The organism is Bradyrhizobium macuxiense (assembly GCF_007993935.1).
Lineage (GTDB): Bacteria > Pseudomonadota > Alphaproteobacteria > Rhizobiales > Xanthobacteraceae > Bradyrhizobium > Bradyrhizobium macuxiense_A.
The window spans coordinates 516,920-747,605 of the sequence record NZ_VITY01000002.1; the positions used below are offsets into that span (position 1 = coordinate 516,920).

General features: G+C 65.1%; 188 protein-coding genes, 1 tRNA gene and 1 pseudogene (2 of these 190 cut by a window edge). 91 read left to right on the forward strand and 99 right to left on the reverse strand.

The window, feature by feature from the left end; all coding sequences use genetic code 11:
• A protein-coding gene (locus FBZ93_RS41705; protein WP_283810811.1) for a Spy/CpxP family protein refolding chaperone crosses the window boundary here: on the forward strand, positions 1 to 603 show its end. The gene continues 1,101 nt to the left of window position 1, outside the view; only the last 603 of its 1,704 coding nucleotides appear in the window; its start codon lies off the left edge, out of view; the stop codon is at positions 601 to 603.
• A 407-nt stretch (positions 604 to 1,010) separates the two neighbouring features.
• On the opposite strand, the gene FBZ93_RS06545 is transcribed toward FBZ93_RS41705, so the two are convergent.
• Together FBZ93_RS06545 and FBZ93_RS06550 are read right to left on the reverse strand one after the other, a co-directional pair.
• Positions 1,011 to 2,396, reverse strand: a complete 1,386-nt coding sequence (locus tag FBZ93_RS06545; RefSeq protein WP_146985119.1) for a cytochrome P450 — start codon at positions 2,394 to 2,396, stop codon at positions 1,011 to 1,013.
• 395 nt (positions 2,397 to 2,791) lie between these two features.
• The gene (locus FBZ93_RS06550) at positions 2,792 to 3,964 is read right to left on the reverse strand and encodes a fumarylacetoacetate hydrolase family protein (protein WP_146985120.1); all 1,173 of its coding nucleotides are present in this window, start codon (positions 3,962 to 3,964) and stop codon (positions 2,792 to 2,794) included.
• A gap of 246 nt (positions 3,965 to 4,210) precedes the next feature.
• Here FBZ93_RS06550 and ppk2 point away from each other — a divergent pair, with 246 nt between their 5' ends.
• Positions 4,211 to 5,071, forward strand: coding sequence for a polyphosphate kinase 2 (ppk2, locus tag FBZ93_RS06555; RefSeq protein WP_146985371.1), 861 nt, complete (start codon positions 4,211 to 4,213; stop codon positions 5,069 to 5,071).
• Positions 5,072 to 5,402: 331 nt separating this feature from the next.
• Complete coding sequence (locus FBZ93_RS06560) at positions 5,403 to 6,281, forward strand: transporter substrate-binding domain-containing protein (protein WP_146985121.1); 879 nt, start codon at positions 5,403 to 5,405, stop codon at positions 6,279 to 6,281.
• 58 nt (positions 6,282 to 6,339) lie between these two features.
• Here the strand turns inward: FBZ93_RS06560 and FBZ93_RS06565 are convergent, their stop codons facing one another.
• From FBZ93_RS06565 to FBZ93_RS06600, 8 genes are all read right to left on the reverse strand, one after another.
• Positions 6,340 to 7,008 (reverse strand): amino acid ABC transporter permease, encoded by a 669-nt coding sequence (locus tag FBZ93_RS06565; RefSeq protein WP_146985122.1) that lies wholly within the window; start codon positions 7,006 to 7,008, stop codon positions 6,340 to 6,342.
• 73 nt (positions 7,009 to 7,081) lie between these two features.
• Entirely contained in the window at positions 7,082 to 8,341 is a 1,260-nt protein-coding gene (locus tag FBZ93_RS06570) for an NAD(P)/FAD-dependent oxidoreductase (protein ID WP_146985123.1), read from the reverse strand.
• A gap of 4 nt (positions 8,342 to 8,345) precedes the next feature.
• Positions 8,346 to 9,104 carry an SDR family NAD(P)-dependent oxidoreductase gene (locus FBZ93_RS06575; protein WP_146985124.1) on the reverse strand — a complete coding sequence of 253 codons (759 nt, stop codon included), beginning with the start codon at positions 9,102 to 9,104 and terminating at the stop codon, positions 8,346 to 8,348.
• A 182-nt stretch (positions 9,105 to 9,286) separates the two neighbouring features.
• Positions 9,287 to 10,369: a zinc-binding dehydrogenase gene (locus FBZ93_RS06580; protein WP_146985125.1), complete on the reverse strand. Its 1,083-nt coding sequence runs from the start codon at positions 10,367 to 10,369 to the stop codon at positions 9,287 to 9,289.
• 120 nt (positions 10,370 to 10,489) lie between these two features.
• Positions 10,490 to 14,266: an autotransporter domain-containing protein gene (locus FBZ93_RS06585; RefSeq protein ID WP_246667381.1), complete on the reverse strand. Its 3,777-nt coding sequence runs from the start codon at positions 14,264 to 14,266 to the stop codon at positions 10,490 to 10,492.
• A 269-nt stretch (positions 14,267 to 14,535) separates the two neighbouring features.
• On the reverse strand, positions 14,536 to 15,489 hold the full coding sequence (locus FBZ93_RS06590) for a DMT family transporter (protein WP_167528941.1): 954 nt from the start codon (positions 15,487 to 15,489) through the stop codon (positions 14,536 to 14,538).
• A 278-nt stretch (positions 15,490 to 15,767) separates the two neighbouring features.
• Positions 15,768 to 16,607 (reverse strand): aldo/keto reductase, encoded by an 840-nt coding sequence (locus tag FBZ93_RS06595; RefSeq protein ID WP_146985127.1) that lies wholly within the window; start codon positions 16,605 to 16,607, stop codon positions 15,768 to 15,770.
• Positions 16,608 to 16,840: 233 nt separating this feature from the next.
• On the reverse strand, positions 16,841 to 18,325 hold the full coding sequence (locus FBZ93_RS06600) for an aldehyde dehydrogenase family protein (protein ID WP_167528942.1): 1,485 nt from the start codon (positions 18,323 to 18,325) through the stop codon (positions 16,841 to 16,843).
• A 116-nt stretch (positions 18,326 to 18,441) separates the two neighbouring features.
• Between FBZ93_RS06600 and FBZ93_RS06605 the strand changes: the two genes are divergently transcribed.
• Both FBZ93_RS06605 and FBZ93_RS06610 read left to right on the forward strand, forming a co-directional pair.
• Positions 18,442 to 19,527 (forward strand): substrate-binding domain-containing protein, encoded by a 1,086-nt coding sequence (locus tag FBZ93_RS06605; protein ID WP_146985129.1) that lies wholly within the window; start codon positions 18,442 to 18,444, stop codon positions 19,525 to 19,527.
• Positions 19,528 to 19,636: 109 nt separating this feature from the next.
• Positions 19,637 to 20,374, forward strand: a complete 738-nt coding sequence (locus tag FBZ93_RS06610) for a glutamine amidotransferase (RefSeq protein ID WP_146985130.1) — start codon at positions 19,637 to 19,639, stop codon at positions 20,372 to 20,374.
• A gap of 25 nt (positions 20,375 to 20,399) precedes the next feature.
• On the opposite strand, the gene FBZ93_RS06615 is transcribed toward FBZ93_RS06610, so the two are convergent.
• The 5 genes from FBZ93_RS06615 to FBZ93_RS06635 form a co-directional block, all read right to left on the reverse strand.
• Positions 20,400 to 20,837, reverse strand: a complete 438-nt coding sequence (locus FBZ93_RS06615) for a DoxX family protein (protein ID WP_146985131.1) — start codon at positions 20,835 to 20,837, stop codon at positions 20,400 to 20,402.
• Entirely contained in the window at positions 20,837 to 21,694 is an 858-nt protein-coding gene (locus FBZ93_RS06620; RefSeq protein ID WP_146985132.1) for an intradiol ring-cleavage dioxygenase, read from the reverse strand. Before FBZ93_RS06620 ends, FBZ93_RS06615 begins: the two co-directional genes overlap by 1 nt.
• Entirely contained in the window at positions 21,687 to 22,778 is a 1,092-nt protein-coding gene (locus tag FBZ93_RS06625; protein ID WP_146985133.1) for a maleylacetate reductase, read from the reverse strand. Before FBZ93_RS06625 ends, FBZ93_RS06620 begins: the two co-directional genes overlap by 8 nt.
• A 2-nt stretch (positions 22,779 to 22,780) precedes the next feature.
• Complete coding sequence (locus FBZ93_RS06630) at positions 22,781 to 24,139, reverse strand: MFS transporter (protein ID WP_208763970.1); 1,359 nt, start codon at positions 24,137 to 24,139, stop codon at positions 22,781 to 22,783.
• A gap of 158 nt (positions 24,140 to 24,297) precedes the next feature.
• Positions 24,298 to 25,272, reverse strand: coding sequence for an amidohydrolase family protein (locus tag FBZ93_RS06635; protein ID WP_146985135.1), 975 nt, complete (start codon positions 25,270 to 25,272; stop codon positions 24,298 to 24,300).
• A gap of 184 nt (positions 25,273 to 25,456) precedes the next feature.
• Between FBZ93_RS06635 and FBZ93_RS06640 the strand changes: the two genes are divergently transcribed.
• Positions 25,457 to 26,020, forward strand: coding sequence for a MarR family winged helix-turn-helix transcriptional regulator (locus FBZ93_RS06640; RefSeq protein WP_167528943.1), 564 nt, complete (start codon positions 25,457 to 25,459; stop codon positions 26,018 to 26,020).
• An 18-nt stretch (positions 26,021 to 26,038) separates the two neighbouring features.
• Positions 26,039 to 27,238 carry a 3-hydroxybenzoate 6-monooxygenase gene (locus FBZ93_RS06645; RefSeq protein WP_146985137.1) on the forward strand — a complete coding sequence of 400 codons (1,200 nt, stop codon included), beginning with the start codon at positions 26,039 to 26,041 and terminating at the stop codon, positions 27,236 to 27,238.
• On the opposite strand, the gene FBZ93_RS06650 is transcribed toward FBZ93_RS06645, so the two are convergent.
• The 6 genes from FBZ93_RS06650 to FBZ93_RS06675 all read right to left on the reverse strand — a co-directional run bounded on the left by FBZ93_RS06650 (position 27,235) and on the right by FBZ93_RS06675 (position 33,121).
• On the reverse strand, positions 27,235 to 28,134 hold the full coding sequence (locus FBZ93_RS06650; protein WP_208763971.1) for an SMP-30/gluconolactonase/LRE family protein: 900 nt from the start codon (positions 28,132 to 28,134) through the stop codon (positions 27,235 to 27,237). The genes FBZ93_RS06645 and FBZ93_RS06650 overlap by 4 nt on opposite strands.
• Before the next feature lie 125 nt (positions 28,135 to 28,259).
• On the reverse strand, positions 28,260 to 28,673 hold the full coding sequence (locus FBZ93_RS06655) for a globin family protein (protein WP_146985138.1): 414 nt from the start codon (positions 28,671 to 28,673) through the stop codon (positions 28,260 to 28,262).
• A 115-nt stretch (positions 28,674 to 28,788) separates the two neighbouring features.
• Positions 28,789 to 29,583 (reverse strand): ABC transporter ATP-binding protein, encoded by a 795-nt coding sequence (locus tag FBZ93_RS06660; RefSeq protein ID WP_146985139.1) that lies wholly within the window; start codon positions 29,581 to 29,583, stop codon positions 28,789 to 28,791.
• 10 nt (positions 29,584 to 29,593) lie between these two features.
• Positions 29,594 to 30,493: a nitrate ABC transporter permease gene (gene ntrB, locus FBZ93_RS06665; protein WP_146985140.1), complete on the reverse strand. Its 900-nt coding sequence runs from the start codon at positions 30,491 to 30,493 to the stop codon at positions 29,594 to 29,596.
• Between the two features lie 60 nt (positions 30,494 to 30,553).
• A complete protein-coding gene (locus FBZ93_RS06670; protein ID WP_146985141.1) occupies positions 30,554 to 31,864 on the reverse strand; it encodes a CmpA/NrtA family ABC transporter substrate-binding protein in 1,311 nt (436 codons plus the stop codon).
• Between the two features lie 342 nt (positions 31,865 to 32,206).
• A complete protein-coding gene (locus FBZ93_RS06675; RefSeq protein ID WP_146985142.1) occupies positions 32,207 to 33,121 on the reverse strand; it encodes a dioxygenase in 915 nt (304 codons plus the stop codon).
• Between the two features lie 146 nt (positions 33,122 to 33,267).
• Here FBZ93_RS06675 and FBZ93_RS06680 point away from each other — a divergent pair, with 146 nt between their 5' ends.
• The 3 genes from FBZ93_RS06680 (at position 33,268) to FBZ93_RS06690 (ending at position 37,587) form a co-directional block, all read left to right on the forward strand.
• Positions 33,268 to 34,542: a serine hydrolase domain-containing protein gene (locus FBZ93_RS06680; RefSeq protein WP_146985143.1), complete on the forward strand. Its 1,275-nt coding sequence runs from the start codon at positions 33,268 to 33,270 to the stop codon at positions 34,540 to 34,542.
• Between the two features lie 124 nt (positions 34,543 to 34,666).
• Complete coding sequence (locus tag FBZ93_RS06685) at positions 34,667 to 36,178, forward strand: sensor histidine kinase (RefSeq protein WP_167528944.1); 1,512 nt, start codon at positions 34,667 to 34,669, stop codon at positions 36,176 to 36,178.
• 89 nt (positions 36,179 to 36,267) lie between these two features.
• Positions 36,268 to 37,587: a dicarboxylate/amino acid:cation symporter gene (locus FBZ93_RS06690; protein ID WP_146985144.1), complete on the forward strand. Its 1,320-nt coding sequence runs from the start codon at positions 36,268 to 36,270 to the stop codon at positions 37,585 to 37,587.
• A 58-nt stretch (positions 37,588 to 37,645) separates the two neighbouring features.
• Here the strand turns inward: FBZ93_RS06690 and FBZ93_RS06695 are convergent, their stop codons facing one another.
• On the reverse strand, positions 37,646 to 37,957 hold the full coding sequence (locus FBZ93_RS06695) for a hypothetical protein (RefSeq protein WP_146985145.1): 312 nt from the start codon (positions 37,955 to 37,957) through the stop codon (positions 37,646 to 37,648).
• 569 nt (positions 37,958 to 38,526) lie between these two features.
• Between FBZ93_RS06695 and FBZ93_RS06700 the strand changes: the two genes are divergently transcribed.
• The 3 genes from FBZ93_RS06700 (at position 38,527) to FBZ93_RS40515 (ending at position 41,170) form a co-directional block, all read left to right on the forward strand.
• Positions 38,527 to 38,922: a helix-turn-helix domain-containing protein gene (locus FBZ93_RS06700; RefSeq protein ID WP_094194089.1), complete on the forward strand. Its 396-nt coding sequence runs from the start codon at positions 38,527 to 38,529 to the stop codon at positions 38,920 to 38,922.
• Between the two features lie 349 nt (positions 38,923 to 39,271).
• Positions 39,272 to 40,603: a L,D-transpeptidase family protein gene (locus FBZ93_RS06705; RefSeq protein ID WP_146985146.1), complete on the forward strand. Its 1,332-nt coding sequence runs from the start codon at positions 39,272 to 39,274 to the stop codon at positions 40,601 to 40,603.
• A 240-nt stretch (positions 40,604 to 40,843) separates the two neighbouring features.
• Positions 40,844 to 41,170, forward strand: a complete 327-nt coding sequence (locus tag FBZ93_RS40515; protein ID WP_167528945.1) for a hypothetical protein — start codon at positions 40,844 to 40,846, stop codon at positions 41,168 to 41,170.
• Positions 41,171 to 41,221: 51 nt separating this feature from the next.
• Here FBZ93_RS40515 and FBZ93_RS06715 read toward each other — a convergent pair whose 3' ends face one another.
• Positions 41,222 to 42,988: a carbamoyltransferase family protein gene (locus tag FBZ93_RS06715; RefSeq protein WP_146985147.1), complete on the reverse strand. Its 1,767-nt coding sequence runs from the start codon at positions 42,986 to 42,988 to the stop codon at positions 41,222 to 41,224.
• 250 nt (positions 42,989 to 43,238) lie between these two features.
• On the opposite strand from FBZ93_RS06715, the gene FBZ93_RS06720 reads away from it, so the two are divergent.
• The 4 genes from FBZ93_RS06720 to FBZ93_RS06735 all read left to right on the forward strand — a co-directional run bounded on the left by FBZ93_RS06720 (position 43,239) and on the right by FBZ93_RS06735 (position 47,530).
• Positions 43,239 to 44,309 (forward strand): LLM class flavin-dependent oxidoreductase, encoded by a 1,071-nt coding sequence (locus FBZ93_RS06720; RefSeq protein WP_146985148.1) that lies wholly within the window; start codon positions 43,239 to 43,241, stop codon positions 44,307 to 44,309.
• 10 nt (positions 44,310 to 44,319) lie between these two features.
• Positions 44,320 to 45,927 carry an amino acid adenylation domain-containing protein gene (locus FBZ93_RS06725; RefSeq protein ID WP_146985149.1) on the forward strand — a complete coding sequence of 536 codons (1,608 nt, stop codon included), beginning with the start codon at positions 44,320 to 44,322 and terminating at the stop codon, positions 45,925 to 45,927.
• On the forward strand, positions 45,924 to 46,205 hold the full coding sequence (locus tag FBZ93_RS06730) for an acyl carrier protein (RefSeq protein ID WP_146985150.1): 282 nt from the start codon (positions 45,924 to 45,926) through the stop codon (positions 46,203 to 46,205). The genes FBZ93_RS06725 and FBZ93_RS06730 overlap by 4 nt, the downstream gene beginning before the upstream one ends.
• A 77-nt stretch (positions 46,206 to 46,282) precedes the next feature.
• The gene (locus FBZ93_RS06735; RefSeq protein WP_146985151.1) at positions 46,283 to 47,530 is read left to right on the forward strand and encodes a hypothetical protein; all 1,248 of its coding nucleotides are present in this window, start codon (positions 46,283 to 46,285) and stop codon (positions 47,528 to 47,530) included.
• A 64-nt stretch (positions 47,531 to 47,594) separates the two neighbouring features.
• On the opposite strand, the gene FBZ93_RS06740 is transcribed toward FBZ93_RS06735, so the two are convergent.
• The 8 genes from FBZ93_RS06740 to FBZ93_RS06775 all read right to left on the reverse strand — a co-directional run bounded on the left by FBZ93_RS06740 (position 47,595) and on the right by FBZ93_RS06775 (position 56,778).
• The gene (locus tag FBZ93_RS06740) at positions 47,595 to 48,677 is read right to left on the reverse strand and encodes an isocitrate/isopropylmalate dehydrogenase family protein (RefSeq protein ID WP_146985152.1); all 1,083 of its coding nucleotides are present in this window, start codon (positions 48,675 to 48,677) and stop codon (positions 47,595 to 47,597) included.
• 134 nt (positions 48,678 to 48,811) lie between these two features.
• The gene (locus FBZ93_RS06745; protein ID WP_146985153.1) at positions 48,812 to 49,882 is read right to left on the reverse strand and encodes an alcohol dehydrogenase; all 1,071 of its coding nucleotides are present in this window, start codon (positions 49,880 to 49,882) and stop codon (positions 48,812 to 48,814) included.
• A 127-nt stretch (positions 49,883 to 50,009) separates the two neighbouring features.
• Positions 50,010 to 50,978, reverse strand: a complete 969-nt coding sequence (locus tag FBZ93_RS06750; protein WP_050423413.1) for an ABC transporter ATP-binding protein — start codon at positions 50,976 to 50,978, stop codon at positions 50,010 to 50,012.
• The gene (locus FBZ93_RS06755; protein ID WP_146985154.1) at positions 50,975 to 51,961 is read right to left on the reverse strand and encodes an ABC transporter ATP-binding protein; all 987 of its coding nucleotides are present in this window, start codon (positions 51,959 to 51,961) and stop codon (positions 50,975 to 50,977) included. The genes FBZ93_RS06750 and FBZ93_RS06755 overlap by 4 nt, the downstream gene beginning before the upstream one ends.
• The gene (locus FBZ93_RS06760; protein WP_146985155.1) at positions 51,958 to 52,827 is read right to left on the reverse strand and encodes an ABC transporter permease; all 870 of its coding nucleotides are present in this window, start codon (positions 52,825 to 52,827) and stop codon (positions 51,958 to 51,960) included. Before FBZ93_RS06760 ends, FBZ93_RS06755 begins: the two co-directional genes overlap by 4 nt.
• The gene (locus FBZ93_RS06765; RefSeq protein WP_050629654.1) at positions 52,814 to 53,764 is read right to left on the reverse strand and encodes an ABC transporter permease; all 951 of its coding nucleotides are present in this window, start codon (positions 53,762 to 53,764) and stop codon (positions 52,814 to 52,816) included. The genes FBZ93_RS06760 and FBZ93_RS06765 overlap by 14 nt, the downstream gene beginning before the upstream one ends.
• A 6-nt stretch (positions 53,765 to 53,770) precedes the next feature.
• Entirely contained in the window at positions 53,771 to 55,312 is a 1,542-nt protein-coding gene (locus FBZ93_RS06770) for an ABC transporter substrate-binding protein (protein WP_146985156.1), read from the reverse strand.
• A 233-nt stretch (positions 55,313 to 55,545) separates the two neighbouring features.
• Entirely contained in the window at positions 55,546 to 56,778 is a 1,233-nt protein-coding gene (locus FBZ93_RS06775) for a CaiB/BaiF CoA transferase family protein (RefSeq protein ID WP_146985157.1), read from the reverse strand.
• A 153-nt stretch (positions 56,779 to 56,931) separates the two neighbouring features.
• On the opposite strand from FBZ93_RS06775, the gene glgA reads away from it, so the two are divergent.
• The gene (gene glgA / locus FBZ93_RS06780; protein WP_146985158.1) at positions 56,932 to 58,359 is read left to right on the forward strand and encodes a glycogen synthase GlgA; all 1,428 of its coding nucleotides are present in this window, start codon (positions 56,932 to 56,934) and stop codon (positions 58,357 to 58,359) included.
• A gap of 181 nt (positions 58,360 to 58,540) precedes the next feature.
• Positions 58,541 to 59,599, forward strand: a complete 1,059-nt coding sequence (locus tag FBZ93_RS06785) for a class I SAM-dependent methyltransferase (protein WP_167528946.1) — start codon at positions 58,541 to 58,543, stop codon at positions 59,597 to 59,599.
• Between the two features lie 70 nt (positions 59,600 to 59,669).
• Here FBZ93_RS06785 and FBZ93_RS06790 read toward each other — a convergent pair whose 3' ends face one another.
• The 5 genes from FBZ93_RS06790 to FBZ93_RS06810 all read right to left on the reverse strand — a co-directional run bounded on the left by FBZ93_RS06790 (position 59,670) and on the right by FBZ93_RS06810 (position 67,455).
• Positions 59,670 to 61,292 carry a L,D-transpeptidase gene (locus FBZ93_RS06790; RefSeq protein WP_146985160.1) on the reverse strand — a complete coding sequence of 541 codons (1,623 nt, stop codon included), beginning with the start codon at positions 61,290 to 61,292 and terminating at the stop codon, positions 59,670 to 59,672.
• A 163-nt stretch (positions 61,293 to 61,455) separates the two neighbouring features.
• A complete protein-coding gene (locus FBZ93_RS06795; RefSeq protein WP_246667382.1) occupies positions 61,456 to 62,688 on the reverse strand; it encodes an MFS transporter in 1,233 nt (410 codons plus the stop codon).
• 94 nt (positions 62,689 to 62,782) lie between these two features.
• Positions 62,783 to 63,307, reverse strand: coding sequence for a PRC-barrel domain-containing protein (locus tag FBZ93_RS06800; RefSeq protein ID WP_146985162.1), 525 nt, complete (start codon positions 63,305 to 63,307; stop codon positions 62,783 to 62,785).
• 71 nt (positions 63,308 to 63,378) lie between these two features.
• A complete protein-coding gene (locus FBZ93_RS06805; protein ID WP_146985163.1) occupies positions 63,379 to 65,580 on the reverse strand; it encodes an amylo-alpha-1,6-glucosidase in 2,202 nt (733 codons plus the stop codon).
• Positions 65,581 to 65,691: 111 nt separating this feature from the next.
• A complete protein-coding gene (locus tag FBZ93_RS06810) occupies positions 65,692 to 67,455 on the reverse strand; it encodes an ABC transporter ATP-binding protein (protein WP_146985164.1) in 1,764 nt (587 codons plus the stop codon).
• Between the two features lie 311 nt (positions 67,456 to 67,766).
• Here FBZ93_RS06810 and FBZ93_RS06815 point away from each other — a divergent pair, with 311 nt between their 5' ends.
• The 6 genes from FBZ93_RS06815 to FBZ93_RS06840 all read left to right on the forward strand — a co-directional run bounded on the left by FBZ93_RS06815 (position 67,767) and on the right by FBZ93_RS06840 (position 73,713).
• Positions 67,767 to 68,834, forward strand: a complete 1,068-nt coding sequence (locus tag FBZ93_RS06815; protein WP_146985165.1) for a glycosyltransferase family 4 protein — start codon at positions 67,767 to 67,769, stop codon at positions 68,832 to 68,834.
• A gap of 302 nt (positions 68,835 to 69,136) precedes the next feature.
• A complete protein-coding gene (locus FBZ93_RS06820; RefSeq protein ID WP_146985166.1) occupies positions 69,137 to 70,390 on the forward strand; it encodes an ABC transporter substrate-binding protein in 1,254 nt (417 codons plus the stop codon).
• 16 nt (positions 70,391 to 70,406) lie between these two features.
• On the forward strand, positions 70,407 to 71,276 hold the full coding sequence (locus FBZ93_RS06825) for a branched-chain amino acid ABC transporter permease (protein WP_146985167.1): 870 nt from the start codon (positions 70,407 to 70,409) through the stop codon (positions 71,274 to 71,276).
• Positions 71,276 to 72,262, forward strand: a complete 987-nt coding sequence (locus FBZ93_RS06830) for a branched-chain amino acid ABC transporter permease (protein WP_146985168.1) — start codon at positions 71,276 to 71,278, stop codon at positions 72,260 to 72,262. The genes FBZ93_RS06825 and FBZ93_RS06830 overlap by 1 nt, the downstream gene beginning before the upstream one ends.
• Positions 72,263 to 72,272: 10 nt before the next feature.
• Positions 72,273 to 73,016 carry an ABC transporter ATP-binding protein gene (locus tag FBZ93_RS06835; RefSeq protein WP_146985169.1) on the forward strand — a complete coding sequence of 248 codons (744 nt, stop codon included), beginning with the start codon at positions 72,273 to 72,275 and terminating at the stop codon, positions 73,014 to 73,016.
• Positions 73,009 to 73,713, forward strand: coding sequence for an ABC transporter ATP-binding protein (locus FBZ93_RS06840; protein WP_146985170.1), 705 nt, complete (start codon positions 73,009 to 73,011; stop codon positions 73,711 to 73,713). The genes FBZ93_RS06835 and FBZ93_RS06840 overlap by 8 nt, the downstream gene beginning before the upstream one ends.
• Before the next feature lie 145 nt (positions 73,714 to 73,858).
• Here FBZ93_RS06840 and FBZ93_RS06845 read toward each other — a convergent pair whose 3' ends face one another.
• Genes FBZ93_RS06845 through FBZ93_RS06855 form a run of 3 tightly spaced genes read right to left on the reverse strand, consistent with a single transcriptional unit; the run spans position 73,859 to position 78,964 of the window.
• Positions 73,859 to 75,802: an alkyl/aryl-sulfatase gene (locus FBZ93_RS06845; protein WP_146985171.1), complete on the reverse strand. Its 1,944-nt coding sequence runs from the start codon at positions 75,800 to 75,802 to the stop codon at positions 73,859 to 73,861.
• Positions 75,803 to 75,851: 49 nt separating this feature from the next.
• On the reverse strand, positions 75,852 to 77,672 hold the full coding sequence (locus FBZ93_RS06850) for a flavin-containing monooxygenase (RefSeq protein ID WP_146985172.1): 1,821 nt from the start codon (positions 77,670 to 77,672) through the stop codon (positions 75,852 to 75,854).
• A gap of 47 nt (positions 77,673 to 77,719) precedes the next feature.
• Positions 77,720 to 78,964 carry an acyl-CoA dehydrogenase family protein gene (locus FBZ93_RS06855; RefSeq protein ID WP_146985173.1) on the reverse strand — a complete coding sequence of 415 codons (1,245 nt, stop codon included), beginning with the start codon at positions 78,962 to 78,964 and terminating at the stop codon, positions 77,720 to 77,722.
• Positions 78,965 to 79,060: 96 nt separating this feature from the next.
• On the opposite strand from FBZ93_RS06855, the gene FBZ93_RS06860 reads away from it, so the two are divergent.
• The 10 genes from FBZ93_RS06860 to soxA all read left to right on the forward strand — a co-directional run bounded on the left by FBZ93_RS06860 (position 79,061) and on the right by soxA (position 88,714).
• Entirely contained in the window at positions 79,061 to 79,849 is a 789-nt protein-coding gene (locus tag FBZ93_RS06860) for an IclR family transcriptional regulator (protein ID WP_074130389.1), read from the forward strand.
• Positions 79,850 to 79,894: 45 nt separating this feature from the next.
• Positions 79,895 to 80,875 carry a Bug family tripartite tricarboxylate transporter substrate binding protein gene (locus FBZ93_RS06865; RefSeq protein WP_146985175.1) on the forward strand — a complete coding sequence of 327 codons (981 nt, stop codon included), beginning with the start codon at positions 79,895 to 79,897 and terminating at the stop codon, positions 80,873 to 80,875.
• A gap of 292 nt (positions 80,876 to 81,167) precedes the next feature.
• On the forward strand, positions 81,168 to 82,568 hold the full coding sequence (locus tag FBZ93_RS06870) for an MFS transporter (protein ID WP_146985176.1): 1,401 nt from the start codon (positions 81,168 to 81,170) through the stop codon (positions 82,566 to 82,568).
• Positions 82,569 to 82,721: 153 nt separating this feature from the next.
• Positions 82,722 to 83,171: a (2Fe-2S)-binding protein gene (locus FBZ93_RS06875; protein WP_146985177.1), complete on the forward strand. Its 450-nt coding sequence runs from the start codon at positions 82,722 to 82,724 to the stop codon at positions 83,169 to 83,171.
• A 22-nt stretch (positions 83,172 to 83,193) separates the two neighbouring features.
• Entirely contained in the window at positions 83,194 to 85,380 is a 2,187-nt protein-coding gene (locus FBZ93_RS06880) for a xanthine dehydrogenase family protein molybdopterin-binding subunit (RefSeq protein WP_146985376.1), read from the forward strand.
• A gap of 57 nt (positions 85,381 to 85,437) precedes the next feature.
• Positions 85,438 to 86,712: an NAD(P)/FAD-dependent oxidoreductase gene (locus FBZ93_RS06885; RefSeq protein WP_146985178.1), complete on the forward strand. Its 1,275-nt coding sequence runs from the start codon at positions 85,438 to 85,440 to the stop codon at positions 86,710 to 86,712.
• Positions 86,699 to 87,154, forward strand: a complete 456-nt coding sequence (soxX, locus tag FBZ93_RS06890) for a sulfur oxidation c-type cytochrome SoxX (protein WP_146985179.1) — start codon at positions 86,699 to 86,701, stop codon at positions 87,152 to 87,154. Before FBZ93_RS06885 ends, soxX begins: the two co-directional genes overlap by 14 nt.
• A gap of 8 nt (positions 87,155 to 87,162) precedes the next feature.
• Positions 87,163 to 87,624 (forward strand): SoxY-related AACIE arm protein, encoded by a 462-nt coding sequence (locus FBZ93_RS06895; protein ID WP_146985180.1) that lies wholly within the window; start codon positions 87,163 to 87,165, stop codon positions 87,622 to 87,624.
• Positions 87,624 to 87,944, forward strand: a complete 321-nt coding sequence (gene soxZ, locus FBZ93_RS06900) for a thiosulfate oxidation carrier complex protein SoxZ (RefSeq protein ID WP_146985181.1) — start codon at positions 87,624 to 87,626, stop codon at positions 87,942 to 87,944. Before FBZ93_RS06895 ends, soxZ begins: the two co-directional genes overlap by 1 nt.
• On the forward strand, positions 87,941 to 88,714 hold the full coding sequence (gene soxA, locus FBZ93_RS06905) for a sulfur oxidation c-type cytochrome SoxA (RefSeq protein WP_146985182.1): 774 nt from the start codon (positions 87,941 to 87,943) through the stop codon (positions 88,712 to 88,714). The genes soxZ and soxA overlap by 4 nt, the downstream gene beginning before the upstream one ends.
• 116 nt (positions 88,715 to 88,830) lie before the next feature.
• Here the strand turns inward: soxA and FBZ93_RS06910 are convergent, their stop codons facing one another.
• The gene (locus tag FBZ93_RS06910; protein WP_146985183.1) at positions 88,831 to 89,604 is read right to left on the reverse strand and encodes a ferredoxin--NADP reductase; all 774 of its coding nucleotides are present in this window, start codon (positions 89,602 to 89,604) and stop codon (positions 88,831 to 88,833) included.
• A gap of 171 nt (positions 89,605 to 89,775) precedes the next feature.
• Between FBZ93_RS06910 and FBZ93_RS06915 the strand changes: the two genes are divergently transcribed.
• Entirely contained in the window at positions 89,776 to 90,972 is a 1,197-nt protein-coding gene (locus FBZ93_RS06915) for an amidohydrolase family protein (protein ID WP_146985184.1), read from the forward strand.
• 141 nt (positions 90,973 to 91,113) lie between these two features.
• On the opposite strand, the gene FBZ93_RS06920 is transcribed toward FBZ93_RS06915, so the two are convergent.
• The 8 genes from FBZ93_RS06920 to FBZ93_RS06955 form a co-directional block, all read right to left on the reverse strand.
• Positions 91,114 to 91,569, reverse strand: coding sequence for a MarR family winged helix-turn-helix transcriptional regulator (locus tag FBZ93_RS06920; protein ID WP_146985185.1), 456 nt, complete (start codon positions 91,567 to 91,569; stop codon positions 91,114 to 91,116).
• A gap of 15 nt (positions 91,570 to 91,584) precedes the next feature.
• Positions 91,585 to 92,289 carry an ABC transporter ATP-binding protein gene (locus FBZ93_RS06925; RefSeq protein WP_146985186.1) on the reverse strand — a complete coding sequence of 235 codons (705 nt, stop codon included), beginning with the start codon at positions 92,287 to 92,289 and terminating at the stop codon, positions 91,585 to 91,587.
• Positions 92,286 to 93,077, reverse strand: a complete 792-nt coding sequence (locus FBZ93_RS06930) for an ABC transporter ATP-binding protein (protein ID WP_050423385.1) — start codon at positions 93,075 to 93,077, stop codon at positions 92,286 to 92,288. Before FBZ93_RS06930 ends, FBZ93_RS06925 begins: the two co-directional genes overlap by 4 nt.
• Complete coding sequence (locus FBZ93_RS06935) at positions 93,074 to 94,966, reverse strand: ABC transporter permease (protein WP_146985187.1); 1,893 nt, start codon at positions 94,964 to 94,966, stop codon at positions 93,074 to 93,076. Before FBZ93_RS06935 ends, FBZ93_RS06930 begins: the two co-directional genes overlap by 4 nt.
• Before the next feature lie 133 nt (positions 94,967 to 95,099).
• Complete coding sequence (locus FBZ93_RS06940) at positions 95,100 to 96,314, reverse strand: ABC transporter substrate-binding protein (protein WP_146985188.1); 1,215 nt, start codon at positions 96,312 to 96,314, stop codon at positions 95,100 to 95,102.
• Positions 96,315 to 96,342: 28 nt separating this feature from the next.
• On the reverse strand, positions 96,343 to 96,927 hold the full coding sequence (locus tag FBZ93_RS06945) for an amino acid synthesis family protein (RefSeq protein ID WP_029078203.1): 585 nt from the start codon (positions 96,925 to 96,927) through the stop codon (positions 96,343 to 96,345).
• 16 nt (positions 96,928 to 96,943) lie between these two features.
• The gene (locus FBZ93_RS06950) at positions 96,944 to 97,852 is read right to left on the reverse strand and encodes a UPF0280 family protein (RefSeq protein ID WP_146985189.1); all 909 of its coding nucleotides are present in this window, start codon (positions 97,850 to 97,852) and stop codon (positions 96,944 to 96,946) included.
• Positions 97,849 to 99,297, reverse strand: a complete 1,449-nt coding sequence (locus tag FBZ93_RS06955; protein WP_146985190.1) for a 6-hydroxynicotinate reductase — start codon at positions 99,295 to 99,297, stop codon at positions 97,849 to 97,851. Before FBZ93_RS06955 ends, FBZ93_RS06950 begins: the two co-directional genes overlap by 4 nt.
• A gap of 278 nt (positions 99,298 to 99,575) precedes the next feature.
• On the opposite strand from FBZ93_RS06955, the gene FBZ93_RS06960 reads away from it, so the two are divergent.
• The 5 genes from FBZ93_RS06960 (at position 99,576) to FBZ93_RS06980 (ending at position 107,077) form a co-directional block, all read left to right on the forward strand.
• The gene (locus FBZ93_RS06960; protein ID WP_146985191.1) at positions 99,576 to 100,043 is read left to right on the forward strand and encodes a (2Fe-2S)-binding protein; all 468 of its coding nucleotides are present in this window, start codon (positions 99,576 to 99,578) and stop codon (positions 100,041 to 100,043) included.
• Positions 100,043 to 103,585 (forward strand): molybdopterin cofactor-binding domain-containing protein, encoded by a 3,543-nt coding sequence (locus FBZ93_RS06965; protein ID WP_146985192.1) that lies wholly within the window; start codon positions 100,043 to 100,045, stop codon positions 103,583 to 103,585. Before FBZ93_RS06960 ends, FBZ93_RS06965 begins: the two co-directional genes overlap by 1 nt.
• Before the next feature lie 61 nt (positions 103,586 to 103,646).
• Positions 103,647 to 104,951, forward strand: a complete 1,305-nt coding sequence (gene pncB / locus FBZ93_RS06970) for a nicotinate phosphoribosyltransferase (RefSeq protein ID WP_146985193.1) — start codon at positions 103,647 to 103,649, stop codon at positions 104,949 to 104,951.
• Positions 104,952 to 104,996: 45 nt separating this feature from the next.
• Positions 104,997 to 106,292 carry an O-acetylhomoserine aminocarboxypropyltransferase gene (locus tag FBZ93_RS06975; protein WP_146985194.1) on the forward strand — a complete coding sequence of 432 codons (1,296 nt, stop codon included), beginning with the start codon at positions 104,997 to 104,999 and terminating at the stop codon, positions 106,290 to 106,292.
• A 5-nt stretch (positions 106,293 to 106,297) separates the two neighbouring features.
• Positions 106,298 to 107,077 carry an alpha/beta fold hydrolase gene (locus tag FBZ93_RS06980; RefSeq protein WP_146985195.1) on the forward strand — a complete coding sequence of 260 codons (780 nt, stop codon included), beginning with the start codon at positions 106,298 to 106,300 and terminating at the stop codon, positions 107,075 to 107,077.
• 693 nt (positions 107,078 to 107,770) lie between these two features.
• On the opposite strand, the gene FBZ93_RS06990 is transcribed toward FBZ93_RS06980, so the two are convergent.
• A complete protein-coding gene (locus tag FBZ93_RS06990; RefSeq protein WP_283810812.1) occupies positions 107,771 to 108,640 on the reverse strand; it encodes a VOC family protein in 870 nt (289 codons plus the stop codon).
• Between the two features lie 979 nt (positions 108,641 to 109,619).
• Here FBZ93_RS06990 and FBZ93_RS07000 point away from each other — a divergent pair.
• Together FBZ93_RS07000 and FBZ93_RS07005 are read left to right on the forward strand one after the other, a co-directional pair.
• On the forward strand, positions 109,620 to 111,866 hold the full coding sequence (locus tag FBZ93_RS07000; protein WP_146985197.1) for a TOMM precursor leader peptide-binding protein: 2,247 nt from the start codon (positions 109,620 to 109,622) through the stop codon (positions 111,864 to 111,866).
• 93 nt (positions 111,867 to 111,959) lie between these two features.
• Entirely contained in the window at positions 111,960 to 113,336 is a 1,377-nt protein-coding gene (locus FBZ93_RS07005) for a SagB/ThcOx family dehydrogenase (RefSeq protein ID WP_167528947.1), read from the forward strand.
• Between the two features lie 176 nt (positions 113,337 to 113,512).
• Here FBZ93_RS07005 and FBZ93_RS07010 read toward each other — a convergent pair whose 3' ends face one another.
• The 4 genes from FBZ93_RS07010 to FBZ93_RS07025 form a co-directional block, all read right to left on the reverse strand.
• On the reverse strand, positions 113,513 to 114,535 hold the full coding sequence (locus FBZ93_RS07010) for a S1C family serine protease (protein ID WP_146985199.1): 1,023 nt from the start codon (positions 114,533 to 114,535) through the stop codon (positions 113,513 to 113,515).
• An 85-nt stretch (positions 114,536 to 114,620) separates the two neighbouring features.
• Complete coding sequence (locus tag FBZ93_RS07015; protein ID WP_146985200.1) at positions 114,621 to 115,070, reverse strand: hypothetical protein; 450 nt, start codon at positions 115,068 to 115,070, stop codon at positions 114,621 to 114,623.
• Positions 115,071 to 115,077: 7 nt separating this feature from the next.
• Positions 115,078 to 116,679, reverse strand: a complete 1,602-nt coding sequence (locus FBZ93_RS07020; RefSeq protein WP_146985201.1) for a GMC family oxidoreductase — start codon at positions 116,677 to 116,679, stop codon at positions 115,078 to 115,080.
• 127 nt (positions 116,680 to 116,806) lie between these two features.
• Positions 116,807 to 118,030, reverse strand: a complete 1,224-nt coding sequence (locus tag FBZ93_RS07025) for a cytochrome P450 (protein WP_146985202.1) — start codon at positions 118,028 to 118,030, stop codon at positions 116,807 to 116,809.
• Positions 118,031 to 118,261: 231 nt separating this feature from the next.
• On the opposite strand from FBZ93_RS07025, the gene FBZ93_RS07030 reads away from it, so the two are divergent.
• On the forward strand, positions 118,262 to 119,896 hold the full coding sequence (locus FBZ93_RS07030; RefSeq protein ID WP_146985203.1) for a flavin-containing monooxygenase: 1,635 nt from the start codon (positions 118,262 to 118,264) through the stop codon (positions 119,894 to 119,896).
• Positions 119,897 to 120,241: 345 nt separating this feature from the next.
• On the opposite strand, the gene FBZ93_RS07035 is transcribed toward FBZ93_RS07030, so the two are convergent.
• From FBZ93_RS07035 to FBZ93_RS07065, 7 genes are all read right to left on the reverse strand, one after another.
• On the reverse strand, positions 120,242 to 123,544 hold the full coding sequence (locus FBZ93_RS07035; RefSeq protein ID WP_146985204.1) for a carboxyl transferase domain-containing protein: 3,303 nt from the start codon (positions 123,542 to 123,544) through the stop codon (positions 120,242 to 120,244).
• A gap of 75 nt (positions 123,545 to 123,619) precedes the next feature.
• The gene (locus tag FBZ93_RS07040) at positions 123,620 to 124,504 is read right to left on the reverse strand and encodes an ABC transporter permease (RefSeq protein ID WP_146985205.1); all 885 of its coding nucleotides are present in this window, start codon (positions 124,502 to 124,504) and stop codon (positions 123,620 to 123,622) included.
• Positions 124,501 to 125,457, reverse strand: coding sequence for an ABC transporter permease (locus tag FBZ93_RS07045; RefSeq protein WP_146985206.1), 957 nt, complete (start codon positions 125,455 to 125,457; stop codon positions 124,501 to 124,503). Before FBZ93_RS07045 ends, FBZ93_RS07040 begins: the two co-directional genes overlap by 4 nt.
• 102 nt (positions 125,458 to 125,559) lie before the next feature.
• Entirely contained in the window at positions 125,560 to 127,107 is a 1,548-nt protein-coding gene (locus FBZ93_RS07050; RefSeq protein WP_146985207.1) for an ABC transporter substrate-binding protein, read from the reverse strand.
• 72 nt (positions 127,108 to 127,179) lie between these two features.
• Positions 127,180 to 128,184: an ABC transporter ATP-binding protein gene (locus FBZ93_RS07055; protein WP_146985208.1), complete on the reverse strand. Its 1,005-nt coding sequence runs from the start codon at positions 128,182 to 128,184 to the stop codon at positions 127,180 to 127,182.
• Positions 128,181 to 129,257 carry an ABC transporter ATP-binding protein gene (locus FBZ93_RS07060; RefSeq protein ID WP_146985209.1) on the reverse strand — a complete coding sequence of 359 codons (1,077 nt, stop codon included), beginning with the start codon at positions 129,255 to 129,257 and terminating at the stop codon, positions 128,181 to 128,183. Before FBZ93_RS07060 ends, FBZ93_RS07055 begins: the two co-directional genes overlap by 4 nt.
• Positions 129,257 to 131,680, reverse strand: a complete 2,424-nt coding sequence (locus FBZ93_RS07065; RefSeq protein WP_146985210.1) for a CaiB/BaiF CoA transferase family protein — start codon at positions 131,678 to 131,680, stop codon at positions 129,257 to 129,259. The genes FBZ93_RS07060 and FBZ93_RS07065 overlap by 1 nt, the downstream gene beginning before the upstream one ends.
• Positions 131,681 to 131,923: 243 nt before the next feature.
• Here FBZ93_RS07065 and FBZ93_RS07070 point away from each other — a divergent pair, with 243 nt between their 5' ends.
• A complete protein-coding gene (locus tag FBZ93_RS07070) occupies positions 131,924 to 133,138 on the forward strand; it encodes a mandelate racemase/muconate lactonizing enzyme family protein (protein WP_146985211.1) in 1,215 nt (404 codons plus the stop codon).
• 154 nt (positions 133,139 to 133,292) lie between these two features.
• Here FBZ93_RS07070 and FBZ93_RS07075 read toward each other — a convergent pair whose 3' ends face one another.
• The 11 genes from FBZ93_RS07075 to FBZ93_RS07125 all read right to left on the reverse strand — a co-directional run bounded on the left by FBZ93_RS07075 (position 133,293) and on the right by FBZ93_RS07125 (position 147,205).
• Complete coding sequence (locus tag FBZ93_RS07075) at positions 133,293 to 134,534, reverse strand: ABC transporter substrate-binding protein (protein ID WP_146985212.1); 1,242 nt, start codon at positions 134,532 to 134,534, stop codon at positions 133,293 to 133,295.
• A 107-nt stretch (positions 134,535 to 134,641) separates the two neighbouring features.
• Positions 134,642 to 136,681: a hydantoinase/oxoprolinase family protein gene (locus tag FBZ93_RS07080; RefSeq protein ID WP_146985213.1), complete on the reverse strand. Its 2,040-nt coding sequence runs from the start codon at positions 136,679 to 136,681 to the stop codon at positions 134,642 to 134,644.
• A 7-nt stretch (positions 136,682 to 136,688) separates the two neighbouring features.
• The gene (locus tag FBZ93_RS07085; RefSeq protein ID WP_146985214.1) at positions 136,689 to 138,347 is read right to left on the reverse strand and encodes a hydantoinase B/oxoprolinase family protein; all 1,659 of its coding nucleotides are present in this window, start codon (positions 138,345 to 138,347) and stop codon (positions 136,689 to 136,691) included.
• A gap of 29 nt (positions 138,348 to 138,376) precedes the next feature.
• Positions 138,377 to 139,636 (reverse strand): MFS transporter, encoded by a 1,260-nt coding sequence (locus FBZ93_RS07090; protein ID WP_146985215.1) that lies wholly within the window; start codon positions 139,634 to 139,636, stop codon positions 138,377 to 138,379.
• A gap of 207 nt (positions 139,637 to 139,843) precedes the next feature.
• A complete protein-coding gene (locus tag FBZ93_RS07095; RefSeq protein WP_146985216.1) occupies positions 139,844 to 140,689 on the reverse strand; it encodes a CmcJ/NvfI family oxidoreductase in 846 nt (281 codons plus the stop codon).
• Between the two features lie 401 nt (positions 140,690 to 141,090).
• The gene (locus tag FBZ93_RS07100; protein WP_146985217.1) at positions 141,091 to 142,032 is read right to left on the reverse strand and encodes an ABC transporter substrate-binding protein; all 942 of its coding nucleotides are present in this window, start codon (positions 142,030 to 142,032) and stop codon (positions 141,091 to 141,093) included.
• Positions 142,029 to 143,123 carry an LLM class flavin-dependent oxidoreductase gene (locus tag FBZ93_RS07105; protein ID WP_146985218.1) on the reverse strand — a complete coding sequence of 365 codons (1,095 nt, stop codon included), beginning with the start codon at positions 143,121 to 143,123 and terminating at the stop codon, positions 142,029 to 142,031. The genes FBZ93_RS07100 and FBZ93_RS07105 overlap by 4 nt, the downstream gene beginning before the upstream one ends.
• A gap of 33 nt (positions 143,124 to 143,156) precedes the next feature.
• The gene (locus FBZ93_RS07110) at positions 143,157 to 144,329 is read right to left on the reverse strand and encodes an acyl-CoA dehydrogenase family protein (protein ID WP_146985219.1); all 1,173 of its coding nucleotides are present in this window, start codon (positions 144,327 to 144,329) and stop codon (positions 143,157 to 143,159) included.
• Positions 144,323 to 145,120, reverse strand: coding sequence for an ABC transporter ATP-binding protein (locus tag FBZ93_RS07115; RefSeq protein WP_146985220.1), 798 nt, complete (start codon positions 145,118 to 145,120; stop codon positions 144,323 to 144,325). Before FBZ93_RS07115 ends, FBZ93_RS07110 begins: the two co-directional genes overlap by 7 nt.
• Positions 145,114 to 146,130 (reverse strand): ABC transporter permease, encoded by a 1,017-nt coding sequence (locus tag FBZ93_RS07120; RefSeq protein ID WP_146985221.1) that lies wholly within the window; start codon positions 146,128 to 146,130, stop codon positions 145,114 to 145,116. The genes FBZ93_RS07115 and FBZ93_RS07120 overlap by 7 nt, the downstream gene beginning before the upstream one ends.
• Complete coding sequence (locus FBZ93_RS07125) at positions 146,108 to 147,205, reverse strand: ABC transporter substrate-binding protein (protein WP_433995385.1); 1,098 nt, start codon at positions 147,203 to 147,205, stop codon at positions 146,108 to 146,110. The genes FBZ93_RS07120 and FBZ93_RS07125 overlap by 23 nt, the downstream gene beginning before the upstream one ends.
• Before the next feature lie 471 nt (positions 147,206 to 147,676).
• On the opposite strand from FBZ93_RS07125, the gene FBZ93_RS07130 reads away from it, so the two are divergent.
• Positions 147,677 to 148,663, forward strand: a complete 987-nt coding sequence (locus FBZ93_RS07130; protein WP_146985223.1) for an ABC transporter substrate-binding protein — start codon at positions 147,677 to 147,679, stop codon at positions 148,661 to 148,663.
• 219 nt (positions 148,664 to 148,882) lie between these two features.
• Positions 148,883 to 149,662: an SDR family oxidoreductase gene (locus FBZ93_RS07135; protein ID WP_146985224.1), complete on the forward strand. Its 780-nt coding sequence runs from the start codon at positions 148,883 to 148,885 to the stop codon at positions 149,660 to 149,662.
• Between the two features lie 185 nt (positions 149,663 to 149,847).
• Here the strand turns inward: FBZ93_RS07135 and FBZ93_RS07140 are convergent, their stop codons facing one another.
• Positions 149,848 to 150,147 (reverse strand): HU family DNA-binding protein, encoded by a 300-nt coding sequence (locus FBZ93_RS07140; RefSeq protein ID WP_016843119.1) that lies wholly within the window; start codon positions 150,145 to 150,147, stop codon positions 149,848 to 149,850.
• 431 nt (positions 150,148 to 150,578) lie between these two features.
• On the opposite strand from FBZ93_RS07140, the gene FBZ93_RS07145 reads away from it, so the two are divergent.
• The 4 genes from FBZ93_RS07145 (at position 150,579) to FBZ93_RS07160 (ending at position 155,768) form a co-directional block, all read left to right on the forward strand.
• Positions 150,579 to 152,192 (forward strand): ABC transporter substrate-binding protein, encoded by a 1,614-nt coding sequence (locus FBZ93_RS07145; protein WP_146985225.1) that lies wholly within the window; start codon positions 150,579 to 150,581, stop codon positions 152,190 to 152,192.
• Between the two features lie 143 nt (positions 152,193 to 152,335).
• Entirely contained in the window at positions 152,336 to 153,313 is a 978-nt protein-coding gene (locus tag FBZ93_RS07150) for an ABC transporter permease (RefSeq protein WP_021077436.1), read from the forward strand.
• Positions 153,314 to 153,315: 2 nt separating this feature from the next.
• Positions 153,316 to 154,146, forward strand: a complete 831-nt coding sequence (locus tag FBZ93_RS07155) for an ABC transporter permease (protein WP_016843116.1) — start codon at positions 153,316 to 153,318, stop codon at positions 154,144 to 154,146.
• The gene (locus tag FBZ93_RS07160) at positions 154,143 to 155,768 is read left to right on the forward strand and encodes an ABC transporter ATP-binding protein (protein ID WP_146985226.1); all 1,626 of its coding nucleotides are present in this window, start codon (positions 154,143 to 154,145) and stop codon (positions 155,766 to 155,768) included. Before FBZ93_RS07155 ends, FBZ93_RS07160 begins: the two co-directional genes overlap by 4 nt.
• Positions 155,769 to 155,826: 58 nt before the next feature.
• On the opposite strand, the gene FBZ93_RS07165 is transcribed toward FBZ93_RS07160, so the two are convergent.
• A complete protein-coding gene (locus tag FBZ93_RS07165) occupies positions 155,827 to 157,014 on the reverse strand; it encodes a 6-phosphofructokinase (protein WP_146985227.1) in 1,188 nt (395 codons plus the stop codon).
• 153 nt (positions 157,015 to 157,167) lie between these two features.
• On the reverse strand, positions 157,168 to 158,535 hold the full coding sequence (locus tag FBZ93_RS07170) for an NAD(P)/FAD-dependent oxidoreductase (protein ID WP_146985228.1): 1,368 nt from the start codon (positions 158,533 to 158,535) through the stop codon (positions 157,168 to 157,170).
• Between the two features lie 78 nt (positions 158,536 to 158,613).
• On the opposite strand from FBZ93_RS07170, the gene FBZ93_RS07175 reads away from it, so the two are divergent.
• The 4 genes from FBZ93_RS07175 to FBZ93_RS07190 all read left to right on the forward strand — a co-directional run bounded on the left by FBZ93_RS07175 (position 158,614) and on the right by FBZ93_RS07190 (position 162,732).
• Entirely contained in the window at positions 158,614 to 159,468 is an 855-nt protein-coding gene (locus FBZ93_RS07175) for a VOC family protein (RefSeq protein WP_146985229.1), read from the forward strand.
• 185 nt (positions 159,469 to 159,653) lie between these two features.
• Entirely contained in the window at positions 159,654 to 160,976 is a 1,323-nt protein-coding gene (locus FBZ93_RS07180) for an ABC transporter substrate-binding protein (protein WP_146985230.1), read from the forward strand.
• Positions 160,973 to 161,911 (forward strand): carbohydrate ABC transporter permease, encoded by a 939-nt coding sequence (locus FBZ93_RS07185; protein WP_146985231.1) that lies wholly within the window; start codon positions 160,973 to 160,975, stop codon positions 161,909 to 161,911. The genes FBZ93_RS07180 and FBZ93_RS07185 overlap by 4 nt, the downstream gene beginning before the upstream one ends.
• A complete protein-coding gene (locus tag FBZ93_RS07190; protein WP_146985232.1) occupies positions 161,908 to 162,732 on the forward strand; it encodes a carbohydrate ABC transporter permease in 825 nt (274 codons plus the stop codon). Before FBZ93_RS07185 ends, FBZ93_RS07190 begins: the two co-directional genes overlap by 4 nt.
• 33 nt (positions 162,733 to 162,765) lie before the next feature.
• On the opposite strand, the gene FBZ93_RS07195 is transcribed toward FBZ93_RS07190, so the two are convergent.
• Positions 162,766 to 163,728: an AraC family transcriptional regulator gene (locus FBZ93_RS07195; protein WP_167528948.1), complete on the reverse strand. Its 963-nt coding sequence runs from the start codon at positions 163,726 to 163,728 to the stop codon at positions 162,766 to 162,768.
• A 214-nt stretch (positions 163,729 to 163,942) separates the two neighbouring features.
• Here FBZ93_RS07195 and FBZ93_RS07200 point away from each other — a divergent pair, with 214 nt between their 5' ends.
• On the forward strand, positions 163,943 to 164,713 hold the full coding sequence (locus tag FBZ93_RS07200; protein ID WP_146985378.1) for an alpha/beta fold hydrolase: 771 nt from the start codon (positions 163,943 to 163,945) through the stop codon (positions 164,711 to 164,713).
• Between the two features lie 124 nt (positions 164,714 to 164,837).
• Positions 164,838 to 165,365 (forward strand): hypothetical protein, encoded by a 528-nt coding sequence (locus tag FBZ93_RS07205; protein ID WP_146985234.1) that lies wholly within the window; start codon positions 164,838 to 164,840, stop codon positions 165,363 to 165,365.
• A gap of 165 nt (positions 165,366 to 165,530) precedes the next feature.
• Here the strand turns inward: FBZ93_RS07205 and FBZ93_RS07210 are convergent, their stop codons facing one another.
• Complete coding sequence (locus tag FBZ93_RS07210) at positions 165,531 to 166,049, reverse strand: DUF3124 domain-containing protein (protein ID WP_146985235.1); 519 nt, start codon at positions 166,047 to 166,049, stop codon at positions 165,531 to 165,533.
• A 327-nt stretch (positions 166,050 to 166,376) separates the two neighbouring features.
• On the opposite strand from FBZ93_RS07210, the gene FBZ93_RS07215 reads away from it, so the two are divergent.
• Positions 166,377 to 168,056 carry a SulP family inorganic anion transporter gene (locus FBZ93_RS07215; protein WP_246667383.1) on the forward strand — a complete coding sequence of 560 codons (1,680 nt, stop codon included), beginning with the start codon at positions 166,377 to 166,379 and terminating at the stop codon, positions 168,054 to 168,056.
• Positions 168,057 to 168,449: 393 nt separating this feature from the next.
• Complete coding sequence (locus FBZ93_RS07220) at positions 168,450 to 169,421, forward strand: helix-turn-helix domain-containing protein (protein WP_167528949.1); 972 nt, start codon at positions 168,450 to 168,452, stop codon at positions 169,419 to 169,421.
• A 147-nt stretch (positions 169,422 to 169,568) separates the two neighbouring features.
• Here the strand turns inward: FBZ93_RS07220 and FBZ93_RS07225 are convergent, their stop codons facing one another.
• A complete protein-coding gene (locus FBZ93_RS07225; RefSeq protein WP_146985238.1) occupies positions 169,569 to 170,243 on the reverse strand; it encodes a cysteine hydrolase family protein in 675 nt (224 codons plus the stop codon).
• Positions 170,244 to 170,323: 80 nt separating this feature from the next.
• A complete protein-coding gene (locus FBZ93_RS07230) occupies positions 170,324 to 171,421 on the reverse strand; it encodes a YeiH family protein (RefSeq protein WP_146985239.1) in 1,098 nt (365 codons plus the stop codon).
• Positions 171,422 to 171,507: 86 nt separating this feature from the next.
• On the opposite strand from FBZ93_RS07230, the gene FBZ93_RS07235 reads away from it, so the two are divergent.
• Positions 171,508 to 172,479 carry a LysR family transcriptional regulator gene (locus FBZ93_RS07235; RefSeq protein ID WP_146985240.1) on the forward strand — a complete coding sequence of 324 codons (972 nt, stop codon included), beginning with the start codon at positions 171,508 to 171,510 and terminating at the stop codon, positions 172,477 to 172,479.
• Here FBZ93_RS07235 and FBZ93_RS07240 read toward each other — a convergent pair.
• The 3 genes from FBZ93_RS07240 to FBZ93_RS07250 form a co-directional block, all read right to left on the reverse strand.
• Positions 172,427 to 172,648, reverse strand: coding sequence for a hypothetical protein (locus FBZ93_RS07240; protein ID WP_246667384.1), 222 nt, complete (start codon positions 172,646 to 172,648; stop codon positions 172,427 to 172,429). The two genes, FBZ93_RS07235 and FBZ93_RS07240, sit on opposite strands and share 53 nt — an antisense overlap.
• A 225-nt stretch (positions 172,649 to 172,873) precedes the next feature.
• Positions 172,874 to 174,112 carry an ATP-binding protein gene (locus FBZ93_RS07245; RefSeq protein ID WP_146985242.1) on the reverse strand — a complete coding sequence of 413 codons (1,239 nt, stop codon included), beginning with the start codon at positions 174,110 to 174,112 and terminating at the stop codon, positions 172,874 to 172,876.
• 150 nt (positions 174,113 to 174,262) lie between these two features.
• Positions 174,263 to 175,546 carry an allantoate amidohydrolase gene (locus tag FBZ93_RS07250; RefSeq protein WP_146985243.1) on the reverse strand — a complete coding sequence of 428 codons (1,284 nt, stop codon included), beginning with the start codon at positions 175,544 to 175,546 and terminating at the stop codon, positions 174,263 to 174,265.
• A gap of 370 nt (positions 175,547 to 175,916) precedes the next feature.
• Between FBZ93_RS07250 and FBZ93_RS07255 the strand changes: the two genes are divergently transcribed.
• Genes FBZ93_RS07255 through FBZ93_RS07275 form a run of 5 tightly spaced genes read left to right on the forward strand, consistent with a single transcriptional unit; the run spans position 175,917 to position 181,289 of the window.
• Positions 175,917 to 177,026 carry a BMP family ABC transporter substrate-binding protein gene (locus FBZ93_RS07255; RefSeq protein ID WP_146985244.1) on the forward strand — a complete coding sequence of 370 codons (1,110 nt, stop codon included), beginning with the start codon at positions 175,917 to 175,919 and terminating at the stop codon, positions 177,024 to 177,026.
• Positions 177,023 to 178,132 (forward strand): ABC transporter permease, encoded by a 1,110-nt coding sequence (locus FBZ93_RS07260; RefSeq protein ID WP_146985245.1) that lies wholly within the window; start codon positions 177,023 to 177,025, stop codon positions 178,130 to 178,132. The genes FBZ93_RS07255 and FBZ93_RS07260 overlap by 4 nt, the downstream gene beginning before the upstream one ends.
• A 1-nt stretch (position 178,133) precedes the next feature.
• Positions 178,134 to 179,060: an ABC transporter permease gene (locus FBZ93_RS07265; RefSeq protein WP_146985246.1), complete on the forward strand. Its 927-nt coding sequence runs from the start codon at positions 178,134 to 178,136 to the stop codon at positions 179,058 to 179,060.
• Positions 179,061 to 179,076: 16 nt separating this feature from the next.
• A complete protein-coding gene (biuH, locus tag FBZ93_RS07270) occupies positions 179,077 to 179,760 on the forward strand; it encodes a biuret amidohydrolase (protein WP_146985247.1) in 684 nt (227 codons plus the stop codon).
• On the forward strand, positions 179,757 to 181,289 hold the full coding sequence (locus FBZ93_RS07275; RefSeq protein ID WP_146985248.1) for an ABC transporter ATP-binding protein: 1,533 nt from the start codon (positions 179,757 to 179,759) through the stop codon (positions 181,287 to 181,289). The genes biuH and FBZ93_RS07275 overlap by 4 nt, the downstream gene beginning before the upstream one ends.
• A 6-nt stretch (positions 181,290 to 181,295) precedes the next feature.
• Here the strand turns inward: FBZ93_RS07275 and FBZ93_RS07280 are convergent, their stop codons facing one another.
• The 3 genes from FBZ93_RS07280 to FBZ93_RS07290 all read right to left on the reverse strand — a co-directional run bounded on the left by FBZ93_RS07280 (position 181,296) and on the right by FBZ93_RS07290 (position 183,940).
• Positions 181,296 to 182,441 (reverse strand): mechanosensitive ion channel family protein, encoded by a 1,146-nt coding sequence (locus FBZ93_RS07280; protein ID WP_146985249.1) that lies wholly within the window; start codon positions 182,439 to 182,441, stop codon positions 181,296 to 181,298.
• Between the two features lie 145 nt (positions 182,442 to 182,586).
• Entirely contained in the window at positions 182,587 to 183,525 is a 939-nt protein-coding gene (gene puuE, locus FBZ93_RS07285) for an allantoinase PuuE (RefSeq protein ID WP_146985250.1), read from the reverse strand.
• Between the two features lies 1 nt (position 183,526).
• Positions 183,527 to 183,940 carry a DUF3830 family protein gene (locus tag FBZ93_RS07290; protein ID WP_021077459.1) on the reverse strand — a complete coding sequence of 138 codons (414 nt, stop codon included), beginning with the start codon at positions 183,938 to 183,940 and terminating at the stop codon, positions 183,527 to 183,529.
• A gap of 196 nt (positions 183,941 to 184,136) precedes the next feature.
• On the opposite strand from FBZ93_RS07290, the gene FBZ93_RS07295 reads away from it, so the two are divergent.
• From FBZ93_RS07295 to FBZ93_RS07305, 3 genes are all read left to right on the forward strand, one after another.
• The gene (locus tag FBZ93_RS07295; RefSeq protein ID WP_146985251.1) at positions 184,137 to 184,871 is read left to right on the forward strand and encodes an SDR family NAD(P)-dependent oxidoreductase; all 735 of its coding nucleotides are present in this window, start codon (positions 184,137 to 184,139) and stop codon (positions 184,869 to 184,871) included.
• Between the two features lie 444 nt (positions 184,872 to 185,315).
• Positions 185,316 to 186,317, forward strand: a complete 1,002-nt coding sequence (gene trpS, locus FBZ93_RS07300; RefSeq protein ID WP_146985252.1) for a tryptophan--tRNA ligase — start codon at positions 185,316 to 185,318, stop codon at positions 186,315 to 186,317.
• A 54-nt stretch (positions 186,318 to 186,371) separates the two neighbouring features.
• The gene (locus tag FBZ93_RS07305; RefSeq protein ID WP_246667385.1) at positions 186,372 to 186,677 is read left to right on the forward strand and encodes a hypothetical protein; all 306 of its coding nucleotides are present in this window, start codon (positions 186,372 to 186,374) and stop codon (positions 186,675 to 186,677) included.
• On the opposite strand, the pseudogene FBZ93_RS07310 reads toward FBZ93_RS07305, so the two are convergent.
• The 3 genes and pseudogenes from FBZ93_RS07310 to FBZ93_RS07320 all read right to left on the reverse strand — a co-directional run bounded on the left by FBZ93_RS07310 (position 186,678) and on the right by FBZ93_RS07320 (position 189,026).
• Positions 186,678 to 187,568 (reverse strand): annotated as a pseudogene (locus FBZ93_RS07310) (aldose 1-epimerase family protein).
• Positions 187,569 to 187,680: 112 nt separating this feature from the next.
• Positions 187,681 to 188,448 (reverse strand): enoyl-CoA hydratase-related protein, encoded by a 768-nt coding sequence (locus FBZ93_RS07315; RefSeq protein WP_146985253.1) that lies wholly within the window; start codon positions 188,446 to 188,448, stop codon positions 187,681 to 187,683.
• Between the two features lie 143 nt (positions 188,449 to 188,591).
• Positions 188,592 to 189,026 carry a MarR family winged helix-turn-helix transcriptional regulator gene (locus FBZ93_RS07320; protein WP_146985254.1) on the reverse strand — a complete coding sequence of 145 codons (435 nt, stop codon included), beginning with the start codon at positions 189,024 to 189,026 and terminating at the stop codon, positions 188,592 to 188,594.
• Between the two features lie 381 nt (positions 189,027 to 189,407).
• Here FBZ93_RS07320 and FBZ93_RS07325 point away from each other — a divergent pair, with 381 nt between their 5' ends.
• From FBZ93_RS07325 to FBZ93_RS07360, 8 genes are all read left to right on the forward strand, one after another.
• The gene (locus tag FBZ93_RS07325) at positions 189,408 to 190,235 is read left to right on the forward strand and encodes a CHAD domain-containing protein (RefSeq protein WP_146985380.1); all 828 of its coding nucleotides are present in this window, start codon (positions 189,408 to 189,410) and stop codon (positions 190,233 to 190,235) included.
• A gap of 160 nt (positions 190,236 to 190,395) precedes the next feature.
• Positions 190,396 to 190,668, forward strand: a complete 273-nt coding sequence (locus tag FBZ93_RS07330) for a helix-turn-helix domain-containing protein (protein WP_050421592.1) — start codon at positions 190,396 to 190,398, stop codon at positions 190,666 to 190,668.
• Positions 190,668 to 192,680 (forward strand): hydrogenase 4 subunit B, encoded by a 2,013-nt coding sequence (gene hyfB / locus FBZ93_RS07335; RefSeq protein WP_146985381.1) that lies wholly within the window; start codon positions 190,668 to 190,670, stop codon positions 192,678 to 192,680. The genes FBZ93_RS07330 and hyfB overlap by 1 nt, the downstream gene beginning before the upstream one ends.
• Positions 192,671 to 193,627, forward strand: a complete 957-nt coding sequence (locus tag FBZ93_RS07340; protein WP_146985255.1) for a respiratory chain complex I subunit 1 family protein — start codon at positions 192,671 to 192,673, stop codon at positions 193,625 to 193,627. The genes hyfB and FBZ93_RS07340 overlap by 10 nt, the downstream gene beginning before the upstream one ends.
• The gene (locus FBZ93_RS07345; RefSeq protein WP_146985256.1) at positions 193,627 to 194,289 is read left to right on the forward strand and encodes a hydrogenase-4 component E; all 663 of its coding nucleotides are present in this window, start codon (positions 193,627 to 193,629) and stop codon (positions 194,287 to 194,289) included. The genes FBZ93_RS07340 and FBZ93_RS07345 overlap by 1 nt, the downstream gene beginning before the upstream one ends.
• Positions 194,286 to 195,734, forward strand: a complete 1,449-nt coding sequence (locus FBZ93_RS07350; protein WP_146985257.1) for a hydrogenase 4 subunit F — start codon at positions 194,286 to 194,288, stop codon at positions 195,732 to 195,734. Before FBZ93_RS07345 ends, FBZ93_RS07350 begins: the two co-directional genes overlap by 4 nt.
• A gap of 18 nt (positions 195,735 to 195,752) precedes the next feature.
• Positions 195,753 to 197,264 (forward strand): NADH-quinone oxidoreductase subunit C, encoded by a 1,512-nt coding sequence (locus FBZ93_RS07355; RefSeq protein ID WP_146985258.1) that lies wholly within the window; start codon positions 195,753 to 195,755, stop codon positions 197,262 to 197,264.
• 12 nt (positions 197,265 to 197,276) lie between these two features.
• Positions 197,277 to 197,810 (forward strand): NADH-quinone oxidoreductase subunit B family protein, encoded by a 534-nt coding sequence (locus tag FBZ93_RS07360; RefSeq protein WP_146985259.1) that lies wholly within the window; start codon positions 197,277 to 197,279, stop codon positions 197,808 to 197,810.
• A gap of 44 nt (positions 197,811 to 197,854) precedes the next feature.
• Here the strand turns inward: FBZ93_RS07360 and FBZ93_RS07365 are convergent, their stop codons facing one another.
• Positions 197,855 to 198,865 (reverse strand): LacI family DNA-binding transcriptional regulator, encoded by a 1,011-nt coding sequence (locus FBZ93_RS07365; protein WP_167528950.1) that lies wholly within the window; start codon positions 198,863 to 198,865, stop codon positions 197,855 to 197,857.
• Positions 198,866 to 198,962: 97 nt separating this feature from the next.
• Between FBZ93_RS07365 and FBZ93_RS07370 the strand changes: the two genes are divergently transcribed.
• The 4 genes from FBZ93_RS07370 (at position 198,963) to FBZ93_RS07385 (ending at position 203,693) form a co-directional block, all read left to right on the forward strand.
• Complete coding sequence (locus tag FBZ93_RS07370) at positions 198,963 to 199,835, forward strand: phytanoyl-CoA dioxygenase family protein (RefSeq protein ID WP_146985261.1); 873 nt, start codon at positions 198,963 to 198,965, stop codon at positions 199,833 to 199,835.
• Positions 199,836 to 199,913: 78 nt separating this feature from the next.
• Positions 199,914 to 201,257: an MFS transporter gene (locus tag FBZ93_RS07375; RefSeq protein ID WP_146985262.1), complete on the forward strand. Its 1,344-nt coding sequence runs from the start codon at positions 199,914 to 199,916 to the stop codon at positions 201,255 to 201,257.
• Positions 201,258 to 201,260: 3 nt separating this feature from the next.
• Positions 201,261 to 202,121 carry a sugar phosphate isomerase/epimerase family protein gene (locus FBZ93_RS07380; protein ID WP_146985263.1) on the forward strand — a complete coding sequence of 287 codons (861 nt, stop codon included), beginning with the start codon at positions 201,261 to 201,263 and terminating at the stop codon, positions 202,119 to 202,121.
• A 129-nt stretch (positions 202,122 to 202,250) separates the two neighbouring features.
• Positions 202,251 to 203,693 carry a hypothetical protein gene (locus FBZ93_RS07385; RefSeq protein WP_246667386.1) on the forward strand — a complete coding sequence of 481 codons (1,443 nt, stop codon included), beginning with the start codon at positions 202,251 to 202,253 and terminating at the stop codon, positions 203,691 to 203,693.
• Between the two features lie 15 nt (positions 203,694 to 203,708).
• Here the strand turns inward: FBZ93_RS07385 and FBZ93_RS07390 are convergent, their stop codons facing one another.
• Both FBZ93_RS07390 and FBZ93_RS07395 read right to left on the reverse strand, forming a co-directional pair.
• Positions 203,709 to 204,491: a division plane positioning ATPase MipZ gene (locus FBZ93_RS07390; protein ID WP_246667387.1), complete on the reverse strand. Its 783-nt coding sequence runs from the start codon at positions 204,489 to 204,491 to the stop codon at positions 203,709 to 203,711.
• Between the two features lie 271 nt (positions 204,492 to 204,762).
• Positions 204,763 to 205,551 (reverse strand): crotonase/enoyl-CoA hydratase family protein, encoded by a 789-nt coding sequence (locus FBZ93_RS07395; protein WP_146985266.1) that lies wholly within the window; start codon positions 205,549 to 205,551, stop codon positions 204,763 to 204,765.
• A gap of 104 nt (positions 205,552 to 205,655) precedes the next feature.
• Here FBZ93_RS07395 and FBZ93_RS07400 point away from each other — a divergent pair, with 104 nt between their 5' ends.
• From FBZ93_RS07400 to FBZ93_RS07420, 5 genes are all read left to right on the forward strand, one after another.
• Positions 205,656 to 206,225, forward strand: a complete 570-nt coding sequence (locus FBZ93_RS07400) for a TetR/AcrR family transcriptional regulator (protein WP_146985267.1) — start codon at positions 205,656 to 205,658, stop codon at positions 206,223 to 206,225.
• A 96-nt stretch (positions 206,226 to 206,321) separates the two neighbouring features.
• Entirely contained in the window at positions 206,322 to 207,080 is a 759-nt protein-coding gene (locus FBZ93_RS07405; RefSeq protein WP_146985268.1) for an SDR family NAD(P)-dependent oxidoreductase, read from the forward strand.
• Between the two features lie 111 nt (positions 207,081 to 207,191).
• Complete coding sequence (locus FBZ93_RS07410; protein ID WP_146985269.1) at positions 207,192 to 208,115, forward strand: glutathione S-transferase family protein; 924 nt, start codon at positions 207,192 to 207,194, stop codon at positions 208,113 to 208,115.
• Positions 208,116 to 208,340: 225 nt separating this feature from the next.
• Positions 208,341 to 209,375: an LLM class flavin-dependent oxidoreductase gene (locus tag FBZ93_RS07415; protein WP_146985270.1), complete on the forward strand. Its 1,035-nt coding sequence runs from the start codon at positions 208,341 to 208,343 to the stop codon at positions 209,373 to 209,375.
• A gap of 368 nt (positions 209,376 to 209,743) precedes the next feature.
• Positions 209,744 to 210,571: a tetratricopeptide repeat protein gene (locus tag FBZ93_RS07420; RefSeq protein WP_167528951.1), complete on the forward strand. Its 828-nt coding sequence runs from the start codon at positions 209,744 to 209,746 to the stop codon at positions 210,569 to 210,571.
• Between the two features lie 33 nt (positions 210,572 to 210,604).
• Here FBZ93_RS07420 and FBZ93_RS07425 read toward each other — a convergent pair whose 3' ends face one another.
• From FBZ93_RS07425 to FBZ93_RS07440, 4 genes are all read right to left on the reverse strand, one after another.
• Positions 210,605 to 211,315, reverse strand: a complete 711-nt coding sequence (locus FBZ93_RS07425; RefSeq protein ID WP_146985271.1) for a hypothetical protein — start codon at positions 211,313 to 211,315, stop codon at positions 210,605 to 210,607.
• Positions 211,316 to 211,782: 467 nt separating this feature from the next.
• Positions 211,783 to 213,333 carry a porin gene (locus FBZ93_RS07430; RefSeq protein ID WP_146985272.1) on the reverse strand — a complete coding sequence of 517 codons (1,551 nt, stop codon included), beginning with the start codon at positions 213,331 to 213,333 and terminating at the stop codon, positions 211,783 to 211,785.
• Positions 213,334 to 214,153: 820 nt separating this feature from the next.
• The gene (locus FBZ93_RS07435; protein WP_146985383.1) at positions 214,154 to 217,258 is read right to left on the reverse strand and encodes a helicase-related protein; all 3,105 of its coding nucleotides are present in this window, start codon (positions 217,256 to 217,258) and stop codon (positions 214,154 to 214,156) included.
• A 290-nt stretch (positions 217,259 to 217,548) separates the two neighbouring features.
• Positions 217,549 to 217,623 (reverse strand) — tRNA-Gln (locus FBZ93_RS07440).
• A gap of 218 nt (positions 217,624 to 217,841) precedes the next feature.
• On the opposite strand from FBZ93_RS07440, the gene FBZ93_RS07445 reads away from it, so the two are divergent.
• The gene (locus FBZ93_RS07445) at positions 217,842 to 219,620 is read left to right on the forward strand and encodes an acyl-CoA dehydrogenase (RefSeq protein WP_146985273.1); all 1,779 of its coding nucleotides are present in this window, start codon (positions 217,842 to 217,844) and stop codon (positions 219,618 to 219,620) included.
• A gap of 409 nt (positions 219,621 to 220,029) precedes the next feature.
• On the opposite strand, the gene FBZ93_RS07450 is transcribed toward FBZ93_RS07445, so the two are convergent.
• Positions 220,030 to 221,082, reverse strand: a complete 1,053-nt coding sequence (locus tag FBZ93_RS07450; RefSeq protein ID WP_146985274.1) for a lytic transglycosylase domain-containing protein — start codon at positions 221,080 to 221,082, stop codon at positions 220,030 to 220,032.
• Between the two features lie 111 nt (positions 221,083 to 221,193).
• On the reverse strand, positions 221,194 to 221,886 hold the full coding sequence (locus FBZ93_RS07455) for a VOC family protein (protein WP_146985275.1): 693 nt from the start codon (positions 221,884 to 221,886) through the stop codon (positions 221,194 to 221,196).
• A gap of 250 nt (positions 221,887 to 222,136) precedes the next feature.
• Here FBZ93_RS07455 and FBZ93_RS07460 point away from each other — a divergent pair, with 250 nt between their 5' ends.
• Entirely contained in the window at positions 222,137 to 222,700 is a 564-nt protein-coding gene (locus tag FBZ93_RS07460) for a DinB family protein (protein WP_146985276.1), read from the forward strand.
• A gap of 114 nt (positions 222,701 to 222,814) precedes the next feature.
• Positions 222,815 to 223,543 carry an alpha/beta fold hydrolase gene (locus FBZ93_RS07465; RefSeq protein WP_146985277.1) on the forward strand — a complete coding sequence of 243 codons (729 nt, stop codon included), beginning with the start codon at positions 222,815 to 222,817 and terminating at the stop codon, positions 223,541 to 223,543.
• Here FBZ93_RS07465 and paoC read toward each other — a convergent pair.
• Genes paoC through paoA form a run of 3 tightly spaced genes read right to left on the reverse strand, consistent with a single transcriptional unit; the run spans position 223,540 to position 227,339 of the window.
• The gene (paoC, locus tag FBZ93_RS07470; protein WP_146985278.1) at positions 223,540 to 225,747 is read right to left on the reverse strand and encodes an aldehyde oxidoreductase molybdenum-binding subunit PaoC; all 2,208 of its coding nucleotides are present in this window, start codon (positions 225,745 to 225,747) and stop codon (positions 223,540 to 223,542) included. The genes FBZ93_RS07465 and paoC overlap by 4 nt on opposite strands.
• A 3-nt stretch (positions 225,748 to 225,750) precedes the next feature.
• Positions 225,751 to 226,701 carry an FAD binding domain-containing protein gene (locus FBZ93_RS07475; RefSeq protein WP_146985279.1) on the reverse strand — a complete coding sequence of 317 codons (951 nt, stop codon included), beginning with the start codon at positions 226,699 to 226,701 and terminating at the stop codon, positions 225,751 to 225,753.
• Positions 226,698 to 227,339 (reverse strand): aldehyde dehydrogenase iron-sulfur subunit PaoA, encoded by a 642-nt coding sequence (paoA, locus tag FBZ93_RS07480; protein WP_146985280.1) that lies wholly within the window; start codon positions 227,337 to 227,339, stop codon positions 226,698 to 226,700. Before paoA ends, FBZ93_RS07475 begins: the two co-directional genes overlap by 4 nt.
• A gap of 346 nt (positions 227,340 to 227,685) precedes the next feature.
• Between paoA and FBZ93_RS07485 the strand changes: the two genes are divergently transcribed.
• The 3 genes from FBZ93_RS07485 to FBZ93_RS07495 all read left to right on the forward strand — a co-directional run.
• Positions 227,686 to 228,447, forward strand: coding sequence for a crotonase/enoyl-CoA hydratase family protein (locus FBZ93_RS07485; protein ID WP_146985281.1), 762 nt, complete (start codon positions 227,686 to 227,688; stop codon positions 228,445 to 228,447).
• Positions 228,448 to 228,541: 94 nt separating this feature from the next.
• Entirely contained in the window at positions 228,542 to 230,212 is a 1,671-nt protein-coding gene (locus FBZ93_RS07490; protein WP_146985282.1) for a bifunctional metallophosphatase/5'-nucleotidase, read from the forward strand.
• Positions 230,213 to 230,493: 281 nt separating this feature from the next.
• On the forward strand, positions 230,494 to 230,686 hold the 5' end (the start) of the coding sequence (locus FBZ93_RS07495) for a histone deacetylase family protein (RefSeq protein ID WP_146985283.1). Its footprint extends 734 nt past the window's final position; the window shows 193 of its 927 coding nt (coding positions 1-193); it begins with the start codon at positions 230,494 to 230,496; its stop codon lies off the right edge, out of view.

Genomic DNA, 230,686 nt, shown 5'->3' on the forward strand with positions numbered 1-230,686 from the left:
CTCGCCGCGATGCAGCAGCGCCTCCAGGCGATGCGCGATGCGGTCGGCATCCTGCAACCGGCGCTGGAGAAGTTCTACGGGCTGCTCAGCGACGACCAGAAAGCCAAGGTGACCGCGCTGGCGGCAAATCAGCAACGCGGGACGCGCGAAGCGACGTCCGGCAACGGCAATTGCAACGCGGCGCAACCGGCCGCCATCGCATGGCCCGGCGACGTCATCGAACGCGACGTCAGGCCGACCGACGCACAACGCGCGAGCCTCGACGCCTTGCGCGATGCGGCGACAAAGGCCGAGGACACGTTGAAATCGTCCTGTCCGCCCGCCGACGCGCGCACGCCTCCGGCACGCCTTGCGGCGGTCGGAGCAAGACTCGACTCCATGCTTCAGGCGATCGGAACGGTCCGCCCGGCCCTCGACACCTTCTATAGTTCGCTCAGCGACGAGCAGAAGGCCGCGTTCGACGCGGTCGGCCCCGAGCGCGACAGCGGCAGGAGCGCGATGGCCGCCGCTGGCGGCGACGAACCGCCGCGAGGTCATCATCGCCGCCACCACCGTCACGGTCCGAACATCGGCGGCATGATCTTCCGGATGATGGGCCTGTAAGGCTCGCCGTCGCCTCTCGCTTTGGCGGCACCACCTTCCGCGATGCCGCCTGCGCGCTACGGCGCGATCCAGATGCCAATCGCGATGATCGCCAATGAGACGGCAATCACGAGCACGTCGGTCGTGAGCCACTCCGGCATTCCATTTGCTGGCTGCTTGCTCATGTCCGCGACTCCCTCTGTTCGCGCCGAGCCACCATGCTGAAGCGGATAACGCACCAACGTGCGTGAAGCAGATCACACCAGGCAGGAAAAAATGATTGCCAAAATTCTTCCGCGCGTAGCGCGCGCAAGTTGCGACGTACGATCTATCTTCCGCTCAGGTTTCTGAACATGTTCGACAACGCCACCCGCTCCGGACACCAGCACATCCGCGCGCGGGTGCGGACTCGAATGGCGCAGTGCCCGCTACTGCGCGGATCTCCGGCTGATCGCCATCGGCAGCCCGTGCGCCGGACGCAGCGTGATGCGCTGGAGCGGTTGCACGTCTGCATGCGGCAGCAACCTCATCTCGAAATCGCGCATCAGAACAGCAAGCACGATGGTGGCTTCCTGCAAGGCAAACGACGCACCGATGCAGGTCCGCGGCCCGACCCCGAATGGCAGATAGGCGAACCGCGGAATTGCGCCGCGCACCTCGGGCAGGAAGCGCGAGGGGTCGAACGCATCGGGGCGGCTCCATAGCCCGCGATGCCGATGCAGGACGTAGGGCGCGATCACGATCAGGGAGCCCGCGCCGACGGCCAGATCGCCCAGCCTGTCGGCCTTGAGCGCGGTCCGGCTGAGTGCGGCGATTGGAGGATAAAGACGCAGCGCCTCCTCGATCACCGCCTTCGTCACGATCAGCCGCTCGGCGAGATCATCGTCCGGATTGCTCAGTTCCCGCTCGGCCTCCGCCACGACGCGCGAGCGCCATTCAGGCGACTGCGACAGAAGGAAGATCGACCAGGCGAGCGTGTTTGCCGTCGTCTCGTGTCCCGCGGAAAGGAAGGTGAGGATGTTGGAGCGAATCTCGCTCAAGCTGAGTTGTCGTCCGGTCGAGGGATCCGGTGAACGCAACAACAAGGTCAGCAGATCGGCCGGGCCGTCGACCGGGACCGCGCGTCCTCGACATCTGGTGCCGACAATCCGGTCGATCACGGTCTCGAAGTAGGCCATCGTCGCACGCAGGCGGCGATGACCCGGGCGTGGCACGAATTTGGGCACGCCGAGCAGGTCGAGCGCACCGATGCGGCCGATCACGCTGAAATAGGCATTCATCGCCATCCGGAATTCGTCGAGATCGCCGCCGATGCCGTCAGAGAAAATCGTCAGCGCGAGCACGTTCAGCGTGACCAGCGTCATCTCGGCGGCAACATCGAGCGTGGCACTGGATCCCATCGTGGCCCATTTCGCCGACAGCTCGTTGGCGGCAACCAGCATCGGCATCGTGAAGGAGGTGACGGTACGGCGCGCGAAGATCGGAGCGAGTGTTCGCCGCTGCACGTCCCAACGCTCGCCGTCGACGCTCAGCAGACCATCGGCCAGTCCGGACGAGAGGATGCGGCGCTGGATCGTGTCCTTGGGATAATTCCTCCAATTGTCCATCAGCACACGCTTGATGGCGTGCGGGTCATGAACCACGAATACGTCGGTGAATGGCAGGCGGAGCTTGACGGTAGGCTGCTGAAAGAAATCCGCGCTCCAGCACTCAAGCGGATTCCGCCTGAGCCTGATCAGCAGTTCGAGAAATCCCAGCCGGCTAGGCGGAGGATGCGGTACGGGCGGACAATACTCCATTGCGCGGCGCAGCATGGGCCACCGTGTTCAGGTCTGCCCGCGGACGATAACAGGAAAACGTGGCTATGGGTTCCTAAGGCAGGCCCGCGCACAAGAAAACCTGTCCGCGAGCCGATAGATCGTGGGGTGGATTAGCGAAGCATGCCCCACCAATCTCTTGTCGCGCGATTGAATGATCTGCCGCGCTGACGTGAGGTAACCACTGGCGAAAGGGTTCCCTCAGGGTTAGGGAGAGGGGTGCCACACGACGCGCTCTCTCAAGCCGCGTTGGCAACGCGCGATCGATATCGCGCAATCTCATTCACCATCTCGCCCGGGGCTTACCCCTCTCCCCGCCCTCCCCCGCAAGGGGGGAGGGAGCCTGACCGGTGTGCTCACCTCACGGTGGATCGTCGTCCCTATCCTCCGCGTCACAGCACCTTGCGCTGCGCGAGATTCTTCATCAACGCACCGACGCCGAACGTCCAGGGCTCGCATTCGTCGCTGCCCCGCATCCGGTTGACCAGCTTGCCGAGCTGGGGGGCTGCGATGGTGACGATGTCGTCGCGCTTGTGGGTGAAGCCCTCGCCCTTGGCGTCGCGGTCCTTCACCGGTGCGAACATCGTGCCGAGGAACAGCGCAAAGCCGTCGGGATATTGATGCACGGGGCCGATGGTTTGCGCGACGAGATCGGTCGGGTCGCGGCTGATCTTGGAGATCGAGGAGTGGCCCTCGAGCACGAAGCCATCTTTGCCCGTCACGGTCAGGCCGACATCCATCTTCCTGACGTCGTCAAGCGAGAAGGTCTGATCGAACAGCCGGAGCAGCGGGCCGATCGCGCAGGAGGCGTTGTTGTCCTTGGCCTTCGACAGCAGCAGCGCCGAGCGGCCCTCGAAGTCGCGCAGATTGACGTCGTTGCCGAGCGCGGCGCCGACGATTTTGCCGGCGCCTGAGACGACGAGCACGACCTCCGGCTCCGGATTATTCCAGGTCGACTTCGGATGCAGCCCGGCATCCATGCCCGACCCGACCGACGACAGCGTCGGCGCCTTGGTGAACACTTCGGCGTCCGGACCGATGCCGACCTCCAGATACTGGCTCCAGGCGTTCTGATCGATCAGCACCTGCTTCAATCGCATCGCCTGCTCGGAGCCCGGCTTCAGCTTGGAGAGATCGTCGCCGACCAGCCGTACCACCTCCTTGCGGATTGCCTCCGCCGAGGACGGGTTGCCGCGCGCCCGCTCCTCGATCACCCGCTCCAGCATCGAGATCGCGAAGGTGACGCCGGCGGCCTTCAGCACCTGCAGGTCGACCGGCGCGAGCAGATGTGGCCTCGCCTTGTCGCGGCCGTCAGGCGGCGTGTTGGCGAGGATCGTCTCGAAATCGCCGATCCGCTCGCCGCGCGTGGCGCGCAATGCGCCGGCAGGATCGGCTTCCTCGCATAGCGCGCTCACGGTGGGGAAACGCGCCGTGACGTCGAACACGCCGTCAGCCCGCACCGCGACCACGGCCGGTCCACCCGCCTGCGGCAGCCAGACCCGTCCGACCAGCGTGCCGGCGGTGCCGTCCTCCGGCAGGACGTCTTTTGGCGTGAGCGAAATCATCGGCATCTCCCATTTTCGTGTTGTTGGCGCTTGTTAGCACAGCCGTGGCGCCGGCGTGAAACAGCGGTCATGGCATTGTCATAGAGGGGTAACATCGCCCGTCAATGCTCCCGTCGATCCATCTAACACACTGAAAGACGGACCTTCATGACCGCTCCCCACCTCACCGACGAAGCCTCCCACGAGGAAGCTTTGCGCGACGAAGCCGCCCGTGAGGAAGCTTTGCGCGCCCGCATCCACCAGGAGATGGCCGACAGCCTCGACGAGGAACTCGAGCTCGAGCTCGACGACATCAGGCTCGACGAACTCGAGCACGATGGGGTCGGAAAGCCGTCGATCGACCGCAAGTTCTACTTCCGCGAATTGCTGCGGCTGCAGGGCGAGCTGGTCAAGCTGCAGGACTGGGTGCAGCACGAGAAGAAGAAGGTCGTGGTGCTGTTCGAGGGCCGCGATTCCGCCGGCAAGGGCGGCGTCATCAAGCGCATCACCCAGCGGCTCAACCCGCGGGTCTGCCGCATCGCGGCGCTGCCGGCGCCGAACGAGCGCGAGCGCACGCAATGGTACTTCCAGCGCTACGTCTCGCATCTGCCGGCCGGCGGCGAGATCGTGCTGTTCGACCGCAGCTGGTACAACCGTGCCGGCGTCGAGAAGGTGATGGGGTTCTGCACCGACGAGCAGTATGAGGAGTTCTTCAACTCGGTGCCGGAATTCGAGCGCATGCTGATCCGCTCCGGCACCATCCTGCTGAAATACTGGTTCTCGATCACCGACGAGGAACAGGCGTTCCGCTTCTCGATGCGGATCCAGGATCCGCTGAAGCAGTGGAAGCTGAGCCCGATGGACGTCGAGGCGCGGACCCGCTGGGAGCTCTACACCAAGGCCAAGGAAACGATGCTGGAGCGCACCCATCTGGCGGACTCACCGTGGTGGATCGTCGATGCCGTCGACAAGAAGCGTGCCCGGCTCAACTGCATCTCGCATCTCTTGAGCCAGATCCCCTATCAGCACGTCACGCACCAACCGGTGGTGCTGCCGCCGCGGGCGCGCAACCCCGACTATCACCGCGGCCCGATCCCGCCGGAGATGTACGTGCCGGGACGGTATTGATCCGGTCGTTTCCCCTCTCCCCGTTCTTGCGGGGGGAGGCTCGCCGCACATTTTCGGAATAATAGAATAATGCCTCTGATTTGCCCGACATGTCAAGTTGCCGTGTCGACTGCCGGCACGCGGCCGGCTGCTTTGCATGGGGTTGTTTTCGAGTTTTTTGACGGTGCGCCCCGGCGAAGGCAGGCGATGTGCGATAGCCAGGCCGCAAGCGGGGCGAGGTGAAGAGATGGACATCTCCGCTTCGCCACGCCTACCAATGGCGCAGGCGCGCGCCCTTGCTGGCACAGGAACCCGACGCTAGGCTTCGGCGATCTGGTGCAGGGAGGCCCGCTTGACTCAATCCGACGACATCAAAATTTCCGAAGATCGCCGCGACGCGCTGCGCTATGCGCTGGCGATCGGCAGCGGCGCGGCGCTCGCGGCCGCGATGGCCACACCGGCCGCGGCCCAGACGCAGGCCGACAACACGCTGGATCGCATCCGCGCCAACAAGGTGCTGCGGATCGCGGTGCTGCCGGGCGAGCTGCCCTATTTCAACAAGGACCTCGCCACCGGCACCTGGTCCGGCTTCTCGATCGAGATGGCCAACGATCTGGCGAAACTGCTCGACGTCAAGCTGGAATATGTCGAATCGACCTACGGCAATTCGATTCTGGATCTGCAGGCCAACAAGATCGACCTCGGCTTCGCGCTCAACCCGACCCCGCAGCGCGCGCTGGTGGTGGATTTCACCAACCTCGTGTTCCCGCATCCGTTCGGCGCGATGCTGAAGAAGGGGCTCGAGGCCAAGACCTGGGCCGACATCAACAAGCCCGAGGTCAAGATCGCGGTCGACGTCGGCTCGGCCAACGAGGCCGTGGCGCGGCGCTTCGCGCCGAATGCCACCATCAAGTCGCTGAAGTCGCGCGACGAGGTGATGCTGGAAATGTCGTCGGGCCGCGTCGATTGCGTGGTCAACGCACTGGTGCTCGGGCTGACCGCGATCGCCAAGAACCCGAATCTCGGCACCTACAAGATCTTGGCCTCGCCCTCGGTGACGATCGCGAGCGGCACCGCGGTGCGGCGCGAACAGGACAAGCGCTGGCGCGATTTCCTCTCGGTGTGGATCGACTACAACCGCGGCATCGGCCAGATGCGCGAATGGTTCGTCAAGGGCCTCGGGCTTGCCGGCGTCAAGCCCGAGGACGTGCCGGTGGAGCTGAATATCTGAGGGGACAAAGTCGTCTCTAACCTCTCCCCGCCCTTTGCGGGGAGAGGGAGAAGACAGATCACACCTTGTCGTAAGTCAGTCCGCGCTCCAGCCGGCGGGCCACCAGCGTCGACGGGAACAGGATCGCAAAATAGATCAGCGCGACGATGGTGTAGACCTCGAGCGGCCGATAGGTGTCGGCGTTGATCAAGGTCGCGTTGTAGACGAGGTCGGGCACCGCGATGATCGAAACCAGCGAGGTGTTCTTCAGCTGGGTCACCGACTGGTTGACATAGGGCGCCATCATCGGCTTCAGCGCCTGCGGCAGGATCACGAGCCGCATCAGGCGCCAGCCGCGGAAGCCGAGCGCCTTCGCCGCATCCCACTGCCCGACCGGCACGCTCTCGATCGAGCCGCGCACGATCTCCGCATAGAACGCGCCGCCATAGAGCGACAGCACGCTGACCGCTGCGACATGCGCCGGGATGTTGACGCCGATCACCACCGGAAAGGCGTAGTAGAACCAGATGATCTGCACCAGCAGCGGCGTGCAGCGGAAGGTTTCGATATAGGCGATCAGGAGCCAGTCGATCACCGGAATGCGCCGCAGGCGCAGCATGCCGACGATCAGGCCGATCAGCATGCCCAGGATGATGGTTCCGATGGTGTAGGCGATGGTCCAGCCGAGCCCGAGCCAGAACAGGTGGCTGTACTTGGCGAGGATCCCGAAATCCCAGACGTAGTTCATCCTGCCCCTCGGTTGCCGCGCGTTCCCCTCCGCCTGGCTTGCGGCCCCAGCATCGCAGGCGGCCTCGCGCGAGTCACGCGATATACCGGCCGGGTGAAAATGCCGTCACGTCGAACGGCGGCGCGTCGCCCGCGATCATCGCCGCGATCGCGGCACCGGTTCCGGGGCCGGTGGTGAAACCGATATGCTGGTTGCCGAAGGCGAGCCAGAGACCGCGATGCCGCGGCGCTCCACCGATCATCGGCAGGCTGTCGGGCAGCGTCGGCCGCGCGCCGCGCCAGCGCTCGCCGATCGCATCGCCGAATTCGACCACGCTGCGCGCCATCGGCACCACGGCCTCGAGCTGCGAAAAATCCGACGGCGCGTCGCGCGCGGTGAGCTCGACGCCGCTGGTGACGCGAATCCCCTGCTCCATCGGCGTCATCAGGAAGCTGCCCTCCGCATCATGGATCGGCCGCAGCAATTTGCGTGCCGGGTTCGGCACGAAATGCTGGTGATAGCCGCGCTCGAATGCCAGCGGCACCCGATAGCCGAGCGGTCGCAGCAGCTCGGCTGACCAAGGTCCGAGCGCGACCACGACATGGCGCGCGGCGATCTCGCCGCTAGCAAGCTGCACCCGCCAACCGTCGCCCTGCGGCGCGATCCGCCGGATCTCGGATTGCCGCACCGTGCCGCCGCCAGAGGCAAGCAACTGCGCATAGGCCTTCACCACCTCGCCCGGTGAATCGACCGATGCCGTCTGGGTGTGCAGCAGGCCGACACTATAGGCAGGGATGATGTTGGGCTCGAGCGCCGAGATTGCCTGGCGATCGAGCACCTCACTTTTGATGCCGAACTCGGCAAGCGCGGCCTGCTCGGCCTCGACGGCCGCGAGCCCGTCGCCGCGCCAGGCCTTCAGCCAGCCGGTCTCGCGGATGCGATGGCCGGCGCCGGCCTGCACGATCCAGTCGCGATGCAGCGTCAGCGACGTTCCGATCAGGTCGTGCAGCGCGGCGGCGCGCGGCTTGGTCTGAGACGGTATTGCGGCGGCGAGGAAGCGGATCACCCAGCCGGCATTGCCGAGCGCCCAGGGAAGATTCCAGCGCAGCGCCGGATGCCTGTTGGTGAGATATTTCGGCAGGTTCTTCAGCAGCGACGGCGTGTTGAGCGGCAGGATCGAGCCGGACGAGATGATGCCGGCATTGCCGTAGGAGGTTTCGCTGCCGGGCTCGCGGCGGTCGACGATGACGACCGAGAGCCCGAGCCGCCGTGCGGCAAGGCCTGCCGAGACGCCGACCATGCCGGCGCCGAGCACGGCGACATCGACCTGCTGTGCTGGCGCGCCCTCGCTCATGCCGTCACATCAAGGTCAGGCCGCCATCGACCGGCAGCGTCGCACCAGTGACGTGGCCCGCGTCCGGCGACAGCAGGAACGCGACGACGGCGGCGACCTCGTCGGGCTCGGCCAGCCGCTGCATCGGATTGGCTTTCGCCACCCGCTCCCAGGTCGCGATATCGAGCGCGCCGAACAGGCCGGGATCCTTGCGGGTATAGCCGGGCATCACGACATTTGAGGTGGCACCTGATGCGGCGAGCTCGATCGCCAGCGACTTCACCAGCACTTCGAGCGCGGCCTTCGCGGCGGCCGATCCCGGATAGGTCGCACCCGGCACGAAGCGATGCGGCCCGAAGCTGGAGACCGCAACGACGCGACCTTGCGCGCCGCGCGTGAGATCAGGCAGCGCGGCCGCCGTGATTTCATGGAATGCCGCCGCCATCACCGCAAAAGCGCGCTCCAGCGCCGCGCGCGGCAGGCTGGCGAATTCGCGCCGGTCGGCAAAGCCCGCCGCGTGCACGATGGTATCGATCGGCCCGAACGCGGCACGCGTTGCTGCGACCAGCGACGAACCCGCGCCGGCAGCGGCGAGATCGCCGGTAGAAACCGCGACCTTGGCGCCCTTGTTGCGGCATTCCTCGGCAACCGCATTCAGCCGCTCGAGGCCGGCGGCGTCGGTGCCCTGGCCATGCAGCATCAGGGATTGATCGGGGCCAGCGAGCCGGCGCGCGACCGCGGCGCCAATGCCGGAGCCGCCTCCCGTGATGATTGAAACGCGCATCGGGTGGGTGCTGTCAGTACTCTCGAGGACAGCGAACTATAGGTTCGGTGCCACGAAATGCAAATTGCGCGCCGCGAGCACCGATCCGTAGGGTGGGTTAGCCGGAGGCGTAACCCACCTCTTCTCGCACCGCGCGATAGTCGGTGGGTTACGCTTCGCTAACCCACCCTACAAGACCGAACTCAGCGCCACGGCTCGACCAGGATCTTGGTGTGCGCCTCCGGATTGGCGAGATCGGCAAACGCCTGCGCGACGCCGTCGATGCCGACGCGGCCGGTGACCAGCGAGGCGGCATCGACCTGGCCTTCGGCGATCAGGCGCAGCGAATAGGCGAACTCCTCCGGCGTGTAGCCGAGCACGTACTGGACGTTGAGCTCCTTGATGATGCCGAGCATCGGCTCTGACTTGTCGGTCTCCATGCAGACGCCGACCACGACGACACGCGCGCTGCGCGGCGCGCCCTCGAACACCTGCTGCAACACGCCGGGCACGCCGACGCATTCGAAGATCAGCGCGGGCTTCAGCGGCGGCAGCAGCGCCTGCATCGGCGGCCGCGCCGCCTTCTCCGCTTCGGACATCTGGGCATGCTCGGCCCAGCTCGCATAGGGCTGCGTCTTCGCGGGATCGACCACGACATCGGCGCCCATCTTCTCGGCAAGCAGCCGCCGCGCCGGCGAATAATCCGCGGCAACGATCGGGCCGAGCCCCCTGATCTTGAGCGCCGCGATCACCGCAAGACCCACCGGCCCGCAGCCGATCACCAGCGGCACCTCACCGCCCTGGATGTTGGCCATCGCCACTGCATGCACGCCGACCGCAAGCGGCTCGGTGAGCGCGGCGTGCTCGGCGGCAAGGCCGTTCGGCACTTCGAGCAGCAGCGGCTCGCTGAGCAGCATCTGCTCGGCATAGGCGCCAGCATAATCGTTGGAATAGCCGATGCCCTTGGGGCCCTCCGGCGTCAGCAGCGCCGGCAGCGAGCACACACGCGTGCCGGGCTTCAGCTTGCGCGTGGTGTTCGGGCCGTAATCGAGGACTTCGCAGCAAAACTCGTGGCCGAACACGACGTCGCGCGACAGATCCATCGGCGTGCGGCCGGGCAGAAACTTGCTCAGCTCCACCATTCGGTGGGCGTGCTTGCGCGCGTGCAGATCGGAACCGCAGATGCCGCAGGCGAGCGACTTGACCAGCACCTGGCCGGCGCCAGGCTTCGGTTCCGGCATCTGGTCGACGACAATCTCGCCGTTTCTGAAGATCGCTGCGCGCATGGTCCCTCCCGCGTGGGTTTTGTCCCACTCATTCTGATGGGTATTTCGTACCGCGAAATACGCTGTCGCGGATCAAGTCCGCGTCAGACTTTCACTTGTAGGACGCTATAGCACGGAGGGTCACCACGTATAGCGCATAACGCCCTTGCCGGCGTAGGACTGCGTCACGCCGGAGAATTCGCCCTCGAAGGTCGCGGCCGCCGACCAGCCGTTCCGCCACTTCATCTCGAGCGAGGCCGTGGTCAGCGCGGAGTCGCTGGCCTGTGCCGCGCCGTTGACCACGAAGGCCGCGCCGGGCAATGCCTGGAACACAGCACCAACATTGCGGTTCGGGTTGAAGTCATGTGCCCAGGCGACGCGGCCACGCAGCGTCAGGATGCCGCCATCGACCGCGAACGACTTGTCGGTGCGCAGCCCGAGCTCGCTCCTGACGTCGGTGACGCTCTTCGCCGCATAGTTCAGTGCGAAGGCTCCGCCGCCGGCGACCACGCTTTCGGCATAGGCCGGCAGCTCGAAGCTGGCGAACTGCGCGGCAGCGTAAGGCGTCAGCCCGATCCACGGCGTGGCGTAGCGATAGCCGCCCTCGAGCCGGCCCGACCACGCATTGGCATTGAAGTTGGCGCGGAGACGATCGACGCCCGCGGCGGTGACGATGCGGTCGGTGGTGATGTCCTGCGAGCCATAAGCGAGCGCTGCGCTCAGATACGCCGCGCCAATAGTGTGGCGCACGAAGGCGCCAGCCTGGAACAGGTCGGAGCGGCCCCAGCCGAGCCCGTTGACGCTGAAGCTGGTGCCGCCGCCGGCCAGCGCAACGCCGGCAATGGTGTTCGGTGAGAAGCGGTAGTCGGCGCCGACCGCCGTGCCATAGACGCTGCTGCTGCTGTTGTTCGAGCCCAGCGCCGCATTGCCGCCGGTGGTCTGCGAGCCGCCATAGCCTGCCGCCCAGACGCTCCATCGCTGCGCGAAATCGAGTTGCTGCGGCGGCACCTTGGTATAGATCGCAGCGAGCGCGTCGTGCGGCTCGGACTTGCGCGCCGCATAGGCGAGCGAGGCGCTCTCCTCGGCGAACGGCACAGCGCCCGCGCCATCACTGACACCGCCATCGCGTCCGGCCACGAACGGATCGGTCAACAGCCCGATGAACTGAATCATCGCGTTGAACGTCGCCTGCTGCGATCCGGTCGCGCCCTCGCCCGACACCTGCGTCAGGCCATTGGGCGAGAGCCCCGCGTAGGCCGCGTTGATGCCGCCATTGGCATTGAAGAAATTCTGCAAGGTGGTGGCGACGTTGCTCTGATTGACGTTGAGCTTCGATTTCGCGGCGTAGTCGAGCGCGAAGTTGAGGTAGGCATGGTTGGCGTCGTAGCCGAGCGTCGCGACCAATCCCGACGGCAGCCCGGTCGAATCGACGCCGGCAAACGCGCCGCTGCGGCCGCCGGCCGTCGACAGGATGGTGTATTGCTTCATCACCGTGCTGCCGGCAGCGACGCTGACGCCGACCGAGCCGGCCAGCGTCGCGCCACCGGCCACCTTGGCCGATGTCGACGCGGTCGAATTGAGCCCGACGAGATACAGCGCACCGGACTGGAAGGCGAGATTGCCTGCCACGTTCAGGAACGAGCCCGGTGCAGCATTGCCCGGCAGCAGGATGCCGCCGCTTGCAATTGTCGTATTACCGACAGTGCCGCTCCCGGAGAGCGCACCGCCCGAATTCACCGTCACCGAGCTCGACGACACAATCGAGCCGTCGACCTGCAAGACGCCGCCATTGACGACGGTGCTGCCGGTATAGGTGTTGGCGCCCGACAGGATCAGCGTGCCGCTGCCGGTCTTTTCCAGATTGCCGGGCCCAGCCGGGCCGCAGCCGCAGGGATTGGAATCGGCGATGACGCCGCTGACATTGGTCGAGAGGTTATTGCCGCCGACGGCGAGCGTATTGCCGCCGCCGATATAGTAGGTGCCCGAGCCCGCGATCGAGCCCGCCGTGATGCGACCGTCACCGCCCGGTCCAAGGCTGCCGCCGAAATCCACGAAGCCCGTGCCGTTGGTGATGAACTGCGCGGCGCCGCCGGTCGAATTGCCTGCGAATCTGACGTTGGCGCCGCTCTCGGTGGTGATCGCGGCGTTGCCGGCCGTTGCGTAGGCGTCAAACGTCAGCGCGCCGCCTGAACGGTTGATGATCGTGGCGTTGCCCGCGGTCGGAGCTTCCGTCAAGCTGAAGCCCGACGTGCCGAAATAGGTAAGCCCGCTATTGTCGATCGTCGCGCTCGCCGCGGTGCTGTTCTGGAAGAAAGCGATATAGCCGGTCGCGGTCGTGGTGATCGTCGCCGACCCGGCCGACGAGAATTCGAAAAACTGTGTCGAGCCACCATTGTTGCCATTGGTGATGGTGGCCTGACCCGCATTGGTGTGGCCCAGGAACACAACGCCGCCGCCATCATGGTTGTCGAACACGGCCTTGCCGGCCGTGCTGGTGTCCAAGCCACCGGGAGGACCAAGCGCGTCGCCGAACACCACGGTGCCGCCGTTGGTGTTGGTGAAGGTGGCATTGCCGGCAGAACTGGTGTCGCGGAAGATGGTCAGGGCACCGTTGGTATTGCTCACGGTCGCGTTGCCCGCGGTGCTGCTGTCGCGAAACTCCGTGACGCCGGAATTCACGTTGACGATCGTCGCCGTCGACGCCGTCGTGGAATTGTAGAACGTCGTGGTGGCGATCCCGCTGAAGCCATCGTTGACGATCTTCGTGATGCCCGCCGTGTTGGCATTGACGATGTCGAACTTGCCGTCGACATTGACCTGGCCGACGATCGAGGCGGTGTGCGTCGCATCACCAAGCTGCAACGTCGCGCAATCGCAGATCGTGGTGCCGCCGGTATAGGTGTTGGCGCCTGTCAGCACCACGCGGCCGAGGCCACCAGAATTATCCAGCACCGTCAGCTTGCCGGGGCCGTTGCCGTCGGTGATGTTGCCGGCGATCGTGAGCGTCGTGCCGTTGGCGTCGATCGAGCTGCCGATCGCCGAGGCGTTGACCTTGAAATTGTTGCCAAAGGTCAGGTTGCTCAGGCCGTCGGCCTGGAACGAGGCATTGTCGAGCGTGACCGTGCCCGATCCGACAGACTTGTTGTTGCCGGCGACAACGGTCGTATCGACCACCAGCGTTCCGCCGCTATAGGTGTTGACGCCGGACAGTTGGACGTTCGAGGTCCCCGACGCGGACGAGTCGATCAGGCGCAGGACACCAGCGCCGGCGCCGTCGGCGATCACGCCCTGAAGATTGACCTGAGCACCGTTCGCATCGACAGTGCCGCCGGCCGCGTTGACCGCGATGGTGTTGGAGAAGGCGACGCTCGAAACCGTCGGCGACTGCATCTGAAAGGTGCCGCCGTTGAGCATGATGGTGCCGGTGCCGACCGAATTCGCATTCGTCACCTGCACTGTGCCCGCCGAGATCAAGGTGCCGCCGGTGTAGCCGTTGGTGCCCGCGAGCACCAGCGTGCTGTTGCCGAGCTGCTGCACCATCACTCCCGGCGCAAAGGCGTCGTTGATGTTGGCGTTGATGGTGATGGTCTGGTCGCTGTTGGCCCGATTGATCAGGCCGCCGGTTGGCCCGGCCAGGGCGAAGCCGACCGGATTGCCGCCGACCGTGTATGACTGCGAATTGGCCGTGAAGGTCCAGGAGTCCGGAAGCATCGGCCCGGCGCCGACAGTGACCGTCGCAGATCCCGTCGAGCCGAAGATCGCCGACTGCGTGGGGAAGATCGGCGGCGCGCCGGGCGACGTGGTCGACCAATTGGTCGAGAGTTGATAGTCGGCCGTGGCGGTCGAGCTGCCGGTGCCGCCCCACGTGAAGCTTTGAGCCTGTGCCGAACCGAACGGCAATGCGATTGCACTGCTCAAGGCGCAGAGCAAGAGCGCTATCACGCCTCCCCGCGGCCAACATCCAAATGAAAAAAACGACGAACCAAAATGCACTTGCACTGCCCCCAAAACGCTCTGCGGCGTTCTTGGGTTCAGGTTAGCATGCGGCGAACGCGCGGTTGCTGATTGTCTCCGAAATCCGTCGTTTCAGCATCAGCGGCTCAAAGTTTTCGGGCGATCTGTTGTACCCGCGCAACGATTAGAGTGTGCGCCTTCGCAACCAGCGCACGATCCTCGCCCCGCCGCCGTCAGGCGTTCGGCGAGGGCTCGCCGGCCGCGGTCAGCAACTGCGACCGTCTGACGCGCTCGCGATGCGCGGTGTAGAGGCCGGAGGCGACGATGAAGCCGGCGCCGAGGATGGTCCAATGGTCGGGCACTTCACCGAAGATCAGGAAGCCGAGGATGCTGACCCAGAGCAGCTGCGTGTAGGAGAACGGCGCGAGCACCGACGCATCGCCGTAGCGGAACGCGAGCACCACGATCCATTGTCCGACGGTGGACGCAACACCAATCAGGATGCCGAACATGATGTCGTGCCAGCTCGGCGTGACCCAGACGAACGGCACCAGCGCGCTGACGATGGCGACGCCGACAATGGACGAATAGGTCATCACCGTGATTGGTCGTTCGCTGCCGCTCATCATGCGCGTCAGGATCAACGTGCCGGCCCAGGCCAGCGCGGAGACGATCGGGAAGACCGCGGCGGGATGGAAGGCGCTGGTGCCCGGTCGCAGGATGATGAACACGCCGGCGAGGCCAACCGCGGTCGCGATCCAGCGCCGCATGCCGACCCTCTCGCCGAGGAACGCGATCGACAGCGCGGTGACGAACAGCGGCGAGACGAAGCTGGTGGCCGAGGCCTCGGCGATCGGCAAAAAGCCGAGCCCCGTGATGAAGATCAGCGACGAGCCGAGCAGCGCGGCGCCGCGCAGCACATGCAGGCCGGGACGGCTGCTGCGCAGCGCGAACAGCGGCGAGCCGGGCAGCATCGCCGGCGTCATGATCAGCGCGAACACCAGGAAGCGGATCCAGGCGATCTCGATCGAAGGCAGCGAGGACGAGAGATATTTTGCGGTGACGTCCGATGTTCCCAGAAACACGGTCGACAGCAGGATCAGCGCGATGCCCTTGAACGGCCGGTCGGTGCGGGCCGGCGCTTTGCTCGCCAGGCTCGTCGTTGCGGGCGTCGTCTTAACGGGCAAAGAAAGGGGAACGCTGTCCAGCCTGGCGGCTACGGCGGCGGGGGGCGGTGTCACGGCAATCTCGATGAGCAAAATAAGGGGAATCTGCTGTTCGTACAGAACGCCAATTCCGCCGCGAGAACAATGCCCGAAAACGGGACTCCGATATGCGTCAGCGCGCGCGGCGGCCCGCCGCAGCCACAATGCGGCCGCAGCTGCAACAGTTTGTTAACATTTGTGTGGGGCGGAGCGTCTGACTCCCGCGAATTTCGCGGGACTGTGTTGTGTGATGTGGTTGTTCAGAGCATCGGCAGCGAGCGCGGCTTCGGCCCGCGCGCGAACGCTGCGTCGAGTGCGGCGAGTTCGTCGCCGCTGAGCCTGAGCATTCCCGCCGCTGCATTCTCCGTCGCGTGGTCCGCATTCGATGCCTTCGGAATTGTCAGCACCGACGGCAGCCGCGTGAGGAAGCTCAGCGCGACCTGGCGCGGCGTCGCCTTGTGCTTCTCCGCGATCGATTGCAGCACCGTGCCGGCCTTGCTCGACGGCGAGGGAAAATCATTGTGCCCGAACGGCGAGTAGGCAACCACGGCCACGCCGTGCTGCTCGCACCATGGAATCACGGCGTGCTCGATGGCGCGCTCCTGCAGATGGTAGAGCACCTGATTGCAGGCGATCTTGCCCTCGCCTGCGACGTCGAGCAGTTCGTCGAGATCCTCGGTGTCGAAATTGCTGACGCCCCAGGAGCGGATCTTGCCGGCGGCGATCAGATCGTCGAACGCCGCGACCGTCTCAGCCAGCGGATAGGTTCCGCGCCAATGCAGCAGGTAACAATCGAGGCGATCGGTCTTCAATCGCTTCAGCGAGCGCTCGCAGGCGGTGACGGTGCCGCGCCGCGAGGCGTTGCTCGGCAGGACTTTCGAGACCAGGAACAGCTCGTCGCGGCGGCCAACGATCGCATCGGCGATCACGAGCTCGGCGTCGCCATACATCTCGGCGGTATCGATATGCGTCATGCCGGCATCGATGCCGCGCTTCAGCGCAGCGACGGCCGCCTTGCGGTCACCGCGATCGAGATACCAGGTGCCCTGCCCGATCACCGAGACCTGCGGGCCGTTGTTGCCGATTTTTTTTGTCTGCACGATCGCCTCGTTCTGCGTGGTTGGTATCTCGCCCCACGAAGATAGAGGAAACAAGCAATCATGTCTCCACATCGTCGTCCCGGCGAAGGCCGGGACCCATAACCACAGAAGCAAGTTGCGAAGGTTGCTGCGGCCCCAGCGTGTCTAACAACGGGGATTCGGGGTTATGGGTCCCGGCTTTCGCCGGGACGACAGCTGTTTTTGTGGCGCGCGCTCGCGCCTCTCAACAGTCCTTAAACGTTGAGATTCATCCACACCGCCTTCGGCTCGGTAAAGTTGTCGAGCGCGGCAGTGCCGTGCTCGCGGCCGAGGCCGGAGTCGCGTTCGCCGCCCCATGGCAGCCGCACATCGGTGTAGCCATAGGTGTTGATCCACACCGTGCCGGCGCGGGTCTTCTTGGCAAAGCGCTGCACGCGGCCCATATCGGCGCTCCAGACGCCGGCGGCGAGGCTGTAAGCGGTGCCGTTGGCGATGCGCAGCGCATCGGCCTCATCCTTGAACTTGATCACGCTGACGACGGGACCGAAGATCTCCTCCTGCGAGATGCGCATCTCATGCGCGACATTGGCGAACACCGCGGGGCTGATGAAATAGCCGCGGTCGCCGACACGTGCGCCACCCGTGGCGAGCTGCGCGCCTTCGTTCTTGCCGATCTCGACATAGTCGAGGATCGAGCGCATCTGCTTTTCGGAGATGACCGGTCCGAGCGCGGTGGCACGATCCGCGGGATCGCCGATGCGCAGGCTTTCGGCGCGCGCAACCAGCCGCTCGACCACCTCGTCATAGGCGCTCTCCTGCACCAGCACGCGCGAGCCGGCAGAGCAGACCTGCCCGGCATTGAAGAAGATGCCGGCGGCGGCAGCCTTGGCGGCGGCTTCGAGATTGGCGTCGTCGAAGATCACATTTGCGGACTTGCCGCCGAGTTCGAGCGAGACGCGTTTGAAGTTGCCGGCGGCGCCCTTCATGATGCCGCGGCCGACGCCGGGCGAGCCGGTGAACGTCACCTTGTCGACATCAGGATGATTGACCAGCGCGTCGCCGACGATGCGGCCGGGCCCGGTCACGATGTTGAGCACGCCCTTCGGCAGGCCGGCCTCGAGCGCGAGCTCGCCGATCCGCAACGCCGACAGCGACGTCAACTCGGCCGGCTTCATGACCACTGTGCAGCCGCAGGCCAGCGCCGGCGCGAGCTTCCACATGCCGATCATCAGCGGGAAATTCCACGGTACGATCGCGGCAACCACGCCGACCGGCTCGCGCATCGTGTAGGTGAGCGCGTCGTCGCGCGTCGAGACCACGTCGCCGCTGATCTTGTCGGCCCAGCCGGCGTAATAGGTCAGCGTGTCGATGGCGGCGGGAAAATCCTGGCGCAGCACGCCTGCGATCGGCTTGCCGGCGTCGAGGCTCTCGAGCGCGACAATCTCGTCGGCATGCTGCTTCAACAGCTCGGCCCATTTCAGCAGGATGTGGCCGCGCTCGGCCGCGCGCATGCTGCGCCAGGGGCTCTCGAAGGCGCGGCGAGCGGCGGCGACCGCGCGGTCGACGTCGAGCTCATTGCCTTCGGCAACGGTTGCGATCACCTGCTCGGTGGCGGGATTGAGGGACTTGAAGGTCTTTCCGGACAGCGAGCGGACGCGGGCGCCGTCGATCAGCAGCAATTCGTCCCGGACGGTCGGGGCGCGGCGGGTGTCACGTTCATAGTCATATGCAACTGACATCATATTTCCTCCTGGTGTTGCCTTCAACCTAGGAGGCTTTGAAGCGCAGTAAATATGATATCTTGTGCCTATTGGCATGCCAGGATATGAAGTCAACTTCATAAATGGTGAGCACAATGCTGCAAATCGAGATCGAGACCGTCTGGCGCTTCCGCAAGGAGAACTCACCGCAGACCGCGGTCGTGATGCTCGGCATCCTCAATGAGATCAGGAAGACCGGTAAGATCACCAGCGCCGCCACCGACGCGCAGCTGTCGTATCGCCACGTCTGGAACCTGATCGAGCAATGGTCCGACTTCTTCGGCGTTCCGCTGGTGGAAACCCAGCGCGGCAAGGGCTCGAAACTGACGCCGTTCGGCGAGAAGCTGGTGTGGGCCGGCGAACGCATGCAGGCGCGGCTCGGGTTGCAACTCGAGAACCTCGCGCAGGAACTGGTCACCGAGATCAAGCCGTTCCTCGAGCAGCGGCCGCAGGTGATCCGGGTCCATGCCAGCCACGGCTTTGCGGTGTCCAAGCTGCGCGAGTTCCTCGATCGCGCAGGCGGCGTGGGCGTCGACCTGCGCTATGTCAGCAACCAGAACTCGCTGGTCTCGCTGGCGCAGGGTGCATGCGATCTCTCCGGCGTGCATCTGCCGCACGGCGAGTTGCGGGCACAGGGCATCAAGGCCTGCCGCGAATGGTTGGATCCGCGCGAGGACCGCGCGATCAATTTCGTGACGCGCGAAATGGGCCTGATGGTCAAGCGCGGCAACCCGCTGAAGATCACTTCCCTGAAGGACCTGGTCGCAAGCAAGGCCCGCTTCGTCAACCGCGATCATGATTCCGGCACGCGGCTGCTGTTCGATCAATTGCTGGCGCTGCACAAGATCCCGGCAAGCCGGATCAACGGCGCCCAGCACATGGAGTTCACCCACGCCGCGGTCGCCGCCTACGTCGCAAGCGGCATGGCGGATGCGAGCTTCGGCGTCGAGGCCGCCGCACGGCAGTTCGGGCTCGACTTCATCCGCCTGCTGACGGAAGATTACTTCTTCGTCTGCAAGCGTGCGTTCCTCGAGACCGAGCCGATGGAGCGGGTGCTCGACATCATCAAGAGCAGCGAGTTTCACAAGGCAGTGGGCGCCCTTCCCGGCTATGTCGCCTCCAATACCGGCGCCGTCAGCGGCGTGAAGGATTTTCTCGAGAAGATGCATTCGAACCGCTGATCCGATACGATCCCTTGTACGATCAGCTTGTACGATCCCTTGCGACTGGACTCGTTCCGATCCGTTGCGCTATATTTGAGATTATATAGCGAAAGTCTGGACGTTGAAGATGCGACCAACCCGCTCCGCCATTGCCATCCGCCATGTGGCGTTCGAGGATCTCGGGCTGCTTGCTCCGATCATGGAACGCGCGGGCTGGAGCGTGGCGTTCTGCGACGCCCCGGTCGACGACCTCTCCGATCGCGCAATCCGCGATGCCGATCTCCTGATCGTGCTGGGCGGGCCGATCGGGGTCTATGAGACCGAGACCTATCCGTTCCTTGCGACCGAGATCGCGCTGCTGGAACACCGTCTGCGCCGCGACCTGCCGACGCTCGGCATCTGCCTCGGCGCGCAACTGATGGCGCAGGCGCTCGGCGGCCGCGTGTTCCCCGGCAAGGTGAAGGAAATCGGCTGGGGGCCGGTCGACCTGACGCCTGAAGGCAAATCATCCTGCCTGCGCAATCTGCACGCCAACGTGCTGCACTGGCACGGCGATACGTTTGACCTGCCGAGCGATGCGGTACGGCTGGCCTCGAACGCCAACTACGAGAACCAGGCCTTCGCCTGGGGCCGCAACGCGCTGGCGCTGCAATTCCACCTCGAGGCCGATCCGCGGCAGCTTGAGGAATGGTATGTCGGCCACGCCGTCGAACTGTCGGCGGCGAAGGTCTCGATATCAGAACTGCGCGCAACGACGCAGGCGCTGGCGAGGCCGGTCGCCGCGCAGGCCGAGCAGGTGTTCAGCGACTGGCTTCTTTCCATCGCACCGGCCGACGGCGTCCGTCGCTCCAGCGCCGGCGCGTAAGCCGCCGCCGCTGTGGCCGCAGCAATCAGGAGCCTGCACGCACGGCGTAGCTTCCCGGCCCATAGGCCGCGATGAGCGCGAGCGCGCCAAGCAGGCCAAGGTTCTTCAGAAAGTTGATGGTCTGGGCGACGACCTGCGCCTCGGGCGCGGCCCAGAAATTGTGAAACATCAGCGTCGCGGCGATCGTGAACAGGAACAGGACGCCAGCCGCCTGCCGCGCGAACAGGCCGAGCACCAGCGCCATGCCGCAGCCAAGCTCGACCGCGGTCGCACCCGCCGCAAGCACCGCACCGATGCCGTCGGCGCCGCCGAGGCGTCCGGCGGTCACGGAGAAGGCCATCAGCTTGCCGATGCCGCTGTAGAGAAACAGCGGTGCGATCGCCAGCCGGGCAAACAGCAGGACCCAGGAATCGGAAAGCCGCCCGGTCTTGTCGGCCGCCGCAATGTGAGTGGAACTTGACATCAGCTGTCTCCTTTGATGTTGGGAAGCGGTTTCAAACCAAACCGGTATGTGAGGCCGCGCTGAACTTTTCCGGATTGGTCCTCGCAGGAGAACGGCGCAATCAGCGAATTCTTGACGCCGAACACCGCATCGGAATCCAGATACGGACTTTCCGCATCGAAGATGTGAGTGATCAGCGTCTCATAGCCTTCGGCGGCGATCATGAAATGGACATGCGCCGGGCGATACGGGTGGCGCCCGAGCGCCTCGAGCATCCGGCCGACAGGGCCGTCATGCGGGATCGGATAGAACGCCGGCATGATCGATGTAAAGGCGAACCGTCCGTCGCCATCGGTCCTGAACCGCGCCCGCATCGCGAGCGATTGCAGGTCCGCCTGCTGGACGTCGTAATAGCCGTCGTCGTCGGCATGCCACACATCGACCGTCGCCCCGGCCAGCGGCCGGCCATCTGACGCGCAGACGACGCCGTTCACGCTGAGCTTCTCGCCGTCGATGCCGGCGGAGATATCGGCACCGAGCGGCAGTTCGGGCGCGGCGGCAACGAAGAACGGCCCCAGCACCGTCGTCTCGGTTGCGCCTTCGGGCATCCGGTGGTTGATCGCGTCGACCAGCATCGAGACGCCGAGCGTGTCGGACAGCAGAATGAACTCCTGCCGCTTGTCGCTGCACATCTGTCCCGTCCGGGTGAGGAAATCGATCGCCGCATTCCATTCGTCGAAGCTGAGCTCGATGTCGCGCACGAAATCATGCAGGTGGCGCACGAGGCTCGTCACCACCGTCTTGAGGCGCGCATCCCTGGTCTGCGCCAGGCTGTCGACCACAGCTTCGGTGATGTTGTGCTCGTCGAAATCACGCATGCGAGGCCTCCCGGCCGCTCGATGACGAAATTGGCCGCACGCCCTGAAGCGCGTCGTCGAGCAGCGCGCGAAGCGCCAGCACGGACAGCGGGCGCGGATTTGTATACGGCGTTTCCGCAGCCGCCGCCGCCGCGCGATCGATATCTGGCGGCTGCAATCCCAGCGCGGCAAGCGAGGTCGGCGCGCCGAGCCCGTTCGCCAGATCGAACAGCCCGGCGCTCGCATCGGTGGCGCCCAGCGCCAGCGCGATGCGCTGCATCGCATCGGCGGCCGCCGGTGCGTTGTAGGCGACCGCGTGTGGCAGGATCACCGCGTGGGTCTCCGCATGCGGCAGGTCGAACATGCCGCCGAGCGTATGGCAGAGCTTGTGATGCAGGCCCATGCTCACCGCATTGAGGCAGCAGCCGCACAGCCACGCCGCATAGAGCGCATCGGAGCGCGCGTCGCGATCGCCGGGCGCCGCCACCAGTTGCGGCAGCGAGTGAGCGAAGCGGCGGATGGCTTCGCCGGCGATCAGCGAGGTGACCGGATTACGATCATGCGCGTACAGCGCCTCGACCGCGTGGGCGATCGCGTTGAGGCCGGAGACGGCGCTCTGCTGCGGCGGCAGCGTGAGCGTCAGATCGACATCGTAGACGATCACCTCCGGCTGCACCCTGGCGCTGCGCAGCGTGGTCTTCCGGCCGCCCTCGGTCTGGCCGAGGATCGCGGTCGCCTCGGAGCCGGCATAGGTAGTCGGCAGCACGATCTGCGGAAGATCGGTATGAAGCGCGATCGCCTTGCCGAGCCCGGTCGCCGAGCCGCCGCCGAGCGCCACCACGCAATCCGCATCGAGCGCGCGCGCCTGCGCCACGGCCCTTGCCGTGACGTCAACCGGCGTATGCATCGCGGCTTCCGCGAACACACCGGCCGCCAGCGGGCCGACATCGGCGGCGAGCGTATCGGCCTCGCCGAGCTGCGGCGCGGTCGAGAGCAGCAGCGCCCGGCGGCACGAAAGCCGCCGGACTTCATCGGCAAGGCTTGCGCGCGTACCCGATCCGAAGATCACCCGGGTTGCCGGCGCGTTATAGGTGAATGGCTGCATCGTCACTCCGCGGGGGCCGGATCGATGGCCGCGGGCTGGGGCGCGGTGGCAAGTCCGAGCGAACCGATCGCGAGCGCGCCGACGATCGCGGCACCGCCGATCACCCAGAACACGATGTCCGGCCCGCCGGTCACCTGCTGCAGCAGTCCGATCAGATAGGGGCCGAGGATGGCACCGACCCGGCCGACGCCCAATTCCATGCCGACGCCGCTGGCGCGCAGCAGGGTCTCGTACGAGCCCGCGGTGAAATTGTTGAGCACGTGCTGCGCGCCGATGATGCAGAACCCGGCGATGGCAACGATCGCGAGATTGACGCCGTGACCGCTGACGAACACCAGGGCCAGCACCGCGATGCCGCCGGCGAGCCACCATGCGGCGAGGTAGCGCGGCGTCAGTGACATCTTGCGGTCGGCCAGCATCGCCAGCGTGAGCCCGCCGACGAACGACATCGCCTGCATCAGCGCGCCGAAGCCGAACGATGCCGCAAAGGTCTCGCCACGCTTCTGCATGACGGTCGGGATCCAGCCGGTCAGGCCGAAGATCGCGAACAGGCTCAGGAACGCGGTGATCCAGATCGTCAGCGAGACGCGGCGATAGCGCGGGCTCAGCAGCGCCGCGATCGGATTGGGCACGCTCCCCGCGTCGGCCGAGGTAAAGCTCGCGTTGCGATAGACCGCGGCGCGCTCCGGCCGCAGTCGCGCGAGCAGCGTACGTAACGCTTCGATCCGCCGCCGCGCCGCCAGGAATTGCGGGCTTTCGGGCAGCACTGCATGCGCCACGAAGGTCATCGGGATCGACAGCGCGCCGAGGTAATAGAGGATCTGCCAGCCGTAATGCGGCGTCAGATAGACGCCGACGAGTCCGGCGCAGACGCCGCCGAGCGACCAGCCGAGTGTCACGCCCCAGAGCGAGAATGCGTTGCTGACGCGGCGCGGCGCCAGCTCGTTGACGAAGGTCGTGCCGAGCGGCAACAACACGCCGAGACCGAGACCGGTCGCGAAGCGCAGCGCGCAGAAGCTCCAGAAATCGTTTGCGATCGTCGCGGTCAGCAGGGTGAAGACGTTGACGATCCACAGGCCGGCGAGCAGCGTGCCGCGCCGGCCGACCCGGTCGGCGACCGTGCCGTGCCCGACCGCGCCGAACAGGAATCCGACCAGACCCGAGCTCACCAGCAGCCCCGCCTGGCTCGGCGACAGCCCCCAGGGTTTTGCCACATAGTGGATGACATAAGCCGGATTGAACGTGTCATAACCGTCGAACAGCGTGATGAGCGTGATCAGGATGCCGAGGAGTATGTGCAGCCGTCCGACGGACGCACTGGACAACTCCTCTTGCACGTCGATTTGAGGCGAAGTGCTCACGGTTTCCTCCATTGCAACAGATGATGCGCCCTGCTCTGCGGCAGGTTGGAATGGCGCTTAGAGCCTTCCGTTCCGATTGCATCGGAACGGGGCTCTAGATTTTCGTTTTGACGCGCTTTCGTCACCGCGAACCGGCACCCATTTCGCTCGAAAACGCTCTAGAGCCTGAACAGGCTGCGGGCGTTGTCGCGGCCGATCTTGATGCGGTCGCCTTCGGCGATCGTTGCGCTATCGAACCATTCGGCGGCGTGGTCGATATTCTCGAACGGCCAATCGGCCGAGAACAGGATGCGGTCGGCGCCGATCTCGAGCATCGCATCGATCAGGGCCTGGGTGCGGAAATTGCCCGATGTCGTGATGTAGAAATTCTCCCGGAAGTAGTCGGCGATCTTGCGCTTGGCGGGATAGACGTTCTGCGCGCGCATCCATTTGTTGTGGTTGTCGACGCGCCACATCGAATACGGCAGACCCTCGCCCATGTGGCCGAGGATGATCTGCAGCCGCGGATAGGCATCGAACAGTCCCGAGCCCATCAGGCGCAGCGCGTGCACCGCGGTCTCCTGCCCGAACGCCCAGGTCGGCCCCATCAGCCAGCGATGGCCCTCGTAGATCGCAGCATCCTTCGCCAGCGGGTTGCGCGGATGCAGATAGAACGGGACGTCGAGGCGCTCGACCTCGGACCAGAACGGCCAGAACTCCTTGCGGTCGTAGTAGACGGCGCCGTCATGGCCTTCGACCTCGCTGAAGCCGTTGACGAGTGCGCCGCGGAATTTCAGCGCGCTCACGCAGCGATCGAGCTCGCGCGCCGCCGCCTCGGGATCCTGCATTGGTAGCGCGGCCAGGCCCTGGAAGCGCTCCGGCCGCCGCGCGACCTGCTCGGCCAGAAAATCATTGGCGCGGCGCGACAGCTCCAGCGCGTGGGCGCGATCCGGGATCGCCTGGATCGCCGGCGCGTTGAGCGACAGCAGCATCAGCTCGATGCCGTGCGCATCCATCTCGGCAAGCCGGCGGTCCTGAATGTCGAGCAGCCGGGCCTTGAGCTCGACCCAGTCGTCGGCCGGCGAGAAGCCTGCGCTGTCGCCAACCGTCTCCTCGATGGCGAAGTGCTCCTCGAGTGCGATCTTTCCCTGCATGGCGTCGTCCTTTCCGGCTCGCGTGCTCGTTTCCGTGTTGACAGAGCAAGACATCCGGTCCAGATATTTGTCAATGGGAAAGTTGCAAATGCAAATAATTGAGATGCAACTGTTGTCGGTGCGAGGACCGGCGGCTATTCCGGGCGGAAATCTCCCGCCAGGAACCAGGCCCGGACCTAACCCCATGTACCGATTTTCGAATTCGCTACCCTATCTGCTTGCCCGGCTCGGCGTGCGGATGGGCGATCTGTTCGTCCGCGTCATCCGTCACGAGAAGTTGACGCTGCCGATGTACCGAGTGCTCGCCGCTCTGTCGGAACAGGGACACCCGTTGCGGCTCGGTGAAATCGCCGAACTGACCTCGGCCGACGTCTCGACGCTGTCGCGCATTGTTGCCGAGATGAGCCGCGCCGGCCTCTTGACGCGCGACCGGCCGGAGAACGACCAGCGCAGCCTTCAGGTCGCACTGACGCCTGATGGCGCCGAGCTGGCAGCCCGGCTGATGCCGATCGCCCAATACTACGAGGAAGTTGCAACCGGCGCGATGTCGGCGAAGGAAGCGGCCGAGCTGAAGCGGGTGCTGGTCGAACTCTACAAGAATCTCGACCGGCTCGAGCACGAGGTCGAGGCCGGCCTGATCGAGGTACCCGCGGCGAAGGCGCCGAAAGCGATGCGCGAGCCGGAAGTCGATGCGAAGTCCGACGCCAAGGGCAGCGCCGGCCGTCGGCGCAAGATACCGAGGAAATAGAACCAACAGGGAGAGGACATGCGCAGGGATCCAATCATCATTGCAGGCGGCGGCATCGGCGGACTGGCCGCGGCGGTCGCGCTGGCCCGCAAGGGATTTCAGGTCACCGTGCTGGAGCGCGCGCCGCGCTATCAGGAGATCGGCGCCGGCATCCAGCTCGGCCCGAACGCCTTCCATGCCTTCGACCATCTCGATCTCGGCGATGCCGCGCGCTCGACTGCGGTGTTCATCGACCAGTTGCGGCTGATGGACGCGATCTCGGCCGAGGAGATCACCAGCATCGATCTCACCAGCTATTTCCGCCGGCGCTTCGGCAATCCCTATGCGGTGGTTCATCGCGGCGATTTGCACGGCATCTTCCTGCGCGCCTGCGAGGCGCATCCTTCCATCACGCTGCGCAGCGATTGCGATGTCGTCGGATATGAGCAGGACGGCGAGGCCGCCGCCGCACGGCTGAAGGGCGGCGAGCGCGTCAAAGGCTGCCTTTTGATCGGCGCCGACGGGCTGAGGTCGCGCATCCGCCAGCAGATGGTCGATGACGGCCCGCCACGAATCGCGGGCCACACCACCTATCGATCCGTCATCCCGACCGAGCAGATGCCGGAAGATTTGCGCTGGAACGCCGCAACGCTATGGGCCGGCGCCAAGTGCCATCTGGTGCACTATCCACTCTCGGGCTGGAAGGTCTTCAACCTCGCCATCACCTGCCACAACGACCCGGCGGAAGCCTTTGCCGCGAAGCCGGTGACCCATGAGGAGGTGCTGGCGGGCTTTCGCGACGTCCATCCGCGCGCCAAGGCGATTATTCACCATGGCAAGGACTGGAGAGCGTGGGTGACCTGCGACCGCGATCCTATCGAGCGCTGGGTTGACGGGCGCGCAGTGCTGCTCGGCGATGCCGCGCATCCGATGCTGCAATATTTTGCGCAGGGCGCCTGCATGGCACTGGAGGATGCGGTCTGGCTCGCTGAGCTACTGGGCGAGATGCCGGATCGCTTCGAGCATGCGTTGGAAAAGTACCGGCAGGTTCGGCTGATGCGCACGGCGCGAGTCCAGCTTCAGGCACGCGAACTCGGCACCCACGTCTATCATCCCGCCGGCGTGCACGCGCTGCTGCGTAATCAGCTGATCCGGGAGACCAGCCTCGAGCAATTCTGCGACAAACTGGCCTGGCTGTACGATTCTCCCTTCACCGAACGGCCGCGCGCCGCCGCCTAACCGAGCCCGCTGATATCGGCGACCAGCACCGAGCCGGTCACCGACTCCGTGATGTAGAGGCGGTCGCGCTTGGCGCCGCCGATCGCGACATTGGTGCAGCTCTGCCCGGCGCAGGACTTGATCCGCGCGATGCACTCGCCGTTCGGCGCGAACACGAAGACGTGGCCGAGCGAAGCGTGCGCGACGAACAGCCGACCGGCGCTGTCCATCGTCATGCCGTCGGGTCCGCTCGGGCCGAACAGCGAGCAGAAACGCCCGACCTTGGAGACACTGCCATCCTTCATGAACGGCGCGCGCCAGACCGCATTGTCGCGCGTCATGGCGACGAACAGCACCGCCTCATGCGGATCGAGCACCAGGCCGTTCGGACTGATACCGGTGTCGATCAGGCAGTCGAGCGCGCCATTCACCCGCAGCCGATAAACCCGGCCGGTCGGATCGTGCAGCCCGGTCTGGCCCTGATCGGTGAAATAGATGTCGCCGTTCGAAGCAATGTGCAGATCGTTGCAGCCGCGGAACGATTCCGAATTGCGCGAACGCAGCAGCGGCGTGACTTCGCCGGACCCGGGGTCGAGCTCCATCAGCCCGTGCCGGTAGTCGGCGATCAGGATGCGGCCCATCGGATCGATCTTCAGCCCGTTGGGCCAGCCGTCATACTCGGCGACCTGCGACCATGATTTGTCCGGCGCAATCCTGAAGATGCGGCCGAACGGAATGTCGACGATGTAGAGATTGCCATCGGCATCGAACGACGGCCCTTCGATGAAGCAGTCGGTCACCGCGCCCGGCCGGTTGGCATCGGCCCATTCGCTCGCCACCTTGCGGCGGAATTCGGCGGGCACGGCGGAGAAGACTTCGGTCGGAATCAGCTTCGGTGGCGTTTCCAGATACATCATTATTGGTTCACCCGTTGGCGGATCGGGCGAACCTTAGTTGCTTGCCTCTGTCATTGCGAGCGCAGCGAAGCAATCCACCTATCCGCCTGCGCGATAGCCGGATTGGCCGCGCCCCGCAACGCCGCTTATGCCGCGCCATAGGCTTCCGAAATCATGTAGCCGGACAGCGTGCCGTAGGCCGCGGTCCATGCGGCTGCAACATCAGGCGTCCAGGCCTCGCCGAGCCCCTTCTCCAAGGTCCACAGCAACGCGCCGCCGACGACCGGATAATGCTCGGGCTTGGCCCCATAGTTGACGTGACGTTTGGCGAGTGCACTCGCGGCGGGCAGGATCGTGTCGAGATTGCTGAGCCCATTGACGACGACGGCGAGCGTCGTCATCAACTTCTTGCGCTGCTCTTTCATATCGGCTGGAAACATCGCCTTCACGGCGGGCGCGACTTCGAACAAGCGATCGTAGAAGATGACAGCAGCTTGCTCCGACATCGGTGCGACCTTGCCAAAGCTATCCTGAACCAGCTTGATTTGGGCCGGATTCATCGCAATTCTCCCTGGTCATGAAATGAGTTCTGAAATGACTTCTCAAAATGCGAGCATTGGTAGCCGCATCCGGCGTTTCGGTTCAAAGCGGAAACGCTTGCCATCGCGTTGATCATCATGCCGCCTCGACGAAGCTGTGGCGCTCATAGAGGAATTCGAGCACGCGCTGCCGGCACTTCAGGTAGCTGGGGTTGGTCGCGAGTTCGAGCCGCTTGCGCGGGCGCGCCAGCGGCACCTCGAGCACCTCGCCGATCCGCGCGCTCGGGCCGTTGGTCATCATCACAATGCGGTCCGACAGCAGCACGGCCTCGTCGACGTCGTGGGTGATCATCAGGATGGTGTTGCCGAGCTTCTGGTGCAGCGCCATCACCGAATCCTGCAAGTGCGCCCGGGTCAGCGCGTCGAGCGCGCCGAACGGCTCGTCGAGCAGCAACACTTTCGGCTCCATCGCGAGCGCCCGCGCGATGCCGACGCGTTGCTTCATGCCGCCGGAGATCTCGCTCGGCCGCTTGTCCCTGGCATGCGCCATCTGCACCAGGCTGAGATTGTGCATCACCCAGGCGTCGCGCTCGGCACGGCTCTTGGTTTTGGCAAACACCTTGTCGACGCCGAGCTTGACGTTCTCGTAGACGGTGAGCCACGGCAGCAGGCTGTGGTTCTGGAACACGACGGCGCGATCCGGTCCCGGCGAATTGACCTCGCGGTTCTCCAAGAGCACGCCGCCATTGGTGGCGCCGGTGAGGCCGGCGACGATGTTGAGCAAGGTCGACTTGCCGCAGCCGGAATGGCCGATGATCGAGACATATTCGCCCTTCTCGATCGTCAGGTTGATGTCCTTCAGCACCTCCGTGGTGGCGTTGCCGCGGGCAAAGGTCTTGTCGATGTGATCGAGCTTCAGATAGGCCTGCATGATTTGTCCCTCAGTTCGCCGCCGTGCCGCGGGTCACAATTTTGCCGAGGCCCGCAATAAGGCGGTCGAGCACGAAGCCGATGATGCCGACATAGAACAGCGCCAGGATGATTTCGCTGATGTGCGAGGAATTCCACGCATCCCAGATGAAGAAGCCGATGCCGACGCCCCCGATCAGCATCTCGGCGGCAACGATCGCGAGCCAGGACAGGCCGATGCCGATGCGCAGGCCGGTGAACATGTAGGGCGCGGCCGCCGGGATCATGATCTTGGTGAAGAACTCCAGCGGATTGAGCTGCACGACGGCGGCGACGTTGCGGTAATCCTGCGGAATGTTACGGATGCCGACCGCGGTGTTGATGATGATCGGCCACACCGAGGTGATGAAGATGACGAAGATCGCCGAGGGCTGGCCGTCGCGGAACGCGGCGAGCGACAGCGGCAGCCAGGCGAGCGGCGGGATAGTCCGCAGCACCTGGAACAGCGGATCGAGCCCGCGCATCGCCCAGACCGATTGCCCGACCAGCGTGCCGAGCGCGATGCCCGCGACCGCCGCCAGCGAATAGCCGTAGGCGACGCGCTGCAGGCTGGCGGAGAGATGCCAGAACAGGCCCTTGTCGATGCCGCCATTGTCGAAGAACGGATCGAGGATCAACTCCCTGGTGTCCTTGAACACTTTCGACGGCGGCGGCAGGCTGGAGCCGGCGCGCCGGCAGATCAGCTCCCACACCACCAGCAGCAGCGCGACCACGATCAGCGGCGGCACCACGCGCGCCGCGGTCTCCTTCGCCATCCTGGCGTAGGTCTCGGCGCGCGGCGCGCGCTTCGGCGTCATGGTCACGACCGGCGCCGCGGCGGCCTGCGGGATCGTCGCCGCTGACAGTTCAGTCTTGATGGCAGGCATCGACATTGAACGAAAATCTCCGTGGTCAGGCGACGGGCCGCGCCAGAGAGCGCGGCCCTGTCGGGCTCAGACATCGACGCGCTTGATGGACAGCGACTTCAGATACGCGGCGGGATCGGCGGGATCGAATACCTTGCCGTCGAAGAAGGTCTCCTTGCCGCGCGAGGTCGAGGTGGGGATGTCGGTGACGCCGAGCTCCTTGGCGGCCTCCTTCCAGAGATCCTCGCGGTTGACCTTGGCGATCAGCGCCTTGGTGTCGAAGCCCGCCTCGTACTTGCCCCAGCGGATGTCCTCGGTCAGGAACCAGAGGTCGTGGCTCTGATAGGGATAGGACGCGTTGTCCTTCCAGAACCGCATCTGCTGCGGCGAGTTCTCGACCACCCGGCCGGTGCCGTAGTCGAACTTGCCCTTCATGCGGTCGGTGATGTCTTCCACCGGACAGTTGATCCACTGCCGCTTGGCGCAGATCGCCGCGGTCTCCTCGCGGTTCTCCGCCTTCTCGCACCACTGCTGGGCTTCCATCACAGCCATCAGCAGCGCCTTCGCGGCCTTCGGGTTCTTGTCGACCCAGGCGGCGCGCAGGCCGAACGATTTCTCCGGATGCTTGTCCCAGAGTTCGCCGGTCGTGATCGCGGTGTAGCCGATCTCCTGATGAATCAGCTGCAGATTCCACGGTTCGCAGACGCAGAAGCAATCCATCGTGCCGACCTTCATGTTGGCCACCATCTGCGGCGGCGGCACCACGATGGTCTCGATGTCCTTGTCGGGATCGATGCCGCCGGCGGCGAGCCAATAGCGAATCCACAGATCATGCGTGCCGCCGGGGAAGGTCATCGCGGCCTTCACCGCCTTGCCGGACGCCTTCTTCTTCTCCAGCGCCGCCTTGAACGGCGCGGTGTCGATGCCGACCTTGAGATCGGCATATTCCTTGGCGACCGAGATGCACTGACCGTTCAGATTGAGCCGCGCCATGACGTACATCGGCGTCGGCTGATTGTTCTGCGTCACCTTGCCGGCCGAGATCAAATACGGCATCGGGGTCAGGATATGCGCGCCATCGATGCCGTTGCCCTCGGAGCCGAGCACGAGATTGTCGCGCGTGGTGCCCCACGAGGCCTGCTTCTGCACCTCGACGTCGGGCATGCCGTATTTGGCGAAGATGCCCTTCTCCTTGGCGACGAACAGCGGCGAGGCATCGGTGAGCGCGATGAAGCCGAGCTTGGCGCCCTTCACTTCCGGACCGGCTCCTTCAGCGAATGCACCAGCGGGAAAGTTGAACTTGGCTGCCGCGAGCAGCGCGGCGGCGCCGCTGGTTGCCTTCAGGAGCCGGCGACGGCTGATCGCACGGCTCGGGGGCGTGTTGCTGGGCTTGGTCATCGGTCGTCCTTTGCGTCGTTGCGTTAGGTGTTGCGTCTGTGCGTCGAGCACCGTCCGTCGGGTGGCGACGCGCACAGGGCGCAAAAGGGCGTGCACCGGGGAGCCCCGGTCTGGCGGCGTCAGAAATCCGATGGGGTGGCCTCGAGGGACGGCTTCAATGGCGTCGGCGTTAGACTATTCAAGCCCCGTGCCAAGCTACCGCAGTGCAAAAATCGATTTTATCGCAATATTTTGCGCAACTTGTCGCAGCGCGCAGAGGTCTCTGCGCGCTGCCAAAGAATGCGATTCGCTCAATTCTTGTGCGCCGCACATGATTTGAGCAGCAGGTTTTGGACGACGCGATCAGGCGTCTTCGGTGACCTTGGTGCCGAGCGGCGCGGGCGCCATTCCGCCACCCGGCTTCACGTGGAATTCGTAAGTCATCAGGCTCCACGGCCCATCCGAGCGCTGACCGTCGGGCATCACAGGATCGGCGCGCTTCTCGACCTTGGCGATCAGTTCGTCCTTCACGCCGAACACCACATCGGAATCGATATACTCATCGCCTTCGACGAACACATGCGTGATCAGCGGCTCATGGCCCTTGGCGTTGACCAGGAAGTGCACATGCGCCGGCCGCATCGGGTGCCGGTTGGTCTGCGTGATCATCTGCCCGACCGGGCCGTCGGTCGGGATCGGGTAGCTGCACGGCACGATGGTGCGGAAGAAGAAGCGGCCATCGGCATCGGTGATGAAGCGCGCGCGCGACGACGGACCTTCGCTGGCATAGCTCGGCTTCTGCGAGTCGTAGAACCCGTCGTCATCGGCGTGCCAGACATCGACCGGCACATTGGCGAGCGGCTTGCTGTTGAGGTCGGTGACGCGGCTCTGCACGAACATGCGCTCGCCGGGCAGGCTCGCCGAGATGTCGGTGCCGTGCGGCGTCACCTTGTGCTCGCCGACATAGAACGGGCCGAGCACGGTGGTCTCGGTCGCGCCGTCGCGATGCCTGTGGTTGACCGCGTCGACCAGCATCGACACGCCGAGCACGTCGGACAGCAGGATGAACTCCTGGCGGATGTCGGTGCACTTCTGCCCGGTGCGGGTCAGGAAGCCGATCGCGTGGTCCCACTCCTCGAAGGTGAGATCGGTCTTGCGTACATAATCGTGCAGCGACTTCACCAGTTCCTGCAGCAGGAACTTGACCCTGGGATCGGGCGTCTGGTCGAAGCTGCGGATGACGGCGGCGGTGAGCTCGGTTTCGTTGAACTGGGTCATCTCGGCGTTTCCCTTGAGGGCCCTTTGGGGCGCGATTGCAGGGGCGAGCGTACACCACCGGCACGGGGCCGGTAAGCAGCGGCCGATTGGTGCAGCGGACACTTTTCGGCTATCAAGGCTGCCTCGCCAGCCGGAGAAATTGCCCGATGTTAGCTCCCACGCCTGCCTCGCCCGAATCCGCGGGAATGTCGACCACCGCGCTCAACCGCCTCGAAGCGCATCTGAAGAGCCGCTACCTCGATTCCGGCCGCTTTCCGGGCACGCAGGTCCTGATCTATCGCCGCGGCAAGATCGTGCATTCCACCGTCCAGGGCTTTGCCGATCTCGAGCGCAAGGCGCCGATGAAGGACGACACGATTTTCCGCATCTATTCGATGACCAAGCCGATCACCTCGGTCGCCTTCATGATGCTGGTCGAGGAAGGCAAGGTCGCGCTCGACGAGCCGGTCGCAAAGTACATTCCGGAATGGAAGAACCTCGGCGTGTTCGTCGCCGGCACTGCGCCCGCCTTCCTGACCCGCCCGCCAACGCGGCCGATGCAGATCGTCGACCTGCTGCGCCACACCTCGGGCCTCACCTACGGCTTCCAGCAGCGCTCCAATGTCGACGCCGCCTATCGCGAGAAGAAGATCGGCGAGGTCATCAAGGCCGGCACGCTCGACAGCATGATCGAGGACCTGGCGAAGATCCCGCTGGAGTTCTCGCCGGGCGAAGCCTGGAATTACTCGGTCTCCACCGACGTGCTCGGCTATCTGGTCGGCAAGATCTCGGGCATGCCGTTCGAGCAGTTCCTGAAGGAGCGGATCTTCAAGCCGCTCGGCATGAACGACACCGATTTCTTCGTGCCGGCCGACAAGGCGCATCGCTTTGCCGCCTGCTATTCCGCCGACCCGCAGGGCGGCTTCAACCCGCTCGCCGCCGAGCGCAAGGGCACACTGACCCTGCAGGACGATCCGACGACCAGCTCGTTCCTGTCGCCGCCCTCGCTGGTCTCGGGCGGCGGCGGGCTGTGCTCGACCGCGGCAGACTACCTGACCTTCTGCCGCGCGCTGCTCAACGGCGGCGAGCTCGGCGGCGTCCGGCTGCTCGGCCCGAAGACGCTGAAGCTGATGGCCTCCAACCACCTGCCCGGCGGCGTCGACCTGCCGGCGATGTCGCGCTCGATGTTCGCCGAGGCCGCCTATAACGGCATCGGGTTCGGCCTCGGCTTCGCCGTCACCATGCACCCGGCGCAGACGCTGATCGCCGGCAGCCCGGGCGAATTCAACTGGGGCGGCGCCGCGACGACGTCGTTCTTCATCGATCCGGCCGAAGAGCTGATCACCATCTTCATGACCCAGGTGCTGCCGTCGAGCGCCTATCCGCTGCGGCGCGAGCTGCGCACCATGGTCTACGCCGCGATCACCGAGAGCAATCTCTGACCGATGACTCTTCCGCGGCGCAGGGTGTGCGCCGCGGAATTTTTCCGACCACAGTCATTTCCTTTGGCGGACTTTTCCCGCTTCCCCTAAGCTCACCGCAAACGGGCACCCACCCGGGGACATCGTGCCGAAACTGACATTGCCAGTGCGTCTCGCGCTTCTGGTCGCGGGGACGATGTTGCCGCTGATCGTTTTCGCGGTCGGAATCGTGTTTCACAATTACCAGCGCGATCGTCAGGCCGCCACCCAGCGCGTGCTGGAAACGGCGCGCAGCATCCGCCTGCTGCTCGATGCAGAAATGCAGCGCATGACCGGCGGGCTGCAGGTGCTGGCGCTGACCAACTCGCTGCGCAACGGCGAGTTCGGCAATTTCCGCCGCGTCGCAGCCGGCTTCCTCGACCAGTACGGCAAGGATGGCGTGGTGCTGGTGGCGGACCGTGCGGGACGCCAGGCGTTCTCCTCGCTGACGCCGGACACCGCGAGCCTGCCGCCGCGCAACAATCTCGGGATCGTCGAGAAGGTGTTTGCGACGCGGCAGCCGCAATATTCCAACCTGTTTTTCGGTGAGGTGAAGCAGCAACTGATCATCACCGTCGAGGTGCCGGTGATCCGCGACGACGAGGTGCTCTACGACATCTCCTTCAGCCCGCCGATCGAGGTCTTCCAGGCGATGATCGAGAAGCAGCGCCTGAACCAGGACTGGACCATCTCGATCTTCGATGGCGACGGCGTCAACCTGGCGCGGGTACCAAATCCGCAGGCGACCGTCGGGCAGCGTGCCTCGCCAACGTTGTTTGCCGAGATGTTCCGCCGCAGCGAGGCGACACTGCCGACCGTCTCGCTCGAAGGCGTGGCGCTGATTACGGGCTTCACGCGGTCTCGCCTCACCGGCTGGACCGTCGCGGCCGGAATCGCCGAGAGCTCGCTGGTGGCGCCGCTGTGGCGCTCGCTTGCGATCACCGCCGTGATCGGCGGCGTCCTGCTCATGGTCGGCCTCGCCTTTGCGGTGCGGATGGCGACCACGATCGCGCGCGGCGAGAAGCTGCACGACCTCCTGATCGAGGAGCTCAATCACCGCGTCAAGAACACGCTGGCGATCCTGCAATCGATCGCCACGCAGACCTTCCGCAGCGCGAGCCGCACCGAGCGCGAGAAATTCGAGGGACGGCTCGGCGCGCTGGCCGAGGCGCACAATTTGCTCTCGACCGACAAATGGCAGGGCTCCGACCTGCAGGACGTGATCAGCCGCGTGCTGCGGCCGTATCTGCTGAGCAGCACCTCCGAGCGGGTCAGGATGTTCGGGCCGCGGGTGCCGCTGTCGCCCCGGCTTGCCCTGGTGCTGTCGATGCTGCTGCACGAGATGGCGACCAACGCCGCCAAATATGGCGCGCTGTCCAACGACAGCGGTACGGTGACGCTGGATTGGGAAATCCTTGAGGAAGGCCCAACACCGAAGCTCCGGATGATCTGGACGGAGGCCGGCGGCCCGCACGTCACCGCGCCGGTGCAGCGCGGCTTCGGCTCCCGCCTGATCGAGCGCAGCGCCCGCGACCAGCTCGGCGGCGAGGCCACGGTCGATTTCCTGCCCCACGGCGTCGTCTACACGGTGACCAGCACCCTCGAAACCGGCGATTGACCGGGCCAACGGCGCCCAATCCCGCGACATCTTGGCACGCAAGTTGCTAAGATGGGGCGGGTTCGGACGATCGGAAACAGGGGGAATTCATGTCGACCATCGCAGCGGAAGCCAGCACGGCACGCAAGCCGCTCTACACATCACTGTTCGTGCAGGTGCTCGTCGCGCTGCTGCTCGGCATCATCATTGGCATGGCGGCGCCGGATTTCGCGGTCGGGCTGAAGATCTTCAGCGACGCCTTCCTGAAGCTGATCTCGATGATCGTGGCGCCGATCGTGTTCTGCGTGGTGGTGCACGGCATCGCGGGCGCCGGCGACCTCAAAAAGGTCGGGCGCGTCGGCGTCAAGGCGCTGGTGTATTTCGAGGCGATGACGACGGTGGCGCTCGTGGTCGGCTTGATCCTGGCCTATCTGTTCGGGCCCGGTCACGGCATGAACATCGATACCACGACGCTTGATGCCAAGGCGCTCGGCAACTACGCCAGCAACGCGCAGAAGCTGAAGGGCGAAGGCATCGGCAGCTTCCTGCTCAACATCATCCCGACCACCTCGTTCGACGCGCTGTCGCGCAACGACGTGTTGCAGGTGCTTTTCTTCGCCATCATCTTCGGCGTCAGCCTGGCGCTGGTCGGCGGCGAGAAGGGCGAGCGGATCTCCTCGTTCATCGACGCGGTCTCGACCGTGCTGTTCCGCGCCATGGGCCTGATCGTGCGCTTCGCCCCGATCGGCGTGCTCGGCGCCGTCGCCTACACGGTCGGCAAATACGGCGTCGGCTCGCTGAAGCAGCTGCTGTCGCTGGTGGCGTTGTTCTACGTCTCGGTCGCCGTCTTCGTGCTCGGCGTGCTCGGCGCCGTGATGGCGCTCGCCGGCATCAACATCCTCAAGTTCCTCGGCTACCTGCGCGAGGAATTGATGATCGTGGTCGCGACCGCATCCTCGGACGCGGTGCTGCCGCAGGTGATGCGCAAGCTGGAGCGCTTCGGCGTCAAGGACTCGGTGGTCGGTCTCGTGATTCCGACCGGCTATTCGTTCAACCTCGATGCGTTCTCGATCTACCTGACGCTGGCGGTCGTCTTCATCGCGCAGGCCACCAACACGCCGCTGTCGTTCGGCGATCTGATGCTCGTGCTCGGCGTGTCGCTGATCACCTCGAAGGGCGCGCATGGCGTGCCGGGTTCCGCGATCGTCATCCTGGCGGCGACGCTCAACGCCGTGCCAAGCATCCCGGCGATCGGCCTCGTGCTGGTGCTCTCGGTCGACTGGTTCATCGGCATGGCACGCGCAGTCGGCAATCTGATCGGCAACTGCGTCGCCACCGTCGTGGTTGCGGCCTGGGAAGGTGACCTGGATCGGGACAAGGCGCGCCGCGTGCTCGAAGGCGCCGAGGCAGTTGACGTCACCGCGGGCTGAACCACGCGGCACAGGGCCAAAAGCGTCCCGCGCATGGCGCGGGGCGCGGGGCGCGGGCTTACTTGATCAGCCGCAGATACGGCGGCAACTGCCTGGTCGCCGGTTCCTGCACCGGCTCGTCCGACGCAATCATGTCGCACAGCGCCCTCAACTCGGAATCCGTCACCTTGTGGAGCTCCATCCGAAGCTCGAGGATCGCAAGGGACAGCAGCCGCGCCGTCTCCGTGTTCGCCCGGTCAGTCAGAAATGCCTGACACTCTTCCAGGGTTGCCAGCAGCGCCAGCAACCGTTCTTCCGTATTTGCGACCGGCATGTCTTCCACTCCCGAAGCCGCGAGGTAGAGTCGAGGTGTTCCCCTCTTCCGCTTCATTTGGCCTCTCCTGCCAGAGTTCGCCGGCTTTCCGTAGGCGCACAATTGTTCCCGATGATTCAGAACTTTTGGGCAATTGTCCAGCAACATTCCGAAAGCCTGACTTGGACTTACGTCAAACTTTTCGCATTGGCGGCGATTCAGTCAAGCAACCGCTGACCGTCACCGCGACCTCAGGATGCACTAGCTGGGGTTGCATCCATACTAGGACGCTCGTACAATATTGGCTGCCCGTAGAACTACGGGCGCAGTGCATTGCCGCCCAGTAAGCATGCGCGCAAAATCTGTGTCGATCAAACTCGCGCTAGTTGTGGTTTGGTCAATATTTTGCCAAATGTAGAGGGCGGGGTGTCGGTAGACACCTTGGCGCGGTCGACTTCAGGTAGTCGACCGAGTCGGTACTTGGGTGCTTCCAACGCGCAAATGCGTTTGGATACCATCCCGCGATCTTCTTGGACTTCGTAGTTCGGACGAACTGACGATCCACTCGAGCTTAACGCGGTACATCATGAACGTGTCCCTGACCCGACCGGGCCAGGGATTCTCGATTTGAAGGACGGGTCACCAGAATGAACAGATCAGCAGCAAAGAAGATGAAGCAGCGCAGTGCCGGCAAGCCGGACATTGAGTTGGGCAAGCGGATTCGCCTGCGCCGTGTCGAGCAGAAGATCTCGCAGGCCGAGCTCGGCGACAAGCTGGGCGTCAGCTTCCAGCAGGTTCAGAAGTACGAGAAGGGTGTGAACCGCGTCGGCGCCGCGCGCCTTCAGCAGATCGCGAGCGCGCTGGATGTGCCTGTCACCTTCTTCTACGACGGCGACAACAAGGCCCGCGAAGTCGAGAGCCTGCTGTTCCTCGACAGCGCGTTCAGCCTCCGGTTGCTCCGCGCCTACAGCAAGATCAAGGACCAGACCGTGCAGCGCCAGCTGGTGTCGCTGATGGAATCGATCGCCGCCAACGAAGACTGAGCGGGAGCACAGGTACGGTCGCGACGCCGCGAACGCGACCGACCAGGGCGAGCGGATTGGCCGGCGGCTGGTCATCGGGATCAGCACGTGTCGATCGGGGTGGCCAGGAAGATGTCAAAGCGCTGCCATCGGCGATGGCAGCGCTTTTTCCTTGTCCGTTCGACGCCTCCAGCCCTGGCGCGGCAAGACGGTTGCGGCAATGTACCGGCCGCAAACCAAAACTTAATCAAGACGCAACGCTCTCGGGATAGATCATCACCTCCGAACGAACGCGCCGCCCGCTCCATTGGTACGGCCGCGGCCTGCCTTCAGATTTTCGCGCAAGCGGCGCAGTCCGGAGAAACGCGATATGCAGAGAGTGACACTCGTCGTCGTGGCCACCATGCTCGCGGCTCAGCCGGCATTCGCCCAAACCGCCGGCGCGCTCGGCCCGGCTGCGGCGGTCCCACCCCATCATGCCGTGCCGGCTGCGGCACCGGCGGCCACCCAGCCCGGCCAGGCCAAGCCGGCTGCGTCGGCCTCGGTCGCGGAGACGCGGTCGGCTGCCGCGCTCGCGTTGTCGCACGAGCCGACCTACGACCAGGGCAGCGCCCAACGCATTCGCGACGTGGTCAAGAGCTATTCCGATCTCGCCGCCCGCGGCGGTTGGCCCACGATCGCCGCGGACGCGAAATTTGCGTTGGGCGTCCAAGGCGCCAGTGACGATCTGCTGCGCAAGCGCCTGATCATCACCGGCGACCTTGCCGCCGACAAGACCACCGGCGCCTATGATGAGGTCGTCGCCGAGGCGGTGAAGCACTTCCAGACACGCCATGGGCTCGCGGCAACCGGCACGGTGACGCCGCGCACACTGGCTGCGCTCAACGTCCCCGTACAGAAGCGGATCAAGCAGCTCGAGGCCTCGCTGGAGCGGCTCGACCAGATGGATTTCCAGTTCGGGCAGCGCTATGTGGTCGTCAACATTCCCGCGACCTTCGCCGAGGCCGTCGAGGACGACAAGGTCGTGCGGCGCTATCGCGTGATCGTCGGCAAGACCGAGAAGCCCTCGCCGACGCTGACGTCCGAGATCACCGACGTCATTCTGAATCCGACCTGGACGGTGCCGTCATCGATCACGAAGACGGAGATCGCGGCGCATATGCGCAAGGACCCGACCTATCTGTCGCGCATGCACATGGATGTGATCGACGCCCACGACAACCCGATCGATCCGCATTCGGTCGACTGGTCCGCCGATCACGCGCCGAACGTCACGGTGCGGCAGCAGAGCGGTGCATGGAATGCGCTCGGCGCGGTCAAGATCGACATGCCGAACTCCTATTCGGTCTACATGCACGACACCAATCAGCGCAGCCTGTTCAGCGACGACTATCGCTTCGATTCGCACGGCTGCTCGCGCGTCGACAATGTCCGCGATCTCGCGGCATGGCTGCTGAAAGACCAGCCGCAGTGGACCCGCGCCGCCATCGACGCCGCGATCGGCACCGGACAGCGTCAGGACATCCGCATGCTGAAGAAGGTGCCGGTGGCCTGGATCTACCTCACGGCGTGGATGACGAAGGACCGGGTCATCCAGTTCCGCAACGACGTCTACGACCAGGACCAGCAGCTCCTCGAAGCCACCGCCGAGGAAGCGGCCTTCTTCAACAAGACCGCCGAACATCCGCTGACCACGCAGTAGAGCGCCTTCGCGGGAAAGCGATGCGACTGGATCCGAACGCAATTACGCTCTAGCCGCTTGCTTGCGCCTCGCCATTGTGTCGCGCGGCCAATTGTCGCCCGCACATCGGGCGACCTCACAACACCCGCATTTCCTGCGTTGAACCGGCGGCGCCAGAACCAAGTGCACGTGCCTGTCTTTTTTGTCGCAGCAACCAGGCGGCCGCATGAACGTTTTCTGGCTTCAACCAAGGAGATTTCGATGAATATCAAGCTTGCCGTTATTGGATTGGCCGCGCTCGGAAGCGCAGCGTTGATGTCCGGCGCGGCGTCGGCGCTGCCGAACGGGCTTCCGCAGGCCAGCCACATCGCAGGCGAAACGTCCAATGTCGACAAGGTGCGCCAGGTCTGCGATCGCTGGGGCCGCTGCTATTGGCAACCGGGCTACGGCTACGGACCGCGTCATCACGGATGGCATCATCGTCCGCACTTCTATCCGCGCCATCATCATCACGGACACCGCCATCACGGCGGACACCATGGCGGCGGGCATCACGGCGGCGGGCATCACGGTGGCCACCGCCGCTGAATCTGCGAGGGGGCTTCGGCCCCCTCATCTTTTAGCGCCGGAGCATGCCGGCTACCTCTGTCCCGCGCGGCGGACGAGCGCGTTCTCGAGGAAGAGATACTCGATGCCGGTGCCGAGGAAGGTATCGATGGCCTCGCGCGGGGTGTTGACGATCGGCTGTCCCTTCACGTTGAAGCTCGTGTTCAGCACCATCTCGCGGCCGGTCGCCCGGCCGACGGCCCGCAGCAGCGCGTGGAATTCCGGATTGTCCCTGACGTCGACCGTCTGCACCCGCGCCGAGCCGTTGACATGCGTGATCGCCGGCAGCGCGGCGCGATGCTCGGGACGCACGTCGGCGGTCATGATCATGTAGGGAAGCTCGAGCCCCTTCGGCACCTCGAACCAGCGATGCACCTCTTCGAGGCTGACCGCCGGCGCGAACGGGCGGAAGGCTTCGCGCATCTTGACCATCGCGTTGATGCGGTCGCGCATCTCCGGATGACCGGGATCGGCCAGGATGCTGCGGTGCCCCAGCGCGCGCGGGCCGAACTCCATGCGTCCGCGGTACCAGCCGAGCACGCGTCCGGCCGCAATCAGCCTCGCCGCCACCGCGCAAGTCTCGTCGAGATCCGGAAAGCGCGTGATCTCGATGCGGCCGGTGGTCTCGGCAAGCGCCCTGTCGATCTCGGTCTGCGCATGTGCGGGCCCGAGGAAGGGCACCGGCATCCGGACATTCTTCACGCCGCGATCGCGCGATGCCGACCAGAGCGCGGCGCCGAGCGCGGAGCCGTCGTCGCCGGCGGCCGGCTGGACGTAGATCTCGTCGAACAGGCCGGACTGCAGCAGGCGGCCGTTGGCGGTGCAGTTGAGCGCGACGCCACCCGCCATCGCGAGCCTGCGCAGGCCGGTGCTGCGGCCGAAATGACCGCAGATGTGGAGCATCACCCGGTCAAGACATTCCTGCAGCGCCGCGGCGACGTCGCGATGGTCGTCGGTGACGTCGCTATCGGGTGAGCGGGCCGGGATCAGGTGCTCGCCGAGATGGCGTCGCGTCGCGCCGTAGGTTTCGCGATCGTGTCGCTCGATATTGAGGCGGAGCAGCGGAATCCGGATCAGGCCGTCGTCGCGCAGCTCCACGGTCCGCTCGAAGAAGGCACGGTGGCGGGCGGGCGCGCCGTAGGGAGCAAGACCCATGATCTTGTACTCGTCGGAGTTGAAATCGAAGCCGAGATGCAGCGTCAGGGTGGAATAGAGGATGCCGATGGAATCCTGGGCGGTGATTTCCGCGAGCTTGTCGATCGCGTTGTCGTGCGCGTGATAGACGGTGACGGCGTGGACCTCGCCCATGCCGTCGAGCACCACCACCAGGCACTCTTCCCATCCGGAGGTGTAGTAGGCGCTGGCGGCGTGCGACAGGTGATGGTTGACGTGGTGAACCTTGCCGGCGGGGAATCCGGGCAGATGCTCGTCGACTTGCGCGAGCAGTTTTTCGCGCGAGAACACCTCCCTGTATTGCCGGGCGGACGTCGGATCCAGCATGAAGGCGGCTTTGTAAGGCGAATAGTCGAAGCCGTGGGAGATCACGTCGATGTCGGCCGGCTTCAGGCCGGCGGTCTCCAGGCAGTATCTGATCGCACCGATCGGGAAATCACCAGTGTGCTTCTTGCGGCTGAAGCGCTCCTCGGCGGCACCGGCGACGATCCTGCCGTCGACCACCAGCACCGCGGCCGAATCGTGGCCCTGGGAGATCCGATATTCGCGTTCCTCCAGGCCCGGCCAGTGCTGCTTCTTGAAGGGGATCGAGTTCTCGAATCCACTGATGCCGATTACTGTCGCCATATTCAACAACCCCTGGACGGATCGCGCTCAAGGGACATTCGAGCAGGTTCCGCGGCATCGTTGCAGAGAGGCCGGGGAAATCAAAGTCCGCAAAAGTGCCGCGCCGTCGCTCCGGAATAGTCGGGCATCAGTTCCCATCGCTTGACGGAGTACCACCTTTGCGTCGGGGAGCTCCCGACCGCATATGCTACCGTCACGGGGCTTTCCGCCAAATCACGGCGTCCGTACCCCATTCTCATGGAGGTGGACGATGGATGCGCTGTCCGATATTCGCTTCGAAGTCTTCAGCACGTGCCCGCAATCCAGCGCGGTCCCGGCGGCGGATTATGTCGAACGGGTTCAGTCGGTCGCTCGCTGGAGCGAAGAGGCGGGCTGCAAGGGGATCCTGGTCTATACGGAGAATTCCCTGGTCGATCCCTGGCTCGTCTCGCAGGTCATCCTGCAGAGCACCAGGGAGCTCTGTCCGCTGGTGGCGGTGCAGCCGGTCTACATGCATCCGTACAGCGTCGCCAAGATGGTGAGTTCGCTCGCGCAGATGTACGGGCGCCGGCTCTATCTGAACATGGTCGCAGGCGGCTACACGACCGAGCTGGCGGCGCTCGGCGACGCGACGGCGCATGACAAGCGCTACGAAAGGCTCGTCGAGTACACCGGCATCATCAAGCTGCTGCTGGAGAACGCCGAGCCGGTGACCTTCGAAGGGGAATACGATTCCGTCCGCAATCTGCGGATGACGCCACCGCTGCCGCAGGAGCTGCTGCCGGGTGTGTTCGTGTCGGGCTCCTCGGAAGCGGGGCTCGCGGCCGCCAAGGCGCTGGGCGCGACGCCTGTGAAGTATCCCAAGCCGGCCGCAGAGTATGTGCAGGCGGACGCCGCCGACTGCACCGGCTCGGGCATCCGCGTCGGCATCATCGCCCGTGCGAGCGCCGAGGAGGCCTGGCAGGTCGCACACACGCGCTTCCCGACCGACAAGAAGGGACAACTCGCGCACAAGCTGGCCATGAAGGTCTCGGACTCGGCGTGGCACAAGCAGATGTCCGATCTCGCGGCCGAGACCGCCGCCCAGGACACGCCCTATTGGCTGGTGCCGTTCGAGAACTACAAGACGTTCTGCCCGTATCTGGTCGGCGACTACGGCGTCGTCTCCGACGAGCTCGCGCGCTACGCCGCCGCCGGCTACGGAACGTTCATCCTGGACATTCCACCCACCCGCGAGGAACTGGTCCATACGGGCGAAGTTTTCGGACAGGCGCTGACGAAGGCCCGGCGTCTGAAGTCGTTCGCGCTTCGCGATCCGGCACGTCAGGGCCTCATAGGCTAGGCGATCGTCAATGGAGTTGCGCGCGGACGGATCAGGGCGGGGATTGTGGACGGGCTTCCTGCGTTCGGCGCAACTGTTTCCCGACCGTCCCGCCGTCGTCGCGCAAGGCATATCGCTGTCGTATCGGCAGCTTCGCGAGAGCGCCGTCCGTATCGCGGCCTGCATCCAGGCGCATTGTGAAGGGTCGTGGACGCCTCTCACCGCCGTGTTCGCGCATCGCAGCACAACGGCGTTCGCCGGCGTGCTCGGCTCGCTTCTGGCCGGAAACGGCTACATGCCGCTGAACCGTACCTTCCCGGTCGAGCGCAACAGGTCGATGCTCGTGCGCGCGGAGTGCCGCTCGATCATCGTCGACGCGGCATCCCTGCCACAAATGGACGCGCTTATGGCGGGCGCGGACGAACCGCTGCTGGTGATCGCGCCCGATCTCGCGGATCCACGCGCCTACCGCGAACGATGGCCGCGGCACGTCGTCGTCGGCGCCGCCGATCTCGAAGGATATGCCGACTGGCGCGAGCCGGACGCGCGCGAGGACGCGATCGCCTATCTGCTGTTCACGTCAGGCAGCACCGGGGTCCCGAAAGGCGTGATGGTCGCGCACCGCAACGTCATCGCCTATGTCGATCATGCCGCGGAGCGCTTCGCCATCACCGAGCTGGACGTCGTCTCGCAGACCTTCGACATGACGTTCGACCTGTCGGCTTCCGACATGTTCGTGGCGTGGGAACGCGGCGCAAGCGTGTGCTGCCCGTCGCAGAAGACGCTGCTCAATCCGGGCCGGTTCATCCGCGAGCATGCGCTGACGGTCTGGTTTTCGGTGCCCTCGATGGTTGCGCTGATGAAGCAGGCCGGCCTCTTGAAGCCGGGAGGCTTTCCCTCGCTCAGGCTGAGCCTGTTCTGCGGCGAGCCGCTGCCGCTAACTTCCGTCGAGGCCTGGGCGGTGGCCGCGCCGAACAGCATCGTGGAAAACGTCTACGGCCCCACCGAATTGACCATCGCGTGCACCGGCTACCGGTGGGATCCGAAGCGGACGCCGGCTGAGTCCGAGATGGGAATCGTGCCGATCGGCGCGCCATTCCCGGGCATGGACGTGCTCGTCGTCGACGAGCGTCTGGACGAGGTCGGACCGGGCGCGGACGGCGAGCTCTTGATGCGCGGCCCGCAGATGTCGCTCGGCTACTGGCAGGATCAGGGAAAGACGGCCGCGTCGTTCGTCGTCCCGCCTGGACGAAACGACGTGTTCTACCGCACCGGCGATCGCGTGCGCCGGCCCGCCGGCGATGGTCCCCTCACCCATCTCGGCCGCTTGGATTCCCAGGTGAAGATCCTCGGGCACAGGGTGGAGCTCGGCGAGGTCGAGGCGGTGGTGCGCGAGGCCTCAGGCATCGACGGCGTCGTCGCGATCGGCTGGCCCATCACGTCGAGCGGCTATGGCGGCATCGAGGTGCTCATCGAAGGCGGGCCGGTGGAGCTCGACGAGCTTCGCGCGGCGGTCGCCGCCAGATTGCCGGACTACATGGTCCCGAGACGATGGCACGTCCGCGGCCGGTTGCCCCGCAACGCCAACGGTAAATACGACCGCAAGGCCATGCCGGCGGTCTTGGGAGACAGTCAATGAACGGTCCGACCACCGACGACGTCCGCGCGTTCTTCGGAGCCTTCCTCAACCGGAAGCTGGACGATCGCGGACGGCGTCCGCTGCGCGACCTCCCCGACGACTACGACCTGCTGTTGTCGGGGGCGCTCGATTCGCTGGCCTTTGTCGAGATGATGATGGCAGCGGGCGAGCACTTCGACCGGGAGATCGATTTCGAGAACCTCGACCCCGAACAGATGACGCTGATCGGACCCTTGTGCCTGTTCGTGTCGGAGCAATTGAGGCCGCATCCGTCATAACGCACCTGGAACTGCCCCGGGGCTCGCATACCGGACGGTACCGTGATGAGAAACGCACCGCGCCCAGGGAGGGATTGATGGCAGGGACCACTGCGCCCGCGCGGACTCTGACGCACCCAAAGCATCATGCCGCCGACATCCTGCTCCGGCTCATCGAGAGCCGGCGGCGTCCCTCGTCCAGTCAAACCGAAACGGCGCCGCTGTTCGGAAGCGCGTTGGCGCCGGCGAAGCAGCGCGAGGTCCAGTTCGCGGATTTCGCTAGCGTCGCACGGCTGAAGGAACGTGGCGGGCTCGCGAAAGACACTCTCGAAAACTGGCATCGGCTATGGCGGCAAAATCCTGCGATGGTCTCCGTCAAATCGCAACCCAGCATGGGGTGGGTGCTGGAGACCGCCGAAGGGATTGTCGGATACCAGGGAAGCGTCCCTGTACTCTATCAGTTCGAGAACCGAACGATAATCGCCGCGACAGCCGCTGGCCTGGTGATCGAGCCGGCGTACCGCACGCGCTGTATCGGCCTGCTGGCGTCGTTCTACCGACAGCGAGATGTTGCCCTGTTCGTGATCACGCACTCGACCGCGTCCGTGGTCAATCAGTCAAAAGCCCTTCATGCGAGGTCGCTGCCTCGCCCCGACTACGACAAGGTGCTGTTCTGGATCCTGAATGCCCATGAGTTCGCGCGAGTGCTCGCGGCGAAGTTCGGCCTCGGGAGTGGAATGGAGGCGGCCGGAGCCTTCCTCGCTTCGTCGGCCCTGCGGCTGGACTCGCTCCGTCGCGGACCACAGAGCCATCCGCCGGGCAAACTAACGCAGATCGACGTGAACGACATCGGGGACGAATTTGACGCGCTGTGGCGCCGCAAGTTGGGCGAGGCGCCTCGGTTGCTGGCGGACCGAAGTCCCGCCTCTCTCAGATGGCACTTCACGCTCCCGGGGAGCTCTTCGACGGTTGCGGTGATCTGCTGCCATCGATTCCAGCGCCTGGCAGGGTATGCCGTCGTGCTGCATGCGGTCGATCGCGAAACCGGCTTGCGACGGTCGATGCTCGCCGACATCCTGGTGGAGCAGGACGACCCTGACGTGACCGAGGCGCTGCTCGATGCGGCCTATTCGAACGCGGTCGCTTCGGGCGGTCATCTCTTCGAGGTGATCGGTCTGCCTGAACACGTCAGGCAGATCCTGATGAGATGGCATCCTTACGTCAGGACGTACCCGACCGATCCGCTCGTCTACAAGACGACGGACGAGGCCCTTGCCCGGACCCTCGCGGACGAGAACGCCTGGTACGCCGGCCCGTTCGACGGCGACGCAACGCTGCTGCCGTGACGGCTCCGGTCAGCCGGCGCGACGGAGAGCACCTCGGCATGACGGGTAGGAGATCGCACCTCGCTCAAAGCGCTGCCAGCACGGCCTTCGCGACATCGGCGGTGCCGTTGCTGCCGCCGAACTCGAACGGCTTGATGCCGCCAGCATAGACCTTGTCGACCGCGCGCTCGATCCGCTCACCGGCCTCGGCCGCACCTTCGAGGCCGTGCTTGTCGGCGAGCCAGTCGAGCATCATCGCGGCCGACAGGATCATCGCGGTCGGGTTGGCCTTGCCCTGCCCCATGATGTCGGGCGCGGTGCCGTGGCACGGTTGAAACACCGCGTAGCGATCGCCAATGTCGGCCGACGGCGCCATGCCCATGCCGCCGATCAGGCCGGCGGTGAGATCCGACAGGATGTCGCCGAACATGTTCTCGGTCACCATGACGTCGAAGTCCCAGGGACGCTTCACCAGCGCAGCGGCGGTCGCGTCAATATAGAGGTGATCGGCCCTGACATCGGGATGACGCTTCGCGGTCTCGTCGAAGATGCTGCGGAAGAACGCGAATGCCTTGAACACGTTCGCCTTGTCGACACAGGTCAGCCCGCCACCAACCTTGCCGCGCGCCTTGCGGCGTTCGGCAAGCCGGAATGAGAACTCGAACAGCCGTTCGGAGGTCCGGCGCGTGATCACCATGGTCTCGCGCGCCTCGCTCTCGGTGACGACGCCCTTGCCCATCGAGGCGAACAGGCCTTCGGTCGATTCCCTGATCACGACGAGGTCGATGCCCTTCTGGTCCGCGCCGACGATCGTGCTCGAAACGCCCGGGATCAATCGCGCCGGCCGCACCCCGGCATAGAGATCGAAGATCACGCGCAATTCGATCTGCGGCGCGATCTCGGTGTTGTCGGGGTAGCGCACCGATGGCAGGCCGCAGGCGCCGAGCAGGATCGCATCGGCCTCCTCGCATAGTTTGATCGTGCTCTCCGGCATCGACTTGCCGGTTTCCCTGTAATGGCCGGCGCCGGCCGGCGCCTCGGTGAAGTGGAATTTGAGGCCGGCCGACGCCTCGATCTTGCGCAACACTTCAAGCGCCGGCGCCATCACCTCGGGGCCGATGCCGTCGCCCCCGAGGACTGCGATGTGGAGTGCGTCGTTGGCGGACATGGGAATTTCCTCAGGGAATCGGAGCGAGATGGTAAGTCTGGTCGTCATTGCGAGCGAAGCGAAGCAATCCATGCCGCCACTCGCGGAGATATGGATTGCTTCGTCGCTTCGCTCCTCGCAATGACGGCTAGGAATTACGGCGTCAGCACGGCGCGGCCGACGAGCTGGCCCTTCTGCAGATTGGTCAGCGCCTCGTTGGCCTTCGCCAGCGGCATCGGCGTCACCGGGATCGCCGGGATCTTCTTCTCGCGCACCAGATCGAGCAGCTCCTGGGTCTCGCGCAGATTGCCGACATAGCTGCCCTGGATGGTGACCGCCTTGATCGGGATCAGCGGCAGCGCCCAGGTCGCGCCACCGCCGAACAGGCCGACGATCACGAGCTTGCCGCCCTTGGTCAGGCAGTCGAAGCCGAGCTGCGAGGTCTGGGCGTTGCCGACCAGGTCGATCGCGGCGCGGATCGGCTGGCCGGCCTTCTTGATCAGCTGCTCCAGCGCATCGGGCGCCTTGCCGTCGACGGTTGCGAGCGCACCGGCGGCCTCGGCCGCCTCGCGCTTCCTGGCGTCGATGTCGACCACGATCGCACCCTTGCCGCCCATCGCCTTCAACAGCGAGAGCGCCATCAGGCCGAGGCCGCCGGCGCCGAAGATCACGATCGGCGTGTCGAGATCCTTCTCGACCTTCTTCAGCGCGCTGTAGGTCGTGACGCCAGAGCAGGCGTAGGGCGCGGCCGTGACCGGATCTAGCCCCTTGAGGTTGAGCAGATATTTCGGATGCGGCACCGTCATGTGATCGGCGTAGCCGCCGTCGCAATAGACGCCGAGCGCATTCGGCTTGATCGCGCACATGTTCTCGTCGCCGCCGAGGCAGGTCGGGCATTTGCCGCAGCCGAGCCAAGGATAGGCCAGCGCGACGTCGCCGGCCTTGAGACCGCCCTTGTCGGCGTCCTTGACGTCGGGCCCGAAGGCCACGATCTCGCCGACCGTCTCATGGCCCATCGTGCGCGGCAGCGACACGCCGCGATCCTTCAGCGACAGCGGCTTGCGGCCATGGCCGAGATCGTAGCCGCCCTCCCAGATGTGCAGGTCGCTGTGGCAGACGCCGGCGGCCTTGACCTTGATCAGCACCTGCGTGCCCGACGGCTGCGGCGTCGGCTGATCGACCTCTTTCAAGGGGGCGTTGAAATCGACGACCTGGAAACTCTTCATCGCTGTTCTCCCGAAAGCTTGTTGTTGCGGCGGACCTTGCCACGCCTGCCCGGCCGGGACAAACGCTCATGACCCCATTTTCGAGCGAGCGGCCATGCAGCCCGCTCGACGGTCAAGGCGTCACTATTCAGATCAGTGGATGATGGCAAGCCGCAAACTGGCCGGTCGCGACCAGGCGCAGTTCCGGCACCTCGCTGGCACAGCGCGCATCGGCCCGCGGGCAGCGGGTGCGGAAGCGACAGCCGGACGGCGGCGCGATCGGCGACGGCGGCTCGCCGACCGGCACGCTCTGGGTCGGACGGACATCCGGATCGGGCACCGGGATCGCCTCGATCAGCAGCGCGGTATAGGGATGCGCCGGCCGCGCGAACAATTGCTCCGACGGACCGACCTCGCAGAGCCGCCCGAGATACATCACCGCGACGCGATCTGAGACCGCCTTCACCACCGCGAGGTCGTGGGCGATGAACAGCAGGGTCAGGCCGTAGCGCGCCTTCATCTCCTCCAGCAGGTTGAGGATCTGGGCACGGATCGAAACGTCGAGCGCGGACACCGGCTCGTCGCAGATCACGAATTCCGGATTGAGCACCAGCGAGCGAGCGATGCAGATGCGCTGGCATTGTCCGCCGGAGAATTCGTGCGGCAATCGCCCGCTCACCAGCGTGGGATCGAGGCCGACCGCTGACAGCACCTCGGCGACCCGCCGCCGGCGCTCGTCGGGATCCTTGACGCCCGCGATCACCAGCGGCTCGGCGACGATGTCGCCGATCCGCCGCCGCGGATTGAGCGAGGCAATCGGGTCCTGGAAGATCAGCTGCACGCGCCGGCGCATCTGGCGCAGCGCCTCGCCCTTCAAGGTGGTGAGATCGTGGCCGTCGAACAGCACCTTACCGGAGACGGCCTGGCGCAATTGCAGCACGGCACGGCCGAGCGTCGACTTGCCGCAGCCGGATTCGCCGACCAGCCCCAGCGTCTCGCCACGCGCGATCTCGAGGCTGACGTCCGAGACGGCATGGATGGTCTTGCCTCCCACTGAATATTCGACGACGAGGTTTTCCACCTTCATCAGTGGATTGGGTGCGGCCTGCAGCATCATGCGCCGACCCTCGCGGCAATTGGATGGAAGCAGGCGTAGAGATGCTCAGGCGTCTCGGCCGAGCAGAGCTGCGGCTTCTCGGAGGCGCAGCGCTCGGCCGAATAGCGGCAGCGCGGCGAGAACGAGCAGCCCTTGAGCGGCCGGGTCGGATCCGGCGGCCGTCCCGAAATCGCCGGCAGCGGCGTATGCGGCGCGACGTCGAGCTTCGGCAGCGCGGCCAGCAGCGCCTCGGTGTAGGGCATCCGCATCTGCTTGAACAAGGCCGGCGTCGGCGCGCGCTCGACCACGCGCCCCGCATACATCACCGCGACCTCGTCGGTGCGGCCGGCAACCACGCCCAGGTCATGGGTGATGATGATCATCGCCATGTGGCGGCGCTGCTGCTCGCGCGCCAGCAGATCGAGGATCTGCGCCTGGATCGTGACGTCGAGCGCGGTGGTCGGCTCGTCCGCGATCAGCAGCTGCGGCTCGCAGGACAGCGCCACCGCGATCGCGACGCGCTGGCGCATGCCGCCGGAAAGCTGGTGCGGATATTGCGCCAGCCGCTGCTCCGGCGCGGGAATGCCGACCGCCGCCAGCAGCTCGATGCTGCGCTGCCTGGCCTGGGCGAGATCGAGCTCGAGATGCTCTTGAATGGTCTCGATCAGCTGGGTGCCGATGGTCAGCACCGGATTGAGCGAGGTCATGGGATCCTGGAACACGACGGCGAGCGAGCGGCCGCGCAGCTTGCGCAATTTCTCGGCGGACAGTTTGGTCAGATCCTGCCCGTCGAACATCACCCGGCCCGATAGCTTCGCCTTCTTGGGCAGCAGTTGCAGGACGGCGCGCGACAGCATGGTCTTGCCGCAGCCGGATTCGCCGACAATGCCGAGTGTCCTGCCGGCGCCGACGGCGAGATCGACATGATCCACCGCACGCAGGTTGCCGCGCGGCGTCGGCAGGTCGACCACCGCATTCTCGACCGACAGCAGCGCACTGGTCATAGCGCACCCTGCCTGGGATCGGTCAGCGCGCGCATCGTATCGCCGATCAGGTTGAACGCGAGCACGGTGAGGAACATCGCGGCCGCCGGAATGAAGGCGAGGCGCGGCGCTACGTCGAGGCTCTCCCGCCCCTCCCCGATCATGCTGCCCCAGCTCGAGATCGGCGGCGGCACGCCGAGGCCGAGGAAGGACAGCGATCCTTCGACCACGATCGTGACGGCGACGCCGAGCAGGAAGAAGGCAAGCAGCGGCAGCAGCACATTGGGCAGCAGCTCACGTAGCAGGATCCGGGTATGCGTAGCGCCGAGCGCCTGTGCCGCGATGACGAATTCGCGCCGCGCCAGCGTCAGCGTCGCCGCCCGCGCCACCCGCATGAAGGCGGGAATGCCGAGCACGCCGAGGATGCAGGTCAGGTTGAAGATCGACTGGCCGAGATAGGCGGTGACCGCCAGCGCCAGGATCAGCGGCGGGAATGCCAGCAGCACGTCCATGCTGCCGACCACGATGGATTCGAAGCGGCCGCGGAAATAGCCGGCGAGCATGCCGAGCGCGCCGCCGATCGTGACCCCGATCATCGGCGCGCAGAGGCCGACGATCAGCGAGATCCGCGCGCCATAGATGAGCCGCGACAGCTCGTCACGGCCGAGACCGTCGGTGCCGAGCCAATGCTCGGCGGAGAACGGCCCGCGCCGCTCCAGCATGTCCATGTCGGTCGGGCTCGGCAGCGGCAACAGGTCGGCAAGGATCGCGACCGCAAATACCACGACTGTCCATCCGACCGCGAACCAGAACAGCGTGCCAATCCGGCGCTTGCGTCGCACCGGTGCGGCACTGCTCTCGTCGAGGCTGAGCTCAAGCGTGGCCATGACGGATCCTCGGATCGAGTAAGGCGTAGAGCAGATCGACGATGAAGTTCATGATGACGAAGCCTGCACCGACCAGCAGCACCACGCCCTGCAGGATGATGAGGTCGCGGGTCAGGATCGCGCCGACCAGCAGACGGCCGATGCCGGGCAGCGCGAAGATCGTCTCGACGATCACGGCGCCACCGATCAGGCGGCCGATATTGATGCCGGTGATGGTGACGAGCGTCAGCGACGACGGCTTCAGCGCATGCACGAACAGGATGCGCGACGGCTTCAGGCCCTTTGCCTTGGCGAGCGCGATATAATCCTCCTGGAGTGCAGCGATCATGTCGGAGCGCAGCACGCGCATGATGCCCGGCCATTCCGCAAGCCCGAGCGTCAACGCCGGCAGCACCATGAAGCGCAGATTGGCAACCGGATCCTCGGTGAACGGCACATAGCCGGTCGCCGGCAGCCAGCGCAGCTCGACTGCGAACAGGTAGATCAGGAGGATCGCGGACAGGAAGGTCGGCACCGAGAGCATGCCGAACGCCGATCCGGTCATGAGGCGGTCGAATGCACTGCCGGCCTTGGCCGCGCAGGCGATCGCGAGCGGCACGCCGATCGCAAGCCCGATCAACTCGGCCAGGATCATCAGCTCGAACGAGATCGGGACGCGTTCGCTGACAGCCTGCAGCACGGTCTGCCCGGTGCGGAAGGATCGTCCGAAGTCACCCTGCAGGATGTGCCAGAGCCAGCCGAGATAGCGCAGCCAGATCGGCTGATCGAGCCCCAGATCGTGACGCAGCGCCGCGACATTCTCCGGCGTCGCCTGGTCGCCGAGGATCACGTAAGCGAGATCGCCGGGCAGCAGCGAGGCGATCACGAAGGTCAGGACCGAAACCGCGATCAGCACCGGCACCAGGTATAGGAGCCGGCGCGCGACGAAGAACAGCATGAAAGGCTATTCCTTCCAGGCGTAGGAGACGTCGAGCACCCCGTTGAACATCTTCGGCACGCCCTTCACCTTCGTGCTCGACATCGCATAGTAGGTGTTCTGGAAGGTCCAGAACCAGATCGCCTCCTTGTTGATCAGGCGGCTGATCGCGCAATAATCCTCGGTACGCTGGGCGACGTCGGCGGTGGTCCGTGCATGCTCCAGCAGCCGATCGAGCTCCGGATTGGAATAATTCGCCAGCGCCACCGGGCTGCCGGTGTGGAAATTGGCGTACATCTGCGGATCGGGATCGGCGAGGTCGACGATGCGCCACGGCGTGATCTGGAACTGGCGCATGAAGGCGCGCGGTGGAATGGTCGCCTGATCGACCTGCTCGATCTCCATATTGGCGCCGATGCGCTTCCAGAACTGCTGCAACACCTGACCGCCGGTGCGACCGCGAGGCGTCGCCGTGACCAGCATCTTGAACTCGACCGGCTTGCCGTAGTCCTTGATCAACGCCTTGGCCTTCTCGACATCGTAGGGCAACGCGCCGTCATCCTTGCACTTCACCCAGGAGCCGTCGCCGTAGGGATTGCTGGCCGGCCGCGCCAGACCATTGGTGATCGCTTGCGACATCTTCTGGCGGTCGAGCGCCATCACCAGCGCCTGGCGCACGCGCACGTCGTCGAAAGGTGGGACCTTGGTGTTGAAGGCGGCGACTGAGGCCCCCGAGCCCTGATAGGTATGCACGATCAGACTCGGGTCCTTGCGCGCCTTGATAATGTTGTCGGCGTCAGCCTCGTCGTCCCAGATGACGTCGGCCTCGCCGGATTGCAGCGAGGCGAAGCGCGACTGCGCATCCGGCAGCGGCTTCAGGATGATGCGATCGAGATAGGGCTTGCCCTTGTCCCAGTAATCCGGGTTCTTCTCCAGCACCATGCGGTCGCCGGCGGTCCAGGATTTCAGGATATAGGGACCGGTGCCGACCGGGTTGCGGTTGTAATCGTCGCCCTTGGTCTTCCAGGCCGTCGGCGACTGCATCACGTTGTTGGAGCTCTGGATCGACTGGGTCGCCGGAAAGTTCACCGACGGGTCGCTGAAATTGTAGCGCACGGTGAGATCATCGATGACGTCCACGCTCTTGATGCTGGTAATGTAGAACGCGCAGCGGCACTTGTTGGCCGGATCCTTCTGGCGGTCGAAGTTCTCCTTCACCGCCTGGGCATTGAACGGCGTGCCGTCGTGGAATTTGACGCCGGGCCGCAGCTTGATGGTCCAGGTCTTGAAGTCTTCGGAATGCTCCCAGGACAGCGCGAGCTTCGGCTTCGGCTCGCCCTTGTCGTCGAGCGTCATCAACGTGTCGAAGATCGCAGCGGCTGCGGTGTTGGCCGAGGTGTCGTAGACACCGACCTTGAGCGGGTCGAAGCCCGGAATGTCCAGCTCCTGGCCGACGGTGAGCGTACCGCCCTGCTTCTGCGCATGGGCCGGTGCAGCAAATGCCGCCACACCAAATCCCGCCACAAGAAATATGCGCGCAACCGCGTGCGCGCGCCCGGCCAGCTTCATCAATGCTCCCTCCCAGGTGGGCGACGTCCGGTGTTCCGGATCGTCGTGTGTTGGGCAGCTTGTCCGGAATCGCCGCGCGCGACAAGACCGTAAAACGGATGAAAAGCCGCAGGGGGATCACGATACGATCTCATGAGATCGCGTCGTGATCACATCTTCTCGTTTGAGCACGATCCTTCGGAAGACCGGTTTCGACTTTGCGCGAACGCGGTCTTCCAGGTCCGGATCATGCGCTAATTGCGCGCCGTCTTTGCCGGTTGCGCTGCGAAGCCCGCGATCTGATCGTCGGAGAGGCCGATCTCCTTCAGATAGGACAGCGTGTGTTCGCCGAGCGTCGACATCCGCTTCCGGGCACCGACCGTTGCACCGGACATCCGGAACGGCAGGTTGAGCACCTTGAAGCTGCCGCCGCCGTCCGCGACCTCGGCCAGTGCACCGCGATGGGCGATTTGCGGATCGGCGAGCGCCTCGCGCACGGTGCGATAGGCCGACGACGGCACGCCATATTCATTGAGCGCGGCAAGGCAGGCCTGCGTGCTGACGGCGCGCGACCACGCCTCGACGCCCTCCATCAGGCCTGCCCAGTTGTCCCGCCGATCAGAATATTTGGCGAAGCGCGGATCGGACACCCATTCGGGACGGCCGATCACCTGCATCAGGTTCTGGAACGTCTTCTCGCTGGCGATCGCCACCATCACGTAGCCATCGGTGGTTTCGATCGGCCCGAACATCGGGCGCTGGGTTTGCTTCACCTCGAATTGCGACCACTGCAACTCGTTCAGGGTCAGGCTCAGCATGGATTCCAGCATCGAGACGTCGATATGCTGGCCCTTGCCGCCGGCACTGCGCTGATAGAGCGCGGCCGAGATCGCGCCGAAGGCGTAGACGCCGGTCAGCACATCGGCGTGATAGATGCCGCAATAGTCCGGCCGGCTGCGGCCCGGCTGGTAGGCGAGATGCGCCATCTCGTAACCCGAGGCGGCATGGATCACCGGCGCATAGGCGGGCAATTCCGCCGACGGCCCGGTCTGGCCGTAGCCGGAGATCGAGCAGAAGATCAGCTTCGGATTGATGTCGCGGACTGACGCATAATCGAGCTTCAGCCGCCGCATCACGCCGGGGCGGAAATTCTCCACCAGCACGTCGGCGGTCGCGATCAGCCGGCGCACGGCCTCAATGCCGGCCGGCGACTTCAGGTCGAGCACCAGACTGTTCTTGCCGATATTGAGCTGGCCGAACGCCGTCGAGCAGTTGTTGCGCAGCGGCGGCCGCGTCCGCATCGTCTCGCCTTCAGCCGGCTCGATCTTGATCACCTCCGCGCCCATGTCGGCGAGCATCCGCGTGCAATGAGGTCCGGCGATCGTGGTCGAAAAATCCAGCACGCGAAGGCCGTCGAAGCTCCGTGTCAAATTCCCCTCATCGTCAGCGGCTATTGTCGTCGGCAAGGCTTCCTCCACCTTCGTCATTGGTTGTTCGGCGTCGCGTGACCCTAAAGTGAGCCGTCCTGACAGGAAAGCGTCTCGTCCAGACCGGGAGCGCGGGCCGTCTTGCATTTTAATCAAAGGCAGATTGGACCCGATCTTGCATGGCCCTGTCATGGGCTGGAACGAGGGCGCTTGTTGAAGGTCTTATTCGTCACGACGGAGATGGACGATTTCGTCCGCGTGGGCGGGCTCGGTGCCGTTTCCGCAGCACTTCCCCGGGCGCTGCGCCCCTGGAGCGACGTCAGGATCATGCTTCCCGGTTACCGGGATGTGGTCGAGCAGTTCACTCATGTTGAAATCGTTGGACAATGCGCAAGCCTTGCGGAGATGCCGGCTTGCACGCTCGGGCGCGCATCGACCAGGGACGGGCTACCGGTCTATGTGCTGCTGTGTCCAGAGCTCTACGACCGGCCGGGCAATCCCTACGGCGATGAGTCCGGCCGCGACTGGGCCGACAACGACATCCGGTTCGGCCGTTTTGCCTCCGCCGCTGCCGAACTTGCAGCCGGAACGCTGGACAAGAATTGGGCAGCCGACCTCGTTCACGCCAATGACTGGCAGGCCGCGCTCACGCCCGCCTATCTCGCCTGGCGTCAGCTGCGGATTCCGTCAATCCTGACCATCCACAATCTCGCTTATCAGGGCCTGTTTCCGCGGGACTCGCTGCGGCGGATCGGCGCACCGGAAAGCTCATTCCACATCGACGGGCTGGAGTTCTACGACAAGCTCTCCTTCCTCAAGGGCGGCCTCGTCTACGCCTCGCATCTGACCACGGTCAGCGCGACCTATGCGAAGGAGATCACGACCGCCGAGCTCGGCTGCGGGCTGGAAGGGCTGCTGCGCGTCCGCTCCGACGCCGACCAGCTGACCGGCATCCTGAACGGCATCGACGAGAGCTGGGACCCACGCCACTGCGCGCAGCTCGCGCAACCATTCGGCACCGGCGACTGGAAGGGCAAGCAGGCCAACGCCGACTACGTCCGCCGGCAGTTCGGGCTTGCGGTCTCGCGCGGGCCGATCTTCGGCCTGGTCGCGCGGCTGGTGCATCAGAAGGGCGTCGACCTCGTGCTGTCGGCCGCCGACGAAATCATCAGGGATGGCGGACAGATCGTCGTCACCGGCAGCGGCGAGCCCGCGATCGAGGACGCCCTGGTGGCCGCGCACCGGCGCCGGCCGGACGCGATCGGCGTCATCATCGGCTTCAACGACGCCCAGGCCCGCCGCATCTTCGCCGGCAGCGATTTCACCCTGATGCCGTCGCGCTTCGAGCCCTGCGGCCTCAGCCAGATGTACGCGCAGCGCTTCGGCTCGCTGCCGATCGGTCACCAGACCGGCGGGCTTGCCGAAACTATCGCCGACGGCGAGACCGGCTTCCTGTTCCCGCAGCCGTCGGCGGAATCCTTCCTCGGCGGCGTCAGGCGCGCATTCGACGCCTACCGCGCCAAGGATCGCCTCAACGCCATGCGCGCCAGCGCGATGGCCAAGTCCTACAGCTGGGACCTGTCGGCCGCCTGCTACAGCGCGCTGTACAAAAGGCTGGTGATGCCGCGGGCGGCCGCGTAGGCGGCCCGCCTCGCAGGCTTGCGAAGCCTGGTTGCTCTGGGATCCCAGCGCACCAGTAACAATCGGGTCATTGCAACGAACCTTTCAGGCAGTCACGTCGCCCCACCACTGGACGACGACGCATGCGTGAAATTGCGAATGATGGACTTTTGGCCAAACGCGATTGCGATGGAGGAACATCATGGACGTCAACGAAGAGCGTCTCAATTCATTCATGGGAAAGATGATTGGCGATGTCGGCGCGGCGATGAACGCCTCGCTGATGCTGCTGGGCGACAAGCTTGGGCTGTACAAGGCTCTCGCGCAGCAAGGACCGATGGACGCCGCGGCCCTTGCCAAGGCAACAGGAACAGCCGGGCGTTACGTTCAAGAATGGCTGTCGGCGCAAGCCGCCTCCGGCTACATTGAATACGATAGCAAGACCGGAAAATTCTCGATGCTGCCCGAGCAGGCGCTCGCGCTCGCCGACGAGGACAGTCCGGTCTTCCTCGGCGCGGTCGGAAACCTGGTCGGCGCGACCTTTCTCGACGAGCCGAAAATTACCGACGCGTTCAAGACCGGCAAGGGCGTCGGCTGGAATAGGCGCAGCGAGTGCCTGTTCTGCGGCACCGCCCGGTTCTTCCGCACCAGCTACAAGCACTATCTGGTGCAGGAATGGCTGCCGGCGCTCGAGGGTGTCGTCGACAAGCTGAAGAAGGGCGCCGTCGTCGCCGACGTCGGCTGCGGGCACGGCGTCTCGACGCGGTTGATGGCGGAAGCGTTTCCGAAATCGACCTTCTACGGCTTCGACTATCACGACGGCTCGATCCAGACGGCGCGAATGTCCGCCAAGGAGGCGGGATTGTCGGACCGCGTCCATTTCCAGACGCACTCGGCCAAGGACTTCCCCGCCAACAATTATGACCTTGTGTGCTTCTTCGACTGTCTTCACGACATGGGCGACCCGGTCGGCGCCCTCAAGCACACGCGCTCGACCCTCGCCGACGACGGCACCTGCATGTTGATCGAGCCGTTCGCCAACGACCGGTTGGAGGACAACCTCAATCCGATCGGGCGGGTCTACTACGCCGCGTCGACGATGATCTGCACGCCGGCCTCGCTGGACCAGGAGGTCGGGCTAGCGCTCGGCGCGCAGGCCGGCGAGACCAGGTTGCGCGAGGTGGCGCGCCAGGGCGGCTTCTCACGCTTCCGCCGCGCGGCGGAAACGCCGTTCAACCTGATCCTGGAAGCTCGGCCGTAAAGTCGCCACGCGACTGGACGGCGGTGTCACACCGCCGTCCGGTGCTCGTTCGGGCTTTGCCGCCGTCGGCCTACCAGTCCTGCGATTGCCAGTAGAACTGGCCGCCGCGACGGCGCGGATTGGCGGCCTGAGGATTGCCATAATACGGCGTGCCGTACTGGGTCGGCGCCTGGGGATTGCCGTATTGGGGATAGCCGTATTGGGTGCCCGACTGGGGATTCCAGCTGCGCTGGGAGAAGAAGCCGAAACCGTCGTCGTCCCCGCTCGCAACCATGCCGTCGTCCATCATGGGCCGGGTCGGCTTGCGCGTGATGAAGCCGCCCTGGGGCTGGTTGCTCAGCACAGCGACGAACTCGGTGCGGTAGTTGGTCTCGGCGCTCAACGGCTCATCCGAGATGATGATCGACGAGCGCGGCACGGCGGTCGGCGCAATCCGATCCAGCACGTCCTGCGGGATGGTGACGCGGTCGAGCGCGTCCTTGGCGTTGTCGCCGTCGTCGATCGTCACCTCGGTCCAGCGCAGGCCGGCGCCGTTGCGCGCCATTGCCGTGTAGATGTGCGTGCCGATCGGCTTGTCCGGATCGCGAATGGTGACGGGAACCTCGATGCTGGAATCGAACACCTCGCCGCCATCGGCCCACGGCTTGTGAGTGTTGCGCCGCACGTAAAGCTTCTGCGTCGCGCGGCTGATGTAGACCGAGACCGGCTCGAGCGCGAGCTTCGCCTCGGTCGCCGCCTGCTGGGTATCGGTCTTCTTGGCCTCGGCCGCCTTGGCCGCGTCCTTTGCGGCCGCCGCGGCATCGAGCTTCGGCTTGGCGTCGCCCTGGGCTGCCTCGTATTGCGTGGTCGCTTCCGCGGCCTTGGCGACCGCCTTCTGCTTCAGATCCTCGGCGCGCGCCTTGGCCTGGTCAGTCTTGGCATTGACGAGCGTCTTGTCGGCCAACGCAACCGCAGCGTCGGCACGGGTCTTGGTCTGTTGCAGTTTGCGCAGCGACGCCGGCGTGAACAGTGCCGCTTCCTTGGTCGCGGCCGCGGAGGCCTTCTTGGCCTCGTCGGCCACCTTGGCGGCATCCGCCGCCTCGCGCGAGAGCTTTTCAGCGCGCGCCGGAGCATCTGCCATGGCCTGGGCGTTCGGCACGAACAGGGCTGGATGGGTGAAGTCGACCGGGGCCGCATCGTTCGGCGCGATGATCACCCGCATCCCGATGCGCGTCTTGTCGAACAGCTTCTCGGCAAAGTCATAGGGCATGCGCACGCAGCCATGGGAGGCGGCATATCCCGGCAGCGGCCCGCCGTGTAGCGCGACGCCGTTCCAGGTGATGCGCTGCATGTTCGGCATCCAGGCATCGTCGTACATGGTTGAGTGATGGTCCTTGTCCTTCTCGACCAGCGCAAAGACGCCGGCCGGCGTTTCGCGGCCCTTGACGCCGCTCGATACCGGCGCGCGGTAAATCCAGCCGTCGGCGTCGTAGAAGGTCACCTTCTGGGCGCTGATCGACACGATCGCCATGATCGGCTCGCCCGCGGCGCGCGGCGCGGTCGCCTCGACCGTTGCCGCAGGGCGCTGCTGCTTTGCAGCGGCGCCGCCGGTCAATGACGCAAGTGTGACCATGGCCGCGAAAGTCACAAAGGCGGGAGGCCCCCAACGCCGCATCGCTCCGGTGATTTGCGCCGTCGTCGTACGATTTTCCATGCCATTCCTCGGTCGAAAAGCCTGCCCGCGCTGCGCCGATCGGTACCAGATCACGATTTTGGATTGATTAATCCAGGGGACTACCAGCTCGTTCCAGCAGCAAATCACTCATATATGACGGCGCATCCATGAGGAAGGGCGCCGGGAGCCAAACCTGCCTTCGTCATGCCGTCCGCCGCGTCTCCGGCATCACCAGCCAGATCACGAACAGCCCGAGCGCGGCGACGCCGGCGAGGCCCATGAAGGCGGTGCTGCTGCCGAGCTTGTCGCTGACATAGCCGGCCAGCACGGTGCTGAGCGACGCGCCGATGCCGACGGCGGTTCCGACAATGCCCTGCGCCAGGTTGAAATGGCCGCTGCCGAACGCCACGTCGGCCACGATCAGCGGCACCATCACGCTGAAGATCGCCGCCGTGATGCCGTCGAAGATCTGCACCGCGACCAGCAGATAGGGATCGCGCACCGTTGCGAACAACACACCGCGGATCGCCAGCGAGGCGAAGGCCAGCAGGAGCAATGGCCGCCGGCCCAAAGCCTGGGCCTTGCGGCCGACCGACGGCGAGCACAACGCGACGATCGCCTGCGGCACGATGATGCAGGCCGCGATCAGGACCGGCGCCCATTGGCTCGACCGCGCGGTGACCACGCCCGCCATCAGCGGCAGCATCGCGGCATTGGCCAACTGGAACAGCATCATCGCGCCGGCAAAGATCAGCAGTGTCCGGTGCCGCACCAGAGTGATGACGCTGGTGGCGCGCTTGTCGGGAACCTCACGCTTCACCTCGCCATGAGCCTGCGCGATGTCGATCTCGCGCTCGCGGATCCGTGCCAGCGACAACAAGGTCGGGATCGCCAGGATGAAGGTCACGAGGAACACGGAGCGGCTCGACAAAAAATAACCGCAAGCCCCCATCAGCGCCGCCGCCGAGCCGCTGCCGAGCGAGGCAAACCGCGCATTGCGGCCGAGCCGCTCGCCGATTGCCCGCGGCCCGACCAGGCCGAGGCTGATCGCGGCGATCGCGGGTCCCAGCACGCAGCTTGCAAGCGCGTGCAGCGTCGCGGCGAGCGTCACCACGGGAAAGATCGGCCACAGCGCGTAGGCCAGCGCGGCTGACCCGATCGCGGCGACCGCGCAGCCCGCGACAATGCGCTCCGAGCGCGCCGCATCCACGATCGCCCCGCCGGGCATCTGTCCCAGCAGGCCGATGATGCCGCCGATCGAGAGCACGAAGCCGATCTCGACCTGGGTCCATTTCTGGGTCGTCAGATAGACCGCAATGAACGGGCCGAACCCGGTTTGCACGTCGGCCAGGAAGAAAATGAACCAGTCGAGCCCGCGCTGGCTTTCGCGCGACGGCGCGCGCGGCCCCTCCGGGCTGGGCTGATCGGGGGTCATCGACACAATATTGGTGCCGCCGGCAGATCGTTCGCCACGATCGTCGCCAACCGTCTCGAAGGAAGGGTTCGGACGCGCGACCAGCTTTTGCCCCCTAATGCTCGTAGTCCCATGGATGGAGATTGCCGGCCGCGCCCAGCACGATCAGCGGCGTATCTTCCTTGTATTCCGGCGCAGCGCTCACCTGCTGCTTGTTGAGGTCCAGCGTAATGCTGTCGCTCTTGCTGGAAACGCCAGCGAAGCGCAGCGCGTTCCAGTCGACCACGATCTTGCGGCTGCCGACGCCGAGAAAGCCGCCGAAATCGATCACCGCGGCGCGCACCTTGCCGTCGCGGTCGACGATGACGTCAACGATGCGGCCCATGTCCTCATTGGCGGAACTGCGAACGTCGCGCCCGAGAATGCCGTGGGCATCGCGCGCCCCGATCACGGTCACCGACGGCGGCGGCGACGGCTCCTTGGCCTGCTCCTTCGGTGCTCCAGCGGCCGGCGGCGCGGGAGTTGCCGGCGTCGCCTGCGCAGCCGGCGGCGGCGACGGCACTTCGTCGTCGGCCGCACGGACACCAGCGCATGTCAGCAGCGCCGCTGCGACCAGTATAACCATGACCCTCGGACGCATGTTACTCTCTCCCCACGATTTCCCTGGCGTGCGCATGCCGCACGACGACGATCCACGCCGCGCGACGACGCTTAATGCGTCAGCACGATCGACACCTGGATCTGGCCGCGCGTGCGCAACACTTCGAGTGACACCTCGTCGCCGTGGCGGCGCAGCCGCAGATCGACACTGGATGCGCCGAGCCTGAGATCGCGCAGCACCACGTCGTTAAGGAATTCCGGCAGGCACGGATCGCGCAGCCTGATCTCGCCACGGGCAGTGTCGAACTCCAGCCCGAGCGCGGCCTCCAGCAGCGTGAACGGCGTCGCGCTCGCCCAGGCCTGCGGTGCGCAGGCCACCGGATAGAGCACCGGGCCGCGCCGGCGCTCACGGCGGAAGCCGCAGAACAGCTCCGGCAGCCGCCGCAGCTCCATGTAGCTCGCGGCGTCGAACAGGCCCTTGAACAGATGCGCGACCGAATGCTTGAGGCCGTAGCGCGCGAGCCCGAGTGCAATCAGCGCATTGTCATGCGGCCAGATCGAGCCGTCGTGATAGGACATCGGGTTGTAGCGCGCTTCGCCCACGGCAACGGTGCGGATGCCCCAACCAGAGAAGAACTTCTGGCTCATCAGATCGGCGGCAACTCGCCGCGCGCGGTCTTGGCGCACCATGCCGGAAAACAGGGTTTGTCCGGCATTCGAGGTGCGCACCCTGCACGGCTGCTTGGCGCCGTCGAGCGCGACGGCATAGGTGCCGAGTTCCTCGCACCAGAATGCCTCCTCGAACCGCGCGCGCAGCCGTTCGGCCTCGGCTTCGAGCTTCACAGCCTTGTCCATAAAGCCGAGCTGGCGCGCCGCGCGTGCGGCAAGCCGCTTGCCGGCAAACACATAGCCCTGCACTTCCGCCAGCGCGATATTTCCCTCGGCGAGCGTTCCGTCGGCATGGAAGATGGCGTCGAAGGAATCCTTCCAGCCTTGATTGCGCAGCCCCTCTTCGGTCGCACGCTGATACTCGACGAAGCCATCGCGATCGGGATCGCCAGGACCGTCGATCCATTGCAATCCGGCCTCGACCGCGGGCCACAGCTCGCGCAACGTCTCAACGTCGCCAGTGCGCTCCAGATAGAGCCCGGCGAGCAGCACGAACAGCGGCGTCGAATCGACGCTGCCGTAGTAATGCGCGAACGGCACCTCGCGCAGCGCGGCCATCTCGCCGCCGCGCATCTCGTGCAGGATCTTGCCCGGCGCGGCATCGGCCAGCGGATCGACCGCCTTGGCCTGGAATAGCGCCAGCCGCTTCAGCACGCCCTTGGCGATCCGCGGATCGACCCACAGCATCTGCAGCGCCGTGATCAGCCCGTCGCGGCCGAACGTCGTCGAATACCAGGGAATGCCGGCATAGGGGTAACGGCCCTGCGGCGTCTCCGTCATCAGCATGTTGAGGTCGGCCATCGCCTGGCACAGCACCTCGTTGAAGATGTTGTTCGAGGTCTCGATCGAGGCCGCACCAGCCGACGAATTCCGCATCTCGCGGCGATGCGCCAACAGCCCGCGGAAGAACGGCACCGGCTTCTGCATGATCGGCTTGTTGCACGACACCGCGACGAACAGCGAGGTGACCTGCGCGGGCTCGAGATCGAAATGATAGGTCGCGGCGTTGACCGACAGCCGGGTCGGCCGCGGATCGAAATGCAGCGCGGTGATCCGCGTCTGCTCGTCGAGGCCGCAATATTCCAGCACGACGTCGGTCGGACCGAGCAGCTTGCTCGAACCGATGCCGCGCCGCGGCCGCCGCTCGCCGCGCACCTCGAACAGGTCGGCGAAATCATTGTCGAACAGCAGCGTCAGATCGAAGCTTGCGGCATGATCGCCGTGGTTCTGCAGGCCGATCCGCTGATAGGCGGTGCCGCGCCACAGGAAGATCGAGCGTACGATGTGCAGCGTATCCTTCGGCAGAGTCAGGCGGCCGTCGCGATAGACGTCGGAATTGGTGAGATCAACCGTCAGCGCCGAATTGTCGTCGCGCATGTTGGAGCCGAGCAGCAGCGGCTGCACGTCCTCCAGCACCATTTCCAGCCGCGCGAGGTAGCGCGTGTCGGCGTTGAACAGGCCGTCGGGCCCGCCGGCCGAGGCGCCGATGTCGCCGTGGCTGTCGAGCACGATGAAGGTGTCGTCATGCTTGAGCGAGCGCCGCGGCCGCGCCGCGGGCCCGGTCATCGGAATGTAGAACGGCGATTCGGCGACACGCTCTGTGATGCGAGCAGTGATGATCTGCGTAACGACGTCGGCTGCCATCTGAACCTCTGGCGACTTTGCTTAGACCGATTTTTGGCTCGACTCTCGGTTCGAACGAACGCACCGGAACGCAAGAACACGCGGTCCAAGAACACGCTTGATGGCGCGGGGTCAGGCCGCGCTGGTGGAGAGGCGGCCCATCTCGCGTGCCACGAGGTCGCGGTAGGGGCCCCTTCCCTTCACCAGGGTGTCGGGCGGACCGTCCTCGACGATCCGGCCGCCCTGCAGCACGACCACGCGATCGAAGCTGCGCAGCGTCGCGAGGCGGTGCGCGATCGCGACCACGGTACGCCCGCGCATCAGGCGCGACAACGCCTCGCGGATCGCCTCCTCGGAATCGGCATCGAGCGCCGCGGTGGCCTCGTCGAGCAGCAGGATCGGCGCATCCTTCAGGAAGGCGCGCGCGATCGCAATGCGCTGGCGCTGGCCGCCGGAGACCTTGACGCCGCGGTCGCCGACGATGGTGTTCATGCCCTCGGGCAGGCTTTCGATGAAATCGCAGCGCGCCGCGATCGCCGCCCGCAGCACCTCGTCGTCGGTGGCGTCCGGCCGGCCGTAGCGGATGTTCTCCAGGATCGAGCGGTGGAACAGCGAGATGTCCTGCGGAACCACCGAGATCGCGGCGCGCAGGCTCTGCTGGGTGACGCGCGAGATGTCCTGGCCATCGACCGTGATGTTGCCCTGCTCGACGTCGTAGAAGCGCTGCAGAAGGGTAAACAATGTTGACTTGCCGCCGCCGGACTGGCCGACCAGGCCGACCCGCTGGCCGGGCTGGATGCGCAGGCTAAAGCGCTCGAACACCTGCAAGCCGCCGGGATAGCGGAACGAGACGTTGTTGAAGGCGATCGCCGCGCCGCTCTTCACCAGCACCTCGGCTTCGGGATGGTCCTTCAGCTCATGCGGCTGCAGCAGTGTCGCCAGCGCCTCGGTGAGGCGCGCGACATGCTGGGTGACGTCGACCAGCGCAACGGCAAGGTCACGCGTCGCGCTCAGGATCGAGATGCCGAGCGTGCAGACCAGCACGACATCGCCGGTGGTGGCCTGGCCCTGCTGCCAGAGCGAGAGCGCCCAGGCCAGCATCGCGATCGTCAGGATCACGGTCACGGCAGCGTGAACAAGGCGGAGCTTTTCGAGATAACGCAGGGAACGGCCGCGCGCGACGAGTTCCCGATTCACCGTCGCGTCGAAGCGGTCGTGCTCGTAGCCGAGACCGCAGAATGCACGCACCAGCGGCAGGTTGTTGATGACGTCGACCATTTCGCCGTCGACCGCGGCCGCCCGGTTGGCGAAATCGTCATGCAGCGGCCTTCCGGCAGCGGCCATGCGGAACATCGCCACCACCATGGTTCCCGCGATCAGGATCAGCACTGCTGACATTGTCACGCTGACGGTTCCAACCAGGGTGATCGCCGCGAAGGTCGCGATGCAGGGCGGCAACACGTTCCATACGAACATGTTCTCCACCGTGAACACCGCGTTCGACGTCGCGGTGATCCGACTGGTCAGCATGCCCGGCAGCCGGTCCGTGAAATAGCTCGGCGCGTGGCCGGTGAGATGGCGGAACATGTCGCGGCGCAGGTCGCCGGTGACGCTGACGAAGGTGTAGCTCGCGGTCCAGCTCGCGATCCGCCACATGAAGTTGTCGGCTGCGATCAGCGACATGAGCAGAGCGAATGCCAGCCATACGCCATTCGCGGCCGACGGCCCCGCCGACAACGCATCGACCAGATTCTTCACCCCGTATTGCGTGCCTACCGAGCAGGCAACCGCTGCGACGACGGCCGACAAGATCACAACATGCGACGGAAGCCGCCGGCGCAGATAGCGCAGCACAAAGGGGAACGGGCGATGCGCGTATCCTGACAGATGGTCCATGACGTCCTGCAAAACCTGTTGAAGGTGAACGAGAAAATTCTAGTCGAAGCTCTCGTGCACGATGACGTGAAGGGCGGCGGTGGGATTCCTTGATGCAGCCATCAGTGCGCAACAATTTTGCAACGCTGGCGTCGGCAAAAACGTGTTGGAGCGTGATGGCATCAGCAAGACCAGAGTGTGATCGAAGAAAGAAGCGATAGATCTCCCACATCTAAGGAACCTCGCACGTGCGAGAACGTTCCCGTCTTCGGCATGTCCGGTGCCATCAGAGGGCTGAGGGTTCACTCACATCACAAACAGGAGACGGAGAAATGCGCATCGCGCAGGTTGCCCCGCTGACGGAGGCTGTTCCCCCCAAGCTCTACGGCGGCACCGAACGGGTCGTGCACTGGCTGACCGAAGAACTTGTAACACTTGGACATGACGTGACGTTGTTCGCCAGTGGCGATTCACAGACCTCCGCGAAGCTCGATGCGACCTGGCCGAAGGCACTGCGCCTCGACGGCTCCGTCCGCGATCCCAATGCGCTGCACATGGTGATGCTGGAGCGCGTCCGGCAGAAAGCCGACGACGAGGAATTCGATTTCCTGCACTGCCATCTCGACTATTACCCATGGTCGCTGTTCGCGCGGCAGCCGACGCCTTTCGTGACCACGTTGCACGGGCGGCTCGACCTGCCGGAGCACCAGCCCGTCTTCAACACCTTCTCCAAGATCCCGGTAATCTCGATCTCCAACGCCCAACGGCGGCCGGTGCCGCAGGCGAACTGGGTGCGCACCATCCATCACGGCCTGCCGGAGAATCTGCTGACGCCGCAACCGGCCAGGCAGTCCTACCTCGCCGTGCTCGGCCGCATCGCGCCGGAGAAGGGCGTCGATCGTGCGATCAAGATCGCAACCCGTTGCGGTATTCCGCTGAAGATCGCGGCCAAGGTCGATCGCGCCGACCAGGAATATTACGATGAGTTGATCAAGCCGCTGATCACGAACAATCCGCTGGTCGAGTTCATCGGCGAGATCAGCGACCGCGAGAAGCCGGATTTTCTCAGCGGCGCGATCGGGCTCCTGGTTCCAATCGACTGGCCGGAGCCGTTCGGCCTCGTGATGATCGAAGCGATGGCCTGCGGCACGCCCGTCATTGCGTATAACCGCGGCTCGGTGCCCGAGATCATCGAGGATGGCCTGACCGGCTTCATCGTCGAGGACGAGATCAGCGCGATCTCCTCCGTCGGCCGCCTGTCGACGCTCAACCGCGACGCGATCCGCAAGCAATTCGAGACCCGCTTCACCGCACGCCGGATGGCGCTCGACTATCTCGCCGCCTATCGCAGCCTGATGGAAGCCAAGCCGCGCTTCAAGCTGGTGGCGAGCGCCGAATAGAAGTTGCAGCGGCCGATCGAATGATCCGGCGGGCCGGCCGGCACTGTCCGTGCCGGTTCGTCGGGTCATTCGATTGTCAATAATACCGTCATGTCTGGCGGCAGCTCTCACGCAACGAAGCTGCTCACATGCGCGCGTCGCACGATTGTTGCGACGCACCGGTCGCAATTCGTTTCCCCACGGGTCCGGCCGATATCGCCTTTGCGATTGCCGAATTACGTGCTCTTATGCGCCCCGCTTGAGCAAAAAATAATAAGCGAGCGGACGGAGCAACCGGGCCGTGGTCGCACAGGGGGAACGCCATGACAGGGGACCGCAAGCCGCCGGCCATTAATAATGCCGCGCCGACCCAAGCCTCACGCACGAAGCTGAACCGCCGCAAGTTCCTGGCCAGGACCGGCGGCGCCCTTGCAGCCGGTGCATTCGGCGCGGTCCCGCTGCGCGGCTGGGCCGCCGACCCGATCAATATCGGCGCGCTCTATCCGACCACCGGCAGCATGGCGCAGATCGGCACCGGCTGCGTTGCCGCGGCAAAGCTTGCGGTCGACATGGTCAACGAGGCCGGCGGCATCAAGTCGCTCGGCGGCGCCAGGCTAAACCTCATCGTCTCCGACGTGCAGAGCGACACCACGGTGACGCGCACCGAGACCGATCGTCTCATCACCGGCAACAAGCTGTCGGCGATCCATGGCTGCTATGCCAGCGCGCTGACCCTGATCGCGAGCGAGGTCTGCGAGCGCGCTCACGTTCCGATCATCACCGGATCGAGCTCCGACCAGCTCAACAAGGGACGCAGCTACACCTTCACGCCGTTCGCACGTGCCTCGCAATTCGCCAAGGCGCAGCTGCAGATGGCCAAGCTCGTCAGCGATCAGGCGAAGGTCGCCGTCATCTTCGAGAACACCGCGTTCGGCACCTCGACCTCGAACGGGCTGAAGGAGCTGGCGCCGGGCGAAGGCGTCGAGATCGTGATGTTCGAGCCCTACTCGGCCGGCTTCACCGATGCCAGCCCGCTGATCAACAAGGTCAAGGCGTCCGGCGCCAACACGCTGTTCTCGCTGTCCTACCTCAACGACCTCATCCTGATCGTGCGCACCGTAAAGCAGGTCGGGCTCGACATCGCGATCAATGGCGGCTCGGGCGGCTTCGTGATGCCGGATTTCTACAAGAACGTCGGCAAGGCTGCCGAAGGCCTGCAGGGCGTGGCGCACTGGAACCACGACGTCAACGAGGATGCCCAGAAGGTCAACGCCGAATTCAAGAAGCGCACCGGCGAGTTCGCATTCGAATATGCCGGTGGCCTGGTCGCGCAGACCTTCATGCTGGCCGACGCGCTGGAGCGCGCCGCCTCAGCCGATCCGAAGAAAGTGCGCGAAGCGCTCTCGACGCTCGACGTCTCCTCCGGCTATGCGGCGATGGCGCCGGGCGGCAAGGTGAAGTTCGGGCCTGACGGCAAGAACGTCTATGGCCGTCCGGTCGGCGTGCAGTGGCAGAACGCCGATCTCGCCAGCATCTTCCCCAAGGAAGACGCCCGCGCCCCGCTGATAAAGACCTGAACCGCGGTCGCATCGCATGTGGGAGACACTGGCCCAGGCTGTGATCAACGGCCTGCTCATCGGCGGCATCTACGCGCTTGTCAGCATCGGCGTCACGCTGATCTTCGGCGTGGTCAAGATCGTCAATTTCGCCCAGGGCGAGTTCGTGATGATCGGGATGTATATCTCGTTCTTCCTCGCCACCCAGTTCGGCATCGATCCGCTGGTCTCGCTTGTTGTCTCGATGCCGGTGCTGTTCCTTGCGGGCGTCCTGATCCAGCATTTCCTGATCCGCAGGGTGCTCGGGCCGAACGACATGCCGCAGATCTTCTTAACCTTCGCGTTGTCGCTGCTGCTGCTCAATCTCTCGCTGATGCTGTTCAGCGCCAACTACCGCACCGTCCATACCTCTTATTCGGATGAAGCCTGGCACATCGGCGGCCTCTACATCCCGTTGGCGAAGCTGATCGCCTTCGCGGTCGCGATGGCGCTGAGCGGCCTGCTCTGGGTATTCCTGCACACAACCGATCTCGGCCGCGCCATGCGCGCGGCGTCGCAGAACCGCGACGTCGCGATGCTGATGGGGATCAATCCGAACCGCGTGTTCGCGGTGGCGTTCGGCACCGCGCTGGCGCTCGCGGGCGCCGCCGGCTCGCTCTTGATGCCGTTCTATTCGGCCTACCCGTTCGTCGGCCAGGTGTTCGTGCTGATGGCGTTCGTCGCCGTCGTGATGGGCACGCTCGGCAATGTGATGGGCGCGCTGGTCGCGAGCCTGATGATGGGCATCGCGGAATCGCTCGGCATCCAGTTCGTCGGCGCCGATTCCGGCCTGATCGTGGTGTTCGGGCTGCTGCTGCTGACGCTCGCCTTCAGGCCGAGCGGCCTCGGCGCCAGAAGAGGCCGCTGATGCAGACCCCAGGCAAAATGAAATGGCTGTGGCTCGTGATCGGGGCGGTCGTCATGCTCGCTCTGCCGCAGCTCGTCACCTCATCGTTCGCGATCGACATCTTCATCCGCATCCTCTTGTTCTCCTTCATCGGCGTCGCCTGGAACCTGATGGGCGGCTATGCCAAGCAGCTGTCGCTCGGGCACGCCGCCTATTTCGGGCTCGGTGCCTACACCTCGACCATCATGCAGGTGAACTACGGCATCTCGCCCTGGATCGGGATGGTTGCGGGCGGCGTGGTCGCGATGCTGGCAAGCCTGCCGATCGGCTGGCTCTGCTTCCGCCTGCGCGGCCCCTATTTCACCATCGCGACGATCGCGACCGCGCAGGTGCTGATGCTGATCTTCCTCAAATTCCGCGATTTCGCCTGGGGCGCGGAAGGCACCACGATCCCGAACCTCGGCAGCGCGCCGCTGATGATGCAGTTCGAGGAGAAGTCGTCCTATTACTATGTCGTGCTCGGACTGCTCGCGGTCGGGCTATGGATCACCCACAGGATCGAAAAATCCTGGATGGGCTACTACCTCGTCGCCATCGGCGAGGATGAAGATGCCGCCGAAGCGGTCGGCGTCAACGCCCCCAAGATCAAGCGCGACATCTACATGATCAGCGCGTTCCTGACCGCGCTCGCCGGCACCTTCTACACCCAGTACATCTACTTCATCGATCCGGCGACCGCGTTCAGCTTCAACGTCTCGATCGAGGCGGCGCTGGTGTCGATCGTCGGCGGCATCGGCACACTGTGGGGTCCCGTGATCGGCACCGTGCTGCTGGAGACCACCTCGGCGCTGCTGCAAAGCTGGCTCGGCAGCTCGGTGGGCGGCATCCAGCTCACGGTCTACAGCCTGATCCTGATGGCGGTCATCCTGTGGCGGCCGACCGGGCTGATCGGGTTCGCGACCGACGTCTATCACCGCACCCTCCGGCGCAAGCCGGCGCGCGCCTGAGGTCACCCCGATGGCAGAAGCACTGGTCATCAAGGGTCTCAGCAAGCGCTTCGGCGGCCTGCGCGCCGTGCAGGATGTCAGCTTCACCGTGCAGGAGAACGAGACAGTCGCGCTGATCGGGCCGAACGGCGCTGGCAAGACCACGAGCTTTCATTTGATCACCGGATTTCACCGGCCGGACTCCGGCTCGGTGCTCGCCTTCGGTCACGAGGTCGTGGGCTTGCGGCCGCACGATGTCTGCGCGCTCGGCATGGCTCGCACCTTTCAAGTTGCAAAACCGTTCGGCGCGATGACGGTGCTCGCCAATGTGATGACCGGCGCCTTCCTGCGCGACCGCCATATCGCCGCCGCGCGTACCAAGGCCCTCGAGGCGATCGAGTTCGTCGGCCTCGGCGCCAAGGAGCAGACGCGTGCCCGCGACCTCACCACCATCGACCAGCGCCGCCTCGAGATGGCCCGCGCGCTGGCAACGCAGCCAAAAATCCTGCTGCTCGATGAGGTGATGGCCGGGCTCAATCCGGCCGAGATCGACCAGGCGGTGGCGCTGGTCAAGAAGCTCTCGGCCAGCGGCCTGACCATCGTGATCGTCGAGCACGTGATGCGCGCGATCATGGCGGTGGCCCGCCACATCGTAGTGCTGGACCACGGCCAGAAGATCGCCGAGGGCGCGCCCAAGGAGATCGTGGAGGATCCGGAAGTGATCCGCGCCTATCTCGGCTCCTACGTGCATCCGCCGGGAGACGCCCATGCTTGAGCTCTCCGGCGTCAGCGCCAGCTACGGCTCGGTGCCAGCGATCACCGATGTCAGCATCTCCGTTGGCGCGGGCGAAGCCGTCGGCCTGTTAGGCGCCAACGGCGCCGGCAAGAGCACGACGCTGCGTGCGGTCTCCGGCCTCGTCAAACTGTTCGGAGGCAAGGTCAGCTTCGACGGCGTCGACCTCGCGACGCTGCCACCGTACCGGATCCCCGAGCTCGGCATCGCGCATGTCCCCGAAGGCCGCCAGGTATTCCCCGACATGACGGTGCAGGAAAATCTCGAGATCGGCGCCTATACGCCGAAAGCCAAGGCGGACCGCGCGCGCACGATGGAGCTCGTCTACAGCATCTTCCCGCGGCTCGCCGACCGCAGGAAGCAGCTCGCCGGCACCATGAGCGGCGGCGAGCAGCAGATGGTCGCGGTCGGCCGCGGGCTGATGCTGAAGCCGCGCCTCTTGATGCTGGACGAACCCTCGCTCGGGCTCGCGCCCGTGATGACCGACGTGACCTTCGAGAAGATCGGCGAGATCCACAAGATGGGCACCGCGATCTTGTTGGTGGAGCAGAATGTCAGCCGCGCGCTGTCACTGGTGCAGCGCGCCTACGTGCTTGAAAGCGGCAATGTGATCATGCAGGGCACCAGCGCCGAGCTCGCCAACAATAAGCAGGTGCAGGCGGCGTATCTCGGGATTTGAGATAGCACTTATCGAACCGTCATCCTGAGGTGCGAGCGGAGCGAGCCTCGAAGGATGCACGGCCCGGCCGGTGGCCGTCGACCCTTCGAGACGCGCGCAAGAGCGCGCTCCTCAGGGCGACGGTCATCGCTTTGCATATGCGACCCTACGTCACCACCGTCCGCTTCGGCTCGACGATCTCCCACATCCGCGGAAATTCGTCCATCAGCATCATCAACTCGCCGAGCCGCAGCGGCTCGCCGGAGACCTTGACCTTGCCGGCGGCGACGGCTTCCGGGAATGTGGTCAGCTTGGCGATGACCTCATCCAGCACGCTGCGCGCCAGCGTGAAGCTGGCGTGCGCATCGGCGGCCTGCGCGCCCTCGATGTAAGTCAGCGCCGAGTTCTCGAGGTTGAGGACGAAGGTCTCGCCTGTGTCGGTGAAGCTCCAGTTCAGCACGATGTGCTTGCCTTCGGCCTTCGGGCCGTTGAGGCGGATGCCGAGCACATCCCAGAGCTGCCCGGTGCGCAGCGCAGCCAGCGTCTCGCGTGGCATCGGCGAGCGCGGCGGCGTCTTCGGCATGCCCTGCCGCAGCTCCTGGGCGCCGAACAGATAGGCGTTGCGCCAGGTCGAGCTCTCGGCGGCATAGCCGAGCTGCTCGAACGTGTCGGCCAGCAATGCGCGCGCCGCCTGGTTGTCGGGCTCGGCGAACACGAGATGGCTGACGGCCTGCGCGACGAAGCGGAATTCACCCTTGGCGAAGTCCGCCGCTGCGCGTTTCAGGATCGCATCGGCGCCGCCCATATACTCGACATATTTCTTGCCGGCGTCGACCGGCGGCAGCGGATCCAGATTGACCGGATTGGCGTCGTACCAGCCGAGATACTTCTGGTAGATCGCCTTCACATTGTGCCTGATATGGCCGTAGTAGCCGCGGCCGTGCCATGCACCTTCGAGGCTCTGCGGCAGCCGGATCGTCTCGGCGATCTCGACCGCGTTGAGGCCGTGGTTCATCAGCCGGATGGTCTGGTCATGCGCGTATTTGTAGAGGTCGCGCTGCTCGCGGATCATGGTGTCGATCCGCTCCCTGCCCCACACCGGCCAGTGATGCTGGCCGCACATCGCCTCGGCCTTGCCGCCCCACATCTGCAAGGCTTCGCCGAGATATTTCGACCAGGCCAGCGCGTCGCGCACATCGGCGCCGCGGAACGGCAACAGATTGTGGAAATTGTGCGTGCAGTTTTCCGCGAGGTTCAACAGCTTGTAGCGCGGAATGAAGAAATGCATCTCCGCCGGCGCTTCGCTGTTCGGCGCCATCTGGAATTCGAACTCGACGCCGTCGATCACGCGCTTGTCGCCGGTCGCGATGATCAGATCGGTCGGCCGCAGCAGCGCGACGCCGCCCGCCGCCATGGTCTTGCCGAGGCCGCAATCGACATGGCCGCGCGCGCCCTTGGCGAGGAACGGCCCGAACTGGTATTGCGCGCGGCGCAGCATCGCCGGCCCCGCGATGATGTTCTCGGAGACCGCATGCTCCATGAAGAAGTTCGGCGCGATGATCGGCACGCCCGCCGCCAGCATGGCGTCGTCGAGCACGCCGCGCGCGCCGCCCCAATGGTCGGTGTGGGTGTGGGTGAAGATCACGGCGGCGACCGGCCGCTTGCCGCGGTGCTGGAAGTACAGCTCGATCGCGGCGCGAGCGCCCTCGATCGAGGTCAAGGTGTCGACCACGATGACGCCCTTGTCGCCCTCGATCAGCGTCATGTTGGCGATGTCGAGGCCGCGCACCTGGTAGACACCCGGCACGACTTCGAACAGGCCGTGATGCATGTTGAGCCGCGACTGCCGCCACAGGCTCGGATCGACGGTCGCGGGCGCCTTCTCCTCGGAGAGGAAGCCGTAGGGCTCCAGACTCCAGACCACCCTGCCCTGCGCAGAGGCGATGCGCGCGTTCTCGATGGTGCCGAGAAAGCCGCGCGCAGCATCGTCGAAGTCACGCGTGTCGGCGAACGGCAGCGCCTTCAGCGTCGCCTCGTGCTGCGCGATGACCGGCGCGGATGCCGCCTTCGGAGCTTCGTGCGATGTCTCACCTGCGGTTGTCTGGGTCATACTCAGGCACTCCCTCGTTGGGCAGAAATCAGTCCCGATCACGCACCGCTCAGCGGAATTGCACGCCTTCGAACCGGCCGCTCCGGCGCCACTCGTCGATATACTTGAAATAGGCGAGCGCGCCCGCCGGATAGCCGACATTGAGCTTGGCTGCGGGCCCGGGCTCGCGTCCCTCATTGTTGTAATAGCCGGGCGTGCAATCGGGGCCGCCGATCATCCGGCCGACCGCGGTCAGCAGCAGCTCGACCCAGCGGTTCTCGGCTTCCTTGCTGACTTCGATTTCCTTGAAGCCATTGGCCTGCGCATGTCCGACCATCAGGGCGATGGTGCGCGCCGCTTCGGTCAGATTATGCGGCACGTTGGAGATCAAATTGGCGCCCTGCGTTGGCTGCACGAAGAACAGGTTCGGAAAGCCATGCACATGGATGCCGTGCTTGGTGCGCATGCCCTCGCCCCAATACTCCGACAGCTTGATGCCATCCTGGCCTGTCGCGTCGAAACCCGCCCGCCGCTTGTACTCGGTGCCGACCTCGAAGCCGGACGCGTAGATGATGCAATCGAGCTTGTATTCCTTGCCCGCGACGACGATCCCGTTCTCGGTGATCTCCTCGACGCCCTTGCCGTCGGTATCGACCAGATGGGTGCCGGGCGTGTTGAACGCCTGCAGATAGGCGTCGTGGAAACATGGCCGCTTGCAGAGCTGGCCATACCAGGCCTTCAAGTTCTTTGCCGTGCCGGAATCGCGCACAATGGTGTCGACCCGGTTGCGGATCTCCTCCATCTTCTCGAAGTCGGAATCCTCGAACGCCGCACGCATGTTTTCCAAGCTACGCTGCTCGCGCGGCAGCAGCATGATCTTGGCGCGGATGCGCTTGGAGAGGTCGGTCCAGCCGTCCTGCACCAGATCTTCCTCGGCCGATCCACCGGCCTGGTTGGCGGTGAAATTCTCTAGCCAGCGCTGTTGCCAGCCCGGTGTCGCGATATCGGCAAACCAGTCGGGATCGATCGGTCCGTTGCCGCGCACGTCGACCGACGACGGCGTGCGCTGGAACACATAGAGCTCCTTGCAGGCGCGCGCGAGATGCGGAATGCACTGCACCGACGTCGCGCCGGTGCCGATGATGCCGACGCGCTTGTCGGCAAGCTTCTCCATCGGCGCGCCCCGGGGATCGCCGCCGGTGTAGTCGTAATCCCAGCGGCTGGTGTGGAACGAGTGGCCCTTGAAGCGCTCGATACCGGGAATGCCGGGCAGCTTCGGCACATGCAGCGGGCCGGTGCCGATGCCGACATATTGCGCGGTGAAGGCATCGCCCCGCGTCGTGCGGATGATCCAGCGCGACTGCGCCGCGTCCCAGTCGAGGCTCGTCACCTCGGTGTGAAACAGTGCATTGTCGTAGAGCCCGAACTGCCGGCCGATCCGCTGGCAGTGCGCCAGGATCTCCGGCGCATGCGCGTATTTCTCCGACGGCATGTGGCCGGTCTCTTCGAGCAGCGGCATGTAGACCATCGACGCCGTGTCGCATTGCGCGCCGGGATACCTGTTCCAGTACCAGGTGCCGCCGAAATCGCCACCCTTCTCGACAATGCGGACATCCTTGATACCGGCCTCGGTCAGCCGCGCCGCGGTGGCGAGCCCGGCGAAGCCGCCGCCGATAAAGGCGAAGGTAACGTGGTCGGTCTTCGGCGCACGCTCCACGACCGGCGTGTAGGGATCCTCGAGATAGTGCGCGAGCTGGCCCTTGATCTGGAGATACTGGTCGTTGCCGTCGGGACGCAGCCGCTTGTTGCGCTCCTCGCGATATTTCAGGCGCAGCCGCTCCTTGTCGATCGCAGCGGGCTTTGCGTCTCGGGCTTGCTCGGTCATCGTCATCGGAAGGCGCCTCGTTCAGGGAAATTCGGTGGATACTGTAGCGCCGCTCAGGCGGGATGTGCAGCAAGATAGGGCGAGTTGGCGATCGACCAGTCCGGCATCGGCTCCATCCGGAAGATCTGCCGGAGATGCACCTCGTCGGGCCCGTCGCCGATCCGGAGCAGCCGTCCCCACGCCAGCGCCTGATGGATCGGCGTGTCGTCGGAGCCGCCCATCGCGCCGAACACCTGCATGGCGCGGTCGGCGATCTTCTGCAGCATCGCGGGCACCGCGACCTTGATCAGCGAGACGTCGCGCCAGGCGCCGTGATGGCCGGCCTGATCGAGCCGCCAGGCGCAGCGATAGGCGAGCAGCCGCGCCTGCTCCAGCTCGACGCGGGCTTCGGCGATCCAGCGCTGCACGGTGTCGTACTGGATCACGGTGCGGCCGAACGCGCTGCGCTCCGCGGCGCGCACCATCATCAATTCGATCAGCAGCTCGCAGAGCCCGATCGAGCGCATGCAGTGGTGGATACGCGCCGGCCCGAGCCGGACCTGCGCGACCTTGAAGCCCTCGCCCTCGGCGCCGAGCAGATTCTCCGCCGGCACGCGCACATTGACGAATTCAAGCTCGCCGATCGGCGCGACATGATCTTCGCAGCCCATCCAGCGCAGCCGCCGCACCAGCCGCACGCCGGGCGCATCCATCGGCACGATGATGCAGGAATGCCGGCTGGTGCGCTCGGCGCCGGCATCCGTCACCCCCATTACGATCAGGAAGCTGCAGCGGGGATGCGCGGCGCCGGTGATGAACCACTTCCGCCCGTTGATGATGTAGTGATCGCCATCGCGCACCATCCGTGTCGCGATGTTCGTCGCATCGGACGAGGCGACGTCGGGCTCGGTCATGCCGAAGGCGGAGCGCGTCTCGGCGTTGAGCAGCGGCGCCAGCCAGCGCCTCTTCTGTTCCGGCGTCGCGCAATTCTGCAACGCGATCATGTTCGGCACATCGGGCGCCTGGCAGTTGAACACCTCCGGCGCCCAGAACAGCCGCCCCATGATCTCCGCCAGCGGCGCGTAGTCGAGATTGGAAAGCCGCGTGCCCGGCTCATCGTCGGCGAGTTCAGGCAGACCGAGATTCCACAGGCCCGCCGCACGCGCCTTCTGCTGCAGCTCGGCCATGAAAGGCGGCGTGTCGCTGTGCGCGCGGACGTGGTCGAGCCAGGCGCGATGACGCGGCAGCACCTCCTTCGCGAAGAATGCCGACAGATCCCGCCGCCAACGCTCCGATCGTTCGGACAGATCGAAATCCATACCGCCTCCCGGTCCGGAGATAAGCCTATATCAAAACGATTTGCAAATTCATTTCGATATATTGACATTTCTGTCGCTTGTGGACCATTATTTCGTATGGCGGCATTGTCCTCGCTCGAACCTCAGACCGATCCGTCCTTTGCGACCACCCTGGCGCACGGGCTCGATGTGCTGGCCGCGTTCCGCAACCACGCCGGTCCGCTCTCGAATGCCGAGCTTGCCGAGCACACCGGCCTGTCGCGGCCGACCGTCTCGCGCCTGACCTACACGCTGGAGCAGCTCGGCTATCTCAGGCGCGATCCCAAGGGCCGCTTCGTGCTTGGGCTCGGCGTGCTCGCCGCCGCCTATCCGGTGCTGTCGTCGCTCAAGGTCCGCCAGCTCGCGCGGCCGCTGATGCGCGACTTCGCCGCCTACACCGGCGGCACGGTATCGATCGCGATGCCGTTCGGGCTCGACTTCATCTATGTCGAGACGCTGCGCACCACGGACGCGGTGCCGCACGTGCCTGACGTCGGCTTCGTCTCCTCGCTGGCGCCGACCGCGGTCGGCCGCGCGCTGTTGTCGCTGTTCACCAAGGAGGAACGCGACGCCTATGTCGCGCGCGTCAAGGCCGAGCGTCCCGAGGAGCTCGACTATGTCGAGCGGCGCACGCTGCCGGACATCGAGCTCTGCAACGAGCGCGGCTTCGCCGTCTCGCTCGGCGAATGGCGGCGCGAGATTTTTGGCGTCGCCGCGCCGCTCTACCGCACCCCCGCCGGCGAATGCCTGTCGGTCAATTGCGGCATCCCCTCGTTCCGCTTCAGCGCCGAGCAGATCGAGCGGGAATGCGGGCCGCGCATCCTCGGCCTCGCCCGCAGCATCCGCTCGCTGGTGACGAATTACTAGAACACGCATCGCAACGAACGATGCGGCACATCTGGGGAGGGATACATGCGTGGCATCACGACCGCGATCGCCTTGCTCGTGGGCGTCATCACGGCGCTGAGCGGCAGCATCGATGCACGGGCGCAAGACAATTATCCGAGCCGGCCGATCCACATCATCGTGCCCTACCCTGCCGGCGGCATCGTCGATATCGTTGCGCGCGCCGTGACCGAGCAGGTCGGCCGCGACTGGAAGCAGACCGTCGTGGTGGAGGCGCGCCCCGGCGGCAACAGCAATATCGGCACCGCTGCGGTCGCGCGCAGCGAGCCGGACGGCTACACCTGGCTCGTCACCGGCCCCGCTCTGCTGGTCAACCCCGACCTCTACAAGCACGCCGGTTGGAACGCGGCCAGGGACTTCACATGCGTCGGCCTTGCGGTCTGGAATCAGAGCGTGGCGCTGGTGCATCCGTCGATGCCGGTGAAGACGATCGGCGAATTCGTCGAGCTGGCGCGCAAGCAGCCCGGAGAATTCAACTTCGGCAATCCGGGCACCGGATCGTCGATCGACCTCAGCGCGCAGAAGCTGTTTCAGGTCGCCGGTATCAAGCTGACCAATGTCGGCTACAAGGGCCAACCCCAGGCCTTGATCGACCTGATGACCAACCTGATGCATTTCGAGATCGTCTCGCTCGAACTCGCGCTGCCGCACATCAAGGCCGGTAGCGTCAAGCCGCTCGCGGTGTTCACCGACAAGCGCGTCCCCGACCTGCCGGACGTTCCGACGATCGCGGAAGCCGGCTTTGCCGAGGCCGCCTACGTTCCCTGGTACGGGATCTACCTGCCGGCCGCGACGCCGGCGCCGCTGCTTGCGAAGATCAATGCGGCGATCAACAAGGCGTTGCAGAACCCCGACGTGCAGCGGCAACTCGCGATCGCCAACATTCCGGGCAAGCCGATGTCACTCGATGAGCTCGCCGCGCTGATGAAGACCGATCGGCAGAAGCTGACGACGGTGATCAAGACATCTGGAATGGCGTTGCAGTAGAGTGTGATTTAGCTATCAAAGGGCCAAGTTCACGGTGTCATCACTCGCGCATCAACGCCGGGCGATGACAGATCGGGTGGCAACGAGACTCTTTCCACTTGTCGTCCCGGCGAAGGCCGGGACGACACCGGAGTTTGTTGCGCTGTCGGCGAGCCACGCATCTCCATTCTCGCCCGCACCCTGCCGGTGCGCCCTCCCCGGCAAGGCCGCTTCGCATACGCATCATGCAATGGCGCGGCTGGGGAACGGGATGCCGGCGTAGTACATGGCGATCCCGGAGACATTTTCAGGCATGCTCGAGAAGACCCCGATCACCGGCGCGGCAGCGGCGCCGATCACCGATGGATTGCCGTGGGAGACCCGCCGCTGGGCGGTGGCCGCGATCTTCACGGCGCTGGCGATGGCCTCGCTCGACACCGCGATCGCCAACATCGCGCTGCCGGCGATCGCCAACGATCTGCATGTCAGCCCTGCGGAGGTGGTCTGGGTCGTCAACGTCTACCAGATCGCGCTGGTCGCGACGCTGCTGCCGCTCGGCGCGCTCGGCGAAATCGTCGGCCACCAGCGGATCTATCTCGGCGGCCTCCTGCTGTTCACATTGGCGTCACTCGGCTGTGCGTTGGCGTGGTCGCTGCCGAGCCTCCTGGTCGCGCGAACCCTACAGGGGCTCGGCGCCAGCGGACTGATGAGCGTCAACACCGCGCTGGTGCGCTTCGTCTACCCGAGCCGGATGCACGGCCGCGGCTTCGGCCACAATGCGCTTGTGGTTGCGACCGCGTTTACATTGGGACCAACCATTGCCTCCGGCATCCTCGCGCTCGGGACCTGGCCCTGGCTGTTCGCCGTCAACCTTCCCTTCGGCGTCGTCGCATTGCTGATCGGCCTGAAGACGCTGCCGAAGACGCCGCGCGCCAAGCACGCCTTCGACTTTCTCGGCGCGGCGCTGGCCTGTGCCTGCCTCGGCCTCTTCATCATCGGCATCGGCAGCGCGGCGCACAAGGCAGCGCCGGCGCTGGTCATCGCCGAGCTGGTCGGCGCGCTCGTATTCGGCTGGATCCTGACCCGGCGGCATGCCGATCATCCGGCGCCGATGCTGCCGATCGACCTGTTCCGCCGGCCGATCTTCGCGCTGTCGGCCGCGACCGCGGTCTGCTCATTCGCTGTGCAGGGCCTCGCCTTCGTCTCCCTGCCGTTCTACTTCGAGGACATCCTGCATCGCTCGCAGGTCGAGACCGGCTTCTTCATGACGCCCTGGCCGCTGGTGGTCGCCTTCATGGCGCCGATCGGCGGCCGGCTGTCGGACCGCTATCCCGCCGGCATCCTCGGCGGCATCGGCATGCTGCTGCTCGGGCTTGGCATGGTGCTGCTGGCGACTCTGCCGCCGGAGCCCAGCGTCGCCAACATCGTCTGGCGCACCATGATCTGCGGCATCGGTTTCGGCTTCTTCCAGACCCCCAACATGAAGGCGATCATGTCGAGCGCGCCGTCGCATCGCAGCGGCAGCGCCAGCGGCATCGTTGCGACCGCGCGGCTGATCGGGCAGACCACCGGCGCCGCACTCGCGGCGCTTTGCTTCGCATTGGCCGATCGCGAGGGCGCGACGGTCGCGCTGGCGCTTGGTGCCGGATTTGCCGCGCTCGGCAGCGTCATGAGCTTCCTGCGCCTGGCCGTCGCCTCACCGCAAAAGACATGACAGGCATGTTGCGCGTGCAGTGCGCGACCAAACACCACAGCATCAACTTTCTTCCGCGCTGCAAACGCATTTTCTTGATTTGAACCGTTCCAGTTTCGAGGCCAACATCGCGCTGGAGTCCGATCGGAGGATCGGACCATTCAGGGGAAAGCGATGGCAAGCCTCAAAATCAACGGCAAGACAATCAATGTAGACGTCGAGGACGACACGCCACTGCTGTGGGCGATCAGAGAGAATGTCGGACTGACGGGGACCAAATACGGCTGCGGCATTGCACAATGCGGCGCCTGCACCGTGCATGTCGACGGAGTCGCGATGCGCTCCTGCGGCGTCACGGTCGGTGAGGTGGCCGGCAAGGACATCACCACCATCGAGGGCCTCGCGGCGGGCGGCGTGATGCACAAGGTGCAGCTCGCCTGGATCGCCAGCGACGTGCCGCAATGCGGCTATTGCCAGAGCGGCATGATCATGGCCGTCGCGGCGCTGCTGAAGGAGAATCCGAAGCCGAGCGACGACGACATCAACGACGCCATCACCAATATCTGCCGTTGCGGCACCTTCCAGCAGGTCCGCGAGGCGATCCATGCTGCCGCGAACGCGTGAGGAGGCAGCCATGAATCTGCAAATCAACCAGCACGTCATGCCGAAGCTCAACCGCCGCGCCTTCGTGATCGGTACGGCCACCGCCGGCGCCGGCCTCGCGCTCGGCCTCGATCTGCCGTTCGGCGGCCCTGCCGTGGTGCGCGCGGCCGACGGCGCGCCTGAAGTAAACGCTTGGGTCGTGATCCGGCCCGACGATACCGTGGTGATCCGCATCGCCCGCTCCGAGATGGGCCAGGGCACGCTGACCGGCCTCGCCCAGCTCGTCGCCGAAGAACTGGAGTGCGACTGGTCGAAGGTCACCACAGAATATCCGACGCCCGGCCAGAGCGTCGCCCGCAAGCGGGCCTGGGGCGATTTCTCCACCGGCGGCAGCCGCGGCATCCGCACCTCGCAGGACTATGTCCGCAAGGGCGGCGCCACCGCGCGCGTGATGTTGATCCAGGCCGCGGCCAACGAGTGGAAGGTGCCGGCCGCCGAGTGCAAGGTCTCCAACGGGGTCATCACCCACACGGCGTCGGGCAAGACCACGACCTACGGCAAGGTCGCCGAAGCCGCCGCCAAGCTCGAGCCGCCGGCCGACGTCAAGCTGAAGGACCCGAAGGACTGGACCATCGCCGGCAAGGGCCTGAAACGGCTCGACACCGTCGACAAGACCACCGGCAAGATGATCTACGGCATCGACGTCAAGCTGCCGGGCATGTTGAACGCCGCGATCAAGGACTGCCCGGTGTTCGGCGGCAAGGTGAAGAGCTTTGACGAGGCCAAGATCGCCAACATGAAGGGCGTCAAGAAGGTGGTGCCGGTCGGCGACAGCGCGGTTGCCGTCGTCGCCGACACCTGGTGGCACGCCAAGACTGCGCTGGATGCGCTGCCGATCGTCTGGGACGAAGGCGACAACGCAAAGGTCTCCAGCGAGACGATCGCGAAATGGCTTGCCGAAGGTCTCGACAATGCGCAGCCGGCCTATGTCGGCAACCAGAACGGCGACGCCAAGGCCGCGATCGCGAGCGGGGCGAAGAAGGTGGAAGCGGTCTACAGCTATCCCTACCAGAACCACGCCACGATGGAGCCGATGAACGCCACCGTGCTCTACACGCCTGATAAATGCGAGGTGTGGTGCGGCACGCAGAATGGCGAAGCGGCGTTCGCGGCGGCGCTCGAGGCTTCCGGCCTGCCGGCCGAGAAGGTCGACGTGCACAAGCTGATGCTCGGCGGCGGCTTCGGCCGGCGCGGCATGACCGACTATGTCCGGCAGGCGGTGGCGATCGCCAAGCAGATGCCGGGCACGCCGGTCAAGCTGCTGTGGTCGCGCGAAGAGGATATGCAGCACGGCAAATATCACCCGGTCACGCAGTGCAAGCTGACCGGCGCGTTCGATGCCGACAACAACCTGGTCGCGCTGCACTACCGGCTGTCGGGCCAATCCATCCTGTTCTCGGTGCGCCCGGAAGCGCTGCAGAACGGCATGGACCCCGCCGCGTTCCAGGGCGTCGCGCAATCCGGCGAGGCCGCGATCGGCTATTCGGTGCCGAATCTGCTGGTCGAGCATTCGATGCGCAATCCGCACGTCCCGCCCGGCTTCTGGCGCGGCGTCAACGTCAATCACAACGCGATCTACATGGAATGCTTCATGGACGAGCTCGCCTTGGCCGCCGGCCAGGACCCGCTCGAATTCCGTCGCAAGCTGATGGGCAAGCACCCCAAGCATCTTGCCGTGCTCAACGCCGTGGCCGAGAAGATCGGCTGGGGCACGCCGGCGCCGCAGGGCGTCTATCGGGGCATCGCGCAGGTGATGGGCTATGGCAGCTATGTTGCCGGCGCGGCCGAGATCTCGGTGACCGACGGCAGCAAGATCAAGGTGCATCGCATCGTCGCCTCCACCGATCCCGGCTATGTCGTCAATCCGGCGCAGGTGGAGCGGCAGATCGCGGGCTCCTTCGTTTACGGCCTCAGCGCGCTGTTCTACGGCGGCTGCACCGTGAAGGACGGCCGCATCGAGCAGACCAATTTCGACACCTACAACTCGATGCGCATCAACGAAATGCCCAAGGTGGAGGCGGTGATGGTGCCGAGCGGTGGGTTCTGGGGCGGCGTCGGCGAGCCGACCATCGGCGTTGCCGCACCGGCGGTGCTCAACGCCTATTTCGCGGCCACGGGAAAACGCATCCGCTCGTTCCCGCTGCGCAACCAGAATATCTCCTTCGCCTGATCAAACCAGAAGCGGCGGTCTGAGCGGCCGCCGCTTCCTTTTTCCGGATTGTCGTGCATGGCCGTCACGCGTCATCCGACGCGCAGGGATGTGGTCCGTGGCGCCGCTGCCGTCGCAGCGGCGGCCGGACTGGCACGTCCATCGCTGGCGCAAGCCGCGCCACGCGTCGCGGTGATCGGCGGCGGCTTCGGCGGCGCGGCCTGCGCGCGGGCGCTGCGGCGGCTCAATGCAAACCTCCAGGTCACGCTGATCGAGCCGAACAAGACGTTTACCGCCTGCCCGTTCAGCAACGAGGTGATCGCAGGCCTGCGTGAGATCTCCGCGCAGCAATTCAGCTATGACAGGGTCGCAGCCGACGGCATCACGGTCGCCGCACAGGCGGCCATCAAGGTCGACGCCCAGGCACGCAGCATCACGCTCGCTGATGGCACGACGCTCTCCTACGACCGGCTTGTGCTGGCCCCCGGCATCGACATGCACTTCGATGCCCTCCCCGGCTATGACGAGGCCGCCACCGAAAAGATGCCGCACGCCTGGAAGGCCGGCGAGCAAACGCTGCTGCTGCGCAGGCAGCTCGAAGCGATGGACGATGGCGGCCTGGTCGTCATCGCGGTGCCGGCCGCGCCGCTGCGCTGTCCGCCGGCGCCTTACGAGCGCGCCAGCCTGATCGCGCATTACCTGAAGGCGAACAAACCGAAGTCGAAGATCCTGGTGCTCGACGCCAAGGACAATTACTCGCAGCAGAAGCTGTTCGAGAAGGCCTGGGCGGAGCTCTATCCCGGCATGATCGAGCGGATCGCACTGTCGCAGGGCGGCCGCGTGACGTCGGTCAATCCGACGACGAACGAGATCGTCACCGACTTCGGCAATTACACCGCGGCGGTCGCCAACGTGATCCCGCCGCAACGCGCCGGCCGTATCGCGGAGATCGCCGGCGCCGCCGACCACACCGGCTGGTGCCCGATCGATCCGGTGACCTTCGCCTCGAAGCTCGTGCCCAACATTCACGTCATCGGCGATGCCGCGATCGCCGGCGGCATTCCGAAATCCGCCTCCGCGGCGGCGGCGCAAGGCCGGGCCTGTGCGGCCGCGATCGTCAACGCGCTGGCGGACAAGGCGCCGGAGACGCCGCGACTCGACGGCGCCTGCTACAACACGGTCGCGCCGGGCTACGCCTTCTCGCTGAAAGGCATCTATCAGCCGAAGGAGGATCAGTACGCCGAGGCGGAGGTGACCACGAGCCCGGTCGATGCGCCGCGCGAAGTGCGCCAGCGCGAGGCCGATGAGGCGGTCGAGTGGTTCAGGACCATCACGGGAGATGCCTTTGGCTAGGCGCTCCCTCATCGTACTGCTCGCAGCGGCCGCATTCGCGGCCTGCGCGCCCGCCGGCGCCGAGGAGCTGCGGCCCTACACTGTGGTCGGCGATGCGATTCCAGCCTCGCTGACGGGAACCAGAGGCGACGCCACTCGCGGCCGTGCACTCGTGGTCGAGCGTTCCTCCACTTGCATCCTCTGCCACAGCGGCCCATTTCCCGAACAGGCGTTCCAGGGCGACCTCGCGCCGAACCTTTCCGGAAGCGGCAGCCGCTGGTCGGAAGGACAGTTGCGGCTCCGCCTGGTCGACGCGGCGCATCTCAATGCGACGACGATCATGCCGTCCTATTATCGCGTCGACGGGCTCACGCGCGTCGGCAATTCATGGCGCGGCAAGCCGATCCTGTCGGCGGAGCAGATCGAGGATATCGTGGCCTATCTGGTGACGTTGCGGAACTAGGATCAAGCATGGCGAATTCTGAGCACACCCGGCGAACGTTTTTCGGCCTCACCGGCGGCGCCGCGGCAATGGTGATCGTGCGCCCTGCCGACGCAACACCGGCGATGCTGTCCGCCGCGATCCGCAACGTCGTCGGCGAAGCCAATGTGCGCACCGGCAAGGTCAAGCTTGAGATCCCGCCGCTGGTCGAGAACGGCAACACGGTGCCGATGACGGTCAGCGTCACCAGCCCGATGACGGCCGACGAATATGTGAAGAGCATCCACGTCTTCAACGAGAAGAACCCGCAGCCGAACATCGGCAATTTCTATCTCGGGCCGCGCGCCGGACGCGCCCAGGTGTCGACCCGCATCCGCCTCGCGGACAGCCAGAAAGTCACCGCCATCGCGCGGCTGTCCGACGACACGTTCTGGTCGGCGACCGCAGACGTCGTGGTGACGCTCGCCGCCTGCACCGAGGAGGCGATCTGATGCCGTCGGCCCTGATCAACGTGCCGAAGAAGGCCAAGCGCGGCGACATCATCGAGATCAAGACCCTGATGTCGCACATCATGGAGACCGGCTATCGCCACACTGCATCCGGCGACGTGGTGCCGCGCGACATCATCACGAGCTTCACCTGCCGCTTCAACGGCACCGAAGTGTTCCGCGCCGATCTTTATCCGGCGATCGCGGCCAATCCGTTCATCACCTTCTTCACCACCGTGACCGAGAGCGGCAAGTTCGAGTTCGAATGGATCGGCGACAAGGGGTTTTCGGAGACCGCATCGGCTTCGATCACGGTCGAATGAGGGTTGCGGCCTGCATCGCGCTGCTGACGGCGATGGCGGGCGCGGCGCTCGCCGCCGAGATTCCGCTGGATCAGCGCCGCTCCGGCTACAGCTTCATGAGCGCGGACACCAAGGCGATGCAGGACGAGGACACCGACAATCCCGGCATGCTCTCGGTGCTCGACGGCGAGACGCTGTGGAAGCGCAAGGCCGGCACCGCGGACAAGGCCTGCGCCGACTGCCATAATGACGCACACGTCAGCATGAAAGGCGTCGCGGCGCACTACCCGGCGTTCGAGAAGGCCTTTGGCAAGCCGGTCGATCTCGAAGCGCGGATCAACCTCTGCCGCACCAACCACCAGCAGGCCTCGCCGTTTGCCTATGAAAGCCGTGAGCTGCTGGCGCTGACCGCTTATGTCGCGCAGCAATCGCGCGGCGTGCCGATTGCGCCCGGCGACGATCCGGAGCTCGCGCCGTTCGTCGAGAAGGGCCACGCGCTGTTCATGCAGCGGCAGGGCCAGCTCAATCTGGCCTGCGCCAATTGCCACGACGATAATTGGGACAAGAAGCTCGCGGGCAGCGCGATCACGCAGGGACAGCCGACGGGCTATCCGCTGTACCGGCTGGAGTGGCAGGCGCTCGGATCGCTGCAGCGGCGGCTGCGCGCCTGCATCACCGGCATCCGTGCGCAGGCCTATGATTACGGCTCGCCCGAGCTGGTCGAGCTCGAGCTCTATCTGATGTCGCGGGCGCGGGGCATGCCGGTGGAGACGCCGGCGGTGAGGCCTTGATCATGCTCCGCTCTGTCCACGTCATTGCGAGGAGCGGAGCGACGAAGCAATCCATCCCTCCGCGCGCTCGGTGACAATGGATTGCTTCGCTTCGCTCGCAATGACGGTGCGAAAATTCAACGCTCGGCGAACGCCTTCTCGACCACGAACTGGGCGGGCTCGCCGTGATTGCCCTCGACGAAGCCGCGGCCATTCAGCAGCGTGCGGGTGTCGGCGACCAGCGCCGGCGAGCCGCAGATCATGACTCGGTCATGCGCGGCATCGAGCGCCGGCAGGCCGATATCGGCGAACAACTTGCCCGAGGTGATGAGGTCGGTGATGCGGCCGCGGTTGCGGAACGGATCGCGCGTCACGGTCGGGTAATAGATCAGCTGGTCGCGCACCAATTCGCCGATCAGTTCGTCCTGCGGCAGCTTCTCGGTGATCATCTCGCCATAAGCGAGCTCCTTGACGCGGCGGCAGCCGTGCAGCAGCACGACCTTTTCGAACCGGTCATAGGTCTGGGGATCCTTGATCACGCTGAGGAACGGCGCGAGGCCGGTGCCGGTCCCGATCAAATAGAGGTTGCGGCCGTCCTCGAGGTTGTCGATGACCAGCGTGCCGGTGGCCTTGCGGCTGACGATGATCTCGTCGCCCTCTTTCAGATGCTGCAGACGCGAGGTCAGCGGGCCGTCCGGAACCTTGATCGAGAAGAACTCGAGCGTGTCCTCGTAGTTCGCGCTGGCGACGCTGTAGGCGCGCAGCAGCGGCTTCTCGCCGACCTTGAGCCCGATCATGGTGAACTCGCCGTTGCGGAAGCGGAACGACGGATTGCGCGTGGTCTTGAAGGAGAACAGCGTGTCGGTCCAGTGATGAACGCTGAGGACGCTTTCCTGGTTGAAATTGCTCATCGCACCAATCCCTGATTTGTGCTGCGGCGGGGAAGGACTTGAACCCTGTTGACCGGCCGGATCGTTTGTATACGATCATTCGTATACAAACGAATAATCCGGCTTGATCGAAAAGTCAAGCCGGGCTCAAATTCCCGGGCAATTCCGGAACGAAAACAGAAGGAAACACCCATGGCTCACGACGCGCCCCAGGCCACCGGCCCCAGCAAGCTGGTGATCCGCAATATCGGGCTACTGCTGTCGGGAGCTTTGGAGAAGCCGATCCTGGACGCCGATACCATCGTCGCCGAGAACGGCAAGATCACTGCGATCGGCCGCCTCAAGGACGTCGACACCGACGGCGCCACCACGATCGTCGATGCCATGGGAACGACGGTCGCGCCCGGCCTGATCGACAGCCACGTCCATCCCGTCGCCGGCGACTGGACGCCGCGGCAGAACCAGATCAACTGGATCGACAGCTACCTGCACGGCGGGGTCACCACCATGATTTCGGCCGGCGAGGTGCACATGCCCGGACGGCCGCGCGATGTCGTCGGCGTGAAGGCGATGGCGATCTTCGCGCAGCGCGCGTTCTGGACGCTGCGGCCGGGCGGCGTGAAGGTGCATGCCGGCGCGCCCGTGATCGAATGCGAGATGGTCGAGGACGATTTCAAGGAAATGGCCGCCGCCGGCGTCAAGCTGCTCGGCGAGGTTGGGCTCGGCGGCGTGAAGGACGGGCCGACCGCACGGAAGATGGTCGGCTGGGCGCGCAAATACGGCATTCAAAGCACGATCCACACCGGCGGTCCTTCCATCCCCGGCTCCGGCCTGATCGACAAGGACGTGGTGCTCGAAGCCGACACCGACGTGGTCGGTCACATCAATGGCGGCCACACCGCGCTGCCCGACGACCAGATCCGCTGCATCTGCGAGGGCTGCAAGCGTGGGCTCGAGCTGGTGCATAACGGCAATGAGCGCTCGGCGCTGTTCACGCTGCGCACCGCGCGCGAGATGGGCGATCTGCATCGCGTCATCCTCGGCACCGACGCGCCGGCCGGCTCCGGCGTGCAGCCGCTCGGCATTTTGCGCATGGTCTCGCTATTGTCCTCGCTCGGCGAGCTGCCCGCCGAGCTCGCGTTCTGTCTCGCCACCGGCAACACCGCGCGGATGCGCGAGCTCGATTGCGGCCTGATCGAGGTCGGCCGCTCCGCCGACTTCGTGCTGATGGACAAGGCGCAGCATTCACCGGGCAAGAACATCCTGGAGAGCGTTCAGCTCGGCGATCTCCCGGGCATCGGCATGACCATCATCGACGGCATCGTCCGCACCCAACGCAGCCGCAACACCCCGCCCGCTGGCAAAGTGCCGGAGATCGTGGCGAAGTAAGGGACGTTTATAGACCCGTCATCCTGAGGTGCGAGCTCTTGCGAGCCTCGAAGGATGCACGGCCCGCAATCGAGAGCCGGGCCGTCGCCCTTCGAGACGGTCGCTTCGCGACCTCCTCAGGGTGACGGTCTCAGATTAGTATCACCGCAATTTCCCGAGCAGCGCGATCAGCGTCTCGCGCTCCTTGGCGTCGAGTGGCGCGAGCGTCTCCCTTGAAATGACCAGCGCATTCGGCGCGGCCTTATCGGCCATCTGCTGGCCGGCGCGCGTCAGGCTCACCAGCAGCCGGCGGCCGTCATTGGGATCGGGCGCGGTTTCGGTCAGGCCACGCGCGGTCAGGCGGTCGATCACGCCCTTGATGGTCGCAACGTCCATCGAGGTCAGCCGCCCCAATTGGTTCTGCGAACAGGCGCCGACCTCCGACAGCTTCGACAGCGCCGCCCACTGCGTCGGCGTCAGATTGATGCCGATCTCGCGAGCGAAGATCACGGCGTGACGCTGCGACACCTGGCGCAGGATGAAGCCGATCTGCTCGTCCAGCACGTAGCCGGGCTTGGCCGCCTTGACGCTTCGCTTCTGTGCAGCACTCCTCGCCATTGTCCACCCCGCCCTTTACAGCGACAGATGCGCGTCGCGGACATCCGGACGCGCATCGAGTTCCGCCATGGTGCCGCCGAAGCAGATCCGGCCGCGCTCGATGATGTAGGCGCGATCGGAGATCAGCCGGGCGAAATGCAGATTCTGCTCTGACACGACGATGCTGACGCCCTCTTTCTTCATCGCCAGGATCGCATCGACCATCTGCTCCACGATCTTGGGCGACAAGCCTTCCGACGGCTCGTCGAGCAGCACCAGCGACGGATTGCCCATCAGCGTGCGTGCGATCGTCAGCATCTGCTGCTCGCCGCCGCTCATCCGCCCGCCGGGCCGGCCGCGCATTTCGCCGAGATTGGGAAACAGCTTGAACAGTTTTTCGCGGTCCCATTGCGGCGCGCCCGGCCGCTTCGGCTGGCGGCCGACCTCGAGATTCTCCTCCACCGTCAAATCCGTGAAGATGCGCCGCTCCTCCGGCACGTAGCCGAGCCCGCCGCGCACGATCGCATGCGTCGGCAGCTCGGAGACGTCCCTGCCCTCGAACATGACGCGGCCGGAGCGGTTCTCGACCAGGCCGACGATGGAGCGGAACGTGGTCGACTTGCCGGCGCCGTTGCGACCGAGCAGCGCGACCACCTCGCCCTCGCCGACCTCAAGCGCGATGTCGAACAGGATATGCGCCGGACCGTAGAAGCTGTTGAGGTCGTTCACCGTGAGCTTCATGCCGATGCTCCCTCGCGGTGCCGCGCGTCGTAGAGGAGGCCTTCGCCGAGATAGATCGCACGCACCTGGGCATTGCCGCGGACCTCTTCGGGCGAGCCTTCGGCAATCAACGTGCCGCGGTTGAGCACAAGGATGCGGTCGGCATGCTCGAACACCACGTCCATGTCGTGCTCGGTGAACAGCACGCCGATCGACTGCTCGCGCGCGATCCGGGCGGTCAGCCGCATCAGCTCGACGCGCTCGCGCGGAGCCATGCCGGCGGTCGGCTCGTCCATCAAGAGCAGCTTCGGCTGGTTGGCGAGCGCGATCGCGAGTTCGAGCCGCTTGACGTCGCCATAGGCGAGCTCGCCGCACGGCCGCTCCGCATAGGCGCCCATGCCGACCAGGTCGAGCAGCCGCCCGGCCTCGTCGCGCGCGTGACGCGCGGTCGAAGCCCACAGATTGAACAATTGCTGGCCGTGCGAGACCAGCGCGACCTGGACGTTCTCGCGCACCGTCATGGTCGGGAACGTCGCCGCGATCTGAAAGGTGCGGCCGACGCCCATGCGCCAGATCACGCGCGGCTTCTTGCCGGTGGTCTCTGCGCCCAGCACGCGGATGCGGCCGCTATCGGGGATGTTCTGGCCGTTGAGCATGTCGAAGCAGGTGCTCTTGCCCGCGCCGTTCGGCCCGATCAGCGCCAGGATCTCGCCGGCGCGCAACTCGAAGGAGACGCCGCGCACCGCATGCACGCCGCCATAGGATTTGGTCAGCCCCTCGACCGACAACAATGTGGGGACCATGCTCATTCGGCGCTCTCGATGCGGGAGGTCAGCAATGGCGACGACGCCGACGACGAGGATTTGCGGCGGCGGTGCATGAAAGCTTCCAGCGTGCCGACGATGCCCTTCGGGAAGGCGACCACGATCAGCACGACGAAGCCGCCAAGCACCAGCTTGGAGAGATCGGTCTGGCTGACCAGCCAGATGCTGAGCGCCTTGTAGACGATGGCGCCGACCACCGCGCCCGACACCGTCTCGACGCCGCCGAGCAGCACCATGACCAGCGCATCGACCGACAGCGAGATGCCCATGTTGTCGGGGAATACACTGCCCTTGAGATAGGCGAACAGCGCGCCGGCAAGGCCTGCGACCGTGCCCGCGATCACGAAGGCAGTCCACTGGATGCGCTTGCCGTTGATGCCGACGGCTTCGCTGCGCAGCGGCGAGTCGCGCGTCGCGCGTAGCGCAAAGCCGAACGGCGAGAACACGATGATGCGCAGGATCACGACCGCAAGCGCGGCGATGCCGAGCGACAGCCAGTAGAAATGCGACGGGCTCGCCGCCCATTTTTCCGGCCAGACCCCGAGAATGCCGTTGTCACCGCCGGTGACCGAGACCCACTGGAACGCGATCGACCAGACGATCTGGGCAAAGGCCAGCGTCAGCATCGCGAAATAGACGCCGGAGAGCTGCACCGCGAAGAAGCCGAACACGGCAGCGCCGACGAGCCCGAGCAACGGGCCAAGCAGCAGGCAGACGATCATCGGCAAGCCCGCCATCTTGGCGAGCAGTGCGACACCATAGGCGCCAAGGCCGAAATAGGCGGCGTGGCCGAACGAGGCGAGCCCGCCGACCGACATCAGGAAGTGCAGGCTGACCGCGAAGATGACGAAGATCGCGATCTCGGAGCCGACAGTGAGCAGGTAATTTCCCGCGACGAACGGCAGCGCGGCGGCGACGATGAGCACGGCGATCGCGGCAAGCCGCTCGTTCGCCGTCAGCGGCCGCCACGGATTGACAGTGAGGCCCGGCGTGCGCCGCGCCGGCGCCTCCGGCTTGCCGAACAGCCCCCACGGCCGGACGATCAGCACCACCGCCATCACCAGGAACACCAGGATGATGGAGATCTTCGGGAAGATCAGGATGCCGAAGGCGTTGAGTTCGGACACCAGGACCGCCGCGACGAAGGCGCCGATGATGCTGCCGAGGCCGCCGATCACGACCACGACGAAAACCTCGACGATGACGCGCAAATCCATCGCGTGATTGACCGCATCACGCGGAATCTGCAGCGCGCCACCGAGCGCGGCGAGGAAGACGCCAAGCGCGAACACGCTGGTGAACAGCCATTTCTGATTGACGCCGAGCGCGGCGACCATGTCGCGGTCCTGCGTCGCGGCACGCACCAGCACGCCCCAGCGGGTGCGCTGGAATAGCAGCCAGAGCACGCCGAGCACGACCGGCCCGAGCACGATCAGGAACAGATCGTAGCTCGGAATGTTCTGGCCGAAGAAATCGATCGCGCCCTTGAAGCCCGGCGCACGGCGGCCGACCAGATCGTCCGGCCCCCAGATCAGCACCACGAGGTCCTCGACCATCAGCGTGAGGCCGAAGGTGGCGAGCAGCTGGAACAGCTCGGGCGAATGATAGATCCGGCGCAGCAGCACCATCTCGACCAGCACGCCGATCGCGGCGACGACGAGTGCCGCGACGACGATGCCGCCCCAGAAGCCGAACGCGCCCGAGAAGCGCTCGGTCAGCGTGAAGGCGACATAGGCGCCGAGCATGTAGAACGCGCCATGCGCGAAGTTCACGATCCGCGTCACGCCGAAGATGATCGACAGACCCGAAGCGACCAGGAACAGCGACGCCGCGCTGGCAAGACCGGTCAGGAACTGGACGACGTAGAAAGCCATGGGCGGTCCGCGTTGGAGAAAACGAACGTCACTTGTAGGGCGGGTTAGCGCAAGCGTAACCCGCCGTCGGTCCGCGTAAGCAAGGCGGTGGGTTACGCCTTCGGCTAACCCACCCTACGCAGGCAGAGAGACCTCAATCCTTCGGCCGCAGCTTCTCGATCTCGGCATCGCTCGGGAGGTAGTCCGAACCCTTGCGATAAGCGGTATCGACCATGATGCCCTTGCCGTCCTTCAGCGCGGTCTTGCCGGTGAAGGCGCCGAGCGTCGACTGGTGATCGATCTTGCGGAAGGTGATCTCGCCGAACGGCGACGGCATCGAGATGCCTTCCGCCGCCGCGATCAGCTTCTCCGGATCGCTCGAGCCAGCCTTGGCAAGGATCGCCGCGGCCGCCTTGATGGTCTGGTAGCCGACGATCGAGCCGAGCCGCGGATAGTCGTTGTACTTGGACTGGTAGGCCTTCAGGAACGCGTCATGCTCGGGCGTCTTGATCGAGTACCAGGGATAGCCGGTGACGATCCAGCCCTCCGGTGTCTCGTCCTTGAGCGGATCGAGATATTCCGGCTCGCCGGTCAGGAAGCTCACCACGGTGCGGCCCTTGAACAGGCCGCGGGTGTTGCCCTCGCGCACGAGCTTGACCAAGTCGGCACCGAAGGTGACGTTGAGGATCGCCTCGGGGTTCGCCGCGGCAGTCGCCTGCACCACCGGGCCGGCGTCGATCTTGCCCTGCGGTGGCCACTGCTCGTCGACCCACTGGATATCGGGCCGCTTTTCCGACATCAGCTTCTTGAACACCGCGACCGCGGACTGGCCGTATTCATAGTTCGGCGCGATCGTCGCCCAGCGCTTTGCGGGGAGTTTCGCGGCTTCTTCCACAAGCATTGCCGCCTGCATGTAGTTCGACGGCCGCAGGCGGAATGTATACCGATTACCCTTCGACCAGGTGATTGCGTCGGTCAGCGGTTCCGCGGCGAGGAAGAACACCTTCTTCTGGTTGGCGAAGTCAGAGACTGCGAGACCGATATTGGACAGGAACGTGCCGGTGAGCATCGCGACGTTCTCGCTCGACACCAACTCGTTCGCGGCGGTCTGCGCATCGGCCGGCTTGCCGCCGTCATCCTTGGAAATGACGACCAGCTTCTTGCCGTTGATGCCGCCGGCCGCATTGATCTCTTCGACCGCGAGCTGCCAGCCCTTGCGATAGGGCTCGGTGAACGCCGGCAGCAAGGAATAAGAGTTGATCTCGCCGATCTTGATTTCGCTCTGCGCCGTGGCCTGCGTTGACATGGCGCCCGTTGCCATGGCCGCGACCGCGATCGCCAATCCCGCCCCTACGAAATAACCACGCATCCCGTCCTCCAGTTTTTCTTCAGACAGATTATCGCAATCCGTCTTCGCCCTTGACCTCGTCGACCGTCAGCCCGCCGACGCGCGGCAGCGGCCGTCCGCTGTCGGTCACCGCAACCGCGACCATGATCTCGTTGGCGCGCGGCGCGTCGTTGATCTGTACTTCCATGCCGTCGAAATGGCTGCGCACGAAGGCTGCGTCCTTGTGCCCGAGCGGAATGTCCAGCGTGGTGCCGGGGCCCGAGCGCTTCTTCGACGACGGGATCAGCGCCGCCCCTTTGGACAGCACCTTGCGCACCGGCGCGCCCATCTTCGGATGCAGGATCGCGGCCGCGTGCTCGAGCTCGCCATTCTCGCCGACCGCGGCGGCCTTGCCGTAGCTGTGCGCCTTGGCGCCATCGATGCCGAGCGCGGCGACCGCCCGCTTCGAGAGCAATTCGCCGAGTTCCTCGCCGATCGCAATCAGCGGCGAGAGGTCCTCAACATAGCGGCCGGCAAAGGGGTTCTCGATCACGGCGATCGCGGCGGCCCGCCGGGTCGGCGGCGCGATGGTCTTGCCCATCTCCAGATGGGTCTCCTCGACCACGGTGACGATCTTGCGAATGACGGCGCTCATCTTGCCTCGCTCCCGGTCATGCCTGCAGTATGTTGTTTATCGTTGGTCCCTGAAACGCGTGCGACGCCGGCGTCCCGCTCCCAGTTGCACCGACAAGCCGCGTTTCGCCCAGTAGACGCAATGCCGCGCCCTCGATCAATCCCGACGTCAGGAGCATGCGTGCCCTCGCCGACCCCGCCTCGAGCGCCCGCTCGATCTCGTGTTCCGCCAAAACCCCGACATCGCGCGTCACCAGCCGTGCGCCGAGGTCGCTGTCCGGCTGCAAGTCGCTCGCTGGAACGCGCAGGATCGCGGGGTGATCAGCCAGATCGACCGCATTCGCGATCACGGTCGCCGCCGCATCGGCCTGCGACGCGGTCCGCGCCAATACGGTGACGGCATCGGCAATCCCGAGCGAGAAGCTGCGGCCATGGCGGCCGCTGGTCGCGATGCCGCGGACAGGCATGTCGCTATCCACAGTCATGGCACGCATCACGCCATGGCGGTCCGGCCGGTCCATCAGGCCAACCGTGAATTGTTCGCCATCGCCGAGATGCAAGGCGATATCACCGCCATTGTTGACATAGGCGCGGTCGAGCGTTGCCGCCTGCAACATTGCGCCGAGGATTTCCTCGGCGACCGAGCCCGCAACCGCCGCCATCGGCGTGATGAAGCCATCGGCGGCGAACGGCGCGACCGCCGCATGCATGCGCCGCGCGACCACGCCGTTCAGCGCACAGCGCCGCGGATCGGCTGCGCTGCGCAGCCCGGCGAGTTCGACACAGAGTTCGTCGAGCAAACCGGTGAAGCATTCCGCAGCAGCCCGATAGGCTGATCGAACATCCGCATCCCTGCCCTTGGCTTCGATCACCAGATCAATGGGACCATCCTGCAAATGCAGCCGCTTGCCGTCAGGAAGAAGCGCGATTTGCGGGAGCCGCTTCATGCGCGCCGCCCTGGAAGATACGGCATCGGCCGGACCTCGGCGCTGTCCCGCAGCGACGACAGCGGCCGGACATAATCCATATGGCCGCCGAGCGCCGCGTAATCCGACAGCCGCATCGTGAACTCGATCGGCGCCACCAGCGCTGGCGTCGGCACATAGCCGAAGGCGCCGGCCGGCATCTGCGTGACATCGACCATGAAGGTGATGCCGCCGCCGGGCCAGACATAGACCGGCGCACCGCCGCTGGTCACGCGCGTCAGCGCGTCCTTGACCGAGCGGGTCAGCCGGACCGGATTGTCGGTCACGCCGGCGCGCAGCGATCCGCCCGCGCCGCCCATGAACAGCACGGTGCACAGCGCCGGCTCGCAATTCTCCTGAATGCGCTCGACCGAAAATCTGAGGTCCGCCGGCATCTCGGTCTCGACAGGCTTCAGCGCCTCGTCGAGCACGTAGTAAGAGGCATGCTCGCCCGTCGTCGACACCATCAGCATAGTGAGCCCGGGCCGCGCTTCCTTGGCATTGAAGGGCCCGAGGATCGACAGCGGATCGGAGATGTTGGTGCCGCCCCACCCGGTGCCGGGATCGGCGACCTGGAAGTAGCGGCCGGGCGTCGAGCGCCGGCCCTTCATCTTGATGCCGGTGTCGGCGATGTCGAGCAGCTTGCCGGCCTGGTGCTCGCTGAGCACGCCGGTGATGTGGTCGTCGACCACCACGACCTCATCGACCTTGCCGTGCCACTGCTTGGCGAACATGCCGATCGTCGCCGAGCCGCAGCCGACCCGCATCCGCTCTTCCGCCACACCATTGACGATCGGCGGCTTGCCGGCCTGCACCACGACGGTGGCGCCGCCATCGATGGTGAGCTCCACCGCCTTGCAGTTGGAAAGGTCCATCAGCGTGTCGCAGGTGACGCGGCCTTCCTTCTTGGAGCCGCCCGTCAGATGATGCACGCCACCGAGCGAGAGCATCTGCGAGCCATATTCGCTGGTCGTGACATGGCCGACCGCCTCGCCCTCGGCACGCACGAGCGCGGTCTCCGGACCGAGATAGCGGTCGGTGTCGATCTTCACCTTGACGCCGCAATAGGAGAAAATGCCTTCGGTCACCACGGTGACCATGTCGACGCCGTCGACTTCCGACGACACGATGAAGGGCGCCGGCTTGTAGTCCGGATAGGTGGTCCCGGCGCCGATCGCGGTGACGAAGAGGTCAGGCTGCCGGACGATCTTGCCGTCCCAGTCGCCGCTGACCTGGAACGGAACCAGCTTGCCGCCATGCGAGACGGTGCGCTCCAGCACGACATGCGGATCGACCCGCACCAGCGTGCCGTCGTGATTGGCATAGCGATCACAGGCGCCGGCCGCACCCGGCTTGATGTAGCACATCACCGGACAGGCATCGCAGCGGATCTTGTCGCCGGCGGCGACGGTCATTGTGTCAGCCATCGTGACCAAGCCTGGACTTGTGGTGGCGGTCGATCATACTGCGCTTCCGCCTCCCTGCCTATATCATTCGTATACGAATGATCCTGCGCGCAGGTCTCAAGACTGTCAAGCGGCCTTTGCAATCAAACCCTGCCATTCGCTTGCGCACCCTGTTCATAAAACGTGCACTCGCTGCAGCGCGGCATGCCGCCGCTTGCACGTTTGTATACAAACGTTATCCTCGCCCCGCTATCGGACGCTGACATTGCAGCGCAAACTTCAAAGGGAGAACCGGGGCAATGCGCCTGACCGTCAACGGCAGGAATCATGATGTCGACGCCGCGCCCGACACCGCATTGCTTTACGTGCTGCGCAACGACCTTGCATTGAACGGACCGAAATATGGCTGCGGGCTCGGCGAGTGCGGCGCCTGCGCGGTGCTGATCGACGGCGTCGCCGCGCGTTCCTGCGTGATTCCGATCGAAGGCTGCGCGGGGCGCAGCATCGTCACGCTCGAAGGTCTCGGCACGCGCGAGCATCCCGATCCGGTGCAGGACGCCTTCATCCGCGAGCAGGCCGCGCAATGCGGCTATTGCCTCAACGGCATGATCATCTCCACCAAGGCGCTGCTGACGCGCAATCCTAATCCGTCCGAGCATGAGGTGCTGGAAGCGCTGCGCTACAATCTCTGCCGTTGCGGCGCGCATATCGAAATCATCCGCGCCGCGATGCGTGCCGCCGGCCACGCGCTCGAGGCGCGCGACTGATGGCGGACGCACGGTCTCCCGAGCAACGCAAGCGCGGCTCGCTGTCGGTCGTTCGCCCGGCAGTGCTGGGTGCGGAAGGCGCGTTCGAGACCTTCATCACCATCACATCAGACGGTTCGGTTAACGCCTATAACGGCCATGTCGACCTCGGCACCGGCATTCGCACCGCACTCGGGCAGATCGTTGCCGAAGAGCTCGACGTCTCCTTTGCCCGCGTTGTCGTGGTGCTCGGCGACACCGCCGTGGTGCCGAACCAGGGCGCGACGATCGCGAGCGAAACCATCCAGATCACCGCCGTTCCCCTGCGCAAGGCCGCCGCGCAAGCGCGGCATTATTTGCTCGCGCGCGCGGCCGAGCGGCTTGAACTGCCGGCCAGTGATCTCATGATCGAGGACGGCCTGATCCGCGGTCACGACAATCGCAGCGTCAGCTATGGCGAGTTGATCGCGGATGAGACCATCCGGCTCGTGCTCGCCGACGACGTTGCGGTCAAGGAAGTGAGTGCTTATTCCGTGGTCGGCAAATCCGTGCCGCGCGTCGACCTGCCGGCGAAGGCCACCGGCGAGCTGGTCTATGTCCACGATGTGCGCGTACCCGGCATGCTGCACGGCCGCGTCGTGCGTCCACCCTATGCCGGCGTCGATGCCGGGCCGTTCGTTGGCACCAGCCTGATCGCGGTGGATGAAGGATCAGTGCGCGATATTCCCGGGCTTGTCGCCGTGGTGCGGATCGGCGATTTCGTCGGCGTCGTCGCCGAGCGCGAGGAGAATGCGATCAAGGCGGCCGCGCAGCTCAAGGTGAGCTGGAAGCCGGGGCCGGCGCTGACCGACCTCTCCGACATCGAGCAGGCGCTGCGCGCCAATCCCTCAACGCCGCGCCAACTGATCGACAAGGGCGACGTCGATGCCGCGATCAAGGCCGCCGCCAAGCCGATGCAGCGGACATATGTCTGGCCCTACCAGATGCACGGCTCGATCGGTCCGTCCTGTGCGGTCGCCGATTACAGTGAGGGCGCGATCCGGGTTTGGTCCGGCACGCAGAACCCGCACATCCTGCGCGGCGACCTCGCGCTCTTGATCCAGCGGCCGGAATCCGAGATCGACGTGATCCGGATGGAGGCCGCCGGCTGCTACGGCCGCAACTGCGCCGACGACGTCTCCGCCGATGCGCTATTGCTGTCGCGTGCCGTCGGCCAACCGGTGCGGGTCCAGCTCACACGCGAGCAGGAACATGCCTGGGAGCCGAAGGGCACCGCGCAGCTGATGGACGTCAACGGCGGGCTCAATGCCGACGGCAGCGTCGCCGGCTACGACTTTGCCACACGCTATCCGTCGAACGGCGCGCCGACGCTGGCGCTCTTGCTCACCGGGCGGATCGCGCCTGAAGCGGCCGTGTTCGAGATGGGCGACCGCACCGCGATCCCGCCCTACGATTATGAAAACATGCGCGTGGTCGCCAACGACATGCCGCCGATCGTCCGCGCGTCATGGTTTCGTGGCGTCTCGGCGCTGCCGAACACCTTTGCACACGAGTCCTATATCGACGAGCTTGCGGCCGAGGCCGAGATCGATCCGATCGAATACCGGCTGCGCTATTTGAAAGACAAGCGCGCGATCGATCTCGTCAACGCAGTCGCCGAGCGCGCAGGCTGGACGCCCCGCCCGGTGTGGAAAGAGCCCGAGGCGGACGGCGACATCGTCCGCGGCCGCGGCTTCGCCTATGCGCTCTACGTGCACAGCAAGTTTCCCGGCTACGGCGCGGCATGGTCGGCATGGATCGCCGACGTCGCCGTCAACAAGGCGACCGGCGATGTCAGCGTGACGCGCGTCGTCGCCGGCCAGGACTCGGGATTGATGATCAATCCCGCGGGCGTGCGGCACCAGATCGAAGGCAACGTCATCCAGTCGACTAGCCGCGCACTGATGGAGGAGGTCTCCTTCGAGCGCGGCGCGGTGACGGCGCGGGAATGGGGCGCCTACCCCATCATCAAATTCTCCGAGCTGCCCAAGATCGACGTGCTGATGCTGCCGCGGCAGGACCAGCCGCCGCTCGGCGTCGGCGAATCCGCCTCGGTGCCGAGCGCGGCTGCGATCGCCAATGCGATCTACGACGCGACCGGCGTGCGCTTCCGCGAATTGCCATTCACGCCGGAGCGCATTTTGAAGGGCTTGCGCGGCGAGCAGCCTGCCGCACCCGCACCGCTTGCTCCACCCACGCCGACAACGCCGATCGACAAATGGCAAAACCCATTCGCAAAGCGCGGCGGCATCCTCGCCGGCATTGCCGCGCTCTGCGCCGCTGCGATCGGGATCGGCGCGGCCGCGCTACCCTGGCGCGCGATCGCACCGATCGCCCGGCCTGATGCGTCGGTCTATTCCGCCGCAACGATCGCGCGCGGCAAGGAGCTCGCGGCGCTCGGCGCCTGCGCCGTCTGCCACACCTCGGAGCACGGCATCTTGAACGCCGGCGGCCGGCCGCTCGAAACGCCGTTCGGCACCATCACCACCACCAACATCACGCCCGATGTCGACACCGGCATCGGCGCCTGGTCCTATCCCGCCTTCGAGCGCGCGATGCGCGAGGGCATTCATCGCGACGGGCGTCATCTCTATCCAGCGTTTCCGTACACGCATTTCGCCAAGACTTCCGATGCCGACCTGCAGGCGCTCTATGCCTATCTGATGGCGCAGGCACCGGTGCGCGCCGAGACGCCGGCGAACGCGCTCGCCTTCCCGTTCAACCTGCGGCCGCTGCTCGCCGGATGGAATGCACTGTTCCATCAGCCTGATACGTTCCGGCCCGATCCATCGAAATCGGAAATCTGGAATCGCGGCGCCTATCTGATCGAAGGGCTCGGCCATTGCAGCGCCTGCCACTCGCCGCGCAATGCGCTCGGCGCCGAACGGCAAGCGGCCTATCTCGCCGGCGGCTTCGCGGAAGGCTGGGAGGCGCCGGCGCTGACGTCGCTATCGAAGGCGCCGGTGCCCTGGAGCGAGGACGAGCTCTACGCCTATCTGCGCACCGGCGAGTCCCGCCTGCACGGCGTCGCGGCGGGCCCAATGGCACCGGTCGTGCAGGAGCTCGGCGCGCTGCCCGATCAGGACATCCGCGCGATGGCGGTCTACCTCGCCTCGTTCAACGCGACCGCCGACCAGCCGACCCACGATGCCATTGCTGCGAAACTGGAGGCTAGCACCGTAGTGACCACGGCCGCCTCGGCGGGCGCGCGGATCTATCAAGGCGCCTGCGCGGTCTGCCACGAGGTCGGCGGTCCGCCTTTGTTCGGCAGCCGGCCGTCGCTGGCGCTCAACAGCAACCTCCATAGCGACGCCCCCGACAACCTGATCCAGGTGATCCTGCACGGGATTGCCAAGCCGGCCGTGACCGATCTCGGCTATATGCCGGCGTTCCGGGACAGCATGTCCGACGGCCAAATCGCCGAGCTCGCCTCCTTCCTCCGCAGCCAGTTCGCCCCCGGCAAGCCGGCCTGGACCGATGTCGCCGCCACGGTCGGCCGTATACGGCAGACCATAGCGCGCTGACCTGCCATGTTCCGCCCGATACCCACTGGGCGGGCGCCGCGGGGCAGGCTAAGGTTCCCGCATGACCGTGACAGATATCGCGACCCGGACCTACAACCACGGCTGGCGGCTCGACCCGATCGTGCGCAGCCTGCTGGACACCGATTTCTACAAGCTGTTGATGCAGCAGATGATCCGGGAATCCTATCCGGACACCCGCACGACCTTTTCGGTGATCAACCGCTCGACCCATATCCGGCTCGCCGAGGTCATCGACGAGGGTGAGCTGCGCGCCCAGCTCGACCACGCCCGCACCATCCGCTTCTCCAAGAAAGAACTGATCTGGCTCGCCGGTAACACGTTCTACGGCAAGACCCAGATGTTCTCGCCCGATTTCATCAACTGGCTCTCGACCTTCCGCCTGCCCGAATACGAGCTGAACAAGGTCGACGGCCAGTATGAGCTGCATTTCCACGGGCCGTGGACCCATACCACGATGTGGGAGATCCCGGCGCTCGCGATCCTCAACGAGCTGCGCTCGCGCGCGGCGACCAAGACCTATGGCCGCTTCGCGCTCGACGTGCTCTACGCCCGCGCCAAGGCCAAGCTGTGGACCAAGGTCGAGCGGCTGCGCAAGCTGGACGGCCTGCGGCTGTCCGATTTCGGCACGCGCCGCCGTCATGGCTTCCTTTGGCAGCGCTGGTGCGTCGAGGCGGTGAAGGAAGGCCTCGGTTCCTCCTTCACCGGAACCTCGAACGTGCTGCTCGCGATGGACAACGACCTCGAGGCGATCGGCACCAACGCGCATGAGCTGCCGATGGTGGCTGCTGCACTCGCCAATTCCGACGAGGAATTGCGCTGGGCGCCCTATCAGATCCTCGACCAGTGGCGTCATGCCTATGGCGGCAACCTCCTGATCGCGCTGCCCGACGCCTTCGGCACCAAGCCGTTCCTGCGCGACGCGCCGGAATGGGTCGCCGACTGGACCGGCTTCCGGCCCGACAGCGCGCCGCCGATCACCGCCGGCGAAGAGATCATCAAGTGGTGGAAGCAGAAGGGCCGCGATCCCAAGGAGAAGCTCCTGGTGTTCTCCGACGCGATGGATGTCGGCTCGATCGAGGAGACGTTCCATCACTTCAAGGGGCGCGTCCGCGTCAGCTTCGGCTGGGGCACCAATCTCACCAATGATTTCATCGGCTGCGCGCCCGACGGCTCCGCCGAGCTCGATCCGATCTCGATCGTCTGCAAGGTGACGTCGGTCGACGGTCGCCCGGCCGTGAAACTCTCCGACAATCCGGAGAAGGCGACCGGCATCCCCACAGAGGTCGAGCGCTATTTGCGCGTGTTCGGCAATGTCGGCCGCGTTCGCACCGCAGTTCACGTATAGACCTTCAGACCAAATATCCTCATCGACTGACCTGACGAGCTTCGCATGCCCGCACCCAAGCCGCCTGCCTTCGAAACCCTGAGCCTGCATGCCGGCCAGCGCCCCGATCCCGCAACCGGCGCACGCGCGGTTCCGATCTATCAGACCACGTCGTACGTGTTCCAGGACGCCGACCATGCCGCAGCGCTGTTCAACCTCGAACGCGCCGGCCACATCTACACGCGCATCTCCAACCCGACGACTGCCGTTTTGGAAGAACGCATCGCCGCGCTCGAATGCGGCGTCGGCGCAATCTGCACCGCCAGCGGCATGGCCGCGATGCATCTTGCGATCGCAACGCTGCTCAATGCCGGCGACCACATCGTCGCGTCCGCCTCGCTCTATGGCGGCACCATCAATTTGCTCGCGCACACGCTGCCGCGCTTCGGCATCACCACGACCTTCGTGAAGCCGCGCGCGCTGGATGAATTCCGCGCCGCGATCAGGCCGAACACGCGGCTCGTGATCGGCGAGACCATCGGCAATCCCGGCCTCGAAGTGCTCGATATCCCAGCGGTCGCGCAAATCGCGCATGATGCGAAGATTCCGCTCCTGATCGACAACACGTTCGCGACGCCTTACCTCAGCCAGCCGATCGAGCTCGGCGCCGACATCACGATGAACTCGGCGACCAAGTGGATGGGCGGCCACGGCATCGCGATCGGCGGCGTCATCGTCGACGGCGGCCGGTTCGACTGGCGCGCCTCCGGCAAATTCCCGCAGCTGACCGAGCCCTATGCCGGCTATCACGGCATCGTCTTCGACGAGCAGTTCGGCAAGGCCGCCTTCATCATGCGCGCCCGCACCGAGGGGCTGCGCGATTTCGGCGCCTGCCTGTCGCCGACCAACGCCTTCCAGCTGCTGCAGGGCATCGAGACGCTCGGCGTCCGCATGGACCGCCACGTCAGCAACACCCATGCGGTGCTGGGCGCCCTTGCCGCCAACAAGGCGGTCGACTGGGTGCTGCATCCGTCGCTGGAGACGCATCCCGACTACGCGCTGGCGAAGAAGCTGCTGCCGCGCGGCGCCGGCTCGATCATCAGCTTCGGCATCAAGGGCGGCCGCGCCGCCGGCAAGAAGTTCATCGAAAGCCTGAAGCTGATCAGCCATCTCGCCAATGTCGGCGACGCCAAGACGCTGGTGATCCATCCTGCCAGCACCACGCATCAGCAGATGGACGCCGAACAGCTCAAGGCCGCCGGAATCGGCGAGGAGCTGGTGCGGCTCTCGGTCGGCATCGAAACCGCTGACGATATCATCGACGATCTCGGCCAGGCGCTGCGCGCCTCGCAAAGGACTTGAGCGCCATGCAGCTTTCAGTGAACGGGGCAGACACCTTCATCGCCACCGGCGGTAAGCCATTCGATAGATCGCTGCCGGCCGTGGTGATGATCCACGGCGCCGGCTTCGACTCTTCGACCTGGGCGCTGCACAGCCGCTGGTTCGCCCATCACGGCTATTCCGTGCTGGCGCCCGATCTGCCCGGCCACGGCCGCTCGGCCGGCAAGCCGCTCGCGACCATCGCCGAGATGGCCGACTGGATCGCCGCGCTGATCATCGCCGCCGGCGCGGCGAAGGCGCGGCTGATCGGCCACTCGATGGGCTCGCTGATCGCGATCGAGACCTCGGCGCGGCATCCCGACAAGGTCTCGGGCCTCGCGCTGATCGGCACCGCGGCTACCATGACGGTCGGCCCCGATCTGCTGAAGGCCGCCGAAGCAAATGACACAGCCGCGATCGACATGGTCTCGATCTGGGGCCTCGGCTTCAAGGCCGAGCTCGGCGGCAGCCTTGCGCCGGGCCTGTGGATGCACCAGGGCGCGCAGCGGGTGCTGCAGGAGGCCAAGCCCGGCGTGCTCTACACCGACCTCAACGCCTGCAATGCCTATCAGAACGCACTGACGGCTGCTGCCGCAGTCAAGGTGCCCGCGACCTTCATCCTCGGCGAACGCGACATGATGACGCCAGCCAAGGCCGGCAAAGCGCTCGCCGCCGCAACGCCGAATGCGCGCACCGTCGTGCTGCCGGGCGCCGGCCACATGATGATGGTCGAGCAGCCCGACGAGCTGCTGGCTGCGCTGCAGTAGCGCCGCCCTTCCCTTCTCCCCTCATGTCCGCCGTAGCCTTGGCGAAGGCGGATGTGGGAGAAGGTGGCGCGCAACGAGCGCCCCCAAAATATCGAAAACAACCCCATGCAAAGCAGCAGAGCGCCCCGCCGGCGCTTGGACAAGTAACTTGACGCGTCGGGCAAATCAGCGATATCTTCTATTATTCCGAATTCCTGCAAATGCGATAAGTCCGAGAGCGGGCAGAAGCGAGATTCGAGCCCGCCAGGAGTGAATTAGCTTGCCTTGCTTTGAGTCCTTTTGCACTCTCAGGCTAGGAGGCCGGTGCATGATGAAGATGGTGACCGTCGCCTGCGCTCTCGGAGCGGCCCTGGTGCTGTACAACCTTGGGACGTCCGGTGCTGAAGCCCGGACGCGGAAGGCACAAATCGTACATGAACGGACGAGGATTGTTATCCCGACGCCCGTGATAAGGCCTACGCCGTGGGATTATTACATTGTTCCACGATATCGCTATCGCCCTGAAGACGACCGGGTCGATCCCTACGGCCCGCCCCTGGTGTCGTCGTGGGAACTCTATGAGGGTTGGCGGTGGCCATACTGGTGGTGAGCAGCGAAAGCGCGATGAGATTAGGTCGAATCGTCATCACGCTTTAGCTTCTTGTTGAGCATGATCTTTTCGGAAAACCGCTTCGCACTTTTCCGGATCATGCTTTAGCGCTTGGTCTTGTGAAGCACCATCCTGCCCTTTGAAGCAATGCCACCCCAGCTGGCAGACCAACCGACTTCCGAGGTGGAGGGGCGTTCGGTGCGGGTCTGATCCCAACTGCCCTGCAACGCAAACAGGGCGCCCTGGGGATCGGCACATCGAACGATCCAGCAACCATCGGGCAACTCGATCGGACCCTGGAGGACCCGGCCTCCGCCAGCATGAACGCGCTTGGCGGCCGTGCCGACGTCGTCGACATTGAAGTAGTAGAGCCAACAGGGCTGCGATACGCTCGGAAGCTTGGTGAGCATGCCGCCGATCGTCTGCCCGGCCGCCGAAAACACTTCATACACGTCTGCCGGATCGGCTCCAGCATGGGCCTTCTGCCAGCCAAGCAGCTCGCCGTAAAACGCAAAGATCTTGCTCCGGTCTTCAGCCAGCAACTCGTGCCAGCCCACGCACCCGGGCTCGTCCAATCCGCCGGGTTGCCGTTGGCCATATGTCGGTCCAGTGACCAGCGCAAACGTCGCGCCTTGCGGATCGGCGACCACTGAGATTCGGCCGATATTGCTGTCGGTCGGCGATACCAGGATGGCGCCGCCAAGACGGCGGATCTGCGCGGCCTTCGCATCCATGTCATCGACGGCGACGTAGCCGATCCATCTCGGCGTTGCGCCCAATCGCAGCCCTTCTTCGGGAAGCTCCATGAGCCCAACCACCGGCGTGTCGCCTGCAGTAAGCACCGTATAGGCCAGCTCCGGCGTCGACGCATCTTCCGTCGCCCAGCCAACGACCTTGCCATAGAAGGCAGCTGCTGCCCGCATGTCCGTCGTCAGGAGTTCATACCAGGCGAAGCGTCCGGGCTGATCGACCAAGTTAATTTCCCTGTTCAAGCGGGCCGGCAATTGCGCACTGCATCAAACCGCACCCGTCGCAATCCGCCCGCGGGCGCGGATATTCGGCGCCATTGATGAAATTGCGGCGATATTGTTCATGAAGATGAATGCAAGCTAGCCTCATTACATTTCGTGTATCCCTAAATCGTGTATCCCTAAATCTTGCCTGCCCTGTTCGCTCGGCGTAGGATCACGGCCTTCGGAGATCCTTCTTCCAACATTGGAGGATGCGGCCATGCAGCGGGTGAAGCAAGCTTCGAAAAAGAGGCGAATGACCAAAGCCGCGATGCCGGCGCTGGGAGTAGCCGGTCTAACCTTTTCGCTGGCGGGAAGTGCATCGGCTTCGGCCGTACCGACCGGCGACGTTCAACACAGGCCGAGCTTCGCGCCCGGCCAGGTGACCGCGCTCAGCGAGGAAGAACTCGCCGACGTCAACCTCGCCACCTTCCATCTCAATCTCATCGACCATGGAAGCGTCGCGGGCGGTGTGCTGCTCGCGCGGGGATGCGGTGGTTGTCATGGCTGCGGAGGCGCCAGAGGTTGCGGAGGCTGCAGAGGCTGCGGCGGATGTAGAGCGTGCAGAGGCTGCCGCTGCGGCGTCGGTTGCGGTGGATGTGGCGGCTGCGGCGTTGGCTGGATCGGGGTAGGCGTGCCATGGGTGACCTGCGCAGGGTGCTGTGCATCGTGGGGCCGCTGCCGCTGGTGCTAGGAAGCAGCGCTCCCTGACTATGCATCGACACGTCGCGATTTCATTGGCCGGGTCCGCGAACGACCCGGCCATTTCTTTGCTTTCGTCACAACCTTCGCCGCGCCTGGCTGGTCAGCTTGCCGATGGCGGGCGAGTGTGATCCAACTTATTCGACGAATAGTCGAGCTCGGCGCAAAAGTTGAGCGGGGCAGTGGTTTGCCGGGCGCCGGCAACCGGCAGTGACGGGAACAGGATCGGCGTGCTGACCCGATGACAGTCAATCGCAAGAGCCGCGCCGCGAGGCAGACCCGAAAGGGCGTCTTGCGCTTCGCGCCGAACTTCACCGCCTATGTCATTCCTCCCAATGTGGTCTGTCTCTATTCCGAGAATCGCAAGTTCTTCCTGCACGGCGAACTGTATTGTGCGGTAGCCACGGCGATCGGAAAAAATGGAAAGGCTGCGCCAGAGATCGTTCGCCAGCTTTCAAGGAGCTTTCCCGCCGACAAGATCGAGGAAGCGATCAGGCGGCTGTTGGAGCGCCAATACGTCGTTGGTGGAGCATCGCACGCATTCGCAGGCGCCGTTGACGGATATTGGGCGAGCCTCGGCCTGCCGCCCGAGGTGGCGGAACAGAATCTCCGCGATTGCCCCGTGCGGGTGGAATCGATCGATGTCAAAGGCGCCAGGGAACTGAGCACGGCCTTGAGCAAGCTTGGCGTTCAGATCGCCAAGCGATCGCCCAGGCTCATCATCACGCTGGTGAACGACTATCTTGATCGAGGGCTCGCCGAGCTGAACGGAGAGCGCGTCGCCGATGGGATGCCGTGGCTCCTGGTGCAGCCGTCAGGCGTGATTCCGCTGGTGGGACCTGTGTTCAAGCCGGGCGAGAGCGCCTGCTGGACCTGTCTGTTCGATCGCATGATACGCAATCGGGAGATCAAGGGATTTCTCGACCGCGGACCGGCGCAAGCGGTCGCCGTATCGCCCCTGGTCCACGACACCGTTGGACAGACCGCAGTTCACTTCGCTGCCGTGGAGATCACGAAGGCGATTGCTTCGGGTTTTCGCACCGACCTGCGCGATCACATTGCAAGCTTCGACCTGACTGGTGCCGTCATTGCCAAGCACTATGTCGCGAAACGCCCGCAATGTCCCACTTGCGGCAGCAAGAAGCTGCAGAGCGCGCGCCGGGCGGCAACCCCGATCGAGATTGCCGAGGGCAGAAAGCTCATAGCCACCAGCGGCGGATACCGCACCGTAACGTCGCGGACCACCGTCGCGCGGTTCCGCAAACACGTCAGTCCGCTGACCGGCGTCGTTTCGCGGCTCGAGCGGATCGAGGCGGATCTGCCGATGAATACGAATTTTTTCGCCTACCACAACTTCTCCGCGCCGGCCTGGAACGTCGATCAGCTCAGATCCGGACTGAGCGGCGGCAGCTTCGGCAAGGGTTCCACAGCCGAGCAGGGCGAGGCCAGCGCGCTGATGGAGGCGATCGAGCGCTATTCGGGCATTTTCCAGGGTGACGAGATCAGGACCAACCGGCGCTTTGCCGATTTCGCTCCCGGTGACGCTCTCGTTCCCAACGACGTCCAGCTTTTCAGCGACACGCAGTTTCAGAACAGGCATGCCCCGCAGCCGGACGATTCACACCCGGTTCCCGAGCCGTTCGATCCCTCGACAAAAACCGAGTGGTCGCCGGTCTGGTCGTTACGCGACAAGCGCTTCAAATATCTTCCGACCGGACTGCTGTACTTTTTCTATGGCGGCTTCCACACGGATTCCAACGGATGCGCGGCCGGCAACACCCGTGAGGAAGCCATCGTTCAAGGATTCCTCGAACTGGTCGAACGCGATGCCTACGCCATCTGGTGGTACAATCGGCTACAGCGTGCCGAAGTCGACCTCACGCAATTCGACGATTCCTATGTGCGGGATCTGCAAGCCCAGCTTGCCGATGCGGGGCGCAGGCTCTGGGTGCTCGACATCACCAGCGATCTCGGCATTCCCTCTTACGTGGCGATCACGCACTGGATGCAGAACGGGCACGAAAATATCGAGTTCGGCTCCGGCTCGCATTTCGATCGCCGCATAGCCCTGCTGCGCTCCCTCACGGAGCTGACCCAGTTCATGTCGATTGGCATGATGGGCGGCGGAAGTGGCGAGAAGCCGACGCTTGACGGTGTTACGCCGCTGCGACTTGACGATTATCCTTTCCTGATCCCCAGCGACAATCCGATCGTTCCGCCGGCACCGGGCCTCAAGGTCCACGACAATACGAGCGACCAGGTCAATGCCTGCATCGAGATTGCCACCGGTGCGGGACACGATTTCCTCGTGCTCGACCAGACGCGGCCCGACGTCGAAGTCCCCGTCGTCAGGGTGCTCGTTCCGGGCTTGCGGCATTTCTATCGCCGCTTCGCGCCCGGCCGGCTTTACGACGTTCCGGTGAAGCTTGGATTATTGGATCGCCCGCGACAGGAAAGCGAACTCACTCCGTTCCTTCCACACACCTGAAGGTTGACCTCCGTGCGCGTGCTCCGGAAGAAGCCGACCAGGAAGATTGCACCAGTCATCGCCGCCCGGTTGAACCGGAGTTTTTCCCTTCACATGCAGGCGGACGGAAGCATCGCCGCTGCCCTCGGCCACTATACGGTCAATCTGGGACAATTCAGCGCAGCGGCGATCGAGCGTGCGGGACATCTCGCCTCCGGCCTGCCGCTCGCCTCCTTTGCCGGCAAAAGCGCCCTCGCGAGGCAGCTTCATGCCCTGGTGCAGCGACTGGCGCGGCACGGGCTTCTCGAATACCGCCTATCCTCGCCGCGCGAAGCGCGGGACCTCGTGGTCATCGAGCCGCAGGTCGCCGAATACTGGCCGCAACCTGCAAAGCTGGGGAACGGTGATACCATCGTGTTGTCGCGCTTCGCCTATCTGCGCCGGCGCGGCAACGAGATGGTGCTGGAATCGCCGCGTGCCGGGGCACTGTTCCGGATTTGCGATCCCGCCATCGCTGCCACCCTCGCGGCCCTGTCGCAGCCCCAGAAGATCAGCAAGCTTCGCCGCCACGCGACCTCCCTGAACCTCGATCTGCTCGGATTGCTGCTCGACAGCCAGATGCTGATCAAGCTCAATGCGAAAGATGGCGACGGCCTTCGGGTGAATGAAGGCGACGGCAATCTCGTTCTCTGGGATTTCCACGATCTCGTGTTTCACACGCGGAGCACGGAGGGCCGGCATGCCGATCCGGTTGGCGGTGCATTCACCTATGCGGGCGCCGTTCCACCGCTGCCTGCGATACGTCCGCGTTGGCCAGGCGAGAAGATCGCCCTCCGCAAGCTCTCCACGCCGGAGCCGATCTCGCCCGTCGCGAAGCTGTTGCGTGAACGCCATTCGATACGAGATTTCGACGACCAGCACCCGGTCACGCTCGCCGAACTCGCACAGTTTCTCGACACCACTGCCCGCGTGCTATCGGAATGGAAGAACGGCGCGAATTTTGACGGCGGTCCTGAAGTCACCTACAGCGCGAGGCCCTATCCATCGGCGGGCAGCGCTTACGAGCTGGAATTGTATCTGGCAGTCTCGAACTGCGAGGGGCTTGCGCGCGGATTTTACCACTACGATGCGGGTGCTCACGCACTGGTAGCGATCGACGCTTCCGCCCAGCAGCTCCAGGCGCTCTCGACGGCGGCCGAGTTTGCCATGGACGCGCCCGGCCCGCCGCAGGTCCTGATCACGATCGCTGCGCGTTTCGGGCGGGTGTCCTGGAAATACAGCTCCATCGCATATTCGCTGATCCTGAAGGATGTCGGCACGGTGATCCAGACATTCTATCTGGCGGCGACCGATATGGGCCTTGGCGGCTGCGCCATCGGCACGACCAACATCGATCTGTTTGCGAAAATCACCGGGCTCGAATTTCATGTCGAGAGCCCGGTCGGTCAATTTGCACTCGGACGCGGCAAGACACCGCTGGCCGCAAGCTAGAGGGCCAGCCGCGTTTTGGGTGCTACGGTAATAGCCTCGCGCTCAACGCTCACCCCTCATCCTGAGGAGCGCGGAACGCGCGTCTCGAAGGATGAGGCCACAGTCAGGGCCTCGTGGTTCGAGATGCCGCTGCGCGGCTCCTCACCATGAGGGTCTGATATCTGCGCGCACCGTGCTTACTGCTTCGCCGGCTTCCTTCCGATCGGATGGATCTCGATCGCGCGCAGGCGGCCGAGGCGGAGCACGTCCATCGATAGCGAGCGGTCGATCCGGCTGTGATCGAGTGCGCGGATCAGGTCGTCGACGCCGTTGATCTCGATGCCGTCGAGCCGGATCACGACGTCGCCCGGCAGCAGGCTTGCGCGCGCAGCCGGGCTGTCCGGCTCGATCTGCATCAACAGCGCACCCATCTTGTTCTCGACGCCGGCGAGCACTGCGTGCCGCCGCGGCACCGGCGCGGTCTGGCCGGCGACGCCGATATAGGCGCGGCGGACATAGCCGTGGCGGATGATCTCCGACAGCACGAACTGCGCGGTGTTGCTGGCGACCGCAAAGCAGATGCCCTGCGCGCCGTTGATGATCGCGGTGTTGATCCCGATCACCTCGCCCTTCGACGACACCAGCGGCCCGCCGGAATTGCCGGGATTGAGCGCGGCGTCGGTCTGGATCACGTCCTCGATGGTCCGCCCGCTGACCGAACGGATCGAGCGGCCGAGCGCCGACACCACGCCGGCGGTGACCGTCGATTCGAAGCCGAGCGGATTGCCGATCGCGACCACGAGCTGGCCGCGCCGCAACGTCTTGGAGTTGCCGAGCGACGCGTAGGGCAGATCGCGCGCGCCATCGGCGCGCAGCAATGCGAGGTCGGTGTCGGGATCGACGCCGAGCACATGGGCGTCGGTGACGAAGCCCTCGGTGTCGCGCAGCCGGATCTCCTTCGACGATCCGACCACATGGCTGTTGGTCAGCACGAAGCCGTCGGGCGAGATCACAATGCCCGAGCCGAGCCCGCCGCGCTCGCGCGCATTGCGCACCTTCGGCCCGGTTTCGACGCGGACCACGGCCGGACCGACGCGGTCGGTGACGTCGATCACGGCGTTGGAATAGGCATCCAGCAAAGCCCGATCATCTTGCCGGGCAGCATCGGCCGTCGCCGCTGACGGCGCGTCAGCGGCGGTATCTGAGGTAAAATCCAGCATGGCGAGAGTCCTTTGGTTCGCTCAGATGGTGACCGGCTCCGCGCACCGCAAGTGGTTACGCCCCGGCGCAGCCCTGCCCGGCTGGCTAGGTCGCCCGCCGCAGCGTGCCGCCGCGTGCCCGGACCGGATCGAGCAGCGACCAGTCGCCGTCCGGCAGCACATGGCCCTTGGGGAACGGCGCGCGCAACTCGAGCCCGAGCGAGCGCAGCACGCGGTCGTCGCGGTAGTAGCATTGCAGCACCACGCGGACGAGCGTCGCCGCGGCCGCGCCGCCGAGCTTGCGAAACTCCTGCGCCACCGCATCGCGCCTGGCATCGTCGAGCTCGGCGAGCGGTTGGCCGGCGAGATCCGCGAGATGATCCAGCGCCTGCGCCACCAGCGCGGTGTCGCGGCCGAGTGTTGCCAGCATGTCGGCCTGGATCGCAGCATCGTCGGCACCGGGCACCTTGTACTCGTCACTGGCGGGAACGATCATCGCGGCGACGGTGCGGAGATCGGCGCGTTGGGCTGCCGTCAGTTCTTTTACGTCGGACATAGCAATCTCAATCGAACAAATTGGCGAGACGCTGCTTCATCTGGTCGGCGATGTAGAGCGCAAGGGCCTGGATGGTGGAGGTCGGGTTCACGCCGCCCGAGGTGACGAAGATGCTGCCGTCGACGATGAAGAGGTTCTTGACGTCATGCGAGCGGCCCCATTCGTTGACCACGGAGCGCGCCGGATCGATGCCCATCCGCGCGGTGCCGAGCAGATGCCAGCCGCCCCAGGGAATCGGATCGTTGATGCAGATGTCGGTGGCGCCGGCGGCATCGAGAACCTCCCGGCCGCGCGCCAGCGCGTGGTCCATCATCTTCCGGCTGTTGGCTGAGATCGTGTAGTCGATCTTCGGCGCAGGAATGCCGTGGCTGTCCTTCAGCACCGGATCGAGCGTGACGCGGTTGTGCTCCTCCGGCAGATCTTCGCAGATCGCCGACACCGCAAGGCGATGACCGTTGAGCCTGCGGAACACGCGGTGATGATCTTTGCCCCAGGGCAGAATGCCCTTCTGCTCGCTCGCGACCGCCTCGAACACCGGCCCGGCACCGCGGCCGAACTGGATGCCGTAGCCGCGGACGAAGCCACGCGACAGATCGGTGTCGTAGAATTCCTTGCTCCACAGGCAGGTCGGCGGCGCGCGGTTGCTGTCGGTCGGCTCCTTCACGAAGCCGTAGATCTGCGCATAGGGGTGGAACATCAGGTTCTTGCCGACCAGGCCGGATGAATTGGCGAGGCCATTGGGGAATTTTCCGGACACCGAATTGAGCAGCAGCCGCGGCGTGCCGACGCCGTTGCAGGCGATGATGACGACCTCGGCCGGCTGGAGTTGCTCGACGCCATCCTTGTCGTAGTAGACGACGCCGGAGGCCATGCCCTGCTCGTTGGTCAGGATCTCGCGCACCCGGCAATGGGTTTTCAACTCGACGCCGGCGCGGATCGCGTGCGGCCAGTAGGTGATATCGGTCGAGGCCTTGGCGCCCTGTGCGCAGGCCGGCGTGCAGTGGCCGAGATTGATGCAGCGTGCCCTGCCCTCGTAATCCATCGTCGCGACCGTGGTGTCCGACGGCCACCAGTGCCAGCCGAGCTTGTTCAGGGCCTTGCCGAGCAGCGGGCCTGATAGCCCGAGCGGCTGCGGCGGCATCGGCGGGTGGCTCAGCGGCGACAGCGGATCGCCCGACAGGCCCGAGACACCCATCATGCGATCGTTCTCCTCGAAGAACGGCGTCAGCGCGTCGTAATCGATCGGCCAGTCATCGGCGACGCCGTCGAGCGTCTTCACCTTGAAATCGGACGGATGCAGGCGCGGCCAGTGCGCGGTGTACATCACGGTCGAGCCGCCGACGGCGTTGAAGTTGACGACCTTGATCGGCGAGTTGTCGTCATTGATCGGATAATCTTCGGGCCGGCGGCGAACATTGGGACTGGTCGCCCACTCGCCGTAGAACTTCGCCTCCCAGTCGCGCCCGGTGCTCGGGTATTCGGCCGGATTCATCCAGCCACCCTGGTCGAGGCAGAGGATATGCATCTTGGTATCGGCCAGGCTCCAGGCCACCGCGGCGCCGGAGGCGCCGGCGCCGATGATCAGGACGTCAACGGGATCGCTCTTCATTCTTGTTTCCTGCTAACTCTCCTTCGTCATTGCGAGGAGCGGAGCGACGAAGCAATCCACGCTTCCGCGCATGACGCACGACGGATTGCTTCGCTTCGCTCGCAATGACGGAGATGGAGATAATGGCTCAATTCACGATTCTCACCGGCAAGCTTCGTATACCGCGGATGAAATTGGAATAGAGCCTTTGCGGCGGGCCCATCAGCTGAAAACGCAGATCACGTGCCAGAACCTCCTCCCAGAGGATGCGCAATTGCTGCTCGGCGAGGCGGTCGCCGACGCAGCGATGGATGCCGGCGCCGAAGGCGAGATGCTGACGCGGCTTGGCGCGGTCAATGATGAATTCGTCGGCGCGATCGATCTTGTCCTCGTCGCGGTTGCCGGAGATGTACCACATCACCACCTTGTCGCCCTTTTTGATCTGCCGGCCGGCGAGCTCGACATCGTTGCGCGCAGTGCGCCGCATGTGCAGCACCGGCGTGTGGTAGCGGATGGTCTCGGACACCAGGTTCGGGATCAGCTCCGGCCTTCCGCGGAGCAGCTCGAATTGCTCGGGGTTTTCGCACAGCGCCATCAGCCCGGCAGACATCGAGTTGCGCGTGGTGTCGTTGCCGCCGACGATCAGGAGCCCGATCGTGCCGATGAACTCGCGCGCATCCAGATTCCGCGTCGCTGGCGAATGCGCCAGCATCGAGATCAGGTCGAAGGTCGGCGGCGCATCGACCCGGGCGTCCCACAACTTTCGAAACGCCTCTCCCATCTTGATCAGCTCGGCGGTGCGTTCGGCCTCCGAATGCACCACCGCGTCAGGCGAATCGATGTTGGCGATCGCGACATCCGACCACCAGGTCAGCTTGGCGCGATCCTCCGAGGGAAAATCGAACAGCGTCGCCAGCATCATGTTGGTCAGATCGACCGAGACCCGCTCGGCCCAGTCGAAGGTCTCGTTGCGCGGCAGCGCGTCGAGCACGGCTGAAGTGCGCTTACGGATCAAGGCGTCGAAATTGGCGAGGTTCGACGGCGCCACGATCGGCGCCACCGTGCGGCGCTGCGCGGTGTGGCCGGGCGGATCCATGCGGATGAAGCTCGGCCGCTCCTGCCCCTTCGGCTGGTCCGCGACCTGGATACCGCCGAGCTCGGAAGCCGAGGAATAGTTCTGGTGGTCGAGCTCGACCGCGAAGATGTCGTCGTAGCGCGTCACCGACCAGTACGGGCCGTAGGCCGACGCCTCGCAATAATGCACGGGATCGTCGCAGCGGAGCTGCGCGAACAGCGGCCGCCAGGTGTCATCCTGATAGAGCCGGGGATTGCTGACATCGGTCGACGTCGGCCTGCGCAGCGCCTCTCCCATCGCCTCACTCCCGCTGGTTCCGTCGCCGCTTGCCGGGCGATCGCCTTGTAGGGCCGACGATAGCGGGTATCCCGCGGCCGAGTAAAGCCGCGGAACGGACAGTCCGCCGCGCGGAATGCGCGCAGGCGGGCGACCCCGGCAAATCGCGATAGCAGCCCCGCGCTTCGATGTTTGTCGGTCGCAGCGAGACCGGCTAGCTTTACCGCCGATCAACCCAGGGAGCGACGACAGGTGGCCGCACCGCGCCAGGACAACAGCCCCGAGGCGGCTGCGCTGGACTACGACGTCATCATCATCGGCGCCGGCCTGTCCGGCATGTACCAGCTCTACCGGCTGCGCGAGCTTGGCCTGAGCGCGCGCGTGTTCGAGGCAGGCACCGGCGTCGGCGGCACCTGGTACTGGAATCGCTATCCCGGCGCGCGCTTCGATTCCGAAAGCTATTCCTACGGCTACTCGTTCTCGAAGGAGCTGCTCGCGGAATGGGAATGGTCGGAGCATTTCGCCGGCCAGCCCGAAACCCTGCGCTACTGCAATTACGTCGCCGACAAGTTCGACCTGCGCCGCGACATCCAGTTCGAGAGCCGCGTCACGTCGGCGATCTATCAGGACGAGACGCGGAGCTGGCGGATCACGCTGGAAAGCGGCGCGCAGCATAGCTGCCGCTTCCTGATCACCGCGATCGGTCCCTTGTCGACGCCGACCCTGCCGCGCGTCGAGGGCCTCGACGATTTCAGGGGGCAGTCGTTTCACACCGCGCGCTGGCCGAAGGAGAAGGTGGATTTCACCGGCAAGCGCGTCGCCGTGATCGGCACCGGCGCCACCGGCATCCAGACCATCCAGACCATCGCGAGCGAAGTCGGCCACCTCACCGTATTCCAGCGCACCGCCAACTGGGCGGCCCCGCTGCACAACGGCAAGATCGATGCGGAGACGCAAGGCAGGATCAAGGCCGGCTATCCCGAGATCTTTGCGCGCTGCAAGGAGACCTTCGCCTGCTTCGTGCATACGCCCGATCCGCGCGGCGCGTTCGAGGTCAGCGAGCAAGAGCGCGAAGCGTTCTACGAGAAGCTCTATGGCGAGCGCGGCTTCGGCATCTGGCAGGGCAATTTCAAGGATATCCTGATCGATCGTGCGGCGAATGCCACGATCAGCGATTTCGTCGCGCGCAAGATTCGCGCGCGCGTCAAGGACCAGGCGGTGGCCGAGAAGCTGATCCCGACAAACCACGGTTTTGGCACGCGGCGGCTGCCGCTCGAGACTTTCTATTACGAGGTCTATAACCGCGACAATGTCGAGCTCGTCGATATCAAGGAAACGCCGATCGAAAAGATCACACCCGAAGGCATCCGGACGGCCGAGAAGGACTACGCCTTCGACATCATCATCTACGCCACCGGCTTCGATGCCATCACCGGCAGTTTTGACAAGATCGATTTTCGCGGCGCGCACGGCGCGCGGCTGAAGGAGAAATGGACGCATGGGCCGGAAACCTATCTCGGGCTGATGGTCGACGGCTTCCCCAACATGATGATGCTGATGGGCCCGCACACCGCGCTCGGCAACATCCCGCGCAGCATCGAATACAGCGTGGATTGGGTCACCGACCTGCTCCGCTTCGCGCAAGCGAAGGGCCTGACTTTCCTCGACGCCACGCCCGAGGGCACCGCCGGCTGGACCGATCATGTCAAGGCGCTCGGCGTCGGCCTGCTCTCCAACGAGGTCGATTCCTGGATGACCGGCATCAACCGCAACGTCGAAGGCAAGCAAAGGCGCATCGTCGCCCGCTACAGCGGCAGCGCGCCGGCCTATCGCGCGCGGTGCGACGCGGTGGCGGCGCAGGGGTATGCGGAGTTGAGGTTGGGCTGACTGTCTCAGTGACGCGAGGCGCTCGCTCCACTCACCGCCGTCGTCCCGGCGAAAGCCGGGACCCATACGCCGCAGCGGATGTTATGGATGGGACTCGTCGTTCCAACACCGCGCAACAAGCAGCATTGATGGTTATGGGTCCCGGCCTTCGCCGAGACGACACGGAGCTTGTTGCAAGAGGGCTCGCCCCACTCAGTGCCGTCGTCCTGGCGAAAGCCAGGACCCATAACCACCGCATTTGCTGATGGACGGGACAACGGCCCCAGCGTCGCGCCCCAATTGAGATTTGGGTAATGGGTCCTGGCTTTCGCCAGGACGACACCGAATTTGCGGATCCTGCTCACGTCACCACGCATCAATACACGGCCGCTTCCGCGTCGTTCGCGGCTCCACCTTCGGCACCGAGCGCAGTCCCGCCATGATCCAGTGCCTGGTGTCGGCGGGGTCGATCACCTCGTCGATCTCCAGCACCGAGGCGATCGAGACCGCCTTGCCGTTGGCGTAGAGCTCGGCGACCTTGGTCTGGAAATACTTCTCGCGCTCGACCGGATCGGCGATCGCTTCCATCTCCTTGCGGAAGCCGAGGCGAACATAGCCCTCGAGGCCCATGCCGCCGAACTCGCCGGTCGGCCAGGCCACCGTGAAGAACGAGGCGTGGAAGCCGCCGCCGATCATCGACTGCGCGCCGAGGCCGTAGCCCTTGCGCAGCACGATGCCGAACAGCGGCACCGTGATGCTGGCGCCGGTGACGAACATCCGCGCGACATGGCGCACGATCGCGGTCTTCTCGGCCTCGGGGCCGACCATGAAGCCCGGCGTGTCGCACAGCGAGACGATCGGGATGTCGAAGGCGTCGCAGAGCTGCATGAAGCGCGCGGCCTTGTCACCGGCGGGCGCATCGATTGCGCCGCCGAGATGTTTTGGATTGTTGGCGATCAGGCCGAACGGCTTGCCTTCGATGCGGATGAAAGCCGTGATCATGCCGACGCCGAAATCGCGCCGGATTTCCAGCACCGAGCCCTCGTCGGCGATCAGTTCGATCACGTTGCGGATGTCGTAGACCCTGAGGCGATTTTCCGGGATCGCGCGGCGCAGCAGCCGCTGGTCCGGCGCCTTCCAGTCGGCGACCGCGCCCTGGAAGTAGGACAGGTATTTCTGCGCCACCGTCGTCGCCTCTTCCTCGTCCTCGACCAGGATGTCGATCACGCCGTTCGGCGACTGGAACGTAACAGGGCCGACCTCGGCCGGATGATAGACGCCGAGCCCGCCGCCCTCGATCATCGCCGGACCGCCCATGCCGATCGAAGCATTCTTGGTCGCGATGATGACGTCGCAGACGCCGAGCATCGCGGCGTTGCCGGCGAAGCAATAGCCGGAGACCACGCCGACCACCGGCACAAGGCCCGAGAGCTTTGCGAACTGCACGAAGGACGGCCCGTCGAGGCCGGTCATGCCGAGCCGGTCGGTATCGCCGGGACGGCCGCCGCCGCCTTCGGCATAGAACACCAGCGGCATGCGCCATTGCTCGGCAAGGCCGAGCATGCGGTCGATCTTCTTGTGGTTCATATGGCCCTGGGTGCCCGCGAGCACGGTGTAGTCGTAGGAGATCACCATGCAGCGCGCCCCGTCGGCGCCGAAATGCCTGGCGTTGACGGTCGCGACACCGGCGATCAGGCCGTCGGCCGGCGTGTTCTTGATCAGATCCTCGACCTTGCGGCGGCGGCGCTGGGCCGCGATCGCGAGCGAGCCGTATTCGACGAACGAGCCTTCATCGACCAACTGCGCGATGTTCTCGCGCGCGGTGCGCTGGTTGGTCTTGCGGCGGCGCTCCACCGAGGCCGGGCGGTTCTCGTCCAGCGTGATTGCCTTGCGCGCGATCAGCTCGGCGAGGTCCGGGCGGATGCGATCGAGATCGATCGCGGCCTCCTCCGCCGCGTGGTGGCCGTCGACCTCGGCAGGCTCGAGATACAGGATCGGCTCGCCATGCATCAGGGTGACGCCGATGCCGCCAGCGATCCTCGTCACCCGGCCGCCATGCGGCGCGGTGACGAGATGCTCCATCTTCATCGATTCCAGCACCGCAATCTGCTGGCCGGGACGGACCAGGTCGCCCTCCGCGACCTCGATCGCCACGATGGTGCCCTGCAACGGCGCAGGCACCGGGAGCGATCCCTCGGGCGCCGCCTCGGCGGTGACAGGTTTGGCCGTCGTCGCCTCACTCACCTCGAGCAGCGGCGCAGCATGCTCATTCGCGGCGCCGACCAGCGCCGCGACATGGGTATCGATGAAATTGGTGCTGATCTTGTTCCGGCCAAAGCTCTGGTGCGCCAGGATTGCGCCGAGCAGCGGAATGTTGGTGGCGACGCCGCCGATGCGGAATTCGCGCAAGGTGCGCGACGCCTTGTGCACCACGTCGGTCCATTTCTGGCTGGGCGAATGCACGATGACCTTGGCCAGCAGCGAGTCGAAGGCGGCACTGGTCCGGTAGCCGGAATAGCCGAACGTATCGACGCGGACGCCGGGACCGGACGGCAGGTCGAACACGCTGAGCGTGCCGCCGGTCGGTTTCGTCAGCCCCTTCTCGTCCATCACCTCCATGTTGACGCGCAGCTGCATCGCGTAGCCGCGTGGCAGCGGCACGGAGGCCTGCGCCAGCCCGAGCGAGGCCAGCGTGGCGCCGGCGGCGACCGCGAGCTGCGACCGCACGAGATCGATGCCGAGCACCGCCTCGGTGACGGTGTGCTCGACCTGGAGCCGCGGATTGGCCTCGATGAAGGCGAAGGCGCCCTCGCCTTCGCCGGCTTCGTCATCGACCAGGAATTCGAAGGTGCCGAGATTGTCGTAGCGCGCGGCGGTCGCGAGCTGCTTCGCCGCTTCGATGATGCGTGCGCGCAGGGCCTCGCTCAGCGACGGGCTCGGCGCCACCTCGATGAGCTTCTGGTTGCGACGCTGGATGGTACATTCGCGCTCCCAGAGATGGCTGATCGCGCCGTGACGATCGCCGATGATCTGCACCTCGATATGGCGGGCCTTGCGGATCAGCCGCTCGACATAGACGGCATCGCTGCCGAACGCCGCCTTGGCCTCCGACTGGCAGCGCGCATAGGCCTCGTCGAGCTTGGCTAAGTCCTCGACCACGCGCATGCCGCGCCCGCCGCCGCCGGCGATCGCCTTGATCATCACGGCGGCATTGGCGCCGAGCGAGGTGAAGAAGGCTTTTGTCTCCTCAAGCGACGTCGCGCCTGAGGTGCCGGCAATGATCGGCACGCCGCATTTCTTCGCCAGCGCCTTGGCCTTGGCCTTGTCGCCGAACAGGTCGAGCGCCTCGGACGACGGGCCGACGAAGGTGATCTTCTCCTCGGCGCAGCGCCGCGCCAGCTGGGTGTTCTCGCTGAGGAAGCCGTAGCCCGGATGCAGTCCATCGCAGCCCGCTTCCTTGGCCGCCGCAATCACCGCCTCGATGTCGAGATATGCCCGCGCGCCGTGGCCGGGGATCTCGTGCGCCTCGTCGGCGGAGCGGACATGCAGCGAGGCCGCATCATCGGCCGGATAGATCGCGGCCGTGGCAAGGCCGCTCTCGGCGGCAGCGCGGGCAATCCGGATCGCGATCTCACCGCGGTTGGCAATCAGCAATTTCTTGAAAGACATGATGGTTCCGTTGAACTCTCGGGCGACTGATGTTCTTCTTCACCTCGCCCCGCTTGCGGGGAGAGGTGGTGGCTTCTAACGATCCTTCATGGTCGGATCGAGCACGACACGCAAGGATTCTCCGAGCGCGTTGAACGCCAGGGAGACGACGAGAATGGCAAGGCCCGGCGCATACATCTGCTCCGGGGCAATCTCCATATATTGATAGGCGCGCGCCAGCATGGCGCCCCAGCTCGGGTCCGGCGGCTGGATGCCGAGGCCGAGGAACGACAGGCTTGCTTCGGCCAAAAGCGCCGCCGCGAGCAGCAGCGTCACCTGCACGATGACCGGCTGCAGCGTGTTCGGCAGCACGTGGCGCCACAGGATGTGCCAGGTCGGCGCGCCAAAGCCTCTCGACGCGTCCACATAGAGCTCCAGCCGCACGATCAACGTCCGAGCACGGACGATGCGCGCCAGCGCCGGAAACATCGTGATGCCGATCGCGATCATGCCGTTGGTCAGCCCGATGCCGAGTGCGCCGGTGACCGCGATCGCCAGCACGATGGCGGGGAACGACAGGAAGGTGTCGATGATGCGGCTGATGACGTCGTCGATCCAGCCGCCGAAATAGCCGGCGATGAGGCCGACCGGCAGCCCGATCAGGACCGCGACGCCGACCGCAAGCAGGCTGGCATAGACGGTAGCCGGCGCGCCGTAGATCAGGCGGGAGAAGACATCGCGGCCGAGATCGTCGGTGCCGAGCAGATGCGAGGGCCCCGGCGGCGCAAGCATGTTGTTGACGTCCTGTGCGGTCGGCGCATAGGGCGCGATCCAAGGCGCGCCGATCGCGACGACAACCAGCACCACGAGCACCAGGATTGACAGCGCTGCACGGACATCGCCAACGAGCCAGCGGGCAAACCGCCTCAGCCGGGTCGGCCTGGCCGGTGTTTTCAGGGATGCGAGCGCGGTGTCGGTCATTGCTCGATCCTCGGATCGACCGCGGCACACAGCAGGTCGGTGATCAGATTCACCGCGATCACAACCACCACCATGGTGAAGACCACGCCCTGCACGATCGGGAAATCGCGCTGGATCGCGCCGCGCACGATCAGGCTGCCGAGACCGGGAATGGCGAACACCGCCTCGATCACCACGGTCGCCGCCAGCATGCGGTTCACCAGCAGGCTGATGATCGTGAGCAGATTGACGCTGACATTCTTCAGCCCGTGCTGCCAGAGGATCCGCGACATCGACAGGCCCTTGGCATGCAGCGTGCGGACATATTGCGACGACAGCACCTCCAGCAACGCGCCGCGCAGCTGGCGCGCCACCTCGGCCATGCCATAGGCCGCGATCGCAATGCCAGGCAGCAGCGCGTGCCGGACCGCGTCAATCGGCGAGACGCTGAAGGATTTTGCGCCGGTCGCCGGCAGCCAGTTCAGCTTCAGCGAGAACTCCGCCACCAGGATCATCGCCAGCCAGAAGCCGGGCACCGCGACGCCGAGCGAGGCGATCATGCTGATCAGCCTGTCGACCCAGCCGTTCGGCTTGATCGCGGCCATCACGCCCATCGGAATGCCGGTGATCAGCGCCAGCGCCAGCGCGATCACGACGATCAGCAGCGTGTTCGGGAAGGCGCGGCCGATGGAATCAGCGACCTTCTCGCCGGTCAGCAGCGATTGCGACAGATCGCCCTGCACGACATGGCCGAGCCAGGCGCCATATTGCACCAGGAACGGCCGGTCGAGGCCGTAGATCTGCCTGATCTCGGCGATCCGCGCGTCGGTGGCATTGTCGCCCGCCAAGGTCACCGCAATGTCGCCGGGCACCAGCTTGAGCAGCGCGAACACCATGAAGGTCGCAAGCAGGATCACGGGCAGCGCCTGCACCAGGCGGCTGCCGATGACCTTGACCGGTGACCGTCGCGCCATTGCTAAAGCACGATGAGATTATGATAAAACATCATCGCGCATTAGCTCCTTTTTTGAGCATGATCATTTTCGGAAAGCCGCTTCGCACTTTTCCGGATCATGCTAACCCTCCAGCCAGACGTCGTCGTATTTCGGCTTGCCCAGCAGGTTGGGCCGATAGCCCTGCACCTTCTTGTTCATGGCGACCAGCTCGAACTGGAACGCCAGCGGCACCACGAAGGCATTCTCCATCACCAGCCGCTGCACGGTGGAGAACGCCTTGCGCCTCACCTCGATATCTTCAGACGCACGCGAGTCCTTGATCGCGGCCTCGAGCTCCGGCGGGACCGGCGCGCGGCCGCCATTGTAATAGGCGTCCTTGGTGAACATCAGCGAATAGGTCAGGCTCGGATCGGGCCGGCCGGTCCAGGCCGCCAGCAGGCCGGAGCCCTTCTTCTCCGGACCGAAGAATGCGGCGGAGGCTTCCGCGATCGGCGCGTTGACGAAGCGCACATTCATGCCCGCCTTGCGGAACTGCTCAATCAGGATCTCCTCGCGCTGCACCGAATCCTGGTCGGAATAGCCGCCGATCTCGATCGGGGTGCCCTCCTTGAAGCCGGCCTCGGCGAGCAGCTTGCGCGCCTTGCCGGGATCGTAGGGATAGAGTTTGGCGACCTCGGCATCATAGGCCCAGTGCGACTTCGGCAGGTTCATGTAGGCGGGTTCGGCGAGGCCGGCGAGCGCGGCCTTGACGAAGGACTCGCGATCGATCGCGAAGTTCAGCGCCTGGCGGACCTTGACATTGTCGAACGGCGGCTTGGCCCAGTTCAGGAAGATCTGGAACACGTAGAGCGTCGGGCCGTGCACCACCTTGACACCAGAGGCGCGCTCGATGATCGCCTTCTGCCGCGGCGGCAGCTGATAGATCAGATCGTTCTGCCCTGCCGAAACCGAACGCGCGCCGGTGGTGAGTTCGGGAATGATCGAGAACTCGATGCCGTCCGGATAAGGCCGGTCCGGCTTCCAGTATTTCTCGTTGCGCTTGACCACGATCTTCTCGCCGTCGGCCCAGCTCACGAACGCATAGGCGCCGGCGCCGACCGGCTTGCGCGTCACGACGCCGCCCTCGGCCGCCTTCAACGCCGTCGGCGACACCATCATGCCGGCGCGGTCGGACAGGATGCCCGGCAGAGCGGTGTCCGGCGTCTTCAGCTTCAAGGTCACCTGCTGCGGATCGGTGACCTCGACCGATGCGACCGACAGCAGATCGGCCTTGATGTTCGATTTCGCATCGCTCCGGTTGCGATCGAGGTTGAACTTCACTGCCTCCGCATCGAGCGGCGTGCCGTCATGGAAGGTGACGCCTGAGCGGATATTGAGCACCAGCGTGGTGGGATCGGTGAACTTCCAGCTCTCGGCAAGCCCCGGCTTCGGCTTCAGCGTGTCGAATTCCCATTCGGTCAACGTGTCGTACATCGTGAACAGGAAGGCGTGGTCGGAGCCGGCGCCGCCGGTCGCGGGATCGAGGCTCGACGGGTTGGCCGGCGCCGAGATCCGCAAGGTGCCACCCTTCTTCGGCGCGCCTTGCGCGAATGATCGGCCGCCGAGCGTGGTGCTGGCCAATGCGCCGGAGATCAGCGCCATGGCCTCGCGTCTGGTTGTCATTTTCATGGCATGAATCTCCAATTTTGTTTGGAGCATGATCTTGCCGGAAAACCGCTTCACACTTTTCCGGATCATGCTCTATCTCGGCGAAAAATTCGGGCGGTCGGCGAAATGGCAGGCCACCCAGTGATCGGGCTTCAGCTCGCGCCACTCCGGCACACGCTCGGTGCAGAGCGGCTGCGCGTGCGGGCAGCGGGTGCGGAAGCGGCAGCCCGACGGCGGATCGATCGGGCTCGGCACCTCGCCCTGCAGCACGATGCGGCTTTCCTGCCGCATCGTCGACGGCAGCGGCCGCGGCTCGGCCGACAGCAGCGCGATGGTGTAGGGATGCAGCGGCCGCTCGGCGACCTCCTCAGTGGGCCCGAGCTCGACGAACTGACCGAGATACATCACCGCGACGCGCTCGCTGATATGCGCGACCACCGCGAGATCGTGGGTGATGAAGACGTAGGTCAGCCCGAGGTCGCGCTGCAGATCGGCAAACAAATTGAGCACGTCGCCGCGGATCGACATATCGAGCGCGGCCACCACCTCGTCGCAGACGATCAGCTTTGGCTTGAGCGTCAGCGCGCGGGCGATCACGACGCGCTGCTTCTGCCCGCCGGAGAGCTGGTGCGGATAGCGCTCGCCGAATTCCTGCGGCAGGCCGACCCGCTCCAGCGCCTCCCGCGCCTGCCGCTCGCGCGCGGCGCGGTCGCCGATACGGGCGAGCTCCAGCGGCTCCAGCACCGAGGCCAGGATGGTCATGCGCGGGTTCAGCGCGGCATTCGGATCCTGGAAGATGATCTGGTAGTCACGGCGATGGTTTTGGAATTCCCTGCGCGACAGTGCCGTCGGGTCGATGCCGTCGTGCAGGATGGCGCCGGCGCTGGGATTGAGCAGGAACACCAGCGCACGTCCGATCGTGGTCTTGCCCGAACCGGACTCGCCGATGATGCCGAAAGTCTCGCCGCGGCGGACGTCGAAATTGACGCCGTCGACCGCCTTGACGGTGGCGCGGCGGTCCGAGGTCTGGAATCGGACCTGGAGATCGCGCACCGAGACGATGGGCTCGCGGCGCTGTTCGGCGGATGCTGCGGTCATTGCGTCGCGACCTTCGCAGCAGCCGGCGCGCCGGGCGGATGCAGCGCGCCCGGCAGATTGAGCTCGGCAAAGCGATGACAGCGCACCCTGCGGCCTCCGCCGGCATCCTGCAGCTTCTGCTCGCCCTCGCAGCCCATTGCAGCATGCGCGCAGCGGGCGCGGAAGCGGCAGCCGGCCGGCATCTCGGCGATCGACGGCACCCGGCCCGGGATCGACGGCAGCCGGCCGTGGCGTGGGCTCAAATGCGGCAGCGAGCGTAACAGTCCCGACGTATAGGGATGCAGCGGCCGCACCAGCGCCTCGTCGACGCTGGCGTCCTCGATCACCTCGCCGGCATACATCGTGATCATCCGCGTGCAGGTCTCGGCGACGACGCCGAGATCGTGGGTGATCAGCATCAGCGCGGTCTTCGAGGTCTCGCTGATGTCGCGGAGCAGCTCGAGGATCTGCGCCTGCACGGTGACGTCGAGCGCGGTGGTCGGCTCGTCGGCGATCAGCAGCTGCGGCCCGCAGATCAGGCTCGCCGCGATCATCACGCGCTGGCGCATGCCGCCGGAGAGCTGGTGCGGATAATCGTCGATCCGACGTTCCGGCGAGGCGATGCCGACGCGGCGGAGCATCTCCAGCGTCTTGGCGCGCGCTTCCCCCTGACCGATGTTGCTGTGGACGCGCAGCGTCTCGGCGATCTGGTGGCCGACGGTGAAGACCGGATCGAGCGCGCTCATCGGCTCCTGGAAGATCATCGCGATCCGCTTGCCCCGGATCGCGCGCATCTGCCGCGCGCTGCAGGAAGCGAGATCGACGCCGTCGAACAGGATTTTGCCGTCGAGGCCGGCAAAATTGCCCGGCAACAGCCGCAGGATCGACAGGCCGGTGATGGTCTTGCCGCAGCCGCTCTCGCCGACGATGCCGACGCGCTCGCCGGGCGCGATGTCGAATTCGATCCGGCGCGTCGCCTGCCAGATGCCCTGCGTGGTCTTGAAGCGGATGCCGAGCCCGCGCACGGAGAGCAGCGGCCGCGCACCGTCGCGCGCACCCTCCGCCCTGCGCTGTGCCGGTGGCCCTGCTCCCATCAGCCCGCCGCCCGCTTCTTCTCTTTCACCAGCTGCTCCTCCATCAGCATCTCGGTGCCGATGATGCCGTCACGCGTGAGCTCCTCGAGCTCGGCATCGGACAGGCCGAGCATGCCGGACAGGATCTCGCGATTGTGCTCGCCGAGCGTCGGCGGCACCGAGCGGATCGCAAACGGCGCATCGCCTTCGCGGAACGGCATCGACGGCTGCGGATGTTTGCCAATGAAGGCGCGGTCGACCTCTTGGATAAAGCCCCGGGCGTGGAGCTGCGGGTCCTTCAACAGATCGATCGGCAGCCGCGCGACGCCGGACGCGACACCGGCGGACTGCAGCGCGGTCATCGCCGCATCGGGATCACGTTCCGAGGTCCAGGCCGTGATCGCAGCCTCGATCTCGGCCTCGATGGCGCGACGGCCCGCGGCCGTCTTGAGCGCCTCGCTCGACGCCCAATCGTCGCGGCCGAGCAGCCGCGCGAGTTTCGGCCACATCGCATCGTCGGACACCGCGACCACGATCCAGTTGTCGTCGCCATCGCAGCGAAAGCAGCCATGCGGCACGAAATCCGGATGGCGGTTGCCATATTTCGCCGGCGGCTTGCCACTGGTCGAATGCGCGACGATCCAGGGTGCGGCGAACGGCATCATGCATTCGATCTGCGCGAGATCGATGAACTGGCCCTGCCCCGTGAGCCCAGCGTGAATCAGCGCGGTCAGCACCGCGGCAGCACCGTTGAGGCCGCCGACGGCGTCGCCAAATGCGGTGTGGCTCATGACCGGCGGGCCGCCGGGATCGCCGACCACGCTCGGCAGGCCGGAGCCCTGCTCCAGGGTCGAGCCATAGGCGCGGCAGTCGCGATCCACGCTGCCGGCGCCGAACGCCGACATCGACATCATCACCAGCTTCGGATTGATCTTGCTCAGCACGTCATAGCCGAGCCCGAGTTTCGGCAGCACCTCGACCGAATAATTGTCGACCACGAGGTCGGCATCGGCGAGCAGGCGCTTCGCCAGCGCAAGTCCCTTCGGCCGGGTCAGATCGAGCGTGATACCGCGCTTGTTGCGGTTCATGATGCAGTAGCGCACCGACTTCTCGTACATCTGCTCGAGCACATAGGCCGGACGCCGATCGACGCCGCGCCACCAGTCCGGATACTGCGTCGCCTCGATCTTGATGACGTCGGCGCCGAGGTCGGCGAGCGTGCGGGTGCAGATCGGCCCGGCCCAGCCCATCGAGAAGTCGACGACGCGGATACCTTCGAGCGGGAGGCGATTGGTCGCCGCCAACTTCGGCAACGGCGCACGCGGCACGGCGGCTCGCGCGACCTGCTGCTCGCCGATATCAGGCACGCGGCCACCGCGCAGCGGCGGCGTTGCCGTCAGCCGCTGCATCGTGCCGGCGGAAAAGCCGGTCTCGTCGCCGACCGTGATCGGTACGATGGCGCCGCGGGCGCGCTTCTCTTCATCGGCGATGAGGTCCGAGATCTCCGGCACCGGAACAATCGGGATCTTGCGCTTGAGACCCTCAGTGAACCATTCCTGCGCGGTGCGCTGCTTCAGCTTCGGCAGGATCTTGCCCTCGATCTCGGCGACGCGCTGCAGCCGGTCGACGCCCATCACCAGCGTCGGATCGTCGCGCAATTCGTTCAGCCCGAGCATCTCGCAGAACGCGCGCCATTGCGCCGGGGTCACCGTGGTGACGCCGAGCCAGCCTTGTTTGGTTTCATAGATGCCGACCGGAAAGGTCGGCCAGAACCGGTTGACGCCGATCCGCCGCATGATGTCGCCGCGCTGGAACGCCTCGAACATGATGTATTCGGTGACGGCGATACTGGCCTCGAACAGGCTGAGATGGCTTTGCCGTCCGCGGCCGTCCTGCATGCGCCCCAGCACCGACGATGCGGCGGCGATGAAGCCCCATAGCCCGCCCAGGATCCCGGTCTGGAAATCCGGCGCGTGCATCGGCGGCCCCTGCTCGGGTCCGACCAGCTTCACGAGGCCGGTCAGCGCTCGGATCGTGGAGTCCGTTGCCGCGAAATCGGCGTAGGGACCGCGATCGCCGAACCAGGCGAGGTCGAGATGGATCAGGCCCGGATTGTCGCGCTTGATCGCAGCGAGATCGATATCGGGACAATTGGCCGCAGCGATGCCGCGGCCGTCAAGCAGGATATCGCAGTCTGCGATCATTTCGCGCAGGCGCGCCGCGTCGCTCTTATCGAGCACGACACTCGATTTGTTGAAATTGAGAAACGCAAACCATGCGCTGTGCCCTTGCGGCGTCAGCGGCGCGGTGCGGCGAAGCGGATCGCCCTCGGGCGGCTCGATCTTCTGCACATCGGCGCCGAAATCGGCAAACAGCCGCGCGCAATAGCCCGTCGCCGCAGCACTTCCGATCTCGACAATCCGCAGATGCGACAACGCGCCCATCAGGCTTCCTCACCAACATGACCAGCCGGCGACAGCAGCTGATTCAGTTTTCTTGTTGGGTGAACTTGAAGCCGCGCCGACTGTGTGATGCAAGTGGAATTTTCTTCCGCTTGACGGAATTCGCTGGATTGCCGCAGCACTTTGCAGCAAGCGTGCGCTGGCGGTCTGGCTCCGTGCGATTGACGCATTGCTCGATCCGCTATTGTGCGCTCTCCAACACCAACAAACGCCGGGCAGGAAACCATGAGCAGATCAACCACGATCAAAAGCGTCGAGACGCTCGCCTGCGATGCCGGCTGGCGGAATTATCATTTCGTCAAGGTGACCACCGCGGACGGATTGGTCGGCTGGAGCGAATATGACGAAGGCTTCGGCGCGCCCGGCGTCACGGCGGCGATCGAGCGGCTGTCGGCGCGGGTGATCGGCAAGAACGCGTTCGAGCATGAGCGGATCTATGTCGAGCTGTTCGCCGCGACGCGCCCGGCCGCCGGCGGCGTGGTGGCGCTGGCATTGGGCGCAATCGAGAACGCGCTGCTCGACATCAAGGCCAAGGCGCTCGGCGTGCCCTGCTATGATCTGCTCGGCGGCAAGATCCGCGACCGCGTGCGGGTCTACTGGTCGCATTGCGCGACCTGGCGCATCAACCATCCCGACTGGTACAAGCCGGCGATCACTGATCTCGACGGCGTCAAGGCGATCGGCGCCGAGGTGCGCGAGAAGAAATTCACGGCGATGAAGACCAACATCTTCGTCTACACCGACGGCAAGCCGATGGGCTGGCGTCCCGGCTTCGGCTCGCCGTTCCAGCCCGAGATCAATATCGACCGCACCGTGCTGCGCAATCTCTGCATGCATCTGGAGGCGATCCGCGACGGCGCCGGGCCGGATGTCGATCTCTTGCTCGACCTCAATTTCAACGCCAAGACCGAAGGCTATCTGAAGATCCTGCGCGCCATCGAGAAGATGGACATGTTCTGGGTCGAAATCGACACCTTCAACCCGCAGGCGCTCGGCTACATCCGCCGCCAGAGCCCGCACCCGATCTCGTCCTGCGAGACGCTGCTGGGCTTGCGCGAATTCCTGCCCTACTTCACCGAGCAGGCGATGGACGTCGCGATCATCGACACGCCGTGGAACGGGGTCTGGCAGTCGATGAAGATCGCCGCCGCCGCCGAGCATTTCGAGGTCAACGTCGCGCCGCATAATTTCTACGGCCACCTCTGCACCATGATGAACGCGCATTTCTGCGCCGCCGTGCCGAACCTGCGGATCATGGAGACCGACATCGATCGGCTGGCCTGGGACCACGAGTTGTTCACCTATGTGCCGGAGTTCGTCGACGGCCATCTCGTGATCCCGGATCGCCCGGGCTGGGGCACCGAGCCGAACGAAGAAGGCCTGCGCGCGCATCCGCCGAAGAACAACGGCGGGCTGCTGAACTACGGGTTGAAGAAGTAGGTCTCTCCACCGTCGTCCCGGCGAAAGCCGGGACCCATAACCACCGCTGCGTGGCGTGAAAACGATTATTGCCCCAGCGGAGTAAACCAATCGCGAGTTGGGGTAATGGGTCCCGGCCTTCGCCGGGACGACGCTTCCTCAACTACCGCGCCCCTCAATTATCCTCCCGCACCGCCGTAAACGCGCTCTCGATCACGTCGCCGATCGGCTGCCAGGCGTTGCCGTCGAACTGCACCAAGCGCATCTGCTTGATCGGGCGGAAATCCTTCGGCCCGGTGTTGATGACGATCCCGGGCAGCGCGATCGGGCTCTGATAGTCCTTCAGCGAGGCCGCCTGCCGCATGATGTTGTCGCGCGACAGGTCGTCGCCGCACTGGCGCAGCACCTGCATCAGCGTGTCGGCCGCGGCATAGCCGAATACGGCGTAGATGTCGTCCTTGTCGCCGTCGGGGTAGTATTTGTCCATGAAGGCGTCCCAAGCCTTGATCTGCGGGTCGTTCTTCCAGGCGGCATCGCCGGCATCCTTCAGGAACGAGGTCGAGATCACGCCGAGCGAGTTTTGCAGGCCCGCGGGCCGCAGCGCGCTGGCGATCGAGGCCGACGCATTGTCGAGGATGAACACCGGGTGCCAGTCGAGGTCGGCGGCAACACGAATTGCTCGCGCCGCGATCGCGGGCGCGCCGTCGAACACCAGGATGTCGGCGCCGGAGTTCTTCAAAATTCCGATCTGGTTCTGGATCGCGGTCTCCGATGCGTCGAAGGCGAGATCGGCGACGATCATCCCTGCGGTGTCGCCGAGCCCCTCCTGCAATCCCCTGAACAGGTCGCGGCCGAACTGGTCGTTCTGCCAGAGCACCGCGATCTTGCACGAGGGATAGGCGGCCTGGATGTAGTTGGCGTAGATCTGGCCCTCGGCGCGGAAGGTCGGCTGCCAGCCCATGGTCCAGGGGAAGGCCCGCGGATGCGCCCACTCCTCGTCGCCGGAGGCAACGAACAGCTGCGGGATCTTCCTCTCGTTGAGGTACTTTCGCACGGCTAGGTTGCTCGGCGTGCCGAACGAGCCGAACATCAGCAGCACGTCCTGCTTCTCGACGAGATCGCGGGTCTGCTCCATCGCGGTCTTCGGATTGGAGCTGTCATCGACAGAGACGAACTTGACCTTGCGGCCGTTGATGCCGCCATGCTCGTTGATCATATCGAAATAGGCGGCTTCCGCCCGCCCGATGGTCGCGAACGCGGCGAGCGGCCCGGTGTAGGGCATGACATTGCCGACGCGGATCTCGCTGCCGGCCGCGTCGGGCGCTGCCTGCGCCTGCTGCGCGCGCAGCGGCGCCGCCGCGAGCATAGCTGCGAAGACCAGCGATATCGAAAGCGCAGTTTGTCTTTTTGTTTGCATCAACATCGCCACAACGCCGACACCAGGCCGGCGCTCCCTCCGAGCGAGCGGACTTTATCGCCCAACCCAATGCCGGAAAAATGAAATGTTGATGGCGGAGACGGACCTCAGCGCAATGTTATGTCGAGCCAGCCCAGCGGATTGACCGTGACGCGGTCACCGTCATCGACCAGAACCGTGGTGGTTTCAGCCTCAATGATCGCGGGACCGGCCAATGAATGGCCCGGCTTGAGATCATCGAGCGCATAGACCGGCACCTCGCGCCAGGCCCCGAGCCACGCCTGCCGCTTGCCGCGCGGCGCGCAGGGCGCGGCTGACGTCGCCTCGCCGGCATCATCGCTGCCGCGCGCGATCTTGCCGACCGCGGCGACGCGCGCATTGACGAACACGACCTCCTGCCCGCGCGAGGCATAGGTGTAGAGCTCTTCGTGGCGGCAATGGAAGCGCTCCTCGATCTGCGCGACGAGGTCTGCGGCGTTGAGATCGAGATCGCCGAGCGGCACGTCGATCTCGAATACCTGCTCGCCATAGCGCATCTCGGCGGAGCGCTCGATCGCGATGTCGCCCTTGAACCAGTCGCGCAGCCGCCCTGCGGCCTGCTCTTCCAGTGCGGCGAACAGCGCCCGCACCTCGTCGGCGGAAATCCGCCCCGTGCCGTAATGCGTCCGGCTGACCTCGTAGCGCAGATCGCTGGTCAGCATGCCCCATGCGGAGAGCACGGAGGCGACCGTCGGCACGATGATGCGCTTGATCTCGAGTTCGCGCGCGACTTCGGCCGCGTGCATGCCGGCCGCGCCGCCGAAGCTGAGCAGCGCGAATTTGCGCGGGTCGACGCCGCGGCGCAAGGTCATCAGGCGGATGCCGTCGGCCATCTTCAGATTGATCATCTTGTAGATGCCGGCGGCCGCCTCGATCCGCGACAGCTCGAGCGCTTTGGCGATGCGGTCGACGGCCGCTTCCGACGCCGCGCGGTCGAGCGGCCGCGCGCCGCCCATGAAGGCGGCGGCATCGAGATAGCCGAGCACGACATTGGCGTCGGTGACAGCAGCCGCGGTGCCGCCATTGCCGTAGCAGGCCGGGCCCGGCACCGAGCCGGCGCTCTCCGGCCCGACCCGCAAGGTGCGGCTGCCGTCGACGCTGGCAATCGAACCGCCGCCGGCCGCGATGCTGGCGATGTCGAGGCTGCGCAGCGCAATGCGCTGGCCGGCCAGCATGCCGTCGGCCGACAGCGAAGCCTGGCCGTCAGCGATCAAGGAAATATCGGTCGAGGTGCCGCCCATGTCGAACGGCACGAGATCGGGAATCCCGAGCATTTCAGCGCAACGGCGGCTGCCGGAGATGCCACCGGCCGGGCCCGACAGCACGGTGCCCGCGGCGAGCCGCGAGGCTTCCTCGACCGGCGCCATGCCGCCATGCGACAGCACGACGAACAGCGATCCCTTGAAGCCGGCTTCATGCAGGCTGCGCTCCAGATTGGTCAGATAGTGCCGCACCGTCGGCTCGACATAGGCGTTCACGATGGTGGTCGAGACGCGCTCATATTCCTTGATCTGCGGCAGCACATCGCTGGAGCGCGACACGCTGACCTCGGGCAGCTCCTTCGCCAGCCGCTCGACCGCAGCGAGTTCATGCGCCGGGTTGAGATAGGCGTGCAGGAAGCAAACCGCGACGGAGTTCGCGCCGGACCGTTTCACCTCGGCGATGACCTTGCCGAGCGCTGTGGCATCGAGTGCAATCGCCGCGCTGCCGTCGGCCTTCAGCCGCTCGCGCACGCCGAAGCGGCGCTCGCGCGGCACCAGCGGCTCGGGCGGCGGCGTGCGCAGGTCGTAGCGATCCGGCTTCAAGCCTTCGCGCATCTCGACGACGTCGCGATGGCCTTCGGTGGTGAGCAGCGCGACCTTGGCGCCCTTGCGCTCCAGCAGCGCGTTGGTCGCAACCGTCGTGCCGTGCACCAGGCGATCGGTCGCAGCGAGCATCGCCGCGCGGGTGACGCCGAGGCGGCGCGCCAGCTCTTCCAGTCCGGCCATCACCCCGACCGACTGATCGGCCGGCGTGGACGGAGATTTCGCGAAGACGGTGCGCCCGGTTTGATCGGTCGCAACCAGGTCGGTGTAGGTGCCGCCGACGTCAACTCCAATCGTATACATCGCTGCCCTATACCGCCTTCGAAACCAGACCCTGCGCGACATCGCGCGCCCGCGCTTCCGCCGAGCGCTTCTCGGGCGGACCCCAGCCGCCGCCGCCTGATGAGCGGATCTCGAGGCAATCGCCGGGGCGCAGCTCGATGCCGACCTCCTTGGTCTTCAGCACACGCGGCGCGCGACCTTCGGAGAGCAAGCGATAGTGATGCGGCTCACCATCCCTACCGCCGAGCATGCCGCAGGGGCCGTGACGCGCGCCGTCGCCGGCGGTGTTGCCCTTGGCCGGCTTCTGCGTCTCCAGCACCATGTCGAGCGCGACACCGAGGCCGCCGCGATGCTGGCCGTCGCCGCCGGAATCCGGCCGGAACTCGTGCTGGCGGAAATGCAGGGGGAATCGCACCTCGGCGACCTCGATGCTGCCGAATTTGAGACCGCCGACGGTGTGCCATTCGCCGATCGAGCAATAGCCGTCGCCACCGATCGAGGCGCCGCCACCCGGCCGCGCCTGGAACATATGCCAGATGAAATTGCGCCCGTTGCGCGGATCCTCGCCCTGGATCGCGATGCGGAATCTGCGTCCCCATCCGCCCATCACACGATCCGGACACGACGCCGACATCGCCTTGATGATGGCTTCGACGATCTCATTGGAGGGATGGCTCGTGCACAAGGTCACGGGGCGGCCGGGATCGGCCCACACAATGGTACCCTGCCTTGCCACCACCTTCAGCGGCCGCAGCGCGCCGGTATTCTTCGGGATATCGGCGTCGATCAGATAGGCAAACGCCATCGCCACCGCGGCCTGCATGTTGGCGTGCGACGAGTTGACGAAGCTGGTCGACTGCGGATCGGAGCCGGTGAGATCGACCTCGATGTCACTGCCATTCTTGGTTACCTTGGCCGCGATCTTGACGTCGGTGCGGCCATGGCCGTCATCGTCGAGCAGCGCTTCGCCATAGAACACGCCGTCCTTCCACGAGGACACCACGGCGCGGGTCTGCTGCTCGGTCGCGTCAAGGATCGCTTCGATCGCGGCCTCGACAGTTTCCGCGCCGAACTCGCTGAACAGTTTTGCCACCCGCCGCTCGCCGAGATGCGCGGCGCCGAGCATCGCCGCGAGGTCGCCGCGGAATTCGCGGGGGTTGCGGATGTTCAAAGCCAGCAGGTCGAGCAGATCTTCGCGCGGCTTGCCGGCCTCATAAAGCTTGATCGGCGGAATCCGGATGCCTTCCTGGTAGATCTCGGTGGCGCCGGGATTGTAGGCGCCGTGGGTGGCGCCGCCGATGTCGCTCTGATGCGCGCGCACGATGGTCCAGAGCAGCCTTTTTCCCCCGTCAAACACCGGCACGAAGGCGGTGAGATCAGGCAGATGGCTGCCGCCCTGATAGGGGTCGTTGAGCAGGATGACGTCGCCGGGCGCAACATCCTTGAAGCGTGCTTCGACCGCGAGCGTCGCCCACGGCAAGGCGCCGACATGCACCGGGATGTGATCGGCCTGCGCGATCAGCCGCCCGCTGATGTCGCAGATCGCCAGCGAAAAATCGCGGCTGGAATTGAGGATCTGCGAATAGGAGGTGCGAAGCATGGCTTCGCCCATCTCCTTCACGATCGACGACAGGCGGTGCTGGACGACGGAACGGGTGATCGGATCAATCTTGGCGGGCGCGGGCACGTGACTTCCGGGAGCGGTGGAACACGGTGCTATCTTATCGCCACCGCCGTCGAGGTATAGGCCCAAAACAGCACGATCCCGATCGCCAGCGCGGCGGCGATGAACAGCAGCACTGCGGGCAGCCCGAACAGCGCCGCGACGCCGGCGGTGCTCGACTGCAGCAACGCCGCGCCGAGGAAAAACGCGAGATTGACCGACGACAGCGCCTTGCCGGTATTTTGGGCGTCGACGAGCTGCCGCGTCATGCCGTAGATCAGCGGCTGCGCCGACGTCGCGAGCCCGATCAGGACCAGCAGCACCAGGTCATATTGCGTCGGCATCACGGCAACGCCGAACAGGTTCGAGATCGGGAAATGCGGCGCGCCGGCCGCCATCGCTACCAGCAGCAATGCGGCGATGGCATGGGTTGCCGCCACCATGGTGCGGCGATGCCCGAACTTGCGATCGAAGGCGCCGATGCAGGCCGGGCCAATGATCATCGCCAGCGTGAACAGGCCGAGCACATTGCCGGCCTCGATGCGGCTCAACCCCTTCACATCCATCAGCCACGGTCCGGCCCACAGGCCGCGCAAGGTGAGCGACGCGCCGAGCGACACCAGCGACAGCGCGATCAGCCCGCGCAGGCCGCGCGACAGCCCGAGCCGCAGCACCTCGGCCATCTGATGCAGCGGCGAGGAATCATCCGCATGCGCCGCCGGCTGGCGCGGCACCAGCGCGAACACCGCGATCAGCACCGCAATGCCGAAGCCGGCCGAGACCCAGAAGCCGGCGCGCCAGCCGAACTGATCGACCACAAAGGCCAGCGGACTTGCGGACAACAGCATGCCGATATTGCCGATCGAGAGGATCAGGCCGGACCACAGGCCGAACTTCGCCGCCGACATCTGCTTGGCGGCGAGCGTCATCGGGCACATCAGCATGCCCGAGGTGGCGACGCCGAGCATCAGTTGTCCGAGCACGAAGCTCGCAGGCCCCGTCGCAAGCGCCGAGACCAGCGTCCCGACCACGGTACCGGCGAGCAGGCTCAGCGACACCGGCCGCACGCCAAAGCGGTCCATCGCGGCGCCGACCGGGATTTGCGAGGCAGCAAAGGAGAAATGATAGATTGAGGTGAGGCTCGCCAGCGCCTGCGGCGAGGTGCCGAAATCCCGTGCCATCAGATCGAGGCTGATCGCCGGGATCGTCCGCAGCAGCGTCGACAACATGTGGCCCGAGGCCAATGCCAGAAGTGCAAGAACCAGGGCGCGGAACCCGATCCCCGCCTCTTCCTTCGTCACCACGCCGTCCATGAATCGCCTATTCCCCGAGCATTTTCGGGACGGGCGTAACATTATTGGGCTGATGCTGCCAACTTTGGAGGCATTGCGATTTTCGTTGCCCCACATGCCGTCATCGCCGGGCTTGTGCCGGCCATCTGACCTTTCTTCGAACGAAGCCTAAACGCCGATGCCCGGGACAAGCCCGGGCATGACGCGTTCGCGGAGACTTCGCCGCCGCTACTGCTTGTGGAACACCAGGGTGCGGAGCTCGATGCTCTCGCGCGGCGCGGCGTCGGCCGGCGTGGTCGGATCGACAAACGCCGTGTGCGGGCCAAACCGCGTGCGGCCATCGGTCGCCGAGTCATAGCATTTCAGCAGGATCGCCTCGTCCGGCGTCATCTCGGGAATGTAGAACCAGCGATGGTTCGGGTTGTACTTCACCGAATAGGTCTCGCCGCTGCGGTTCGGATAGATCAGATCGGAGGCAATCAGATCCTCCGGCGCGATCGTGGTGCCGTCGGCCATCGCCAGCGGGGAGTCGCGCAGGGGACCGCGGATCGGGCGCCACAGGTTGATCACCTGAACGCGGCCCTTGACGAGCTGCTCGGCCTCGTCGGGCAGATGCTCGAACACGCGGTTATGGCCCGAGACGGCGGTCTGGTCGACATGGACACGGGTCGCGGGCTGGCGCGGTCCGCCGCCGCGGATATCAGCCGCACCCTCGACGCGCTTGCGCACGGTGTGGTCGAAGATGAAGACGCGGTCCACCTTCAGCGTCGCCTTCAGGAAAGCTTCGACGGCGGGGTAGTAGACGTTGCGGACTTCGTTGTCGTCGTAATAGTCCTTCACGATGGTCGGATGCTTGACCAGTGCAAAGCCCTCGCGGTCGAGCGAGAAGCTGTCGGCGATCAGGCGCCCATCAAAGATCGGAACGTTGTGCGGTTCGGGCAGCGCGGTGGATTTGGGTTCGCCGGGCGGCGGGTCGAAAGCGTAAGTCCGGGGCTTGCCCGGCGTCGGCGCGAGGTAGTTCAGCTCAGCAGTCACAAACGGCAGCGACTCGATACGAGTTTGTTGAAGGCCCATGGTGATCTCCCGGACTCGATTGTTCGTGCTTTTGATCTTGGCGGCGCGACCCGGGGTGACAAGGTCGCGGCGAAAATAGCAACGTTGTCGTTTTGGAATGCGCGGAAAGGGAAAATTCCTTCCGGTGTCACCATCGCGAAGTGGATGGTTATTTCGCACGGTCATTCGAACGGGCGCGCTCGCGGCTACCCCTCTCCCCACCCTCCCCCGCAAGGGGGGAGGGAGCCCGACCAACGTGCTCACCTCACGAAGGCAAAGATCCTACGCGAGCTGCACCGATGTGAGGGAGGCACGAACGGACGGGTTCCCTCCCCCCTTGCGGGGGAGGGATAGGGAGAGGGGTGCCACACGGCACGCTCTCTCACATGCGCGGCGCAAGCACCAGAGATCACGCATTCGCTTTACAGCCCCGCGCCCTTCTCCACAGCCGCGCCAAACGACCGGTCGACGATATCGGCGGCGCTGATCTTCTGCCGGATCAGGCCCCAGCGGTCGTAGAGGTCGATGGTCTTCTGCTCGTCGGCCACCACGCTGTCGTCGATCGGTGCGATGCGGATCCTGGCCCGCCTCAGCCAGTTCAGCGGCACCGCGGGCGGGATATTCATCAGCCTGCCCCAGGTCGCAGCGTAGCCCTCGACATTGTTCTGCGACCAGGCGCGCGCGGCGGCGAGCCGGCGCACGAAATCCTCGAGCTCAGCGCGCTTGTTCTTGATCGCATCCGGCGTCGCGACCTGGAAGCCGAGGCCCGGCGTGATGCCGTCGGCGGTGATGACACGGCGCGACTTGAACAGCACCTCTTCCTGGCTCACATAGGGCTCCCAGGTCGACCAGGCATCGACCGCGCCTTGCGTATAGGCGACCTTGGCATCCGATGGCGCGAGGAACACGATCTGCACGTCGCTGGCCTGCCACCCCCTGGATTCCAGCGCCGCCAGGATCAGCTGATGGCCGATCGAGCCGCGGCCGGTTGCGATCTTCTTGCCGCGCAGATCGTCAAAACTCTTGATGGCGGAATTCTCCGGCACCAGGACCGCGAGCCCGTCGCGCGACTGCCGCACGGCCGCGATCGCCTTGACCGGAATTTTGGCGGCGGCCGCGAACGTGAACGGCGCGTCGCCGACCAGGCCGGTGTCGATCGCGCCGGCGCCCAAGGCTTCCAGCAGTGGCGCCGCCGCGGCGAACTCCTTCCACTCGATCTTGTAGGGGACGTCCTTGAGCACGCCGGCCGCTTCCATCACGGCCTGCGAATTGCCCTTCTGGTCGCCGACGCGCAGCGTGGTCTGCGCGAAGGCGGTGTCGATGGCGGCGAGCGCAAGCGCCGCCGCAACAATGAGACGGATCATTCGGCGGCGATCCCCCGCTGCTGATCGCGCGCGGCGATCAGCTTGCGGGTCAGCGGGATCAGCTCGCGGCCATAGTCGATGGCGTCGACCAGCGGATCGAAGCCGCGGATCAGGAAGTGGCTGACGCCGAGGTCGTAATAGTCGGCAAACACCTCGGCGACCTGCTCGGGCGTGCCGACCAGCGCCGTCGTGTTGCTGTTGGCGCCGGTGAGTTTTGCAATTTCGGTCCACAGCCGCTTGTCGATCCGGGTGCCTTGATCCGCCAGCGCGAGGAGCCGCTTGGCGCCGTCGGTCGCGTGGTTGGGCCGGCGGTAGCCGGTCTGGTCCTGCAAGGCGGTGGCGCGCTCGAGGATATGCTCCGCCTTCTTCCATGCCTTCTCCTCGGTGTCGGCCAGGATCGGCCGCACCGACAGGCTGAAGCGCGGCGTCGGCCGGCCGTGCTTGGCCGCGGCCGCGCGCACCCGCGCAGTGACGTCGCGCACCTGGGCGTAGGATTCACCCCACAGCGCGAACGTGTCGGCGTGCTTGCCGGCGACCTCGACCGCAGCGTCCGAACCGCCGCCGACGAAGGTGTAGATGCCGCCCTTCTGCAACGGCTTCACCTGCGAGAAGCCGTTCTCGACGTTGTAATACTTGCCGGTGTAGTTGAACGGCTTCTCGCTGGTCCATTCCAGCCGGACCACGTCGAGGAACTCGCTGGTGCGTGCGTAGCGCTCGTCCTTGTCGTCGAGCGTATTGCCGTCCTGGCGCAGCTCGATGGCGTTGCCGCCGGTGATGACGTGCAGCGAGACGCGGCCGCCATAGAACTGATCCAGCGTCGCCAGCTGGCGCGCCAGCAGCGTCGGCGCGGTGAAGCCCGGCCGCTGTGCGATCATCACTTTCAGCTGCTTGGTGATCGTGAGCACATGCTGCGCGACCTGCAACGCATCCGGTGTCGTCGAGTGAAACGCCAGCAGCGCGCGATCGAAACCGGCGAGCTCATGGGCCTTGGCGACGGTCTCGATATAGGGCGGATCGAGCACCGGGCCTGACCGGACGATGGTCTCGGAGGCATTGTTGTTGGTGATGAAGCCGATGAACTCGACCGGCATGATTGGGAACTCCGTTGTTGTTGGCTGTTGTTTTCAGACGCCCAGCGCGAAGCGTCCGGCGGAGACACGGGTGGCATCGTCTTGCGGGGTATGGACGCGGCCGCACAGCACGTCGCGGTAATGCCGTTCCAGGGGATTGGTTCGCGACAGGCCGTGATTGCTGGTCAACGACAAGGCATCCTCCACCACTGCCGCGGCGTTATTGGTCACCGTCAGCTTGATGATGTTAGACTCGATCGCGGAAAGCGGAAAGCCAATATCGAAATCAGCGGCGAAGCTGTCGATCAGGCGGGCATTGACGGCGAGGCGCGCCTCGATACCGCCGACGACCTCCTGCATCCGCGGCAGCGTCGCGAGCGGCGCGCCGAGATTGGCGGGCACCCGCTCCTTCAGGAAGGTGACGAGCCAGTCGCGGGCGGCGCGGGCGATGCCGTCATAGATCGCGGCGACGAAGATCGCGTGCACGGTCGCCTGGGTGACGTCAGGAACCTTCCAGTCGTCCGGCCTGCGCACGTCGATCTCGTAATCCAGCGGAAACACGACGTCGTCGAAGACCACGGTGTGGCTACCGCTGGCACGCAGGCCGAGATGATCCCAAGTCTGCTCGATCCGCGTGCCCGGCAATCCGGCCGGAACCAGAAATTGTCCGACACGGACGTCCTGCTCGTCGGTCTTCGCCCAGACCGCGTACCATTTCAGGATCGGCGCGCCGGTCGAATAGACCTTGCGGCCGGTCAGCCGCCAGCCGGTCTCGGTGCGGCGCGCAATTGTAGCCGGCAGGCCGCCGCGCGCGGGCGAGCCGAGTTCGGGCTCGACACGTAACGCGTTGATCAGCGCAATGCTCTCGACAGCCTCCTTGGCGAGCTTGCGCGACAGCCGGGCGGGCCAGCGGGTGCTGCGCGCCATCACCAGATGCTGGATGTAATGCATCGACAGCACCAGCGCGGTCGATGGATCAGCCTTGCCGAGGATGCCGAGCACGCGCGTCGCCTCGCGGGCACCCGCCCCGCCGCCGCCGAGCGCTGCTGGGACGGTCAGCGCCAGCAGGCTCTCGCGCGAGAGATCGGCGAAATTCTCAAAGGGAAAGCTGGCGTCGCGATCATGTGCAGGCGCGCGCGCCGCAAACACCTCGGCGAGCCGCAAGGCGCGCGCGATGTGCTCCGGCTCGTTCGCCAGCGACAGTTCCTTGGCCGCAGATGTCACCACGTCGCCTCCAGCCCGAGCAGACCGAGGATCTGCCTGCGCAGCTCCGCGAGATAGGGATCGCCGCGATGCCGCGGGTATGGCCGCCCGACCGCGATGTCGGCCTTGATCCGCGCCGGCCGATCCGAGAGCACGATGACGCGATTGGCGAGCACCAGCGCCTCCTCGACGTCGTGGGTGACGAGCAGCGTGGTAAAGCCCTTGCGCTGCCACAGCGCCACGAGCTCGGACTGCATCGCGATCCGCGTCAGCGAATCGAGCTTGCCGAGCGGCTCGTCCAGCACGAGGATTTTGGGATCATTGACCAGCGCCCGTGCCAGCGCCACGCGCTGCGCCATGCCGCCGGAGAGCTGGTGCGGATAGGCATTGCGGAACGAGGACAGGCCGACCAGCTCGATCACGGCATCGACCCGATGCCGTTGCGTCTTCAAGATACCCTGCGCCTCCAGCCCAAGCGCCACATTGTCCCACACCGAGCGCCAGGGAAACAGCGTCGGATCCTGGAACACGACGACGCGCGATGGATGCGGGCCCGTGATGCGAGCTTCATCTTCGCGCAGCGAACCGGTGCGCGGCTTCTCCAGCCCCGCCACCAGCCGCAGCAAAGTCGACTTGCCACAGCCGGACGGACCGAGCAGCGCGACGAACTCGCCCGGCGCGATCGAAAGGTTCACATTGTCGAGCACAGGAAGGACAGCGCCGTCGATGTCGAAGGCATGGCTGACGCCTTCGATGTCGAGCTCGGCGCCGACGGCGGGATAGGTGATCGCCTCGGCTGTGGATTGCGCTACCATTTGACGACACCCTTCTGCCAAACCAGCAGGCGGTCCCGGGTGCGGAACAGCAGCGTGATCGCGCCGGAGCAGAGCAGCGACATCACGATCAGCGCTGCATACATGTTGGCATAGGCGGCCCAGCCCTGCGCCCATTGCAGGTACCAGCCGAGCCCGGCCTTGACGCCGATCATCTCGGCAACGACCAGCACCGCAAAGGACGAGCCGAGCCCCATGAACAGGCCGACGAACACATGCGGCAGCGCCGCGGGGATCGCGACCTTCAGCACCAGGAACGACGGCCTGGCGCCGAGCGTGCGCGCGACGTCGTAATAGGCGCTGCTGACGCTGGCCACGCCGGACCAGGTCAAGACAGTGACCGGGAAGCCGGTGGCGAGCGCGATCAGGAAGGTCGAGGCGCTCCAGCTCGACGGGAAGGTGAAGAACGCGATCGGCAGCCAGGCGGTGGCCGGCAGCGGACCGATGAAGCGCAGCACCGGGTGCACCCAGTAGCCGATCTTCTGCGACCAGCCGATCGAGACGCCGGTGATGAAGCCGACGGTCGCGCCGATGATATAGCCGCCGAGTTGCAGCTTGATCGAGGCGAACACGCTGTCGAGCAACTTCGGCAGATCGTCGGTGTAGACTTCAAGGATCGACTGCGGCGGCGGGAAGAACGGCAGCGGCAGCCAGGCGAATTTCGCGGTGGCGACCTCCCACAGCGTGACGAAGGCGCCGAATGCCACCAGCCACGGCGCCCGCTTGCGCAATGCCTGCCCTGCGCTACCGAGGTAGTCCGCGCTGAATGTGCCGAACAGAATGAAGGCCGCGATGACGATGGCGCCGATGCCGAGCGATCCGGTCCGCGACCAGTCGCCGACATCGGGCCAATAGAGGCACGACAGCCCGAAAGCGAGCCAGACGAGGCTCGCCGCAAGTCCGACACCATAGCTGCCGGAAAGGTCCGCGAACGTGACCGCGGGGCGCGGCGCGGCCGCGGCCGTCGCGTCAGACACTGAATACGTCGACATAGATCCGCTCCGCGAATTTGGCCGTGTCCGTGCTCTGCTTGAACACCTGCACCGATTTCAGGTCGTCGGCGTAGCCCTTGAGCTCGCGCTTCAGCACGTCGCCGGTCGGATGATGGTGATGGGTGTGGTAGCGCGCCATCGCCTCGAGATCGGCGAGGCTCGCCGCCTTCGGCGCGTAAGGCTGGAACGACTTCGCCGCCTTGTCCGGGTTCTGCGAGGTGAACATCGCGGCATCGAGCAGCGCCTGGGTGATGGCGCGCGCGACATGCGGCTCCTCGCGGACCAGACTGCCGCGCAGGCCGACGATGCAGCAGCTCTTGTCGCGGTATTCGCCGTCGAGATTGGAGGCGACCTCCTTGTACTGCGCATCCTTCAGCCAGAGATAGGCCAGAGGATCCGACGACAGGAAGGCCTGCACCTCGCCCTTCTCGACCGCAACGTTGAGAAGGTTGCCCGGATAGGCGCGCCAGTCGACATCCCTGACCGGGTCGATGCCGAGCTTGGAGAGCTGGATCGAGAAGAAGTTCTTGTCCGGACCTGCGAGATCGCCGACCGCGACGATCTTGCCCTTGAGATCGGCGAGCTTGTCGACGCCGGAATTGGCGCGGGTCAGGACCCGCATGCAGCCGCCATGGGTGCCGGCGGCGATCTTGACGTCAAAGCCCTGCTCGAGCGGCTTCAGCCAGCGCAGCGCCATGCCGAGCCCGGCGTCACTCTTTCCGGTGGCGATCGCCTCCAGCAGCTGGTCGGTGGAGCCGGAATAATTGACGAGCTCTACGTCGAGGTTCTGCTTCTGGAAGAAGCCATGGTCGATCGCGACCGGCAGCGGCGCGAGGCAGACCGCACCGGCGTTCCAGGACAGCTTCAGCTTGCGTGGCGCGCCCGTCAGAGGCGGCGCATCGGATGCGGTCTTGCAGATCGGGAATTCCGAGAAATCTATCGCCGGCGTGATCGCCCGCGGTGCGAAAGCCTGCGCGCCATAGGCGCCGAGAGGTGCGGCAAAGGCTGCGGCGGCACCGGCACGCAGCAAGGCGCGGCGATCCATCACCGTCTTCTTGTTGTTCGTCGACATCATCACTCCTGCATTTCGGCAAGGCTCCGCCCCGCGCGCAGAACGTCTCCGTCTGCACGCCCCGTCGTTCGAAGCTCATGGTTCAGAAAAAGCGGATTTCTCCGGCGCGATTGCACCCAAAGCAACGCGTAAATGATGCGGCGCGGCAGGTTCAGCGTCAATGAAATGGAATTTCGAATGTGGTCGGCGCGACAGCTGATCTCTCCACGATCGCAGCACGCGACGATGAAAGGATTTTTGCCGATATTGCGACGCAGACGCGCACCGTCGCGGCATCGATTGAACCAAATTTGAACGAATGCCGGCCGCTCGCATGATGTCTTCTACGCATGACGGCTCGGCGAGATCATCCTTGCTGCACGCAGACTGATTTCAGTTTTCCGTTTCGTTGACGGCGAACGGCTTGCTCATAGACTTGGTCGAACGCTGCCGCGATTTTCGACGAGCAGCGAATGAATCAGAAAGAAAATGCATATGCGCAAACTGACCCGCTCGGGTTCTCCCTACACACTCACCCGCCGTACCGCGGCCGCGCTGATCACGGCGGTGATCACGCTGTCGACATCCGCCGCAGCCTTCGCGGCCGACGCCATTGTGCTGCGGGTCGGCGATCAGAAGGGCGGCAACCGCTCGCTGCTGGAGATCTCCGGCCTCGCCAAGGACCTGCCCTACAAGATCGAGTGGTCGGAGTTTCCGGCCGCGGCCCCGATCCTGGAGGCGATCAATGCCGGCGCGCTCGACGTCGGCTACACCGGCGACCTGTCGTTCCTCACGGTCTATGCGGCGGGCGCACCGATCATGGCGATTGGCGGCACGCGCTCCGATGCCCGGACGCAGGCGATCCTGGTGCGCGGGGATTCGCCGATCAAGACGGCGGCCGATCTGAAGGGCAAACGCCTTGCCGGCACGCGGGGCGGCTGGGGCCAATTCCTGATCAATGCGACGCTGGAGAAGGCCGGCAGCACGATCGAGGACGCGACCTTCGCCCCGCTCGGCCCGGTCGATGCCAAGATCGCGCTGCTCGCCGGCTCGATCGACGGCTGGGCGGTGTGGGAGCCCTATATCTCCTATGCCAAGCTCAAGGACAATGCGCGAATCGTCGCCGACGGCGAGGGCCTGACGCCGACCATCACCTTCATCGTCGCCTCCGACAACGCGATCGCGACCAAGCGCGCCGCGGTGCAGGACCTGGTGCAGCGGCTCAACAAGGCCCGGCTGTGGTCGCTCGACCATCTTGCGGAATACGCCAAGAGCACGGCCGAGCTCACCAAGCTGCCGGAGGACGTGCTGCTCGCGGCCTACACCGCGCAGAAGACCTCGCCGATCGCGATCGACGAGGCCGTGGTGAAGGAGGTGCAGGCCGCCTCCGACCGCGCGACGCGCTACGGCATCCTCGGCAAGACGCTGGATGTCGGCAAGGCCGTCGACCGCAGTTTTACGGCAAGCGCGAGCTTGAACTAGCGGACCCACCCCGCCCTCCCCTTTTAGGGCGGAGGGCGTCAGGCGGCAGTGCTCGCCTCACCTGGCATTCGACCGCGCACCCTAATGGAGACATCCGATGTCCGGCCCGCTCCATCTCGCATTAATCGTCACGGCACACCTGCTCTGCATGACCTTGTTGGTCGCGCTGTCGGTTTGATAGCGTCTCTCCGGGACCTTGATCCATCGGAGAGAACAACAATGAACCTATCGATGAAAGACCGCATCGCGGTGGTCACCGGCGGCAGCAAGGGCATCGGGATCGCGGTGGCGCGGCGGTTTGCGGAATCCGGCGCCAAGGTCGCGATCCTGGCCCGCGGCGCGGCCGACCTCGCAGCGGCGCGCGAGGCGCTGGCCAAGGACGGCCTCGCGGTGCGGGATTACGTCTGCGACGTCGCGAAGGCCGCCGACATCGCCAAGGCCCATGACAAGATCGTCGCCGATCTCGGCGGGATCGACGTGCTGGTCAACAACGCCGGCACGGCGCGCACGCTGGCTTTCGAAAGCATCAGCGACGAGGCCTGGCAGGAAGATCTCGACCTCAAACTGTTCGCCGCGATCCGCTTCAGCCGGCTGGTCTGGCCGGGGATGAAGCAGCGCAAATGGGGCCGCATCATCAACGTGCTCAACACCTTTGCGAAGGCACCGGCCGGCAATTCGGCGCCGACCTCGGTGTCGCGCGCGGCCGGCATGGCGCTGACCAAGGTGATGGCCAATGAAGGCGGCGAGCACAACATCCTGGTGAATGCGCTCTTGGTCGGCCTGATCATGAGCGATCAATGTGTCAAGCGGCATGCTGCCCAGGCGCCGAACGCGGATTTCGAGGAATTCGCCAAGGGCCTTGCCAAGGGCACGCCGCTCGGCCGCATCGGCACGGCGGAGGAATTCGCCAACCTCGCCTGCTTCCTGGCCTCGGAGCAAGGCTCCTACATCACCGGCACCGCCATCAATGTCGATGGTGGCCGATCGCCGGTGGTCTAGCACTCCGGCGATCCAGAACTCCGGCCCTGGTGCAACCAGGACCGGAGTTCCGGATGCTTGCTTCGGCGCGTTTCCACATGCGAGCCGGTGTCCATTTCGCTCGAACACTCTCGCGGGCAGGCAACCTACTGCGGCTGGCTAACGGCCCAAAAGCAAAAGGCCTCCGTCACCGGAGGCCTTTCATCTTAAACCGCGTCCTTGGCGGCCTTGACCGGCCGTGCGCGGACGATCTTGCGGGCCGGCTTGGCCTTGAACATCATCTCTTCGCCGGTGAATGGGTTGGTGCCCTTGCGCGCCTTGGTCGCAGGCTTCTTGACCACAACGAACTTCGCGAAGCCGGGGACGAGGAACACCCCGTTCTTCTTCAGCTCCTTGTGGCCGACATCGACGAGCGAGTCCAAAACGTTCTTGACGTCGCGCTTGGAGAGTTCGGTGGTGGTCGCGATCTTCTCGATCACTTGCGACTTCGACAGTTGGGTAGCCATGGTTGCTCCATTGATTCTGGAGTGGGCACGATATGGCGGAAAACGCCGAGAAAAACAGTGTTTTCTGCACTCCCCACAGCAATATCGCTGTGGACAGCCGCCGAATCAGGGATTTTTCCAGTGTTTTTTCCGGTCAAGGCACTTCCGACCCCTAAAATTACAGGGTTTGCGCGGCTTCGGGGCTCCCGAAACGGCCCCATCGAGAGAATCACTTGCCGCTTTTGCGCCGCCGGCGCGCGACAATATGGCGCTCAATCCGGGTTGCGAAGCGCTGCGGCGCGCCACTTCAGGTTTCGGAAACGATCCTCCAAAAGGCCGAGGCATTAGAAAATGACTTGGGTTCCCTTTCCAAGGTAACATCGGCGAAGGGGCGCCACGCCGATCGGCTGGCGCCCGATGCAAGCCTTTATGTCAGTGCTGGAGACCCGCGTATGGATTTGAGCCGCCTCGAGATCAACCGCCGCACGGCCCTTCTGACCTCGGCCGCGATTGCAGCCAATGTCATCAATCCGATGCGGGCCTTCGCGCAGGAGACCCCGCGCAAGGGCGGCGTGTTCAACGTCCATTACGGCGCCGAGCAGCGCCAGCTCAACCCCAGCATCCAGGCCTCGACCGGCGTCTATATCATCGGCGGCAAGATCCAGGAGAACCTGGTCGACCTCGATGCCAACGGCCAGCCGGTCGGCGTGCTCGCCGAGAGCTGGGAGGCGACGCCGGACGGCAAGACCGTCACCTTCAAGCTGCGCAAGGGCATCACCTGGCACGACGGCAAGCCGTTCACATCGGAGGACGTCGCCTTCACCGCGATGAACATGTGGAAGAAGATTCTCAACTACGGATCGACGCTGCAGCTGTTCCTGACAGCGGTCGATACGCCCGATCCGCAGACCGCGATCTTCCGCTATGAGCGGCCGATGCCGCTCAACCTGTTGCTCCGCGCCCTGCCCGACCTCGGCTATGTCTCCGCCAAGCACCTCTATGAGAGCGGCGACATCAGGCAGAACCCGACCAATCTGGCGCCGGTCGGCACCGGCCCGTTCAAGTTCGTCAAATATGAGCGCGGGCAATACATCATCGCCGACCGCAACCCGGATTACTGGCGGCCGAACGCGCCCTATCTCGACCGCATCGTCTGGAAGGTGATCACCGACCGCGCCGCCGCGGCCGCGCAGATGGAGGCGGGCGAGCTGCACTACAGCCCGTTCTCGGGCCTGACGATCTCGGACATGGCGCGGCTCGGCAAGGACAAGCGCTTCATCGTCTCGACCAAGGGCAATGAGGGCAACGCCCGCACCAACACCATCGAGTTCAACTTCCGCCGCAAGGAACTGTCCGACATCCGCGTCCGCCGCGCCATCGCGCATGCGATCAACGTGCCGTTCTTCATCGACAACTTTTTGGGCGATTTCGCCAAGCTCGGCACCGGCCCGATCCCCTCGACCTCGACCGACTTCTATCCCGGCCCGAACACCCCGCAATACCCTTACGACAAGGCCAAGGCGATCGCGCTGCTCGACGAGGCCGGCTTCAAGGCCTCCGGCGGCAACCGCTTCGCGCTGAAGCTCTTGCCGGCGCCGTGGGGCGAGGACATCTCGCTGTGGTCGACCTTCATCCAGCAGTCGCTGGGCGAAGTCGGCATCCAGGTCGACATCGTGCGCAACGATGGCGGCGGCTTCCTGAAGCAGGTCTATGACGACCACGCCTTCGACCTCGCCACCGGCTGGCACCAGTATCGCAACGACCCGGCGGTCTCGACCACGGTGTGGTACCGCTCGGGGCAGCCCAAGGGCGCGCCGTGGACCAACCAGTGGGGCTGGGAGGACAAGACCGTCGATGCCACCATCGACAATGCCGCCACCGAAGTCGATCCGGCCAAGCGCAAGGCGCTCTATGCCGATTTCGTCAAGGAGGTGAACACCGAGCTGCCGGTGTGGATGCCGATCGAGCAGATCTTCGTCACCGTGATCACGGCCAAGGCGCGCAACCACTCCAACACGCCGCGCTGGGGCTCGGCGAGCTGGCACGATCTTTGGCTTTCGGCGTGAGTTGGTCGCAATTTCACTCTTAATAGTGCGTGGATCCATCCACACCGTCATTGCGAGGAGCGAAGGCGACGAAGCAATCCATCCTTCCGCGCGCGCTGCGCGATGGATTGCTTCGCTTCGCTCGCAATGACAGAGTAAAAGTCATGCGTATCCTGAGCCTTGCGGGGCGGCGGCTTGCCGCCTCGATTCCGACCTTGTTCCTGATCCTGATCGGCGTGTTCCTGCTGTTGCAGCTCGCGCCGGGCGACACCGTCGATGCGCTGATGGCGCAGATGGGCGGCGGCGACGCCGCGACCGCCGAGGCGCTGCGCAAGTTCTACGGCCTCGACCTCTCGGTTCCGGCGCAGCTCGGCAACTATCTGTGGCACCTGGTGCGGCTCGATCTCGGCTTCTCCTCGATCTACGGCAAGCCGGTGGCGACCGTGATCCTGGAACGGCTGCCGCCGACCATCCTGCTGATGACGGCGTCATTGTCGTTCGCGTTCTTCTTCGGCCTCGTGTTCGGCGTGATCGCCTCGCGTGGCGTCAACCGCTGGCCGGACACGCTGATCTCCACCCTTGGTTTGATCTTCTACGCCACCCCCTCGTTCTGGTTCGGGCTGATGGCGATCGTGGTGTTCTCGGTCTATCTGCAATGGCTGCCGCCGGGCGGTTTTGAGGACATCGGCACCGTGCAGACCGGGATCTGGCGCGTGCTCGATATCGCCGCGCACCTGGTGCTGCCGACGCTGACGCTCGGGCTGATCTTCCTTGCGATCTATCTGCGCATTATGCGCGCTTCGATGCTCGAGGTCTTGAACCTCGATTTCGTCCGCACCGCCCGCGCCAAGGGGCTCGACGAGACCCATGTCATCACCCGCCATGTGCTGCGCAACGCGCTGCTGCCGATGGTGACGCTCATTGGGCTGCAGGCCGGCACCATGCTCGGCGGCTCGGTCGTGGTCGAGAGCGTGTTCTCGCTGCCCGGGCTCGGCCGCCTTGCCTATGAGTCTGTGGTGCAGCGCGACCTCAACACCCTGCTCGGTATCGTGTTCGTATCGGCGCTGCTGGTCATATCGGTGAACTTCGTCGTCGACCTGCTCTACGCGCGGCTCGATCCGCGCATCGCGGCGGAGGGCTGACGATGGACGCGGTGAAACGCTATTTCCGCAGCCCGGCCGCGGTGATCGGCCTGATCCTGCTGCTGCTCGTGATCGCGATGGCGATCAGTGCCGGCTTGCTCTATCCGCGCGATCCGCTCGCGCTGGCGGGCCGGCCGCTGATCTGGCCGTTCTCCAATCCGCGCTTCCTGCTCGGGACTGATAATTCCGGCCGCGACATCGCCGCCCAGATCTTCTACGGCGCGCGGATTTCGCTCCTGATCGGTGGCGTCGCCACTGTGATCGCGATCCTGATCGGCATCCTGGTCGGTGCCTTCGCCGGCTATTACGGCGGCTGGGTCGACAATGTCCTGATGCGGATCACCGAGGCGTTCCAGACGCTGCCGAACTTCGTACTGCTGCTGGTCTTGGTCGCGGTGTTCGGCTCGACCCTGACCACGGTGACCATTGCGGTCGGCGTGGTGTCGTGGCCGGCCCCGGCGCGGCTGACCCGCGCCGAATTCCTGTCGCTGCGCAACCGCGAATTCGTGCAGGCCGGCAAGACGCTCGGCATGAAGGATGTCCAGCTCATCCTCGGCGAGATCCTGCCCAACGCGCTGCCGCCGGTGATTGTCTATGCCAGCGTGGTGATGGCGGTCGCGATCCTCTTGGAAAGCGCGCTCGCCTTCCTGCGGCTGTCCGATCCGAACGTCGCCTCCTGGGGCAATCTGATCGGGCTCGGCCGCGATGTGCTGCGGGTGCAGTGGTACGTCTCGGCGATCCCCGGCATCGCAATCCTCGTCACCGTGCTGGCGGTGTCGCTGGTCGGCCAGGGCCTCAACGATGCGCTCAATCCGAGGCTGAAGAGCCGATGAGCGAAACGGTCCTTTCGCTCGACGGTCTGACCGTGCGCCTGCCCAAGGGCGCCGACCGGCCGCATGCGCTGTCCGACGTTTCGCTGTCCGTCGCGTCGAACGAAATCCTCTGTGTGGTCGGCGAATCCGGCTCGGGCAAGTCGATGATGGCGAACGCCATCATGCGGCTGCTGCCGAACGAGGTGACGATCGAACGCGGCCGGATGATGTTCGATGGCCGCGACCTCTGCGCGGCCGACCCGGCCGAGATGCGCGACGTGCGCGGCGCCGGGATTGCGATGATCTTCCAGGAGCCGATGACGGCGCTCAATCCGCTGCGCACCATCGGCGACCAGATCGGCGAGATGTTCGCGATCCACACCGGCCTGTCGAAGTCCGAGATCAACACGCGGGTGCTGGCACTGCTCGAGGACGTCCGCATCCCCGATCCCAAGGCTGCAGCAAAGGCCTATCCGCATGAGCTCTCCGGCGGCCAGCGCCAGCGCGCCATGATCGCGATGGCGCTCGCGCTCGACCCGAAGCTCCTGATCGCGGACGAGCCGACCACCGCGCTCGACGTCACGACGCAGGCGCAGATCCTGAAGCTGATCCGCGATTTGCAGCAGCGCAAGAAGACCGCGGTGCTGTTCATCACCCATGATTTCGGCGTGGTCGCCGAGATCGCCGACCGCGTCGTGGTGATGCAGCATGGCGCGATCGTCGAGCAAGGCATCGCCGACAAGGTGCTGAACGAGCCGCAGCACGCCTACACCAGGCAGCTGATCGCAGCCGTGCCGCCGCTGACCGCGCCGCCGCCGCGCATCCTGTCCGGCAAGGACATCCTGACCATCGACGGGGTCTCCAAGACCTACCGTACCGGCGGCTTCCTCGGCCGCGGCGCGCGGATCACCGAGGCTGTCAGGAACGTCTCGCTGTGCCTGCCGCGCGGCGCGACGCTCGGCATCGTCGGCGAATCCGGTTCGGGTAAATCGACGCTGGCGCGCTGCATCGTGCGGCTGATCGATCCCGACACCGGCTCGATCGGGCTCGACGGCAAGGACTGGGCGAAACTCGGCCGCGACGAGATCAGGCGCGAGACCCGCCATATCCAGATGGTGTTCCAGGATCCGTTCGCCTCGCTCAATCCGCGCCGCAAGGCGGCCGAGCTGGTGGCGCAGGGACCGATCGTGCATGGCACCGACCGCGCCACCGCGATCGCCGAAGCGCGAAAGCTGTTCGAGCTGGTCGGGCTCGACCCGTCCGCCGGCGACCGCTACCCGCACGAATTCTCCGGCGGCCAGCGCCAGCGCATCGGGCTGGCGCGGGCGCTGGCGCTGAAGCCGGACGTGCTGGTCGCCGACGAGCCGGTCTCGGCGCTCGACGTCTCGGTGCAGGCGCAGGTGCTGAAGTTGCTCGCGGGGCTGCGCCAGCAGCTTGGCCTCTCCATCATCTTCATCACCCACGATCTGCGGGTCGCCGCGCAGATCTGCGATCTCGTCGCCGTGATGAAGGACGGCGCCGTGGTCGAGCAAGGGCTGACCGCCGAGGTGTTCGGCAAGCCGCAGCATCCCTACACGCAGGCGCTGCTGTCGGCGATTCCCGGCGGCAAGTTCGCGCGCGAGCACTCCACAGCCGCCGAGTAGCCGGCCACGCGCGGGCCCGGCAGCGGGTCGTGCCACGGTCCGCTTCCCGGGTCCCGTGCTAGGACGCGCGGGTGAGAAAAATCGGCAATCCCCGCTTGTTGCCATAGCTGGGCCGGTAGCGCGTCGTGTTGTATGTGCTGGCGACGTCCAGTTTGCGCGGCCCAAGCCTGGCGTCGGGGATGGGCACGAGGTCGTAGCGGCCATCGACCAGCGCCGACATGAGGCCGGACTTGCCTTCCAGGATGGCATCGCAGGCCATGTTGCCGAACGTCAGAGCGACAAGCTTGTCGATGAAGTCGGGGTCACCCGATCGCAGATCGTAGGTGAGATCGGAAACGATGGTCTCCTCGCCCGCGCGACGCTTGATTTCGTCGGCAAGCGCTTCCGCCACGCTGGCCTTCTTGCGGTGACCGTAGGCGTCAGGCTCGCCGTATTCCTGCACCTTGTAACCTTCCCACTCGGCACCCTCGCTGAGGACGATCAGCGCATAATTGCTCGGGTTGCCGCGCTTGTCCTCAATCAGCAACTGGATCAGTCTATCGAGATTGACCTTGAATTCGGGTATGGCGCATCGGATCGAGGTCGCGTACGCGGTGTAGAGCGCGGTAAATCCGGCATCACGGCCGAAGATCCGGAAAATGCCGATCCGTTCGTGCGAACCGACCGTGGTGCGCTGTCGCTGGATGGCATCGCTGGCGCGGGTGATCGCGGTCGAAAATCCGATGCAGTACTCGGTGTTGCGGACGTCGTTGTCCATCGTCTTCGGAATCGCGATGATCTTGACGCCGAGTCCGTTCAGCCTGTCCGCATAGCTCAGCGTATCGTCGCCGCCGATCGCGATCAGGTGCTCGATGCCGAGCCCCGAGAGGTTCTCCAGCACCTGCTTGGTGAGGTCCCATGTCCCGGTTGCGGTACCGTCCTTGCTACTTGCCGAGAATGGCAGGTCCTGGCCCGCGAGATGATCGGGCAATTTCTTCATTTTGGAGGGATTGGTGCGGCTCGAGTGCAGCACGGTGCCGCCGCGCCGGTCGATGACGCGCGTATTTTCGCGGTTCAACGGGATGATGTAATGGGACTTGCTCGCCGGGTCGTCGAGGTTCAGGTGGGTGAGAGCTTCCCAACCTCGGCGCAGACCGACAACCTCGATGTCGTCCTCGCTACCGCGGTAAGTCACGCTCTTGATCACCGCGTTGAGGCCGGGGACGTCACCGCCGCCCGTGAGAATACCAATGCGCTTCCTCGCCATGCCCACCTCCCAGGACTCGGTATGTGGCAATAACGCCTGCGTCGCGTCGGGGTTTCCACAACGCTATCCGCCAACGGCGGAATCCTCGTGATCGCGGCGCTCCACCGGACCAGTTTGGGCTCCGATTCTTCGAAGCGCAACGCTGGTCCGCGCTCACCTTGACCGGCGCGAGGCGAGGAAATACTCGGCCCAGCGCAGCAACTCGAAGCGATCGCCCTTGACCAGCTCCTGGGCATCGCGCTGCCGGTACAGCACCAGCATCCAGGGCGCGAGCTTGCGCAACAAGCCGTGCGCCACATACTGCACCGGCTCGGTGAACGGCAGCGCCAGTTCGCTCTCCGGCACGCCCTGGACAGCCTTCGCCAATTCGCGGCCGAGCGGGATGGTCAGCGCGACCGCGCGGCCGTTGCAGCCGGTCCAGCCATAGGCATTCGGTCCAAGCTTATGCATGCGAGGCAGGAAATCCGCGGTCATCCCGACATAGCCGTTCCAGACATAGTCGAAGGAGACCTCGCCGATCTGCGGCCACAGGCGCTGCAACCGCTCGGTCACCCGCGCCTTCAGCCGCCCGGTCTTGTCGCCCGGGCCGAGCACGGCGCCGCCGGTGACGAGGCGATTGCGCGCGTCGTAGCGCGCAAAATACAGCTCGCCATGGGTATCCGACATCGCCTGCCGGCCGGGGATGATGGTCTTGCGGACATTGTCCGACAGCGGCTGCGTCGCCATCTGCCACGACAGCACCGGCATTACCTCGGTCGCGATCTCGGGCACCAGCGATTTCACGAACTCGCCGCTATAGGCATTGGTGGCGACCACCAGCGCGCGGCCGGAAATCTCACCCTTCTCGGTCTTCACCACCCAGCGATCGCCGCGGCGCTCGAAGCTCGTCGCGGGCGAACGGGCGTAGATTCGTCCACCGAGGCCGAGCACGGTGCGCGCAAGGCCGCGCGCCAGCGCCAGCGGATTGACGTGGCCGCCGGTCCTGTTCCAGAAGCCGCCGTACCAGGCGTCAGAGCCGAGCATGTCGCTGGTCTGCTCGCGCGACAGCAATTCGACCGGCGCGCCGAACTTGGACCATTGCTGCACCCGCCGCTCGGCGATCTTGATCCGGCCCGGCGAATGCACCGGCTGCACCCAGCCGGCCTGCTCCTGCTCGGCATCGATGTTGTAGCGCTTGACGACGTCGAACAGCATGGCCGCGCTATCGCGCAGGATCGCGACGAAGCGCTCGCCGGCCGCGCCGTGCCGCTTGATGATGTCATCCGGATCGGGGCGCGACAGCGTCGGGATCACCTGGCCGTTGTTGCGGCCCGAGGCGCCCCAGCCCGGCTCTGCGGCCTCGACGATCGCGACGTCGACATTGGCCTCGCGCAGGTGCAGCGCAGTCGACAGCCCCGTGAAGCCGCCGCCGATGATGACGACATCGGCCTGCTGCGCGCCGGTCAGTTCGGGGCAATCGGGGCCCGACGGCGTCATTGCTGCCCAGAGCGAGTTGGGCCAGCGCACGGCATTGCTGCTCATCATGATCCTTTCTTGCGGGTGCCCGGTCATTCTGGTTAGCTTTACTCTACTCTCTTATTCCAGCCGGGAAGACAACACGTGGCACTCAAGAACGTCATCGGAATCGATCACGCCGTGGTCATGGTCAAGGACCTCGACAAGGCCGCCGAGAATTACAAGCGGCTCGGCTTCACCGTGTCGCCGCGCGGCACCCACAGCGCGCATATGGGATCGGGCAACTACACCATCATGTTCGACCCCGACTACATGGAATTGCTCGGCGTGCTGACGCCGACCGAACACAATGCGCCGGCGCGCGCCTTCCTCGAGAAGCGCGGCGAAGGCATCGAACGCATCGCGTTCACCGCGGTGGATTCCGCCGCCGGTGCCGAGGAGATCCGCGCGCGCGGCTATGCGCCGATCGGGCCGACCGATTTCGAACGCCCGGTGACCTTGCCCAATGGCACCGTCTCCGCGGCGAAATTCCGCACCTTCCAGTGGCCGACCAATGAGGCGCCCGGCGGCGTCCGTATCTTCGCCTGTCAGCACAAGACCCGCGAGACGGTGTGGATTCCCGACTTGATGACGCACGCCAATGGGGCAAAACGCCTCAAGCAGGTGCTGATCGTCTCGCCCGATCCCGCGACCGATGCCGCGCATCTCTCCAAGATGATCGATGTCGCCGTGAGGAACGATCCCGACGGTGCCGTTGCAGTGCCGTCCGGCGGCGATCGCGCCGACTTCGTGTTCCTGACCACCGACCAGCTCGGCAAGCGTTATCCCGGCGTGTCGCTGGCTGGCCTGTCCGACCGCGGCGGCGCCGGCCTCGTGATCGCCGCCGACCTTGCCGCGACCGAGAAAGCGCTCGGCGCGACCGGCGTGAACAGCGGTGGCGGCATCACCGTGCCGCCAGCTGCCGCGAACGGCACCCTGCTCGCCTTCGTGAAGGCATAGCGGCCCAAGCTTGCGCGGCGCGGCATCATGCGGCGCCGCCACTCGAGCATCGATGCGAACCTTGATCGCATCGATGCTGTACCTGCATCGGTCGATGCACGATCCGTCCGGAAAACCGGTGTTCACTTTTCCGGATCATGCTCTAGTATCTCTCCCAAATAAGAACCGTCCCAGGGGAGAGAAACATGTCGCATCACCTGATCTCGCGCCGGCAGATGCTGGCCGGCACCGCCGCCGCCGGCGCGGTTGGATTGACCGGATTTCCGGCCCGCGCCGAGGTGAACTGGAAGAAATACTCCGGCACCACGCTGGAAGTCAGCCTCGCCAAGGGACCGCGCGGCGACAATCTGCAAAAATACATCAAGGAATTCACCGAGCTCACCGGCATCAAGGTCGAATCGGAGCAGGTCCCCGAGCAGCAGCAGCGTCAGAAATGCGTGATCGAGCTGTCTTCGGGCAAGCCGAGCTTCGACGTCGTGCACCTGAGCTATCACGTGCAGAAGCGGCAATTCGAGAAGGCCGGCTGGCTCGCCGACATGTCGGGCTATCTCAGGGATCCGAGCATGACGCTGCCGGACCTGGTCGAGAGCGATTTCTCCGCAGCCGGGCTGCAATATGCACGCAACGACAAGGGCCAGATGCTGTCGCTGCCGTGGTCGGTCGACTATTTCATCCTCTACTACAACAAGGAGCTGTTCCAGAAGAAGGGCGTCGAGGTCCCGAAGACGCTGGACGAGATGGCGGTCGCCGCCGAGAAACTCACCGATCCGAAGGAAGGCATCTACGGCTTCGTCGGCCGCGGCCTGCGCAACGCCAACATGGCGATGTGGACCAACTTCTATCTGAACTATGGCGGCGAATTCCTCGATGCGAAGGGCAACATCCTGACCGATGGCCCCGAGGCGGTTGAAGCCACCAAGCTCTATCAGCGGCTGCTGACCAAATGCGCGCCGCCCGGCGTCGCCGGCTTCAACTGGATGGAGTCGATGGCCTCCTTCACGCAAGGTAGGTCCGCGATGTGGATCGACGCCGACGGCTGGGCGCCGCCGCTGGAAGATCCGGCCGCCTCGCGCGTCGTCGGCAAGGTCGGCTACACGCTGGTGCCCGCCGGACCCAAGGGCAAGTTCTCGTCGACCTATGGCGACGGCGTCGGCATCGCCGCCGCGAGCAAGAACAAGGAAGCCGCCTATCTGCTCTGCCAATGGGTGGTCTCGCGCGGACAAGGCGCTCGCCTGCTGCAGGCCGGCGGCGGCGTGCCGTTCCGCAACTCGATCGTCGACGATGCCGAGGTCGCCAAGGGCGTCAAGACCAAGGAGTGGCTGCAGTCGGTGGTCGACTCCGCCAAGATCTCCAAGCTCGGCCTGCCCGTCATCATCCCGGTCGCCGAATTCCGCGACATCGTCGGTGCGGCGCTCACCGCGACGCTGTCGGGCGCCGATCCCGCCACCGAGCTCAAGAAGGCGCACGAGCAATTCCGCCCGATCCTGGAGCGTAGCGAAAAAGCGTGAGCGTGGTGACACAAGCTTCGCCGGCGGCAGCCGATCAGGCTGCGCCGGCGCGTGAATGGCGTCCGCCGTCCTACTGGCCGTTCGTGATCCCGGCACTCGTCGTGGTGCTGGCGGTGATCATCTTCCCGTGGGTGTTCACGATCTGGATGAGCCTGCAGGAATGGAAGGTCGGCTCGCCCACCGTCTTCGTCGGGCTCGCCAACTATTTGCGGCTGCCGACCGATCCGCGTTTCGTCGAGGCGGTCGGGCACACGCTGTCCTACACCGCGCTGTCGGTGCTGCTGCCGCTGGTATTCGGCACCTTGGCGGCTGTCGTGTTTCACCAGAAGTTCGCCGCGCGCGGTTTCCTCCGCGGCATCTTCATCATGCCGATGATGGCGACGCCAGTGGCGATCGCGCTGGTGTGGACCATGATGTTCCACCCGCAGCTTGGCGTGCTGAATTATCTGCTCTCGCTGGTCGGCCTGCCGCCGCAGCTCTGGGTGTTCAACCCGACGACCGTGATCCCGTCGCTGGTGCTGGTCGAGACCTGGCAATGGACGCCGCTGGTGATGCTGATCGTGCTCGGCGGCCTCGCCGCGATCCCGACCGAGCCCTATGAGAGCGCGCAGATCGACGGCGCCAATTTCTGGCAGGTGTTCCGCTTCATCACGCTTCCGTTGATCATGCCATTCCTGTTCATCGCCGGCATGATCCGCATGATCGACGCGGTGAAGAGTTTCGACATCATCTTCGCAATCACCCAGGGCGGACCGGGCTCGGCGTCGGAGACCATCAACGTCTATCTCTACAGCGTCGCCTTCGTCTATTACGACCTCGGCTACGGCTCGGCGATCGCGGTGGTGTTCTTCCTGCTGATCGTCGCGCTGGCGGCGCTGCTGCTCTACTTGCGCAAGCGCCTGCTGTGGACGTCGCAGCTCGGGAGCGAGGCATGAACCCGCGCTATATCCTCGGCCGGATCGGGCTGTGGCTGTCGGTGTTCGTCATCGTCTCGCCGGCGATCCTGTTCTTCCTCTGGATGGCCTCGCTGTCGCTCAAATTCGAGATCGACAACGCCTCCTATCCGCCGGTGTTCTTCCCCGAGCATATTGCCTGGAAGAACTATGCCGACGTGTTCGCCTCCAACCGCTTCCTGACCTATTTCACCAACAGCCTCGTCGTCACCGGTTGCGCCACGGCGCTAGCGATGCTGGTCGGCGTACCCGCCGGCTACGGCATTGCGCGGATGGCCGCGCATAAATCCGCGATCGTGATCCTGATCGCGCGCATCACGCCGGGCCTGTCCTATCTGATCCCGCTGTTTCTGCTGTTCCAGTGGCTCGGCCTGCTCGGCACGCTGGTGCCGCAGATCATCATCCATCTCGTGGTGACGGTGCCGATCGTGATCTGGATCATGATCGGCTATTTCGAGACCACGCCGCTGGAGCTGGAGGAAGCCGCGCTGATCGACGGCGCCACGCGCTGGCAGGTATTCCGCCATGTCGCGCTGCCGATCGCGAGGCCCGGGCTTGCGGTCGCCTTCATCCTCGCGGTGATCTTCTCCTGGAACAACTTCGTGTTCGGCATCGTGCTGGCTGGACGCGAGACCCGCACGCTGCCGGTCGCGGTCTACAACATGATCTCGTTCGACCAGCTGAGCTGGGGCCCGCTCGCCGCCGCCGCACTGATCGTGACCGCGCCGGTGCTGCTGCTCACCGTGATGGCGCAGCGGCAGATCGTCGCCGGGCTGACGGCCGGCGCGGTGAAGGGCGGTTAGGGCGTGCGCCATGAGCGGACACCTGGGCCAAGGTCATTCGGCAACTTCTGCTTCCTGAGCGTCCCCTTGCCTTCCTCCGCCGTCAGATCGTCGCGCCGCTCGATACCGGCCGGGCGATAGGCCGTGATGCCGATTGAACAGCTTCGAAAACGCCGCGGCTGTCTCGTAGCCGACCCGGCTCGCAATTCGTGCGATCGGCTCGTCGCTGGTTTCGAGCAGGAACGCCGCTTCTGCCATCCGACGTTCGATAACGTAACGATGCATGGACTGGCCGACGAGCCTGGTGAAACGGGCCGAAAATGCCGAACGGCCGAGCCCCACGCGGCGGCCGAGGTCGCTCAGGGCCCACGGCCGCTCCGGGTTTTCGTGAATCAGCTTGAGCGCTGGTCCGATATGCGGATCCGATATCGCCCCGAGCCACCCGCCTTCTCCGGGACCGAGAGACTTGATCCAGCTTCGGAGCACCTCGACAAAGAGTACTTCCGTCAATCGTGAAAGCGCGACGCGTTGACCGGGACGCTCGGTCGCCGACTCGCTCATCAAGCGGCGCAGGATTGCTTCAAGCCAACCACTGTCCGCCGTTGGCTTCAGCAAGAGCACGGGTGGAAGTAACTCCAGCACGTTGCCAAACAGCGGCCGCGACACCGTGAAATTGCCGCAGAGCATGGCCGAGAGCGGCTTTGCACGGCCGCCGTGACGGATGAAGCCAAGACGCGGCGACGATCGATCGATGTCCATAATCCGCAGAGGCTCGGCCCGGCGATCCGAATAAAACACATGGGGCTCTCCGCGCGTGATGACGACAAAGTCGCCCCCAGTCATCTGGATTTTCTGCCCCCGTCCGACCGCAAGGGTCGCTGAGCCCTGGCTGAGATAATGAAACAGAGCGTAGGGGCGCGCCGGCAACTCAAGACGCCAGGGATGGCCCAGCTCGAAGTGAAAGAGCAGCGTCCCGCTGAGACGAACGCGATCGAGCACCTGGGCGAGTATGTCCATGCCGCCGAGACTAGACCTGCGGACGATTGGACACAACATCCGGACGATTGATCTCTATCGTCCGAAAAGTCCGCGAACTAGTCATGCCGCGGCGGGCCGACGTCACGTACGGCAACCATTTCGCCGATGGCAGATGGAAGAACCGCGACCTTGCTGGAAACGCCTGCCCATTCCCCCGGACCGCGTTCGTCCGATACGTCAACAGGAACAATCGATGCGAAATCTCCTGCTCTCAGCCGCCACCATACTCCTGGCCGGATCGACATTGGTCGGCTCGGCCAATTCCGCCGAACTGCCCAAGGGCGCAGCCCACAACATCGTGCTGGTGCACGGCGCTTTCGTGGACCAGACCAGTTGGCAACCCGTTGCCGATATTCTCACGAAGAAAGGCTACAGCGTCACGCTCGTGGAAAATCCGCTCACTTCGCTTGCCGCCGACGTCGATGCCACCAAGCAGGCGCTCGCGAAGCAGGACGGCAAGACCGTCCTCGTCGGCCACTCATGGGGCGGCGTGGTGATCACGCAAGCCGGTAACGATCCCAAGGTCTCGGCGCTGGTCTATGTTTCCGCCTTCGCGCCGGAGGTCGGCGAATCCGTGGCGTCACTGGCAAAGGCCGGCCCGCCGACGGAAGGCGGCAATGCGATCCATCCCGACGCGAAGGGCAATTTGTACATCGATCCCAAGGTGTTTCCGTCGGCGGTCGCGGCAGACCTTCCGCCGGAAATCGCTGCGCACCTGGCCAACTCGCAGCTTCCGTTGAACCACGTTGCGTTCGAAGCCCCCGTCGACATCGCGGCCTGGCATGACAAGCCGACGTTCTACGTCATCAGCACGAAGGACAAAGTCATCGCGCCGGAGGCCCAGAAGTCGTTCGCAGCCAGGATGAAGGCTCAAACGACGGAAGTCGCCGGCAGCCATGCTTCGCTCGTCGTTCATGCGAAGCAAGTCGCTGAGGTCATCGAAAAGGCAGCGCTCGCGAAGTGAGGGTACCGCTCCCGGCGCTTTCGCGCCGGGAGCGCGCCTGCTCGCGCGTAGGAATGCAGAACGTATTGGACCGCGATGGCACAAGCCAGCCAACGTCGCCGAACGTCCGAAGGGAATTTCCTGCATGTACAAGACATTTCTTGTCACTATCGTTGCCTCAGCTCTTAGCATCGGGGCTGTCGCGTCCGCTCCCGCCGTCAGGCAAGAGCCGCTGGATGCTGCGACCCTCAGCGCGATAAAATCCAAGTTCGGCAAGCTGATGGAATTGGCCAACGCTCACGATTTCAAGGCTCTGCATCGAATGTTCTGGCAATCGCCCTCGACCCTGTTGGTGGCCAAGAGCGCGATCCAGTCCGAGGGGAACTGGGCCGGCTTTTGGGGCAACGAGGCGATTGATCAAAAGCTTCATGATATCGGCACCTCCGGCCCGGTCGTGCTCGAGCCGGATTATTCGAAGCTAAGGGTTGTCGGCCTGACGCGCGACGTCGCCGAGTCCTACGTGCCGCTGAACATCACGGTCTCTTATGCCGGGCAGGAGGGAACGCCCAGGCCGTTTCTGATGATCATCAATTGGCTTCGGATCGGAAAGGACTGGAAGGTCGCTTCCGAAGTCATTCTGCCGGTGCCGCCCGTCCCCGCCGCGAAGGGCTAGGCACTTCGATCCGGCTATGGCTGCGCGCCAATGAGTTCTCCTCGTCAGCTAGGTCGTACCCAAAAATCCGCCCGCCGAACGTCGTCCGCATTATCGTCAGAGGCCGACAATTGGTCATATCGGCTTTGGGCCAACAAGCGACATGGCCGGCGGCGATCTAAGTCCTCAAGGCCGGCTCACCTTTCGACCGAGTGAAACCAGACTATAGCCCTGAGTGCCGGGGCCTCCGATCATAATGGCCTCCAAATAAGGCTCATCGATTGCCCCAGCCGACGACCAATCGACTATAAAGTTTGCGCCTAGGCCACCGCGGGTATCCTCTTGTGGAATGACAATCTGGATTGCGCCATAGGGCTTTAGCGCGATCGCGCGTGGCAGATATTTTTCGATTAGCTGACCGGCAACATTGAAGTAGTCAATCCGCTCGATGACAAGCGCTGCCGTTTCCGACGTATTGTGAATCGAAAGGGTCACTGACAACTCTAGTCTGGTGTTTCCGGCGCGGACCAATAGGCTTGAATGTGCCGGGACGTAAACTCTTCCTCGAACGATCAAAGGATCGCGCGGCAAATCAGCAATAGAGTCCGCAAACTTCGCTAGAAAAGCTGGAAGCTGATCAGGTTGTGCTCGCACGTCGGACATTGCCAGGAGCAACAGCGTTAGGAAGATTGCCGGTGTTCTCATTCGGTTGATCCGTAGCCGTGGTGTATCGCGGTCAGTGGGAGTGATCAGAACGTGGGCAGGCTGGAATGGGCGGCATTGACCCAGATCAACGACTCCTGGTGCAAATCTACCAGGCTTGCATTAGTCCGATGCGGGTCAGAAGCATCGTTTGGGCGGGCCGCTTGCTGTTTCCGAAGCCGCCACGCTGCCTCGGAGACCGCTCCGATTTCGGATGCGAGCCACTGGCGGACATTCGCCCGCGCAGCGAGGCTTGCGCTTCGCGCCCCGGCGCAACTCTACCCGTGATCCGGCATGATTGACAGTCTAACGCGTGTTGCACCCGGGCTGATGAAGCTCTTGTCCTACAGTTTTGCCGATGACTTTCGGCACGATCTGTTGGCGGGAATCTCCGTTGCCGCAGTGGCGTTGCCGGTCGCGATCGCCTACGCACAGCTCGCGGGCTTCGATCCGGTGGTAGGGCTGTATTCGAGCATTCTGCCGATGGTCGCGTACGCCATCTTCGGCACGTCGCGGCAAATGATCGTTAATCCCGATGCAGCCGTATGCGCCATGGTCGCTGCCGCAGTCGCTCCGCTGGCGGGCGGCAATGTCGAACTGTACTGGTCCCTCTCGGTCGCAGTTACGTTTCTGGCAGGCATGTTTTGCATTGCAGCGAGTTTCCTGCGGCTCGGTGCGCTGGCGGAATTTCTTTCCAAGCCAATCCTTGTTGGACTTTTGAACGGGGTCGCAATTTCCATCTGCTTGGGGCAAGTCGGTAAGCTGTTTGGTTTTTCCATTGAATCCAAAAGGATAATTCCGCAGCTGCTCGAAATCGTCGCCAAGCTTCCTCAGACGCAGATTCCGACGTTGATCGTAGGAGCGGCGAGCCTGGCGATATTGTTTGGGCTGGCGCGCTGGGTGCCGCGACTTCCGACTGCGCCGATCATATTGATCGCCGGCGGCACCGCGGTCGCACTGTTTGGGTTGGACCGGCATGGAGTGGCGATTCTGGGACCCGTTCCTGGAGGCCTGCCGCCGCTGCGAGTGCCTAGATTTCCAACGGATGACATACCATCCCTGCTCGGCAGCGCAGCCGGCCTGGCTCTCGTGCTGTTTTCGAGTGGCATGCTGACAGCGCGCAGCTTTGCGTCGAAGGGGGGCTACGAGATCGACGCCGACCGCGAGTTGGCGGCATTTGGAGCAGCTAATCTCGCTTCCGCCTTGTCTCAGGGGTTCACCGTGACCGGCGCTGACTCGCGTACGGCAATGGCTGTTGCTGCTGGCGGTCGCACCCAGGTGACTGGCCTAGTGGCGGCTGCGACGATCACCGCAGTGTTGCTGTTTCTGACCGGCCCAATGCGATATGTGCCGATTGCTGTGTTGGGCGCATTACTCGTGTTCGCTTCGATTTCGCTGTTTGACACGCGAACGCTGCGTGAAATTTGGAGCATCGATCGTAGCGAGGTCATCCTGGCCGTGATCACCACGCTGGGAGTCGTCGCGCTGGGCGCCATCAACGGGATCCTCATCGCGGTGGGGCTGGCACTGATCCGCTTCGTCAAGTTGACCGCGCGGCCCAGGGACGAAATCCTGGGAACGGTCGACGGAATTCCCGGTCTGCATTCGATCGCGCGACATCCAAACGCCAAGACGTTTCCGGGTCTGGTGCTCTATCGCTTCGATGGCCCGCTTACGTTCTTCAATTCTGATTACTTCAAGACGAGGGCGCTTGCGGCAGCTGACGCCGCAGGCCCGGAACTTCGATGGTTTGTCATTGACGCAATTCCAGTCAGCCAGATCGACACAACCGGGCTTTATGCACTTCGCGATTTGCGGGAACGGCTCGAAGCACGCGGAACGTCCCTGATGCTAGCTGGACGCAAGGCCGAGTTCCTCACGTGGTTTCGGGAAGCTGGTCTCTACCGGCCTGAACATGAAACATGGATACTCCCAACACTACGCCAGGCCCTGAAGGCTTATCTGCGGGCGGCGCAACCCATCGCGCCGCTTAGCCAGGACGATCTGTGAACGTCTGATCTGGGTCACAAGGAGAGATATCTCCAACGTCGGGTCGTGTGTCTGCTTCGTCCCTGAAAGCGGGCGTCTCAACGTTTTGAGTGCGACACGAGAGGCAACGCGCCTTGTTCGCAGCCGCAGCCTGATCTCATGTTGCTCTCGTTAGTGCGGTGAATTTGAAGTTCCTGCGAGCTTTCGCCGCGACCTCTCCATAGGAGCTTCAAAACTCAAAGCCGCACTGTTGCCGCCGACCTGAAGTCCACTACCCCGGGCTTTCACGAATCGATGAGGCGGACTTCAAATCGAAAGCGGTACCCGCTGCAAGGTGATACAAGCGTCGGGAGCGGGACACCGGTGCCACAACGCGGCAACACAGATCAGAACGCATACGCCTGCGAGCCCATGATGTCAGAGCCCCCAGAGCCCACGACGCTCCGATTTTCGACCGCCGAATGGCCGGCGCAGAACCGGCTCGCGATATGGCGCGAAGCGATCGGACGCCGTGTCTTTCAATTCGACACGATGCCGTTGCATGACGGGCCGTTCCACGCCGAGGCGACGGCGCAGGCCCTGCCCGAGCTGTGCTTTGGATCCTGGACCCTCGGCAATCTACGCACTGCCGTGACGCACGAACTGCTCGACGGCACCGACCACCTCATGCTCCGCATCTCGCTGAGCGGCGCGCCCGTCCTATCGCACCGGGGCCGCGAGGTCACCAGCGCTGCCGGCGATGCCATCCTGATGTCGACCGCGGAGCCGTGGGTGAGCATCTGTCCGTCATTCGTGCGCTTCCTCAGCCTGCGGCTGCGGCGCAAGGCGCTTACGCAGCTCGTGTCGTATCCCGAAGATGCGCTGATGCGCCCGGTGCCGCGCGATACCGAAGCCGTGAAACTGTTGACCTTCTATCTCCAAAAACTGATCCGCATGGGTCCGATGTCGACACCCGAACTACGGAAAGTCGTCGTCACCCACATCTACGACCTCGCGGCGTTGGTGATAGGCGCCACCCGCGACGGGGCGGCTGTGGCGAAGGACCGGGGCCTACGCGCCGCGCGGCTTGCCGCCGCCAAAGCCGACATCCATGCGCATTGCTCCGATCCCGACCTCACGCTGGTCACCGTCGCGGCGCGTCGGAATCTCTCGCCGCGCAGTCTTCAGCGCCTCTTCGCCGACGAGGGAACGAGCTTCACCGAATTCGTCCTCGACGCCCGCCTGACGCAGAGCCATCGGCTGCTGACCGATCCGCGCCAGGGCGATCGCAACATCAGCAGTATCGCGTTCGAAGCCGGCTTCGGCGATCTGACCTATTTCAACCGCACGTTCCGCCGCCGCTACGGCGCGACGCCCTCCGACGTCCGCGCCACGATGCGGCGTTGAGCGCGTTAGGCCGCGACGGATGCGGATCGAATCGCTATCGCGCCTTGGCTCCTCGTTTTCGTTGCGCAGTGGATGGCGCTCTGATTCCGAAGTTCGTAAGCACATGCGGCTCACTCTTGTACGAACTTCGGAATCAAGGAGCACTAACTACGCAGCGAGTGCCTTCAGCACCGCGGCTGACTCGGCGACCCAGCCAAAAATGCCGCCCTGGGCCTTGATCATCTTCAGGCCCATCTCGTGGAATTCCGGGAAGTAAGACGCGCAGCCGTCCGAGATCACGACGCAGCGGTAGCCGCGGTCGTTGGCCTCGCGCACCGTGGTGTTGACGCAGACCTCGGTGGTGACGCCGCAGACCAGGAGATTCTCGATACCGTATTTGCTGAGGATGTCACTGAGCTCGGTGGCGTAGAACGCGCCCTTGCCGGGCTTGTCGATCACGATCTCGCTCTCGAGCGGATAGAGCTCGGGGATGATGTCATGCCCCGCCTCGCCGCGGATCAGTATCCGCCCCATCGGCCCGGGATCGCCGATGCGGAGCGACGGCGCACCGCGCTCGACTTTCGCCGGCGGCGCGTCGGAGAGATCGGGCAGATGGCCCTCGCGGGTATGGACCACGAGCAACCCGGCCTCGCGCACCGCCGCGAGGACAGCAGCGATCGGCTGCACCGCACGGGCGAGCTGACTGACGTCATTGCCGAGCGTCTCGCCGAAGCCGCCAGGCTCCATGAAATCGCGCTGCATGTCGATGATGACGAGCGCGGTCTTGCTCCAGTCGAGCGTGATCGGCGCCGGCTCCGCCGCGATTGTCCCTGTGTCTGCCATCCCGTTCCCCTGCGCCAAGGCACTTTGGAGCCAGTAAAGCAAGCGATGTGCCAGCGGACAACGGCTGGTGTTGGCGGCGGCTACTTGAAGAAATGCACGAGGCCGATGCTCAAGCCCAAGAGCAGCATCAACGACAGCGTGACCGCCGCCGTCACCCGGCCGCCGACGGTCGAGAGCACGCGCACGTCGACGCCGAGCCCGAGCGCGGCCATCGACACCACGGTGAGGATCGCTGCCGTCTTGGTCACCGGCGCGATCGCGATGTCGGGCACGAGCTGGAACGAGCGCAGCGCTGCCAGCACCAGGAAGCCGATGATGAACCAGGGCACCAGCTTGAACGGGCTGATCGAGGCGGTCTTTGCAGCGCCCTCCTTTGCGGGTCCTTTCTCGGCCGTGCTGGCCTCGGTGTTTGCCTTGCGCCGCCGCGCGACGAGCAGCGAGAGGGCGACCACGATCGGGCCCAGCATCAGGACGCGCACCAGCTTCACCAGCGTGCCGATCTGGGTCGAGACGATGCCGGCCGGCACGGTCGCCGCTAGCACCTGCGGCACGGCATAGACCGTGAGCCCGGCGAGAATGCCGTACTGCGTCGCCGTCAGCTTCAGCAGCGGAATCAAGAGCGGCAGGCCGAGCACCATCAGCACGCCGAGAATGGCGGTGAACGAGATCGACGAGACGATGTCGTCGCCATCGGCCTCGATCACCGGCGCCACCGCCGCGATCGCGGAATTGCCGCAGATCGAATTGCCGCAGGCGATCAGGATCGCGAGTTTGGTCTTGAGCCCGAGCAGGCGGGCGAGGCCATAGCTCACCGCCAGCATGATCACGACGGTCGCTGCGATGGCGCCGATCAGGAGCCAGCCCGACGCCAGGATCGCGGCGAAGCTGATGGACGCGCCGAGCAGCATCACCGCGACCTCGAGCAGCTGCTTGGCGCTGAAGGCAATGCCCGAGCGCCAGCGCTCCGACGGTTCCCAGGCGGTACGCACCGCCATCCCGAGCAGGATCGCGACCACCAGCGCCTCGATATAGGGATGATCGAAAACCCGCTCCTCGGCGGCCTGGATGCCGAGCGAGATGACCGTGACCACGCCGCACAGCAGAATGCCCGGAATGAGCAGGATGATGCCCTTCAGCACCCCCTGCTTCTGCCCCTGATCTTGTTCCTGTTCCGGCACGAAATCCTCTTTTCGGAGAAGATTTTATGCGCCAGGGCGGACCTCTTGGCTAATATCTTTTCGGACTGCCCCGATAGAGAGAAGTTATGTCCCTTAACCTGCATCTGCTCCGCCTGTTCGCGGCCGTGGCGAGGACCGGAAGTTTCTCCCGCGCCGCCGACCTCCTGCACATCAGCCAGCCGGCGATCTCCAAGGGCGTGCGGGATTTCGAGCTGCAGGTCGGCTGCCGGCTGCTCGACCGCACCCCGAAGGGGGTGCGGCCGACCCGGGAGGGCGCGGCGCTGGCACGGCATGCCGAAACCCTGTTCGCGGCCGAGCGGGCCGCCGAGGACGAATTGCAGGCGCTGCGCAACCTCGACAGCGGCTCGCTGCGCATCGGCGCCAGCACCACGATCGCGACCTACATGATCCCGGAATTTCTCGGCGTGTTCCACCGCGCCTTTCCCGGCATCGACCTGCATGTGGTGAGCGCCAACACCAGCGATATCGCCGCACTGATGCTGGGACATGAGATCGAAATCGCGCTGGTCGAGGGGCCGGTCGAGGACGAGAACCTGACCAGCGACGCCTGGCGCACCGACGTGATGGTGCTGATCGCGGCCCCGGATCACCGCTTTGCGGCTGCCGCAGGCCCGGTCGACGTCCGCCTGCTCAACGACGAGATCCTGATCGTGCGCGAGCCCGGTTCCGGCACCCGCGAGGTGGTCGCGCAGGCGCTGGCCGCCCACCGCGTCGAGCCGCAACGGACGCTGGAGATCGGCAGCACCGAGGCGATCAAGCAGGCGGTGGCATCAGGTGTCGGCGTCGCCATCGTGTCGATCGCGACGATCGACGATCAGGTGAAGCTGGGCAAACTCAAGGTGATCCCGATCAAGGGCGTCCATATCGAACGCACGCTTTGGCAATTGAAATCGCCCGGCCGGCTCGACGTGCCGGCGGCGGTCGCGTTCGAGGGGATCATTCGAGAGACGCGGGCCGCGAAGACGGCGCCGCGCACGCCGTCAGCTAAAGCGCGGCGAACAGACCCTGCGCCCACGCAACGGCATGTTCGAAGCTGAACACGCCGGGCTCGAAATAGACCGCGCGTGCCAGCACGATGCCGACCACCAGCACCCAGAACACGCTGGTGCCCGCGGTCTTCAGCCATTTCGACACGCCCTCGCTCGCGGCCGAGGTATCGACTGCGGGGACCGGCTCACCGAAGGGATCGAATGCTGATTGACTCATCGTCGTAACCATCTGGACTACCCGCAGAATGTCGCGACGGCGGGGGCGGAAGCAAGGGTAGCAGAATGCCTTTTACGCCGGTTAATTAGAAGGACGTTTTCCGGCCCGAAAGGCGGGGAGGATTTCCTTCTCGGCGCCTAAAGCGCGATGCGCTTTAGCTCTTTGTTTGAGCATAATCTTTTCGGAAAACCGCTTCGCACTTTTCCGGATCATGCTGCCCGGGCGTCAGCTGTCCGTCCCGCGCTGCGTGGCCATGCGCGGCAGCGTGATCCGCACGCGCGTCCCCATGCCCGGGGCGCTGTCGAGATGCAGTTCTCCGCCCAGCCGGTTCGTGACGATGTTGTGCACGATGTGCAGGCCAAGCCCGATCCGGCCAATGTCGCGGCGCGTGGTGAAGAATGGATCGAAAGCCTGCCGAAGCACGTCGCGGTCCATCCCGCAGCCATCGTCGGCGAACAGGATCTCCACCTGGTCGGTACCTGATGCCCGCAGCCGGATCGAGACGGTGCCGCCCTTGCCGTCCGGAAACGCGTGCACGACCGAATTGACGAACAGGTTCGTCAGCGCCTGGCCATACGGGCCGGGATAGCTGTTCATCACGAGACCCGCCGGACAATCGACCTCGAGCGCCAGATTGTTCTTCGGCAACGCCGGACGCAGCTTCGAAAGCACCTGTTCGGTCACCTCGCCGAGATCGAACTGGCTGCGGTCGAAATAGCTGCGGTCGACGGCCACCTGCTTGAACGACTGCACCAGGTCCGCGGCACGCTTGAGGTTGCCGACCAGCAGCGACGACGCGCTTTCAACGACCTCGATGAAATCGCTGAGGCTCGAGCGCTTCAGCTTGCCGCGCGCCGCCTCGGCGGCGAAGTCCGCGCATTTCTGCTCCAGCACCGAGGCGACTGTAAGGCTGGTGCCGACCGGGCTATTGATCTCGTGCGCGACACCGGCCACCAGCCGGCCCAGCGCTGCGAGCTTCTCCGCCTCGATCAGCGACGCCTGGGTCTCCTGCAGATGGTGCAGGGCCTTCTCGGCCGCGTCGCGCGCGGCGCGGATCTCGCGTTCGCCGCGCTTGCGATCGGTGATCTCCTCCGCCGCCACGTTGACGCCGACGATGCTGCCGTTCGGCCCCCGCTGCGGATGCCAATGCGTGATCCAGCAGCGCTCGTCATTATGGCCGGGGCGCTGGCCGTACACCTCCACGCCGGTCACCGGCTCGCCGGTCTCCATGATCGAGCGGACGATACCTTCGACCGCGGTGGCCAGCGCGGGCACGCAATCATGCACGGTGCGTCCGAGATGGCCTTCGACCGAGATGCCGCAGATCTCGGTGAGGCGCTGATTGATCTGAAGATAACGGCAGTCGGGAGAGAGGTAGGCAAGACCGATCGGTGCAGTGTCATAGATCAGCTGCAGCGCCGGTTGTTTTGGGAACTGAACGTCGTGGACGACGGACGACCGCATGTCCTTCCCCCCGTTGGCGCCAAGTCTAGCGGTTCACGATGGTCCCGCAATAGGCGCAGCCAAGCCGGCAGTAGCGGTCAGCTCTGTCCAGATTCGGCACGGGTTGAGGTTGGCGGAGCCAGGATCGGCGCCTGCCGCCTTGTGGCAGCCTCAGCTATTCACTGCACCGTGCGCTCGGAAATTCTCGATGAAGCGCAGCAGCACCCGCGCGCCGGTGTCGGCGTCGGCGAGCTCGACATGCTCGGCCGGATTGTGGCTGATCCCGCCGCGGCAGCGCACGAAGATCATCCCGATATCGGCGATGTCGACCATCGCCATGCCGTCATGCCCTGCCCCGCTCGGCAGCTCGAACACGGCATGGCCTTCGGCTGCGACAGCCGCAGCGATCTGCGTCTTGAGCCACGGCGCGCAGGGCACGCTGCGGTTCTCGTGGGTGACGTCGATCTGCAGTGCGAGCTCGCGGCGTTTTGCGATCGCCTCGATCTGCCGCACGATGTCGGCGACGGCGCGCTTGCGATGCATGTCGCTCTGCGAGCGGATGTCCATCGTGAAGGATACCTTGCCCGGGATCACGTTGGTGGCGCCGGGCATCGCGCTGATGTAGCCGACGGTGCCGACGAGGCCGGCTTCATCGCTCCGGCAGAATTGCTCGATCGCAACGATGCATTCCGCGGCGCCGGTCAACGCATCGCGCCGCAGCGGCATCGGCACGGTGCCGGCATGGCCGGCGAAGCCGGTGAGATTGGCGGCGAGCCGTGTCGCACCGGAAATCGCGGTGACGACGCCGACCGGCAGCGCCTTCTGTTCCAGCACCGGCCCCTGCTCGATGTGCAGCTCGACATAGCCGAGCAATTCGCGGCGGGCGCGCGCCGCCTTGCCGATATGATCGGGATCGAGCCCGAATTGGATCAGCGCATCGCGCATCGAGGTGCCGGCGCGATCGCGCGTGTTGAGCACGCTCGCGTCGAACGTGCCGGCCACCGCGCGGCTGCCGAGCAAGGTCGAGGCGAAGCGCACGCCCTCCTCGTCGGCAAAGCCAACGATCTCGATCGCGAATGGCAGCCGCTTGCCGCGGCGGTTCAGGTCGGCAACGCAGGCGATCGCGGTGATGACGCCGAGCGGGCCGTCCCACCTTCCGGCATCGCGCACGGTGTCGTAATGCGAGCCGAGCATCAACGCCGGCAGGCCCGGCCGCTCGCCCTCGTAGCGGCCGCAGACATTGCCGATCGCATCGAGATGCGCGCTCATGCCGGCCTCGCGCATCCAGGACAGGATCAGATCGGCCGCCTTGCGGTGCTCCTCGGTGAGGAAGATGCGCGCCAGATGCTCCGGCGTCTCCGAGATCGCCGCGAGCTGATCGATCCGCGCCACGATCTCATCGCCAAGGGAAGACGGGTTTGAAGACGGGTTTGAGGACGGTTTTGTCTCGCTCATGCTGTTTCCCATCAGTCGAACCGGCGCCGGAGCCCGCTTCACTCGTAGCAGGCCCGGTCCGATTCACCAGCCGACAAATGGCGTCGTCTGCGACGTCCCGGCCGGGCGCGCCTCGGCCGGCCGGCGGTTAGCGGTTGCTTAACGGCATTGCATACAACGAAGAATGATCGCCCACAAATTAGGCATCGCCAGTGTTTCCGATTCCAAAGACGAACCACATCGACCATTATTCCCATTAATAATCAGCTGCTTACGGAACCATGATTGCCAAACGTGCTCTGGCACGAAGCTTGCGACACTCCGTCAAGCGCCGCCGTTACGGCGGCTGCGACTAGGACAGGCGGGCCAGCCCCGCCGGAGGGAGCAGGCGATGGATTTTGGCAGGATTTCAAGAAGGCATTTATTGCAGGGAAGCGCGGCGCTGGCGCTCGGCAGCACGCTCGGCACTCGCGGCGCGGCAGCGGCGGAAACCACGGTCGGCTTCATCTATGTCGGCTCGCGCGACGACTACGGCTACAACCAGGCGCACGCGCAAGGAGCCGCGGCGGTGAAGAAGCTTCCCGGCATCAAGGTGGTCGAGGAAGAGAAGGTGCCGGAGACCGATGCGGTCGAGAAGACCATCGAGTCCATGGTCAATCTCGACGGCGCCACGCTGCTGTTTCCGACCTCGTTCGGCTACTACAACCCGCACGTCGTCAAGATGGCCGGCAAGTTTCCCAAGCTGCACTTTGAGCATTGCGGCGGCCTGTGGAGCGACAAGGACCCGAAGAACGCCGGCAGCTATTTCGGCTATATCGACGAGGCGCAATACATCTCCGGCATCGTCGCCGGCTATTCGACCAAGAGCGGCAAGCTCGGCTTCGTCGCGGCCAAGCCGATCCCGCAGGTGCTGCGCAACATCAACGCGTTCACGCTCGGTGCCCGGCTCGCCAATCCGAAGGCGACGACGCAGGTGATCTTCACCGGCGACTGGTCGATGCCGGTCAAGGAAGCCGAGGCGACCAACAGCCTGATCGATCAGGGCGTCGACGTGCTGACCTGCCATGTCGACGGACCGAAGACGATGGTCGAGAACGCCGCGCGCCGCGGCGCGATGGTTTGCGGCTATCACGTCAACCAGTCGCCGCTGGCGCCGAAAGCCTATCTCACCGGCGCCGAATGGAATTGGGAAGCGCTGTATCCGAAATTCGTCAAGATGATCGTCGCGGGCGAACCGATCCCGAACTTCTATCGCGGCGGCCTGAAGGAAGAGATCGTCAAGGTCTCGCCCTATGGCGAGATGGTCTCGGCGGAAGCGCGCAAGCACGCCGATGACGTCAAGGCCAAGTTCATGTCCGGCGAATACACGATCTTCAAGGGCCCGATCGCCGACAACAAGGGCAAGACGGTGATCGCCGGCGGCACCGACCGCGGCCAGCAGGATCCCGAACTCGAGAAGATGGACTATCTGGTCGAGGGCGTGATCGGAGCCACCGCGTGACGACCGAGGCGGCGGAATCGGTGGAGGCGGCCGGCGTTGCTCCGGCCGCCGATCCCGGCTTCCTCCAGCGCTACGGCGCGAGCATCGAGTACATCCTGATCCCGGGTGCGGCGCTGGTCGGTGCGCTCGCGGTGTTCGGCGGCTTCATCGCGCTCTACGGCAAGAACCCGCTCGATCTCTATTTCTACATGTATTACGGCGCGTTCGGCACCTGGTTCTCCTGGCAGAACACGCTGACCCGCGCCGCGCCCTTGATCCTGACCGCGCTGTGCACGGCGCTGCCGGCGCAGCTCGGCATGGTGATCATCGGCGGCGAAGGCGCGCTCCTGATCGGCGCATTGTCGGCGACATCGGCGGCGCTGGCATTGCAGGGTGCCGCGCCGATCGTGGTGCAGATCGCGATGGTGATCGCGGGCATGATCGGCGGCGGCCTCTGGATCACGCTCTCGGGCGGCCTGCGGCAGTATCGCGGGGTCAACGAGACGATCTCGAGCCTGCTGCTGGTCTACATCGCGCTCGCGATCCTGAACCATTTGGTCGAGGGGCCGATGCGCGATCCGGCCAGCCTCAACAAGCCGTCGACGCGCGAGATCGGAGCCGCCAACATGATCGGCACCATTCCCGGCACCGACGTGCATTGGGGCCTGGTGTTCGGCCTGGTCGCGGCCATCGCGGCCTACATCTTGATCTATCACACCACCTTCGGCTTCGCCGCGCGCGTCGCCGGCGGCAACATCCGCGCCGCCAAGATCGTGGGGCTTAGCGTCGGCAAGCTGATCATGACCGTCTGCTTCCTCGCAGGCAGCAGCGCAGGCCTTGCCGGCATGATCGAGGTCGCGGCCGTGCAGGGCCGCACCAATGCCAATCTCGCCGCGGGCTACGGCTTCACCGGCATCCTGGTTGCGTTCCTGGCGCGGCAGAATCCGCTGGCGATCATTCCAGTGGCGATCCTGCTCGGCGGCATCTCGGCCTCCGGCGGCCTGTTGCAGCGGCGGCTCGGGCTGCCCGATGCCTCCGTGCTGGTGCTGCAAGGCATCATCTTCGTGTTCGTGCTGGCGAGTGATGCGCTCTATGGGCGGATCGGCTTCCTGAAGGGAAAGTCCTGACATGGCGGATGCATCGCTCGGACTCTGGACCGTCCCGCTCGCCGTGTTCGGCGGCGCCATCCGCGTCTCGACGCCGTTTTTATTCGTCAGCCTCGGCGAATGCATCACCGAGCGAAGTGGCCGCATCAATCTCGGCCTCGAAGGCACGCTGGTGATGGGCGCGATGAGCGCCTATGGCATCTCCTATCTCTCGGGCTCGCCATGGCTTGGCGTGCTCGCGGCCGGGATGACCGGCGCCCTGTTCGGCGCGCTGCATGCCGGCATCTGCTCGCTGCCGCGCGTCAACGACATCGCGGTCGGCATCGCGCTGATGCTGCTCGGCACTGGTTTGGCCTTCTTCCTCGGCAAGCCGCTGATCGAGCCGACGGCCGCAAGGCTGCCGGCGATCGATTTCGGCTGGTGGAGCGACATCCCGCAGCTGCGCGCGGCGCTGCGCATCAACGTGCTGTTCCTGATCGGCGTCGCGATCGCGCCGCTGCTCTATTGGGCGTTCAGGACCACGCGATGGGGCCTGTTGATCCGCACCGCCGGCGAGAGCGCCGACGCTGCGCGCGCGATGGGTCATTCCGTGCTGCTGATCCGGCTGCGCGCCACCATGATCGGCGGCTTCCTCGCCGGCATCGGCGGCTCGTTCCTGTCGCTGTTCTATCCCGGCAGCTGGAACGAGGGTCTCTCCTCGGGACAGGGCATCACCGCGGTCGCGCTGGTCATCTTCGCGCGCTGGGACCCGATGCTGTGCCTGTGGGCCTCGCTCGCCTTCGGCGGCGCCGCCGCGCTCGGGCCCGCGCTGCAATCGGTCGGCATCACCTCCGGCTATCATCTGTTCAACGCCGCGCCCTACATCCTGACCCTGGCGATCATGATCATCACCTGCTCGCCGAAGCGCACGCTGACCGGCGCGCCGGCCGAATTGTCCATCACCCGATAGACCGCGAGATCATTCCATGCCTGAGCGCTTCATCAAGTCCGAGCCCTATGCCTGGCCCTACAATGGCGATCTGCGGCCAGGGAATACCGCGCTCATCATCATCGACATGCAGACCGATTTCTGCGGCGTCGGCGGTTATGTCGACAAGATGGGCTACGACCTGTCGCTGACGCGGGCGCCGATCGAGCCGATCAAGAAGCTGCTCGCGGTGATGCGCGCGCAGGGTTTTCACATCATCCACACCCGCGAAGGCCACCGCCCTGATTTGGCCGACCTGCCCGCCAACAAGCGCTGGCGCTCGCGCCAGATCGGCGCCGGCATCGGCGATCCCGGCCCCTGCGGCCGCATCCTGGTGCGCGGCGAGCCGGGCTGGGAGATCATTCCCGACCTCGCGCCGCTGCCGGGCGAACCCGTCATCGACAAGCCCGGCAAGGGCTCGTTCTGTGCCACTGATCTGGAGCTGATGCTGCGGCTGCGCGGCATCGAGAACATCGTGCTGACCGGCATCACCACCGATGTCTGCGTCCACACCACGATGCGCGAGGCCAACGACCGCGGCTTCGAATGCGTGCTGGTCGAGGATTGCTGCGGCGCGACCGACAAGAGCAATCACGACCACGCGCTGAAGATGATCAAGATGCAGGGCGGCGTGTTCGGCGCGGTGACCAAATCGACAGACCTGATCGGGGCATTGTCGTGATCATCGGCGAACCGCCCGCCCCGTCAGGCGCATTCGGCATCGACGCCATCGCCATGACGATGCGGTTCGGCGATTTCACCGCGCTCGACAATGTCGAATTGAAAGTGCGCCCCGGCTCGTTCCACGCGCTGCTCGGCGAGAACGGCGCCGGCAAGAGCACGCTCGTGAAATGCATCATGGGCTATTACCACGCTACCGAAGGCGACATCATTGTCGGCGGCCGCCAGCAGACCATCGCCAATCCCAAGAATGCGCATGCGCTCGGCCTCGGCATGGTCTACCAGCACTTCACGCTGGTGCCGGCGATGACGGTCGCCGAGAATCTGGTGTTGGCGCGCGACGACGTGCCTTCGGTGGTCGACTGGCGCAAGGAGAAGAAGGAGCTCGAGGCCTTCCTTTCGCGGATGCCGTTCAAGGTGCCGCTCGACGCCAAGGTCTCCGACATCTCCGCCGGCGAACGGCAGAAGTGCGAGATCCTCAAGCAGCTCTATCTGAAGCGCCGCTTCCTGATCCTGGACGAGCCGACTTCAGTGCTGACGCCGGGTGAGGCCGACGAGGTGCTCGGCATGCTGCGCGCCATGGTGGTCGCAGGCGAACTCACCATCCTGATGATCACGCACAAGTTCCGCGAGGTGATGGCGTTTGCCGATGAGGTGACGATCCTGCGCCGCGGCAAGCTCGCCGGCACCGGCCGCGTCGCCGACCTCACGCCCGACGAGATGGCGCGCACCATGATCGGCGCCGAGCAGCTCACCGTGCAGCCGCCGCGCACCGGCGAGACCGGCGCGCCCCGGCTCGAACTCGACAAGCTCACTGCGCGCGATGACGCGGGCGCAATTGCCGTGCACGGCGTGTCGCTGACCGTGAAGAGCGGCGAGATCGTCGGCATCGCCGGCGTGTCCGGCAACGGCCAGCGCCAGCTGGTCGAAGTGCTGGCCGGCCAGCGCGAAGCCGAAAGTGGCCTGATCCGCGTCCAGGGCGAGGCTTATGCTGCGAGCCGCGAGGAGATGCGCCGCCACAGGATGTCGCTGCTGCCGGAGGAGCCGCTGAAGAACGCCTGTGTCGGCGGCATGAGCGTCGCCGACAACATCGCGTTCCGTGAGTTCGATCGCGCGCCGTTCGCGCGGGGCGGCTGGTGGCTGAACGGCAAAGCATTCAGAAGCGATGCGGAGCGCAAGATCAACCGCTACAAGATCAAGACCCGCACGCCGGAGACGCCGATCGCGGCACTCTCGGGCGGCAATGTGCAGCGCGCGGTGCTGGCGCGTGAGCTCTCGGGCGACGTCGAGGTGCTGATCGCCGCCAACCCCTGCTTCGGGCTCGACTTCGCGGCGGTCGCGCAGATCCATGCCGAGATCATGGCGGCCCGCAACCGCGGCGCGGCGGTGCTCTTGGTCAGCGAAGACCTCGACGAGCTCCTGGAGCTGTCGGATCGGCTGGTCGTGATGTTCCACGGCGCGTTCGTGCACGAGGCCCGCGCCAGCGAGGCCGACCTCACCGAGATCGGCCGGCACATGGCAGGACACTGACGCACGTCACTGATTCCGCGACGATGCCGCCGCGCGTTCGTGGTGTGGCGCACCGCGCAGGAACGCCCTGCCGAAATCATCGACGGCAGGCGCCAGGATCGCCCGATCCCGCGGCAGCGCCTGCGGCATCTCGTCGCGGATGAACGCCAGCAGCTTCTCGCGTATCTCGCAGCGCAGGTCCCAGGACTGCGGCGCATTCCGCGCGCTGACCAGCGCACGCAGCTCGATCGTGCGCGGGTGGGTATCAATCACCTGCAGATTGACGACTGCGCCATCCCACAGTCTCGACTCCTTGGCGACCTGCTCAAGCCTGTTGCGGATCGCCGGCACGTCGGCGCTGTAATCCACGTGGAGCGCGATTGCGCCGATCAGCGACTGCGCGTCGCGCGTCCAGTTCTGGAACGGGCGCTCGATGAAATAGGACAGCGGCACCACCATGCGGCGCCAGTCCCACAGCCGGATCACGACATAGGTCGAGGCGATGTCCTCGACCCAGCCCCATTCGTTCTCGATGATGACGGCATCCTCGATCCGGATCGGCTGGGTGACGGCGATCTGCACGCCGGCGATCAGATTGCTCAACAAGGGTCGCGCCGCGAGACCGACGATCAGGCCGGCGGCGCCCGCGGACGCGAACAGGCTGACGCCATACTGCCTGACCGAATCGAATGTCATCAGCGCGGTGGAGACCGCGATGATGACGATCAGCGTATCGGTGACCCGCTTGAAGACGCGCACCTGGGTGACGTGCTTGCGCGCCAGGAAATTCTCGGCAACGTCGAGACGGAATCTGTCGAGATATCTGCCCGAGGCCATGTCGACGGCGCGGATCGAGATCCAGCCGACCAGCGCGATCACGGCGACGCCGAAGAAATGGCTGAGCGTCTGCCGCAGCAGATCGTCGAGCGGTGCCAGCGGCAACACCAGCGCGACGGCGGCGAGACACAGCGCCAGCCGTGACGGCCCCGAGGTCCGGTCAAGCAGCTGCGGTGCGACCGCATTCTTCGATCCGACCATACGGTGGACGAGACGCTGCGCGATCGCGTGAACGACCAGCGCCGCGGCGATCGCAGCCGTGATCAGGACAAGACCGAACACCCAATCCGGAACCCAACAAAATGTGTGTTCCAGTTCGACCATGACATCGCGCATGAAACCCGCCTGCTCCCGCATTGCAGGCCGCTAACGCACAGCATCCGGGATCGCTTCTGACGCCCGTGCAATGCAGCAATTCACCCGATGCAACCCGCTCGGATGCCCGGGACAGCTGCGTCAAACCGGTGGACGTGGAACCGCGCTAGCCGATCTCGAACGCGTCGGCGGCGAGATGCTTCAGATTGGCGTGCCAATGCTCGGCGATCGCAAGCCGCGTCGGCACCCAGACGTGCTCGTGCTTCCCGATGTAATCGAGAAAGCGCATCAGCGCGGCGGCGCGGCCGGGACGGCCGACGACACGGCAATGCAGGCCGACCGACATCATCTTGGGTCGCGTCGCGCCCTCGGCATAAAGCACGTCGAAGCTGTCCTTCAAATAAGCGTAGAACTCGTCGCCGCCGCCAAAGCCCTGCGCATTGATGAAGCGCATGTCGTTGGCATCGAGCGTGTAGGGGATCACGAGATGCGGCTCGGTGCCCGGTGACTTGATCCAATACGGTAGATCGTCGGCATAGGAATCGCAGAGATAGCGCAGGCCGCCGGCCTCCATCAGCAGCCGCAGCGTGTTGATCGAGGAGCGGCCGGTGTACCAGCCGAGCGGCCGCGCGCCGGTGGCCTCGGTATGCACGGCGATGGCGCGGGCGATCTCCGCGCGCTCCTCGTCCTCCGACATCTCCTTGTGCTCGACCCAGCGCAGGCTGTGGCTCGCGATGTCCCACCCCGCCTCCTGCATCGCGGCGACGACTTCGGGATTGCGCTTCAACGCCATCGCGACGCCGAACACGGTCGCCGGCAACCTCCGCTCGGTGAACATCCGCCACAGCCGCCAGAAGCCGGCGCGCGAGCCATATTCGAACATGGTTTCGATATTGGCGTGGCGCTGGCCGACCCAGGGCTGCGCGCCGAGCACGTCGGACAGAAACGCTTCCGAGGCGCGATCGCCGTGCAGGATGTTGTTCTCGCCGCCCTCCTCGAAATTGACCACGAACTGCACGGCGACGCGCGCAGCGTCAGGCCACTTCGGATCCGGCGGGTTGCGGCCGTAGCCGCGGAGATCGCGCGGATAGCGGGCCTCGGTCACATCAGATTTCCTCGAAGCGGATGTTCTGCGCGCCCTTCCACAGCACGGTCTTGCCGAAGGCGGTGAGGTTTTCCAGCCCCGAGGTCAGCGTGATGAAGTGATTGCCGGCGAGCTGGCCCATCTTGCTGGCGAAATGCACGCCGCCATAGGCGAGCAGGATCTCGGTCTCGCTGATGCCGCCGGGATAGAGGATGATCTGGCCCGGCGCCGGATAGCTGGTGTGGTTCTCGTAGGAGACGCCGAAATCGAGATCGCCGAGCGGCATCCAGACGCCCTCGCCGCTCCAGCGCACATGGATCGCCTGGCTCTCGAACGGCATCGCCTTGCGGAACGCGGCCACCGTCTTCGGCGCGAGCTGTTCCTCGAAACGGGCGTCAAAGGTGAAATCGCCGGCGCGGACAATCAGTTTGCTCATCGGACTCTCGTGGGTAGCTGGAAGAAGTGATGCCCCAACCATTGCCGCCGGCCCGCGCCGGACGCAAGGCCGATTCCGGCCCAAAATGCCGGTTTTTTGCCGCAAGGGCGGCTACCGCAACGCAGATTTGAGCAGGGTTGCGTTGCACCCCGCCTTCCCCTTTGCGAACCTGACTGCACTCACAGGAGGACGGTTGATGACAACAAACAGCTTGCACGGACATGTGGCGCTGGTGACCGGCGGATCGCGCGGCATTGGTGCTGCGATCGTCAAGATGCTGGCGGACGCCGGTGCCGCCGTCGCCATCAACTATCGCGAACGCTCGGCCGAGGCCGAGACATTGGCGAAGGGCATCATTGCCGCCGGCGGCCGGGCCGTCGCGATCGCCGCCGACGTTTCGGAAGCGGCAGCGGTCGCCGGCCTGGTCGAGCGCGCCAGGTCCGAGCTCGGCCCGGTCGACATCCTCGTCAACAATGCCGGGATCGCGATCGTCAGGGGTGTCGACGACCTCACCGAAGAGGATTTCGACCGCACCATCACGGTCAATCTCAAATCGGCGTTTCTCTGCACACAGGCGGTGCTGCCGATGATGCGCACCCGGAAATGGGGCCGCATCGTCAACATCTCCTCCGGTGCCGCGCGTGGCGGCGGCTCGATCGGCCCGCACTACAATGCATCCAAGGCGGCGATGGAGGGCATGACTCGTGGCTATGCGGCGCGCCTCGTCAAGGAAGGCATCACCGTGAATGCGGTCGCGCCCTCGCTGATCGAGACCGACATGATGAAGGGCCAGAGCGGCCTCGTCAGCCGGATCCCGGTCGGCCGGTTCGGCACTGCCGAGGAGGTGGCGCAGGCCGTGATGCTCTTGGTCAACAATCCCTACATGACCGGACAGACCATCGCGATGAGCGGCGGCATGGCGTTCAATTAGAGCATGATGAGATTAAGTCGAATTACGATGCGACAGCCGGGCTCCCTCGCCCCGCTCTTCGCGGGGAGAGGGTTGGGGTGAGGGGCCGTCTCCGCGCATTCGGTGATGGCTGCGTTTGTGGAGACTCCCCCTCACCCGGAACGCATCTAACGATGCGTTCCGACCTCTCCCCGCACGCGGGGCGAGGTGAAGCGGAGTTCGTCTCTCGACTCGAAGCAAAGTCACCATGCTCCGGCTGGCGCATCTTGACCCGACAGCTCGATTGCCCTACCGGTCACGCCATGAACCGATCGATCCTCATCGCCAATTTCTGGTGGCTCGCCGACTGACAGGCGGGCCGAACGCGTTCATGCATTTTCGGGGCCGCCGCATCGGGCGGCCTTTATTGTTTCATCCCATCCGGCCCGCATGCGGTGTCCCCATTCAACCGAATGGAGATCAACCGTGACCAAACCGATCATCCTGACCGGCGACCGCCCCACCGGGCCGCTGCATCTCGGCCATTACGCCGGCTCGCTGCGCAGCCGTCTTCAGTTTCAGGACACCCATAAACAATTCCTGCTGCTCGCCGACATGCAGGCGCTGACCGACAATGCGCACGATGTCGGCAAGGTCCGCAGCAACGTCATCGAGGTCGCGCTGGATTATCTCGCCGTCGGCATCGATCCCGAGCAAACCTCGATCTGCCTGCAATCGCGGCTTCCGGCGCTGGCGGAGCTATCGATGCTCTATCTCAACCTCGTCACCGTCGCGCGGCTCGAGCGCAACCCGACCATCAAGGACGAGATCCGTGCGCGCGGATTCGGACGCGACATCCCGGCGGGCTTCCTGTGCTATCCGGTGGCGCAGGCTGCCGATATCACCGCGTTTCGGGCGACCGTCGTCCCCGTCGGCGAGGACCAGGCGCCGCTGATCGAGCAGACCAACGAGATCGTCCGTCGCGTCAACGCGCTCGCGGGCCGACCGCTGCTGCCGGAGGCCGTGGCCATCATTCCGCGCGCGGGACGGCTGCCCGGCGTCGATGGACGCGCCAAGATGAGCAAATCCGCGGGCAACGCGATTGCGCTTTCGGCTTCGCCCGATGACATCTCGGCCGCGGTGCGCGCGATGTTCACCGATCCCGACCATCTGCGCGTCGCCGATCCCGGCAAGGTCGAGGGCAATGTCGTCTTCATTTATCTCGACGCGTTCGACGACGATCACGACGCCGTCGAGGAATTGAAGGCGCGCTATCGGCGCGGCGGTCTCGGCGACGCGACCGTGAAGCGGCGGCTGGAAGACGTCCTGCAAGCCCTGATCGCACCGATCCGGACGCGGCGCGCTGAGCTCTCAACCAATCGCGATCACGTCGTCGACGTGATCAGGCGCGGAACCCTGAAAGCGCGGGAGATCACCGAGCGCACCAAGCGCGACGTGATGGCCGGGCTGGGCCTGTTCCAGCTCTGAACCCTGTCATCAAACCATGGCAGGAACTGTGCTTGGCTAAGGCAGTTATCCGTTTTGAGCATGATCTCCGCGCAACCGCCTTTGGCGTTTGTCGCGAGGGAAAACCGCTTCGCACTTTTCCGGATCATGCTGTGGCGAAACCGGATTTTGGAGCCTGTCGTGATCGATCCGAAAACGCTTCTCGAACGCGCCGCGCAGCTGGCCGATCAGGCCAAGGGCGAGGAAGATGCCGGCATCCGCGAGCGGCTGCTGCGCATGGCCGAGCACTACCGCGATCTCGCCGCGCATGAGGCGTGGGCGCACGAAAACCCGCCGTCGGTGGGCGCGCTCACAGATGCGCTCGGCTCGCGCGCGCACTGATCAGCTCACGCGAATCCGATAACTCAGGGATTTCCGGCTACCCGAAGCGATGTACATCAGGCCGGGCTTGTCGGCGAACTCTCCGTCGAACTCCGCAGGGCTGGCAAAACCGTGCCATGGTTCGATGCAGAGGAACGGCGCTCCGCCAACCTTCGACCAGACGCCAAGCTCGCGGAAGCCGCGCCAGGAAATTTCGATCGCCGGGCCTTGCGTGGCTGCTGCCGGGCCCAGTGTCGCCGTGAAGAGGACCGATGTACTTGCGATCTGATCGAAGACCATCGCGTCGTCATCGAACAGCTCCTCCAACAGCGCAAGCGTTCTGCCCTTGACCGGATTGGGTTCAGGCTGCCGCCGCATCAATCCATCCTTCAACCGCCGGATTGGCGCGGGTTCAGTCTTGCCGAAGGTCAGCGTGTAAGCCTCTTTCGGCAGCCCCGGCACCAGCGGCCAATTGAACGCGGGATGACCGCCGAGCGAGGCCGGCAGCATCTCGTCGCCGCTGTTGACGATGTCGAAGCTGACGTCGAGGCCGGCGCCATCAATGCTGTAGGTGACCTCGAGCCTGAACGCGAAGGGGTAGCGTGCACGGGTTTCCGCATCGTCTGACAGCGCGAGCTTGCATGACCGCGTTCCCTGCTCAAACTAGGCAAAGCGGTGGTCGCGCGCGAAGCCGTGCTGCGTCATCGGATAGGTCTCGCCGTTGTGGCGAAGGGTGTCGTTCTTCAACCGGCCGACGATCGGGAACAGGATCGGCGCATGGCGTGGCCATTGCGGACCGGCCTGCCACAGCAATTCGGTCCCTTCGGCATTCCTGAGCGACGACAATTCGGCGCCTTGCGCCAGGATGGTCGCGGCGATTCCATCGCCGCGCAGCGTGTGACTGTCGCTCATGCTTCGCCTCGCCGGGTTGCGCTATGCCCTGACACGAGATGTTCGATGCGGGCGAAGCCGTCAACCCCAAAGGGATGGGGTCGCCGCCGCGTGGCGGCCCCTAGCCTCAAGCCTACCCGGTGATCTTGGAGAAATCCGGCTGGCGCCGCTCGGCAAACGCCGCAAACGCCTCGCGCGCCTCGGCGCTCATCAGCCGCTCCTGGAAGATCTTGCCCTCGCGCGCCATTTGCGCGCTGATCCCGGCGGGATCGCGCATCAGCGCCTTGGTGTGCTGGAGCGAGCCGAACGGCCGCTTCGCCAATGCGTCGGCAGCAGCGCGTGCCTTGGCGCGGAGATCCGCGAGCGGCACTACTGCATTGGCAAGGCCGATCGAGACGGCAGTCTCCGCCTCGACGGGCTCACCGAGCGCGAACATCGCATAGGCTCGCGCATAGCCGATCCGCTGCGGCAGTAGGTAGGTCGAGGCCGCCTCCGGCACCAGCGCCAGATTAACGAACGGCGTGATCAGCCGCGCGGTCGGCGCGAGGTAGACGAGGTCGCAATGCAGCAGCATGGTGGTGCCGATGCCGACCGCATTGCCCTGCACGGCGGCAACCAGCGGCCGCGTCGCCTTGGCAAGACAGCTGAGGAAACGCGTCACGTGGCGCTCGCCCTGCACGCCGCGCGACACCGCCGCGAAATCTGCGAGATCGTTGCCTGCAGTAAAGCTGTCGCCGTCGCCCTGGAGCAGCACGGCGCGGATCGCGGAATCGCCTTCCGCGCGTTCGAGCGCCTCGGCCATCGCGCCATACATCGCGTTGGTAATCGCATTCTTCTTGTCCGGACGCGCCATCGTCACGGTGAGAACGCCACCGTCCAGCGCTACGACCACGTCACTCATGTCTCACTCCTTTGATTGCTACTCGTTTGGCGCGCTTTCTTCACGCGAACCGGTATCCACTTCGCTTGAAAACGCTCTAATTGGTTCTTTGATTTGAGCATGGTCTTTCCGGAAAACCGCTTCGTACCTTTCCGGGTCATGCTCTAACCATCTTTGTCCTTCGGAAACTTCTCCTGCAGGCTGGTCAGCCAGCGCGACACCACGTCGATCTCGGCTTCCGAGAAGCCGTCCATCAGACGGTTGTTGATCACCCTAGTCCGCGTCGCGGCGCGCTTGCCGAGCTCCTGCCCCGCCGCGGTCAGATGAAGCCGCTGGCTGCGCCCGTCCTCACCATCGCGCCGGCGCTTCACGAGGCCCGCACGCTCCATCCGGTCGGCGAGCCCGGTCATCGCCGACGGCACGATGTCGAGCGCCTGCGAGACGTCGCCGATCAGCGCGCCGTCATTGCGGCCGAGGAAGAACAGCACGCCCGTCTGGGCCGACGTCAGATCGTGCGCAGCCGTCTCCTGGTCGATGGCGCGTTGCAGCCGCCGATAGGCCACGGTCAGGAGAAAGATCAGCAGGTGTTCCGCTCTCATCCCGCCGTTATATATTTCGCGTGCGAAATATCAAGATGTTTCGCGAACGAAATATCCGGCGATTGGTCGAAATCCGTTGTCTTGTCGCGCGGCGGCGTTCAATGCACCGACGCCCCCACCGGAGCGACCCAACATGTCGATTGGAATGAGACCGCCCGGCCAGGTTGATTGCGACATTTTGATTGCAGTGCCGGATCACCGCAGCGCCGCCACTGGCAGAAAACCCTTGATCGGCATCGACCAAACGGGAAATCTTCTATCCAGGAGCGGCGCTTTGCGTCGCGGCTCCGGCAGCGCCACGGGAGTGTCATGACGTCAGCGGCTAGTCCGGACCGGGAACGCGTTGCCCGCCCGAAGCGGCCGCGCCACCTCAGCCAAGCCATGCGTTGTGAGACCGCGTTTCGCCTGATCCTGTCGGAATGCCTCGAGGAAGTCGCGACCAATCACGAGGCCCTGAGCTCCGGCAATTCCGCCGCGCTGCACCAGACCCGGATCGCACTGACGCGGCTCAAGGCGGCGGTCGCCTTCTACGGCCCGATGGTGGCCGATAGCGAATGGACGCGACTGAAATCCGAGCTGAAATGGCTGAGCGCCCATCTCGGCGCGACGCGCGATCTCGACGTCGCGATCGCGAACAGCAAAGACTTGCCTGAAGAGCGCATGCTCCAGACGGCGCGAACCGACGCGTTCGACGCCCTCAAGGAAGCGCTGCAAACCGACCGATACTGGCAATGGTTCGACGGCATGTGGGACTGGGTCGGCAGCGGCCCCTGGACCACGCGGCAGAACCGCCGCGCCGCGCAGCGGCGGGCGGTACCGGTCGCGGTGTTTCACGCTCGCCGGCTCGCGCGGTGGCATGGCAAACTGTGCCAGCGGAGCCGCGGGCTGCAAGGCATGGGCAAGAACAAGCGCCACCGCGTCCGGCTCGCCAGCAAGCGGCTGCGCTACGCCATCGAGTTCTCGGAGGGCGGCTTGCCTGCCGATGTCTACGCATCATGGCGGAACGTGCTGAAGCATCTGCGCAAGGGACAGCAGCTGCTCGGCGAATTGAACGATGACGAGGTGCGTCGCGCGCTGCTCGAAAGTGCCGATGCCCTCGCGCGGCGCGCCCAGGAGCGCAAGGCCAAGCACCAGCGCGTGCACGAGCGGAAGCGCAAGAGCCAGCTGCTGCGCCGCGCCGCCGCCGTCTATCGAAAAATCTCCGACTGAGCACCCAGCAGCGCATCTTCGCCGGCACACGGGATCGATCGTGCCGATAGCCTTGCCCGCAATGATGTATGAAACATCACTTATTGGCCTTGTAACATCACTACTTAATATGCATAAATGACATTCAACTAGACTCGAATCCCAACCGACGGCCCGATCGATGATCACTGCAGCGCAGCTTCGGGCTGCAAGAGCCTTGCTTGGCATCGACCAGCGGCAGCTCGCCGAGCTGTCCGGACTCTCCGTGCCGACCATCCAGCGCATGGAAGCGAGCGAGGGCACCATTCGAGGCAATGTCGACTCGCTGGTGAAACTGATCGACGCGCTCGGTGCGGCCGGCGTCGAGGTCATCAACGAGGGCGCCGTCAGCAGCGGCGGCGGCCGCGGCGTGCGATTGAAGGCCGGATCAGGCTCGCCGAAGGTGCAGACGTGATCTCAACGGTCGCCCAGCAGCTCTGGTGTGTAGCCGCGCTGCTGGCGACGACCGTTCTCGCGATTGCCACCAGCCGATCACGCCGATCGACGGCCGTCGTCTACGGCGCGACCTTTGCGATTTCGGGAATCGCGCTGGCCGCGGCGCTGCACGCGCTGATCGCCCACACCAACGCGACCGAACTGATGTTGCCGGTCGGACTGCCTTGGCTGGGCTCGCATTTCCGTCTCGATGCGCTCGCCGCATTCTTTCTCGCGGTGGTCAATCTCGGCGGTGCGGCCGCAAGCCTGTATGGGCTCGGCTACGGCAGCCACGAAACGACGCCGCATCGCGTCCTGCCGTTCTTTCCGGCGTTCCTCGCCGGGATGAACCTCGTTGTGCTTGCCGACGACGCGTTCACCTATCTGCTGTGCTGGGAATTCATGTCGCTCGCGTCGTGGGCGCTCGTGATGGCGCACCATCGTGAGGCAGACAATGCGCGGGCGGGCTACGTCTATCTCGTGATGGCAAGTTTCGGGACCCTGGCCCTGCTGCTTGCGTTTGGCCTGCTGTCGGGAGCCGGCGGCAGCTACAGTTTTGCGGCCATGCGCGGCATCCGGCACACGCCGTCCGAAGCCGCGCTGGTGCTTGCGCTGATGCTGCTCGGCGCCGGGTCGAAGGCCGGCCTGGTCCCGCTGCATGTGTGGCTGCCGCTCGCCCACCCCGCGGCCCCGAGCCATGTCTCGGCGCTGATGAGCGGTGTGATGACGAAGGTTGCGGTCTACGGATTCATCCGGGTCGTGTTCGATCTGCTCGGACCGCCAAGCTGGTCGGCGGGTGTCGTCGTTCTCATCCTCGGCGGAGTGACCGCCGTGATGGGGATCCTCTATGCGCTGATGGAGAAGGATCTCAAGCGCCTGCTCGCCTACAGCACGATCGAGAATATCGGCGTTATCTTCGCGAGCCTCGGCCTCGCATTGGCGTTTCAGGCGAACGGTTACGGCCTGGCGGCGGCCCTCGCCTTCACAGCCGCGCTGTTCCACGTCCTCAACCATTCGTTCTTCAAGAGCCTGCTGTTCTTCGGCGCCGGTGCGGTGCTGACGTCGACAGGCGAAGGCGACATGGAGAAGCTGGGCGGCCTGATCCACCGCATGCCGCTTACGAGCTTCGTCTTTCTCGTCGGCTGCGTTGCGATCTCGGCGCTTCCGCCGTTCAACGGGTTCGTATCGGAATGGCTGATGTTTCAGGCGGTCCTGCAAAGCCCCGATCTGCCACAATGGATGCTGAAGATCATGGTGCCCGCGGTCGGCGCGTTGCTGGCGCTGGCGGCAGCGCTCGCAGCCGCATGTTTCGTCAAGGCCTTCGGAATCACCTTCCTCGGCCGCGCGCGAAGCCCGGCCGCTGAGGCCGCCGGCGAGGTCGATCGCTATTGCCTCGCCGCGATGTTTGGCCTCGCCGCGCTGTGCTTTCTCGCCGGAATTCTGCCGGGCCTGGTGATCGACGCGCTTTCGCCCGTCGCAATGGCGGTGATCGGCCACCGCATGCCGGTTCAGGCGAGCGACGCCTGGCTTTCGATCGTTCCGATCGAGGAGAGCCGCAGCTCCTACAACGGATTGCTCGTCTTCATCTTCATCACGGCCGCGGCGTCGCTTGCCGTGTATTTCATCCATCGCTTTGCATCGCGCGCGATCCGGCGCGGGCCCGCCTGGGGTTGCGGCTTTGCCGATCCAGCTCCGGCGGCGCAATATTCCGGAGTAAGCTTCGTCCAGCCGATCCGCCGCGTGTTCGGCACGCTGATCTTCCAGGCCCGCGAACACGTCGACATGCCGCCGCCGGGCGACCTGCGGCCGGCCCGCCTCAGGATCGACATGCACGATCCGGTTTGGGAGCAGCTCTATTCGCCGGTGACTGAAACGGTGTGGTTCTTTGCCGATCGGCTGAACCAGCTCCAGTTCCTCACCATCCGCCGCTATCTCAGCCTGGTCTTCGCAACCCTCGTCACATTGCTGCTGGCGCTCGCGATATGGTCGTGATCTCGGACATCCTCGTTCAACTGGGCCAGATGACGCTTGTTCTGCTGCTCGCGCCGCTCCTGACCGGCGTCGTGCGCAAGATGAAGGCTCGCCTGCTACGCCGCAAAGGACCGTCGATCCTCCAGCCGTACCGCGATCTGCTGCGGCTGCTGCGCAAGGAGGTCGTGCTCGCCGACAACGCGTCCTGGCTGTTCCGCGTCACGCCCTACATCACGTTCGCCGCGATCTGGGTCGCCGCGGCGCTGGTCCCGACATTTGCCACCGGCCTTGAGTTCAGCTGGAGCGCCGACCTGATCGCGATCGTCGCCCTGCTCGGCAGCGCGCGCTTCTTCCTCGCGCTTGCCGGCATGGATGTCGGCACCAGCTTCGGCGGCATCGGCTCCAGCCGCGAGGTGATGATCGCCGCTCTGGCCGAACCGGCCATGCTGTTGATGGTGTTCTGCGTCGCGCTGATTGCCGGCTCGACCCAGCTGTCGACGGTCGCGACCTTCATGGCGTCATCCGAGGTGGGGCTGCGCGTCTCGCTCGGCATGGCGATGATTGCCCTCATCATGGTGGCGCTCGCCGAAAACGCCCGCATTCCGATCGACAACCCGGCGACGCATCTCGAGCTGACCATGGTGCACGAGGCGATGATCCTGGAATATTCCGGACGCCATCTCGCCATGATCGAGTTCGGCGCCTTTCTCAAGCTCCAGCTCTACGTCTCCCTGATCATCTGCGTGTTCTTTCCCTGGCAGATCACCACCGAAGGCGCAGGCCCGCTGTCGTACCTCGTGAGCGCCGCCGCCTACATCCTCAAGCTCGTGATCGCAAGCTTCCTGCTTGCGGTGTTCGAGACCGCGACGGCGAAGGTGCGGGTTTTCCGTGTTCCCGAGTTCCTCGGCGCCGCCCTCATGCTCGGCCTGCTCGGTACGCTTCTCCGGTTCGTGTCGCGGGGCTTCTGATGCACAACCTTGCCTTCGACATTGCTCATCTGCTCGCCGGCGGGCTCGTGCTGATCAGCTTCATGATGCTGTATCAGGACCGCCTGTATGCGTTGCTGAACATCTTCGCGGTCCATGCCGTGGTGCTCGCGCTCTCCGTCGCCTGGCAGGCATTCATCCAGAACGCACCGCATCTCTACGTGACCGCGGTCATCGCGCTGGTGTTCAAGGCGATCATCATTCCGGTGGCGCTGCACCGGATCGTCAAGCAGCTCGGCATTCATCGCGATATCGAGACCGCAGTGGGTATCGGCCCGACCATGCTGGCGGGCATGGGGCTCGTCGCCCTCTCGATGGTACTGATGCTGCGGGTGACCGGCGCCGCCGATCCGCTGGCGAGGGAAGACCTCGCCTTCGCGCTGTCGGTGGTGCTGCTGGGACTGCTCGTCATGGTGACGCGGCGCAACGCCGTCAGCCAGGTCGTCGGCTTCATGTCGCTCGAAAACGGATTGGTGCTGGCCGCGACCGGCGCCAAGGGCATGCCGCTGGTCGTGGAGATCAGCGTGGCCTTCTCGATCCTGATCGCGTTCATCGTCATCGGCGTGTTCCTGTTCCGGATCCGGGAGCGCTTCGACACCGTCGATGTCGGCGCGCTCGATGAGTTCAGGGGGGAGCGGCGATGAACGCGGCGTCGGATGCCGTTGCCTGGATTCTCTTGATACCGATCTGCGCCGCAGCGGTGCTGGCGGCGCTGCCCGGCTATCGGCTGACCGCGGGGCTCAATATCCTGGCCAGCTTCAGCACCTTCCTGGCTGCGCTTTCGCTGCTCGTCATCGCCCGCCCGCAACCCGGCCAGTATCTGCTGGTCGACGATCTCAACATCGTCTTCATCGTGCTCAACACCTTCGTCGGTCTAACCACGAGCGTGTTCAGCGCGAGCTACATTGCCCATGAACTCGAGACCGGGCGACTGACGCCGCGCTACCTGCGATTCTACCACGCCATGTATCAAGTCATGATGTTCGGCATGAACCTCGCATTCGTGTCGAACAATATCGGCCTGATGTGGGTCGCGATCGAGATCGCCACGCTCACCACCGTCTTGATGGTCGGCATCTACCGGACCCACGCGGCGCTGGAGGCTGCCTGGAAGTATTTCATCCTCGGCAGCGTCGGCATCGCGCTCGCGCTGTTTGGTACCATTCTGGTCTACATGGCCGCGCTGCCGGTCACCGGCGAGGGTCAGGACGCGATGGTCTGGACGGTGCTGGTCAGCCGCGCTGCGGCGTTCGATCCGGCATTGCTCAACGTGGCCTTCATCTTCCTGCTGCTCGGATACGGGACGAAGGTCGGCCTCGCGCCGCTGCACGCCTGGCTGCCGGATGCGCATGCCGAGGGCCCGACCCCGATCTCCGCCGTGCTCTCCGGCCTGCTGCTCAATGTTGCGCTCTACGCGGTGCTCCGCTTCAAGATCCTGCTTGCCGCCAATCCGGACGCAATATCGCCGGGTCCGCTGATGGTGACGATGGGGTTGACCTCGTTGCTGTTCGCGGCCTTCATGCTTTACCGCCGCCGCGATATCAAACGGCTGTTCGCCTATTCCTCGATCGAGCACATGGGCATCATCGTGTTTGCGTTCGGGATGGGCGGCCCGCTCGCCAATTTCGCCGGCCTGCTGCACATGGTGATGCACAGCCTGACCAAGTCGGGAATCTTCTATGCGGTCGGCCACATTGCGCAGGTGAAGGGCACGCAGCGGATCGCCAATATTCGCGGCCTGACCGAAACCCATCCCGCGCTCGGTTGGGGCCTTGTGACCGGGGTTGTCGCAATCGCCGGTCTGCCGCCGCTCGGTATCTTCATGAGCGAGTTCCTCATCGTCAGCTCGACCTTCGCGCGCCAGCCGCTGCTCGCGATCCCGCTGGTGTTCGGCCTGCTGCTCGCCTTCGGCGCGCTCGTGCTGCGCCTGACGAGCCTTGCGTTCGGCGAGCCGCGCGGCAGTGCGGCGCCGGCGGAAGCGTCCTATTTGCCGATGTTCGCGCATTTCGCGCTGGTGCTGACAGCGGGCATCTATCTTCCGGGACCGCTCGTCGTCTGGTTCCAGCACGTCGCCAACCTCCTGGGCTAGCGCGAGGGAGAACAAGACATGCCGGCATTGATCGATCTGATCCGGGCAGGCCGCAGGGTTGAACGGCATAACCCATGGCCGCGCATCAGCGTGGAGAGCGGCACCTGGCGCTCCGCCACCGGCGCCCTTGCGGATGGCAGCCTGAGCTTGCTCGGACTGTGGGGCGAGCCGTCGCGCGTGCATATGGCGCTCTTTGACAACAGCGCATCCAATATTGGTGTGATCAGTCTGGACTGCCCCGATCGCCGCTATCCTTCCGTCGCCGCCCGCCATCGCCCGGCGCTTCGACTGGAGCGCACCATCCACGACCTGTTCGGACTCGTGGCCATCGAGACGCCGGACAGCCGCCCCTGGCTCGATCATGGTCGCTGGCAAATGCAAGCACCGCTGGGCGAACGTCTCGATGCAGCACCCGATCCAGCGCCTTATCCGTTCCTTCCGGCCGAAGGTGACAGCTTGCACCAGATTGCGGTCGGCCCCGTGCACGCCGGCATCATCGAACCCGGACATTTCCGCTTCACCGCAAGCGGCGAGACCGTGGTTCGCCTCGAGCAGCGGCTCGGCTACACCCATAAGGGCGTCGAAGGGTTGATGGCGGGAAGCACCGTCGAGCAGGCCGCGCGGCTCGCCGGCCGGGTGTCCGGCGACAGCACGGTTGGCTATGGACTGGCGTTCGCGCAAGCCGTCGAGGCCGCGATGCAGATTGCCGTGCCGCCCCGCGCGCTCCTGCTGCGCGCGCTGATGGCCGAGCTCGAGCGGCTGGCCAATCATCTCGGCGACATCGGCGCGATCTGCAACGACGCGTCCTTCGCGCTGATGCACGCGCATTGCGGCGTGCTGCGCGAGCGCGTGCTGCGCGCGGCCGACGCGGCCTTCGGCCACCGCCTGATGCGCGACATCGTCGTTCCCGGCGGCCTGGCGCGCGACATCGCCAGCGAAGGACCTGCGGCAATCCGGGCCGCGCTCGAGCAGATCCGCCGGCATTTTCCGTCGCTGGTCGAGCTCTATGACAACACGGCATCGTTGCAGGACCGAACCGTCGGCACCGGCATCGTCACCGCGGCACTCGCGCGTCAATTCGCCGCCGGCGGCTATGTCGGACGTGCCAGCGGCCGCAGCTATGACGCCCGCCGCAGCCCCGGCTATCACCCTTATGACGGCCTGCGCTTCGATGTGCCTGTTCTCAGCGACGGCGACGTGAACGCCCGCGTCTGGATCCGGATCCGCGAGGTTGAGCAGAGCCTGTCGCTGGCAGGTCAGATCCTCGATGCACTCGAGGCCGGCCCAATCAAGGTGCCGCTGCAGATTGCGCCGGAGCCCTGCGAAGGTATCGCGCTCGTCGAGGGTTTCCGGGGCGACATCCTGGCATGGCTGCGCCTGAGCGATGGCCGGATCGAGCGATGTCATCTGCGCGACCCGTCATGGTTTCAATGGCCGCTGCTCGAGGCGGCCATCGAAGCCAACATCGTGGCGGACTTCCCGCTGTGCAACAAGTCGTTCAACTGCTCCTATTCAGGGCACGACCTCTGAGGACCGGACGCGATGCGCAAACTTCTGCTTCAGAGTCTGTTTCGCCAGCCATTGACCGAGCAGGCGCCGCGTCCGGACGACGCCGCGATCGCGGAGCTCGCGGCCACGGTCGGCCGCACGGCAAGGCGTCGCCTCGGCCGCAGCCTGTCGATCCGCGAGGTCGATGCCGGCTCGTGCAACGGATGCGAGCTGGAAATTCACGCGCTGAGCAATCCGTATTATGACGTCGAGCGATTTGGAATCCGGTTTGTCGCGTCACCCCGTCACGCCGACGTCCTGCTCGTCACGGGTCCGGTGACGAAGAACATGCGCGAGGCCCTTGAACGGACCTACAATGCAACTCCCGATCCGAAATGGGTTGTCGCGGCGGGCGATTGCGCCAGGGACGGCGGATGCTTTGCCGGCGGCTACGCGGTGGTAGGCGGGGTTTCCGCAATCGTCCCGGTCGATCTCCACATTCCGGGATGTCCTCCACCTCCGATGACGATCCTGCGTGGTCTTCTCAGCTTGCTCGACGAGGTGGACTCCGGCGGCGCGGCTCGGTGAGGGATGAGTAAGCCGCTTGCGCTCGCGCCATTGGGCGATGATCGCTAGCCGCTGTCGCGCAACACCAGCTCGAAGCCGAGATCGATGCGGCGCTCGCCGTCGCGCTCCAGCGTCAGTGTCGCCGCGGTGCGGCCGATCGCGTCACCATGCACGCTGATCGTGCTCAATGTCGGCGAGATCAGCCGGGCCATTTCGAGATCGCCGAGGCCGATCACCGCGACCGGCTGCGCCGATGCGGGCCCGTCGCGCAATAGCCCGGCCTTGCGTAGCCCGGACATGAAGCCGATCGCATGCGCGTCATTGGCGGCGAACACGGCGTCGACATCAGGCAGGCGTGCGTGCGCCGCCACGCTGCCTGAGTCCTTGCGGTCCAGGATCAACCGGCGCGGCTCGGCGAGACCGTTTGCCAGCGCCTCGTCCCTGAAGCCGAACCAGCGGCGCGTGCCGCGCGGATCGTCGCCGCCGATGAAGGCGAGCTGCTTGCGCCCCTGCGCAACCAGATGCTTCGCGACGGCAACGCCGGCCTTGTAATTGTCGAAGCCCGCGACCGCGTCGATCGGGTTTGCCGGCAGATCCCAGGTCTCGACGATCGGGATCCGCGCGTTGCGCAGCAGGCGGCTGCCCTCCTCCGTTGCCGGCGAACCGACCATGATGATCGCCTCCGGCCGCCGCGACAGCAGCGCTGCCAGCATGCGGTCCTCGCGCGCCGCGTCGTAGCGCGACTGCGCCAGGATCACGGAGAAGCCGAGCGGCTCGAGCTTGTCGGACAGGCCCTGCACGGTATCGGCAAAGATCGAGTTGGCGATGGTCGGCACCAGCACGCCGACCGAATTGGTCCGCGCGCTCGCCAGCGCGCCTGCCACGAGGTTCGGGATATAGCCGAGGTCGCGCATCGCCTGCTCGACCCGCGCCCGGGTCTCCGGGGCGACCAGGTCGGGCATCCGCACCACCCGGCTCACCGTGATCGAGGAGACGCCGGCGCGCTTGGCCACCTCTGAAAGGGTGGGCGCGGCACCGGTCGGGCCAGTCCCGGGGTCGGTCACTTCGGAGCTCATGGCCCGACCCTGCACGATTCCGGATTGCCAAGCCATGATGTTAGCGCTAGCATCGCCTCATGTTAGCGCTAACATTAAACCAAAAGGGAGAAACGGTATGATTTCGGACGAACATGCCCAGGCTTACAAGCGCGACGGGGTGATCGTGGTCCCCGAGGTGCTCAACCAGGAGACCCTGGGGAAGGTGCGCACAGTGCTCGCAGAGCTGGTGGCTGGCGCCGCCAGTGTGACCGAGCACACCGATGTCTACGACCTCGAACCGGGCCATACGCCGGAGACCCCGCGCGTCCGCCGCATCAAGGCGCCGCACAAGGTGCACCCGATCTTCGACGAGATCGTCCGCAGCCCCGCCGTGATCTCGATCCTGACCAGACTGATCGGCCCCGGTCTTCGCCTGCACGGCTCCAAGCTGAACATGAAGTCGGCGCAATACGGCTCGCCGGTCGAGTGGCATCAGGACTGGGCGTTCTATCCGCACACCAATGACGACATCCTCGCGATCGGCGTGCTGCTCGACGACTGCGATATCGAGAACGGCCCGATGCTGGTGACGCCGGGCACGCACACCGGCGCCACGATGTGGGATCATCATGGCGAGGATGGCTGCTTCGCGGGCTTGATCGATCCGGACCAGATCCAGGACGACATCAAGCGCGCGGTGCCCTGCATGGGTAAAGCCGGCAGCATGTCGTTCCATCACGTCCGCGCGCTGCACGGCTCGGCGACCAACACATCGAACCGGCCGCGCAACCTGCTGCTCTATGAGGTCGCCGCCAGCGATGCCTGGCCGCTGATGGGCGTCAAGGACTTCGACGAGTTCAACAGCCGCCTGCTGGCGGGTCCGCCGGTGGTCGCACCGCGGCTGACCGACGTGCCGGTGCGGATGCCGCTGCCGCCGGCCAAACGGCAGGGATCGATCTACGAGACCCAGTCGGCGTCGAAGAAATCCTACTTTACGCGCGCGGCCTGAAGACTACGAAAATGCCCGCGGCCAAGCCGCGGGCATTGCTGCTTTCAACACATAAAAACAGACACAATGGGGAAACGAATGACCAAGATGGCAGATGGCGCCAGCAAATCGCGCCTGCGTGTGATTCTTGCGGCCAGCATCGGCTCCGCGCTCGAATGGTACGACTTCTTCCTCTACGGCACCGCGGCCGCGCTGGTGTTCGGCGAGCTGTTCTTTCCAAAGAGCGATCCGGTGGTCGGCACGCTATTGTCGTTCCTGACCTTCGGCGTCGGCTTCGTGGTGCGGCCGTTCGGCGGCCTGTTGTTCGGCATCCTCGGCGATCGCTATGGCCGCAAGCCGGTGCTGGTCGCAACGCTTTTGATGATCGGCATCGGCACCACCGCGATCGGCTTGCTGCCGACCTATGCGCAGATCGGCATCTGGGCGCCGGTGCTGCTGGTCGCGATGCGCGTCATCCAGGGCCTTGGCGCCGGCGCGGAATATGGCGGCGCGGTGATCTATCTGGTCGAGAACGCGCCGCCGAAGCATCGCGGCTTCTGGGGCGGCTTCGCACCGCTCGGCGTCTCCGTCGGCAATCTGCTCGCCGCCGCCGCTTTCGCGCTGGTGACGATGCTGCCGCGCGATCAGCTGATGAGCTGGGGCTGGCGCCTGCCCTTCCTGGCAAGCTTCCTCTTGATCGTGGTCGGCATCTTCGTTCGCATGCGCATCACCGAGACGCCGGTTTACACCGATGCGGTAGTCGCGCGCGGCAAGGTCGAGAGCAATCCGGCGATGGAGGCGTTGCGCCAGCACCCGCGCAACTTCTTCGTGGTGCTCGGCGCCCGGATGGCCGAGAACGGCCTCGGCTATTTCTTTCCGGTGTTTGGCCTGAGCTACGTCATCACCACGCTCGGCGTGCCCAAGGCGGAGGCGCTCAGCGCATTGATGCTGGCATTCACGGTCGAGCTGTTCGCGATCCTCGGCTTTGCCGCCCTGTCGGACCGGATCGGACGCCGGCCGGTCTACATGTTCGGCGCGCTGGCCGGCGTCGCGCTCGCCTTCCCGTTCTTCTGGATGGTCGGCACCAAGCAATGGGTCATGATCGCGCTCGCGTTCATCCTGGCACGCGCGGTGGTGACGGCGGCGATGTTCGGGCCGCAGGCGGCGTACTTCGCCGAGCTGTTCCCACCGCAGCGCCGCTTCGCCGGTTTCGCCTTCGCCCGTGAACTCGGCTCGCTGCTGTCGGGCGGCCCGGCCCCATTCGTCGCCACCGCGCTGGTGGCAGCTTACGGCACCTGGTGGCCGGTCGCCTGCTACGCGATGTTCCTGTCGGCCTGCACGGTGATTGCGATCTGGATCGGGCCGGAGACCTACCAGGAGAACATCGCCGCCGACGCGAGCGAACAGGCCGAGCTGCCCACGGCGATTCCGGCGCGGGCCTGAACGGTGGCGCAGCAACTGCGGGTCCTGCAGTCGCTCTGGGCGATGGAGCGGCGGCTCGCCGATGAGGACGAATGGCCGCTGCAAACCCAGCTCGCGATGATCCGCGATGCCGGGTTTGACGGCGCAGGCGTGCGCTTCATCGATCCTGCCTTCGCGCGCGAGGTGACGAGCTTCCTTGGCGCGCACGGCATGATCTGGCAGGCGCAATGCTATCCGAAGCGCGTCGACGATCTGAAGCCGGTGCTCGAGCTCGTGGCGCAGCTCGGCGCCGATCATATCAACCTGCAACCTGACGTCCGGCCGCGCCGGCTCGCCGAGTGCATTCCCCTGCTCGAAGGTTGGCGGCGGCTTGCCACTGACGCCGGCGTTGCCGTGCATGTCGAGACCCATCGCGACCGCATGACGACCGACCTGATCTTCATGCTCGATTTGCTCGATTGCTTTCCCGATCTGCAGCTGACCGCCGATCTCTCACATTATTTGGTCGGCCGCGAATTCGCCTGGCCGGTCGACGACGTCAACCACGCGATGATCCACCGCATCCTCGACCATGCCTGGGGCATCCACGGCCGCATCGCGAGCCGCGAGCAGGTGCAGATCTCGCTGGGCTTCCCGCAGCACCAGGGTTGGGTGTCGCTGTTCACAGACTGGTGGGAATACGGCATCCGTTCATGGCGCAAGCGCGCGGGGCCCGATGCGACCTTGACCTTCCTGTGCGAGCTTGGGCCCCCGCCGTATGCCATCACCGGGCCCGACGGCAGGGAATTGTCCGACCGCTGGGACGACGCGCTGGTCATGAAGGACATGATCCGCGCGCTGTGGGACCGCATCGCGAACGAGCCGCAAGGCACGCTCCCGCGTTGATTCAAACAGGTGGCAGCGGCATTCTGAATTGAGAAGCAGTTCAGATCGACGCGAGCACCCGTGCGCAACCACCAACCAGCCGGCTCACTTCGACGCCTCACACGCATCGCCATCCCGGCAATTGCCGCCTTGGTCTGCACGAAGGCGATCACGGCGGAACTGACGCTTGATGTCGCCGCCATGCGGCGCGTCGCGACGATCGATCTGCGTTTCGAGTCCTACAACATCGAGATGGTCGAGGTGACCGGCGGGCGGTTCTGGAAGCCTTATGCGGCCGGCGCAGGCACGGGCGCAAGCTCGGAACGGTTCGCAGCGCGCGCACCAATCGATCTGCGCGATGGCCGGCTGCGAAAACTCGCCGCAGCACTCGCTCCGGCCTTCCTTCGCGTCAGCGGAACCTGGGCCAACAGCACCTTCTTTGCGGATTCCGACGCGCCGCCAAGCGCACCGCCGGCCGGCTTCAGCGGCGTCCTGACACGGCAACAATGGCTAGATGTGATCGACTTCTCGCACGCCGTCGATGCCCCCATCGTCACGTCCTTTGCGATCAGCGCCGGCGCGCGTGATGCAGCGGGGCAATGGAGCTCCGAACAGGCCCGGCAGCTTCTTTCGTTCACGCGATCGGCCGACGGCCACATCGCGGCAGCCGAGTTCATGAACGAGCCCGACCTGCCAGCCATCGGCGGCGCGCCTGACCATTACGATGCCGCGGCCTACGGCCGGGACTTTGCCGCGTTCCGTGCATTCATGAAGGACACGGCATCCGACGTGACGATCCTCGGCCCAGGCACGATCGGCACCGGCGCCGATGCAAGAGCGCGGTTCGCCGTATCGGCAGCAGGCGTCGACGTTGTCTCCTACCATCACTACGGCGCGCTCTCGGCGCGATGCGGCGGCGATCGTACGGCGAGGCAGGCTTTGTCGGACGAATGGCTGGCGCGAACCGGCAGGACATTCGCCGTCTACAAGGCGCTGCGCGACCGGCTTGCACCGGGCAAGCCGATCTGGCTGACCGAGACCGCGGAGACCGCATGCGGCGGCAACCGCTGGGCCGCAACCCTCGCCGATACGTTCCGCTACCTCGACCAGCTCGGGCGGCTGGCGAAGGCCGGCGTTCAGGTTGTCATGCACAATACGCTTGCCGCCAGCGACTACGGGCTGCTCGACGAGCGGACCCATCTGCCGCGGCCGAACTACTGGGCCGCGCTACTGTGGCGACGGTTGATGGGAACCACCGTGCTCGATGCCGGCATCTCAGGGCACCCCGGTTTCCATGTCTATGCGCATTGCGCGCGCGACAAGTCCGATGCAATCACCCTGCTCGTCATCAACAATGATCGGCGGACGCAACGCAAGCTGACGCTGGCAGCCGCCGCGCAACGCTACACCCTGGCGAGCGCAAAGCCCGCCGACGGCACCGTTCAGCTCAATGGCAGCACGCTCGCGCTCGGGGCTTCCGATCAGATTCCCGCTCTGACGGGAGACGCAGTCGCGGCAGGAGCGATCGTCTTTGCTCCCGCAACGATCACGTTCCTGACCATTGCCAACGCCGGCAACGCCAATTGCCGCTAGCGAAGCGACGTCGCCTTACGCCGCGTCGCGGCTGTCCTCGGACGAGACTGCCGGCCGCACCAGATGGCCGAGCATGATCGCGGTCATCAACCGCTCCATCTCAAGCCATGCGGTGACATGCGACATGGTCGGCCGGCCGCCGAGCGCGAACTGATTGACGTCGTCGACCGCCGTCAATCCGCGCGGATAGAATTCGCGGAAGATCACCCGTTCGGCGAGGCCATCGACCAGGCGGAAGTTCAGCGTCTTCGACAGTTCGCTGAGGGCTTCGCCGACCAGGCGCTTGTTGCGTGAACCGAGCGTGGAGAGACGATTGCGCAGCACCACCCACTCGAACGCCGGCTGATCGTTTGCGCTGCGCTGGCGCCGCGCCTCCTCCACCATCTTGGAATAGTGGCTGATGCCGGTCACCTTGAAATCGTTCGGATCGACGGTGCCGAGCACGTCGAAATCGATGAAGCTGTCGTTCAGCGGCGTGATCAGCGTGTTCGCCAGCGAATGCGTGAACGTCGTCAGGTAGGTGTCATGGCCGGGACAGTCGATGACGACGAAGTCATGCGATCGGCCGAGCCGTTCGACGATCTCGGCGAGTGCGCTACGGCCGAGCGTCTCGACCTCGCTGCTCCTGCCGTTCACCGTCTCGAAGCACATATGCGCCGGTACGCCGAGTTCCAGCGAGGTTTCCCGCGCCCAGTCACGCCGGTTCTCGACGTAATGCGTCAGCGACTTCTGCTTGTTGTCGAGATCAATGGTGGCGACACGCTGACCCGCCTTGATCAGTGCGACGGCGACGTGCATGGCAATCGTCGACTTGCCAGAGCCACCCTTATTGTTTCCGACAACAATTACTCGTGCGTTTGTCATGGGATGCCATACCGGACGCTTGAGTGAGAGCCAGGACGAAACGAAATTTAATGAATGATTGAAGTCTCCCTGATTCGACGAATCTCGACAAGAGTCGCTGCAACATTGTCGTGATCAAGATCAAGAAGCTGCGACATCATTGTCACAGCTTCCTGCAGTACGTATCGCGAACGCAGCTTGCGTCCTGGGACTCCCATCCCCTGTGCTAGCGCCCCTGAAACACGGCGGCGCGACGCTCCACGAACGACTTGATGCCCTCGGCCGCGTCTGACGTGTTGAGCACGCGTTCGCGGATTTGCGGGATGATCGCGATTGCTGCTTGCTCGCCGGCTTCGATGAACTTGCGGCCCGCCTCTTTCGTCACCTGGATTCCGAGCGGCGCGTTGCGCGCAATGATCTCGGCAAGCGCCATCGCACGCTCGATCTGCTGACCGGCCGGCACGACTTCCTGCACGAGACCGATCCGATGCGCTTCCGCCGCGGAGAACTCGTCGCACAGAAGCAGGTGATACATCGCATCACCCCACCCGGCACGGCTGATGTAGCGGAAATGCGCGCCGGCGAGCGGCGCGATGCCGCGCTTGGCTTCCATCTGGCAGAAACGGCTGTCGTCCGCGGCAACCACGATATCGCCGGCCAGCATCATCTCGATGCCGACCGTGAACACGATGCCCTGCACCGCCGTGATGATCGGCTTCCGGCACCGCTTCGACAATCCAAAGGGATCGACGTTGCCTTCCGGCAGCGGCTTGCGGCTCGCCGTTGGGCCGAAGAATTTGGGCATGTCGAGACCCGCGGTGAAGCTGCCGCCGGCGGCACAGAGCACGCCGACCCAGAGGCCGTCATCATTGTCGAGCAGCGTCAGCGCGTCGGACAGCTCGGCCATCATCTCCGGGCTGAAGGCGTTCTTCTTCGCGGGATTGTCGATGATGATCTTCAGGATGCGGTCATGCCGCTCGTGGCGGACCCGCCCTTCGCTCGCGCTGCCGGACATCTGCTCCTCCCTGCTTTGTGACTGAATATTTTCTGAATGATAGTTGTCATCCAGATGCATGATGGTCATAATCCAGAGCGAGAGTCAAACAGGGGCACTCTGAGATGGGCCATTCCCAGGCCGACAAGGCCAGGAGCCGCGAGCGGATCCTGAACGAGGCCGCGATGCAGATCCGCGACAAGGGGCTGGACGCCCTCAGCATCGGCGGCCTGATGCAGCAGGTGAAGCTGACCCATGGCGGCTTCTACGGGCACTTCGCCTCGCGTTCCGACCTGATCGCCGCGGCGCTGGAGCAGGCGCTAACCGCAGGCGAAGCGTCGGCGCACGCAGCGCGCGATCCCGACAAGCCGGTCAGCATCAACGCACTGGTACGAAGCTATCTCAGCCGCACCCATCGCGACCAGCCCAAGTCGGGCTGCGCGATCGGCGCGCTGATCTCCGATGTCGGCCGCGCCGACGAACAATGCCGCGCGGTGATGGAGCCGCACATCGAATCCTTCATCGCCAAGGTCGCCGAGACGTTCGGCGATGATGATGACAGCAGCGCAATCGTCGCTGTCAGCGCAATGGTCGGCGCGCTCGCGATCTCGCGCGTCATCACCGATCCGAAGCGATCCGACGCCATTCTGCGCACGGTGCGCGAGCGCATCATCGCGATGGCGTCGGACGAATGATTGCGCCCGCACCCCGGGTACCTTGTTTGTTTGAGCATGATCTTTTCGGAAAACCGGTTTCCACTTTTCCGGATCATGCTCTTGATGGAGCGAGCCATGAACGACCGATCCACCCTTGAGCCGACGGCTGTGCAGGGCAGCGTGCTGATATCAGGCGTCGGCGCATCCAACGGGCTCGGCGCCGCGATCGCGCGCCGCTTTGCGGCCGGCGGCTATCCCGTCGCGATCGCCGGGCGCAACGCCGAGAAGCTCGCAGCAACCGCAGCCGAACTCGCCGCCGATGGCGCCATTGTCAGCCATGTCGTTGGTGATGTGTCCATCGCCGCGGACGTTGCCCGCTTCGTCGAGGCTGCGCAAAAGCTCGCGCCGCTGGCGATGGCCGTACACAATGCCGGCTCCAACCGGCCGGCGCCGTTTCTCAAGGTCAGCGAACAGCGTTTCGAGGAGCACTGGCGCGAACACGCGCTCGGCGGCTTCCAGCTGGCACAGGCCGCGATCCCCGCTCTGCTTGCGCGCGGCGGCGGCACGCTGGTGTTCACCGGCGCCAGCGGCTCGCTGCGTGGCAAGGCCAACTACTCGCCCTTCGCCGCCGCCAAGGCGGCGCTGCGCGCGCTGGCCCAGAGCGTGGCGCGGGAGTTCGGGCCGCAGGGCATCCATGTCGGCCATGTCGTGGTCGACGGCGGCATCGGCGGCGATCGCCTGCTGAGCATGCGCCCGCAATTGAAGGATGAGCGCGGGCCGGATGGCCTGCTCAACATCGCGGCAATCGCCGAGGCCTATTGGGTGCTGCATCACCAGCATCGCAGCGCCTGGACGCTGGAGCTCGACCTGCGGCCGTGGGCGGAGCAGTTCTGAGCACCCAGGGCGGCACGCCTTCACCCGGGAAAATCGATTGCGATCGGCGCAAATCTTGTCAGGCTATGCGACAAGGTCCGTCGAGATCGCAACCTGTCCCGGGAGAAGGCCATGCCGCAGCCCACGCCGATCCTGCATCATTTCGATCAGTCGCCGTTCTCCGAGAAGATCCGCATCATCTTCGGATTCAAGAAGCTGGCCTGGGACTCGGTGCGGATTTCCCGGATCATGCCGCGGCCGGACCTGATGCCGATGACCGGGGGTTATCGCCGTACCCCGACGATGCAGATCGGCGCGGACATCTATTGTGACACCCAGATCATCATCCGCGAGCTGGAGCGGCGCTATCCGACGCCGACGCTGTTTCCTGCAGGCAATGCCGGGATGCCCTGGGCGCTCGGCATGTGGACCGACCGGCCGTTCTTCCAAAGCACGGTCAACCTGGTGTTCGGCTTTATCGGCGACAAGGTCCCGCAGGATTTCATCGCGGATCGCGAGAAGCTGCGCGGCGGCAAGTTCGACATCGCCGCCATGACCGCGGCGCTGCCGCAGATGCGCGACCAGTTCCGCGCCAACGTCGACTGGATCGAGGCGCAACTCGGCGACAACAGGCCGTGGCTGTTCGGCGAGTTCGGCCTCGCCGATGTCAGCGCCTACATGAACGTGTGGTACGCACGGCAAAGCCTCGCGGCGATGGACGAAATGATGAAGCCTTTTCCACGCACCGCGGCGTGGGAGGAGCGCATCCGCGCCATCGGCCACGGCACGCGCACCGAGATGTCGTCAGCCGACGCGCTCGAGATCGCGGCGAAGGCGCAGCCGGAGTCGCCGGTGTTCGGCGACCCCACGGATCCGAACGGTCGCAAGCCCGGCGACATCGTCAGTGTGATGCCGGATGACTACGGCAAGATCCCGGTCCGCGGCGAGATCGTCTCGCTGTCGGCACAGCACATCGCGATCCGCCGGTCCGACGAACGCGTCGGCGAGGTGGTGGTGCATTTCCCGCGCGCCGGCTTCCTGGTCGTCCCGGGCTGATCGCGCCCGGCCCGGCGGCCGGCTCCGCTCCCGCAACTCGGAAACGCTGCGTTTCGCGGCCTGACCTTGTCGGGCCGCGAACAGGTAATACCTCCATCGCATCTCCAACCGAAGGCTCCACAGCGCAGGCTTGCGGACATCTCAGCAAGCACCAAGACCTCTCGGCCTGCGTGCGATGGGTGGCCCGTGGCGGATGCTCCGCCACGCCGACAACTGGACTATGTGATGACGACCTCTCTCGAATTCGGGCTCGATACGTTCGGCGACGTCACCAAGGACGCCGCCGGCGCGCCGCTGCCCCACGCCCAGGTGATCCGCAACGTCGTCGACGAGGCGGTGCTGGCCGATCAGCTCGGGATCGATTTCATCGGGCTCGGCGAGCATCACCGGGCCGACTTTGCGATCTCCAGCCCCGAGACCGTGCTGGCGGCAATCGCTGCACGCACCCAGAACATCCGCCTCGGCTCCGCGGTGACCGTGCTGAGCTCGGACGATCCGATCCGGGTGTTCCAGCGCTTCGCGACGGTGGACGCGGTCTCGAACGGCCGCGCCGAGGTGATCCTCGGCCGCGGCTCGTTCACCGAGTCGTTCCCGCTGTTCGGCTTCGACCTCAGGCAATACAACGAGCTGTTCGAGGAGAAGCTCGACCTGTTCGCCGAGCTCCTGAAGCAAGAGCCGGTGACCTGGGAGGGCAAGCTGCGGCCGCCGCTCAAGGGCCAGTCGGTCTATCCGCCGGTCGAGCACGGCCGGCTGAAGACCTGGATCGGCGTCGGCGGCAGCCCCGAATCGGTGGTGCGGGCAGCGCATTACGACCTGCCGCTGATGCTCGCCATCATCGGCGGCGATCCCAAGCGCTTTGCGCCCTATGTCGATTTGCACCAACGCGCCTACCAGCAGTTCGGCCGGACGCCGCAGCCGATCGGCGTGCATTCGCCGGGCTACGTCGCTGAGACCGACGCGCAAGCCCGCGAAGAGCTGTGGCCGGACTACAAGGTCATGCGCGACCGGATCGGCAAGGAGCGCGGCTGGCCGCCGATGAGCCGCGACGAGTTCGTCGCCGAGGCCGAGCACGGCTCGCTCTATGTCGGCGCGCCGGAAACCGTCGCCCGCAAGATCGCGGCGACCGTGAAGGCGCTCGGCACCGCGCGCTTCCAGCTGAAATATTCGGCCGGCCCGCTGCCGCATGAGAAGCTGATGAAGAGCATCGAGCTCTACGGCACCAAGGTGGTGCCGATGGTGCGCGACATGCTCGCCGCCTGACGCACGCGAGCGGTCCGTACAAAGCAAAACCCCCGGCGTTTTGGCGCCGGGGGCTCTGTTAGATCTCAGTCAGATCAACCGGATCACCAGTTGCGCTGGACTTTGAGCATCATGGTCACCGTGTTCTGATCCTTGAGCTCGTACAGGGCAAGCGGCTTGCCGACTGCTGCGCCGCTGTTGGGAAGACGGTGCCGCCGTAGATGGTGTTGGCGCCAGCCGAACCACTGAGGTCCTGCATGTTGCAGCACGTCGCAAGCGGATTGCTCCGGTTGACCTCATATTGCGTTTGCACGAGATTGTTGCTGGACGGCCGGAAACGGCCGCGCTAGCGCCCATGATAATCTCTCGTATCCTCCAGAAGCTTTCCCGTGAGTGGCAATCAGAACAATTTCCTCGCTCGGGCGCTGCAACAAGGCGCATCCGCGTTGCGGGCGCGGCAGTTTGCTCAGGCAGAGCAGATCGCGACAAGCATCCTGAAATCAAACCGCAAGGACAGACACGCGGCGCTCCTCCTGGCGCACGCCCTGATGGGGCAGAAGCGGGAAGTCGAGGCGATTGCACCGCTCGAGCGGGTTGCGCGCCGCGGCGACGATGGCGAGGTCGAGACCTTGCTTGGCGCATTGTTGTGCGGTGCGGGGCGGGCCACGGACGGCTTGGCACAGCTTCGGCGCACGGTTGCACGCCGCCCGCCATATCTCCCTTCATTTCAGGAACTCGCCGGGCAGCTTGCCAAGGCCGGTCAATACGACGAGGCGATCAGCACGGTCGAAGCCGGCCTCGCGCTTGCCCCGGGCAGCATCGATCTGAAGCTCGATCTCGGGCGGCTGTTGCATGACACCAGTGACTTCGCGCGGGCTGCGAGCGTCCTGACAGCCGCGCGCGATGCTGCGCCGGGACGCCTCGACGTTCTCAATCAACTCGGGCGGGTCCTGGTCCTTCATGGCGACTACGCCGCGGCCGCGGATGCGTTCCGCCGCGTGCTCGCCCAGTACCCCGATGATCGCTCGACCCGCGCCTACCTCGCCACATCCTTGTTCGAACAAGGAGAGCGCGACGCTGCCGAGGCGGCGCTACGCTCCATCATTCGTGGTCAGCCCCAGCTATTGGGGCGTGCGGCATTCGTCATGGCCGCGGCATCTCATGGTCGCTTCTTTTTCTCCCAACGGGACGTTGCAAAATTCCTCGGTGGGAAGTGAGGCCGGGCGCATTGGACGAAATCTCGTCGAGTCTCACGCCCTGAAGTTTCTCCGGTAGAGGTTGGGCTGCCGTCTCAGCTCACTCCGGAATTGGCCGACGCGCTTGGCTTCTTCCGCGGTGAAGGAGGATGTGTGCGCAGTCCAGTCGTCTCGTTTGACCGGAATGCATTGCGCGACGGGAGTTCCCTTGGGGAGGACACCTCTGAAACTCCTGTCGTGCCAGTATGCCGGGAAGTGCACCCAATTGTCGGTATAGAGGTCGGAATTGACTAGGCCGCTGAGGGTGGTGAACGGCAGGTCGAAGCGATTGACCGGATGCGTGAAGTAAACCGCGTAGCCTTCGGGCGCTTCGACGGTCCACAGATTGTGGAATTTGAGAAAGAAGCGGCCCTCTTCAAACAGCGGCGTGCCGACGACCTGACCCGGGTCGTGAAATCCGATCGGCGAACGCGGGAATTCGGGCGAGCCTCCCGGCGGCAGCTCGTGGTCCCAGGTGATTTCGCCGTCCTCGACCTTGATGTCGCAGATCAGTGGCAGCAGGAACCCGCAGGTCATCGCGTCCACGAATGGCGGGCAGCGCTTGATGGTGTCCTCTTCGCGCAGGTCGATCGAAGAGAACGCCGTCGCCGGCATCGCCTTGAGCCAGCCGGGCACGCCCTGGGCCGCCGGAATGGGCCGCGGTATCAGCCTCTCAAGCTCCGCCGGGCAGCGGAAATTGAGCGTCAGCTTGTTGGTGGTGGACATTGGGCGCTCCGATTTCCTGACGGCATTTTCGAACCCTGCGATTCCCTTTTGCATAACCCTTCGTCGAGATAGACGGATCAGCTGAACTCTCTCGGCTTAGAGGTCAGGTTTCGCAGGATGATAGGTGAACGGGTCTGCCGCCCATCCTCGGCCATGTCGCTCCAGCCATCCCATCGCCACCAACTTTCGGCACGTCGGATTGACGCGCTGTATGGAGGCTCCCTCCCCGAAGATGTGCTCAGCAAGTTGGCGCTCTGTGAGACCTGGCTGCTCGCGGATTATACGAACTATTTGTTGGGCTACCGTCATGACTCGCCAAACGTCCGCCGTGGACTGGTCTGCGTCAATGACCCAATTATGACGTCGCGCGAAAGAAAATGGCCAGCGAGCGAGTCACCGCCGGGCAAAGCAAAACCCCCGGCATTTCCACCGGGGGCTCTGTTAGATGGCTATCAGATCAACCGGTATTACCAGTTGCGCTGAGCGCGGAGCAGCAGGGTCACAGTATTCTGGTCCTTGAGCTCGTAGAGAGCGGCAGGCTTGCCGATCGCAGCGCTGGGCGCCGACACCGTACCAGCGTACTTCTGATCCAGATGGGTGTAGGTCAGGTCTGCCGTGAAGGTCAGGTTCTTGACCGGAGTCCACTGGGTCTGGGTACCAATCTGCGCGATATTGTAGTCGGGGTTGCAGGTGGTGATCGCGCCGCCCAGAGCATTGAGGGTGGTACGAACCGAGCCGCCGACGCCGCCGACGCCGCAGAGCAGGGTCTTAGCCGTATCGTTGTAGGTGATACCGGCATAAGCACCGTAGATCGAGGTGTTCCAGTAGGGATTCCAGTTGTGCACGTATGCACCGCGGAAGCCCCAGGTCGTGACCAGCTGCTGCCCAGTGTTCACGCCACCGATAGCACCGAACACGCTGTCAGGCGCAACGCCGATACCAACGCTCTGGTACGCGCCCGGCAGACCGGTTCCACCATAAACGGTGTTCGCACCAGCCGAACCAGCGAGGTCCTGGATGTTGTAGCGCGTCGCACCATTGGTGTAGACGCCCTGCACGTTGATGGTGTCGCCAGGTCCGGTCGGAATGTTCTTGATCGACAGAGCCAGCTGACCGGCCCAGCCCCACTTGTCGTCCGGATGACCGGTCAACTCGGTGCCGCCGTAGTAGGCCGCGTGGTTGTCATGCGCCGCGAACGACGCCTGGAACAGACCCCAAGCCTGGTCGACGCGCAGCATCGCGACGAGGTCCGGAGCAATCGTGCCAGCGTAATCGCTGGTGCCGTAAGCGCCACCCGCGAGGATGTTGTTCACGCCAGCCTGGTAGTAGGCAGTCTGGTCCTGAGCCGACAGAGACAGCGACACGCCGTTGCCGAACTGAGCAGTGTAGGTGAACTGGTTCACGCCAGTGATGGTACCGCCGCCGCCGACGAGACCGTCGAAGTTGTTGCCCGGATAGTTGGCCCACGGAGCCGAGAACTGCGAGACCGCCTTACCCATGGTGAAGCCGGCGAACTGGATGAAGGCGTAGTAGACACCAACCGTACCGCCCGCAACCGCACCGGAGTTCGCGTTGTTCGGAGCCTGAACCGCGCCGATCGGGGAGTAAACGGTCGCGCCGTTGCCCTGGCCAGCGTAGGTGTCCGACGTCCAGGAGAACGTCGCATCGAAGAAGGTGCGGACCACGCCGTATTCGGTCGCGGTGCGCGTATCGATGTTCAGGTCTTCACGAGAACGCCAGGTGTAGCCGTTGGTGAAACGGTTGTTCGCACCGCCCGCGCCCGAGGTGTTGCCGGTGTGATCCGAGTTCGAGTTCACAACGACGTCAGCGCGCAGATAGCCGCCCAGCTTGATACAGGTGTCGGTGCCCGGGATGTAGTAGAAGCCGGGACCATACAGGGAGCAGATCTTCACGTACTCGACCGCTTTGGCCTTGACGGGAAGATCGGCCGCCTGAGCTCCGCCGACCGCGACGAGAGCCGCCGCCGAGCCGAGGATAAGGCTCTTAACCATCTTCATGTTAAACCTCCAAGTTGCTCTATCTCAGGGAAGGTTCCGGATCCGCCGGGTAAACACCCTCAGGTTGGTTCCCTTTGTCCCTTAAATCCCCGCTTAGTCGCTTCGCGCCTTCGGACACACCCGCATGAACGCGAGGGACTTAAGCGAACCACCTAGAACGGGACGACCTCGGGATGCCCCCCTCCGTCGCAGTTCCATATGAGACAGAAGGCCCCCGATCACGCAACAAAAGACCGCTCGCCTTGGCGGGAGTTGCGGCTGTTTTCGGGCAAATGTTGCACAAATATCACGGGCATTTGAACTGCGGCAAATCGACAAGTCATTGAAATATAAATAGAATATTTGAGATACCGCTAGCGGGCACAAGTTTGGGCAACACCGGGCGGAACGGTGTGCAAAACGCGTAGTCCTACGGAGAAAGCGAAAATCGGAGCCCGCTTTGGCGGCACTGATTCCGGCTCCGGGCACGATATTTCGGCCCAAAAATACCGGTATCTGAACGACATAGCCCGCCCCAGATACCGTCGAGTCGAGCCTGGAAGGGGGCTTTCCGATGGCTCGGAGCGGGCCGAAGGACGGCGGATAGAGCGCTTCATGTCTGCAGTACCGACACTACATGTCACGGCGATGTCAGCGCACCGGATCAGTCGATTTGTTCTCCGCAGCAGCTGCGCGATGGAATATCTCCACTGCGCGCGTGACGCAGTCACACGGCGCGATGCAGTCGCAAGACTGGCGTCTGACGAGAGCTGGTAAGCGCCGTGAAGCAACGGGGCGTGTGACGCGGCCCACGAAGGCGTTGCCGAGAGTGACGCCGCACTCACTCGTCCAGAATATCCAGCAGGTCGTTGATCCGCTCGAAAGGCGGCTCCTGTGTTCTGTCTGAGTAAAAGACGCGATCGCCGTCGCGTTGGAGCGATCGTGCTCTGGATTTCGGCAGCCTGCCCGGGAGGAACGTCGCTGCGACGGCCTCCGGCCCGACATCGAGCCTCACGATGCCGCGCCGCTTGCAATCGATCCTGAGCCTTGCCGCCGCGAAGAAATCCCGCCCCGCCGGCGGCAGCCTGCCGAAACGGCGCGAGGTCTCTTCCTCCAGATCTTCCAGATCGTCTTCATTCCGGCACCTGGCGACGCGGCCGTAAATTTCTAGGCGCATCGATTCCGACTGCACGTAACTCCGTGGCAGGAGATCCGCGAGCGGAAGGTTGAGGTCGGGCACCCACAGATCGGCGGACCGATCGTTGGTTTTTTCCGAAGCCTGCTTCAGAAGGTGGCTATAGAGCACCGGTCCGAACACCTGCACGTGGCCGGATTGCCGCTCGGACAACAGGTCTCCGGCACCTCTGAGGTCCAGATCACGCTCGCTGATCGCAAAGCCGGCGCCCGGTCTGCTGAACTCCTCCAGAACGGCCAATCGCTTGCCGGATTGCTCCGAGCTCGTTTCGGTCAGCATGTACGCGAAGGCGCGCGTTCCACCGCGTCCAACCCGTCCCCTCAACTGGTGAAGCTGTGCCAGACCAAACTTTTCCGGCCAGCAGACCACGATGGTGTTCGCCCGCGGAATATCGAGACCGCTTTCCACGATGTTGGTCGCCAACAGGACGTCGGCCTCGCCTTCGACGAAGCTCATCATGCGATCGTCAAGTTCATCGGCGGGCAGCTTGCCATGCAGGCAAACGATGCGGAGCTCCGGGGCGACCGCCTGCACCCGCGCCAGCAGCGGATCGAGATCCTGGATGCGCGGACAGATCAGGAAGCTCTGCCCATGGCGTCGCTGCTCGCGCAGCAATGCCGCGGCAATCGCAGCGTCCGAAAGCGGAGCGATCTTGGTCACGACCGGGAGCCGATGCACCGGCGGGGATGCGATCACGCTGAGATCCCTGAATCCCGCAAGACCTGCCGCAAGCGTGCGCGGGATCGGCGTGGCGCTCATCCAGAGCGTATGGACACCCTTCGCCAGACCCGAGAGCTTGGCCTTCTCCGCTGCCCCGAAGTGCTGCTCCTCGTCGACGATGACCAGGCTCAGCCTGGCGAATTTGACGTCCTTCGATGCGATCGCCTGCGTGCCGACCACGACCTTCATCTTGCCGCTTCGCAGGCTCTCCTTCGTCTCCCGCATTTCCTGCGCCGATGTCGCGCGCGACAGGCTTCCCACCTCGATGCCAAGCGGCGCAAACCGCTTGCGAAACGTCGCGACGTGCTGCCTTGCCAGAACGGTGGTCGGCACAACGATGGCAACCTGTTTGCCCGACAGCGCAACGGCCGCCGCCGCGCGCAAGGCGACCTCGGTCTTGCCAAATCCGACATCGCCGCAGACGACGCGGTCCATCGGATGACCCGACGCGAGATCGTCGAGCACGTCCCGGATCGCCTTGGCCTGGTCGACCGTCGTGAAATACGGAAAGCGCGCGACGAACCGCTCATATGCGGGACCCGGAGCGACCAGCCTGGGCGCGCGCCGGCGCCGCCGCTGCGCGATATGTTTGGCAAGCGCCTTGGCGGCGGTCTGGATTTCCTGCTCCGCCTTGGTCCGTCGCGCCCACCATGTGCTGCCATCGGCCCGGTCCAATGTCAGCCTGCCGAGCTCGGCCGCATAGGGCCAGATCAGCGCAAGGTCGGCGGGTGGAACCAGGACGGCATCGTCGCCGGCGAATGCCAGCCTGATCATCTCGCGGGACGATCCCTTCCCCATGTCGAAGGTCTGCAGGCCATCGAGCACGGCGAGGCCGCGCTGCAGATGAACGACGACCGCGCCGCGCTCCGGCACGTCGGGATGATCGAACGCCGCACTCCAGGCTCTGGCCATCGGCTGCGGATGATGGGCCCGGCTGCCGAGCACATCGGTCGCCGTCACCACGACAAGCGGCTTGCGGCCTGAATCGATGAAGCCGGTGTCGAAGTCTGCCAACAGCGCGGCTTCGCCACCCCGCCCCTTCGCCGCCTCGCTCCAGTCGGTGAAGCGCTCCGCCTTGATCCCGCCCATTCGCTCCATCGCGCGCAGGTCGTCTTCCACTGCTGCAACGAGCAGCAGCCGCGATCCGGCGCGCTCGGTGTCGGCGATGAACGCGCGGAGCGCTTTGCGCGACGAGGCGACCTTCGAGAAATCAGGCGTCGGGGTGAACGCCGCCTTGCGCGGCAGCACGCTCATGCGCTTGGTCAGCCGCTTCCAGTCAGCGGGCGCAAAATACTCGCGCTCGGTCTCGCGGCGGCCGGCCGCCTCCTTGATCGTGCTCAGCCAGCTGTCGGCGTGAGCAGACACGCCGGCGTCCGCGATCCAGCGCGCGCGGTCGCAATAGTCCGGCAGCGCCGCGCGCTGCGCCCTTTTGCCTCCCAGCGCGATCCGCTCGGACATCGGATCGATCAGCAGTTCCTGCGTGTCGAAGACGACATCGTGTTCGTCGGGATCGACGCCTGCGATCCTGCGGATCACGCCGCCGGAATGCTCGATTCTGAACGGCCCAAGGGCGCCGGCCGGAAACACTTCGAACGTCATGCCGTGGAACAGAACGCTTCCCGGATAATCCGCCTCTTCGTCGAGATCGTATCCGAGAGCCTCCAGGCGATCCTTGAGATCCTGCTCGGAATAGCGCGCCCCGACCTTCAAGCTGATGCTGAGGCGGCTCCAACTCGCGGGCAGCGGCAACCGCTCCATGACCGCCTCGGCCGTCGACACCAGGAAGACGGGCTTCTTGCTCTTCGCCAGACGCCGCAACACCGAACTGCGCCTGCCGGCGATCTCGCGCGACGGCTCCAGCCCGTCAAACGGCAAGGTATTCAGCCGCGGGAACACCAGCACCTCGAGCGAAGGATCGAGCGAATGCAGCACGCTGCCGAGGCGCTCGGCCCTGTTCTCGCTCTCCGCAAGGAAGACGATGCCGTCGCGGCCGGACTGCTTCCATTGCTCGAGGAGATGCAGCGCCAACATGCCGAGGGGCGAGGAAGATGAGATCCCGGAACGCGCCAATCCCTTGCTGCTCTTCTTCGCGCCAGCAGCAGCGCGAGTCTTCTTAGTCTTCGCCACGTCAAATCCATCGTTATTTCGTGAGAGCGATCACCCGTTGAGGTGGGTCTCGGGGCGACTCAGGGCTTAGCGGCCACCGGCATGGAAACCAAAGCGGCACGGATTTCTAGATCGAAGGCCGATTCCGCCCCGAAATGCCCGCGCGGGCAATCGGGAACAGTCGATTCTTCTATCAAAATCAATGGCTTGCGTGCTGGCTGGGGCGGGAGGGATCGAACCTCCGAATGGCGGAATCAAAATCCGCTGCCTTACCGCTTGGCTACGCCCCAACGCGCCGATTGAAGGCCACGCCGGTCTATAGGGTGAGTCCCGCCATTTCAACAGGGCGGCGATCGAAAAGACACGAAAGCCGAGGGATGACGACGGGCACTCCCATTATAGAGCGCCGCCGCGGTGGCCGAAACAGACTGCGCGATGTCCGTTCGGACAGTTGAGAGCCCGCCGGTTTCATGGGATGACAATTTCCAAACGCCTCGGGAGTAACGCCATGACCTATCGCGCGCCGATCAACGATATTCTCTTGTCCCTCAATCATGGTGCGGGGCTTGCTGCCGCCGTCGAGGCCGGCCACTACGGCGATTTCGACGGCGACATCACCGCCGCGGTGCTGGAAGAAGCCGGCAAGTTCGCCTCCGACGTGCTGGCGCCGCTGAACAAGGTCGGCGACGAGCACGGCATCAAGCTCGACAATGGCAAGGTGACCACCGCGCCCGGCTGGCCCGACGCCTATCAGCGCTGGACCGCCGCGGGATGGAACGCGGTGTCCGGACCGGAAGCGTTCGGCGGCCAGGGCCTGCCGCTCGCGATCAATGCCGCCTGCACCGAGATTTGGAGCGCATCGAATGTCGCCTTCGGCCTCTGCCCGCTGCTGACGCTGTCCGCGATCGAGGCGCTCGATGCCCATGGCAGCGCCGAGCTGAAGAAGGTCTATCTCGAGAAGCTCGTCACCGGCGAATGGACCGGCACGATGCAGCTCACCGAGCCCAATGCCGGCTCCGACGTCGGCGCGCTGCGCACCCGCGCCGAACGCGCTCCCGACGGCACCTATCGGATCAAGGGCACCAAGATCTTCATCACCTATGGCGAGCACGACATGACCGACAACATCGTGCATTTCGTGCTCGCGCGATTGCCCGATGCCCCTGCCGGCACCAAGGGAATTTCGCTGTTTCTTGTTCCCAAGTTCATGGTCAATGCCGACGGCTCGCTCGGCGCGCGCAACGACATCCATGCGAGCGGCGTCGAGCACAAGCTCGGCATGCACGCCTCGCCGACCTGCACCATGACCATGGGCGACAAGGGCGGCGCGATCGGCTTTTTGATCGGCGAAGAAAACGCGGGCATGCGCTGCATGTTCACGATGATGAACCAGGCCCGGCTCGGCGTCGGACTCGAAGGCGTCGGCATTGCCGACCGCGCCTATCAGCAGGCGCTGGCCTATGCGCAGGAGCGCAAGCAGGGCAAGGCGGTCGGCCACAAGGGCGACGGGATGGATCCGATCATCGTGCATCCCGACGTCAAGCGTATGCTGATGCAGATGCGCAGCATGACGGCGGCGGCGCGCACGATCTGCTACGCCACCGCGGTCGCGCTCGACGTCTCGGTGCGCGCCAAGGATCCCAAGGTCCGCACTGAGGCGGCGGCGCGCGGTGCGCTGCTGACCCCGATCGCGAAAGCGTTCTCAACCGATGTCGGCAACGAGGTCGCCTATCTCGGCGTCCAGGTCCATGGCGGCATGGGCTTCATCGAGGAGACCGGCGCCGCGCAGCATTATCGCGACGCCCGCATCACCTCGATCTATGAGGGCACCAACGGCATCCAGTCGATCGACCTCGTCACCCGCAAGCTCGGCGCCAATGGCGGCGCTTCGGTGTGGGCGCTGCTCGACGAGCTCGCCTCGACCATCAAGCAGGTCGAGACCTCGAACGATCCGGCGTTCGGGACCACCGGCGCCAAGCTGCGCGATGCCCACGCCGCGCTCGAGCGCAGCAGCAAATGGCTGCTCGAGCGGCTGGCCTCCGCACCGAACGATGCGCTGGCCGGCGCAACGCCCTATCTGCGGCTGTTCGGCGCCACGCTCGGCGGCTGCATGCTCGCCGGCGAGGCGCTCGCCGCCAAGGCGAACGGTGAAGCCGAGCCGCAGCGCTACGTCGCACTGGCGCGCTTCTTCGCCGAGAATATCTCCGTGCAGGCGCCGTCGCTCGAGAAGACCGTGACCGAAAGCGCCGAGGCGGTGACCGGCGCGGATGCGGTGCTGGCGGGGTGAGAGCTCCGCAGTCATTGCGATATCGGTAGCGCGCCTGCGTGGCGCGCACGTCGCGCGACATTCACACCTGTCGTCCCTGCGAAAGCAGGGACCCATACTCCGCAGCGGAGATTGTGAACGGCGCTCGTCGTTCCGCCGTCGTACAACAAGCTGCATTTGTGGTTATGGGTCCCTGCTTTCGCAGGGACGACGGTGAGGATGGTTCTCGATTCAAGATGATAAACACGCGGAGTCATCACCCGCGAAAGCGGGTGATCCAGTATTCCAGAGACAGTCGTTATTGAGCCGATGGGCCGCGGCGTACTGGATCGCCCGGTCGAGCCGGGCGATGACAGTGCTGGTGGGGACAGCATCCCATTCTCGCGACATGACCATCCCACCGATTCAATGATCGAGCAACGCGCATCACCTAGTTTCGAAACACGAGGCAGCGCCCGCCGATTGCCTCCAGTCGCGCGCAGAGCTGGTTGGCTCGCTCGCGGGAGGTCTCGGCAACCCGAAGCAGATACCAGGTGGCCGAGCCAGGCCCGGCCATATGCGATCTCAGAACAAGCGGCGCGCGATCGCCGAGCACGGATGCAAACCGCTTCTGCAATTGCTGGTAGTCCGCGAGCACCCTTGATTGCGATGGGCCGCCGGCCAATTGAAGTCCCCAAGGTCCCCACGCAACTTGCTGTGCAACTGTCGCGGATTCCTTCGGACTCGCAGGCAATGCCCTGACGAGCATGCCGCGCACGATGTCGCCGCAGGCCATGGCGGCATCCGTGTGGACGCGATCCTCGAGCGAACCCTGCGCCCATTCCTCGGCCGACTTGCCGGTGATGATCCTGACATAGGCGCGCGTTTCGCCCGGCAGGTTGCCGCGTCCCGCCAGCCAATCCTGAACACGCTGTGGACCGCCATTGTAGGCGGCCGCCGCGAGGCCAAGATTGCCGAACTGCGCGCGCAGCTCGCGGAGCCAGCGTGCGGATTCCTGCAACGCGGGTAACGGCTCGAACGGGTCAGCCAGACCGCGCCAGCGTGCGGTGCCGGGCATGAATTGGGCGATGCCCTGGGCACCAGCCGGGCTGACTGAGCCGGGATCGAAATTGCTCTCCTGCCAGATCAGCCGGACGAAGAAATCCGGCGGCAAACCGTTCTCCAGTGCGGCCTGCTCCAGCGCCTTGCAGTATTGCTGCGGCCCGTCGAGCTTCGGGTCCGGTTGCGTTGGCGGCGGAGATGGAGAGGATGCGGATTGACGCTCCGATGCCGATCGATCGGGCTCCGCGTTGTTCTCTCCGATGTTCGGCTTCGGGTGAGCTGCTTCCGCTCGCGCCGGCTCGGCGTGTTGCGCGGCCGGCGTCACCGCCGGATTGCCGGCCGGTTCGGCACCTGCGACGCGAAAGAGCAGCAGAACACAGGCCGAGGCGATGGCCGTTCGTGGAAATCGATGAATCCGCCGCGGCCCGGAACTCGACTGCATGAAGCGATCATCAAAACAGAGACTGTGTCCGCCCGGATCATACCATCGGCGCCGCTCGACGGGCAGAGAATCTGGATGGGATCCGCGCCTCCGTCGCGCGGATGCGGCCGCCTAGTGGTCGGACAGGCTGCCGACGATCGATGCGCGGCGGGACAGCTCGATCCAGTTGCCGTCGGGATCGAGGATCATGGAAATCCGCGCGACCTCGCCGAGCGTCACCGGCGCGAGGCCCTCGCGCACGCCCTTGGCGCGCAGTTCCTGATGCACGGCGTCGATGTCGGCGACCTGCAACGTGATGTAGCGCCAGCCCCGCGCCTGCCGAGTTTGATCGACGCTCGCGGCGCGATCTTCCCTGAGCAGGATCAGGCTGTCGCCGAGGCGAAAGGCCGGGCCGCCCGACCATGATTGCTCGGCGAAGCCGAGGATGTCGCCGTAGAATCTGCGGTGCGCGGCGAGGTCGCGCACCGCCATCGCGACCGCGATCTGGGTGATGCCGTCATGTCCGGGTGCGACCAGGCAAACGCTGTTGCCGTCGGGATCGGCCATGCGCTGCGGCGCCGTAACGCCCTCTCGGGCAATGATCAGCTCGCGATAGCCGCTCGGTGCCGCATCCGGCAGCGGCTCGACATGATGGTTGAGCTTGATCACTGAGCCATACGCGTCGTGCCGATACTGCTTCTGCCCGCGCCGGATCGGCAGCACATGATCGAAGCGGAGCCCGGCATCCTGCTGCCAGAAATGCAGCATCGGCTCGAGATTGTTCGTCGAGAGGCCGATGTCGATCACATTCTTCGCGAGTTGCATTTGCCTGCCGCCCTCACACATATTCTCCGCAACGGACCCGACTAGCTATGCGAGGATCAGGTCACTGCGCAAGCACCAACGATCCCCGATCCTGAAGCTGTCGCTGGTCGGCCGGCTGGCCGCGGCCCGCCTGGAGATTCTTGTATTGGCGCATTTGACTATTGGCGCATTTGACGCGTTTTCTTCACGCGAACGGGTGTCCACTTCGCTCGAAAGCGCTCTAAGATCACGCAATGCAGTGAGGACGGACATGCCAGCGAGCCTCGTTCAGACATTTCGAGCTTTTGCGTACAATAATGCCTGGGCCAATCATCGCCTGCTCACGGCATGCGCCGGTCTCAGCCAGGCGGAGTTCGCGGCGGCGCGGACCGGGTTCTTCCCGAGCCTGCAGGCGACACTGAACCACATCCATGTCATCGATCTCTTCTATGTCGACGCGCTCGAGGGTGGCTGGCTCGGGCCGACAGCATGGGCCAATGAGGTGCCCTACCCGTCGGTCGCGGCGCTGCAAGCCGCGCAGGCTGCGGTCGACCGGCGCCTGATCGCGCACTGCGAGGCGCTGACGGCGGAGCGGCTCGATGACGTCGTCAAGGTCAATCGCGACACATCGGTACAGACCGAGCGGCGCGACCGCCTGCTGATGCATCTGTTCCAGCACCAGATCCACCATCGCGGCCAGGCTCACGCGATGCTGTCCGAAACCACGGTCAAGCCGCCGCAGCTCGACGAATTCTTCGCCGCCGGCGAGGCCCCGCTCCGGGAAACCGAGTTCAAGGAGCTCGGCTGGAGCGAGGCCGCCGTGTGGGGCGACTGAGGACGAGGTTCCGCTCACGATAGCGCCGTGCGGAATGGTTCCCAATTCGGAACGAGGTCTTGAAACGGCCCGTCTCCACGCTCACCTGACGGTGTAACGTGGGGAACTCAGTACATGCCTTTTGCCAATCACCGGGGCCAGCGCATCCATTACACCGTCGAAGGATCCGGGCCGCTGATCGTGCTGCAGCACGGCCTGCTGCTCGACGCCGCGAGCTGGAAACAATGCGGCGTGGTCGACGCGCTTGCCGATCGCTTTCGCGTGGTCTGCGTCGATTCGCTCGGACACGGCTTGAGCGACAAGCCCGCCGATCCCGAATTCTACGATCAGGCGCAGCGCGCCGGCGACATCGTGGCCGTGATCGACGACCTCGGCGACGAGCGCGCCCACGTGGTCGGACATTCGATGGGCGGCTGGGTCGCGGTCGGCGTCGCCCGGTTTTTCCCGACGCGGCTGGCATCGCTTGCGATCGGCGGCTGGGACTTTCTCACCGGGCTGCCGCGCGGCAATGCCGGCCCGCTGACCTATGGCGCCTTCATCACCTTCGCCCGCCGCACCGTGCCGGAGCTCGCCGAATGGGTGACGCCCGATCTCGAAGGCGGCGTGCGCGCCTGCTTCGACGCGCTCGGCCAGGTCGACGGCGCCAAGGACGCGGTGCTGTCCTCGCGCGTGCCGGTGCTGCTGTGGAACGGACAGGACGACGGACCGCATGCGCCGATGCAGCGTTTTGCCGCGGAGAACGGCCTGTACGCGATGTCGGTCCCCGGCGATCATCTCGGCGCGCTGTTGCAGCACGGCGCCGCGATCGGCCGCGGCATCGGCTCGTTCGTCGGGCGCGGCTAAACGGGCTCCGGCATCTGTGCGAGCAGCTTGTCGAGCGTGATTGGGTATTCGCGTACACGTACGCCGGTTGCATTATAAACCGCGTTGGCGACCGCGGCAGCGACGCCGCAGATGCCGAGCTCGGCGACGCCCTTGGCCTTCATCGGCGAGGACATCGGATCGGTCTCGTCGAGGAAGACCATGTCTTGATGTGGAATGTCGGCATGGACCGGCACCTCATAGGCGGCGAGGTCGTGCGTGATGAACAAGCCGTGACGCTTGTCGACGACAAGGTCTTCCATCAAGGCCGCGCCGACGCCCATGGTCATGGCGCCGATCACCTGGCTGCGTGCCGCCTTCGGATTGAGGATGCGGCCCGCCGCGCAGACCGCCAGCATCCGCCGCACGCGGATCTCCGCAGTGTCGGCATCAACCCCGACCTCAACGAAATGTGCGCCGAAGGTTGATTGCTGGTAGGTCTTGGCGAGATCGCCATACTCGATGGCGTCCTCCGCCACGAGATCGCCGCCGCCGGCGGCCTGCGCCAGCGGCACGTTGCGATTGCCTGTCCGGACCACGCCGTCGGCAAACACCGCCTCTTCGGAGTTGATGCCGAGCTTCTGTGCGATGGCCTCGCGCAGCTTGACGCAGGCCGCATAAACACCGGCGGTGGAATTGTTGCCGCCCCACTGCCCGCCCGAGCCGCAGGACACCGGGAAGTCGGAATCGCCGAGCCGCACCACGACCTTCTCCAGCGGCACGCCCATCATCTCGGCGGCGGTCTGCGCGATGATGGTGTAGGAGCCGGTGCCGATGTCGGTCATGTCGGTCTCGACCGTCACCCTCCCTTGCTGGTCGAGACGAACGCGCGCCGCCGATTTGGTCACGAGATTGTTGCGGAAGGCGGCGGCAACGCCCATGCCGATCAGCCAGCGGCCATCGCGGACCTGGCCCGGTTTCGGGTTGCGCTTGTTCCAGCCGAACCGCGCCGCGCCCTCGTTCAGGCATTGCACGAGCTGACGCTGCGAGAAGTGCCGCTCTGGATGCTCGGGATCGACCTGGGTGTCGTTGGTGATGCGCAGCGCGACCGGATCGATGCCGAGCTTGTCGGCAAGCTCGTCGACCGCGATCTCCAGCGCCATCATGCCCGACGCCTCTCCGGGCGCGCGCATCGCGTTGCCCTCGGGCAGATCGAGCGCCGCGAGCCGCGTCGCCGTCATCCGGTTGGCGCCGGCATAGAGCAGCCGCGTCTGACTCACCGCCATCTCGGGCTCACCGCCGATGACATTGCCGGACCAGCTTTCGTGGCCGATCGCAGTGATCTTGCCGTCGCGCTCAGCGCCGATGCGGATGCGCTGGATCGTCGCCGGACGGTGCGTGGTGTTGTTGAACATCAGCGGCCGTTGCAGCGCGACCTTGACCGGACGGCCGGCGGCGCGCGCGCCGAGCGCGGCGAGCAGTACGTCGGCGCGCAGGAACAGCTTGCCGCCAAAGCCGCCGCCGATATAGGGCGAGATCAGGCGGACATTCTCCTTGGGGATACCAAGCGTCTTCGCCAGATCCTCCACGCCCCAGGCAATCATCTGGTTGGAGGTCCAGACCGTGAGCTTGTCGCCGTCCCAGGCCGCGATCGAGGCATGCGGCTCCATCATCGCGTGGCCCTGATCGGGCGTGGTGTAGGTGGCGTCGAGCTGCACGGGCGCGACGGCGAAGGCAGTGGCGAAATCGCCGATGTCCGTATCGGCGGGGCCACCGAACGACGGATTCGGTGTGCCGGCCGTATCCAGGACCGCAGCGAGATCGAATTTGCTGTCCCCCTTGGCGTAATCGATCCGGATCAGCTGCACCGCGGCGCGCGCCTGCTCGAAAGTACTGGCGACGGCGATAGCAACGGCCTGGTGGTAGTGCGCGATCTCGGGCCCACCGAGCAGCGGCGCTGCGTTGCGCTCGCCCTTGCCGAGCTTACCGGCATTCTCGGCAGTGACGATGGCTAGCACGCCGGGCGCAGCCTTCGCGGCTTCAAGATCGATCGCAGCGATCCGGCCTTTTCCGATTGCCGAGCCGACCACACAACCATAAGCCTGATTGGCCACCACGTCGTGCCGCTCGTAGGCGTAAGGCGCGGTGCCAGTGGTCTTCAACGGTCCTTCGATCCGGCTGGTCGGATGACCGATCACCTTGAGCTGGTCGATCGGATTGAAGGTCGCGGGATGTTCAAAACGCATGATCTAGGCCCTCGGATCGCGCAGCACCGCAGCCAGCGTTCGTTCGGCGAGCGGCAGCTTGTACGCATTGTCCTTGGTCGGCTTTGCATCACCGAGCAGCCGCGCTGTGACGGCTTTGGCGCCACGGGGCAGTTCCGCGTCCGCCGCCTCGACCCGCCACGGCTTGTGCGCGACGCCGCCGAGCGCGACACGGCCGGTGCCGTCCGGCTGCACGATCGCGGCAACCGAGACCAGTGCGAAGGCATAAGAGGCGCGGTCGCGGACCTTGCGATAGGCCTGCGTGCCGCCGACCGGTCTCGGCAGCACGACCGCGGTGATCAATTCGCCTGGCTGCAGGACGGTTTCGATCTCGGGACTATCGCCGGGCAGCCGATGCAACTCGGCGATCGGGATGCTGCGCGTGGTGCCGTCAGGCCGCACGGTCTCGACCACAGCGTCGAGCACGCGCATCGCCACCGCCATGTCGCTCGGATGGGTCGCGATGCAGGCCTCGCTCGCACCCACCACCGCATGCTGGCGGCCGAAGCCGCCGATCGCGGCGCAACCGCTGCCGGGCTTGCGCTTGTTGCAGGGCAGATTGGTGTCGTAGAAATAAGGACAGCGCGTCCGCTGCAGCAGATTGCCGGCCGTCGTCGCCTTGTTGCGCAACTGGCCGGAGGCGCCGGCGAGCAGCGCGCGCGACAGCACGCCATAGTCGCGCCGCACGCGCGCATCAGCAGCCAATTCGGTGTTGCGCACGAGCGCGCCGATCCGCAAACCGCCGTCCGCGGTTTCCTCGATCCGGTCGAGCGCAAGATCGTTGACGTCGATCAGATGCGCCGGCGTCTCGATCTCGAGCTTCATCAGGTCGAGCAGGTTGGTGCCACCCGCAATGAACTTGGCGTTCGCGGTGCTGGCGGCGGCAGCGGCCGCCGCGCCCGGCGAGGCAGCACGTTCATAGCTGAATGATCTCATGCGCTCCTCCCGGCAACCTCACTGATCGCCTCGGCGATGTTGGAATAGGCGCCGCAGCGGCAGATGTTGCCGCTCATGCGCTCGCGCAGCTCGGCATTGGTCAATCGCACCGGCGCATTTAAATCGGCCGTGACGTGGCTCGGGATACCGGCCTTGACCTCGGCAAGCACGGCGACCGCCGAGCAGATCTGCCCCGGCGTGCAATAGCCGCATTGATAGCCATCGTGCTCGACGAACGCCGCCTGCAGCGGATGCAGCCCGTCCGGCGTGCCGAGACCCTCGATCGTCGTGATCTCGTCGCCCTGATGCATCACGGCGAGCGTCAGGCAGGAATTGATCCGCCGCCCATCGACGATCACCGTGCAGGCGCCGCATTGGCCGTGGTCGCAGCCCTTCTTGGTGCCGGTCAGATGCAGGTGCTCGCGCAACGCATCGAGCAGCGTGGTCCTGGTATCGAGCTCGAGCTGATGGGTTTCGCCATTCACGTCAAAGGATACTCGCGTCATCACGGGCGCTCCGGTCCGGGCAGGTTGGGCGGCCGCCGGCAGCGGCGTCGCGATCGACGACGCCGCGAGCGAGGCGGCTCCCACAATCAACAGATGGCGCCGGGATAGTTCCAAACGTCCGGAGATCTGCATGCCGTTCTCCTTTCACGTGTCACGCCGAGCCGCGTCTTGGCGGACGGAACCGGCGCCCCCCGCGCGCACCTGCCGATCCATCGAGGGAATGCCCTGGCCTGCGGAATGTTTCTCGCGGTCGCCTGAACTCCTCGCGAGCACCGCCCATCGTGGCGTCGGTCGGACTTGCGCGGTGCCGGTCGCGAAATGGCAAAATCCGGTTAACTGCATTGCGCTGTCGTCATGCTCGCGCAGGGGGAAAAGCGATCCAGAACATCCCTGAACCCTTGGGGCTTGCACGGGATGATGTAGGATAGCGGTCACGACCTCTGCCGGCGACGGTGCCGGCCGACCCTGGGACCGCCTGATGACCGCGCATGTCATAGTCACCGACGAAGCTGCCACACGCGTGATCCGGCTGCGCAGGCCCGAGAAGAAGAACGCGATCACCCAGGAGATGTTTCGCGCGATCAGCGAGGCGATCGACAAGGCGCAGAACAATCCGAAGATCCGCTGCCTGATCATCACCGGCGGCTCCGGCGTGTTCACCGCTGGCAACGACATCGAGGATTTGCTCGTGCAGGGCACCTCGACCGGCGAGACGCCGCCCGCCTCCGACCTGGTCAAGTTCCTGTATTCGCTGGCCCACAATGTGAAGCCGATCATCGCCGCGGTCGACGGCGTCGCGATGGGCATCGGCACCACGATGCTGTTCCACTGCGACTATGTGCTGGCCAGCAAGACCGCGCTGTTCTCGACGCCGTTCTCCAATTTCGGCCTGGTGCCGGAAGGCGCCTCCAGCCTGTTGATGCCGCGCATGATGGGCCACCAGCGCGCCTTCGCGATGCTGGTGATGGGCCGCACCATGTCAGCCGACGACGCCCGCGTCGCCGGTTTCGTCAACACCGTGGTGGCGCCGGGACATGCCGAGGTCGAAGCACACAAGGTGGCGCGCGAGATCTGCGCGCTGCCGGCGGAGGCGGTTGCGACCTCGCGGCGGCTGATCCGGCTGCCGCCCGAGGACGTCACCCGCCGCATCGAGCAGGAGAACCATTTGTTCAGCGAACGGATGCGCTCCAAGGAAGCGATCGCCGCCTTCAAGGCGTTCATGGCGCGCCCCAAAGATTGAACGAAGCGTCGGGATTGAAACGAAGCGTCGCAAAATTGTAGTGGCGTCGCGCCATGATCGCGTGTTCCATGATTGTGTAAGCCTTGGACAGGTCATGAGACAGCCCCGCCTCACGCCCCTAGCCGCGCTCTTCGCGCTTGGCCTCGCCGCAACTGGCCCTAGCCTGGCGCAGGGCGCCGCGCCGGTCGACTTGCGCATTCTCGCGATCAACGACTTCCACGGCTATCTGCGGCCGCCGCCGGGCGGCATCCGCATCACCGATCCCGCCGATGCGACCAAGAAGATCATGGTGCCCGCCGGTGGTTCCGAGCGGGTCGCCACCGTCATCAAGCAACTGCGCGAAGGCCACAAGAACAACATCTTCGTCGCGGCCGGCGACCTGATCGGCGCGAGCCCGTTCCTGTCGGCGATGTTTCATGACGAGCCGACCATCGAGTCGCTCTCGATGATGGGGCTTGCGATCTCCTCGGTCGGCAATCACGAGTTCGACGAGGGCAAGGACGAGCTGCTGCGGATGCAGAATGGCGGTTGCCATCCGGTCGACAAGTGCCAGGGGCGGCATCCCTTCACGGGCGCCAAATTCCGCTATCTCGCCGCCTCCACGATCGACAGGGCCACCGGCAAGACGGTGTTTCCGCCCTACGAGATCAAGGAATTCGACGGCATTCCGGTCGCCTTCATCGGGCTGACGCTGAAGAACACGCCGAACCTGGTGTCGCCGGCCGGCGTCGCCAGCCTCGAATTCCGCGACGAGGCCGAAACCGTCAATGCGTTGGTTCCCGAGTTGAAGGCGAAGGGCGTCGAGGCGATCGTGGTCTTGATCCACGAGGGCGGTTTTCCGACCGGCGACTATAATGAATGCCCCGGGATCTCCGGGCCGATCGTCGACATCGTCAAGAAGCTCGATCGCGCGGTCGACGTCGTGATCTCCGGCCACACCCACCAGGCCTATGTCTGCGAGATCGACGGACGGCTCGTCACGTCAGGCGACAAATACGGCACGCTGGTCACTGCGATCGATCTGCAGCTCGATCCGAAGACCCGTGACGTGATCAGCGCCAAGGCCAACAACACCATCGTGAAAATCGGCGGCACCGCCAAGGATCCCGAGCAGAGCGCGCTCCTGGAATCCTATGACCGGCTGGCCGCGCCGATCGCCAACCGCGCGGCGGGCTCGGTCACGGAAACGCTGTCGCGCACGCCCGGCGAGACCGGCGAAAGCGTGCTCGGCGATATCGTCGCCGACGCGCAGCTCGCTGCGACCGCTTCGGAGCCGAACGGCGGCGCGGTGATCGCCTTCACCAATCCCGGCGGCGTGCGCACCGACATCGTCAAGCGCGAGGACGGCGCGGTCACCTATGCCGACATCTTCGCAAGCCAGCCGTTCCGCAACCAGCTGGTGACGATGACGCTGACCGGCAAGCGGCTCAAGGACGTGCTGGAGCAGCAATGGGCCGATCCGAAGCGGCCGCGCGCCCTGCAGGTCTCGAAGGGCTTTGCCTATGCGTGGGATGCGAGCAAGGGTGACGGCGCGCGCATCATCGCCGCGCGGATGTCGCTCGACGGCAAGCCGATCGACCCGGTCGCGAGCTACCGCGTCACCGTCAACAACTATCTCGCCGAAGGCGGCGACGGCTTCACGGTGTTCAAGGAAGGGACAGCGCAGCAGTTCGGCATCTACGACGTCGACGCGCTCTATGCCTACTTCAAGGCCAACAGCCCGGTCGGCCCGGCGGCCGGCAAGCGGATCGAGCGGATCAATTGAGTGACGTGCGGGCATGGAACGCCCGTGCGTCCACCGTCATTGCGAGCCAACGGGTCGGCGCAAAGCGCCGCCCGATGACAGGCTCCGCGAAGCAATCCATTGTCACCAAGCGAACGGAAGCATGGATTGCTTCGTCGCTGCGCTCCTCGCAATGACGTGGAAAGGAGCTCCTAGAGCCTTTGCGGCGACGGAAACGAAGATAAGTGGGGCCTTTCCGCAGGGCCGGTAACCGCCTACATTAGAGCTTCCTCGCACGCGCCTCCATTGCGCCGGGAATTTGCATGACACTGCTTCTGACGCACACCGCCTGCCTCGATCATCTGACCCCACCCGGACATCCCGAACGCCCCGACCGGCTGCGTGCGGTCGCCGAGGTGCTGGGTCAGGATCGCTTCAAGGCGCTGGTGCGCGACCTCGCGCCGGAAGGCGACCTCGACACCGTGCTGCTCTGCCATGGCGAGCACTATGTCGGCG

Bases quoted from the DNA above. Each gene is read 5' to 3' on its own strand.
- FBZ93_RS06545 (WP_146985119.1), bottom strand. From the start codon at position 2,396: ATGCTGCGCCGCGCAATGGAGTATTGTCCGCCCGTACCGCATCCTCCG.
- FBZ93_RS06550 (WP_146985120.1), bottom strand. From the start codon at position 3,964: ATGATTTCGCTCACGCCAAAAGACGTCCTGCCGGAGGACGGCACCGCC.
- ppk2 (WP_146985371.1), top strand. From the start codon at position 4,211: ATGGCCGACAGCCTCGACGAGGAACTCGAGCTCGAGCTCGACGACATC.
- FBZ93_RS06565 (WP_146985122.1), bottom strand. From the start codon at position 7,008: ATGAACTACGTCTGGGATTTCGGGATCCTCGCCAAGTACAGCCACCTG.
- FBZ93_RS06570 (WP_146985123.1), bottom strand. From the start codon at position 8,341: ATGAGCGAGGGCGCGCCAGCACAGCAGGTCGATGTCGCCGTGCTCGGC.
- FBZ93_RS06575 (WP_146985124.1), bottom strand. From the start codon at position 9,104: ATGCGCGTTTCAATCATCACGGGAGGCGGCTCCGGCATTGGCGCCGCG.
- FBZ93_RS06580 (WP_146985125.1), bottom strand. From the start codon at position 10,369: ATGCGCGCAGCGATCTTCAGAAACGGCGAGATTGTCGTCGACCAGATG.
- FBZ93_RS06600 (WP_167528942.1), bottom strand. From the start codon at position 18,325: ATGTCAGTTGCATATGACTATGAACGTGACACCCGCCGCGCCCCGACC.
- FBZ93_RS06605 (WP_146985129.1), top strand. From the start codon at position 18,442: ATGCTGCAAATCGAGATCGAGACCGTCTGGCGCTTCCGCAAGGAGAAC.
- FBZ93_RS06610 (WP_146985130.1), top strand. From the start codon at position 19,637: ATGCGACCAACCCGCTCCGCCATTGCCATCCGCCATGTGGCGTTCGAG.
- FBZ93_RS06615 (WP_146985131.1), bottom strand. From the start codon at position 20,837: ATGTCAAGTTCCACTCACATTGCGGCGGCCGACAAGACCGGGCGGCTT.
- FBZ93_RS06620 (WP_146985132.1), bottom strand. From the start codon at position 21,694: ATGCGTGATTTCGACGAGCACAACATCACCGAAGCTGTGGTCGACAGC.
- FBZ93_RS06625 (WP_146985133.1), bottom strand. From the start codon at position 22,778: ATGCAGCCATTCACCTATAACGCGCCGGCAACCCGGGTGATCTTCGGA.
- FBZ93_RS06635 (WP_146985135.1), bottom strand. From the start codon at position 25,272: ATGCAGGGAAAGATCGCACTCGAGGAGCACTTCGCCATCGAGGAGACG.
- FBZ93_RS06640 (WP_167528943.1), top strand. From the start codon at position 25,457: ATGTACCGATTTTCGAATTCGCTACCCTATCTGCTTGCCCGGCTCGGC.
- FBZ93_RS06645 (WP_146985137.1), top strand. From the start codon at position 26,039: ATGCGCAGGGATCCAATCATCATTGCAGGCGGCGGCATCGGCGGACTG.
- FBZ93_RS06650 (WP_208763971.1), bottom strand. From the start codon at position 28,134: ATGATGTATCTGGAAACGCCACCGAAGCTGATTCCGACCGAAGTCTTC.
- FBZ93_RS06655 (WP_146985138.1), bottom strand. From the start codon at position 28,673: ATGAATCCGGCCCAAATCAAGCTGGTTCAGGATAGCTTTGGCAAGGTC.
- FBZ93_RS06660 (WP_146985139.1), bottom strand. From the start codon at position 29,583: ATGCAGGCCTATCTGAAGCTCGATCACATCGACAAGACCTTTGCCCGC.
- ntrB (WP_146985140.1), bottom strand. From the start codon at position 30,493: ATGTCGATGCCTGCCATCAAGACTGAACTGTCAGCGGCGACGATCCCG.
- FBZ93_RS06670 (WP_146985141.1), bottom strand. From the start codon at position 31,864: ATGACCAAGCCCAGCAACACGCCCCCGAGCCGTGCGATCAGCCGTCGC.
- FBZ93_RS06675 (WP_146985142.1), bottom strand. From the start codon at position 33,121: ATGACCCAGTTCAACGAAACCGAGCTCACCGCCGCCGTCATCCGCAGC.
- FBZ93_RS06680 (WP_146985143.1), top strand. From the start codon at position 33,268: ATGTTAGCTCCCACGCCTGCCTCGCCCGAATCCGCGGGAATGTCGACC.
- FBZ93_RS06690 (WP_146985144.1), top strand. From the start codon at position 36,268: ATGTCGACCATCGCAGCGGAAGCCAGCACGGCACGCAAGCCGCTCTAC.
- FBZ93_RS06695 (WP_146985145.1), bottom strand. From the start codon at position 37,957: ATGAAGCGGAAGAGGGGAACACCTCGACTCTACCTCGCGGCTTCGGGA.
- FBZ93_RS06700 (WP_094194089.1), top strand. From the start codon at position 38,527: ATGAACAGATCAGCAGCAAAGAAGATGAAGCAGCGCAGTGCCGGCAAG.
- FBZ93_RS06705 (WP_146985146.1), top strand. From the start codon at position 39,272: ATGCAGAGAGTGACACTCGTCGTCGTGGCCACCATGCTCGCGGCTCAG.
- FBZ93_RS40515 (WP_167528945.1), top strand. From the start codon at position 40,844: ATGAATATCAAGCTTGCCGTTATTGGATTGGCCGCGCTCGGAAGCGCA.
- FBZ93_RS06715 (WP_146985147.1), bottom strand. From the start codon at position 42,988: ATGGCGACAGTAATCGGCATCAGTGGATTCGAGAACTCGATCCCCTTC.
- FBZ93_RS06720 (WP_146985148.1), top strand. From the start codon at position 43,239: ATGGATGCGCTGTCCGATATTCGCTTCGAAGTCTTCAGCACGTGCCCG.
- FBZ93_RS06725 (WP_146985149.1), top strand. From the start codon at position 44,320: ATGGAGTTGCGCGCGGACGGATCAGGGCGGGGATTGTGGACGGGCTTC.
- FBZ93_RS06730 (WP_146985150.1), top strand. From the start codon at position 45,924: ATGAACGGTCCGACCACCGACGACGTCCGCGCGTTCTTCGGAGCCTTC.
- FBZ93_RS06735 (WP_146985151.1), top strand. From the start codon at position 46,283: ATGGCAGGGACCACTGCGCCCGCGCGGACTCTGACGCACCCAAAGCAT.
- FBZ93_RS06740 (WP_146985152.1), bottom strand. From the start codon at position 48,677: ATGTCCGCCAACGACGCACTCCACATCGCAGTCCTCGGGGGCGACGGC.
- FBZ93_RS06745 (WP_146985153.1), bottom strand. From the start codon at position 49,882: ATGAAGAGTTTCCAGGTCGTCGATTTCAACGCCCCCTTGAAAGAGGTC.
- FBZ93_RS06750 (WP_050423413.1), bottom strand. From the start codon at position 50,978: ATGATGCTGCAGGCCGCACCCAATCCACTGATGAAGGTGGAAAACCTC.
- FBZ93_RS06755 (WP_146985154.1), bottom strand. From the start codon at position 51,961: ATGACCAGTGCGCTGCTGTCGGTCGAGAATGCGGTGGTCGACCTGCCG.
- FBZ93_RS06760 (WP_146985155.1), bottom strand. From the start codon at position 52,827: ATGGCCACGCTTGAGCTCAGCCTCGACGAGAGCAGTGCCGCACCGGTG.
- FBZ93_RS06765 (WP_050629654.1), bottom strand. From the start codon at position 53,764: ATGCTGTTCTTCGTCGCGCGCCGGCTCCTATACCTGGTGCCGGTGCTG.
- FBZ93_RS06770 (WP_146985156.1), bottom strand. From the start codon at position 55,312: ATGAAGCTGGCCGGGCGCGCGCACGCGGTTGCGCGCATATTTCTTGTG.
- FBZ93_RS06775 (WP_146985157.1), bottom strand. From the start codon at position 56,778: ATGACGAAGGTGGAGGAAGCCTTGCCGACGACAATAGCCGCTGACGAT.
- FBZ93_RS06785 (WP_167528946.1), top strand. From the start codon at position 58,541: ATGGACGTCAACGAAGAGCGTCTCAATTCATTCATGGGAAAGATGATT.
- FBZ93_RS06790 (WP_146985160.1), bottom strand. From the start codon at position 61,292: ATGGAAAATCGTACGACGACGGCGCAAATCACCGGAGCGATGCGGCGT.
- FBZ93_RS06795 (WP_246667382.1), bottom strand. From the start codon at position 62,688: ATGACCCCCGATCAGCCCAGCCCGGAGGGGCCGCGCGCGCCGTCGCGC.
- FBZ93_RS06800 (WP_146985162.1), bottom strand. From the start codon at position 63,307: ATGCGTCCGAGGGTCATGGTTATACTGGTCGCAGCGGCGCTGCTGACA.
- FBZ93_RS06805 (WP_146985163.1), bottom strand. From the start codon at position 65,580: ATGGCAGCCGACGTCGTTACGCAGATCATCACTGCTCGCATCACAGAG.
- FBZ93_RS06810 (WP_146985164.1), bottom strand. From the start codon at position 67,455: ATGGACCATCTGTCAGGATACGCGCATCGCCCGTTCCCCTTTGTGCTG.
- FBZ93_RS06815 (WP_146985165.1), top strand. From the start codon at position 67,767: ATGCGCATCGCGCAGGTTGCCCCGCTGACGGAGGCTGTTCCCCCCAAG.
- FBZ93_RS06820 (WP_146985166.1), top strand. From the start codon at position 69,137: ATGACAGGGGACCGCAAGCCGCCGGCCATTAATAATGCCGCGCCGACC.
- FBZ93_RS06825 (WP_146985167.1), top strand. From the start codon at position 70,407: ATGTGGGAGACACTGGCCCAGGCTGTGATCAACGGCCTGCTCATCGGC.
- FBZ93_RS06830 (WP_146985168.1), top strand. From the start codon at position 71,276: ATGCAGACCCCAGGCAAAATGAAATGGCTGTGGCTCGTGATCGGGGCG.
- FBZ93_RS06835 (WP_146985169.1), top strand. From the start codon at position 72,273: ATGGCAGAAGCACTGGTCATCAAGGGTCTCAGCAAGCGCTTCGGCGGC.
- FBZ93_RS06840 (WP_146985170.1), top strand. From the start codon at position 73,009: ATGCTTGAGCTCTCCGGCGTCAGCGCCAGCTACGGCTCGGTGCCAGCG.
- FBZ93_RS06845 (WP_146985171.1), bottom strand. From the start codon at position 75,802: ATGACCCAGACAACCGCAGGTGAGACATCGCACGAAGCTCCGAAGGCG.
- FBZ93_RS06850 (WP_146985172.1), bottom strand. From the start codon at position 77,672: ATGACGATGACCGAGCAAGCCCGAGACGCAAAGCCCGCTGCGATCGAC.
- FBZ93_RS06855 (WP_146985173.1), bottom strand. From the start codon at position 78,964: ATGGATTTCGATCTGTCCGAACGATCGGAGCGTTGGCGGCGGGATCTG.
- FBZ93_RS06860 (WP_074130389.1), top strand. From the start codon at position 79,061: ATGGCGGCATTGTCCTCGCTCGAACCTCAGACCGATCCGTCCTTTGCG.
- FBZ93_RS06865 (WP_146985175.1), top strand. From the start codon at position 79,895: ATGCGTGGCATCACGACCGCGATCGCCTTGCTCGTGGGCGTCATCACG.
- FBZ93_RS06870 (WP_146985176.1), top strand. From the start codon at position 81,168: ATGCTCGAGAAGACCCCGATCACCGGCGCGGCAGCGGCGCCGATCACC.
- FBZ93_RS06875 (WP_146985177.1), top strand. From the start codon at position 82,722: ATGGCAAGCCTCAAAATCAACGGCAAGACAATCAATGTAGACGTCGAG.
- FBZ93_RS06885 (WP_146985178.1), top strand. From the start codon at position 85,438: ATGGCCGTCACGCGTCATCCGACGCGCAGGGATGTGGTCCGTGGCGCC.
- soxX (WP_146985179.1), top strand. From the start codon at position 86,699: ATGCCTTTGGCTAGGCGCTCCCTCATCGTACTGCTCGCAGCGGCCGCA.
- FBZ93_RS06895 (WP_146985180.1), top strand. From the start codon at position 87,163: ATGGCGAATTCTGAGCACACCCGGCGAACGTTTTTCGGCCTCACCGGC.
- soxZ (WP_146985181.1), top strand. From the start codon at position 87,624: ATGCCGTCGGCCCTGATCAACGTGCCGAAGAAGGCCAAGCGCGGCGAC.
- soxA (WP_146985182.1), top strand. From the start codon at position 87,941: ATGAGGGTTGCGGCCTGCATCGCGCTGCTGACGGCGATGGCGGGCGCG.
- FBZ93_RS06910 (WP_146985183.1), bottom strand. From the start codon at position 89,604: ATGAGCAATTTCAACCAGGAAAGCGTCCTCAGCGTTCATCACTGGACC.
- FBZ93_RS06915 (WP_146985184.1), top strand. From the start codon at position 89,776: ATGGCTCACGACGCGCCCCAGGCCACCGGCCCCAGCAAGCTGGTGATC.
- FBZ93_RS06920 (WP_146985185.1), bottom strand. From the start codon at position 91,569: ATGGCGAGGAGTGCTGCACAGAAGCGAAGCGTCAAGGCGGCCAAGCCC.
- FBZ93_RS06925 (WP_146985186.1), bottom strand. From the start codon at position 92,289: ATGAAGCTCACGGTGAACGACCTCAACAGCTTCTACGGTCCGGCGCAT.
- FBZ93_RS06930 (WP_050423385.1), bottom strand. From the start codon at position 93,077: ATGAGCATGGTCCCCACATTGTTGTCGGTCGAGGGGCTGACCAAATCC.
- FBZ93_RS06935 (WP_146985187.1), bottom strand. From the start codon at position 94,966: ATGGCTTTCTACGTCGTCCAGTTCCTGACCGGTCTTGCCAGCGCGGCG.
- FBZ93_RS06940 (WP_146985188.1), bottom strand. From the start codon at position 96,314: ATGCGTGGTTATTTCGTAGGGGCGGGATTGGCGATCGCGGTCGCGGCC.
- FBZ93_RS06945 (WP_029078203.1), bottom strand. From the start codon at position 96,927: ATGAGCGCCGTCATTCGCAAGATCGTCACCGTGGTCGAGGAGACCCAT.
- FBZ93_RS06950 (WP_146985189.1), bottom strand. From the start codon at position 97,852: ATGAAGCGGCTCCCGCAAATCGCGCTTCTTCCTGACGGCAAGCGGCTG.
- FBZ93_RS06955 (WP_146985190.1), bottom strand. From the start codon at position 99,297: ATGGCTGACACAATGACCGTCGCCGCCGGCGACAAGATCCGCTGCGAT.
- FBZ93_RS06960 (WP_146985191.1), top strand. From the start codon at position 99,576: ATGCGCCTGACCGTCAACGGCAGGAATCATGATGTCGACGCCGCGCCC.
- FBZ93_RS06965 (WP_146985192.1), top strand. From the start codon at position 100,043: ATGGCGGACGCACGGTCTCCCGAGCAACGCAAGCGCGGCTCGCTGTCG.
- pncB (WP_146985193.1), top strand. From the start codon at position 103,647: ATGACCGTGACAGATATCGCGACCCGGACCTACAACCACGGCTGGCGG.
- FBZ93_RS06975 (WP_146985194.1), top strand. From the start codon at position 104,997: ATGCCCGCACCCAAGCCGCCTGCCTTCGAAACCCTGAGCCTGCATGCC.
- FBZ93_RS06980 (WP_146985195.1), top strand. From the start codon at position 106,298: ATGCAGCTTTCAGTGAACGGGGCAGACACCTTCATCGCCACCGGCGGT.
- FBZ93_RS07000 (WP_146985197.1), top strand. From the start codon at position 109,620: ATGACAGTCAATCGCAAGAGCCGCGCCGCGAGGCAGACCCGAAAGGGC.
- FBZ93_RS07005 (WP_167528947.1), top strand. From the start codon at position 111,960: ATGCAGGCGGACGGAAGCATCGCCGCTGCCCTCGGCCACTATACGGTC.
- FBZ93_RS07010 (WP_146985199.1), bottom strand. From the start codon at position 114,535: ATGCTGGATTTTACCTCAGATACCGCCGCTGACGCGCCGTCAGCGGCG.
- FBZ93_RS07015 (WP_146985200.1), bottom strand. From the start codon at position 115,070: ATGTCCGACGTAAAAGAACTGACGGCAGCCCAACGCGCCGATCTCCGC.
- FBZ93_RS07020 (WP_146985201.1), bottom strand. From the start codon at position 116,679: ATGAAGAGCGATCCCGTTGACGTCCTGATCATCGGCGCCGGCGCCTCC.
- FBZ93_RS07025 (WP_146985202.1), bottom strand. From the start codon at position 118,030: ATGGGAGAGGCGCTGCGCAGGCCGACGTCGACCGATGTCAGCAATCCC.
- FBZ93_RS07035 (WP_146985204.1), bottom strand. From the start codon at position 123,544: ATGTCTTTCAAGAAATTGCTGATTGCCAACCGCGGTGAGATCGCGATC.
- FBZ93_RS07040 (WP_146985205.1), bottom strand. From the start codon at position 124,504: ATGACCGACACCGCGCTCGCATCCCTGAAAACACCGGCCAGGCCGACC.
- FBZ93_RS07045 (WP_146985206.1), bottom strand. From the start codon at position 125,457: ATGGCGCGACGGTCACCGGTCAAGGTCATCGGCAGCCGCCTGGTGCAG.
- FBZ93_RS07050 (WP_146985207.1), bottom strand. From the start codon at position 127,107: ATGAAAATGACAACCAGACGCGAGGCCATGGCGCTGATCTCCGGCGCA.
- FBZ93_RS07055 (WP_146985208.1), bottom strand. From the start codon at position 128,184: ATGACCGCAGCATCCGCCGAACAGCGCCGCGAGCCCATCGTCTCGGTG.
- FBZ93_RS07060 (WP_146985209.1), bottom strand. From the start codon at position 129,257: ATGGGAGCAGGGCCACCGGCACAGCGCAGGGCGGAGGGTGCGCGCGAC.
- FBZ93_RS07065 (WP_146985210.1), bottom strand. From the start codon at position 131,680: ATGGGCGCGTTGTCGCATCTGCGGATTGTCGAGATCGGAAGTGCTGCG.
- FBZ93_RS07070 (WP_146985211.1), top strand. From the start codon at position 131,924: ATGAGCAGATCAACCACGATCAAAAGCGTCGAGACGCTCGCCTGCGAT.
- FBZ93_RS07075 (WP_146985212.1), bottom strand. From the start codon at position 134,534: ATGCAAACAAAAAGACAAACTGCGCTTTCGATATCGCTGGTCTTCGCA.
- FBZ93_RS07080 (WP_146985213.1), bottom strand. From the start codon at position 136,681: ATGTATACGATTGGAGTTGACGTCGGCGGCACCTACACCGACCTGGTT.
- FBZ93_RS07090 (WP_146985215.1), bottom strand. From the start codon at position 139,636: ATGGACGGCGTGGTGACGAAGGAAGAGGCGGGGATCGGGTTCCGCGCC.
- FBZ93_RS07095 (WP_146985216.1), bottom strand. From the start codon at position 140,689: ATGGGCCTTCAACAAACTCGTATCGAGTCGCTGCCGTTTGTGACTGCT.
- FBZ93_RS07100 (WP_146985217.1), bottom strand. From the start codon at position 142,032: ATGATCCGTCTCATTGTTGCGGCGGCGCTTGCGCTCGCCGCCATCGAC.
- FBZ93_RS07105 (WP_146985218.1), bottom strand. From the start codon at position 143,123: ATGCCGGTCGAGTTCATCGGCTTCATCACCAACAACAATGCCTCCGAG.
- FBZ93_RS07115 (WP_146985220.1), bottom strand. From the start codon at position 145,120: ATGGTAGCGCAATCCACAGCCGAGGCGATCACCTATCCCGCCGTCGGC.
- FBZ93_RS07120 (WP_146985221.1), bottom strand. From the start codon at position 146,130: ATGTCGACGTATTCAGTGTCTGACGCGACGGCCGCGGCCGCGCCGCGC.
- FBZ93_RS07125 (WP_433995385.1), bottom strand. From the start codon at position 147,205: ATGATGTCGACGAACAACAAGAAGACGGTGATGGATCGCCGCGCCTTG.
- FBZ93_RS07130 (WP_146985223.1), top strand. From the start codon at position 147,677: ATGCGCAAACTGACCCGCTCGGGTTCTCCCTACACACTCACCCGCCGT.
- FBZ93_RS07135 (WP_146985224.1), top strand. From the start codon at position 148,883: ATGAACCTATCGATGAAAGACCGCATCGCGGTGGTCACCGGCGGCAGC.
- FBZ93_RS07140 (WP_016843119.1), bottom strand. From the start codon at position 150,147: ATGGCTACCCAACTGTCGAAGTCGCAAGTGATCGAGAAGATCGCGACC.
- FBZ93_RS07145 (WP_146985225.1), top strand. From the start codon at position 150,579: ATGGATTTGAGCCGCCTCGAGATCAACCGCCGCACGGCCCTTCTGACC.
- FBZ93_RS07150 (WP_021077436.1), top strand. From the start codon at position 152,336: ATGCGTATCCTGAGCCTTGCGGGGCGGCGGCTTGCCGCCTCGATTCCG.
- FBZ93_RS07155 (WP_016843116.1), top strand. From the start codon at position 153,316: ATGGACGCGGTGAAACGCTATTTCCGCAGCCCGGCCGCGGTGATCGGC.
- FBZ93_RS07160 (WP_146985226.1), top strand. From the start codon at position 154,143: ATGAGCGAAACGGTCCTTTCGCTCGACGGTCTGACCGTGCGCCTGCCC.
- FBZ93_RS07165 (WP_146985227.1), bottom strand. From the start codon at position 157,014: ATGGCGAGGAAGCGCATTGGTATTCTCACGGGCGGCGGTGACGTCCCC.
- FBZ93_RS07170 (WP_146985228.1), bottom strand. From the start codon at position 158,535: ATGAGCAGCAATGCCGTGCGCTGGCCCAACTCGCTCTGGGCAGCAATG.
- FBZ93_RS07180 (WP_146985230.1), top strand. From the start codon at position 159,654: ATGTCGCATCACCTGATCTCGCGCCGGCAGATGCTGGCCGGCACCGCC.
- FBZ93_RS07190 (WP_146985232.1), top strand. From the start codon at position 161,908: ATGAACCCGCGCTATATCCTCGGCCGGATCGGGCTGTGGCTGTCGGTG.
- FBZ93_RS07195 (WP_167528948.1), bottom strand. From the start codon at position 163,728: ATGGACATACTCGCCCAGGTGCTCGATCGCGTTCGTCTCAGCGGGACG.
- FBZ93_RS07200 (WP_146985378.1), top strand. From the start codon at position 163,943: ATGCGAAATCTCCTGCTCTCAGCCGCCACCATACTCCTGGCCGGATCG.
- FBZ93_RS07205 (WP_146985234.1), top strand. From the start codon at position 164,838: ATGTACAAGACATTTCTTGTCACTATCGTTGCCTCAGCTCTTAGCATC.
- FBZ93_RS07210 (WP_146985235.1), bottom strand. From the start codon at position 166,049: ATGAGAACACCGGCAATCTTCCTAACGCTGTTGCTCCTGGCAATGTCC.
- FBZ93_RS07215 (WP_246667383.1), top strand. From the start codon at position 166,377: ATGAAGCTCTTGTCCTACAGTTTTGCCGATGACTTTCGGCACGATCTG.
- FBZ93_RS07220 (WP_167528949.1), top strand. From the start codon at position 168,450: ATGTCAGAGCCCCCAGAGCCCACGACGCTCCGATTTTCGACCGCCGAA.
- FBZ93_RS07225 (WP_146985238.1), bottom strand. From the start codon at position 170,243: ATGGCAGACACAGGGACAATCGCGGCGGAGCCGGCGCCGATCACGCTC.
- FBZ93_RS07235 (WP_146985240.1), top strand. From the start codon at position 171,508: ATGTCCCTTAACCTGCATCTGCTCCGCCTGTTCGCGGCCGTGGCGAGG.
- FBZ93_RS07240 (WP_246667384.1), bottom strand. From the start codon at position 172,648: ATGAGTCAATCAGCATTCGATCCCTTCGGTGAGCCGGTCCCCGCAGTC.
- FBZ93_RS07245 (WP_146985242.1), bottom strand. From the start codon at position 174,112: ATGCGGTCGTCCGTCGTCCACGACGTTCAGTTCCCAAAACAACCGGCG.
- FBZ93_RS07250 (WP_146985243.1), bottom strand. From the start codon at position 175,546: ATGAGCGAGACAAAACCGTCCTCAAACCCGTCTTCAAACCCGTCTTCC.
- FBZ93_RS07255 (WP_146985244.1), top strand. From the start codon at position 175,917: ATGGATTTTGGCAGGATTTCAAGAAGGCATTTATTGCAGGGAAGCGCG.
- FBZ93_RS07265 (WP_146985246.1), top strand. From the start codon at position 178,134: ATGGCGGATGCATCGCTCGGACTCTGGACCGTCCCGCTCGCCGTGTTC.
- biuH (WP_146985247.1), top strand. From the start codon at position 179,077: ATGCCTGAGCGCTTCATCAAGTCCGAGCCCTATGCCTGGCCCTACAAT.
- FBZ93_RS07280 (WP_146985249.1), bottom strand. From the start codon at position 182,441: ATGCGCGATGTCATGGTCGAACTGGAACACACATTTTGTTGGGTTCCG.
- FBZ93_RS07290 (WP_021077459.1), bottom strand. From the start codon at position 183,940: ATGAGCAAACTGATTGTCCGCGCCGGCGATTTCACCTTTGACGCCCGT.
- FBZ93_RS07295 (WP_146985251.1), top strand. From the start codon at position 184,137: ATGACAACAAACAGCTTGCACGGACATGTGGCGCTGGTGACCGGCGGA.
- FBZ93_RS07315 (WP_146985253.1), bottom strand. From the start codon at position 188,448: ATGAGTGACGTGGTCGTAGCGCTGGACGGTGGCGTTCTCACCGTGACG.
- FBZ93_RS07320 (WP_146985254.1), bottom strand. From the start codon at position 189,026: ATGAGAGCGGAACACCTGCTGATCTTTCTCCTGACCGTGGCCTATCGG.
- FBZ93_RS07325 (WP_146985380.1), top strand. From the start codon at position 189,408: ATGCGTTGTGAGACCGCGTTTCGCCTGATCCTGTCGGAATGCCTCGAG.
- FBZ93_RS07330 (WP_050421592.1), top strand. From the start codon at position 190,396: ATGATCACTGCAGCGCAGCTTCGGGCTGCAAGAGCCTTGCTTGGCATC.
- FBZ93_RS07340 (WP_146985255.1), top strand. From the start codon at position 192,671: ATGGTCGTGATCTCGGACATCCTCGTTCAACTGGGCCAGATGACGCTT.
- FBZ93_RS07345 (WP_146985256.1), top strand. From the start codon at position 193,627: ATGCACAACCTTGCCTTCGACATTGCTCATCTGCTCGCCGGCGGGCTC.
- FBZ93_RS07350 (WP_146985257.1), top strand. From the start codon at position 194,286: ATGAACGCGGCGTCGGATGCCGTTGCCTGGATTCTCTTGATACCGATC.
- FBZ93_RS07355 (WP_146985258.1), top strand. From the start codon at position 195,753: ATGCCGGCATTGATCGATCTGATCCGGGCAGGCCGCAGGGTTGAACGG.
- FBZ93_RS07360 (WP_146985259.1), top strand. From the start codon at position 197,277: ATGCGCAAACTTCTGCTTCAGAGTCTGTTTCGCCAGCCATTGACCGAG.
- FBZ93_RS07365 (WP_167528950.1), bottom strand. From the start codon at position 198,865: ATGAGCTCCGAAGTGACCGACCCCGGGACTGGCCCGACCGGTGCCGCG.
- FBZ93_RS07370 (WP_146985261.1), top strand. From the start codon at position 198,963: ATGATTTCGGACGAACATGCCCAGGCTTACAAGCGCGACGGGGTGATC.
- FBZ93_RS07375 (WP_146985262.1), top strand. From the start codon at position 199,914: ATGACCAAGATGGCAGATGGCGCCAGCAAATCGCGCCTGCGTGTGATT.
- FBZ93_RS07390 (WP_246667387.1), bottom strand. From the start codon at position 204,491: ATGCACGTCGCCGTCGCACTGATCAAGGCGGGTCAGCGTGTCGCCACC.
- FBZ93_RS07395 (WP_146985266.1), bottom strand. From the start codon at position 205,551: ATGTCCGGCAGCGCGAGCGAAGGGCGGGTCCGCCACGAGCGGCATGAC.
- FBZ93_RS07400 (WP_146985267.1), top strand. From the start codon at position 205,656: ATGGGCCATTCCCAGGCCGACAAGGCCAGGAGCCGCGAGCGGATCCTG.
- FBZ93_RS07405 (WP_146985268.1), top strand. From the start codon at position 206,322: ATGAACGACCGATCCACCCTTGAGCCGACGGCTGTGCAGGGCAGCGTG.
- FBZ93_RS07410 (WP_146985269.1), top strand. From the start codon at position 207,192: ATGCCGCAGCCCACGCCGATCCTGCATCATTTCGATCAGTCGCCGTTC.
- FBZ93_RS07415 (WP_146985270.1), top strand. From the start codon at position 208,341: ATGACGACCTCTCTCGAATTCGGGCTCGATACGTTCGGCGACGTCACC.
- FBZ93_RS07425 (WP_146985271.1), bottom strand. From the start codon at position 211,315: ATGTCCACCACCAACAAGCTGACGCTCAATTTCCGCTGCCCGGCGGAG.
- FBZ93_RS07430 (WP_146985272.1), bottom strand. From the start codon at position 213,333: ATGAAGATGGTTAAGAGCCTTATCCTCGGCTCGGCGGCGGCTCTCGTC.
- FBZ93_RS07435 (WP_146985383.1), bottom strand. From the start codon at position 217,258: ATGTTGGCGCTGCATCTCCTCGAGCAATGGAAGCAGTCCGGCCGCGAC.
- FBZ93_RS07445 (WP_146985273.1), top strand. From the start codon at position 217,842: ATGACCTATCGCGCGCCGATCAACGATATTCTCTTGTCCCTCAATCAT.
- FBZ93_RS07450 (WP_146985274.1), bottom strand. From the start codon at position 221,082: ATGCAGTCGAGTTCCGGGCCGCGGCGGATTCATCGATTTCCACGAACG.
- FBZ93_RS07455 (WP_146985275.1), bottom strand. From the start codon at position 221,886: ATGCAACTCGCGAAGAATGTGATCGACATCGGCCTCTCGACGAACAAT.
- FBZ93_RS07460 (WP_146985276.1), top strand. From the start codon at position 222,137: ATGCCAGCGAGCCTCGTTCAGACATTTCGAGCTTTTGCGTACAATAAT.
- FBZ93_RS07465 (WP_146985277.1), top strand. From the start codon at position 222,815: ATGCCTTTTGCCAATCACCGGGGCCAGCGCATCCATTACACCGTCGAA.
- paoC (WP_146985278.1), bottom strand. From the start codon at position 225,747: ATGCGTTTTGAACATCCCGCGACCTTCAATCCGATCGACCAGCTCAAG.
- FBZ93_RS07475 (WP_146985279.1), bottom strand. From the start codon at position 226,701: ATGAGATCATTCAGCTATGAACGTGCTGCCTCGCCGGGCGCGGCGGCC.
- paoA (WP_146985280.1), bottom strand. From the start codon at position 227,339: ATGCAGATCTCCGGACGTTTGGAACTATCCCGGCGCCATCTGTTGATT.
- FBZ93_RS07485 (WP_146985281.1), top strand. From the start codon at position 227,686: ATGACCGCGCATGTCATAGTCACCGACGAAGCTGCCACACGCGTGATC.
- FBZ93_RS07490 (WP_146985282.1), top strand. From the start codon at position 228,542: ATGAGACAGCCCCGCCTCACGCCCCTAGCCGCGCTCTTCGCGCTTGGC.